Origin of the sequence: Blastochloris tepida (genome assembly GCF_003966715.1) — a bacterium.
Lineage (GTDB): Bacteria > Pseudomonadota > Alphaproteobacteria > Rhizobiales > Xanthobacteraceae > Blastochloris > Blastochloris tepida.
In genome coordinates, this window is record NZ_AP018907.1 from 1803146 (window position 1) to 2029022 (window position 225877).

Below are 225877 nucleotides of genomic sequence, written 5' to 3' on the forward strand. Positions count from 1 at the left end.
ATGACCGACATCGCCTTGGCCCTGGTCGATCTGCGCCACGTCGAGAGGCTCGCAGCTTTGCCGGCCCTGACCGTCGCCGGCTGCGGCGCGGCCCTGGGCTGGCGGCATGCGCCGTTCGACGGCGCCCTCGCCGACCGGACGATCGCCCGCCTTCATGTCGGCCCGGAGTGCTGCGAGCGCCTGCTGCCGTCACGCGCGCTGCTGGAGGCCGCCCTGGCGTTCGCCGCCAGCCGCGGGCTCGGCGTGTCGCTGGCGAGCCCGCTGATGGCCGACGCCGCGCTCGGCACGCTGCGCGCGCTGCTTCACCTGCTGCCGGCCGGCACCGAGGCGGTGGCCAATGATTGGGGCACGCTGCACCTCCTGGCCGCGGAGTTTCCGGCGCTGGTGCCGGTGGCCGGGCGGATGCTGTGCAAGATGGTCAAGGACCCCCGCCTGCCCTCGGCGGAATGGGCGCGGCTCTATCCGCACGGCATCCACGCCGCGCCCTTCGGCGCGGTTCTGGCCCGGCTCGGCGTGCAGCGCATCGAGATGGACGCAGCGCCCTTCGCCACCGCCGCCGACTTTGCCGGCGGAAGGCTGCCGGTCGGCGTGCATGCTCCGTTCGGCATCGCCACCAAGGGCCGCACCTGCCGCATCGGCGCGCTGCACCAGAACGATGCCGCGAAATTCGCACCAAGCTTCGGCTGCTCGCGCGAGTGCCTCACCTATACCGCGGCGCTCGCGCGGCCGCAGGCCACCACCGACCTCGAGACGCGGATGCGTGGCACCGCCATGCTCTATCACCACAGCCCGGCAATGGCCGCTGCGGTGCTGGACGCGGCGCGTGCCGGCACCATCGACCGCATCATTCTTTCGGGAGACTGGCATTGAGGATCGTCGCGCCGGTCAGTTCCGCCGCCGAAGTCGTGCCGCTGGCCGAGGCCGGCGCCGACGAGATCTATTGCGGCCTGGTGCCACGCTCGTGGGTGGAGCGGTTCGGCTCGGCCGGCGCCAACCGCCGCATCTTCGGCAATCTCTCGGGCGAGGACGAGCTGGCGGAGGTGGTGCGGCGGGCCAGGGATCACGGCTGCCGGGTGTCGCTGGTGATGAACGCGCCGCATTACAGCGGGCCCCAGGCCGGCGCGCTGCTCGACCTTGCCGAATGCTTCCAGGCGCTGGGCGGCGAGGCGCTGATCGTCGGCGATATCGGCATCTTGGCGCTGCTGGCCGGGCACGGGCTCACGCTGCGGCTCCACGTCAGCTCGCTATTGTCATGCCGCAACAAGGAGGCGGCGGCGCTCTATCGCGAGCTCGGCGCCCATCGCGTGGTGCTGCCGCGCGACCTCACGGTCGCCGAGATCACGGCTCTCGTCGCCGCCACCCCCGGCATCGAGTTCGAGGCGTTCATCCTCAATGACGGCTGCGTGTTCGAGGAAGGCCAGTGCCACACCATCCATCTGCCCGGGCGGCTGGGCGGGCCGATCTGCCTCGACAACCACCAGATCGAGCATGCCCGCGCCGACGGCGCGGCGCTGTCGGAGGCAGAGGCGGCGATGCTGGCGGCCAATGACGCGAAATACCGCGAATGGCTGTGGTATCGCTTCAGCTGCGGCTTCTCCGTCACCGAAGAGGGCTACCCGTTCGGCCCGTGCGGGCTGTGCGCGCTGCCGCAGCTTGCGGCCGGCGGCGTCGCGGCGGTGAAGATCGCGGGGCGCGAAGGCCCCCTCGCCCGCAAGCTGCGCAGCGTCGAGATGGTGCAGCGCACGCGTCTCAGCCTCGGCGAGGGCGAGGCGGCGGCGCAGGGGCTGGCACGCGATCTGCGCCACCGCCCCGACCTCTGCGACACCGGCTACATGTGCTATTACCGCTGAAGCCTTCACCGACCGGGCAGACCTCGGCCTCCGCGGCGTTGCATGTCGTTCTCGTTCCGCCAGATTCAGTATTTCATCGCCGTCGCCGAGGCCGGCACGGTTTCCGGCGCGGCCAGCCGGCTGTCGACATCGCAGTCGACCATCACCGAGGCGATCAAGGATCTGGAGGCCGACCTCGGCGTGAAGCTGATCGAGCGCCACGCCCGCGGCGTCCATATCACCTACAAGGGCCAGTTGTTCCTTCGCCACGCCGAGCGCATCTGGCTGGACGTCGCCGATGCCAGGCGGGCGCTGCTCGCCGATTTCCCCATCACGTCCGGGCGCATCGTCATCGGCGTCACCGCGCTGGTGGCGGGCTACGTGCTGCCGGAGGTGCTGGCGCGCTTTCGCCGTGCCTTCCCATCGATCGCGGTGCAGATCGTCGAGGACACCCACGACTATCTGGAGCACCTGCTGCTCAATGGCGAGATCGACGTCGCACTGGTGATCGTGTCCTCGCTGTCCGACCCGGAGGCGCTGTCGACCCAGGTGCTCGACGAATACGGCTACCGGGTGTGGCTGCCGCTCGCCCACCCGCTGGCGGGCCACGCTTCGATCGCGCTGGCCGATCTTGCCGAGCAGCCGCTGGTGGCTCTGGCCGTCGACGAGATCCAGGCCGCCACCGACCGCATGTGGCGGGGAGCGCGGCTGCGGCCCAATGTGGTGTTTCGCACCGGCTCGGTGGAGGCGGTGCGGTCGCTGGTCGCCGGCGGAATCGGGCTGACCGTGCTGCCCGATCTGGTGTTCCGGTCGTGGTCGCTGGACGGGCGGCGGCTGGAGGCCCGCGACATCGAGGCCGAATTGCCCAAGATCAAGGCAGCGGTGGTTTGGCGGCGCGGATCGGGCATCAGCCCGGCAACCCGCCGGTTTTTGGACGTCGCGGGCGGACAAAGAGGGGGCCGCGGACGGTAAGAGGCGACGTCCAAGAGCGGCGCAATGCGGATCGCCGCACTGCGGCATGATCCGAATTTCATCACTATGATATCGGAATTTCCGAAGAGGCTTTCCAGAAGATTGAATTTGTCCGACCGCGCCTCGGTACGGCAACCTTTCTCCATAGGGCCCGCCCGCGATGGACCATCCTCGGCGGGGCTTCGAGCGAGAGAGGGTTTCCGATGTCAGCCGATCCGTCCTGTCTGAGCGTTGTGCTCGCCAGCACCGCCGTCTGTCTCCTCACCCCCGCCGCCTCGGCCGCCAGCCTCGGCCCCGGCGAGGGTGCCGTCGATATCGTCGCCTGGGCCGGCTACATCGAGCGCGGCGACACCGACAAGGCCTATGACTGGGTCACCGAGTTCGAGAAGAAGACCCAGTGCAAGGTGCGGGTGAAGGTCGCCGGCACCTCGGACGAGATGGTGTCGCTGATGAACGAGGGCGGCTTCGACCTCGTCACCGCCTCCGGCGACGCCTCGCTGCGCCTCGTCGCCGGCAAGCGGGTGCGCCCGATCGACACCTCGCTCATTCCCTCCTGGAACACCGTCGACGCACGCCTGCAGTCGGCGCCCTGGCACACCGTGAACGGCGTCCACTACGGCACGCCCTATCAGTGGGGCGCCAATGTGCTGATGTACGACACCTCGGTGTTCAAGGAGGCGCCCAAGAGCTGGAACGTGGTGTTCGAGCCCCAGACCCTGCCCGACGGCAAGCCCAATGCCGGCCGCATCCAGGCCTATGACGGGCCGATCTACATCGCCGACGCCGCGCTCTACCTCAAGAAGACCCGACCCGAGCTCGGCATCGACGATCCCTACGAGCTCAATGAGACGCAGTACGCCGCCGCCCTGGAGCTGCTGCGCGGCCAGAAGAAGCTGGTGCAGCGCTATTGGCACGACGCCATGAAGCAGGTCGACGACTTCACCAATGAGGGCGTGGTGGCCTCCTCGGCGTGGCCGTTCCAGGTCAATCTGCTGATCTCCAACAAGCGGCCCATCGCCTCCACCATTCCGGAGGAAGGCGCCACCGGCTGGGCCGACACCACCATGATGCACGTCGACGCCCCGCACCCCAACTGCGCCTACATGTGGATGGAGCACTCGCTGTCGCCGAAGGTGCAGGGCGACGTCGCCGCGTGGTTCGGCTCGGTGCCGGCAGTGCCCGACGCCTGCAAGGGCAACGAACTGCTGGGCGAGGAAGGCTGCAAGACCAACGGTGCGGAGAGCTTCTCGCGCATCTCGTTCTGGCGCACCCCGGTCGCCAAGTGCAGCAAGGCCGAAGGCTGCGTGCCCTACAGCCGCTGGGTTTCCGACTACATCGCCATCCTCGGCGGACGCTGACGCGCGTTGCGGGGCGGCCTCGCCGTCCCGCACCTCTCCCACGACGTCGACGGAGTTGCTCGTGCCTCCCCCAAGCTCCCCCGCCGCAGCCGCGGCCGCGCGCCCCGCGGTCGCCTCGAGCCCCACGGTGGCCGTCCGCCTCCGCCGCGTCACCCGCTGCTTCGGGCCGATCACCGCTCTCGACGGCATCGACCTCGACATCGCGGAGGGCGAGTTCTTCGCCATGCTCGGCCCGTCGGGCTCGGGCAAGACCACCTGTCTCCGGCTGATCGCCGGCTTCGACCAGCCGACCTCCGGCCACATCGAGATTTTCGGCGAGACCGCGGAGGGGATTCCGCCCTACCGGCGTGCCGTCAACACCGTGTTCCAGGACTACGCACTGTTTCCGCACATGAGCGTGGGCGAGAATGTCGCCTATGGCCTGAAAGTGCGCGGCATCGCGCGGCCGGACCGCGAGCGCGCGGCGCGCGACGCGTTGGCCCTGGTGCGGCTCGAAGGCTACGAGCTGCGGCGGCCCTCCCAACTCTCCGGCGGCCAGCGCCAGCGTGTGGCGCTCGCCCGCGCCCTGGTGCTGCATCCCCGCGCGCTGCTGCTCGACGAGCCGCTCGGCGCGCTCGATCTCAAGCTGCGCGAGGAGATGCAGGTGGAGCTGAAGGCGCTGCAGCGGCGGCTCGGCCTCACCTTCGTGTTCGTCACCCACGACCAGAGCGAGGCGCTGTCGATGGCCGACCGCGTCGCGGTGTTCGCCGAAGGCCGCCTGCTGCAGGTCGGCGCGCCGGAAGACGTCTATGAACGGCCGCGCACCCGCTTTGTCGCCGATTTCGTCGGCTCCTCCAACATTCTGCCCGCCGAGGTGGCCGGGCCGCTGCTGGGCAGGACGGGCCAGGACTGGCGCGAGGCCAGCCTGCGCCCCGAGCGCATCAGGCTCATCGCCGACCCGGCGGAGGTGCCGGCGGGTTGGCACTCCTTCGAGGCCAAGGTGATCGATGTGCTCTATCAGGGCGCCTCGCGGCGGGTGATGACCTTGACCGGCACCGGCCTTGAGATCGCGGTGTCCGACGCCGGCCATGGTCCGCGCCCGGAGCCGGGCAGCCGTTGCATGCTGGCCTTTTCGCCAACGGCGCTGCACCCGTTGGAGGCGGCATGAGCGCGTGGTCCGCCCCGCTGGCGCCGCCGCCGGAGAGCTGGCATCGCCGGCTGACCGACCTGTTCGTCGCCCACCCGGCGCTGCTTCTTCTGCTGCTGCTCACGCCGCCGATGCTGTGGCTCGGCGTGGTCTATCTCGGCTCGCTGTTCGCGCTGCTGGCGCAGAGCTTCTTCTCTCTCGACGACTTCTCCGGCGTCATCGACCGCACCCCGACGCTGGCGACCTGGGCGAGCCTGCTCGCGCCGGCCAATCTCGACATCGTGCTGCGCACAATGCTGATGGCGACGGCGGTGACCATTGCCGCGGCCCTGGTCGCCTTTCCCATCGCCCACTACGCCGCCTTCCACGCCGGCCCGCGCGTCAAGGCGATGTTCTATGTCGGGGTGATGCTGCCGCTGTGGTCGTCCTATCTGGTGCGGGTCTATTCCTGGAAGCTGATCCTGGCGAAGGAGGGCATCCTCGGCTGGCTGTTCCATGCCGCGGGGCTCGGCTTCGTGCTGGACGGCGTGCTCGACCTGCCGGTGATCGGCGGTCCCTCGCTGTCGGCGAGCTATCTCGGCACGTTCCTGGTTTTTCTCTATGTCTGGCTGCCGTTCATGGTGCTGCCGATCCAGGCGGCGCTGGAGCGGGTGCCGCCGAGCCTGATCGAAGCGTCCGCCGATCTCGGCGCCCCCCCGCGCTATACCTTCCGGACGGTGATCCTGCCCCTGGCGCTGCCCGGCGTGGTGGCCGGCTCGATCTTCACCTTCTCGCTCACCCTCGGCGACTTCATCATTCCGCAGATCGTCGGCGGCTCGCAGCTCTATCTCGGCCAGGCCGTCTACATGCACCAGGGAACCGCCGGCAACATTCCGCTCGCCGCCGCCTTCTCGGTGGTGCCGGTGGCGATCATGGCGGTCTACCTCGCCCTCGCCAAACGTCTGGGGGCCTTCGATGCGCTCTGATCGTCGTCCCGCCGGCATCGGCCTCACGCTCGCCGCGTTCGGCGGCCTCGCCTTTCTGCATCTGCCGCTGGCGGTGGTGGTGCTCTATGCCTTCACCACCGACGAGAAGAGCTACACCTTCCCGCCGCCCGGCCTGACGCTGAAATGGTTCGCGGTGGCGCTCGAGCGCGAGGACGTGCGTGCCGCCATCGCGCTGTCGTTCGAGGTGGCGGCGATCTCGACCCTGGTCGCGCTGATCCTCGGCACGCTGGCCGCCGCCGCGGTGTCGCGGTCGCGCTTCTTCGGGCGGGAGAGCGTGTCGCTGCTGTTGATCCTGCCGATCGCGCTGCCCGGCATCATCACCGGCATCGCGCTGCGCTCGGCGTTCAACATCCTGGAGATTCCGTGGTCGTTCTGGACCATCGTACTCGGCCACGCCACCTTCTGCATCGTCGTCGTCTACAACAACGCCGTCGCCCGCTTCCGCCGCACCTCGGCCTCGCTGATCGAAGCCTCGATGGATCTCGGCGCCGACGGCTTCCAGACCTTTCGCTGGGTGGTGCTGCCCAACATCGCCACCGCGCTGCTGGCCGGCGGCATGCTGGCGTTCGCGCTGTCGTTCGACGAGGTGATCGTCACCACCTTCACCGCCGGCCAGCAGACCACGCTGCCGATCTGGATGCTGTCCGAGCTGGTGCGGCCGCGCCAACGCCCGGTGACCAACGTCGTCGCCGTGTTCGTCATCGTCGTCACCTTCCTGCCGATCCTGCTCGCCTATTACTGGACGCGGGACGGCGGGACGGTTGCCGGCCAGGGTAAATGACCAAGGAGGCCTCAACGCATGTCCGACGTGCCCGTCACTCTTCCCTCCCGCATGCGCATCGGCGCGGAATTCGTCGCTGGCACCGAGCCGGGCGAGAACGTGCTGAACCCACGCACCGGCGCCACGCTGATCGAGTTGCCCGAGGCTTCGCTCGACCAGATCGACGCCGCCGTGGCGGCGGCCTCCGACGCCTTCACCACATGGTCGCAGGAGAGCCCGGCGGCGCGTGCCGCCGCGCTGCTCGCCATCGCCGGCCGCATCGAGGCCGAGGCGGAGACCTTCGCCACGCTGGAGGCGCTGAACTGCGGCAAGCCGCGCCATCTGGTGCTGCGCGACGAGATCCCCGCCATCGTCGACTGCCTGCGCTTCTTCGCCGGCGCGGCGCGCACCCTGCCCGGCCTCGCCGCCGGTGAATACCTGCCCGGCCACACCTCGATGATCCGCCGCGATCCGATCGGCGTGATCGGCCAGATCGCGCCGTGGAATTATCCGCTGATGATGGCGGCGTGGAAGCTCGGCCCGGTGATCGCCACCGGCAACACCGTGGTGCTGAAGCCCTCCGAGCAGACGCCGCTCAGCACGCTGAAGCTCGCCGAGACCTGCGCCGACATCCTGCCGCCCGGCGTGGTCAACATCATCCTCGGCCGCGGCGAGAGCGTCGGCTCGGCGCTGATCAACCATCCCAAGGTGGCGATGGTGTCGCTCACCGGCGACATCACCACCGGCCGCAAGGTGCTGCAGGCGGCGGTCAAGACCATCAAGCGCACCCACCTCGAACTCGGCGGCAAGGCGCCGGTGATCGTGTGGGACGATGCCGACCTCGCAGCTGTCGTGGAGGGCGTGCGCACCTTCGGCTTCTACAATGCCGGCCAGGACTGCACCGCAGCCTGCCGGCTCTACGTTCACGAGAAGATCTACGACAATCTCGTCGCCGACCTCGCCGCCGCGGTGTCGACCATCGCCTTCGGCCGCACCAATGACGGCGAGAACGAGATGGGCCCGCTGATCTCCGCACGCCAGCGTGCCCGCGTAGCCAGCTTCGTCGAGCGCGCCCAGGAGCAGGCTCACGTCACCATCGCCACCGGCGGCACCGCCGGCAGCGGCTCCGGCTTCTATTTCCAGCCGACGGTGGTGGCTGGCGCGCTCCAGTCCGACGAGATCGTACGGCGCGAGGTGTTCGGCCCGGTGGTGTCGGTCACGCGTTTCGGCGACGCCGACGATGTGATCGCCATGGCCAATGACAGCGACTACGGCCTCGCCTCCTCGGTGTGGACGCGCGACGTCGGCCGCGCCATGGCCGCCGCCGCCCGCCTGCAGTATGGCTGCACCTGGATCAACACCCACTTCATGCTGACCAGCGAGATGCCGCACGGCGGCCTCAAGAGCTCAGGCTACGGCAAGGACCTGTCGCTCTACGCGCTGGAGGACTACACCGTCGTCCGCCACGTGATGATCAAGCACGGCTGACCGGCCGGACGCCGAACCCGCAAGCACCGAAGCAAATGCCCTGGACCTCCTTGGGAGGTCCAGGGCATTTGCGTTTCAGGATATGGCGTCGCGCAGTGGTCGCATCGTCGTCAACGCGGGAAGACGACGGTGGCGATGCCGGGCCAAGGCCCGGCGCGGGAACGCGAAGGCGGCAAAAGCCGGGACGCAACCCGGCGCGAGCTCTGGGAAGAAGATGCGGCAGGAGGCCGGGCATCACATCGTGATGCCCGGCCTCCCTTCGCCAAAGACCCCTGAGCGAGAGAGGGCTCTTCGGCAAATTTCGCGGGGCCCGGCCCGAAGGCCTGGCCTCGCGTCATACGGTTTCCGGCTGATCGAGCCTTCGAGCCGTATTCCGATCGCCGAAAAATCCCATCCAACTCAAGGATTTTCCGGCGAGGACGTTTCCGGTATCCCGAAGGGATCAACCGGAAACCGGATCAAACGTAGCGCGGCGAGATCAGCCACGCGTCCGAGGCGGGCGCGTCGCTGCGGTCGTACGGCTTGCCGACCAGCATGTAGACGAGGCCGGTGGTGAACACGATCAGCGTGGTCAACAACATGCCGTAGTTGACGAACCACACCGCGTCGGGCGTGCGCGGCCACACCATGTTGGCGATGGCGGCGACGCCGTAGGCGAGCGCGACGATGTTCACCACCCAGCCGATCGGGCCCATCTTGAAGGCGCCACCCGGCTTCCAGCCGCGGAAGCGCGCGATCAACGCCGCCAGCACGATCATCTGGAAGGCGAAGTAGATGCCGATGGCGCCGAACGAGATGATGGTGGTGACGACGTCCTGCACGAAGGCGCCGGCACAGACGACGGCCGCCGGCAGCACGCCCGCGACCACCAGTGCGACCACCGGAACGTGGTGGCCTTCCGAAATGCGGCTCAGCGGGCCGCTGAACACGATCATGTTGTCGCGGGCATAGGCGAACAGCAGCCGGCTCGCCGCAGCCTGCAGGCTGAGCAGGCAGGACAGGAACGACACCATCACCACAACCAGCACCATCCTGGCGCCGAGCGGCCCGAACGCATTGGTCAGGATGGTCATGATCGGATCGGTGTCTTCGCCGCGGATCACCTTGCCGATGTCCGGCACCGACAGCACCAGCGCAAACAGCACGAACAGCGCCGCGCCGCCGCCGATATAGATGGTCATGCGCATGGCGCGCGGGATCATCCGGCTCGGGTTGGGCGTCTCCTCGGCCATGTCGCCGCAGGCCTCGAAGCCGTAATACTGGAAGAACGCGCCGAGCGCGGCGGCGAGGAACGCCGGAAGATAGCCGCCCGCCCCTTCGCCGATGCCGAACGTGTCGAACAGCACGCTGAAGTCCTGAACGCGCTCGAAGATCAGCAGATAGCCGCCGACCACCAGCGCACCGCCGAGTTCGCAGATGAAGCCGATCATGGCGACGGTGGCGAGGAAGTGGGTACCCATTACGTTGATCATGGTGGTGACGGCGATCAGCCCCAACGCCACGCCGATATTGATGTGCGGCGACGGCTCAAGCCCGATCAACTGCGCGAGGTACGGCCCGCAGCCGGCGGCGATGCCGGCGATCGAGGCGAACAGCGCCCAGGCGTAGCCCCAGCCGACCATCCACGCCCATCGCTTGCCGACCAGGCGCCGCGCCCAGGGATAGACGCCGCCGGCAATCGGGAACTGCGACACCACCTCGCAGAATACCAGGCACACCATGAACTGGCCGATGCCGACCAGGACGTAGGACCACACCATGGGCGGACCGCCGGTGGCAAGGCAGAACGCGAACAACGTGTAGACACCAACGACTGGCGACAGATATGTAAATCCGAGAGCAAAATTCTCCCAAAGACTCATGTTTCGGTCGAACTGAGTCTTGTATCCGAGAATTTCTAGTTGTGAGGCGTCGTCTGCATTCGACTCCGCCGCGTGAATACCCGCGTTTGCCATCTGACTTCCCCTCTACTGCTCTCGATTGGAGCACGAGTGGGGCCGGCTAGCCCCATGGCCGGGGATATTCATGAATCGTGCCAGGGATTAACACTCTGGAATCAACGTCATTTTTCTCGGATATATTTCGGCATGATGATGCAAGTCTGCGGCGAGTGCTGCAGTTCGGCAGCGCCCGACCAAATCGACGCGACCGAAGACCAGCGCTGAATTGCTGCAGCGTCTCCCGGCGCCGAATGCTGCAAACCTGCAGCACATAAGCTTCAAGTCATTAAAATTAAACAACTTTCCGCCGTGGCGCGCCTCTTGCTGAACCGCTGCCGGGCATCGCCCGCTGCCATTCTCAGGGAGTTTCCACCGTCATGGCTCGCGATCCGAAGTACGATATTCTCTTCGACCCGATTAAGATCGGGCCCAAGGTCAGCCCCAACCGCTTCTTCCAGACATCGCACTGCGCGGGCATCGGCTCGGAGCGGCCCGGCACGCAGGCCATGTTCCGCGGCACCAAGGCCGAAGGCGGCTGGGGCGTCGTGTTCACCGAGTTCTGCTCCATCCATCCGGAATCGGACGAGTTTCCCTACACCTCGGCGCGGCTGTGGGATGAGGGCGACGTCCGCAATCTCGGCGTGATGTGCCGCGAGATTCACAGGCATGGCGGCCTGTCGGGCGTGCAGCTGTGGTATGGCGGCGTGCACTCGCCGGCGCTGGAATCGCGCGAGGTGCCGCGCTCGGCCTCGCCGCTGCCCTCGAACCTGCTGCCCGCCCGCACCGTCTATGCCGCCGAGAGCGACGAGGACGACATCAAGGCGGTGATCAACATGTACGTCCTGGCCGCCAAGCGCGCCATGGACGCCGGCTTCGATCTGCTCGAAGTCACCGCCGGCGACAGCACCTTCCCGGTGCAGTTTCTTGAACGCCGCTACAACAAGCGCACCGACAAGTATGGCGGCTCGCTGGAGAACCGCGCCCGCGTCTATATCGAGATCCTGGCGGCACTGAAGAAGGCGTGCGGCGACCAGTGCGCCATCACCACCCGCTATGAGATCGATACCCTGCAGGGCCCGCACGGCATCGAGGCCAAGGACGAGGGCATCCGCATCGTCGAGATGGTTCACCGCGAGGGCGTGTGCGACCTGTGGGCGGTGAAGATCGGCGACTATGAGGAATGGGGCGAGGACGCCGGCTCCTCGCGCTTCCGCAAGTCGGGCTGGATGCTGCCGTTCGTCAAGGGCGTCAAGGGCGTGGTCGGCGACGTGCCGGTGGTGGTCAACGGCCGCTTCACCAGCCCGGACGACATGGTCAACATCATCCGCAGCGGCGTCGCCGACATCATCGGTGCAGCGCGCCCCTCGATCGCCGATCCGTTCCTGCCGCGCAAGATCCAGGAAGGCCGGCTCGACGACGTGCGCGAGTGCATCGGCTGCAACATGTGCGTCTCCAAGTTCAACCAATGCGGTCTTCTGAACTGCACGCAGAATGCGACCGCGATGGAGGAATACCGCCGCGGCTGGCACCCGGAGCGCTTCACCAAGACCGCCTCGCCCTGCTCGGTGCTGGTGGTGGGCGGCGGTCCTGCCGGCATGGAATGCGCCCGCGTGCTGGGCGAGCGCGGCTACGACGTCCATCTGCGCGAGGCCGAACCGGAGCTGGGCGGCCACCTGCGCAACGTCATCCGCTACCCGCGCCTCAACGAGTGGGGTCGCGTCATCGTCTATCGCCAGATCCAGCTGTCGAAGATGAAGAACGTCGAGGTCCACCTCGGCGTCGGCAAGATGACCGCCGACGATATTCTGCGCTACGGCGCCGATCGCGTCGTCATCGCCACCGGCTCGCACTGGGCCACCAACGGCCTCGGCGCCGAAGGCCACAGCCCGATCCCCGGCTGCGACGCGGCGCTGCCGACCTGCCTGACGCCCGAGCAGATCATGGCCGGCAAGGAAGTGCCCGGCCAGCGCGTGGTGGTGCTCGACGGCGACGGCCACTTCACCGGCATCTCCATGGCCGAGCTGATGGCCGACCGCGGCAAGGACGTCTATCTCGTCACCAACATGTCGGACCCGGCCGAATACAGCCAGTTCACGCTGGAGGTGCAGAACAACAAGCGCATGATGCACGAGAAGGGCATCAAGGTGCTGCGCAATCACTGGGTCGACAATTACGCCGGCGGCAAGCTGACGCTGTTCCACCTCTACCGCCATGGCTGGGCGCTGACCGAGCCCGAGGCCGGCCGCCTGCCGCGCCGCGAAGGCACCGACACGCTGGTGCTGGATTGCGACGCGCTGGTTCTGGTCACCTCGCGCGTGCCCAATTCGGATCTGTTCGCCGAGCTGAAGCGGCGCAAGGCCGAGTGGGCCGAGAACGACATCCAGGACATCTTCCGCGTCGGCGACTGCTACACCCCGCGGCAGATCACCAACGCCATTTTCGACGGGCACCGCCTCGCCCGCGAATTCGACAGCCCACACCCGCAATATCCGCTGCCGTGGATTCGCGAGCGGCAGCTGTGGGGCGCCGAGACGATTCCGGCGCTGGGCGACCCGCGGCCCCGCGTCGAAGTCTGATCCTGCCGCCTTTGCCGTGTCCCGCCGGTGCGGGGCACGGCTCCCTTCCTTTCGGGGTCGTCACGATGCAGACACGCGATCTCTTCTGGCAAATGCCGCCCATTGCCGTGCAGGTGTTCTATGGCATCGGCATCGCGGCGATGGCGACGTTCCTGGCGGCCGCCGTTCACCATGCCAACCGCTACCGGCGCGGTGCCGCCGCCGACCGTCCGATCGACTGGGCCGCCGGGGTCCGGCGGATGGTGAGCGACCTTCTCGCCCATCGCACGCTCGACCGCCGCGATCGCTACGCCGGCATCGGCCACCGCCTGATCTTCTTCGGCTTCGTCACGCTGCTGGCCGGCACGCTGATCATCATGCTCGACTATGACGTGATGCGGCCGCTCACCGGCGCGTCGTTCTGGCAGGGCTGGTTCTATCTCGCCTTCAGCCTGGTGGTCGACGTCGCCGGCCTGGTGCTCATCGCCGGCATCGTGATGATGATGACGCGGCGTGCTCTGTTCGCGCTGCCCAAGCTCGACTACCAACGCGCCTATTGCGGCGAGACCGACATCCGCCCCCAGGCCCGGCGCTGGCAGGTGGAGGATTGGGCCTTCCTGTCGCTGCTGCTCGCGATCGCCGTATCCGGCTTCGTGCAGGAGGCGACGCGCCTTCTGATCGACCGTCCGCCGCTCGACGACATGTCACCGGTCGGCTCGCTGCTGGCGCGGCTGATGGAGGCTGCCGGCGTCGACAGCGACGCCGCCGTCGCCATCCGCAAGTCCAACTGGTGGCTTCATGCCGTGCTGGCGCTTGCCTTCGTCGGAACCGTCGCCATCACCAAGGGCAAGCACACCATCGCCGCCATCGCCAGCCTTGCGGTGCGCGACGCCCGCAATGTCGCGCGCCTGCCGGCGCCGCGCGAAGGCACGCCGGTCGGCGTCAGCCGGCTGGAGGAGATGTCGTGGCGCGACCTTCTGCATTTCGATGCGTGCACCAAATGCGGTCGCTGCCACGAAGCCTGCCCGGCGCGCGTCTCCGGCTATCCGCTGAGCCCGCGCGACCTCATCCTCGATCTCCGGCTGTACGCCGAGTCCGGCTTGCCCGGCACAGCTGGCCGCGAACTGCTGGACGTGGTGACGCCGCAGGCGCTGTGGGCCTGCCGTACCTGCGGCGCCTGCGCCGAGATCTGTCCGGTCGGGATCGAGCACCCGGTGAAGATCGTCAAGATGCGCCGCGCCCTGGTGGAATGGGGCGAGATGGACCCCATCCTGCGCGGCGTGTTGGAAACCATCGCCAATGTCGGCAACAGCTTCGGCGAGCCCGCCCGCAAGCGCGGAAGCTGGACGCGCGAGCTGCCGTTCCAGGTCAAGGACGCCCGTCACGAGCCGGTCGAGGCGCTATGGTTCGTCGGCGACTTCGCCTCGTTCGATCCGCGCTCGCAGGGCGTGTCGCGCACGGTGGCGCGCATCTTCGCCAAGGCCGGGCTCGACTTCGGCCTGCTCTATGACGGCGAGCGCAACGCCGGCAACGATATCCGCCGCGTCGGCGAGGAAGGTCTCTACGAGACGCTGTCCGGCCACAATGCCGGCCAATTGCAGCAGGCCAAATTCGACTGGGTGGTGACCACCGACCCCCACTCCTTCAACACCATCCGCAACGAATATCCCGAATTCGGTGCGCGCGTGGCCATCCGCCATTACAGCGCGGTGCTCGCCGACATGCTGGAGAGCGGGCGGCTCAAGGTGAAGCGCCCGCTCGGCAAGCGGGTAACGCTGCACGATCCCTGTCACCTCGGGCGCTTCAACGGCGAATACGAGGCGCCGCGCCGCGTGCTGCGGGCGATCGGCTGCGAGATCGTCGAGATGCCGCGCTGCCGCGACAACTCGTTCTGCTGCGGCGCCGGCGGCGGGCGCATCTGGGTGCCCGACCCGCCCGGCACCGAGAAGCCGGCGCATTCGCGCATGCACGAAGCGGCCGCGCTCGGCGGCATCGATGTCTTCGTCACCTGCTGCCCGAAGGACCTGACCATGTTTGAAGATGCACGCAAGACCAGCGGGCACGAGGCCGACTTCGTGGTCGCCGACCTCGCTGAACTGGTGGCCGAGGCGATCGAGCTGAAGGCCATCGCGCCGGGGCAGATCCCGGCACTGATCGACCGCATCACCGAGGCGGTGGCCGACCGCGTCATCGCCCGGCTGGTTCCGGAACTGTCGCGCGCGCTGGCGGCGAATGCGGCCAGCCTGCCGGCACCGGCCTCTCCGCCGGTGCCGGTGATTTCGGCGAACGAGACTGCGGCGTCACCGGCGGCGCCGGTGGAGGCGCCCCCGCTCGCCCCGGCCGACATCGCGCCGGCCATCCCCGCCCCGCCCGCAGCGACAGCCGCGGATGTCGAAGAAATGCCCGTCGTGCCGTTGGGCGACATCGCGTGGCGCGTTGCGCCGCGCCGTCCCGCCGTCATCGCAGGTTACGCGGCGCCAGCGAAGACGGGATGCCGCATCCTTGTCGGCGTCAAGCATGTCGCCAAGCTCGGCGACGAGTTCGGCTTCCGCGCCGACGGCCGCGACGTGCGCCCGGACGACCTCGAATATCAGATCAACGAGTGGGACGAGACCGCGGTTGAGGCGGCGATGCAGATCGTCGAGGCGCGCGGCGAAGGCGAGGTCGTTGCCGTGTGCATCGGACCCGCCGACGCGGAAGGCTCGATCCGCAAGGCGCTGGCCAAGGGCGCGGCGCGCGCCGTGCGCGTGTGGCAGGACGGGCTGTCAGTATCCGACCCGATGACCAACGCCGCGCTGCTGGCGGCGGTCGCCGAGGCGGAAGACGCCGATCTGGTGCTGACCGGCGTTCAGGCCAGCGACGTCGCCAACGGCGCGACCGCCGCCGCCACGGCCGCCATGCTCGGCTGGACCCACGCCGCGGTGGTGGTCGGCCTCGCCTGGAATGGCGGGCCGCGCCTTGACATCGAACGCGAACTCGAAGGCGGGCTCCGCCATGCCGCGACGCTGCCGGTGCCGGCGGTGCTGTCGATCCAGGCCGGCGCCAACACGCCGCGCTATGCCACCATGCGCATGATCAAGGACGCCAAGAAGAAGGCGCTCGCGGTGGTCGAGGCCATCGCGCTGGCCGAGGGAGCGGCCGGCGCCGTGGTGGCATCGATGGCGCTGCCGCCGGTCGGCCAGGCCACCATGATCGAGGGAACGCCCGCCGAAATGGCGGCCGCGGTTGCGCGTCTGATCCGCGAGAAGAGGGGCTGATCCGATGGCTGGAATTCTCATCATTGCCGAACATCTGCGCGGCCGCCTCGCTCCCGTCACCGGCGAGTTGATCGGGATTGCGGTTGCGCTGAAGGAGCAGCTCGGCGGCCCGGTTCGTGTCGCGGTGATCGACGCCGCGCCGGAGGCGCTGGCCGACGACCTCGTCTTCGCCGGCGTCGACGAAGTTCTTCTCGTAAACGCGCCGACCCCGGAGTTCGACACGGTCGCCTCTGCGCATGCAACCACCGAGATTGCGACAGCGGTGAAAGCGCGCTTGATCCTGATTGGTCACACCGTTTCCGGCATGGGCTTCGGGCCGGCGGTGGCTGCCCGTCTTGGCGGCGGTTTCGCCAGCGATGTGATCACGGTCGAGGCAATGTCGGGCGGCCTTCGGGCGCAGCGCGCCGGCTACGCCAACAAGGTGCTGAGCTGGATGCAGTTCGGCAATGCGCCGCTGGTCACATTGATGCTGCGCGCAGGCGGCGCCAAGCCCCCCGCCGCAGCCGATGGTGTCGTGCCGCGCCGTACGGTGACTGTCGACTTTGCGCCGGTCGCATCGTTGCTTTCCGAACATCAGGGCTACATCGATCCGCCGCCGGCCGACGTCGACATCACCAAGGCCGAGATCATCATGTCGATCGGACGCGGCATCCAGGACGAAAAGAACGTCGAGCGCTTTCGCGCGCTGGCGGACCGTCTCGGCGCGACGCTCGGCTGCTCGCGGCCGGTCGCCGACGCCGGCTGGCTGCCGAAGGCGCATCAGGTCGGCCTGTCCGGCAAGACCGCGTCGAACTGCAAGCTCTATCTCGCGCTCGGCATCTCGGGCGCGGTCCAACATTTGCATGGAATGAAACACGTGGAGACGATCATCGCGGTAAACACCGATCGAAATGCGCCCATCTTCAATGCTGCAACTCACGGTGTCTGTGCGGACGTGTTCGAGTTCGCCGACGCCCTGGAGACAAACTTCAACTGACGACGCCCGCGGCACCGGGACCGTGCGAGGCGGCACTTGGCGTTTCGCCCGTCCCGGTTTCCGCCTTCGCGCGGCGGATCGGAGGCCGGCGTGGTGATCGGTCCCTCCGCCCCGCTGGCCGCGCTGCCGTTCCCCGCCTTGGCGGTTGACGAGGATGGCGGCATCCGCGGCATCAATGCCGCCGGCCGCGATGCCCTCGGTCTGGCATCGTACGATCCGGCACCGCAACACCTTGCGGCGATCATCGGCACCGAGGCGTTGGCGGAGTTTGGCGACCTTCGGCATCTGCCGGGCGGTGCGACCGTGCGCGGACCGCTGGCGGTGCCGCTGCTCCGGGACAATGGCCGTGCCGGGCGGGCGGTGGTGACGCTGTTCTGGCACGGCGACGATCGATCCGGCACCTGGGCCTGCCTCTTGTCCGAGGTTCGCCACCCCGGACGAGCCAGCGCCGAGGATGTGCTGTCCTGCATGGTCGACGCCTGCGGCGAGGCGATGTGGTGCATCGAGTTCGACGACCCCGTCGACACCACCCAGCCGCGCGACGAGATCATCCGCCAGATCTTCGAGAACCGCTGCCACTGGACCCTGTGCAATCGCGCAATGGCGCGGATCTACGGCGTTCCCGACGGCAGCGATCTCAACCGCGAGCCGGTCTCGCGCTTCTTCGCCCGCAGCGCCGAGAACGAATGGTTCATCGGCCAGCTCATCGACAGCAATTACAGCATCGACGGCGTCGCCTCCTGCGACCATCTTCACGACGGCACGCCGGTCTTTCTCGAAAACACCGTGCGCTGCCACATCGAGGATGGGCTGCTGTGGCGGCTGATCGGCACGCTGCGCGATCTGACCACCTTCAAGGCGACCGAGGCCGCGCTCAGCCGGCGCGAGGAGAGCGTGAAGGACGTGCTCGGCGCCATCGCCGACGTGGTGGTGGTGATCGACCGCGACGCCCGCCTGTGCGCCGCCAATCCGGCGTTCGAGAAGCTGTTCGGCGTGCCGGTCGAGCCCTGGCTCGGGCGCACGCTGACGCCGCTGGTCGATCTTGAGCGCCACCTCCATCCGCGCTGGGCGTCGCTTGAACCGTTCACGGTGCTGGCCTCCCGACCGGGACAGGGCGCCATCGCGTGCGAGGCGACGCTCGCGCCGGTGCCGGACGGCTTCGACGGCCGATTTGTTGCCGTACTGCGGCCGGCTCGGGCGCGGTCCGAACCCCTGCCGACGGTGATGATCGGGAGGCGTGCATGAGCTTCAGGATGCAGGAGGACCGTGGCACATCGCTCTATTCCGCCGCCGATCTCGTTCGCGCGATCTCCCAGCCGAACGCCCCGGTGCTGCTCGATTCCCTGCCAGATGCGGTGCTGTGCGTCGACCCGGCCGGCGTTGCGCGTCTGGTCAACCGCGCGGCACAGACGCTGCTCGATCCGCCGATCGACACCGCGGTCTTCAGCCTGCGCACCTATCTCGAGCGGCTCGGCATCGATGCCGGCGCCGTCGTCAAGGCAGTCAGTCTGGGCACGCGTCTCAACCGGGTCGAGACCCTCGCCGACGGCCGCTCCATCCTGATCTCGTGCCGGCCGGCGCTCGGCACCGACGGCAAGCTCGCCTTCAGCGTGCTGGTGCTGCGCAACCTGGATCTGATCAATCGCCAGATCGAGAGCGCGGCGCGCTCCGGCTTCGTCTCGGTCGGCGAGAGCGCCGCCGCGGTCGATCGCGGCATCGTGCTCAATCCGAGCAGCGCCGCGTTGATCGAGCAGGCGATGCGGGCGGTCCATCTCGGCATCCGCGTGCTGATCGTCGGCGAGTCCGGCGCCGGCAAGACCGAGATCGCCCGCCAGGTCCATGCCATGACGCTCGGCAGCAACCGCCCGTTCATCCACGTCAATTGCGCCGGCATTCCGGAAAGCCTGTTCGAGTCGGAGATGTTCGGCTACGCGGCCGGCTCGTTCACCGGCGCGCTCAACCGCGGCAAGAAGGGGCTGATCGAGGCGGCCGACAAGGGCACGCTGTTTCTCGACGAGGTTGGCGAGATCCCGCTGCACTGCCAGGCAAAACTGCTGAAATTCCTGGAGGACGGCGTGGTGCAGCGGGTCGGCGCCACCGGCGGCCGGCGGGTGTCGATCCAGTTGTTCTCGGCGACCAATCGCGACCTCCTGGACATGAGCCGCTCCGGCGCGTTCCGGAAGGACCTCTACTACCGCCTGAGCTCGCTGACCCTCACCGTGCCGGCGCTGCGCGAGACGCGCGATCTCATTCCCGATCTGGTGCGCATCTTCGTCGCCCGCCTGAATGCCCGTCGTGACCGACCGTTCAGCCTGGACGCGGCCTGCATGCGGCGGCTGATCGAGTACGACTATCCCGGCAACATCCGGGAGATGCAGAACATCATCGAGCATCTGGCGGTGATGTGCGACGGACTTGCCGGCGAGGATCACCTGCCGGCCAGCGTGTTGTCGGCAACCTCGAAGGCGATTGCAGCGCCGCAACGCAGCGGCATAAACGGCGCGCCGCTGCCGTTCTCGTGCCTGCCGGAATCGATGCCGAGCCCCGTGCTCGGACTCCCGGCGATCGCCGATCCCACGAGCTTTCTTGCCGCCCCCTCAAACGGCGAATTTCCGGTCGCCTCGCTGAAGGACGAAGTGCGGCGCTACGAGAAGTATCTGGTGCGGGAGGCGGTGCGGCGTGCCGGCAGCAAGCGAAAGGCCGCGGAACTGCTGAGCGTCGACATCGCCACCGTCGTGCGCAAGACCCGCGAGGACGACGAGGTCGAGGGCGGCTGAGCGCCGCAACGGCCGCCCGTGACCAGCGTCAGAACGTCGGTGGCGTGCAGGCGCTCACCACGATGCAGGGCTCGGACGAGATGTTGCGGAAGCGGTGGGGGATGCGGCTGTCGAAATGATAGGCGTCGCCGGCGTGCAAGAGCTCGGTGCGATCGCCGACCGTCAGCAGCAGCTCGCCGCTGATCACCACGCCGCCCTCCTCGCCCTCGTGGCTGTAGGCGTCCTCGCCCGTGTCGGCGCCAGGATCGTAGGTTTCGTACAGCATCAGGAGGTTGGTGTTGTCGCTGCGGCCGACCCGCTTGAACGACAATGCCCGCAGCGATTCGGCGGTCGCGGCGCGGTAGACCCGGCCGGGGTTGATCTCGGTCAGTTCGTCATGGCGGAACACGAAGCGGTCGGGCTCGCTGCGCTCGCCTTGGGCGAAGAAGTCGGACAGCGTGGTGTCCAGGATCTCCAGGATCTTCTTCAACGTGTTGATCGACGGGCTCGTCATGTTGCGCTCGATCAACGAGATCAGGCCGTTGGTGACGCCCGCGCGCTGCGCAAGCTCGCGCTGGGACAGGCCGCGCTCCTCGCGGATGGTCTTCAGCCGCGCGCCGATATCGATCTCCGTCACCCCTGCCTCCCCGGCCCCGCACGTCCGCCCCGCCATCATGCCCGCGATGCCCGGATCGCAGGGCTGATCCCCAAACCAATCACCCGGCCGGGGCGGACGCCCTTGTCGTTCGCAGCATTCCCTAGAAAATCAAGCGTTTCCAACGTCTCGCGGTTCATGCCGTACCCGGAGGCCGGTTCAAGGGGTGCAACGCTATACCCAGTGTTTATAAAAATAAACATTGCGACCTTCCTCATTAAACGATAGCGTTCACTCGGCTCCTGTTCCCAAGGCCCGAGGTTGAAATGGCCAATTCCGAAATCGAAAAGCGGCGCGCCGCAGCTCTCGCCCGCGGCGTCGGCGTCCTCACGCAGAATTTTATCGTAAAGGCAGAGAATGCCGAGGTGTGGGACGCCGACGGACGGCGCCTGATCGATTTTGCGGCGGGCATCGCCGTGGTCAATACCGGCCACCGCCACCCGAAGGTCTTGGCAGCCGTGAAGGCGCAACTCGACGCCTTCACCCACACCTGCCACCAGGTGCTGCCCTATGAGCCGTATGTCCGGCTCGCCGAGCGCCTGAACGCCAAGGTGCCGGGGACCTTCGCCAAGAAGACGGTGTTCGTCACCACGGGCGCCGAGGCGGTCGAGAACGCCGTCAAGATCGCCCGCGCCTACACCAAGCGCGACGCGGTGATCGCCTTCGGCGGCGGCTTCCACGGCCGCACCTTCATGGGCATGAGCCTCACCGGCAAGGTGGTGCCCTACAAGACCGGCTTCGGCGCGATGATGCCGGACGTGTTCCACGTCCCCTACCCCACCCCGCTCCACGGCATCACCGTGGACGACACCTTCAAGGCCATCGACAGACTGTTCAAGGCCGACCTCGATCCGGCCCGGGTGGCGGCGATCCTGTTCGAGCCGGTGCAGGGCGAAGGCGGCTTCTATCCGGCGCCGCCCGAGTTCGTCCCCCGCCTGCGCGAGCTGTGCGACAGCCATGGCATTGTAATGATCGCCGACGAGGTGCAGACCGGCTTTGGCCGCACCGGAACGCTGTTCGCCATGGAGGCCTATGGCATCGCCGCGGACCTCACGACGATGGCCAAGGGTCTCGGCGGCGGCCTGCCGATATCGGCGGTGGTCGGCCGCGCCGAGATGATGGACGCTGCCGGTCCCGGCGGCCTCGGCGGCACCTATGGCGGCAATCCGCTCGGCATCGCCGCCGGCAACGCCGTGCTCGACGTGATCGAGGAGGAGAATCTGTGCGCCCGCGCCAATGACCTCGGTGTCCGCCTCAAGGCCCGGCTGGAGAAGATCCGCGCCTTCGCGCCGGAGCTCGCCGACATCCGCGGCCCGGGCTTCATGGTCGCCGCCGAGTTCATCGCCGACGGCAAGCCGGCGCCGGACCTGACCGCCCGCATCCGGGTCGAGGCGCTGGCTCGCGGCTTGGTGCTGCTCACCTGCGGCGTCCACGGCAATGTCATCCGCTTCCTGGCGCCGCTGACCATTCCGGACGATCACTTCGCCGAGGCCATGGACATCCTCGAGGAAGCGGTGAAAGCTGCGCGGGGGATATGAGATGCTGATGCTGAAGGATCCGTCGCTGCTGCGAACGCAGGCCTATATCAACGGAAGCTGGGTCGAGACCGGCCAAGCCTTCCCGGTCGAGAACCCGGCGACCGGCGAGGTGATCGCCACCGTGGCCGATGCCGGCATTGACGGCACGCGGGCGGCGATCGACGCCGCCCACGCCGCCCAACCCGGCTGGGCCGCCCTGACCGGCAAGGAGCGCGCCGCGGTGCTGCGGCGCTTCCATGACCTGATCGTCGCCAATGCCGACGACCTCGCCGCCATCCTCACCGCCGAGATGGGCAAGCCGCTGCCCGAGGCCAAGGGCGAGATCCTCTACGGCGCCTCGTTCATCGAGTGGTTCGCCGAAGAGGCCAAGCGCGTCTATGGCGACGTCATTCCCGGCCACCAGCGCGACAAGCGCATCGTGGTGATCAAGCAGCCGGTCGGCGTGGTCGGCTCGATCACGCCGTGGAATTTTCCCAATGCCATGATCGCGCGCAAGCTGGCGCCCGCCCTGGCGGTGGGCTGCACCTTCGTGGCGCGGCCTTCGGAACTGACGCCTCTTTCGGCGCTGGCGCTGGCGGTGCTGGCCGAGCGCGCCGGGGTGCCGGCCGGCGTGTTCAACGTGGTGCCGAGCCTGGATGCCGCCGGAGTCGGCGCGGAACTGTGCGCCAGCCCCAAGGTGGCGAAGATCACCTTCACCGGCTCCACCCGCGTCGGCAAGATCCTGATGCGCCAGTGCGCCGACACCGTGAAGAAGCTGTCGCTGGAGCTCGGCGGCAATGCGCCGTTCGTGGTGTTCGACGACGCCGACCTGGACGCTGCGGTGGACGGCGCGCTGATCGCCAAGTTCCGCAATGCCGGCCAGACCTGCATCTGCGCCAACCGCATCTATGTGCAGGCCGGCGTCTACGATGCCTTCGCCGAAAAGCTCCACGCCAAGCTGGCCTCGCTGAAGCTCGGCAACGGCTTCGAGCCGGGTGTCACCACCGGACCGCTGATCAACGAGGCGGCGGTGGCCAAGGTCGAGCGCCATCTGCGCGACGCGGTCGAAAAGGGCGCGGCGGTGGTCGCAGGCGGGCGGCGCTCCAATCTCGGCCGCACCTTCTTCGAGCCGACGCTCATCACCGGGGTGACACAGGAGATGGCGGTGGCGCGGGAGGAGACCTTCGGCCCGCTGGCGCCGCTTGTGAAGTTCGACACCGAGGACGAGGCGGTGGCGATGTGCAATGCCAGCGAATTCGGCCTCGCCGGCTATCTGTTCTCGCGCGATCTCGCTCGGGTCTGGCGGGTGGCTGAGCGCATGGAAACCGGCATGGTCGGCATCAATACCGGCTTGATCTCGACCGAGGTCGCACCGTTCGGCGGCGTCAAGCAATCCGGCCTCGGCCGGGAAGGTTCGAAATACGGCTGCGACGACTATCTCGAACTCAAATATCTCTGCCTCGGCGGCATCGGGTGATCCGGTTTCCTGCCCACAGGGCCGGAAACCGTATTCCGATCGCCGAAAATCCCGTTACCGAGACTTTCCTGTAACACTGGGATTTTCGGCGAAGCCGTTTCCGGTATCCTGAAGGGACCAACCGGAAACCGTATGAACCTGCTTCCGGCCGATCGAGCGGGCCACCGATCCGTGCCCGCTCATCGCGCTGATCACGCGCACCGGTGATCCAGGGTGGCGCCACGCTCCTCGTCGGCGGGCAGCAGGACCGAGCGGTTGCGGCCGGTTTCCTTGGCCTGATAGAGCGCGGAATCGGCCCGGCTGAGCAGGGCTTCGAGCGCCTCGCCGGGACGGTGGACCGTCAGCCCGAGGCTGATGGTTACCGAGAATGTCGCGCCGTCGCCGCCGGCGTGGCGGAGATTGGCCACATCCTCGCGCAGCCGTTCGGCGATCTGCATCATGGTGGCGGCGGGGCGGCCCCGCAGCAGAATCAGGAATTCCTCGCCGCCCCAGCGGCCGCACGAATCGCCGTGGCCCAGATGCGCCACGATGGCTTCAGCCAGACGGCCCAGCACGGTGTCCCCGGCAAGATGGCCCCATCTGTCATTGATCGCCTTGAAATGATCGACGTCGACGAACGCGACGCCGAACGCCGACGCGCCGGCGATCGCTTCCAGCAACTGCTCGCGCAGGCTGCGGCGATTGAGCAGGCCGGTCAGGTCATCATGGGTGGACAGCGTTCGCAGGCGGTCGGTCAGCTCCCGCAGCATCGCCTGATAGCTGTCGCTGATGCGGACCAGCTTCTCGATCCGCCGAACCTCGCGCCGGTAATCGGAGGCATAGGCCGCGCCGCGCTCGCGCTCGGCCAGCTGATAGCGATCCGAAATGCGGACCAGCCGGTCAAGCAGCCGCTTCTGGTCCCGATAGCGCTCGTAGAGTTCCGCCAACAGGCGCCGTGCGGTGACGGCGTCGCCATGATCCTCGGCGCTCAGCACCGCCTCGATCTGCTGCTCCAGGTCGAGCGCATTGCTCATGGCGTCCTCGCCTTGGCGGTGATGGCGAAGGGAAAGGTGCAGTCCTCCTTGAACTCCTCCGCCAGCTCGGCGACCCGCTCGTTGCCGGCATCAAAGAGCCAGACCACGCCGACATCCGTGCCCTGCTGGAACGCGCTCTCCAGCAGATCGAAGATGTCCATCATCACCCGCACGCTGCTGGTGTTCATGTAGAGCAGCTCGATCTCGAAACGCAGCGGGCGTCCGGCCTGCGCCAGATAGGTCTCCACCCACTCGATCAATGGCCGGAACAGCTCGAAGGAGTTTTCGGGGTAGGAATCGCCGCGGATGACGACGCGGCCGGCATCCCCGTCGGCGGAAATGAACGGGCTGGAGCTTGTCTCGGCAATCTCGAGGTTCATGGCCGCAAACCTATAGAATGACACGAAGCTGGAACAACGCTCGCCGATGATCGAGCGGCAGCAGTTCGCACCACAGCGGGTGCGTCGCCTTGCGGGCCATGTCGATCAGCCCCAGGCCGGCGCTGCCTTCCAGTTCGCTGCGCGGACGGCGGATCTGCTCCTTGAAGGCCGCCTTCAGCGCCACCTTGTCCATCGCCGCGAGCTCGGCGATGCGTTGGCGCAGCACCTCGCCATCGGCCGTCTCGACCACATTGCCGGCGCTGACGATGTAGCGCCCCTCCTCGTTGCGCGACACCAGAATGTGCGCTGATTCCAGGGCGAGCTCTGGCCGGCTGCTGGCATAGCGCCGGATGTTCTGCGTGATCTCGATATAGACCGAGAACACGTCCGAAACCGACGATGCGCTCTCCGCCAGCTTTTCCATGTAGTTGCGCAGAGCGGTGCCGATCTCCTCGATCAGCGTCGCCGTCACCGGCCCGTTGAAGCACAGCATGATGCGCTCGCGGTTGAACAGATCCCGCAAGGCAAAGATATCGAGCCCCTGGCGAGGCTGGGACTCCATGGTCATCACCGCTCCTTCTCTGGATCCGCCGGAGGCCGCGTGGCGTCCAGGCGAAAGGCGAGCACGGTCACGTCGTCGCGCTGGCCGACCGGGCCCCGATAGTCATCGAACTCCCTTTCCAGGGCAACGCCCACGGCCTCGATCGGCAGCGACGCCGCCGATGCGGCCCAGGCCACGAACCGCTCGGCGCCGAACCCGAATCCCTCCGTGCCCCCCGCCTGATCCAGCAGGCCATCGGTGGTCAGCAGGAACGTCCGGTTCGCACCGATATCGAGAACGGTGTTATCGAACCGCCCGGACCGGCGGTCGTTGAGGCTGCGGCGCCCGCCGGGAATGCGCTCGCATGTTCCGGGCTCGGCCACGAACAGATCGATATGGGCGCCGGCAAAGACCACCCGCTCCCGCGCCAGATCCGCGAAGACGAGCCCCAGATCCATGTTGGTCGCCGGGGCCCCCCTGGCGCCGCCATCGGGCAGCGCCTCGCGCATCAGCTGATCGACGCGGGTCAGCACGGCGGCCGGATCGTCCCATGGCGTGTCGCGCAGCGCCACCTGCAGCGCGCCATGGCCGAGCATGGTCATGCAGGCCCCGGGCACGCCATGCCCGGCGCAGTCGGCCACGCCGAACACGCGGGCATCGCCTCGCTGGTAGCAGAGGTAGAAGTCGCCCCCCAGCACGTCGCGGGGACGCCACAGCACGGCGCACCCGGCGGGCAGCCGTTCCGGCTCGCCCCGTCCGGGCAGCACCGCCTTCTGGATCAGCCCCGCATAACCGATGCTGTCGGTCAGGGCGCGATGGGTGTCGACGATCCGGCGGTTGGCCTCGGCCAGCGCCGAGGTTCGCTCGGCGACCAGCCCCTCCAGATGTTCCGAATGGGCGCGCACCCGCTTCGCCATGTCGTCGAAGGCGCGCTCCAGTTCGCCGATCTCGTCGTGCCGGGGCGAGGCCGGACGGCCGAGATACTCGCCGCGCGCCAGACGCCGGACCGATGCGGTCAACGCCTCCAGCGGACGCAGCACGAGGCGGTCGAAGCCGAGGACCGCGCCGAGCAGCGCCAGGATCAGCACCGCCGTGGCCGAGAGGGCGACCGTCAGCACCGGCCCCGAGCGCAGCGCGGCCACCGCCTTGGGGTCGACCAGCGTCACCACGCTCGCGCGCAGCGCCTTCACATATGTCATCGCCACCGCATGGGTGGCGCCGTCGATGGTCAGAACCCGTGTCGTCACCTGGCCGGGCGCGTCGCGGACACGGGCGAGGTCGGCGCGCAGCGCCTCGGCCGCCGCGCGGTCGCCGGCCATCCGGTAGATCGTCTTGTCGGTCGCCGCCCCGGACGCGCGATCAAAGGCCATGCGCGAGATGTCGGGATGGGCGATGATCACGCCGTCGTCGTTCACCAGCATGGTGACGACGCCGGCATCCGGGCTCGCCAGCACATCGGCCAGGAAGCGCTTCAGCTCTATTCCGGTTCCGACCACGCCATAGACACGCCCGGTCTCGTCGCGGGCGGTGACATTGATCCAGACGTTGGTGACCCCGAAATGGGTGTTGCGATCGACATTGATCGCGACGCCGTCCGGCCGTGCCAGGGCGGCGAAATACCAAGTGTTGTTCGGCTCGTTGGCGCTGATGGTGTAGCCGAGCTCGGGCTCCGGCGCGCGGCTTTCGTCGACGTAGTAGTAATGGAGTGTGGGCGCGGCGGCGACGAAATAGCCACGCCCGGCAAACGCGCGGCGGAATCCCTCCGCCTCGCGGATGAAGCGCGCCTTCTTGACCGGGTCGCTATCGTCTTCCAGCCATTCGCGCGTCACCGTGCTGTCCGCCAGCCGCTGAGCGAGCGCGATCTCCCGCCCCAGCTCGGCTTCGGTCCGCTGCTGCGTCCGCTGGGCGTTGTCGCGGGCGAGCGCCGTGCCGAGATCGGAGCGCAAATTGGCGACGATCACCCAGCCCAGCCCGCCCGCCAGCGCGATGCTCGCCAGCGCCACCACCAGCAGCACGGCAGTCGTGCGGCCGCGCAGCCCGCCGAGGAAGCCGAGAGACGGCGAATTGGTATGGGCGAGGACAGATGTCATCGGCGACAATGATCGCTTCAATTGGCCCCTCGACTACGCTTTCCGGAAGATCACGCCGCTGCCCGGAACATCGCCACGTCGAAAACCCTTGTCTGAACGGGAATTTTCGACGTCCGGACCGCGGCGTATCGGCTTCACCGAATGGAAATCGTAGGATCGGCCCACCAGCCAGGGCGGCCGACCAGCAAACACCTAGAACACTGCCGTTTAATTTTAGGTTTCGGTAGGGCTTCCCTGAAGAAAATTCAACTGAGGCGGCGAATTGGCGTCCGGCGAAGCCAGGCTGACGCGGCGGGCAGTTTCGTCAGGCTCGGTACAATCCTTTCCAACGACACGTTGTATCTTCGCCCGCCCACAGGAATGTTGGACCGTTCTCCGCAAGAGCGGGAGCCGGTTTTGCGACAGAGAATGTGACGACATTTGCCAACAGCCCGAACGCTGACGCATGGGGCCGCTGGTCCAGTCGGAACCCTGGAAACGGTCGCGCCGTAAGCTCCAAGCCCGCAAGAGTTCCTCGCGGGCGGGATCTCCGGCGATCGGACTGCGGCTCGAAGGCTCGATCAGCCGGAGACCGAATGAAACGCACAGCCCCGGCGACCGGTGTGCGCTGGGACCTGCCGGTGCGTGAACCGCCGCTGCCAGCGGCGCCGGGATGTCATGTCCCCGTCAGACAGCCGGGGCGGCGTCAGATGCATCGCCGCGCTCACGCGAGGGGTGTCTTCCATTCGATCCTCCACGCTGGAGACACCCTGCTGTCGCGTGCACAATGACTGACCTTGCCGGGCCTGCGGATGGCGCAACTCAGAGGGTCTGAGGCGCGCGGACCGCGATGACGGTCAGCCACCGAAGCTCCCCCGCCCGCGTTCTCCAGGTGATCGAGTCCCCGGCACGAACGCCAATCAAGGCGATGCCGATCGGCGTCAGAACGGAGATCTTTCCCAGCGCAATATCCGCCTCGCCCGGGTAGACGAGCGTCACCGTCTGAACCTTGCCTGTCGTGCCGTCGCGAAACTCGACGTCGCTGCCCATGCACACCGTCTGCTCCGGGCGTCCATCAGCGACAACATGAGCGCGCTCAAGCTCATCGAGCAAAACCGACGCAAGATCCGGCAACCGGTCCACGGCCGCCTGGGCGAGCTTCGAGAGCTGCTCGAAATCCTGGGCCGTGAGGACGATGTGCGGGCTGAGTTCGCGGGTCAACGTGCCCGCCTCGCGGCGTGCTGACATGGCCATCTCCTTAATTCCTTCCAATCTGCCGCTCAGGCGGCGGTGGGGCCGGGATCGTCGTCATCGTCCCAGCTGCGTTGAGCCGCCGTCGTCGCGGGCGTTCGACACGCGCGATTTTCCGGCGGATGCGGCTCGCGCTCCGGCTGCTCGCCGCGGATGAGCCGAAGATTGGGCCTGCCACGCGGCCCGCATTCGCGGACCGGAACGCCGTTTTTGTCGTCGGGGCTTCCGTTCATGCCGCTCCTCCTCCGCCGGAGACGTTGCCCGGAGAGCGTTGGCCAAGCGCGCACCCGAGACGGTTGCCTCCGCCTGGCGCGAGCCGATTTGCGATGTATCTGGAAACGCCACCATGCCGTGCGAACGCCGCGCGGTCATGCTCGGCCACCAAGATGACTCGGGTTTCGTCAGCTTGGCGAAAGTCCCCGAGTTCGTGATGCGACGGCGCGCGCTGAACTCGGGGCTAATTGCCCGCGATCAGATTGCCTGCGTGACACAGGCCCCGGCGAAAGGTCGCATATCTCAGCATGGTTCGCACAGCCTAGGCATTCGCCGTTTAAAGTCAATGCGGCTCCGGCGCCTGAACCGACCCGGGTCTGCCGGAGGCGCCAACTCCTGAAAGGTGGAGCCTGCATGAGCAAGGCGAGCGGGCGGTGCGAATGGTGGTGCATCACGAGCGGGAGCATCCCTCGCGCTGGGCAGCGATCACCTCGATCGCGACCAAGATCGGCTGCACGGGTCAGACGCTCAACGAGCGTGTGATGTGGCCCGAGGTCGACGCCGACCGGCTGACTGCGCGCCGAGCGACATGGCCGCCCGGCTGCAGGCGCTTGAGCGGGAGAACCGGGAGCTTCGGCAGGCCAACGAGATCCTGCGCAACGCGTCGACGCATTTTGCGATGGCGGAGCTCGACCGCCGGTCAAAGGCACGATCGCGTTCGTCGGCGATCACCGAGAGATCCACGGGGTCGAGCCGCGCAGACATTTTACAATGGCGCCGTTGCGCAGGCCAACGTTCCAAATCGAGATCGAAAATAAGAAGCCGCTTCGCCTTGTGGCCACGTAGCCTTGGCTGCAATTCTCATAGCCAGACCCCACCGTTTCCCAATGCCCGCTCCGCTGGGAAACGCAGTTCCAATTGCGGACAAGGATCACACGATGAAGGCATTTAAGACGTTCAAGGGCATGATTGCGCTGATATCAGCGCTCGGCATGCTTGCTTCTCCCGCGCTCGCGGAGTCGCGGTCCGGTCCGTTGCGCGTCGGCACCAACGCCGCGTTTGCCCCGCCGCTCGAAGCTGCGGTCGAAGTCGCGAAGACCAAGGGCCTCGAGGTGACGCTTATCGAATTCACCGACCCAGTGACGCCGAACACCTCGCTGGCCAATGGCGAAATCGACGTCAATTATTTTCAGCATGCGCCCTTCCTCGACGTCGTGAAGAAGGCGCGCGGCTTCGATCTCGAACCGGCCGCGGTCGGCATCGCCAACCGCACCGGACTGTTCTCCAAGAAGTACAAGAGCCTCGACGAGATTCCCGTCGGCGCCCGCGTGGCATTGGCGGGCGATCCCATCAATTTCGGCCGCGGGTTGGAGCTGCTGGAGACCGCCGGCCTGATCAAACTCAGGCCCGATCACGGCCCACAGGTCAACATCGACGCCGTGATCGACAACCCCAAGCAGCTCAAGTTCCTGGAAATCGATTTCCATCAGCTGCCGCTGTCGTTGAACGAGGTCGACCTCGCCCACGGCTACACCCACTTCCTGAAGGCGTCCGGCGTCATCGATCCGCACGCGGCGCTGTTCTGGGAGCCGATCAACCCGCGCTACGGCGTCCGCTTCGTCATCCAGCCGAAGAGCAAGGACGATCCGCGTATCGCCCAGTTCGTCAAGATCTACCAGTCCGCGCCCGAGGTCCGCGCCGTCCTCGATCGGCAGTATGACGATCTCTATGTTCGCCTTTGGGAAACGGAGTGATGGACGCTCTGACCTTCGGTGTCAGGCCCGGCGAGCCGGGCATTCTCGAAGACTCGCACATCGTCGTCGAAGGCCTGACCAAGCGCTATCCCGCAGCCCCGGAACCCGCACTGATCGATGTCAGCCTCGCAGTCCGGCGGGGCGAGATATTCGGGGTAATCGGACGCAGCGGCGCCGGAAAGTCGACGCTGATCCGAACTCTCAATCGGCTGGAGAACCCGACCACTGGTCGGGTTGTGATCGACGGCGAGGACATCGGCACGCTCGACGCTGCGCGACTGATCGGGCTGCGTCGCCGTGTCGGCATGATCTTCCAGCATTTCAATCTGCTGTCGGCGAAGACGGTGTGGCAGAATGTGGCGCTGCCGCTCAAGGTGGCCGGCATCGAGCGCCGCGAGATCGACCGGCGCGTTGGCGAACTGCTCGACATGGTCGGGCTCGCCGAGAAGCGCGACGTCTATCCCGCGCGCCTGTCCGGCGGCCAAAAGCAGCGCGTCGGCATAGCTCGCGCCTTGGTGCATCGGCCGGAGGTTCTGCTGTGCGACGAGGCAACCTCGGCGCTCGACCCGGAAAGCACGCAGGCCATCCTTGGATTGTTGCAGGACATCAACCGCCGGCTGGGCCTGACCATCGTGCTGATCACCCACGAGATGGAGGTGATCCGCGAAATCTGCCATCGCGTGGTGGTTCTCGAAAGCGGTCGCGTCGTCGAACAGGGCGATGTCTGGAAGGTGTTCGGCGACCCGCAACACGAGGTGACACAGACCCTGCTCGGCACCGTGCAGCGTTCCATTCCGCCGGAGCTGCTCGAGCGGCTTGCGCCGCAACCGACCAACCCGGCGGATTCGCTGCTGCTCGACCTCCACTTCACCGGCTCGGAGGGGCGCGCCCCCGACATTGGACTGATCGCACAGGCGCTCGGCACGCGGACACAGCTCCTCTATGGCGGCATTGACCGCATCCAGGGCCGTGCGCAAGGGCATCTGATCGTTTCGGTCGACGCCCCCGACGCGCGCGAGGATATCGTGCGGCGCGCCCACCTGCTCGCCGACAAGGTAAGGGAGCTTGGCTTTGTCGCCGCTGGTCATTGACCGCCTGATCGCCGGCATCTTCGACACGCTGATGATGATCGGCGCTTCGGGGCTGATCACGCTTGCGCTCGGCCTGCCGCTGGCGCTGTTGCTGGTTGCCACCGGCAAGGATGGCATCTTCGAGCAGCGCATCGTCAACTCTGCGGTCGGAAGCGTGGTCAATGTCATCCGCTCGGTGCCGTTCCTGATTCTGATGGTGGCGCTGATTCCGTTCACGCGCCTTCTCGTCGGCACCAGCTATGGCGTGCTTGGGGCCATCGTGCCGCTGACCGTCGCCTCCGTACCATTCTTCGCCCGCATTGCCGAGGTCAGCCTGCGCGAGGTCGATCGCGGGTTGATCGAGGCGGCGCAGTCGATGGGCTGCAATCGCTGGCACATTTTTTGGCATGTGCTGCTGCCGGAGGCGCGGCCGGGCATCATCGGCGGCTTCACCATCACCATTGTCAGCATGATCAACGCGTCCGCAGTAGCGGGCGCCATCGGCGCCGGCGGCCTCGGCGATCTCGCCTATCGCTACGGCTATCAGCGCTTCGATACGCAGGTGATGCTGACCGTAATCGTGTTGCTGGTGATCCTGGTCACGATGATTCAGCTCACCGGCGACCGTCTCGCCTTCATGCTGAACAAGAAGGCGTGACGACGACGATCCGCTTTCGTGAAGCAACGTTCGAAACGTCGGCGCGGGACGGCAGCGCCGCGGCCAACGCGATTGGCTGACCCAAATTTCTGGGAACTGGGGATCGAGGATGAGCAGTCCCATTCCGGACGCGGATTTCATCATCGTGGGTGGTGGCTCGGCCGGCTGCGTGCTGGCCGACCGCTTGAGCGCCGACGGCCGCCACCGCGTGGTGCTGGTGGAAGCCGGTGGCGCAGGCCGCCATCCCTCGTTCCACATTCCGGTCGGCTATGTCTGGAACCGCACCCATCCGCGCGGCAATTGGCTCTATCGCACCGAGCCGGAACCGGGCACCAACAACCGCGAGCTGACCTATCCGCGCGGCAAGGTGCTGGGCGGCTGCTCGGCCATCAACGGCCTTCTCTACATCCGCGGCCAAGCCGAGGACTATGATCATTGGCGCGATCTCGGCAATCCCGGCTGGGGCTGGGATGACCTCCTTCGCTGCTTCATTCGCGCCGAGGATCAGGCGCGCGGCGCGGACGCGTTCCACGGCGTCGGCGGGCCGCTCGCGGTCGGCGACCTCAGCGAGATCAATCCGATGTCGAAGGCGTTGGTCGAAGCCGCCGGGCAATGGGGGCTGGCGTTCAATGACGACTTCAACGGCGCACGCCAGGATGGCGTCGGCTATTTCCAGATGACGGTGCGCGGCGGGCGCCGCTACAGCACCGCTGTCGCCTATCTCAACCGCGCACGCCGGCGTCGCAACCTGCGCATCATCACCCGCGCGCACGTCACCGGCCTCGTGTGGCAGGGCCGGCGGGTGGTGGGCGTTCGCTATCTCAAGAATGGCCGCGACGCCGAGCTGCGTGCCGCCCGCGAGGTGATCATCAGCGCCGGTGCGGTCGCCTCGCCGCAGATCCTGCAACTCTCGGGCATCGGACCGGGCGCGGCGCTCGCGACACACGGCATTCCGGTGGCCGCGGACCTGCCCGGCGTCGGCGCCAATCTGCAGGATCATTTCATCGTCGACCTGAAATACCGCGTGCGGAATGCCGTCACCGTCAACGAGCAGACGCGCGGTCTGCGCCTCGTCAGTGAGGTGGCGAAATATCTGCTGCAGCGCAAGGGACTGCTGACCCTCAGCGCGGCGCAGGTGTCGCTGTTCGTGGCCAGCGGCGAGGATGGCCCCCGACCCGACATCCAATATCACTACATGCCGGCGACGCTCGACACCCACACCAACGCGCTGGAGCACAGCCCCGGCGTTACGCTGGGTCCTTGCCAATTGCGGCCGGAAAGTCGCGGCACCATCGCCCTCGCCTCGCCCGATCCGCTGCATCCGCCGGCGATCCGGCCGAATTACCTCGCCACCGAGCGCGACCGCCGCATTGTGGTGCGCGCACTCGAAATCGGACGCGCCATCGCCACCCAGCCAGCTTTGGCGAAATATGTCGTCGCGGAGCTTGCCCCGGGCCCCGACGCTGTGACCAGCGACGACCTCCTCGCCTACGCCCGCGCCGCCGGCCGCACGCTCTATCATCCCGTGGGCACCTGCCGGATGGGATCCGGCGCCGACGCGGTGGTGGATGCGCGGCTGCGCGTTCATGGCGTCGGCGGCCTCCGAGTGGTCGACGCATCGATCATGCCGACGCTGGTGTCCGGCAACACCAATGCGCCCGTGATCGCCATTGCCGAGCGTGCCGCCGATCTCATCCTTGCCGACGCGGCCGCGACCCGTACCGCCGCCGCGCCCTCTCCCGGTTCGAAACCTGCAACCTCCGGATATGCGTAGCCATGGCCAAGCCGAAACCCGACGTCGTCACCTGCTCCGAGTGCGGGCAATTCAACTGCTACCGTCACGACACGCGCTATCCGGGCATCTGCGCGACGCAGGATCTCGCACCCGACGAACGTGCCGAACTGGTCGAGATCTATGGCGGCGACAGTCTCGACGCCGTGATCGCGCGGGCCGCCGCCGAGGTCGAAGCACACTACTACTGCCAGCTCAACCGCATCGAGGAGACGGTGGCGTTCGCCCGCCGCATCGGCGCCAAGCGCATCGGCATCGCCACCTGTGTCGGCCTGATCGACGAGACCAAGATCCTTGTCGACATCCTGCGCCTCGCCGGTTTCGAGACCCGCACCGCGCTGTGCAAGGTCGGCTCGATCGACAAGACCGAGATCGGCATTCCGGAGAACCTCAAGATCAAGTGCGGCCACGAGGCGTGCTGCAACCCGATCCTGCAGGCGCGGCTGCTCAATCGTGAGAACACCCAGCTCAACGTCATCATGGGGCTGTGCGTCGGCCACGACTCGCTGTTCATCCGCCACGCCGAGGCGCCGGTGACCACGCTGGTTGTGAAGGACCGGGTGCTGAGCCACAACCCGGTGGCAGCGTTCCACACCGTCAAGACCTACACCGGCCGCATGCTCGACAAGAAGCGGCTGCGGGAGCTTTGACACGAAGGGCCGCGCGACCCTGCCGGATCGCGCGGCCCTTTTCGTCCGACAGATGTCATATGGTTCCCGGCCGATCAGGCCGAAGAAGCACATTCCAGGCGCCGAAAAATCCCTCCCTGCTTGAGGATTTTTCGGCGATGTCGTTTCCGCGATCCCGAAGGGATCATCCGGAAACCGTATCGATTGCGTCAATCCAACTTGGCGCCGGACGCCTGCACCACCTTGCCCCACCGCTCATAATCCTCGCCGATGACGCGAGCAAACTCCGCTTGCGTCGAGGCGATCGCGTCAAGCCCCTGCGCGGCGAGGCGCTCGCGCACCGCCGGCAGCGCCGCGATGTCGGCGATCTCACGGCTGAGGCGATCGACGATGTCCTTCGGTGTCGCCGCCGGAACCACCAATCCGAACCAGGATGCCACCACGAAATCGGGCACCCCGGCTTCGCGCGCGGTCGGCACGTCCGGCAGCAGCGGAGAGCGCGCCGCGCTGGTGATGGCGAGCCCCTTGACCTTGCCGGCCTTCACCTGCGGCGCCAGCACCGTGAGCGTATCAAAGGCAAGATCGACCTGTCCGCCGAGCAGCGCCTGCACCGCCGGCGCGCTGCCCTTGAACGGCACGTGCAACAGGTCGGTGCCGGTGAGGCTCTTGAACAGTTCGCCGCTCAAATGGCACAGCGTGCCGTTACCGCACGACGAATAGGTGAGCTTGCCGGGTTCCGCCTTCACTTTCGCGATCAATTCCTGCAGCGTCGCGACCGGTGTTTCGGCGCTGGCGCCCACCACATAGGGCACCGAGGCCAACAGCGACACCGGTGCGAAATCCTTGACCGGATCATAGGGAATCGCCGGGTTGAGGTGCGGCAGAATCGTGAGCTGGCCGGCCGGCGCCAGCGACAGCGTGTAGCCGTCCGGCGCCGCCTTCGCGGCGGCCTCGGCGGCGATCGCGGTGCCGGCACCGGGCTTGTTCTCCACCACCACCGGCTGCTTCAGCGCTTCGCTGAGCTTCTCGGCATAGATGCGGCCGACCGTGTCGGCGGCACCGCCGGGCGGAAAGGGCACAAGCAGCCGTAGCGGCTTCGACGGCCACGTATCGGCAACAGCGAACGACGCCTGCCCGAACATAAGACCAGCGGCAGCGAACAGAACGAGACGGCGCGGCACGCGCATGCGAAATCTCCGAACGGTTGAAAGACGTCAGCGCCCGGCGAACACCGGCGAACGCTTCTCCAGAAAGGCCTTGATGCCTTCGTGATAATCCTCGGCGGTGTTGACCGCTTCCACCGTGGCGCGGGCGATGGCGGCGGCTTCCGACGGCCCCTTCGGCAGCACATCGCCGACGAAGCGCTTCAGCATGGTCAGCACCAGCGGCGCATTGGCGGCGATCTGAACCGCGAAGTCGCGCGCGGCCGCGCGCTGCTCGCCGACCGGCACCACCTTGTTGACCAGCCCGATCTCATAGGCACGGCGAGCGTCGATCGAGCCGCCGAGCAGCAGAAGCTCCATCGCCAGCTTGTGGGGAATGCGCGCGGCGAGCGAGGAGATCAGGCCGCCGCTATAGCCGACCTTGGCTTCGGGATAGGAGAATACGGTGTTGTCGGCGGCAACGGCAAGGTCGGCGAACTGCACCAGTACCAGGCCGCCGCCGATGACGATGCCCGCTGTCGCCGCAATCACCGGCTTGTCGACCTTGACGCCGACGCCGGGCACGGCGCGCCAGAAGTCGTGCGGAATGTCCCTCAGGTTTGCGCCGGCGGTGAACGCCTTGTCGCCGGTGGCGGTGAGGATCGCCACCTTGTCGTCGGAGGCGTTGAAGCGGCGCCACGCCGCGTTCAGCCCCTCGACCACGGAATGGTCGATGACGTTGTGCTTGTCAGGACGGTTGATGGCAATCTCGGCAATTCCACCGCGGGAGTCGTAGGTGACACTCGACATAAACAGATCCAATGATTGTCAATGTGCCGCGGGCGTCTCGCCCGCGATCTCGATCAGCTTGGTCTTCTTGCCGCTGCGCGGCAGGCTGCCGAACGGCAGGATGGTGACTTCGGGCCGGAAGGTGAGCAGCTCGCGAATGCGCTGCTCGATGGCGCGGGCCAGCGCCGGCCAGTCGTCGCTGGCAAGATCGGCCGCCGCCTCCACCGCCAGCCTCAGCGGCGGCTCGACCTTCGGCGGCGGCGCGTCGAGGCGGATGCGCATCTCGCCGGAGATGCGCGGCTGGAATTGCAGCACCACGCTCTGGATCGCCGCCGGATAGACCTTGACGCCCTTGATCGCCAGCATGTCGTCGACGCGGCCGACCACCTCCATGCGGGTGCCGAACACGCCGCAACCGGGGCAGTGGCCGACATGGATTTTCAGGATGTCGCCGGTGGCATAGCGGAACGCCGGCGCCGCCTCGTACTCAAGGCCGGTGTGCAGCGCCTCGCCGACCGCGCCGTCGGTGAGCTCGATCGGCGCCTTGGTCACCGGGTCGACAAGATCATAACGAAAGCATGTGTCGTCGGTGAGATAATGCATGCCGTGATAGTCGGCGCCGGCGCACGACAGCGCGGCGTTGTGCCAAGCACCGCCCATGCAGTCGAACACCTCGGCGCCGAACGCCTCGCGCACCTTGGCGCGAAACGCCGGCAGGCCGGCGCCGGGCTCGCCCGCACACAGGATGCGCCGGATGCCGAGGTCGCCGACCGGCCGGCCGATCTCCCCCGGCGCGCGCTCGATGAGCTGGTTGACCATCGACGGCGTGGCGAAGAGCGCGGTCGGTCGGGTGAACTCAATGTAGCGCAGGATCTTCGGCACGCCCGCTTCCGCCCCCAGCGCCACCGGACGCGCGCCATAGTGCTCCAGCGCCTGCACCCAGGTGACGCCGGCCAGCCACAGCGACAGGCCGAAGGCGTGGAAGGTGGTGTCGCCGGGGCGGATGCCCGCCTGCGCAAACAGGCGGCCAAGCACCCGATGCGAGGTGTCGAGGTCGCGCCGGCTGAACACGTAGAAGGTCGGCCGGCCGGTGGTGCCGGAGGTGGCGGCAAGGTGGATCGCCTGCTCGACCGGCACCGTCAGGTGCAGGCCGAACGGGTGATTGTAGCGCTCAAGCGACTCCTCCTGCGACTGGCGGTGGCTTGCCTTGTCCATGAACGCCGGCAGGCGGCGGAAGTCGTCGAGAGTGCGGATGTCGTCCGGCGAGGACAGACCGGCGGCGAGGAAGCGCGGCCGGAAATAATCCTCGTTGCGCCAGAGGTAGCGGATCTGCCGCTTCAGCTTCTCCAGCCGATGCACGCCGAGCGCGGCCTGGTATTCCGCGGGATCGCGCGTCGTGATGCCGAGCGGATTGTGGGGGTTGGGATGCGCAAGACCCGCGCCGGGCGAGGACAGCTCGTCAATCTTCATGGAACGCAATCTCCCGCGTCTGTCGCACGGCGGGCAGCACCAGCATCACCACCAGGGCAAGCGCGGCGAGCAACAGAGCAAGGCTCAAGGGACGGGTGAGGAAGACGGTGGGATCGCCGCGCGACAGCAGCAGGGCGCGGCGCAAATTCTCTTCCATCAGGGGGCCGAGCACGAAGCCGAGCAAGAGCGGCGCCGGCTCGCACCTCAGCTTGATGAAGACGTAGCCAAGGACGCCGAAGCCGGCGGCGAACATCACTTCGGTCGCGCTCTGGTTCACGCTGTAGACGCCGATGCAGCAGAACACCAGGATCGCCGGGTAGAGCAAATGGTAGGGCACGCGGAGCAGCCGGATCCAGATGCCGATCAAGGGCAGATTGAGCAGCACCAGCATCAGATTGCCGATCCACATGCTGGCGATCAGCCCCCAGAACAGATCGGGCTTGTCGGTCATCACCTGCGGGCCCGGCACGATGCCGTGGATCATCATGGCGCCAACCATCAGCGCCATCACCGCGTTGGGCGGAATGCCGAGAGTCAGCAGTGGAATGAACGAAGTCTGGGCGCCTGCGTTGTTGGCAGCCTCCGGTGCCGCCACGCCCTCGATGGCACCACGGCCGAAACGCGACGGATCATCGGCCAGCCTCTTCTCCAGCGTATAGGCTGCGAACGCGCTCAGCACCGCGCCGCCGCCGGGCAGGACACCGAGCACCGAGCCGAGAAAGGTTCCGCGCAGCGTCGGCTTCCAGGAAGCACGGAAATCCTCGCGCTTCGGCCAGATTCCGCTCACGGCCGCGGCGTAGACATCACGCTGGGCACCCTTTTCGATGTTGTGGATGATCTCGCCGATGCCGAACAGGCCCATCGACACCACGACGAAGCCGAAGCCGTCCGCCAGTTCCGGAATCCCGAAGCTGAAGCGCACGGCACCGGAATTCACGTCGGTGCCGACGAGTCCGACCACGAGGCCAAGCACCGTCATCGCGATGGCCTTGGCGAGCGAGCCTGATGCCAACACCACCGCGGCGACGAGGCCGAGCACCATCAGCGAGAAATATTCGGCTGGGCCGAACTTCAGCGCCACCGCCGCCAGTGGTGCAGCAAGCGCCGCGATCAGCAGCGTCGACACCGTGCCGGCGAAGAACGAGCCCAGCGCGACGATGCCGAGCGCGGCACCGGCACGGCCCTGCCGCGCCATGGCGTGGCCGTCGAGGCAGGTCACCACGGACGAGGACTCGCCCGGCAGATTGACCAGGATGGCGGATGTCGAGCCGCCATACTGCGCACCGTAATAGATGCCTGCCAACATGATCAGCGCCGACAGCGGCTCCTGGCCGTAGGTTGCCGGCAGCAGCATGGCGATGGTCGCCACCGGCCCGATGCCGGGCAATACGCCCACCAGCGTGCCGAGCGTGACGCCGATCAGGCAATAGAGGAGATTGGTCAGGGTGAGCGCGGCCTCGAACCCCTGACCGAGTTGACCGAACAGTTCCATCAGAGCAGCGCGAGCTGAGGCGGCATCACGTCGAACGGCAGCTGCAGGCCATAGGCAAACACTGCGACCGAACCGGCCGCCAGCAGCACGCCCAGCAGCAGCGCCGTGCCCCACTGGACCGTGCGCCGCGCAAGACTGCTCACGAGCACAACGCCGATGACGCCCGCCGCAAGGCCGAGATGGCTTATGATCAGCGCAAACAGGATCACACTTGCGGACACCGCGATCGTCGGGCGCAGCCACGCGCCATCTCCTGGCTCGACGTCGGGTTCGGCCGCGTCGCGGTCGGCATTCACGGCGATGAGCACTCCGAGGCCGGTCAGAATCAAGCCGAGAAGCAGGGGGAAATAGCCCGGCCCCATGCGCATCGTCGTGCCGAGTGGAAGCATCGAGGCTGCAACGGCAACGACACCACCGGTCAGCACGAAGAAGGCGCCCGCGACATGGTCACGCCGGAGAGCGATCCGCGATGCCGCTGACGTCTGCTCGCGGAATGAAACAAGAGACATTTTCGCACACTCTTTCGGAAGGTGGCGCATGGCCACACGTTCTGAACCGATGAAAGAGGGTCGCCGAAAACAGTCGAGGTCGCAATGGATGCGCATTGCCTATTGGCGTGCGTTCGTAGCGCATCAACCTCCACAGCATGCCGGGGCGGAAAGAAAATTCCTGTCACTGTCGCGGCGTCATTGCAGCTGACCGCGCGACGTGATGTCCCTCGCCGCCCCTTCTCTGCCCACCCCGTTTCAGGTCACTTGCGCCAGCGCAAAATCGAGGTCGTCGAGAATGTCGTCGGTGGTCTCAAGACCGACCGACAGGCGGATCAATCCTTCCGAAATGCCGTGCGCGGCACGTTCCTCCGGCGAATAGGCAGCGTGAGTCATGCTGGCCGGATGTTGCACCAGTGTTTCGGTATCGCCGAGGCTCACGCCGCGTTGCGCCAGCCTCAGTGCGTTCATCAGCGCCCGCCCGGCGTCGAGGCCGCCCTTGAGTTCGAACGCGACGAGTCCGCTGCCGGCTGCCATCTGCCGGCTCACAACATCCGCCTGCGGGAACGATGGCAGGCGGGGATAGTGCACCACATCGACGGCCGAATGCGCTGCCAGCATCTCGGCCACCGCCAACGCCGAGCGTGAGTGCTGCGCCATGCGCAGCTCCAGCGTCTTGAGCCCGCGCAGCACCAGGAAAGCCGACAGCGGCGCCAGCGTGGCGCCGGTGAGATAGCGCAGACCGTGCTGGCGGACGCGCTTGATCGTCTCGTCCGGCCCGACGACGATGCCGGCGAGCAGATCGCCATGGCCACCGAGATACTTGGTCGCCGAGTGCACCACGAGGTCGGCGCCGTGCCTGAGCGGGCGCTGCAGCGCCGGTGTCGCAAACGTGTTGTCGACGAGGGTCAGCGCGCCGGCGCGTCGGGCGATCGCCGAAATGGCCGCGATGTCGATCACCCGAAGATTGGGATTGGCGGGGGTCTCGAAATAAACGAGCCGCGTTTTCCCGGCCCGCACCGCCGCCGCCACGCTGTCGGGGTTGGTGAAGTCGGCGACCGTGACCTCGACGCCGAAGCGGCTGAGGCCGGCGGTGAACAGCTTGTAGGAATTGCCGTAGAGCACCTTTTCGATGACGACGTGGTCGCCGGCATTCAGAAGCGTCCACAACGTCGCCGAAATCGCAGCCATGCCGGAGGCGACCGCCAACGCCGCCTCGCCGCCTTCGAGGTCGGCAAGCCGCGTTTCGAGAATGCTCTGGGTGGGATTCTTGGTGCGGCCATACGCATAGCCATCGCGCAGGCCGGCGAACACCTCCGCGCCGTGCTCGGCGGTCTCGAACACATAGGTCGACGACAGATGGATCGGCGGCGTCAGCGCGCCGTCCGCGTCAGCCGGATCGTAGCCCGAATGAATGGCACGTGTAGCGAACCCCTGTTCCGCGTTGCGCGGCGATCTTGCCATGATGAACGAACCCTTCGAAAGCGCGTCAACGGTTTGGCGCGAGGCAGCGCAGTCTAGGCATTCGGGTCAACAAGGCTATCCCGGCGATGCTGCGAGATTGCGCCCAAGTTGCGGCCGCACGGTAACCGCGGAAGCATTCGACGACCGGGGAGAACATTTTGCCGGTGATGATCCATCATGCGAACAATGCATTCCCCGCAGCCTGGAAAGAATGGCATGTGCATTCGTGGACCCTTCCGGGCGGGCAACGATCCTCTGCCGCATGCAGGAGCGCGCGCGCTGGCACGGCGCAGCGAATGGGAAGACGCGGAGTTTCGGAGATCAGCACGCGCGCGCCGTGCCATCTGATTTTGCGCGCGACAGGATTTGTCGGAATGAACGGGTGACGGCGTGTCGGAATGACACGCTCAACCCGCCCAAGTGCTTTGATTTATTTGGTGGGCGCACAAGGACTCGAACCTTGGACCCGCTGATTAAGAGTCAGCTGCTCTACCAACTGAGCTATGCGCCCGCTGGGAAACGGCTCTCGTTTCCTGCGAATGACGCGTTGGTAACAGAGCGAAGGTGGGGTGTCCAGCCCGACGATGCGTCTTCCCCCAGCCGGTCAGGCACATTCATGGATTTTCCGAACGATCCCGCACCGGACCACAGGGGACCATTCCTCGAAACCGTTGACCGGCAAGGGATTTCTCGGCGGCTGAATGCCCGGCTCCGACCTTCGGTCCGGAGCCCCCTCACATCCTGAACACGCCGAACCGGGTCTCCGGCACCGGGGCGTTCAGGGCGGCGGAGAAGGCCAGCGCCAGCACGCGGCGGGTTTCGGTGGGGGCGATGATGCCGTCGTCCCACAGCCGCGCGGTGGCGAAATACGGGCTGCCCTCGGCCTCGTACTTGGCGCGAATCGGCGCCTTGAACGCCGCCTCCTCCTCGGCCGACCATTTGCCGCCCGACGCCTCGATATTGTCGCGCTTGACGGTGGCGAGCACGGTGGCCGCCTGCTCGCCGCCCATCACCGAGATGCGCGAGTTCGGCCAGGAGAACAGGAAGCGCGGGCTGTAGGCGCGGCCGCACATGCCGTAATTGCCGGCGCCGTGCGAGCCGCCGACGATCACCGTAATCTTCGGCACGCTCGCGCAGGCCACCGCCGTCACCATTTTGGCGCCGTCCTTGGCGATGCCGCCGGCCTCGTACTCGCGCCCCACCATGAAGCCGGTGATGTTCTGCAGGAACAAGAGCGGCACCCGGCGCTGGCTGCACAGTTCGACGAAGTGCGCCGCCTTCAGCGCGCTTTCCGAATAGAGGATGCCGTTGTTGGCGACGATGCCGACCGGAATGCCGTGGATGTGGGCGAAGCCGGTGACCAGCGTGGTGCCGTAGAGCCGCTTGAACTCGTCGAACTCGGAGGCGTCGACGAGGCGCGCGATCACCTCGCGAATGTCGTATTGGCGGCGGGTGTCGGCCGGGACGATGCCGTCAAGCTCGGCCTCGTCATAGGCGGGCGGGCGAGGCTCGCGCAGCGCGATGTCGATCGCTTTCCGGGTGTTGAGATTGCCGACGATGCGCCGGCAGATGGCCAGCGCGTGGGTGTCGTCGGCGGCGTAATGGTCGGCGACGCCGGAGTGGCGGGCGTGGACGTCGGCGCCGCCGAGATCCTCGGCCGACACCACCTCGCCGGTCGCGGCCTTCACCAGCGGCGGGCCGCCGAGGAAGATGGTGCCCTGGCGGCGCACGATGACGGTCTCGTCCGACATCGCCGGCACATAGGCGCCGCCCGCCGTGCACGAGCCCATCACCACCGCGACCTGGGCGATGCCGGCGGCCGACAGATTGGCCTGGTTGAAGAAGATTCGGCCGAAATGCTCGCGGTCGGGGAACACCTCGGTCTGGTGCGGCAGGTTGGCGCCGCCGGAATCGACCAGGTACACGCAGGGCAGCCGGTTCTGCAGCGCGATCTCCTGGGCGCGCAGGTGCTTCTTGACGGTGAGCGGGTAGTAGCTGCCGCCCTTGATGGTGGCATCGTTGCAGACGATGACGCACTCGCGGCCCTCGATGCGGCCGATGCCGGTGATGACGCCCGCGCCGTGCACGTCGCCCTCATACATGCCGAAGGCGGCGAGCGGCGCGAGATCGAGAAACGGCGTGCCGGGGTCGATGAGGCGCATCACCCGCTCGCGGGGAAGCAGCTTGCCGCGGGCGACATGGCGCTCGCGCGTCTTGGCGTTGCCGCCCAGCGCCGCCTCGGCGCGACGGGCCTTCAGCTCCGCAACCAGCGCCGCCATGGCGGCACGATTTTCCGCAAACACCGGCGCACCGGTGTCGATGCTCGACGCAATGACCGCCACCAAGGCCTCCCCAGACGTCCGGCACTTTTGCGGCCGGTTCCCCTTATCTATGACGCAAGCGCGGGGACGGCGGAAGCTGACCGTTGGTTGAGGATGAAACTGGTTTGGCGCGGTGACCCGACCAGCGTTGTACCTTAGGACAACACCAGTGCTTGTATGGGAGGCTCTGTTGACGTCGAAAACCCTTCTCCATTTGAATGCCACCCTAAAATTTATAGAGTTTATTATCAAAAACTTCGATGAAGCCGACGACACAAAGCCTATAGGACAAATCAGACAAGAATTTAAAGAAAAGCTCGGCGCCAATGCCCCAAAATTGATTAATCAACATTTTGGCATCATTCGACTCATACCGCTAATGCACATTGCGCAAGAAAAATTTTTAGATAACACGGAAGATGGGAAAATACTTAGAATAATAAGGAATTCATTCGCTCATAATGATTTTCAGTGCAACGAGAATGTTTATAAATTTTTCAATAATCGCCCCAATGAAAAAGACGTTGATATGGAATACGAAGAATTTGTAAATTTTATATGGAGAATCGAGAATGCGTTTTTCAAAGAACGCTATCTAGATGAATAGTCTTTTCGGTACTTTGAATTACGGACTGCGCCCGCTCAGCTCATCCGCTTGACCTCGGGCCAGTCGATCTCGCTGCGCGAGACCACCCAGGTCTCCTTCAGCGCCTGGGCCTTCCAGGCCTTGAAGGCCGGCAAGCTTTCCACCGCCTCCATGTAGCGGGCGGCCGTCTCATCCACCGCAACGTCATAGGTGCGGAACCGCGTCACCACCGGGGCGAACATGGCATCGGCGATGCTGAACGCGCCAAACAGGAACGGCCCGTCGGCGCCGAACCGGTCGCGGCAGTCCCGCCAGATCGCCAGCAGGCGCTCGACATTGGCCGCGGCCTCCGGCGTCAGCGCCCGCGATTCGATCGGCCGCCACAGGTTCATCGGCAGCAGCTTGCGCAGGGCGGAAAAGCCGGCGTGCATCTCCGCCGACACCGAGCGCGCCGCGGCCCGCGCCGCCGAATCGGCCGGCCAGAGCGCGCGGTCGGGAAACCGCTCGGCGAGATATTCGAGGATCGCCAGCGATTCCCACACCTGGATGCCGCCATCGATCAGGCAGGGCACCTTGCCGGAGGGGGAATGGCGGGCGATCTCGGCCCGCGTGTCGGGCTGGTCGAGCGGGACCACCGTCTCCTCGAACGGGATGCCGGCCACCGTCATCGCCAGCCAGGGCCGCATCGACCAGGACGAATAGTTCTTGTTACCGATCACAAGGCGCAGCATTCCGCTCAGGCTCCGGTGGCGTCCTGCTGCGGAAGCTGCCATGGCGGCGGCATCGGCACAATCGCGCGCACGGCATCGCCAACCTGCAGATGATCCGCAGATCATCGCCGCCCCGCCGGCCGATCGTCGGGTTGCCGGCGGCACGGGGGCTGCCTACCATGCCGGCCCTTTCCGGTGCGGGCTTGGCGGCATGGGCGATTTCACCGTTCTCGACCTTGCGGCATTCGCCACGTTCGTTCTCACCTGGGCCGTCTATCACGCGGCGCTGGAGTGGAGCCCGTACGCGGCGCGCAACCTCAACCACATCATGGAGCGCTACCGGCACGCCTGGATGCACCAGATGCTGGCGCGCGACGTGCGCATCGTCGACACCCAGATCATGGCCACGTTGCAGAACGGCAGCGCGTTCTTCGCCTCCAGCTCGCTGTTCGCCATCGGCGGCGCGCTGGCGCTGCTGCGCGCCAGCGAGGACGCCATGCGGCTGATGGAGGGGCTGCCCTTCAACATCCACACCACGCGCGGCGTGTGGGAGCTCAAGGTGCTGGGGCTGACGGTGATGTTCGTCCACGCGTTCTTCAAGTTCGCGTGGTCGTACCGGCTGTTCAACTACGCCGCCATCGTGATGGGCTCGGTTCCGTCATCCCAATTCAAGGACGATCCGGCGGCGATCGCCATTGCCAACCGTGCAGCCAAGCTGCATGCCATCGCCGGCCGGCATTTCAACCGCGGCCAGCGGGCGCTGTTCTTTGCACTCGGCTATCTCGGCTGGTTCGTCAGTGCCTGGGCGCTCATCGCAACCACCTTCGCCGTGCTGGTGGTGATGCTGCGCCGGCAATATGGCAACGAGTTCCAGCACCTGTTCGAAGACGACCCGATCGCCTTCAAATGAGCGGCGGTCAGGCGAGGCCGACTCTCACGCGATTCTGGACCTCACGCGATTGGACCTCACGCGATGCTTGCCATCGCCGCCAGAACGGCGAAGGCCAGGGCCGCGCCGCTGGTCCAGGCCACCATCTGCCAGCCCTCGCTGGTGTCTTCGGTGTCGTCGCTCGGATTGGTCGTGGACCAGCGCATCGCCCGCTCCTCGATCATCTGAAACAGGGAATGTCCGCCCGGCAGACCGGGCCGTCGATGAAACCGTGTCCTTGCGTCGATCGTCCGATTGCATGGGGCAAACGCCCGTGATTTCACCCGGTTCCGTTCGTCAAGAAATTCGTCAAGAAAGTTGCAGTCCGGACATGACCGACACCGAAGAGGCCACCGTCGCCAACGTCATCCTCGACCTCGCCGCGGCGCGCGGCGGCGGCACGCTGTGCCCGACCGAAGCGGCACGCGCGGCCAGCGGCACGGCGGACTGGCATCATCTGATGCCGCTGGTGCGGCGGGTGGCGGTGCGGCTGGCGCTGGAGGGGCGGATCGTCATCACCCGCAAGGGCAAGCCGGTGGACCCGACCGACTTCAAGGGGGTCTACCGGCTCGGCCTGCCGCGCAACGATTGAGCTTACGGCAGGCCCCTCACGGCGCCGGGAACAACTCGCTGGAGCGCCCGGTGGCGTAATAGGCGGCAAGGCCCATCCATTCCCGGCTCGCCAGATCGAACCGGCGCAGGCCATCCGAGGCGAAGAAGAACGGCACGAGCATCCCCTCGCCCGCCGGGACACGGAAATCGACCGGATAGGCCTCGACCGGGAAGCCCGCCGCCCGGAAGCAGCCGATCGAGCGCGGCATGTGCCAGGCCGAGGTGACGAGGAGCCAGCGTTCGCCGGGCTTGGGCGCCGCCAGTGCCTTCGAGAACACGGCGTTCTCGGTGGTGTTGCGGGAGCGGTCCTCGATCTCGATCCGCTCGGGCGCAAGCCCCATGCGCGCGAAGAAGGCGCGCGCCGCGTCCGCCTCGGTATGGCCCTGCTTGAGCACCTTGCCCTCGCCGCCCGAGAACAGGATGCGGGCGTTCGGGTAGATGCGCGCCAGGGCCACCGCCTCGGTCATGCGCTCGGCCCCCTCATTGAGCGCGAGCTCGCCCCGGGTGCCGAACACCTCGCCATCCAGCGCCCCACCCAGCACGACGATGCCATCCGGTGCGCCGTTGCCGGCATCCCAGCGCGGAAAGCGCTGCTCCAGCGGCGACATCAGCAAATTGGCAGCCGGCGACAGCCCGCAGATCAGCAGCAGAAGCGCCGCCAGCCCGGCGAGCCAGCGGCCGAACCGCCAGCGCAGCATGAGAATGCCGGCCAGCAGCAGCACGAGCAGGCCGTTGGTCGGCGTCGCGAGGAAGCCCAGCGCCTTCGAGATATAGAAGAACACGTCCATGCGGGCGGGCGCTTCAGGCCGGCGCGAGGCCGAGCCGCGCGTCGCGCCGGCGCAGCCACGCCGCCACCGGCACCGCCAGCGCGATCATCCAGGCCTTGCCCACCACCTGCCCGCCGAGGAACTCCAGCGAGCCAAAGGCGAGGTACAGGAACACGATGGAATCGACCACCAGACCAACGACGCCGGAGGCGACCACCGCGGCGACGAAGCGGCGCCGCTGCAGCGGCGTATAGACGGCGAGGTCGGCGAATTCCGACACCAGGAACGCCGCCGCCGAGGCCAGCACCAGCGAGGGCGGCGCCACGGCCGCCGACAGCGCCGCGCCGATCAGGATCGCCACCGCCGCCGCCCCTGCCCCGAGCCGGCGCTGCACCAGATCGCGCAGCACCAGCGCCACGCCGATCATCAGCACGCCGGAGGGCGCGGTGAGGCTCGGCCCCACCGGCACGAGGCACGGCCCGTTCGGCACGCACACCGTGCCGACATTGCCCACCATCCAGTTGGCGACCGGAATGGTCAGCACGAACAGGGCGAAGAACGCGGCGCCTTCGGCGCGCCGGCGGGTGTCGTTCAGCATCCGTCTTCCTTTCGAAACCGCGCCCAGCCTTCGGCACGCAGCCGGCAGGCGGGGCACACGCCGCAGCCAAAGCCCCAGGGGTGCCGCTGCGTGCGGTCGCCGACATAGCAGGTGTGGGTCTCCTCGACCACGAGATCAAGGAATTGTGGACCGGCAATGGCCAGGGCCAGGGCAAAGGTGGCGGCCTTGTCGATCCACATCAGCGGCGTGTGGATGGTCACCCGCCGGTCGAGCCCCAGCGACAGCGCCACCTGCATCGCCTTGATGGTGTCGTCCCGGCAGTCGGGATAGCCGGAATAGTCGGTCTCGCACATGCCGGCGACGATGTGGCGGATACCCCTGCGGTAGGCCAATGCCGCGGCGAAGCCGAGAAAGATCAGATTGCGGCCGGGGACGAAGGTGGTCGGCAGCCCGCTGTCGGCCAGGGCGATGGCGGCGTCGCGCGTCAGCGCAGTGTCCGAGATCTGGCCGAGCACCGAAAGTTCGATGAGGTGATCCGAGCCGAGCCGGCCGCTCCAGGCCGGCTTGAGGCCCTCGATGCGCCCCCGGATGCGCTCGCGCACCTCCAGCTCGACGCGGTGGCGCTGGCCATAGTCGAAGCCCACCGTCTCGACGCGGTCGAACCGGTCGAGCGCCCAGCCGAGGCAGGTGGTGGAGTCCTGGCCGCCGGAGAGCAGCACCAGCGCGGAAAGGTCCGGGGAGGTCATGGCGGGTGATTAACACGGGAGGGCGGAGGCGCCCATCCCTGCCCTCCCCAGCCAATGCCATTCCAGCCAGGGCCAATAGTCCGCGCGGACGACGGCCTTCATGACACGTCGTCGTCCCAGGCGAGCGTCAGCGACCCGGGACCGTTTGCAGATAGAGGCCCTTGTCCTGAAGACGATCCCGGGTCTCGCTGACGCTCGCCCGGGACGACACATCACCAAGTCTTGTCTGCAACAAGTCTTGGCCATACCAAGTCTTGGCCATCCGCTGGTCTCGCAACCCCTCAGTCCGGCGCTCACCCCGTCTTGGCGAACAGTTCGCGGCCGATCAGCATGCGGCGGATTTCCGACGTGCCGGCGCCGATCTCGTAGAGCTTGGCGTCGCGCAGCAGCCGCCCGGCCGGATACTCGTTGATGTAACCGTTACCGCCGAGCAGCTGGATGGCATCCAGCGCGGTCTGCGTCGCCAGTTCGGCAGCATAGAGAATCGCGCCGGCCGCGTCCTCGCGGGTGGTGCGGCCACGGTCGCAGGCCTTGGCCACGGCATAGACATAGGCCTTGGCGGCGTTCATCCGCACATACATGTCGGCGACCTTGGCCTGCACCAGCTGGAAGGTGCCGATCGGCTGGCCGAACTGCTTGCGGTCGCGCACATAGGGCAGAACGAGGTCGAGCGCCGCCTGCATCAGCCCCAGCGGGCCGGCCGACAGCACCACCCGCTCATAATCGAGCCCGCTCATCAGCACCGCGACACCGCGGTTGACCGTGCCGAGCACGTTTTCCTCCGGCACCTCGCAGTCCTCGAACACCAGTTCGCAAGTATCCGAGCCGCGCATGCCAAGCTTGTCGAGCTTCTGCGCAGTCGAGAAGCCCTTCATCCCCTTCTCGATGATGAAGGCGGTGATGCCCTTCGGGCCGGCGGCCGGATCGGTCTTGGCATAGACCACCAAAGTATCGGCGCCCGGGCCGTTGGTGATCCACATCTTGTTGCCGTTGATCACATAGCGGTCGCCGCGCTTCTCCGCCCGCGTCTTCATCGACACCACGTCGGAGCCGGCGCCGGGCTCGGACATCGCCAGCGCTCCGAGGTGTTCGCCGGCGATAAGGCGCGGTAGATAGCGCTTCTTCTGCTCTTCGGTCGCGTTGCGGCGCAGTTGGTTGATGCAAAGGTTGGAGTGCGCGCCGTAGGACAGGCCGACCGCGCCGGAGGCCCGGCTGATCTCCTCCATCGCCACCACGTGCTCGAGATAGCCGAGGCCGGTGCCGCCATACGCCTCCTCGACCGTGATGCCGTGCAGGCCGAGCGCGCCCATCTCCGGCCACAGGTCGCGCGGGAAGCGGTTTTCTCGGTCGATCTCGTCGGCGCGCGGGGCGATCTTGTCCTGGGCGAAGTCGCGGACGGTGTCGCGGATGGCGTCGGCGGTCTCCCCGAGGCCGAAATCAAACGGCGGCGGGCTGTTGGCGAGCATGCAGGTCCTCCCGGTTCGGCTTATGGTTGCCGCCTTTATAAGGCCGGGCGGCGCCGAAGTCAGGAGGGACTGAGGGCTATGGCGACCCGGTCCAGGTCGCGGGCTGGGTCGTCCGGTTGGGGATCAGGCGCGCAGGAGCAGCGGCGCCGTCTGGCAGGCCGGCTCCGGCTTGCCAGACACCAGCCGGTCGATGGCACTGGCGCGCATCGGCCGGCCGAGCAGATAGCCCTGCAGCTCGTGGCAGCCGGTGGCCTGCAGGAAGCGCGCCTGCTCCGGCGTCTCGACCCCCTCCGCCACCACGGTCATCCGCAGCCCGCGGGCCAGCGACACGATGGCGTGGACGATCATCGCCGAATCGGCCGACTCGCCGAGGTCGCTGACGAAGCTCTGGTCGATCTTGAGCTTGTCGAAATTGAACCGGCGCAGATAGCTGAAGCTGGAGTAGCCGGTGCCGAAATCGTCGAGGGCGACGCGGCAGCCCAGCGCCCGCAGCCGGTTGATCACCGCCAGCGCGATCTCCGGATCCTCCACCAACACGCCTTCGGTGATCTCCAGAACCAGACGCTCGGGCGCCATTTTGGTGGCGTGCAGCACCCGCTTGACGGTCGATTCGATGTCGCCCTTGAGCATCTGGATCGGCGACAGATTGACGGCGATCGTCAGGTCCGGCCAGCGCGCGGCATCCTCGCAGGCGCGTTGCAGCACCGTGGCGCCGAGCTTGTGGATCAGCCCGGTCTCCTCGGCGATCGGGATGAATTCGTTGGGCGGGATCATGCCGCGCAGCGCGTGGCGCCAGCGCACCAGGGCTTCCAGGCCGTTCAGCGTCCGGCCGTCGGCGGAGAAGATCGGCTGGTACTCGACCAGCAGCTCGCCGGTGAGGATCGCCGCCCGCAGCTCGCGCTCGATGAACCGGCGGTGGCGCGAATCCCGTTCCAGATCGGTGTCGTAGATCGTCACCCGGCCGCGGCCATTGGACTTGGCGACATAGAGCGCGAGGTCGGCGCGGTGCATCAGCAGATGCTGCTCGGCGCCGTGATCGGGCGCCAGCACGATGCCGATGGAGGCGCCGATGTCGATCTGCTTGCCGTCGATCGGTCCGGGCCGGCTCACCTCCTCGATGATCCGCATGCCGAACTTGGTGGCGAGGTCGCGATTGATCGGCCCGTCGACCAGCACCGCGAACTCGTCGCCGCCGATCCGCGCCACCGTGACGAACGCGCCGCACACGTCGCGCAGGCGCCGCGCCACGTCGGCCAGCAGCCGGTCGCCGGTCTGGTGGCCGAACGTGTCGTTGACCTCCTTGAACCGGTCGAGATCGACCAGCATCAGCGCGAAGCTGCCGCCGCGCCGGGCCTTGCGGGTCTGCTCCAGCAGCGCCTCGAAGAAGGCCAGACGGTTTGCCACCCCGGTCAGCGGGTCGGCGCTCGCCAGCGCCTGGGTGCGGTCGACATCGGCGATCAGCTCGCGCGTCGCGGTGTCGACATTGCGCACCAGATAGATCAGCAGCCCGCCGATGGCGAGGAAGACGACAACGACCGTGGGGGCGATCACGTCGATCAGCACCCGGCCGGGATTGGCGCTGCGCCAGACCAAAGCGCCGATGGGGGTGCCGTTCAGCCCGTTGATCGGCAGAAGCGCCCGCCCCGAGGGCGCCGAGCTGCTGGTGGCGAAGGCGAGCGAGGCCAGCCCATAGGCATCGGCCAGCTCGCGCAGGGCGGCCTCGTCGAGCACGCGCACCGCGACCAGGATGTCAGGCGCTTCGCCGGCCGCACCCGGCTTTGCCAGGGGGGCGGCCGCGGCAATGGCGAGGCGCCCCGATGAAATGGAATAGCCGGCCCGGGCCGGCCCGAAGCGGACGATGCCGGCCTCCGCCCGCTGACCGCTCGCGCCCGCGATCAGCGCCTGAACGCCGGCCACCACCTCGCCCGGCAGCGGCGGCTTGACCTGCTCACCCGAGATCGTCGCCGCCAGCGGCTGGCCCTTGGCGGACAGCAGGAAGGCGTGGACGCCCTGGCTTGCCACGGCGGCATGGGCGCCATCCTCGGAGACCGCCGCCTCGCCGGGTTCGGACCTGAAGCCGAGCAGCGCCGGCTCGGCCGCCGCGTGCTCCACAAGCTGGCTGTGCGTCTTCAATAGCTCGTCCGTCACCGTCCTGGCGGTGCGGACGTCGTCGTCGATCGCCTCACGTTCGAGCCTGGCCCCGACATGGAGCGCGACGACCACGACGATCAGCGTGCCGGCCGTGATGACCGCCGCGACAATCTCCGTGATCCGCGGCTTCAGCACGGATCGAGCCGTTTCAATCGCCCTCGCCATTTGGGCCCCGCACTCCCCGATACGGACTCGATGTAGCGGACGCGGTTTAACGCAAGGTCAGTGAACGCGGTTAACGGCAATTCACGTCAAATCACGCCGATCCCGCCGGAAGGATTTTAAGTCGGCTATCGACAAGCCAGAAGGCTTCCACCGGTCCACGCACGACGCCAGTCCCAGTTTGCGCACCATGTCTCGCGCCTACTACCAGTCAGCCCCTTGGGCCGGCCGATGAATGCTGACGGTGGATGGTACGATACTGCGCTTAATCAGTGCGGACCCGGCGCGCCGATCTTCATCTATCGTTATTGCCGTATGAACACATCACGACAGGCGGAACCACAGCGTGGCGATGCCGAGAAAGGCGAAGAAGCCCACCACGTCGGTGACCGTGGTGACGAACGGCCCGGACGATACAGCGGGATCCGCACCAAGCTTGTGAAGCGCCAGCGGAATCAGGATGCCGCCCAGCGCCGCCGCGATCAGCACGACGACCATCGACAGCCCGATCACCAGACCGAGATCGGGCAGGCCGAACCACGCCACCGCCACCGCGCCCATGATGACCGCGAAGGCGATGCCGTTGAGGAAGCCGGCGGCGACCTCGCGCAGCACGATCCGGCGCGCATTGGCATTGCCGAGTTGGCGGGTGGCGAGCGCACGCACCGCCACCGTCATGGTCTGGGTGCCGGCATTGCCGCCTTGGCTCGCGACGATCGGCATCAGCACCGCCAGCGCCACCATCTTCTCGATCTGGCCTTCGAACATGCCAATCACCGCGGAGGCCAGGATGGCGGTGAAGAGATTTAGGAAGAGCCAGGAAAACCGGCTCTTGGCGATGTACCAGACCGTATCCGACAGTTCCTCGTCGGCCTTGACGCCGCCCAGCGCCTTCAGGTCCTCGTCGGCCTCCTCCTCGATCACGTCGACCACGTCGTCGACGGTGATCACGCCGACCAGCCGGCCGGCGTCGTCGACCACCGCGGCCGACACCCAATTGTAGCGCTCGAACAGCCGGGCGACGTCCTCCTGGTCGTCGGTGGCCTTCACCTGATGGCGCTCCTCCGACACGATGTCGACCATCGCCACCGGCCGCTTGGTGCGCAGCAGCACATCGAGCGAGACCTCGCCGAGCAGCTGGTAGCGCGGATCGACGACGAAGATCTCGTAGAAGCGCTCCGGCAGATCCTCGGTCTCGCGCAGATGGTCGATGGTCTGGCCCACCGTCCAGAACGCCGGCACGGCGACGAACTCGGTCTGCATCCGCCGGCCGGCGGATTCCTCGGGGTAGTCGAGGCTGCGGGCGAGCGCGACGCGCTCGAGCGCCGGAAGCTGGTCGAGGATCTCGTCCTGATCCTCCTTGTCCAGGTCCTCGAGAATGTAGACGGCATCGTCGGAGTCGAGTTCGCGCACGCCTTCGACCAGCGTGCGCGTCTCCAGCGCCTCGACGATGCGGGTGCGCGCCGTCTCGTCGAGCTCGGTCAGGGCGGCGAAGTCGAACGCATCGCCCAGAAGCTCGATCAGCCGGGGCCGGTCGGCCGGATCGAGCGACAGCAGGAGGTCGCTCTGGTCGGTGGCGTGCAGGTCCGTGAACAGGGCGCGCAGCCGCGCCGCGTCGCCCGCCTCCACCGCAGCGGCAACGGCTTCGTTGACCTCGGCCCGGATGTCGCCGTCCTCATTCCGAAGCGGCAGGCCGTCAGCCTTCTCCGCATGCTCGCGGACCATCTCGTCGAGCATGGCGTCCTCCTTCCGGATCGGGGTTCGACGCCGCTTGTAGGAAGCCGTCGCAACGATGGCAACGCGGACAGCGGCAACGCGGATGATGGCCGCACCGCGCATTCGCTGCTATGGAGGTTCGCCCCTCTCCGGAGGCACCCCCGTGCGCCCTCGCTTCCGCCTCGCCGCCATCCTCCTCCTCGCCCTCGCCGGCCCCTCTCTCGCCTGCGGGCCCGAATCGCTCGGCACGCGCCGGGTGCTCGCGGTGGAGACCGCAGGCGGCGTGCGGGTCGGCACCAAGAGCTATCCGGCCACCCTGCCCTTGGCCGACAAGGAAGTGGTGCTGACCTTCGATGACGGCCCCTGGCCGGGCACGACCCAGGCCGTTCTCGATTCGCTGGCCCGCGAATGCGTGAGGGCGACCTTCTTCCTGATCGGCGAGAACGCCGAGGCGCGGCCGGCCCTGGTGCGGCGGATGATCGCAGACGGCCACACCGTCGGCCACCACACCTGGTCGCACCCCATTCTGTCGAAGATCCCCGCCGCCGACGCGCTCGGCGAGATCGAGCGCGGCATCGCCGCCGACGACCGCGCCGCCTATGGCAGCGCCGCACCGGTGCCGCGCGTGGCCTTCTTCCGCTTTCCCGGCTTCGCCGACACGCCGGAGTTGCTCGACCGGCTGGCGGAACGGAAAATCGCCGTATTCGGCGCCGATCTGTGGGCCAGCGACTGGAAGCCGATGACCCCGCAGGCCCAGCTCGATCTCGTCATGAAGCGCCTGAACGAGACGGGTCGGGGAATCGTGCTGTTCCACGACACCAAGCGCCAGACCGCCGACATGCTGCCGGCGTTCCTGCGGGCCTTGAAGGACGGCGGCTATGCCGTTGTCCATATCATACCTGCCCATCCCCAGGCGGGACGGTCGCTTTACCGTTCCTTATCGGCAGGGGACTAGGCTCTATCGACAGACCGCCATTTTTAATTATTCTAATGTGCGGTCGCTGAGGCTCACCCCATGAAATTCGCTTTCGCCGTCGCTGCCACTGCCTCGCTCCTCCTCGTTCCCACGGGCGGGGCGTTCGCCACCGAGTCCTGTCCCGGCAATCCCGATGCGCTGGGCACGTCGCGGGAGGTGGCGATCGATCCGGCGACGCTGCCGCGCATCGGCTTCATGCAATACAAGGAGATGGTGGAGCTGCAGCCGAAGGAGGTGATCCTCACCTTCGACGACGGGCCGCTGCCCAAGACCACACCCGCGGTGCTGGAGGCGCTGCGCAAGGAGTGCGTCAAGGCGACCTTCTTCATCGTCGGGCGCATGGCCAAGGCCTATCCCAACGTGCTGCGCGAGGTGGCCGCAGAAGGCCACTCCATCGGCACGCACAGCGTCACCCATCCGCTGATCTTCCCCAAGCAGAGCCTGGAGAAGGGCAAGAAGGAGATCGACGACGGCTTCGCCATCGTCAACGCCATCCTGGCCCAGGACGGCCGGCAGGCGGCGCCGTGGTTCCGCTTCCCCGGGCTCGGCCGCACGGCCGCCTTCGAGAAGCATCTCGACCAGATCGGCGTGGTGTCGATGAGCGCCGACTTCCCGGTCGACGACTGGCTGCGCCACACGCCCGATCAGGTCTACAAGACCGCGCTGGCGCGGCTGGAGGCCAATGGCAAGGGCATGTTCCTGCTGCACGACATCCAGCCCGCCACCGTGGCCATGCTGCCGCGCCTGCTGCGCACGCTGAAGGAGCGCGGCTACAAGGTGGTGCACATGGTGCCACTCGGCACGCCCGGCGCCGAGGTCGCCCGCGCCGAGACCCGCACCCGCGTGCCGGCGATGCCCAAGCAGCCGGTGTCCGACACCGTCAGCCCCGGCATGATGCCGTCGCTGGCCGAACCGGTTCAGCCGGCGCCGCTGACGCCCCCGCCCGCGCCGAGCGCGGCCGATCAGACGCCGGGACCCGGCGGCCAGCTTCCCGCCCGTCTCAACCCTCTGCCGCCGCATAACGTGGTCGGCGGCGATCTGATGCCGCTGCGGCGCGACGAGATGCCGTTCTCGGTGTTCTGGCCGTCTCAGATCGTGAACGACCTGCGGGCGCCGACGATGCGCTGAGGCGGCACCGAACAGAATCACCGTCGCGATGGCCGGGCCTGCGCCCGGCCATTTTCGTTGTCATCCGGCTTTCGGAAGATCCCTTCGGGATACCGGACACGACATCGCCGAGAATCGTTGTTCGAACACGGATACTCGGCGACCGGACGACGAAAGTCCGGCCGGATCGGCTGGCCTGCGTATGATTCGTCAAAACGAAAAATGGCCCGGTCCATCAGGAGCCGGGCCATTTTTCACTGAGCGGACGGCATCTGCCGCCGTCAATCTGGTGCGGTCGAGAGGACTCGAACCTCCACGGGTCGCCCCACTAGCACCTCAAGCTAGCGCGTCTACCAGTTCCGCCACGACCGCAATTGCTTCAGCCGTTCAATGCCGAAGCGGCCGGTGTGTTAGCAAAGGACGGCAGCCTCCACAAGCCGCCTGCCAACTTTCCTTGCCGCAATCCGCACAGACGGTGGATATCCTGATGGGAGACACCCCGAGGGAGATCGTTTCCGGTCCCCCGCAGGGATCTGCCGCAGCCCCTGTCACGCCTCGCTCGGCAGGGCGGCGCGCGACAGCAGCCGGGTGATGTTGACGGCGATCCGATTGCCGTTGATCACCACCGCCCCCTTGGCCACCGGCAGGTTGTTGGCCAGAATCGTCACCTCGTCGTCCTCGGTGGCGTCGAGCTCGATGATGGCGCCGCGGCCCATGCGCAGCATCTGGTGGATGGGCATCACGGTCGTGCCGAGCACAACGGAAATGTCGAGTTGGACGGTGTCGATGTTCGCCACGATGACCTCGAAACACGGAACGCTGAACGGCGCGTGCCGCAAAATTCATCCGGTCATGGTTAAAAACGGATGAATCTGCGCCAGGATCTCGCCGCCGCCCTGCCCGCCGACGGCCTGTTGCGGGGCGTTGGCGGCCCGCCGGTGGCATGGCGGATCGCCGAGGGCCTGGTGTCCTACGAGGACGCCGTGGCGGCGATGGAGGCCCGCGTCGCGGCGATTCTCGCGGGGCGCGCGCCGGAGCTGGTGTGGCTGGTCGAGCACCCGCCGCTCTATACGGCCGGCACCAGCGCGGCCGAGGCCGACCTGCTCGCGCCCGGCCGCTTCCCGGTGTTCCGCACCGGCCGCGGCGGCCAGCTCACCTATCACGGCCCCGGCCAGCGGGTGGCCTATGTGATGCTCGACCTCTCCCGGCGCGGCCAGGACGTCCGGCGATTCGTGGCTGGGCTGGAGGCCTGGATCATCGCCACACTTGCCCGCTTCAACGTCACCGGCGAACGGCGCGAGGACCGCGTCGGGGTGTGGGTGCGCCGCCCCGAGCGCGGCGAGGGCCGCGAGGACAAGATCGCCGCCATCGGCATAAGGGTGCGCCGCTGGGTGACGTTCCACGGCATCTCGCTCAATGTCGAGCCGGAGCTTGCGCACTTCGCCGGCATCGTGCCGTGCGGCATCGCCGATCCGCGCTACGGCGTGACCTCGCTGGTCGATCTCGGCCTGCCGGTCACCATGGCGGAGGCCGACATGGCGCTGCGGGCGGCGTTCGAACAGGTGTTCGGGCCGACCGCCGTTGCGCCGGCAGCCACCGATTCGCCGGCCGATGCATTGCATTCGAACTAAATCGATAACAGCGCCTGAAGTCCTGTCTGGTAGGGATTTTACGTGACGCCGGGGCCGCGCGGCGCGTTCAGTGCGGCGGCCGTCCGGTTCCCTTTCCCCTCGGCGGCCCGAGCGCGGGCGCCGAATCTGCAGGTGATCATGGGTTCGGAGAGACCGCCTTGCCACGAAACGGCCACGCCTGTGGTGATTTCGCGGCAAGGGGAACGTGTCCGAACGTCAGGGGTTCTGACTGCAGAGGGGTAACATCATTCGAAGGAGTTGTTATGCGTAAGGCTGTCATCGTTCTGTCGGCCATGGTCGCCCTCGCGGGCGCTGCCACCAGCGCCTCGGCCGAGCAGCGCTATTATGACGAACGGACGGGCGCGCTGCTGGGCACCGGTGCCGTGGTCGGCACCGTCGTCGGCGTCGGCCTCTTCAATGGCTGGTGGGGCAGCTCGGCCACGGCGACCGCTCTCGGCTCGACGGCGGCGTCCTCGGCGATGGTCGGCGGCGTCGCCGGCGTCGGCACCGTCGCCCTGATCCATGCCGCCACCACGCCGTGCACCGGCTTCGACGCGCTGCTGGGCTCGTTCCGCCAGGGTCCGTCCGGCTGCGTCGACGGCCACTATGTCGGCTATCAGGCCGCGGCCCAGACCAAGCGCCGCCACTGACGCCACCGCGTCGCAACCCACAAGACTTCGCGGGCCGGGTTGGCAGGATGCTCTGCGGAGCATCCGGGCCGCCCGGCCCGTGGTGCTTTATTCGGCTTCCGGCTGATCGAGCCGGTGCATCGGCGGGGCAGCGTCAGCGGGTCGGCAGCACCGAGAAATTCTGGCCGGGTTGGCGCGCGGCAAGCTCGGCCTCGGCCGATTCGATCACCCGGAGAAAGTCCACCCGCGCCGTCGACGGTCCGCGCTGGCAATCGGCGATCATCGCCTCGACCGCCTGCGCCGGCCCGGCCGCCACCGCCTCGACCGAGCCGTCAATGCGGTTGCGCACCCAGCCGGCGAGACCGTAGCGGGCGGCGGTGCGCTCGACGAAATAGCGGAAGCCCACGCCCTGCACGCGACCGGTGATGATGAGCCGGGCCACCCTCATTGCAGCGCCCTCCCCGTCCCGCTCCGGTCGCGGCTCACCGGGCGCCCGCGCCCAGCGCGCGCTCGGCATCGACGATGTAGTCGCGGATCACCGGCACGGCGTCGCGCTTTGCGGCCAGCAGAAGCTGGAACACCATGTTGGAGCCGTGCAGGAAGCCCAGCTCCACCGCGGCCAGATAGAACTCCCACATCCGCGCGAAGCGCTCGCCCATCATCGCCACCACCGCCGTGCGCTCGGCGGCGAAGCGCTCGCGCCAGTGCTTGATGGTCCAGTAGTAGTGCAGCCGCAGCACCTCGCAGTCGGCCACCCACAGGCCGGTGCGCTCGGTGGAGGCGAACACCTCCGACAGCGCCGGCACGTAGCCGCCGGGGAAGATGTGCTTGCGGATGAATGGCGCGGTCGAGCCCGGCGGCGACATGCGGCCGATGGCGTGGATCATGGCGAAGCCCTCGGGCTTCAGCAGGCGCCTTACGGTGCGGAAATAGTCGTCGAAATAGGCGACGCCGACGTGCTCCATCATGCCCACCGACACCAGCCGGTCGAACGTGCCTTCAAGCTGGCGGTAGTCGGTCTCGACGAAGGTGACGCGGTCCTCGACGCCTTCCGCCTTGGCGCGCTCGCGGGCGGACGCGATCTGCTCGGGCGAGACATTGATGGCGGTGACGGTGGCACCGCAGGCCTTGGCGAGATAGCAGGCGAGCGACCCCCAGCCCGAGCCGATCTCCACCACCCGCATGCCGGGCGAAATCTTCAGCTTGGCCGCGATGTGGCGCATCTTGGCGCGCTGGGCCTCGGCGAGCGGCACATCCGGCGCCGTGAAGTAGGCGCAGGAATAGCTCATCGTCTCGTCGAGCCAGAGCCGGTAGAACGCCGCCGGATGGTCGTAATGGTGGCGGGCGTGCTGCGCGGCGCGGCCGAGCGGATTCGACTGGTGGACCCGCTTCAGCGCCCGCCAGACGCGGCGCAGCGCCTGCTGCAGCGGATGCGAGGCGAGGCCGGAACGGTTGACCGAGAACAGCAGCAGGAGGTCGAACACGCTGCCGCCGTCCTCGATGGTCAGCCGGCCGTCCATATAGGCTTCGCCGGCCGCAAGCTCGGGATTGAAGAACAGCTCGCGCGCCACCTTGTCGTCATGGAAGCGGACGGTGACGTCCGGCCCGCCCTCACCGGAGCCGAAGCTGCGGCGCGCGCCGTCATGATCGATGACGGTCAGCCGACCATTGCGGACGAACTTGTTGAGCAGAGTGGCCAGCAGTCGCATCGAGTCGCCTCCCGCGGTGGTGGCGACTGTAACACGGGACGTGACGGCGCAACTTGCCTGCGAGCGGTTTTCGGCCGCATCGTCATCCCGGCCAAGCGCCGAAGGCGCGCGAGCCGGGATCGTTTGCCGAGCAGGGCCCCCCTTCCTGATGGCGGTCCCGGGTCTCGCTTCGCTCGCCCGGGACGACGATCACACCAAGCGTCGGACGCTCAGGCGAACTCCATGATCACCGCATCGACCGCCATCGAGTCGCCGGGCGCCGCCTTGATCGACTTGACGACGACGTCGCGCTCGGCGCGCAGCACGTTCTGCATCTTCATCGCCTCGACGATGCACAGCGCCTCGCCGGCCTTGACCTCCTGGCCTTCCTTGACCGCGATCTCGACCACCAGCCCCGGCATCGGGCACACCAACTCCTTGCCGTGGTCCGGGCCCTTCTTCTGCGGCATCAACGCGGCGAGCTTGGCCTCGCGCTCATTGTAGACGTAGGTCACCGCCGACATGCCGCGGTGGGAGATGCGGAAGCCGTTGGGCACGGTGCGCACCTGGGCGGTGCGCGGCACGCCGTCGATGGTGCCGCGCCACACGAGGTCGCCCGGCTTCCAGTACGAGGCCAGCCGGTAGGTGTTCTCCTCGCGGCCGCGCAGCGTCAGCAGCGACACCTTCCACTCATCGACCTCGGTGCCGACTCCCGCGGCCTCCGACACCTTGACGTGGAATTCGAGGTCCTTCTCGAACACCACGCAGCGGAACGGATCGACCGGGATCGGCCGGCCCACGATCTGGCCGGAGATCAGCCGGCGCCGCCGGGTGGAGATGAAGTCGATCGAGGCTGCGACGGCGGCGATGATGCGCGCCACCTCGCCCTCGGGGTGCTGGATCTTGAAGCCGTCCTTGTATTCCTCGGCGATGAAGCCGGTGGACAGCTTGCCCTGGCGCCAGCGCGGATGCTGCATCAGCGCGGCGAGGAACGGGATGTTGTGCTGGATGCCCTCGATGGCAAATGCGTCGAGCGCGTGGGCCATGGCGTCGATCGCCTGATTGCGGGTCGGCGCGTGGGTGACCAGCTTGGCGATCATCGGATCGTACCAGATCGAGATCTCGCCGCCCTCGAACACGCCGGTGTCGTTGCGGATGATCGAGTCCTCGAACGGCCCCTCGTGCGGCGGGCGGTAGCGCGTCAGGCGGCCGGTGGAGGGCAGGAAGTTGCGGAACGGGTCCTCGGCATAGATGCGGCTTTCGATCGCCCAGCCGTTCAGCTTGATGTCGTCCTGCTCGTACTTCAGCGGCTCGCCGGCGGCGACGCGGATCATCTGCTCGACGAGGTCGATGCCGGTGACCATCTCGGTCACCGGATGCTCGACCTGCAGGCGGGTGTTCATTTCCAGGAAGTAGAAGGAGCGGTCCTGGCCGGCGACGAACTCCACCGTGCCGGCCGAATCGTAGCCCACCGCCTTGGCCAGCGCGACCGCCTGGGCGCCCATCTTGGCGCGGGTCTCGGGGTCGAGCAGCGGCGAGGGCGCCTCCTCGATGACCTTCTGGTTGCGGCGCTGGATCGAGCATTCGCGCTCGCCGAGGTGGATGACGTTGCCGTGCTTGTCGCCCAGCACCTGGATCTCGATGTGGCGCGGCTCGACGATGAACTTCTCGATGAACACGCGGTCGTCGCCGAACGAGGCCTTGGCCTCGGCGCGCGCCAGCTTGAAGCCGTCCATCACCTCGGCCTTGGAGTGGGCGACGCGCATGCCCTTGCCGCCGCCGCCGGCCGAGGCCTTGATCATGACCGGGTAGCCGATCTCCTCGGCGATGCGCACGGCGTGCTGGTCGTCCTCGATGACGCCGAGATAGCCCGGCACGGTCGAGACCTTGGCGGCGGCCGCCGCCTTCTTGGACTCGATCTTGTCGCCCATGGCGGCGATCGCCTTGGGGTTCGGGCCGATGAAGACGATGCCGTGCTTGGCCAGCTCGACCGGGAACGCCTCCCGTTCGGACAGGAAGCCGTAGCCGGGGTGCACCGCCTCGGCGCCGGTGTCCTTGCAGGCTTTGATGATCTTGTCGATCACCAGATAGGATTCGGCGGCCGCCGGCGGGCCGATGTGGACCGCCTCGTCGGCCATGTCGACGTGCAGCGCGTCCTTGTCGACGTCGGAATAGATGGCGACGGTCTTGATCCCCATCCGTTTCGCGGTGCGGATGATGCGGCAGGCGATCTCACCGCGATTGGCGATCAGGATTTTCTTGAACATTCCGCGCGTCCTTCCGCACCCGAACAAATTCCGGCGGTGTGTTGGGACGTCATCACCGCCTTGTCAATGTGGGCGTTCGTTGCAGTCACCCGCTCAGGGCCCAAACCAGCGTGCCGGTGGCCACCATCGCCGCCGATCCGAGCGCCAGCGGACCGGCGAACCCCCACCCGCCGGCCGCGGCGCCGATCGCCGCCTTCGCCGCGGTATTGGTCGCGGCCGCAATCAACACCCCGAGGCTGGGAAGGGCGGCGGCGCCGCTCTTGCGCGCCAAATCGGCCATGGCAAAGGTTGCGGCATCGAGATCGGCCAGCCCGGCGAGGCCGGCGACGGCCAGCGTCGCCTCGGAGCCGAGCGCGGTGGCGGCGGCGCGGGATGCGGCGGTGACGGCCACCAGCAGCACCGCATACTGCAGAACCGAGCTCAGCACGAACGGATTGGACAGCACCGGCTCGCTGCCCGGCGGCGTGGTTCTGCGCCACGCGAATACCAGTCCACACGCCAGCGCGGCCCCGGCCGCCGCCAGCAGCGGCAGTGTCGCAATACCGGCGCCGCCGACCAGCGCCGCCAGCAGAATCGCGGTGCGCACCAGCGACACCGCCCCTGCGACCAGCGCCGCGCCGGCCAGAAGCTGCGGGTCGCCCTCCCCGGCCGCGGCGCATCGCGCATTGGCCAGCGTCACCGCCGTCGAGGACACCAGCCCGCCGGCCGCGCCGGCCACCAGCTGGCCGCGCCTCGTGCCCAGCAGCTTGACCGCGGCATAGCCGCCGAACGCCACCGCCGCCAGCACGATGACCACCAGCAGAAGCTCGCGCGGATTGATGCCGCCATAGGGGCCGACGGTGCGGTCGGGGACCAGCGGCAGGGCGATGAACGTCATGCCCAGCAGCAGCAGCGCCGAGCGCAGCTCCGGCCAAGTGATGCGCGCCACGAAGGCATGCAGCGGCTCGCGCGCCGCCAGGATGGCGGCGGTCGCCACCCCCGCCGCCGCGACGATGTGGCGGTCCCCCAGCATGGCGTAGGCGCCCAGCGCGAAGGTGACGAGGCCCGCCACCGTGCCGGTGACGCTGAAGGTGCCGTCGTGGGCGTTCTCGCGGAACTGGAAGGCGCCGAACACCGCGCCGAGCGTGGCGAACGCCAGGCCCAGCAGCAGGCCGCCCCCCGCCGGCAGCGCCAGCGCGATGGCGCCCGCCACCCCGCCGAGCAGGCCGATCAGCGTGTAGGTGCGCAGGCCCGCGGTGCGCTGGCCGGGGGCATCCCCACGCTGGCGCCAGCCGCGCTCGACCCCGACCAGAAGGCCGACGCCGAGCGCCAGAGCCAATCGCTGGAAGAGGTCGGCCAGTTCCATGGCGGGTCAGCGGCAGCCGTACTGCCGCTCCAGCGCGCGGATCTGCTGAACGCGGGCGCGGTCGGCGCGCGACATCGGGATGCTCGCCTCATTGTCATAGAGGCAGCCGGCATTGCCGAAATAGGAGATGGCGCGGGACGTCTTGAAGCAATAGCCGTTGGCCTTGTAGATCGAGTTCCGCTCGACCCACAGATCCTGGCAGACATCCTGGGCAAAGCTTGGCGCAGTGGACGCGCCGAGCACGAAACCTGCGGCCAGGGCGGCGAAGATGGTGCGCATGATGATGGTGCGCATGGCGTTTTCTCCCATGAAATGCGCGCCGTGACGCGCGGGGGGAAACACGGCCGGCGCAACCGGAGCCTACACGAAAATCCGGCCCGGCCATTGCTGGCCGGGCCGGAATTGCGTCAGATCACGTTGCCGCGCTTGGGGCCGAAGCCCGGGAAGTAGCAGCGGCAGGGCTCGCCGATCGGCGCACGCCCGCCGAGACCGCAGGTGCCGCGCGACGTGTAGCAGGCGCGGCCCCACCGGCGCGGCGGCGGACCATAACCATAGCCGGGCGGCGGCCGGTGCCCCCAGCGCGGCGGCGGCGGGGGCGGCGGACCCCAGCGGTTCGGCGGCGGAGGCGGCGGCGGGCCCCAATACTGCGCCACCTGGAATTCGGCGTCCTGCGCCGATGCCGGCGACGACAAAGCGGCGGTGCCGAGCACCATCGCTGCGGCAGCACCTGCGATCACAAGTCGCGAGAACATGTCACTCGTCCGTTTCTGCCCGCTTCTCGGGCGAATTGAACCCCGGTTCCGGGGAATCGCCGAAGCCTGCTCCTATGCGAAGCCCGAAGATGGCTTCGCGACCCTCGGAATATCCTCCTACCAAACATCCTGGCCGAAAAAGAGGAATTTTGGTGAGCGGATTGAGAAATACCTGCGTGTTCTGCCGGCTTCGCCTTTCAGCGCCCCGGCGAACGTCACAGGGAGCGCCGCCTGCCGGAGACGCTCCCTACGCCGCGCTGAACCCGGTCGCGGCGAGCGCTACTGTCGGACACCGCGCATGAACAAGGTCTGAACGAAACGAAGGCGCCCGCCGGTCGATGTCAGCCGGCGGGCGCCTTCTCATATGTTTGGTTTACCGGGTTTTCGCCGGCCCGCCCGGGTGGCCCGCCAAGGCCGGCCTCCTCCGCTGTTGAGCCGAGCGGCTCAGAGCGGCAGGTTGTCGTGCTTCTTGGGCGGCTGTTCGAGCTTCTTGGTGCGCAGCATGGCCAGCGCCCGCGCCACGCGCAGGCGGGTGGCGTGCGGCATGATCACCTCGTCGATATAGCCGCGCTCGGCCGCCACGAACGGCGACAGGAAGCGCTGCTCGTACTCCTCGGTACGCTTGGCGATCTTCTCGGGATCGTCCATGTCCTGGCGGAAGATGATCTCGACCGCGCCCTTGGCGCCCATCACCGCGATCTGCGCCGACGGCCAGGCATAGTTGACGTCGGTGCCGATGTGCTTGGACGACATGACGTCGTAGGCACCGCCGAACGCCTTGCGGGTGATCACGGTGACCAGCGGCACGGTGGCCTGGGTGAAGGCGAACAGGAGCTTGGCGCCGTGCTTGATCAGGCCGCCATATTCCTGCGCGGTGCCCGGCAAGAAGCCCGGCACGTCGACGAAGGTGACGATCGGGATCTCGAAGGCGTCGCAGAAGCGCACGAAGCGCGCCGCCTTGCGCGAGGCGTCGGCGTCGAGCACGCCGGCCAGCACCATCGGCTGGTTGGCGACGATGCCGACGGTGCGGCCCTCGATGCGGCCGAAGCCGGTGACGATGTTGCGGGCGAAATTGGCCTGGATCTCGAAGAAATCGCCCTCGTCCACGACCTTCAGGATCAGCTCCTTCATGTCGTAGGGCTTGTTCGGGTTGTCCGGAACGATCGTATCGAGCGAATAGTCGATGCGCTCGGGATCGTCGAAGGACGGCCAGATCGGCACGCCGTCGCTGTTGTTGGACGGCAGGAAGTCGAGCAGGCGGCGGATCTGCAGCAGGCACTCGACGTCGTTCTCGAACGCACCGTCGGCCACCGACGACTTGGTGATGTGGACCTGGGCGCCGCCCAGCTCCTCGGAGGTGACGGTTTCATTCGTCACCGTCTTCACCACGTCCGGGCCGGTGACGAACATGTAGGACGAGCCGCGCACCATGAAGATGAAGTCGGTCATCGCCGGCGAGTAAACGTCGCCGCCGGCGCACGGGCCCATGATCACCGAGATCTGCGGCACCACGCCCGAGGCGATGACGTTGCGCTTGAACACCTCGCCATAGCCGCCGAGCGCGGCCACGCCCTCCTGGATGCGGGCGCCGCCGGCATCGAACAGGCCGACGATGGGCGCGCGCACGCGCAGCGCCAGCTCCTGAATCTTCACCATCTTCTGGGCGTGCGCTTCCGACAGCGAGCCGCCGAACACGGTGAAGTCCTTGGCGAACACGCAGACGGTGCGGCCATTGACCGTGCCCCAGCCGGTGATCACGCCGTCGCCGGGAACCTTGGTCTTCTCCATGCCGAAATCGTCGCAGCGATGCTGGACGAACATGTCGAACTCTTCGAACGAGCCGGGATCGAGCAGCAGCTCGATGCGTTCGCGGGCGGTCAGCTTGCCGCGGTTATGCTGCGCCTCGATGCGCCGGGTGCCACCGCCAAGACGCGCATGGGCACGCCGCTCCTCAAGCTTCTCCAGAATGTTCTTCACCGTCATCTCCTGCCCGCGTGGCGCCGCGGGTGCTTAACACCAACAGCCGGCGACGCAAATCCCTCCTTGGGACGATCAGGGGTGTTCAAGCGCATCTCCGGTCGCAGCATGCCGATCAACCGGTTGCGCGACGGATGATCGGCGCGGCACCGCCCTCGGCGGTACGTGCAGCCGCAATCCGGCTTCCGGCTGATCAAGCCGGGGTACGGCATCGCAATCGCCGAAAATCCCGTTATCGAACAAGAGGTTTTCGGCGAGACCGTTTCCGGAATCCCAAAGGGATCAACCGGAAACCGTGTAACATGATGCGCCGAGCGGTCAGCGGACGTCGCGGATCACCAGAACCGCGGCGTCCCACTCCTTCCGGCGGAAGGCCCGCCGCGCCATCGCCTGCTCGTCGCGGCCCCAGAACGCCATCTGCCAGTCCTCGTCGACATGGACGGCATCCCAGGCGGCCTCCGGATCGAGCGCATCCTGCGCCACCGCCAGCGCGATCAGCGCCGAGCCGGCGAGCGCCGTCAGCGTATAGAGCGCGCCCAGCGCGAAGGGCGGCACGGCTTCCACCGCCCGGCGCACCGATTCGATCGCCGGCCCGGTCTGGGTGACGAACATCACGCCCTCGGCCAGCATGAAGCGGGCGCCGAGCCGCTCGTGGGCGAACGCCAGCACAGGATCCCAGACCTCGGCCTGCCGCGCCACCAGCCCGGCCGGCTCGGCAGCGCGATAGCAGACGAGGTCGGAGCCGGCATATTTGACGATCTCGTCGATGACGGCCTGCGGCTTGCCCTCGCCGACCACCTCGTCGAGCGTGACATTGGCCAGCCGGGTCAGCGGCATGGTGGCGGGGTCGATCACCTGCTCCTGGGCCGACCATTCGGCGGCCAGCGCCTCGGCCAGCGTACGGGTCGGCACCGCCAGCGGCCGGCCGCGCGGCGTCTTGGGGGTGCGGCCGTCGAGCCGGACGGCCCAGCCGTCCGGCTCCTCCTCCACCGTGACGGCGGCATAGAAGCGCTTGGGCAGTTGCGGCCGCATGGCGCGCTGGGCGGCGCGCATCGGGTCGGATTCCGGCCCCTGGTCCGGTCCATCCAGATCGGCGAGAAGGTCGCGGATATTGCTCATGCTGTTCGGTTTCCGGTTGATCAACTCGGAATGGTGGCCGGCTGGGAACCGCCTTCTTTCCCTCTCCCCTTGCGGGAGAGGGTGGCGAGCGGTCGAAGATCGTGAGGCGGGTGAGGGGTAAACCTTCCAGCATCAGCCGTATGCACCCCTCACCCGGCCCGACCTCGCTTCGCTCGGACGGGCCACCCTCTCCCGCGAGGGGAGAGGGAAGAAAGAAGGCGAGTTCATCACCCGGAAACGGCTCGGTCAGCCGGGTTTCGTGTCGCACAGGCGCTCGAACGCCGGCAGGAAGGCCGCGAAATCGTCGAGCACCACATGGGCGCCGGCAGCGGCCAGCGCCGCCGGCGGATGATAGCCCCAGCCGGCGCCGATCGGCAGGGCGCCGGCCGCCCGCGTCATCTCCATGTCGAAGGTGGTGTCGCCGAGCAGCACGGTCTCGGCCGCGCCGGCCCCGGCCTCGGCCATGGCGGCGAGCACCATGTCGGGCGCGGGCTTCGAGGGATGGTCGTCCGCCGTCTGCACGGTGGCGAAGATGTCCGTGAACCCATGCAGCTCCAGCATGCGGTCGACGCCGCGGCGCGATTTGCCGGTGGCAAGGCCGAGCGTCACGCCCTCGCGCTGCGCCAGCGCGTCGATCACCGCCATTGCACCGGGAAACAGCGGCGCCTGCTGGGCCGGATCGGCGCTCAAGCGGAAGAACGCCTGCTTGTAGGCGTCGGCGAAGCTCGCGGCCGGAAACGCCGGATCGTCGCCCGCCAGGATGGCGAAGGCCTGCGGCAGCGACAGGCCGACCACCGACAGGATGGCGTTGCGCGGCGGCGGCGGGCGGTCGTGTGCCTGATAGGCGCCCTCCATCGCCGCGACGATGAGGTGCTGGCTGTCGATGAGGGTGCCGTCGACGTCGAACAGAACCAGCTTCACGGCTTGCCCGCCCGCTCGCCCGAGGTTTCGCCGTCCGCGTCCTCCAGGCGGCGCAGCAGGCGGTCCTGCGCCTCGGCCAGGGCGTTGATGCGCCCGCGCAGCACCTTGACCTCGGCCACCAGCTCGCCGATCCGCGGATCGCGGAAGGATGCGAACCACGGCGCGCGCCGGGCGAACACCACCACCATGCCGGTGAGCATCAGCACCAGGACGGCCACTGCGATCAGGCTGAAGGACGAATCGGACATCGGTGCAAACCCGTGTGTGCCGCGAACGATCACTCGTCCGGCGCATCCTCGATGGGATCATAGCGCTTGGCATCGAAGCCGAGCAGGTTCCACGACTGCGCCATGTGGTCCGGCAGCGGCGCGCTGACGTCGATCGTGCCGCCGCGCGGATGGGGAATGACGATGCGCCGTGCGTGCAGGTGCAAGCGGTTCTGCATGCCGCCCGGCAGATCCCAGTTCTCGACCTCGAAATATTTCGGGTCGCCGACGATGGGGTGGCCGATGGTCGCAGCATGGACGCGCAGCTGATGGGTGCGGCCGGTGACCGGCTTCATCGACAGCCAGGCGAGCTTGGTGCCGGCGGTCTCCACCACCGCATAATAGCTGACGGCGTGCGAGGCCCCCTCCTCGCCGTGGCGGGCGACGCGCATGCGCTCGCTCTCCTCGCCCTCGCCGCGGGCGATGAAGGTGGAGACGCGGCCCTGCTTGGGCTTGGGCACGCCCTTGACCAGCGCCCAATAGATCTTGCGCGCCCCGCGGGCGCGGAAGCTCTTCGTCAACTCGGTCGCCGCCTTGCGGGTCTTGGCGATGACGAGGCAGCCGGTGGTGTCGCGGTCGAGCCGGTGGACGAGGCGCGGCCGCTCGCCGCGGGAATCGGCCAGCGCCATCAAGAGGCCGTCGACGTGGCGGGTCATGCCGCTGCCGCCCTGCACCGCGAGGCCGAACGGCTTGTTGATCACCATCACGTCGGCGTCCTCGAACAGCACCAGCGGCGCCAGGGTCGCCCGCGCCTTGGCGGCGGCCTCGCTGTCGCGCTGGGGCTTCGGCGCCAGCGACAGCGGCGGCAGCCGCACCTGCTGGCCGGCATTGATGCGGTCCTTGCCGTCGGCGCGCTTGCCGTCGAGCCGCACCTCGCCCTTCCTCACGATGCGCTGGATGTGGGCGAACGACAGGCCGGGGAACTTGGACTCGATGAAGCGGTCGAGCCGCATGCCGGCCTCGTCCGGCTTGACGCCGACCACCTGCACCGAGGTGGTGATCGGCACGGGCTCCGGCTGCGGCTCGGCGCGCACGGGCCGGGTGGCGGGCGGCTTGGTACCGAACGGCTTGGCACCGAACGGCTTGGCGGCGGCGGGCTTGGCGGCGGCGGATCTGGCGCGCGTGGGGTCCGCCGTCCGGGTGCCCGGACCTTTCGGATTCGCGCCGTTGGGTTTCGCGCCTCTTGCGCCCGCACTCTTGGGGCCGGCGCTCTTGGGGGCGGCGCCTTTGGCGTCCGTGCCCTTGGGGCCGAACGGCGGCTTGACGCCCTTCCCGTCCGGCCGGGTGCTGCGATCGTGGCCGCGCGGCCCGGCGATCTGCCGGCCGCCGCCCGGTTGGCGCGGCCCCTGCCGCCCGCTTCTCATGATGCCCCTCCGCACCGGCGCGCGCCGGCCGGCGCGGCGATGACAGGCTTGTGTCCGTTGGAAACCATGGCGGGGCCATAGCACGCCGAGGGCCCCCGCGAAACGCGCGATTCTGCCCCGCCCCGGCTGCCGGCCGGCGCGCAGGAACCGGCAAAATGCCGCCCTTCGTGCGCACGCGATCCTTGACAATGCGGCGCGCGCCAATAGGGTGCCGCAACTTCGCAGAACTGCGCGGCGCCGGCTGGGCGCGCGAGAGGGTTTGACAATGGCCAAGGCCGCAACGATCAAGATCAAGCTCGTGTCGACCGCCGACACCGGCTATTTCTATGTGACGAAGAAGAACTCGCGCACCATGACCGAGAAACTTGCCAAGAAGAAGTACGATCCGGTCGCGAAGAAGCACGTCGAGTTCAAGGAAGCCAAGATCAAGTGATCGGCAACAGCTGATCGCCATCAAAAAAAGGCGCCGCTTGGCGCCTTTTTTATTTGGCCGGATGGCCTCGAACCAGCCGAAGAGCGTCGTTCCTCCGTATCGGAGGCGAAATCAGGCGATCAGCCGGCCCGGCACGCCGAGCCCCAGCAAATGGATGGTGTGGCGGGCGATCATCGCCTCCTCGTCGGTAGGGATGACGAACACCTTCACCTTCGAATCGGCCGACGAGATCACCGTCTGATTCCGGTCATTGGCGGCGGGGTCGAGCGTCACGCCGAGCCACTGCAGGCCGCCGAGGATGCGGGCGCGCACGCGCGCGGCGTTCTCGCCGATGCCGGCGGTGAACACGAGCGCATCGACGCCGCCGAGCGCTGCCGCCAGACTGCCGGTCTCGCGGCGGACGCGATAGACGAAGTGCTCGATCGCGTCCTTCGCCTGGGGATCGTCGGAGGTCTCCAGCACCCGCAAATCGTGCGACAGGCCGGACATTCCCTTGAGCCCGGAATTGCGGAACAGCAGGTCGGCGACCTCCTTCGTGCTCATGCCCTTCTGGTCGATCAGATAGAACAGGACGCCGGGGTCGATCTGGCCGCAGCGCGTGCCCATCGGCACGCCGTCGAGCGAGGAAAAGCCGAGCGTGGTGGCGACCGAGCGGCCGCCCTTCACCGCCGCCATCGAGCAGCCATTGCCGAGATGGGCGATGATGACGCGGCCCGCCGCCTCCAGCGGCGCGATCTCGGACAGCCGGCGGCCGACATATTCATAGGACAGGCCGTGGAAGCCGTAACGGCGCACGCCCTCCTCATAATAGCTGCGCGGCAGCGCGTAGCTCTCGGCGACGAACGCCTGGGTGCGGTGGAACGCGGTGTCGAAGCACGCCACCTGCGGCGCATCGGGAAAATGTTCGCGTGCCGCGGCCACGCCGGCCAGATTGTGCGGCTGGTGCAGCGGCGCCAGCGGCGTCAGCCTGGCGAGATCGGCGACCAGCGCGTCGTCGATGAGCACCGGCTTGGTGTGGTCGCGCCCGCCATGCACGATGCGGTGGCCGACCCCCTCGACGCGCACGCCCGGCAGCTCCTCCTCCAGCCAGCCGATGATCTCGGCGAGCGCCGCTGCGTGGCTGTCGGGCCCCTCCCCGGCCGGCCAGACGCGATCGATGAGCGGCTTGCGAGCGCCATCGACCGCCTTGCAGTGGACGCTCGCCCCGAGCCCCTCGATCTGGCCGATCAGCCGGCACTGCGGATGGGCGGCCGCCTCGAACACCGAGAACTTGATCGACGACGAGCCGGCATTGATGGTGAGGACGACGCCGGTCATTCGGCGGCCGCCTTGGTGGCCAAGAGCGCGTGCGGGCGGCCTTCGCGCCGCCAGTAGTCGTAGAGCAGCGCGAGCGCGCAACTGGCGAGCCGCGACTTGTCGTTGTCGGCCCGGCTGGTCATGATCACCGGCACCCGGGCGCCGACGACGAGGCCGGCGCCCTCGGCATGAGCCAGGAAGGTGAGTTCCTTGGCCAGCATGTTGGCCGATTCGATATTGGGGGCGATCAGCACCTGGGCGCGGCCGGCGACCAGCGAGGTGATGCCCTTGGTGCGGGCCGCCTCCATGTCGATGGCGTTGTCCATCGCCAGCGGCCCGTCGACCACGCCGCCCTTGATTTGGCCGCGCTCGGCCATCTTCGACAGCACCGCCGCATCGAGTGTCGACGGCATCGCCGGATTGACGGTCTCGACCGCCGACAGGATGCCGACGCGCGGCTTCTCCATGCCCAGCGACAGCGCCACGTCGATGGCGTTCTGGACGATCGACACCTTGGTCTCGAGGTCCGGGGCGATGTTGATGGCGGCGTCCGAAATGATCAGCGGATGCGGGACGCCCGGACAATCCATCACGAAAACGTGACTGATGCGGCGGCCGACCCGCAGGCCGCCATCCTTCTTGACGACGTGTTCCAAGAGCTCGTCCGAATGGATGGCGCCCTTCATCACCGCGCGGGCGCGGCCCTCGTGCACCATGGCGACGCCGCGGGCGGCCGCCTCGTGCTCATCCTCGATATCGACGATCTCCAGGCGCGAGATGTCGGCGCCGAGCTGGCGGGCGCAATCGAGAATGCGCGCCTTCGCGCCGATCAGGATCGGCACGCACAGCCCGGCCTCAAAGCCCAGGATGGCGCCGCCCAGCGAATTCTTGTCCTCCGGCGCCACCACCGCGGTCGGCACCGGTTCGAGATCGCGGCACATGGCGATCATGCGGTCGAACTGCTGGTGGCGCTCGACCAGAAGCTCGGGAATCTCGTGCGGCGGAAAGGTCAGCTTCACCACCGGCGCATCGACCTCGGCGACGCCGTCGGCCACCAGCGTGCCGTCGGCGAGCGAGACGCTGGTGTCGAGCACCACGCAGGGCTTGGCCCGCTTCTCCTTCACCCGCACCCGGATCGTCAGCTCGTCGCCGACATGGACGCGCGACAGGAAGCGGAAGGTCTGGCCGCGATAGAGCGTGCCCGGCCCCGGCAGCAGATTGCCGAGCACCGCCGACACCAGCGCCCCCACCCACATCGAGGGTGCGACGGCATCGTCGCGCCCGTCGTGGTCCTCGTCGCGGCCCGGCAGGTGCATCGGGTTCAGATTGCCGGACGCATGCGCAAACACGTAAAGGTCGTTGGCGGCACAAACGCGTCTGGTCGAGGCCTCGTCGCCGACTGCAAGCTCGTCCCAGGTCCGGTTTGCGTTCATAGCGATCTTCACGCGTCACCTCTTTGAATTCTGGCCGCAGCCGGTGTGGCCGCGGCAGGGTCGTTCGTCTTCGCCGTCAGCGCCCGCCGGGGCACGGTCCCCGGCCTTCGCATCTGCGGGTTCGCACGCGGACGTTCGCAGCCGTGCTTTCGCATCTGCACGATCGCGCCGCCGCGCTTCTCTTCACACGCAACTGTCCTAAGCAAAACGATTAAATTACCGATGACGAGCCCGCATGGCATATATGCGCAGTATGCCTATGTTGCACTGCGGCAAAAACTCGACTCCGCGGATTCGGGTGTGGCGGCCGAGCGGCAACGGCCCGGCATCCGGGGGATTCCTTCGGGATTCCAGAGGCATCGCGCCGGAACGCTCGGGCCGAGTCCCCTCGGGCCGGGTCCGCTCGGGGCGGGTCCGGCGCCTGCCCGGCGACACGGCGGCTGTCCGCAGAAGGCGATCCGAACCGCGGCGGGCGACTGTGGACAGATCGGCCGGAGGTCCCACAACCGGCCCGCCCAGCATTCCTCGCCGAAGGCGGGAATTTTAACAACCATTACGCGAGGAAGATCGTTCCCGGCCGCATGCCCGTTCAACTGCCAAGCCACCCAACTCCATTTGCGGCAGGCCAATTTTCGCCGCGGCGCGTAGCACGAGGACGTTGCTGCGCAGCAGTGTCCGCAGCGGGGACGCCCACAACCGAAAGTATAGAGACCTCGAATCAGTGAAATTGGAAATGGTGAATGTACTCTTAATAGTTGTCAACTGGCCTTGCTTTATCAAGACACAATTGTCTTGAACAATCTCAAAATTCATGCGTGGCCGCGCCTTCCCGCCTGTTCACGCTGGATAATGTTGGTACCATGAGAAGCAATTATTGATCCGGCTCTCGACACATGCAGCTTTCCGGTTGTGGGTGCGGCAGTGCTGCCAGGGATTGCTAGCTGCAGCTGGGCAGGCGGTTTATGATGATGCTGTGTTCATGCGTCCCGCCGCTGTGTCGAGGTGTCCCACCATTGCGTCGAGATGTTTCTTTAGCGTCGCAGTCGGACATGAGGGCGGCTATGTTCAAGGAAAAGCACGTGATCGAACCTGAAAAACCGCCGTCGAGCCTCGTCGTTCTTGAGGCGGTTCTGCTGATGATGATCTCCAAGTCGATGGCCGACCCCGAAGACATCGCCGACGCTCTGGAAGATGCCGCGGACGCGCTCGCGTTCGACCACCAGACCGCCGAAGCGAATCATGTCTATCGTACCGCCAAGTCGATCCGCGCCGCCGGCCGGAAGGAGACCAAGCTCACCCGCTTGGCCATCGTCTCCCCCTGAAGCATTTCCGGCTGCACCGGCCCTGCCTCGCGAATATCGCGTACGTTAATCGTCCGATCCGTCCAGTCCTGTCCTTCGCGACCACTGGAGTCAGGCGCGCTCCGCAAAGCCGCCGCAAGCCCGGCCCGACTGCCGGCCGTCCAGCAGGGCGGTGAGGAACGCGACGAGTTCAGCCGCGGCCGTCTCGCGCGCGCCGCCATTGACGATCTCCACATCCTGCGGCGTGAGGCCGACCTGAACCGCCACCCGCTCGATGCGGCTCGCGCCGGTCTCCATCGCCTCCGAGGCGCGGTGGCGGGCGGCACGGCGGGCCGCCAGCACGTCCGGCGGCGCGGTGACATGGACCAGCCGCGCGTCCTGGTAGCGGACGCGGGCCAGCATCGCCACGTCGCGCGAGATGTTGGCCACCACCACGCGCCCGGCGCGGATATCGCCGTCGATCTCCACCGGCAGGCCGTAATCGTGGCCATGGGCGTGCCAGGACAGCGCAAACGCCCCCAGCGCGGCCGACCGCACGAATGCCTCCGGCGTGGTCGACAGATGATCCTCGGACTCGTCGCTCGGCCGGGTGACGACGCGCCGGACGAACACCACATCCGCCCGGCCGGCCAGCGACGAGCGCGCCAGAGCGATCAGCGTGTCCTTGCCCGCCCCGCTCGGCCCCATCACGCCGACGAAGATCCCGGGTCCGAGGCCGCCCGGCCGCGATGTTTCCGGTCCCCGCATGGTTACAGAACCCGTTTGCCGTCGCGCCACACCGTGCGCACCACCGGCACGCCCAGCCTGACATCGACCTGAACAAGGTCGGCCCGCCTGCCGGCGGCGATCTCGCCGCGGTCGTCGAGCCCCACGGCTTCCGCCGGCGTGCGGGTGACGGTGCGCACCGCCGCCGCGAGGTCGATGCCCGGCACCGCCTCCGGCAATTGCAGCGCCGCCATCAGCAGGCTTGAGGGCACGTAGTCGGACGACAGGATGTCGAGCACGCCCTGCGCCGCCAGATCGACGGCGGCGACGTTGCCGGAGTGCGAGCCGCCGCGCACCACGTTCGGCGCGCCCATCATCACCTTGACACCGGCTTGGTGCAGCGCCGCCGCCGCCTCCACCGTCGTCGGAAACTCGGCAATGGCGACACCGTCGCGCGCGGCCTCGGCGACGTGCTCGGCCGTGGTGTCGTCGTGGCTCGCCAGCGTCACGCCATGCGATTGCGCCAGCGTCACCAGCCGCTCGCGATTGACGAGGGCGTAGCGCTCGGCCTGCGCCTTGCGGTGGGCGAACAGACGGTCGAGCTCGGCATCGGTCATGCCGCCGGCCTTGCCGCGATAATAGGTGCGCAGCTTGTCCTCGTCGCGGAACTGGCGCTGACCGGGCGAATGATCCATCAGCGACACCAGCCGCACGTCCGGGCGCGGCATCAGCACGGCCGCGTCCTCCACCACCGAGCCGGTCGGCACCTCGCAGCGCAGATGCAGGAAGTGGTGGGCGCGCAGCATGTCGGCGTCGCGGGCCTGAGCGATGGTGTCGGCGAGCAACTCGGCGTGGCCGTCGGCGTCTCCGCCAAGGCTTTCCTCGCGCCACACGCGCAGCGAGTCGAGCACGGTGGTGATGCCGCAGGCGGCAAGCTGCGCATCATAGGCCACCACCGCGGCGAGCGCGTTCCACTTCACCTTCGGCCGCGGCAGGAAGTGCGCTTCGAGATGATCGGTGTGCAGCTCGACGAGGCCCGGCAGCAGCAGGCTGCCTCCGAGGTCGAGCCCGCGCTCGGGCGGCTTGCCCTCCCCCACCTCAGCAATGCGGCCACCCGACACCGCGACCCAGCCGCGCTCAACGACGCGATCGGCCAGGACGATGTCGGCGTTGGAAAGAACGAAAGCGTTCATGATGTCCTCGGGATCAGGCAACGGCGAAGGCGCGCACATCGAGCGTACGGTCGGCGACGCTCGCGCGCACCTCGTCGTCGTGGAAGATGCCGACCAGCGCCGTGCCCATTGCCGTCTTGTCGCGGATCAGTCCGATGACGGCGTCGCGGTTGGCGCCGTCGAGCGAGGCGGTCGGCTCGTCGAGCAGCAGCAGCCTGGTGTCGGCGATGAAGCCGCGCGCGATGTTGACGCGCTGCTGCTCGCCGCCCGAGAAGGTTGCCGGCGGCAGGTGCCACAGCCGTTCCGGCAGATTGAGGCGCTGAAGCATCATGGCGGCGCGGTCGCAGGCCTCGGCGGCGTCGATGCCCCGAGCGCGCAGAGGCTCGGCAACGATGTCGAGCGCGGCGACACGCGGGATCACCCGCAGGAACTGCGACACGTAGCCGAGCGTGGCCGCGCGCAGCGCCAAAATCTCGCGCGGGCTGGCACTCGCGACATCGATCATTGCCGCGCCGTCATCGATCAGGATGCGGCCCGTATCGGTGCGGTAATTGCCATAGATCATCTTAAGGATGGAGCTCTTGCCGGCGCCGGACGGCCCGCCCAGCGCCACGCATTCGCCGGCCGCTACCCGAAACGACACGCCCGCCACCACCGGCAGCGTGAGGCCGCCGCGCAGATGCAGCGTGAAGCTCTTGGCGATATCCTGAACGTCGAGAACCGTCATCGTGTCCTCATGACTGCAGCACCGACGACACCAGAAGCTGCGTGTAGGCCGCTTGCGGATCGTCCAGCACCTGATCCGTCAGCCCCTCCTCGATCACGCAACCTTCCTTCATCACCATGATGCGATGGGAGAGCAGGCGCGCCACCGCGAGATCGTGGGTGACGATCACCGCGGCAAGGCCGAGATCGGCCACCAGCGAGCGGATGAGGTCGAGCAGGCGCGCCTGCACCGACACGTCGAGGCCGCCGGTCGGCTCGTCCATGAAGACCAGGCGCGGCCCGGTGACGAGGTTGCGGGCGATCTGCAATCGCTGGCGCATGCCGCCGGAAAAGCTCTTCGGCGAGTCGTCGATGCGGTCGGCGGCGATCTCGACCCGCCCCAGCCAGTCGGCGGCGGTACCGCGAATATGTCCGTAGTGACGCCAGCCCACCGCCATCAGCCGCTCGCCGACATTGGCGCCGGCGGAAACCGCCATGCGCAGCCCGGCCTCCGGCGACTGGCGCACGAAGCCCCAATCGGTGCGCAGCAGCAGGCGCCGCTCGGGCTCGCTGAGTTCGGCGAGATCGCGCAATCTGCCGTCGCGCATCGAATAGCGCACGCGGCCGGCGCTGGGTGCAAGCTCGGTCGAGAGCAGGCCGAGCAGCGTCGATTTGCCGGAGCCGGATTCGCCCACCACCGCCAGCACCTCGCCGGCATGCAGCGTGAACGACACGTCGCGGCAGCCGAGCCGCGCGCCGTAGAATTTGGTCAAGCCCTCGGCGACAAGCAGCGGTTCCTCACGCATCCGCGCCCTCCCCGCTCTCGATCGGATTGCCGGCGAGACGGCCGCGATGGCCCGCCGCCTGCCGGCCGTTGCAGAAATCGGTGTCGGAGCACACGAACATGCGCCCGCCGCGATCATCCAGAATCACCTCGTCGAGGAACACGCCGGCCGCCCCACACAGCGCGCACGGTTCGGTGAAGCGCTGCGGCGCGAACGGGTGGTCCTCGAAATCGAGGCTGACGACGCGCGTGTGCGGCGGCACCGCATAGATGCGCTTCTCGCGGCCGGCGCCGAACAATTGCAGCGCCGGGCAATCGTCGAGCTTGGGATTGTCGAATTTCGGGATCGGCGAGGGATCCATCACATAGCGGCCGTCCACCGTCACCGGATAGGCGTAGGTGGTGGCGATCTCGCCGAAGTGGGCGATGTCCTCGTAGAGCTTGACGTGCATGGTGCCGTAGTCGGCGAGCGCGTGCAGCTTCCTCGTCTCGGTCTCGCGCGGCTCCAGGAAGCGCAGGGGTTCGGGGATCGGCACCTGATAGACCAGGATCTGATCGGCGCTGAGCGGCGTTTCCGGCACGCGGTGGCGGGTCTGGATGATGGTGGCGTCCGTCGTGCGCGTGGTGGTGGCGACATTCGCAACGCGGGTGAAGAAGCCGCGGATCGCCACCGCATTGGTGGTGTCGTCGGCGCCCTGGTCGATCACCTTCAGCACGTCGTCCGGGCCGATGATGGCGGCGGTGACCTGCACGCCGCCGGTGCCCCAGCCGCGCGGCATCGGCATCTCGCGGCTGGCGAACGGCACCTGATAGCCGGGAATGGCGATGGCCTTGAGAATGGCGCGGCGGATCGAGCGCTTGGTGTGCTCGTCGAGATAGGCGAAATTGTAGGCGGCGCCTTCGGTGGTGTTCGGCTCGCTCATTGCGCGGCCTCCTTCAGCGCGGCGGCATCCCATTCCGCGCGCAGGCGGCGCAGCAGATCGAGTTCCGACTGGAAATCGACATAATGCGGCAGCTTGAGGTGCTCGACAAAGCCGGTGGCCTCGACATTGTCGGAATGCATGATGACGAATTCCTCGTCCTGGGCCGGCGCGCTCACCTCCTCGCTTAGTTCGGCGGCGCGCAGCGCGCGATCGACCAGCGCCATCGCCATCGCCTTCCTTTCGCAATGGCCGAAAGTGAGGCCGTAGCCGCGGGTGAATTGCGGCGGCGCGTCGCCCGCGCCCTTGAACTGGTTGACCATCTGGCATTCGGTGACGGTGATGGTGCCGAGCGTGACGGCGAAGCCCAATTCCTCGACGAAGATCTCGACCTCGACCTCGCCCATGCGGATCTCACCGGCGAACGGATGGCTGCGGGCGAAGCCGCGTTGGGTGGAATAGCCCAGCGCCAGCAGGAAGCCCTCGTCGCCGCGCGCCAGCGCCTGAAGCCGCAGATCGCGGCCGATCGGAAAGGCCAGCGGCTCGCGGGTGAGGTCGCCGGGCTCGACGCCATCGTCGCGCGGCGACGGCTCGATCAGGCCCTGCTCGCCCAGGAGATCGGTGACGCGCGGCACCGCCTCCTCGCGCGGCTCGCCCAACGCCGGTTCGGGCGGCGCGAAGCCGTCGAGCGCGCCGTCGATCAGCCGATGGGTGTAGTCGAAGGTCGGCCCGAGGATCTGCCCGCCCGGCAGATCCTTGAAGGTCGCCGAGATGCGGCGGCGGATGGCCATGGCGGACGTGTCGAGCGGCTCGGTGGCACCGAGGCGCGGCAGCGTGGCGCGGAAAGCACGCACCAGGAAGATCGCCTCGACCAGATCGCCGCGCGCCTGCTTGATCGCCAGCGCCGCAAGGCCGCGGTCATAGAGCGAGCCCTCGGTCATCACCCGATCGACGGCGAGCGCAAGCTGACCCTCGATCTGCGCCGCCGACACTTCCGGCACGTCCGGATCGCCGCGCCGCTCATGCGCCATCAGCCGGTGGGCATTCCGGATGGCGGCCTCGCCGCCCTTGACCGTGACATACATCAGGCCGCCTCCACCAGTCGCACCGAGCGCGGCAGCGCCATGATCCGGTCGGCCGTGCACAGCACGAGATCGACCCCGCGCGGGAACATCGCCTGGTTGGCCGTGAGCCGTTCGGCGAAATCGGCCGGCAGCGGCGAGGCCGCGAAGTCCGCGGTGCCTTCGAGGCCGGGACCGGCCAGGGTGAGCGGCGGGCCGGCGAAACGCTCGACCTGCACCAGCAGCGTCGCCGAGCGGTCGGGATAGGCGTCCGAGCCTTGCGCGAACGCGTCGAACGGCGGCATGGCGCGGGAATCGGACACAAGCGCGAACGCGGCCTCCGCCGGATCGGCGACGATCGGCGCGCCGGCATGAAAGCGCAGGAACGCAGCAATGTCGGGCGATGCCGCCAAGGGCTGATCGAGCCAAACCGGCGTGTCCTGATCGGCGAGCGTCAGCGCCAGCGCGGCCAAGGCCGGGGTCATCGGCGCGGGTGGCGCAAGCTCGCTCGCCAGCGCCTCGATGCGGCCGGGCCGGGCCATCGCCGCCATCACCGTGCGGAATGTGCGCTGGGCATCGAACACCGGATCGGCAAAGCCGGGCGCCAGCGCCACCGACGCGAGAGTCACCGTGCCATCGCTCATGACGCGGCCTCCTGATTGTCGCCGCGGGTGACGGTGAAGAACTCGACGCGGGTGGCCGCCGCCTCGGCGGCCGCCTTTGTCGCCTGCGCCGCCAGCCGTGCGCGTACCGGCACGAGCAATTCGGCCTCGACGCGCGGGCGTGTTGCCGCGTCCTGCCACAGCGCATCGAAGATGGCGGCGAGCCGCGCCCGCTCCGGCGCGCGGCCGAGCAGATAGGCGTGGCCGACATGGCCGGACGCGAGCCGCACCGCCGCCCGCGTCACCGTCGCCTCGCCGAGATTGAACGGCGCGCCGTCGCCGCCGATGCGGCCACGCACCATCACCAGCCCGCAGGCGGCCTTGCGCAGGTCCGCCACCGCGGGCTTGCCCGGCCATGCCGCCCAGGCGGCCTCAAGCTCGCCGGCCTCGGCGGCAGCGAGGAGCGCCATGGCGGCGCGGCGATCGGCAGTCTCGTCCCTTGTCATCACACCGGCATCGATCTGGCGCTACTGGACAAGCGCGCGTTCTTGTCTACTAATGCGAACCACCTGTCTACTGATGTAGACAAGTTTGCCCGCCGTCCAATGAACCTTCGGTGACATGGCCGTGCCGATCGATCTTGACCGCCCCCCTGTCGACCGCGGCTCCGGCGTCTCGCTGTGGCGGCAGATCGCCGAGCGCATCGAGTGCGAGATCACCACCGGCGCCTATCCGCCGGGCAGCCTGCTTCCCTCCGAGAGCGAGCTGACCGAACGCTTCGGCGTCAACCGCCACACCGTGCGCCGGTCGCTCGCGGTGCTGGCCGAGAAGGGTCTGGTGCGCTCGGTGAAGGGTCGCGGCAGCTTCGTCGAGGAGGCGCCGCTGCCCTACCCGATCGGCCGGCGCGTGCGGTTCTCCGAGAATGTGATGGCCGCCGGACGGGCGCCGCGCGGCCGGCTGCTCGGCGTCGCCACCGTGGTCGATGCCGAGCCGACCCGCCGCCTCGGCCTGCCAGCGCGCACGCCGCTGCTGCGCATCGAGATGGTGTCGAGCGCCAATGGCGTGCCGCTGTCGCGGTCGACCTCGTGGTTCGAGGCCGCACGCTTCGCCGGGCTCGAGGCCGAGCTGCAGCGCACCGGCTCGGTCAGCCGCGCCTTTGCCGCCCACGGCATCGCCGATTATGCGCGGCTGGAAACGGCGATCTCCGCCCGCCTCGCCGATCCGGCCGAGCAGGAGCTGCTGGAGCTGCCGACCGGCCGCGTGGTGCTGGTGGTCGAGGCGCTGAACGCCGACGCCGACGGCCGGCCGATCCAGGTGCAGCGCACGCGCTTCGCCGCCGACCGCGTGCACCTCGTCGTGAACAGCTGAGGCCCAGCCGCCCGGAACCTCTCCGCCCGGCGGCGCGTTGCTGCCGTCAACCCCGCGCCGGCTTGCCGCCGGAGCGTCCTGAGCGAACGAAGGGGCTGCGGAGCGGGAGGACCACATGACGACCCTTCGCAGTCTGACGTTCGGCGCAGCCTTTGTCGTGGCGGCGTTGGCGGCGCAGCCGGCCGTCGCCCAGGCGCCGCCCTTCGGGCCCGACTGCCGTCAGGTGATGGCGCGAACGCACGGTACCGTGTGGGTCGGCACCATTCGCGGCCAGCACGAGGACATGTGGGGCTCGGTCGAGACGCGGTTCCAACGCTCGTGCTTCTCCAGCCGCGCCGCCTGCGAGAAATGGCTCTACGACGCCCGCACCTACTATTCGCTGAATTTCGACAACGATCTGTGCCGGCCGATGCAGCCGCGGCGGTGAGCGGCTGGATGCGTCACGCGAGAGCCAGGCTGTCATCCCGGGCGGAGATAAGACCCGGGATCGTCCGCAAGAAAAGACACCATTTCCTGCAAACGGTCCCGGGGCGCGGGCCTGCGGCCCTTGCCCGGGACGACACCGTTTACCCCACCGTCTCGCGGCGGCCGATGATCGAGAAGCGCAGCATGGTCGACAGCCAGTCGATCACCGCGACGGTGGCGAGGATCATCAGCACCAGCGCCGACACGTGCTGGAATTCCAGCGTGCGGATCTGCTCGGCGAGATGCAGGCCGATGCCGCCGGCGCCGACAATGCCGATGATGGTGGCCGAGCGCGTATTGGACTCGAAATAGTACAGCACCTGGCTCGCGATCACCGGAGCCACCTGCGGCCACAGGCCGAAGCGCACCGCCGCCAACCGGCCGCCGCCGGCCGACACCACGCCTTCGACGGGCTTCGGATCGGCGGCCTCGATCGCCTCCGAGAACAGCTTGCCGAACGCGCCGAAATTGGCCGAGGCCACCGCCAGGATGCCGGCGAACGGGCCGAGTCCCACCACATTGACCCAGATCAGCGCCCAGATCAGCTCGTCGACGCCGCGAACGGTGTCGAGCACGCGGCGCGACAGGAAATGGATCAAGAATTGCGGCACCACGTTCTTCGCCGCCAGGAAGCCGAACACGATCGCCGGCACCGCGGCAAGCAGCGTGCCGAGCAGCGCGATCGCCACCGTCTCGGCCAGCGCGTGCAGATAGATCAGGAAAGTCGCCCAATTCCCGGTGGAGGGCGGCACCATGAACACCACGAACTCGCCGAGCCTGAACAGGCCCTGGAAGAACCGGCGGGCATCGAACTCCAGCATCACGATGCCGAGCGCGAACAGCGCCAGCATGGCGATGATCACCAGCACCGTGGCGATACGCGCCCGCGTCACCCTTTGGAACAGCGCCGGGTGGCGTGCCGCTGCCGCGCGGGGGTCGGCGCTGAGCCGCGGACGCTCGGCCATCATGCGCGCTCCAGACCGAGCAGCGCATGGCGCAGCCGCTCGGTCAACAAATCGATGACCATCACCGTGCCGACGATCAGCACCAGCAGCGCGCTGACGTCGGAATAATAGAACTTGCGGATCGCCTCCATCAGATCCTGACCGATGCCGCCGGCACCGACAAAGCCCATCACCGCCGCGCCGCGCACATTGATCTCGAAGCGCAGCAGCGTATAGCTGGCGAAGTTCGACAGCACCTGCGGCAGCGCCGCGAACCGCACCACCTCCACCCACGAGCCGCCATTGGCCTTCACGCCGTCGACCGGCTTCATGTCGATATTCTCGACCACCTCGCAGAACAGCTTGCCGAGCGCGCCGGTGGAGTGCACCGCCAGCGCCAGCACGCCCGGCACTGGCCCGAGCCCGAAGGCGATGACGAAGATCAGCGCGAACACCATTTCCGGCACGGTGCGGCAGACTTCAAGAAAGCGCTTGGTAGCGAAGCGCACGGTGCCGTTGCCCATCAAATTGCGGGCGGAAAAGAAGCACAGGACGAGGCCGCCGAGCGCGCCCATCAGCGTGCCCATATAGGCGATCAGAATCGTCTCGCCGAGCAGCCAGAGCCAACGCCGCACGCCCCAGAACCACTCGCGGACATCGGAGAGCACAGGCGCGCCGTTCTCCAGATGCGCCAAGCGCACCACATAGTCGCCGAAGCGATGGAGATTGGCGCCGAATTTGGCGAGGTCAACCTCGCCAACCTGCGCCGCGATGGCGACTGCAATTGCGAGAATCGCAAAGCCCAGCAACGTCTGGCGCCGCTTGGCGGCGATAGCGCCGTCATAGACGCGCATCATCGCATCAAGCTGCGTGTCGCTGAGGCGGGTGATCGAAGGCGCCATCGAATCCTGTCGGGTTTCCGGAAGCCGCTCGGCCTCTATCTTCCCTCTCCCCTTGCGGGAGAGGGTGGCGAGACCGAGCGAATGCGAGGTCGAGCCGGGTGAGGGGTAAATGCAGGCGCGCGCCTGAAGATTCACCCCTCACCCGCCTCGCGATCCAAAGATCGCTCGGCACCCTCTCCCGCAAGGGGAGAGGGAAGGACGTGGTCTCTGCGCGGCGAGCGAAGCTCTGCCACTCCTGTCCGCACGCGTCAGCGGCGGCCCGGGCATCCGGACCGCCGCCAGGCAGGGTGCGGCGAGGATCAGGACCGCTTCTGCTTGCGCAGCTCGTCGACGAACTTGTTCAGCTCGATGATTGGCAAATACGCCGAGTGCTCGACCGGCTGCCAGGGCTGGCGCTTGCCCTCATAGATCTTGTCGAACGCCTCCTTGTCGGCGGCGTACTTGAAGAACGCATCGCGGATCTTCGCCTTCAGATCGTCCGGCAGGTCGGTCAGATAGGCGAAGGGCGAGTTCACGATCAGGTCGGAGACGAAGATGATGCGATAGTCGTCATACTTCGCCATGCCCTTGCGCTCCATGCGGCGCAGGCTGGATTCGTTCTCGTCGTTCCACCAGTTGGCGGCGACGTCCACCGTGCCCTGCTGCAGCGCGATCACCGCGTTCTCGTGGCTGCCGGTGTAGACCACCTTGTCGAAGAACTTCTCGGGGTCGATGCCCATCTTGTTGAGGGCGAAACGCGGCACGTTGTTGCCGGACGTGGAATTGGCATCGACGAGGCCGAGGTTCTTGCCCTTCAGATCCTCGACCTTCTGATAGGGCGAGTCCTTCTTCACATAGAGCACCGAGTGATAGCCCTTGGTGCCGTCCTGGTTGACCTCGATGGCGAAAGGCTCGGTCTTCACGCCGGTCATCGCGGCGCGGGCATAGGAGGCCGGGCCGTAATAGGCGATGTGGATGTTGCCGGCGCGCTGGCCCTCGATGATCGCAGCATAGTCGTTGGCGAGGCGCAGCGTGACCTTGGTGCCGAGCTCCTTCGAGAGATACTCGGCGAACGGCGTCCAACGATTGGTGACGCCGGAGGCATTCTCCTCAGGTATCAGCGCGAAGACCAGCTCGGGGTACTTCGCCTTCCAGTCCTGGGCGAGCGCGGTGTTGGCCGTGACGGCCAGCGCCGCGCCGGCGAGAATGAGCGTACGTCGGTTGAGCATTGAGGCCTCCTGTCGAAGCGAATTCGGGAACGCAGGGGAGAACGAAGAACTCAGGCCAGCGCCGGCTGCGGCAGCGCCGCCGGCAGCGTGTCGGGGGCGGGCCCCGCATCCATCACCTCGCCGGCCTCCAGGCCGTAGAGGTCGCGGGCGACGTGATCGGTCAGCGCCTCGGGCGCGCCGTCGAACACCACGCGGCCCGCCGCCATGCCGACCAGCCGGTCGCAATAGAGGCGGGCGATGTCGAGCGAGTGCAGATTGCACAGCACGGTGATGCCGTAGTGCTTGTTGATGCGCAGGAGCGCATCCATCACCGTCTTGGTGTTGCGCGGATCGAGCGAGGCGATCGGCTCGTCGGCCAGGATGATGCGCGGCTCCTGCACCAGCGCGCGGGCGATGGCGACGCGCTGCTGCTGGCCGCCGGAGAGCGAGTCGGCGCGCTGCGCCGCGACCTGGGCAATGTCGAACTGGTCGAGCGCGGAGAGCGCGATCGCCTTCTCCTCATGCGTCCATAGCTTGAGAAGCGAGCGCCAGCCGGGCGTGCGCTGCAGCCGGCCGAGCAGAACATTGGTGAGCACGTCGAGCCGGCCGACCAGATTGAACTGCTGGAAGATCATCGCGCAGTCGGCGCGCCAGCTGTGAAGGCGCCGGCCGGAGAGCCGCGTCACGTCCTGGCCATCGACCAGAATGCGGCCGGCGCTTGGCTCGGCGAGGCGGTTGACCATGCGCAGCAGCGTCGACTTGCCGGCGCCCGAACGGCCGATGATGCCGACGAAGCCGCCAGCCGGAATCTCCAGCGAAACATCGGCGACGGCAAAGGTGTCGCCATAGCGTTTCGACAGGCCGTCCAGCACCAGCACGTCATCCTCCGCAGCGCCGCTTCTTGTCGTCCAAGCAGTAGTCGCGGCGTGCGACAGGCGCGTGACGGCCTGTGGTCAGCGAAATTCGGGCGTGCCGCAAAGATTTGCCGGCGTCGGGGCGCGGATTGTCGTCGAACCGTCATGCGGGCGTGGCAGGCATCGGGCCCGTTTGTGACGCGAGTTCACCATGACACGCCTGTCCGAGACGCCCCTGGTCGATCCCACCGCCACGCTCAACGCGAGCCGGCTCGGCCGCTACACCTCCGTCGGCGCCCGCACCCGGCTGCTGGAGACCACGCTCGACGATTATTCCTACATCGTCGACGATGGCGAGGTGGCCTACACCACCGCCGGCAAGTTCTGCTCCATCGCCGCCATGGTGCGGATCAATCCGGGCAACCACCCGATGACGCGCGCGGCGCAGGCGCACTTCACCTATCGCGCCTCCTATTATTTCGAGGGCGAGGCGGACGAGGACGCGTTCTTCGCGTGGCGGCGCAGCTTCCCGGTGACGCTCGGCCACGATGTGTGGATCGGCCACGGCGCCGTCATCCTGCCCGGCCGCTCGGTCGGCACCGGCGCGGTGGTGGCGGCGGGCGCCATCGTCACCAAGGATGTCGCGCCCTACACCATCGTCGCCGGCAATCCGGCTCGCCCGCTGCGGCAGCGCTTTCCCGAGGCGATCGCCGAGCGGCTGATGCGGCTCGCATGGTGGGACTGGGACCACGCGCGGCTGCACGCCGCTTTGCCGGATTTCCGCGCGCTCGGCGTCGAGGCGTTTCTCGACAAGTACGAGACGGCGGCGTAGAGCGCCGCCATGGCTGCCCGCTACGCGCTCTATTTCGCCCCGCTCGCCGACCGCCCGCTGTGGGAGTTCGGCTCCGCCGCCATCGGCTGGGATGCCGAGACGGCGACCGAGTGCCCTGCCCGCCCGCCCGCCCCGGCGCTGGCGCCCGGCTGGGCGGAGGCCACCGCCGAGCCGCGGCGCTACGGCTTCCACGCCACGCTGAAGGCGCCGTTCGCGCTGGCCGAGGGCACGCGCGCCGAGGACCTGCTGGCCGCGGCCGAGGCGTTCGCGGCTGGCCCCCGCCCGGTGCCGCAGCTTCGCCTCACGGTGCGTATTCTCGCCGGCTTCGTGGCGCTGGTGCCGGAAGGTCCGAGCGCCGCGCTCGATTCGCTCGCCGCCGCCTGCGTGCGCGACTTCGACCGTTTCCGCCGGCCGCTCACGCCGGCCGAGCGCGCGCGCCGAGCGCCGGAGCGGCTGTCGCCGCGGCAGGTCGAATATCTCGACCGCTGGGGCTATCCGTTCGTGTTCGAGGAATTCCGCTTCCACATGACGCTGACCGGCCGGCTGCCGCCGGACGCGGCCGAGGCGGCGAGTGCGGCGCTTCAGGCCGCCCACCGGCAAGCCTGCGGCGACCGGCTCACCGCCGTCTCGACGCTGGCGGTGTTCGTCCAGCCGAGCCCGGCCGAGCGTTTCCGCATCCTCGCCGCGTGGCCGCTGCGGGCGGGGTGAGAGGAAGCGTCGGCTTGACCAACCGGCAACCGCATCAATCCGCCGTTTCGGAGGCGATCCAGGCGAGATAGCCCGGCTCGCCGCCCGCCACCGGCACCACCATGATGGCCGGCGTGTCATAGGGGTGGCGGGCCTTGATGACGGTGGCCACCGCCTCGGTGCGGGCGGCGCGGGTCTTGACGATCATCACCGTCTCGGTCGCCCGCTCGACCGCGCCCTGCCAGCGATAGACCGAGCGCACGCCCGGCAGAATGTTGACGCAGGCCGCAAGCCCGGCCTCGACCAGCGCCGCGCCGGCCGCTTCCGCCTCGACAACCGAAGGCCACGTCGTATAGACGAGTGCCGCCTGATCCATGGACCCCTCTCCCCGGCGCCGCTGCGGCGAACCTGCCGGACGCGGCCGTTGCGATGCCTCAGACACCTCGACGCTACGACAGGATTGCCTTTGTCGCGAGCCAGGCGTCCGACGCCCAGGCCGCCCTGTCGCGCTTTCAGAAGCGCTACGGCACCTGCAACCCGGACGAGGCCGACGTGGTGGTGGCGCTCGGCGGCGACGGGCTGATGCTGCAGACGCTGCACCGCTTCATGGGCAAGGCGACGCCGATCTATGGCATGCATTGCGGCTCGGTCGGCTTCCTGATGAACGATTTCGTCGAGGACGACATCCACGCCCGCCTCGCCGCCGCCGAGCCCACCTTCATCCACCCGCTGGTGATGACGGCGCACGACATCGCCGGCCGGGTGCTGACCGCCAACGCCATCAATGAGGTGTCGCTGCTGCGCCAGTCGTATCAGGCGGCCAAGCTGCGCATCTCGGTGGACGGCAAGGTTCGGCTCGCCGAGCTGATCTGCGACGGCATCATGGTCGCCACCCCGGCGGGATCGACCGCCTATAATCTGTCGGCGCACGGACCGATCCTGCCGCTCGACTCGCCGCTCCTGGCGCTGACGCCGCTGTCGGCGTTCCGGCCGCGCCGCTGGCGCGGCGCCATCCTGCCCTATCGCGCCGAGGTCGGCATCGAGGTGCTGGAGGCCGACAAGCGCCCGGTCAGCGCCGCGGCCGACCATGTGGAGGTGCGCAGCGTGCTGCAGGTGTGGGTGCGCATGGACCTCGCCACCTCGCTGACCATGCTGTTCGATCCCGGTCACAGCCTCGACGAGCGGATCCTGCGCGAGCAGTTCGGCACCTGACCGCCGACCCGCACGATGATCCCCGGCGGGATGATCGGGCCATGGTGCACGGATCCTTAACGGTTGGTTGTTAATGTGCCCATCGGTCCGGTCGGCAGCCCCTCCATGTATCGTATCGAATTCAACCGTCTTCGGTTTCTGGTGATCGACGACAATGCGCACATGCGGCGGATTGTCCGAACCCTGCTGCATGGCTACGGCGCCCGCGAGGTCTACGAGGCCGAGGACGGGGCCGCCGGCCTCGAAGCCTTCACCTCCTACACGCCGGATATCGTGATCACCGACTGGGCGATGCCGATCTTCGACGGGCTCGAACTCACGTCGATGATCCGCCAGCCCGGCGCCAATGCCAATCCCTACGTGCCGATCATCATGCTCACCGGCCACAGCGAGAAGCGCCGGGTGATCGAGGCGCGCGATTCCGGCGTCACCGAGTTTCTGTGCAAGCCGATCTCGGCGCGCGCTCTCTATCAGCGCATCCTCAACGTGGTGGTCAATCCGCGCCCCTTCATCAAGACCAAGACGTTCTTCGGGCCGGACCGCCGCCGCAACGTCAACCCGAACTATGTCGGCCCGGAGCGGCGCAAGGGCGGCAAGGCGGAAGTGATCAAGGCCCAGCCGCTGCTCGAAAAGCTGCGTGCGCCCACATGACCCTCGATGTGACCATCGGGACGCAAACGTCATGAGCAAATCAAAGTCCGATGCGACGGTGACGGCCTTCCACGATCACGACGTGATCGTGCCGAAGAAGAACCTCAAATCGTTCGCCCAGAAGGTCACGGCCGACGAAACCGAGTTCGACTGGGAGGCGATCGAGCGGGCCGAGGCGGCGCTGAACGAATTGTCGCCCGAGTTCGACGGCTGGATGATCTCCGAGTGTGACCGGCTGGAGGCCGCGCGCAAGCTGCTCACCACCGGCGGCCTGTCGAAGGGAACGACGCAGGTGCTGTTCCGCGCCGCGCACGACATCAAGGGCGAAGGCACCACCTTCGGTTTTCCGCTCGCCGCGCGCATCGCCGACAGCCTGTGCCGGCTGGTGTTCCACACGGCCAAGCCGGCGGCGCTGCCGCTCGACCTGATCGACAGCCACGTCGCCGCCATCCGGGCGGTGGTGCGCGAGAATGTCCGCGGCGAAGACGATCCCGTCGCCTGCGAGTTGGCCGATCACCTGCGCGTGCTGACCGACAACTTCCTCAAGGACCAGCACAAGGACGATCCCGACTGGCTGGCCGAATACGGCACGCCTTCGATCGTGCCGGAGTGACGCCGGGCTGAGCTTGATCTCCGGTCATCATCCCGAACGAGGCTGAAGCCGAGACCAGGGATGGTTTCTGCTTGCCTCGTCATCCCGGCCGAGCGTCAGCGAGAGCCGGGATCGTCATCCGGAAGAGGCGTCCCGTCCCGAAACGGTCCCGGATTCCCGCTTCGCTTCATCCGGGACGACGCCCTTGCACGGGTTGTCGCGCCTGATGCCCCTCAGGCCGCCTCTTCAAGATCGGCGTCTTGCAGATCGGCCTCTTCCAGATCAGCGTCTTGCAGATCAGCGGTGAAGGCCCGCGCCTCCTCGCGCGCGGCTTCCGCGGCGTACCGGCGCAGCAATGCGAAATAGCTGTCGAGCTGGCGCGGATCGTTGCCGCGATAGTGCGTCAGCACCCGCTCCACCATGCGCCGGTGCAACTGTGCCGCCGCCAGCGGATCGTGGGCGGTGCCCACCTCATGCAGCGCCGCCAGCACCGCGCGGAACAGCGGCTCGGCCGAGGCCGGCAGGCCGGCCTTGAGATAGAGCGGCGTGAAGGTGGCGAAGCTGCGGTCGTCGAGAATCGCGGCCACCCGCGACAGGCGGAAGCCGGACAGCTCGGCCAGCGCCGCCTCGAACAGCGCCCGGTTGCCGCCGAGCAGCGCGCGCAGCAGCAGGCCGGCGGTGAGCTGCTCGGTGGCGCGCAGATGGCGGACCAGCTCCAGCGCCTCGTCGCCCTCGGCGCTGCGGGCGATCGTCACCGTGGTGCGCTCGCAGGCCTCGCGCGCGACGCGGGCCGCCGCCGCCGGCTCGAGCCAGGCGCGCTCCGACACGAACACCGCCAGTGCGCCCGCCGTCTTGGCCACCAGCGACTGGCGCAGCCTCGGCGTCAGATCGGGCCGCGCCAGCAGGATTTCGCGGATCGTGCCGACATGGCCGTGCCGGGCGATGAGCCGTTCGAGCGCGGCTTCGCCGATGTCGGCGCCCTCGTTCTCGATCAGCACGCGGCAGACCTCGGCGTCGGCGACCTCGATGATGACGGCGGAGACCGATTCGGGCACCCAGGGGCGGGCCGCCACCGCGGCCCTGAGCCCAGGCCGGCCGGCGCGGACGATCTCGATCAGCTCGATCTCCAGCAGCACCGGCGAGCGCTCGGCGACGATGGCGGCGATGTCGGCGGCATCGTGCGCCAGCGCCAGGATGATATCGTGCGGCGCATCGGCGCTGCGGCCCAGCGCCTCGGCGAGCGCGCGCCGCACCACCGGAGCGCGGTCGTCGAGCATCAGGGTCAGCGCCGCCTGGGCGGCCTTGCGGTCGTGCTCGGAGAAATCGGAATAGAGATAGGCGCGGGCCAGCGCCCCGGTGGCCTCGGCCCGGTCTCCCGGCGCTGCGGTGCGGACCCATTGCAGGAATCGGCGAACGATCATCCCGAAACACCAATCGAGGTGGCGACCGCATCCACGCTAGGGGTGCGGGCTTAACAAAGCGTTCACCGTGAATTTTAAGAGTTTGGAGGGACTATTCCCGCGTGTCGACGCCCGAGGCGCGGGCGAAGGTGCCGAGATCGAGCGGCCGGCCGGCATCGCCCGAGGTCTTGCCCGCACCCGCCGCATAGGCCGCGCGCGCCGTCTGCGGCACCCACAGCTCGCGCACATCGGTGGTGGCCGCGCCGGTGCGTTCGGTCTGGAACAGGCCATGGAAGGCGAAGGGCAGCGGCGGCTCCGCCGGCTCGGGCGCAAGGCCGAGCGCGGTCGGTCCCGGCGATGGGGCCACGGGCGCCGTGGCGGCAGTCGTCGCCGTCACGCTGGCTGTCGCGCTGGTCGTGGTCTCGGTGCCGTGCTGTTTGATCAGCACGGCATAGACCTCCGCCGCCGAGCGGGCGCGGCCGGACTTGTCGTAGAAGATCGGCCGGTTGGCGGCGGCGGCTTCCGGAAACACCGTGTCGGCCCGGGCCTCCGGCTGCGCCGCGGCGAGGTCGAGAAACTTGCGCGCCCCGGCCGAGCCGAAGAAATGGGCGATATAGAGCTCGCCATCGGTCGGCTGGCGGCCGAGCATGGCGCGTAGATCGGCGGCGTTGCGGTTGGTGAAGGCGCCGGCCATCACCGCATTGGCGGTCGGGTCCTCCCGCAGCGCCATCACCTGCCGCTTCAGCGCCGGATCGGCGATGTCGAGATTGCCGGAGGGCGTGCGCACGATTGCGGCAGCGTATTCGCCATAGCCATAGCGGGCGCCGTCGGCCTTCAGCGTCTCCAGCCAGGTGCCGTCGAGAAACTGGAACAGGCCGGTGGCGGTGGAGGTCTTCGATTTCAGCGCCGGGTCGAGATCGGATTCGCGCCGCGCCGTCTTGAGCAGATAGTCGAAGCTGGTGCCGGTGGTCTCGCTGGCGGTGCGTAGCGCCCCCATCACCCCGGGCGCGCCGCCGGGCGGGGCCGGCTGGGGCACGGGCGGCGTTGGGCTGGGAGCCGGCGCCTTCGGCGTGGTGAAGAGAAACATGGCGTCCACCGATGCGTCTCCCCAAATTCGTCGCCGGAGGGTCGAGGCCGGTGCGCCCGGCCCGACACGATGCGCCAGACGGTGCGGCGATTATGGTAAACGCATGGTTAATGCCAATGGCGGCGACAGCCGGCCGTCGGCTCCGCTCGCGGACTTTCGTGAAATCTTTGATTTCGGATAAGAAAATCTGCGATGGTCAACGGCCCCGCGCGTCAGCGTTCGGGGCCGATGGACCAACAGCGCCCTGCCCGTACCCCGGACAGAGGCGCGGGAAGAGAGACGCCGGAGCGAGCAATCCGGGCGCGAATTCAGGGAGGAGACGATGGACGGACGGCACTGGCGCGGCGGCATGTGGCTGGAGGATTTCGAGGTCGGCACCACCATCCGCCACCGCCTCACCCGCACGCTGACCGAGATGGACAACGTGCTGTTCTCCAACATGACGCTGAACCCGCAGCCGCTGCACATCGACCGGCACTTCTGCGAGCGCGAGACCGAATGGGGCCAGCCGCTGGTCAATTCGCTGTTCACGCTGGGGCTGATGATCGGCATCTCGGTGAACGACCTCACCAACGGTACGACCATCGCCAATCTCGGCATGACCGACGTGCGCTTCCCCGCGCCGCTGTTCCACGGCGACACGCTGCGGGCCGAGACCACGGTGCTGGCGGTGCGCGAATCGAAGTCGCGGCCGGATGCCGGCATCGTCGAGTTCCACCACCGCGCCTATAATCAGGACGACATTCTGGTGGCCGAGTGCCGGCGGCAGGCCTTCATGAAGAAGCGGCCGGCGTGAAGATGCGGGGAGCTTGACATGCGCTCGCTGCTGTTCGTTCCGGGCGACAGCCCGCGCAAGCTGGCCAAGGCGCTGGAGACCGGCGCCGACGCGCTGATCATCGACCTCGAGGACTCGGTGGCGCCCGACGCCAAGGCTGCGGCGCGGGCGGCGACCGCCGGCTTCCTGCGCGAGGCGGTGCCGCTCGCCACCCGCCCCCGTCTCTATGTGCGGGCGAACGCGCTGGGCTCCGGCCTGATCGACGACGACCTCGACGCGGTGATGGCGGCGCGCCCGGACGGCGTCATGCTGCCCAAGGCCGAGCACGGCCGCGACGTCGTCCATCTCGGCGCCAAGCTCGCCGCGCGCGAGGCGCTGGCCGACATCCCGGCCGGCGCCACCCGGATTCTCGCCATCGCCACCGAGACGGCGGCCGCCCTGTTCGGGCTCGGCACCTATGCCGGCGCCTCCGACCGGCTGGCCGGCCTCGCCTGGGGCGGCGAGGATCTCTCCGCCGACCTCGGCGCCGAGACCAATCATGACGAGGCCGGGCGCTGGACCTCGCCCTATCTTCTCGCCCGCAACCTCTGCCTCGCCGGGGCGGCGGCGGCGCGGGTGCTGGCGATCGACACGGTGTTCGTGGACGTGCGCGACGAGGCCGGATTGCGGGCGGAGGCGGAGGCCGCGCGGCGCGACGGCTTCGCCGGCAAGATGGCCATTCACCCCAGTCAGGTCAGCGTTATCAATGACGTATTCACGCCCTCTGAGACGGCGGTTGAAGAGGCGCGCCGGGTGATCGCCGCCTTCGCCGCGGCTGGCGACGCCGGGGTGACCACGCTCGACGGCAAGATGCTCGACCGGCCGCACCTGCTGCGGGCGAAACGGGTGTTGGAAAGGGCGGGGCTTGGGGGCTGATCCGGTCCTCGGCTGAAAAAGCCGGACCTCGTATCAAACCAATCCCACATGCAGCCCGCGGCCGAGCACGTGGGCGGCGCGGACCAGGGTGTCCAACGTGGCGCTGCCATTCTCCGGGTCGAGCAGCCGGTCGACCTGCGCCCGGCTGGTCTGCATCAGTTCGGCCATCCGGGTCTTGGTGATGTGCTGCTTCTTCATTTCCTCAGAGATCTGAAGCGCAAGGATCGCCTTGATCGCGGCGGTGGTCACCTCCTCGCGCAGGTCGGTCTCGTCGAGCCAGCTTTCGAAGCTCGATCCGATATGCGGATTGCCGGTCATTGGGTGACCTCCTTCAGACGTTGGCGGGCCAGGGCAAGATCGGCGGCCGGTGCCTGCCGCGTCGATTTAAAGAACGCATGCAACGCGATCAGCCGGCCGTCGTGAAACCCGAACAACACCCGTGCCTCCCGCCGGCTCGGCAAGGATGACCGGACCTCCCACAGACCGTCGGCGAGCGGCCGACATACCGGTAATCCGATCGGCCAGCCAAACTGCACCTTGGCAAGATCACGGCCGATAATCCGCTGATCCTCGCGCGGCAGCTCCGTAAGCCAGTCTCTCACCGGCTCACGACCTGCAGCCGTTCGCCAGAACATCAGTGGCAAAGGTTTCGGAAGTTCGGGCATTACGTCAACAACGATGTACCAAAATTGATACTAGTCCGCAAGCTGGCGCACGGCACGCCCAAGCCGTCCATCCCCCCACCCGTCTATTCCCCGCCGCGCTCGCGGCGCAGCTTGGCCCAGTAGTCGAGCCGCTTCTTCAACTCGCGCTCGAAGCCGCGCTCGACCGGCCGGTAGAAGTTCTGCCGGCCAAGCTCCTCTGGGAAATAGTCCTGGCCGGAGAAGCCTTCGGGCGTGTCGTGGTCGTAGAGGTAGCCGGCGCTGTAGCCCTCCTCCTGCATCAGTTTGGTCGGTGCATTGAGGATGTGCTTGGGCGGCATGAGAGATCCCGCCTGCTTGGCGACGCGGCGGGCGGCACCGAACGCCTTGTAGGCGGCGTTCGATTTCGGCGCGGTGGCCATGTAGATCACCGCCTCGGCGATCGCCAGCTCGCCCTCCGGCGAGCCGAGAAAGTCGTAGGCGTCCTTGGCGGCGTTGGCGACCACCAGCGCCTGCGGGTCGGCCAGCCCGATGTCCTCGACCGCCATGCGCACGATGCGCCGCGCCAGGAACAGCGGCTCCTCGCCGGCATCGAGCATCCGCGCGAGGTAATACAGGGCCGCGTCCGGGTCCGAGCCCCGGACCGATTTATGCAGCGCCGATATGAGGTTGTAGTGACCTTCTCGATCCTTGTCGTAGATCGGGGCGCGCCGCTGCACCACGCCGGTGAGGCCGGCGGTATCGAACGTCTCGCCCGGCTTGGCGGCGCGCCAGACCTCCTCCGCCAGCGTCAGCGCTGCGCGGCCGTCGCCATCGGCCATGCCGATCAGCGCAACCCGCGCCGCACCGTCGAGCGGAAGCGGCTTTCCCTCTATATTCTCGGCTCTTGCGAGGAGATGTTCAATTGCCGTCTTATCCAGCGGCTGGAACGTCAGCACCCGTGCCCGCGACAGCAGCGCGGCATTGAGCTCGAAGGACGGGTTCTCGGTGGTGGCGCCGACCAGCGTCACCGTACCGTCCTCGACCACCGGCAGGAAGGCATCCTGCTGGGCGCGGTTGAAGCGGTGGATCTCGTCGACGAACAAGAGCGTGCCCTGCCCGACCTGCCGCCGGCCGCGCGCCGCCTCGAACACCTTCTTGAGGTCGGCGATGCCGGTGAAGATCGCCGAGATCTGCTCGAAGTGCAGGTCGGTCTCCTGGGCCAAGAGGCGCGCCACCGTGGTCTTGCCGGTGCCGGGCGGTCCCCAGAAGATCAGCGAGCCGAGCGAGCGCGAGGCAAGGAGGCGGGTCAGCGCCCCATCCGGCCCGACCAGATGATCCTGGCCGACCACCTCGGCGAGCTTGGTCGGGCGCAGCTTGTCGGCCAGCGGCCGCGGCGCCTCGGCTTCAAGGCCCGCGGCCGTGAACAGCGAGGGCGTCGGCTCGGGGCGGCGGGGCATGGCGCGCTCCCCGCTCAGCCGGGAAGCACCATCTGGATGGCGCGGCCTTCGCGCTGCACCACCAGCCGCCACAGCCGGGCGCCGGCGCGGAAGATGCGCTCCAGCTCCTGCGGCGTGGCGATATCGCGCCCATTGACCTGCAGCACGGCGTCACCGGGCTGGAAGCCGAGATTGTCGGCCGGCGAGCCGGGCTCCACCTTCACCACCACCACCACGCCTTCGCCGGTGAAGGGCAGACGCAGCTCGTCGGCCAGGGCGGCGTCGAGCGTGGCCACCGTGGCGCCGGCAAAGGGCGAGCGCGACTTGATGACCACGGCGTCGCGCGAGCTGCCCTCCGGCGGCGCCTCCAGGCCGATGGGCAGCGGCATCTCGTTCGCGCCGCGGCGCACGGTCAGCACCGCCTTGCCGCCGACCGGACGGGTGGCCAGCCGGAAGCCGAGCCCGTCGGGATCGTCCACCGCCTGACCGTCGATGGCGACGACCACGTCGCCGCGCTTCAGCCCGGCCTTGGCGGCCGGGGTGCCGTTCGGCACGTCCGCCACCAGCGCGCCGGTCGGCCGCGGCAGGCCGAGGCTCTCGGCAATATCCGCCGTCACCGTCTGCAGCCGGGCGCCGAGCCACGGCCGCTTCACCTGCTTGCCGCCGCTCCTGGCCGACTCCACCACCACCCGGACCATGTTGGACGGAATGGCGAAGCCGATGCCGTGGCTGCCGCCCGAGCGGGTGAAGATCGCCGTGTTGATGCCGACCAGCCGGCCCGACATGTCGACCAGCGCGCCGCCCGAATTGCCGGGATTGATGGCGGCGTCGGTCTGGATAAAGGACTGGAAGTCGCTGATGCCGACCTGGCTGCGGGCCAGCGCCGAGACGATGCCTTGCGTTACCGTCTGGCCGACGCCGAACGGATTGCCGATCGCCAGCACGAGGTCGCCGACCTGCAGCGCATCCGAATCCGCCAGATCGATCGCCGCGAACGGCGCCCCCTCATTGATCCGCAGCACCGCAAGGTCGGTGCGCGGATCGCGCAGCACGATCTCGGCCGCCAGCTCGCGCTTGTCTGCCAGCACCACCCGCACCTCGTCCGCCCCCTCGACGACGTGGTGGTTGGTGACCACCAGCCCACGCGGATCGACGATCACGCCCGAGCCGAGCGAGCGCTGCACCCGCTCGCGCGGCACGCCGAAGCCACGGTCGCCGAAAAACCGGCGGAAGAAGGGATCGTCGATGAAGGGATGGCCGCCCTGAGGCTTGGTCTTGAGCGCGAACACATTGACCACCGCCGGCGCGGTCTTCGCCGTCACCGGCGCGAACGACAGCATCACCTGCTGGCGCGAGTCCGGCGCGACACGCTGCGGCATCTGCGCCTGGGCGGTGCCGGCCAGAACGAAGAGGGTGACAACGGCCGCGAGGCAGGCGGCGAGAGGACGGACTGAACGTTGGCACGGCATGGTGTCAGCCTGGATTCGGAATGCCGCGCCGCCGGCATGGGGCCGCGGCGCCAGAAAGCCCGAGAGCAGCAATGCCCGAGAGCACGTTTCGCAGATGCGGATGCCGGCGTGGCGGACAGCGCGACAGACCCTACGAAAACCGGTCGATCCCTTCGGATACCGGAAACGGTCTCGCCGAAAAATCCTTGATCGGATGAGGATTTTTCGTCGAACGGCATACGGCTCGAAGGCCCTTCGGGCCGGAAACCGTATCAGGATCGTGCGGTGCCCGGCCGGCTCCGTCGGATCGGCGGACACCCAATCAGGCTGCCGTGTCGCATTCCCTGCCAGGACGCCGACTCCCGCCCTCTGCGCAGACAAGTCCGGCAACGATATATGGCATCCGATGTCCGAAAAAAGGCCGCGCCCGCAAGGCGCCGCCGGTCGCGGCGCCGGCCGCCGAGCGGATGGCCGTGCCGGACATGCTGTGCTGCGGCGCGCGCACCTCCGGCCCGACGCTCCGGACCAGTCCGGCGTGCTGCGTCGGGACGATCCCCGGCCACCCGCCGCCGCGAGGGATGCAGCGGATGCCGCCGGGTGGTGTCTTATTCCGCCAGCAGGATATTCGCGGCGACGAAGGTGAAGAACAGCATGCCGATCACGGAAATCGTCGCCAGGATGAGGTACAGCTTCGCGGCGGCCCACTGGCCGTCTTCGTCATAGATTTTGCGGAGCGTGCCTGGGATCACCGCAAGCGGTGTGATCAGACCAAGAACGACGCCCAAGACCAGCCAATTCACCATGATACGACTCCCCTCGTGAGGTCAGCACGGCCCCCGTGATCCGGCCCCGGCATCCGCACACGCGGATGCTCGGCCGCCGGCGGCGCGGGCGAGGCCAGGAACCACGGTCCCGGCCGGCGGGCAAGGATTATTGCTGCCGATGCGGGATCCGCACGAACGTCGCCGGCCGGATGCAAAAGAGGCGGCCGAAGCCGCCTCAATCCGATCGTAATTTCGTCAGCGCGCTCACGCCGCCGCCGCGGTCTCGGCCGGACCGGAGTCCTTGCCCTTGGCGGTCACGTCGCGGTCGACCAGCTCGATCACCGCCACCGGGGCGCAGTCGCCGAAGCGGTAGCCTGCCTTGACGATGCGGCAGTAGCCGCCATTGCGGCCGGCATAGCGCGGGCCGATGACGTCGAACAGCTTCTTGACCATCGCGACGTCGCGCACCTGGGCGATCGCCTGACGGCGGGCGTGAAGGTCGCCGCGCTTGCCAAGCGTGATCAGCTTCTCGACCACCGGCCGAAGGTCCTTGGCCTTGGGCAGGGTGGTGAGGATCTGCTCGTGCTTGATCAGCGCCGCGGCCATGTTGGCAAACATCGCCTTGCGGTGCTCACTGCTCCGGTTGAAGCGCCGTCCGGCCTTGCCGTGGTTCATGTTGCTCTCGACCGGAGGTCCGGCCGCCCCTTCTTCCCGGTAAACCGGGGCTGATGTTCAATAGTGGTCTTCGAAACGCTTGGCGAGGTCTTCGATGTTCTCGGGCGGCCAGCCGGGCACTTCCATGCCCAGGTGCAGGCCCATCGCCGCCAGCACTTCCTTGATCTCGTTCAGCGACTTGCGCCCGAAGTTCGGCGTGCGGAGCATCTCCGCCTCGGTCTTCTGGATCAGGTCGCCGATATAGACGATGTTGTCGTTCTTCAGGCAGTTGGCCGAGCGCACCGACAATTCGAGCTCGTCGACCTTCTTGAGCAGCGCCGGGTTGAACGGCAGCTCCTGGATGGCCGGCGTCTCGACCGCGCGCTTGGGCTCCTCGAAGTTGACGAAGATGTCGAGCTGGTCCTGCAGGATGCGCGCGGCATAGGCCAGCGCGTCATCCGGCGACAGGGCGCCGTTGGTCTCGACCGTCATGGTCAGCTTGTCATAGTCGAGGATCTGGCCCTCGCGGGTGTTCTCGACCCGATAGGACACCTTCTTGACCGGCGAATAGAGGCTGTCGACCGGGATCAGGCCGATCGGCGCGTCCTCGGGCCGGTTGCGGTCGGCCGCGACGTAGCCCTTGCCGGTGGCCACCGTGAACTCCATCCGGATCTCGGCGCCCTCGTCGAGGGTGCACAGCACGAGGTCCGGATTGAGGATGGTGATGTCGCCCACCGTCTGGATGTCGCCCGCCGTCACCACGCCGGGGCCGGACTTGCGCACGACCATGCGCTTGGGTCCGTCGCCCTGCATCTTGATGGCGACATCCTTGATGTTGAGCACGATGTCGGTGACATCCTCGCGCACGCCCGGAATCGAGGAGAACTCGTGCAGGACGCCGTCGATGTGGACGCTGGTCACCGCCGCGCCCTGCAGCGAGGACAGCAGGATCCGGCGCAGCGCGTTGCCGAGGGTGGTGCCGAAGCCACGTTCCAGCGGCTCGGCGATCACCGTCGCAATGCGCCGAGCATCCGGTCCGGGCTGCACCTGCAGCTTTTCGGGCTTGATGAGCTCTTGCCAGTTCTTGTGGATCACGGGGTCTCACCCTTCAGTGGGCGGCGGACCGATCTTTGGCCCGCGGGCATACGGGGGGCACGCCACGGCGTGCACGGGATCAGACGCGGCGGCGCTTGCGCGGCCGGCAACCATTGTGCGGGATCGGCGTCACGTCGCGGATCGACGTCACGGTGAAGCCCGCCGCCTGCAGGGCGCGCAGCGCCGATTCGCGGCCCGAACCCGGCCCCGCCACCTCGACTTCCAGCGTGCGCATGCCGTGCTCGGCCGCCTTGCGGGCACAATCCTCGGCCGCGACCTGGGCGGCGTACGGGGTCGACTTGCGCGAGCCCTTGAATCCCATCTGGCCGGCCGACGACCAGGCAATCGTGTTGCCCTGCGCATCGGTGATGGTGATCATCGTGTTGTTGAACGAGGCGTTCACGTGCGCGACGCCGGAGGCGATGTTCTTGCGTTCGCGACGGCGGACGCGGCCGGTGGCTTCCTTGGCCATGGTCTTGATCCTTCAGGCGCGCCCGTCGTGCCAGGCGCTCGGGATTGAGGTCATCCTCGACCGGCACGGACCGGTCGATACATTGCGATACGTTCCGACGAGGCGCCGACTGCGGCCCCCTCGCCTCCCGGGCGCAGCGACGCCCGCCCGGGGAACACCGCTGCCGCGGACACCGCCGCGGCAGAGATCAGATGGTTTCCGGCGAATCGCGAAGGGACACCGGAAACGGTCCCGCCGAAACCCCGCGCTGCCGCGATTTCCGGCGGCTGTGATGTGGCGCTCCGGCCCTGCGGGCCGGACCCCGCATCACTTCTTCTTGCCGGCGATCGGCTTGGCCGGACCCTTGCGGGTGCGGGCATTGGTGTGGGTGCGCTGGCCGCGCACCGGCAGGCCGCGGCGATGGCGCAGGCCGCGATAGCAGCCGAGATCCATCAGCCGCTTGATGTTGAGCTGCACGTCACGGCGCAGATCACCCTCGACCATATAGTCACGATCGATGGTTTCGCGAATCTGCAGCACTTCCTGGTCGGTGAGCTGGTTCACCCGACGCTCGGCCGGAATGCCGACCTTCTCGGTGATCTCCTGCGCCTTCCTGGGCCCGATGCCGTGAATGTACTGCAGCGCGATGACGACGCGCTTGTTGGTCGGAATATTGACGCCTGCGATGCGGGCCACGGTTCTTCTCCTGCGGCAACCGAGCCGCTGATCTCATGGCGGCCGGTCTTCTGGGTGTCGTGCGCCCGAAGAGGACCGGCGAAACGGGTACGCGGCACCCGGCCCTCCTCGGAAGACCCGGCGCCGTCCAAATGCTGTGCCGGGTCATACTGTCAGTTGCGAGGTCCGTCAACCTCTTGCGGCGACCGCGCCGAGAACCTGGCCGATCGCTTCGGTCACCTCGTCGATGGTCTTCATGCCGTCGACCTCCTTGAGGAGACCCTTCGTGCGGTAGTAGTCCGACAGCGGCGCGGTCTGGGCCGTGTAGGCGCTCAGCCGCTGCTTCAGCGCCTCCGGATTGTCGTCGGCGCGAACCGCTTCGCCGCGCGCCGTCATCTCGGCGACGCGAGTCTCGATTCGCTTCACCAGGGCCGAGTGGTCGACGACCAGCTCGACCACGCCGTCGAGCTTCAGCCCCTTCTCCGCCAGCATCCGGCCCAGCGCCTCGGCCTGGCCGGGGGTGCGCGGAAAGCCGTCGAGCACGAAGCCGTTCCTGCAGTCGTCCTGGTCGATCCGGTCGGCGACGATGGCCACCACCACCTCGTCCGGGACCAGCTCGCCGCGGGCCATGATGTCCTTGGCCTTCAGGCCGACCGGCGTGCCCGCCGCCACCGCGGCCCGCAGCATGTCCCCCGTCGACAACTGAACGATGCCGTGGCGTGCCGTCAGGCGCTGCGCTTGCGTGCCCTTGCCCGCCCCCGGCGGTCCCAACAGCACCAGCCTCATCGACGTCTCCCCTTCAGGTTCGCTTTCTTGATGAGGTCTCCGTATTGGTGGGCATAGAGGTGGCCCTGAACCTGGGAGACCGTGTCCATGGTCACGCTGACCACGATCAGGAGCGACGTTCCCCCGAGATAGAAGGGAACCGCGGCGTAGGAGACCAGGATTTCCGGGATCACGCACACCAGGGCGATATAGATCGCGCCCACCACGGTGATCCGCGTCAGCACATAGTCGATGTATTCCGCCGTCCGCTCGCCCGGGCGGATGCCGGGGATGAAGCCGCCATACTTCTTGAGATTGTCGGCTGTCTCCTGCGGATTGAACACGATGGCCGTGTAGAAGAACGTGAAGAACACGATCATCGCCACATAGAGCACCATGAACAGCGGCTGTCCGTGGCCGAGCAGCGACGTGACGGTGGTCAGCCAGCCGCCGCTCTGCCCGGCGCTGAAATTGGCCGCCGTCACCGGCAGCAGCAGCAGCGAGGAGGCGAAGATCGGCGGAATGACGCCGGCCGTGTTCAGCTTCAGCGGCAGGTGCGAGGACTGGCCCTCGAACATGCGGTTGCCGACCTGACGCTTCGGGTACTGGATCAGCAGCCGGCGCTGCGCGCGCTCCATGAACACCACGAAGGCGACCACGACCGCAGCCATCGCCAGGATGATCAGGATCAGCGCGGTGGAGATCGCGCCCTGGCGGCCGAGTTCGAGGGTGCTGGCGATGCCCGCCGGCAGCTCCGCGACGATGCCGGCGAAGATGATCAGCGACACCCCATTGCCGACGCCGCGCGCGGTGATCTGCTCGCCGAGCCACAGCAGGAACATGGTGGCGCCGACCAGCGTGATCGTGGTCGAGATCAAAAAGAACATGCCGGGCTGCGACACCACATTGCCCGAACTCTGCAAGCCGAGCGCGATGCCCCAGGCCTGGAAACCGGCCAGCACGACGGTGAGATAGCGCGTGTACTGGTTGAGCTGCTTCCGGCCCTGCTCGCCTTCCTTCTTGATCGCCTCCAGCGTCGGCGACACCGAGGTCAGAAGCTGGATGATGATCGAGGCCGAGATGTACGGCATGATGTTGAGGGCGAAGATGGCCATTCGGCCCACCGCGCCGCCCGCAAACATGTTGAACATGCCGAGAATGCCGCCCTGCTGCTGCTTGAACAGGTCAGCCAGGGCCTGCGGGTCGATGCCCGGCAGCGGAATGTGGGTTCCGAGCCGGTACACCACCAGTGCGGCGAGCGTGAACCAGATGCGCCGCTTGAGCTCCTCGGCCTTGCCGAGAGCCGAGAAATTCAAGTTCGCTGCGAGCTGTTCAGCCGCCGACACCATGACCCGCGCTCCTGCTCTCTCTGCTCGCTTCAGATGAGGTCCGCAAGCCGGGAGCTCAAGCCGTCTCCGCCACGGCGGCCGGCTTCTCGATCAGCGTGACCGAGCCGCCCTGCGCCTCGACGGCCGCGCGCGCCGCCGTGGTGGCGTGATTGACCACGAGGTCGACCTTGGCGGTCAGCTCGCCGGTGGCGAGCAGCCGAACGCCATCCTTGGCACGGCGCAGCACGCCGGCCTCGACCAGCTCGGCGACCGTCACAGGCTTCGACGTGTCGAGCTTGCCGGCCGTCAGCGCCCGCTGCAGCCGCTCCAGCGTCAGCTCGTTGTAGTCGAGACGGAAAATGTTGTTGAAGCCGCGCTTCGGCAGGCGCCGGTGCAGCGGCATCTGGCCGCCCTCGAAGCCCTTGATGCGCACGCCCGAACGCGCGGTCTGGCCCTTGCCGCCGCGACCGCCGGTCTTGCCCATGCCGGAGCCGATGCCGCGGCCCACCCGCAGACGCGACTTGCGCGCGCCGGCATTGTCCTTGATCTCGTTGAGTTTCATCGCTTGATCTCCGCGCGCGCGCCTCTCAAGCGCCCTTAACCACGCGCACGAGGTGCGCGACCTTGTCGATCATGCCACGCACGGACGGAGTATCCGGCAACGTGCGGCGGCGCCCGATCTTGTTGAGGCCGAGGCCGATCAGCGTGGCGCGCTGATCCTGCCGGCGCCGGATCGGGCTGCCGGTCTGCTCGACCGTGACGGTGTTCTCCGCGGGGTTGGCCATTTGCGGCTCCGTTCGTCCCGAGCGGTCCCCAACCCGGCTCAGCCGGACCGGTCGCTCCCAATTGTCATTTCAGCGCAACATCCGCTGAAGAACCGGTAACCGATTCTGCGGCGGATGGCGCCGGTGTCTGCTCAGTCGGTCGCCTCGGCGTCGACGTCGCGGCGGCGGCTCTGCAGGGCCGACACCTTGAGGCCGCGGCGCGCCGCGACCGAGCGCGGATTGTCCTGGCGCTTCAGCGCGTCGAAGGTCGCCCGCACCATGTTGTAGGGGTTCGAGGACCCCATCGACTTGGCCACCACGTCGGCCATGCCGAGCGTCTCGAACACCGCGCGCATCGGGCCGCCGGCGATGATGCCGGTACCGGCCGGGGCGGCACGCAGGAACACGCGGCCGGCACCGTGATGGCCGGCGATGTCGTGGTGCAGCGTGCGGCCTTCGCGCAGCGGCACCCGGATCATCGCCCGCTTGGCCGACTCGGTGGCCTTGCGGATCGCTTCCGGAACCTCGCGCGCCTTGCCGTGACCGAAGCCGACGCGGCCCTTCTGGTCGCCGACGACGACGAGCGCGGCGAAGCCGAAGCGACGACCACCCTTCACCACCTTGGCGACGCGATTGATGTGGACGAGCTTGTCGACGAAGCCGCTGTCGCGGTCTTCGCGATCACGATCCCGATCGCGCTGACGCTCTCTCGCCATTTCAGTCTATCTCCTCGGGACGTCCCGTCCCCTCGAATCCGTCAGAATTCCAGGCCGCCCTCGCGGGCCGCTTCGGCGAGCGCCTTCACGCGCCCATGATAAAGAAAGGCGCCGCGGTCGAACACAACCTGCTTGACACCCTTGGCGACGGCGCGCTCGGCGACCAGCTTGCCCACCGTCTTGGCGGCGGCGATGTTGGCGCCGGTCTTCAGCGTCGCGCGCAGGTCCTTCTCCAGCGAGGAGGCCGCGCACAGCGTGACGCCCTGCGCGTCGTCGATGACCTGGGCGTAGATGTGCAAGCCCGAGCGGTGCACCGACAGCCGCGGCCGGCCGTTCGCCGCCGCCTTGAGGGCACGGCGCACGCGGTGAACGCGGCGGGCCGTGACGAGAGAGTTCTTGGCCATGTCAGCGCCCCGTTACTTCTTCTTGCCTTCCTTGCGGAAGATGAATTCGCCGGCGTACCTCACGCCCTTGCCCTTGTAGGGCTCCGGCGGACGGAACTCGCGGATCTCGGCCGAGACCTGCCCGACCTTCTGCTTGTCGATGCCCGACACCACGATCTCGGTCGGCTTCGGCGTCGCGATCTGGATCCCTTCGGGGATCGGATAGATCACGTCGTGCGAATAGCCGAGCGCGAGCTGCAGGTTCTTGCCCTGCACCGCAGCGCGATAGCCGACGCCGGTGATTTCGAGCTTGTCCTCGTAGCCCTTGGTGACGCCAACCACGAGGTTGTTCACCAGAGTGCGGGACAGGCCCCACATCGCGCGGTGGCGCTGAGTGTCCTGGCGCGGCTTCACGTGGATCTGGGCGCCGTCGAGGGTGACCTCGACCTCGTCGACCAGAACCACCGACAGTTCGCCCTTCGGACCCTTGACCTTGACGGTCTGGCCGTTGACCTGGGCAGTCACGCCACCCGGCACCGGCACCGCCTTCTTACCAATTCGAGACATGCTGATCCCTCCCCCGCTTAGAACACGGTGCAGAGGATTTCGCCGCCGACATTCAGCGAGCGCGCCTCGTGATCGGCCATCACGCCCTTGGGCGTCGAGATGATGGCGATGCCGAGACCGTTCATGACGTGCGGCAGCGTGTCGACGGAAGCGTAGACGCGGCGGCCCGGCTTCGACACGCGGTCGATGCTCTTGATCACCGGCTGGCCGTCGAAATACTTCAGCTCGACCTCGAACTCCGTGCGGCCCGAGGCGTGCTCGGTGGTGGTGTAGCCGCGGATGAAGCCCTCGGACTTCAGCACGTCCAGCACGCGCATGCGCAGCTTCGAGCCCGGCGTCGACACCGAGTTGCGGCGGCGCATCTGGGCGTTACGGATACGGGTGATCATGTCCCCGATCGGATCATTCGACATGACGCGACCCTCCTCACCAGGACGACTTGACGAGCCCGGGGATCAGCCCCTGCGAGCCGAGCTCACGCAGCGCGACGCGGCTCACCTTGAGCTTGCGGTAGTTCGCCCGCGGACGCCCGGTGACCTCGCAGCGGTTGCGGATGCGCACCTTCGAAGAGTTGCGCGGCAGTTCCGCCAGCTTGAGCCGGGCGGCGAAGCGCTCCTCGATCGGCAGCGACTTGTCGTCGGCGATCGCCTTCAGCCTCGCGCGCTTGGGCGCATACTGCTCAGCCAGCTTGCGCCGGCGCTTGTTCTTCTCGATGGCACTGGTCTTGGCCATGTGTCACTCCGTGTTCCGCGTCTGAGACGCTTGTCTCACTGCCGGAAGGGGAAATTGAAGTGGCGAAGCAGCGCGCGCGCTTCCTCGTCGGTGCGCGCGGTCGTGCAGACGACAATGTCGAGACCCCAAATCTGCTCGACCTTGTCGTAGTTGATCTCCGGGAACACGATGTGCTCCTTGAGACCGAGCGCGTAGTTGCCGCGCCCGTCGAAGCTCTTCGGCGACAGGCCCCGGAAGTCCCGCACGCGCGGCAGAGCCATGGTCACGAGACGGTCGAGGAACTCGTACATCCGCGTGCTGCGCAGCGTGACCTTGGCGCCGATCGCCTGGCCCTCGCGCAGCTTGAACGTGGCGATCGACTTCCGCGCATTGGTGATCACCGGCTTCTGGCCGGCGATCAGCCCGAGGTCGCTGGCCGCGTTCTCGACCTTCTTGCGGTCGGCCGTGCCTTCGCCCACGCCCATGTTGAGGACGACCTTCTCGATGGCCGGCACCTCGAACTTGTTCTTGTAGCCGAACTCCTCGATCAGCTTCGGCCGAATGACCTCCTCATAGTAGGTCTTCAGCCGCGGCGTCGGGATCACGACCGCCTCGCCGCCCTCGGCGCGCGGCGCCTTGGCGGCCGCCTTCGCGCCCTTCTCGGGAGCCTTGTCCTTCTTCGGCGCCTTGGCGCCGTCCTTCGGATTCTTGTCAGCCATCGATCCGTTCTCCCGACCGCTTGGCAATGCGCACCTTGCGGCCGTCATCAAGCACCTGGAAACCGACGCGGGTCGGCTTGCCGTCCTTGGGGTCGGCGACCGCGAGGTTCGAAAGCTGGATCGGCGCCTCCTTCGAGACGATGCCGCCCTGCTGGGATTGGGTCTGGCGCTGATGGCGCTTCACGACGTTGACGCCACGCACCAGGGCGCGGCCCTCGCTCGGGCGCACCTCGATCACCTCGCCGGACCGGCCCTTGTCGCGCCCGGTCAGCACGACGACCTTGTCCCCTTTGCGGATTTTCGCCGCCATCACAGCACCTCCGGGGCGAGCGAGATGATCTTCATGTGGTTCTTGGCGCGGAGCTCGCGCGGCACCGGTCCGAAGATACGGGTGCCGATCGGCTCCTTCTGATTGTTGATCAGGACCGCGGCGTTGCGGTCGAAGCGGATCACCGATCCGTCGGGGCGGCGGATGTCCTTGGCGGTGCGCACGACGACCGCCTTCATCACGTCGCCCTTCTTGACGCGACCGCGCGGGATCGCCTCCTTGACCGACACCACGATGATGTCGCCGACATGGGCGTACTTGCGCTTCGAGCCGCCCAGCACCTTGATGCACATGACACGGCGCGCGCCGGAATTGTCCGCCACGTCGAGATTGGTCTGCATCTGAATCATGACGCACCGTCCTCTCGCGGTCGCGCGACACTCAAAATGGGTGCCTCGCGGGGATTCTTATTGTTCGACGGAAAATGCCGTCACTTGCTCTCGTCTTCGACCACGATCCAGCGCTTCAGCTTCGAGATCGGGGCGTGCTCCATGATGGCCACGGTGTCGCCGACCTTGAACTTGTTCGCCTCGTCATGGGCGTGGAACTTCTTCGACCGCCGGACGGTCTTCTTCAGCACCGGATGGGTGAAGCGACGTTCGACACGGACCACGATGGTCTTGTCTTCCTTGTCGCTCACCACTGTGCCTTCCAGCACGCGCTTCGGCATGGCCCTCTCCTCAAGCCTTGGCCGACGCGCGGGCGCGCTTCTCGGCGGCAATGGTCTTCAGCCGCGCGATGTCGCGGCGCACCGCGCGCACCCGCGCGGTATTCTCAAGCTGTCCGGTCGCTCGCTGGAAGCGCAGATTGAACTGCTCCTTCTTGAGCTTCAGGACCTCGTCCTCGATCTGGTCGGGCGTCATCGCCCGCACGTCGGTCGCCTTCACGGCAGCCTCCTCATTCGGCGATGCGCGCAACAAAGCGCGTCTTGATCGGCAGCTTGGCGGCGGCCAGCGACAGTGCCTCGCGCGCCAGTTCGGTCGGCACGCCGTCGATCTCGAACAGGATGCGGCCGGGATGCACCCGCACCACCCACAGTTCGGGCGCGCCCTTGCCGGAGCCCATGCGGACCTCGGCCGGCTTCTTCGACACCGGCACGTCCGGGAACACGCGGATCCAGACGCGGCCGGCGCGCTTCATGTGGCGCGTCATCGCCCGGCGGGCGGCCTCGATCTGGCGCGCGGTGACGCGCTCCGGCTCCAGCGCCTTCAGCCCGAACTGGCCGAAATTGAGGGCCGTTCCGGAAGAGGCGACGCCGCGGATGCGGCCCTTGTGGGCCTTGCGGAATTTCGTTCGGTTGGGCTGCAGCATGGCTCGCCGTCCGTTTCTCTTCGCGTTAAGCCGCGTCGCGGCGCGACCGGCCGGAAGACGGCTCGGCCTCGGCCAGACGCTTGTCCTGCGCCATCGGGTCGTGCTCGAGGATCTCGCCCTTGAAGATCCACACCTTCACGCCGCAGGTGCCGTAGGTGGTGAAGGCCGTCGCCTGGCCGTAGTCGATGTCGGCGCGCAGCGTATGCAGCGGCACGCGTCCCTCGCGGTACCACTCCATGCGGGCGATCTCGGCGCCGCCGAGCCGGCCGGAGCAGTTGATGCGGATGCCTTCCGCGCCAAGCCGCATCGCCGACTGAACGGCGCGCTTCATGGCGCGGCGGAAAGCGACGCGGCGCTCAAGCTGCTGGGCGATCGACTCCGCAACCAGCTTGGCGTCGACTTCCGGCTTGCGGTTCTCGACGATGTTGAGCACCACTTCCGACTTCGTGAGCGCACCGATCCGCTTGCGCAGCTTGTCGATGTCGGCGCCCTTCTTGCCGATCACCACGCCCGGACGGGCCGAGTGGATGGTGACGCGGCACTTCTTGTGCGGACGCTCGATGATGATGCGCGACACCGCAGCCTGCTTCAGCTCCTTCTGAAGCTGACGCCGGATTTCCATGTCCTCGTGCAGCAGCTTGCCGTACTCCGCCTTCGGCGCGTACCAGCGGCTGTCCCAGGTCCGGTTGATGCCGAGCCGCAGCCCGATCGGATTGACCTTCTGACCCATGATGTCCTCCGCCTCTCACTCGGAGGCCGGCGCCGCCTCGACCTGGCGGACGACGATGGTGATGTTCGAGAACGCCTTGAAGATGCGGCCCACGCGGCCGCGGCCACGGGGCACGAAGCGCTTGATGACCATAGACTTGCCGACATGCGCGTCGGCAACGACCAGATCATCGACGTCGAGCCCGTGATTGTTCTCGGCGTTGGCGATGGCCGACTCCAGGCACTTGCGGACGTCGCGGGCGATCCGCTTCTTGGAGAATTCGAGATCCGCCAGCGCGCTCGTGACCCGCTTGCCGCGGATCAGGCCCGCCACCAGATTGAGCTTCTGCGGGCTGACGCGCAGATTGCGCGCCGAAGCCATCGCTTCGCTATCATTGAGAGTGCGCTCGCGCGCCGGCTTACCCATGACGCCCTCGCCTCACTTCCGTTTGGCTTTCTTGTCGGCCGCGTGGCCGTGGAAGGTCCGGGTCGGCGAGAACTCGCCGAACTTGTGCCCGACCATGTCCTCGCTCACATACACCGGAACATGCTTGTTGCCGTTGTACACGCCGAAGGTGAGCCCGACGAACTGGGGCAGGATCGTGGAGCGACGGCTCCAGATCTTGATCACCTCGGCACGGCCCGAGCCGCGCGCAGCATCCGCCTTCTTCAGCAGATAGCCGTCGACGAACGGGCCCTTCCAAACCGAACGCGCCATCGCCCTGTCCTCACTTCTTCTTGCGAGCGTGGCGGCTCGACACGATGAACTTGTCGGTCCGCTTGTTGCTGCGCGTCTTCTTGCCCTTGGTCGGGAAGCCCCACGGCGTCACCGGGTGACGGCCGCCGGAGGTGCGGCCTTCGCCGCCGCCGTGCGGATGGTCGATCGGGTTCATCGCCACGCCGCGATTGTGCGGGCGGAAACCGAGCCACCGGGTGCGGCCGGCCTTGCCGCTCGAAACGTTCATGTGATCCGGGTTCGACACCGCGCCGACCGTGGCGTAGCACGCACCCGACACCAGACGCTGCTCGCCCGAGTTCAGGCGGACGATCACATAGCCCTGGTCGCGACCGACGATCTGGGCATAGGTGCCGGCCGAACGCGCGATCTGCCCGCCCTTGCCCGGCTTCAGCTCGATATTGTGGACGATGGTGCCCACCGGCGCCGAGCTGAGCGGCATGGCGTTGCCCGGCTTCACGTCGACATGCGCACCGGCCACCACCGTATCGCCGGCGGACAGCCGCTGCGGCGCCAGGATGTAGGCGAGCTCGCCGTCCTCGTAGCGGATCAGCGCGATGAACGCGGACCGGTTCGGATCGTACTCCAGCCGCTCCACCGTCGCCGGCATGTCGCGCTTGGTGCGCTTGAAGTCGACGAGCCGGTAGGACTGCTTGTGGCCGCCGCCACGGAACCGCACGGTAACGCGGCCCATATTGTTGCGGCCACCCGACGACGGCTTGCCGACCGTCAGCGCCTTTACCGGCTTGCCCTTCCACAGGCCCGAGCGGTCGACCAGCACGAGCTGGCGCTGCGAGGGCGTGACGGGCTTGAATGTTTTAAGAGCCATCTCTAAGCCTCCAGCCGCCTCACAGACCCGTCGTCACGTCGATCTTGTGGCCCTCGGCCAGCGTCACGATCGCCTTCTTGACGTCGGACTGCTCGCCACGGCGGTTGCGGAACCGCTTGACCTTGCCCTTGCGGACCAGCGTGTTGACGGCTTCGACCTTGACCTCGAACAGCTTCTCCACCGCTTCCTTGATCAGCGGCTTCGTCGCGGTCTTGGCGACCTTGAACACAACCTGGTTGTTCTCGGAGGCCATCGTCGCCTTCTCGGTGATCACCGGCGCAACGATGACGTCATAGAGGCGCGGATCGATGCTCATTTGAATCGCGCCTCCAGCGCTTCCACCGCGGCGCGGGTCAGCACCAGCGTCTCACGCCGCAGAATGTCGTACACGTTGATGCCCTGCACCGGCAGAACGTCGAGGTTCGGCAGGTTGCGCGCGGCGAGATCGAAATTGGTGTTGATCTCCGCCCCGTCGACCACCAGCGCGTTGGCAAGCCCGAGCTTGCCCAGCCGCTCCACCAGCCCCTTGGTCTTGGGCTCGGCGAGCGCCGCCGAGTCGAGCACCACGATGGCATCACCGCGAGCCTTCGCCGACAGAGCGTGCTTGAGGCCAAGCGCGCGCACCTTCTTCGGCAGGTCGATGGCGTGCGAACGCACGACCGGACCGAAGGCGCGGCCACCGCCACGGAACTGCGGCACGCGGGCCGAGCCGTGACGGGCACCGCCGGTGCCCTTCTGCTTGTAGATCTTCTTGGTGGTGCGGTTGATCTCCGCGCGGTTCTTCACCTTGTGCGTGCCGGCCTGGCGCTTGGCGAGCTGCCAGGTGACGATGCGGTGCAGAATATCCGCGCGCGGCTCAAGCCCGAAGATGCCATCATCGAGCGTGACGGAGCCGGCCTCGCCGCCGTCGAGCGTCTTGACCTTCAATTCCATCACGCGCCCTCCCCGCTCTCAGCCGCAGCGCCGTTGCCCTCGGGCAGACGGAACTTGCCGGGCTTCGGCGCATCCTGCGGCAGCGCGCGCTTGACCGCGTCGCGTACCATGATCCAGCCGCCGTCCACGCCGGGCACCGCGCCCTGCACCAGGATCAGACCGCGTTCGACGTCGGTCTGCACCACGCGCAGGTTCTGGGTGGTCACCGTGGTGGCGCCCATGTGGCCGGCCATGCGCTTGTTCTTGAACGTCTTGCCGGGATCCTGACGGCCGCCGGTCGAACCGTGCGAACGGTGCGAGATCGACACGCCGTGGGTGGCGCGCAAGCCGCCGAAATTGTGGCGCTTCATGCCGCCGGCAAAGCCCTTGCCGGTCGAGGTGCCGGTGACGTCGACGAACTGGCCGACCACGAAATGATCGACCGTCAGCTCGGCGCCGACCGGGATCAGCTCGTCGGCATTGACCCGGAACTCCGCAAGCTTGCGCTTGGGCTCGACCTTCGCCAGCGCGAAATGACCGCGCTGGGCCCGGCTGACGTTCTTCACTTTGGCTTTGCCCACGCCGAGCTGCAGCGCGACATAGCCGTTCTGCTCGGCGGTGCGGTGCGCGACCACCTGGCAGTTCTCGACTCGCAGCACCGTGACCGGCACGTGCTCCCCGCCGTCGGTGAAGACGCGGGTCATGCCGACCTTCTGGGCGATGACTCCGGAGCGCATAGCTCTCTTCCTTCCTGTCGCCTCAGAGCTTGATCTCGACGTCGACGCCGGCCGCGAGGTCGAGCTTCATCAGCGCATCGACCGTCTGCGGTGTCGGATCGACGATGTCGAGGACACGCTTGTGGGTACGGATCTCGAATTGCTCGCGGCTCTTCTTGTCGATGTGCGGCGAGCGGTTCACGGTGAACTTCTCGATCCGCGTCGGCAGCGGGATCGGACCCCGAACCTGCGCGCCCGTCCGCTTCGCCGTATTGACGATCTCGCGCGTCGAGGCGTCGAGGATTCGGTGATCAAACGCCTTGAGGCGGATCCGAATGTTCTGGCCGTTCATCGTTCTTGCTTTCGTTCGCGAGACCGGTGCAGTCGGCGCGCCGGGACCGGCGCGCCGTCCTGCGTGACACTCACTCGATGATGCTGGCGACGACGCCGGCGCCCACGGTGCGGCCGCCCTCACGGATGGCGAAGCGCAGCTTCTCTTCCATCGCGATCGGAACGATCAGGTGGACTTCCATCGAGACGTTATCGCCCGGCATCACCATTTCCGTGCCTTCCGGCAGATGAACGACGCCGGTCACGTCGGTCGTGCGGAAATAGAACTGCGGGCGGTAGTTGGTGAAGAACGGCGTGTGACGGCCGCCCTCTTCCTTGGTGAGGATGTAAGCCTCAGCCTTGAACTTGGTGTGCGGCTTCACCGAGCCGGGCTTGCACAGCACCTGACCGCGCTCGACTTCCTCGCGCTTGGTGCCACGCAGCAGGCAGCCGACGTTGTCGCCCGCCTCGCCCTGGTCGAGCAGCTTGCGGAACATCTCGACGCCAGTGACGGTGGTCTTGGTGGTCGGACGGATGCCGACGATCTCGACTTCCTCACCCACCTTGATCACGCCGCGCTCGATACGGCCGGTCACCACGGTGCCGCGGCCGGAGATCGAGAACACGTCTTCCACCGGCATCAGGAACGGCTGATCCTTCGGACGCTCCGGCTGCGGAATGTAGGCGTCGACCGCCTCCATCAGCTTCAGGATCGCGTCACGGCCGATCTCGGGGCTCTTGTCCTCGAGAGCGCACAGCGCCGAACCCTTGATGATCGGGATGTCGTCGCCGGGGAAGTCGTACTTCGACAGCAGCTCGCGGACCTCGAGCTCGACGAGGTCGAGCAGCTCGGGGTCGTCAACCATGTCGACCTTGTTCATGAACACCACCAGCGCCGGCACGCCGACCTGACGGGCGAGCAGGATGTGCTCGCGGGTCTGCGGCATCGGGCCGTCGGCGGCGGAGACCACCAGGATGGCGCCGTCCATCTGCGCGGCGCCGGTGATCATGTTCTTCACATAGTCGGCGTGGCCGGGGCAGTCGACGTGCGCGTAGTGGCGCTTGTCGGTCTGATACTCGACGTGAGCGGTCGAAATCGTGATGCCGCGCGCCTTCTCTTCCGGCGCCTTGTCGATCTGGTCATAGGCGGTGAAGCTCGCCCCGCCCGTCTCGGCAAGCACCTTCGTGATCGCAGCGGTCAGAGAGGTCTTGCCATGGTCGACGTGACCGATGGTGCCGATGTTGCAGTGCGGCTTATTCCGCTGAAATTTTTCCTTCGCCATCGCTCGTAATCTCCGTCGATGTCAGCCTGTCGATCCGTCCGGCCGGATGGGTCTCAAGCGAACTTGGCCTGGACTTCCTGGGCCACGTTCGAGGGTACTTGTTCGTAGTGATCGAATTGCATGGTGAACGTCGCACGCCCCTGGCTCATCGAGCGCAGAGTGTTGACGTACCCGAACATGTTGGCGAGCGGCACCATCGCATTGATGACGACCGCGTTGCCGCGCATGTCCTGGCCCTGGATCTGCCCGCGCCGCGAATTCAGGTCGCCGATGACCGAGCCGGTGTAGTCCTCCGGGGTCACGCACTCGACCTTCATGATCGGCTCGAGCAGAACCGAAGCGCCCTTCTGAAGCGCCTCGCGCAACGCTGCGCGCGAAGCAATCTCGAACGCCAACGCCGAGGAGTCGACCTCGTGATAGGCGCCGTCAACGAGCTGAACCTTGAGATCCACCACCGGGAAGCCGGCGACCACGCCGGACCCCAGCACGGACTGCAGGCCCTTTTCGACGCCGGGCAGGTACTCCTTCGGCACCGCGCCGCCGACGATCTTGCTCTCGAACTCGAAGCCCTTGCCGGGCTCGTTCGGCTCGCACACCAGCTTGACGCGGGCGAACTGCCCGGTGCCGCCGGTCTGCTTCTTGTGGGTGTAGTCGACCGTGGTCGCCCGCGTGATCTTCTCGCGGTAGGCGACCTGCGGCGCGCCGACATTGGCGTCGACCTTGTAGGTGCGGCGCAGGATGTCGACCTTGATGTCGAGATGCAGTTCGCCCATCCCCTTGAGGATGGTCTGGCCGCTCTCCTGGTCGGTCGACACGCGGAAGGACGGATCCTCGGCCGCGAGCTTCTGCAGCGCCACGCCAAGCTTTTCCTGGTCGGCCTTCGACTTCGGCTCGATGGCGATCTCGATCACCGGATCGGGGAACTCCATCTTCTCAAGGATCACCGGCTTCAGCGGATCGCACAGCGTGTCGCCGGTGCGCGCTTCCTTGAGGCCGGCCAGCGCGACGATGTCGCCGGCATAGGCTTCCTTGATGTCCTCGCGCGAGTTGGCGTGCATCAGCAGCATGCGGCCGACGCGCTCGCGCTTGTCCTTGGTCGAGTTCATCAGGCCCATGCCGCTTTCGAGCTTGCCCGAATAGATGCGGCAGAAGGTGATGGTGCCGACGAACGGGTCGTCCATGATCTTGAAGGCGAGCACGGAGGTCGGCTCGTCGTCAGACGGGTTGCGGACAATTTCCTCGTCCGTGCGCGGGTCGGTACCGCCGATGCCGCCACGATCGAGCGGCGACGGCAGATAGTCGACCACGGCGTCGAGCAGCGGCTGCACGCCCTTGTTCTTGAAGGCCGAGCCGCAGAACACCGGGTTGAACACGCGACCGACCACCGCCTTGCGGACCAGCCGCTTCAGCGTCGCCTCGTCGGGCTCCTGGCCCTCGAGGTAGGCGTTCATGGCGTCGTCGTCGAGCTCGACCGCCGCCTCGATCAGCTTGGTGCGATACTCGGCCGCCTTGTCGGCGAGATCGGCCGGGATCTCATCGTCGCGGTACTTCGCGCCGAGCGCCTCGTCGTCCCACACGATGGCGCGCATGCGGATGAGGTCGATCACGCCGCGGAAATTGTTTTCCGAGCCGATCGGCAGCTGCAGGCACACCGGCTTTCCGGCGACGCGCGTGACGATGTCGTCGACGCACTTGTAGAAGTCGGCGCCGATCTTATCCATCTTGTTGACGAACACGACGCGCGGCACGTTGTACTTGTCGGCCTGGCGCCACACCGTCTCGGTCTGCGGCTCGACGCCCTGGTTGCCGTCGAGCACGCACACCGCGCCGTCGAGCACGCGCAAGCTGCGCTCGACCTCGATGGTGAAGTCGACGTGCCCTGGCGTGTCGATGATGTTCAGACGCTTGCCGTTCCAGAAGCAGGTCGTCGCGGCCGACGTGATGGTGATGCCGCGCTCCTGCTCCTGTTCCATCCAGTCCATCGTCGCGGCGCCATCGTGCACCTCGCCGATCTTGTGGCTCTTGCCGGAATAATAGAGGATCCGCTCCGTGGTCGTGGTCTTTCCGGCATCAATGTGGGCCATGATGCCGAAATTGCGGTAGTCCTCAATCGGGTGGCTACGGGGCATGGGACAGTCCTCGACGGGCGCGCGCGCTTGACAGCGTCACCAACGGTAGTGGGAGAAGGCGCGGTTCGCTTCCGCCATCTTGTGGGTGTCTTCGCGCTTCTTCACCGCGTTGCCGCGGTTGTTGGAAGCGTCCAGCAGCTCGGCCGAGAGACGCTCGACCATGGTCTTTTCGTTACGGTTACGCGAGGCGCCGATCAGCCAGCGGAACGCCAGCGTCTGGCGGCGCTCCGGCCGCACCTCGACCGGCACCTGATAGGTAGCGCCGCCGACACGCCGCGAGCGCACCTCGATCGAGGGCATGACATTGTCGAGCGCCTGCTGGAACACGCCGAGCGCGTTCGCCTTGGTACGGGCCTCGATCACGTCGAACGCGCCGTAGACGATCTTCTCGGCAACCGACTTCTTGCCCTGCTTCATGACGGAGTTCATGAAACGCGACAGCACGACGTTGCCGAACTTGGGATCGGGCAACACTTCGCGGCGTTCGGCACGATGACGACGGGACATGGGCCTTCTCTCTTCTCGTCATGCCCGGCTCGTCCCGGGCACCCCGATCCTGAACTTTTTCGTCCGGCCTTTCGGGCGGCGCGACGCTCGCCCGAAACGACCTTCGTTACGCTGCAGCCACCCGTCGGCACCCGCTGGGCGCCGACCAGATGACGCGCCGATTACTTCGGCCGCTTCGCGCCATACTTCGAGCGGCGCTGCTTGCGGTTCTTGACGCCCTGCGTATCGAGCACGCCACGCAGGATGTGATAACGCACGCCCGGCAAGTCCTTCACACGACCGCCGCGGATCATCACCACCGAGTGTTCCTGAAGGTTGTGGCCTTCACCCGGGATGTACCCGATCACCTCGAAGTGGTTGGTCAGGCGGACCTTGGCGACCTTACGGAGCGCCGAGTTCGGCTTCTTCGGCGTGGTCGTATAGACACGCGTGCAGACCCCGCGCTTCTGCGGGCTGCCCTCCAGATGGCGGGCCTTTTCGCGATAGACGCTCGCCTCGCGGGGCTTGCGGATCAACTGATTGATCGTCGGCATGGTTCGCCTTCGGACCTTCTTGTTTCGCCTCTCGACCGAACTCGCCCGCCACGAGCGCATGCGCGCACGTCGCGAACCGGCCGTTCGTTGCCGAACGACCAAACGCCGGACCCGCCGCCCGCCTATTGGCGGAGAGCGTTCCGCTGGCAAACAGAGACGCGACGGTTCCCCGTTGCGCCAATGCACCCGAGGCTCACGCCTGGTTTCAGCTTTCGCCGGCTTATGCGGCAGCGTCTCGGTTCCTTGAGTTCACGCTGGGCGCGCGAACATGGCGGAGCCGACCGCCTGCCGAAGTCCGCGGGTTCTAGAAGCTGCAGTGCGGCGCGTCAAGTCTGAAATCGTTGGAACGCCGTCACAACGCCCGTCTCTCCGTGCAATTCCGCTCCAGCTCGGCTGTTCAGCCGGGCAGAAACCAGCTTTGGAGACGCAAATTCCGCCACGTCGGCCCGGTTTCGGAGTCGAATCTCGGTAGAATCAGCAACGCGGGCTGGCGCCAGCCCCTCGGCTCGCGCGATTCCATTCGGATTCGGCGTGCATTTGCGGCAACCGGCCACGCGACTCAGGGCTGACGTTGCTGGCGTGCCACCAACTTCTTGCCGCTGTAGACAGCAGCCCTGGTGTCGGAGATGCGGCGATAATCGAGGCAAGTCTCGGTCTCTTTCGGCCGGGTGAAGCGGCGGCAGAACTGGTTGCCGCGCATCGTCCAGATGCCGTTGATTCGCGTTCGCTTTTCGCCGCGGATCAGCTCGTAGACGGAGGTACCGTCGGCCCGATGCTGGATGATCGCGCGCGAGCCGTCCGGCCCCAGCGATTCCAGCGGCACGCCCACCGCGAACGCCTGGATCTCGGCGCCGGTCATCGGCGTGCCCGGCAGGGACGCCCTCTTGGCCGCCTGGGCGGCGGAGACCTCCGCCGCAGCGAGAACCGACAGCACACACCCGAACGCCAGCCCTGCGACCCGCCGTATCATGTCCCGCCCTCCCCCGGTGTCCACCCTGCGGCGCCGGACGCCCTCGGCGAACACGAGTCCGGCATCCCGAAAGCGCCGCCGGCCGACATCATGAAGCGTAAGCAATCCGGCGCGGGCCGCCAAGCCGGCGGGGCCGCGGGCCACCAATACGCAAACGGCCGCCCGAAGGCGGCCGCTCGCATCTCATATTCTTATATTCCCGCAGCGCCCGACCTGATTCAGTCAGATCGGGTTGCGCTCTATTGCGCGGCCGGCAGGCTCGCCGGCGGCTCGATCTGGGGCGCCGTCTCCTTCTCGCGCTCGGTCTGGATCAGGTCGTCGCGGCGGCGCGCCACCTCGCGCAGGCGGGTCATCACCGCGCCGGTGCCGGCCGGGATCAGCCGGCCGACGATGACGTTCTCCTTGAGGCCGCCGAGATTGTCGACCTTGCCGGCCACCGCCGCCTCGGTCAGCACGCGCGTCGTCTCCTGGAACGAGGCCGCGGAGATGAAGGAGCGGGTCTGCAGCGACGCCTTGGTGATGCCAAGCAGCACCGGGCGCCCGGTCGCCGGCTTCTTGCCGGCCGAGATCGCCTTCTCGTTCTCCTCTTCCAGCTCGAGCAGATCGACCTGCTCGCCCTGGATCAGATCGGTCTCGCCGGCGTCGTCGATCTCGACCTTCTGCAGCATCTGGCGGACGATCACCTCGATGTGCTTGTCGTTGATGTTCACGCCCTGGAGCCGGTAGACCTCCTGGATCTCGTTGACCAGATAGGCGGCGAGTTCCTCGACGCCCTTGATCGCCAGGATGTCGTGCGGCGCCGGGTTGCCGTCGACGATGAAGTCGCCCTGCTCGACGATGTCGCCGTCCTGAAGGTGGATGTGCTTGCCCTTCGGGATCAGATACTCGATCGGCTCCAGCTCGGGATCGTTCGGCTCGATGGTGAGCCGGCGCTTGTTCTTGTAGTCGCGCCCGAAGCGGATGGTGCCGGAGACCTCGGCGATGATCGCCGCATCCTTCGGCCGACGCGCCTCGAACAGTTCCGCGACGCGCGGCAGACCGCCGGTGATGTCGCGGGTCTTGGCGCTTTCCAGCGGCACGCGGGCCAGCACGTCGCCGGCCTGCACCTTGGCGCCCGGATCGACCGCGATGATCGAGTCCGGGATCAGGGTGTAGCGGGCGTCGCCGCCGCGCGGCAGCTTGGCGATCTTGCCGTCCTTGCCCTTGATCACGATGGCCGGGCGCAGGTCCGCGCCGCGATTGGCGCTGCGCCAGTCGGTCACGATGCGCTTGGCGATGCCGGTCGATTCGTCGAGCGTCTCGGCCATCGACTGGCCTTCGACAAGATCCTCGAACGCCACCGTGCCCTCGGCCTCGGTGAGCACCGGGCGGGTGTAGGGATCCCACTCGGCGATGCGGGCGCCGCGCTTGATCTTCTCGTCCTCGTCGACCTTCAGGCGCGAGCCGTACTGGATGCGGTGAATCGCCCGCTCGCTGCCGTCGGTGTCGACGATGATCACCGACATGTTGCGGCCGGTGGCGATCAGCTCGCCATCCGAGTTGCGGGCCACCGCCTTGTTGCGGAACTTCACCGTGCCTTCGAAATTCGACTCGATGAAGGACTGCTCGTTGATCTGCGCCGCGCCGCCGATGTGGAAGGTGCGCATGGTGAGCTGGGTGCCCGGCTCGCCGATCGACTGGGCGGCGATGACGCCCACCGCCTCGCCCATGTTGACGGGCGTGCCGCGGGCGAGATCGCGCCCGTAGCAGGTGCCGCACACGCCGGTCTTGGCCTCGCAGGTCAGAACCGAGCGGATCTTGACCTCCTGGACGTTGGCCGCGACCAGCTTCTCGACCTGCGACTCCTCGATCAGCGTCGAGCGCGGGATCAGCACCTCGCCGGTGGCCGGATCCATCACGTCGTCGGCCGTGGTGCGGCCGAGCACGCGGCTGGCCAGCGACGCCACCACCTGGCCGGCGTCGATGATCGCCCGCACCTTGATGCCGTTCTCGGTGCCGCAGTCCACCTCATTGATGATGCAGTCCTGCGCCACGTCGACCAGACGGCGGGTGAGGTAACCCGAGTTCGCCGTCTTGAGCGCGGTGTCGGCGAGGCCCTTGCGCGCGCCGTGCGTCGAGTTGAAGTACTCGAGCACGGAGAGGCCCTCCTTGAAGTTGGAGATGATCGGGCTCTCGATGATCTCGCCCGACGGCTTGGCCATCAGGCCGCGCATGCCGGCGAGCTGCTTCATCTGCGCCGGCGAGCCGCGGGCGCCCGAGTGGGCCATCATGTAGATCGAGTTGATCTGGGCTTCGCGGCCGGTCAGCTCGTCGCGCTTGGCCGACTGGATCTCGCGCATCATCTCTTCGGCGATGCGGTCGGTGCACTTGGCCCAGGCGTCGACCACCTTGTTGTACTTCTCGCCCTGGGTGATCAGGCCGTCATTGTACTGCTGCTCGTATTCCTTCACGGCAGCGCGCGCTTCCTCGACGATCGGCCACTTCTTGGCCGGCACCACCATGTCGTCCTTGCCGAACGAGATGCCGGCGCGGAAGGCGTGGTAGAAGCCCAGCGCCATGATGCGGTCGCAGAAGATCACCGTCTCCTTCTGGCCGCAGTGGCGGTAGACGGTATCGATGGCGCCCGAGATCTCCTTCTTGGTCATCAGCTTGTTGACGACCTCGAACGGAGTCTTGGGGTGGCGCGGCAGCAGCGCGCCGAGCAGCATGCGGCCCGGCGTGGTGTCGACGATGCGGGTGCCCTCGACGCCGTTCTCGTCGATGTACGGCACGCGGCCCTTGATCTTGGCGTGCAGCGTCACCGCCTTGGCGGCGAGCGCGTGCTCGATCTCGCCGATGGTGGCGAACGCCATGCCCTGGCCGGGCTCGTTCTCGCGCATCAGGCTGAGATAATAGAGGCCGAGCACGATGTCCTGCGAGGGCACGATGATCGGCGAGCCGTTGGCCGGGTGCAGGATGTTGTTGGTCGACATCATCAGCACGCGCGCCTCGAGCTGCGACTCGAGCGACAGCGGCACGTGCACCGCCATCTGGTCGCCGTCGAAGTCGGCGTTGAAGGCCGAGCACACCAGCGGGTGAAGCTGGATGGCCTTGCCCTCGATCAGCGTCGGCTCGAACGCCTGGATGCCCAGGCGGTGCAGCGTCGGCGCGCGGTTGAGCAGCACCGGATGCTCGCGGATCACCTCATCGAGGATGTCCCAAACCTCCGGCCGCTCCTTCTCGACCATCTTCTTGGCCTGCTTGACGGTGGCCGACAGGCCCTTGGCGTCGAGGCGCGAATAGATGAACGGCTTGAACAGCTCCAGCGCCATCTTCTTCGGCAGGCCGCACTGGTGCAGCTTCAGCTCCGGGCCGACCACGATCACCGAACGGCCGGAATAGTCGACGCGCTTGCCGAGCAGGTTCTGCCGGAAGCGGCCCTGCTTGCCCTTGAGCATGTCGGACAGCGACTTCAGCGGCCGCTTGTTGGCGCCGGTGATGACGCGGCCGCGGCGGCCGTTGTCGAACAGCGCGTCGACGGCCTCCTGCAGCATCCGCTTCTCGTTGCGGATGATGATGTCCGGCGCCTTGAGCTCGATCAGCCGCTTCAGGCGGTTGTTGCGGTTGATGACGCGGCGGTAGAGGTCGTTGAGGTCGGAGGTCGCGAAGCGGCCGCCGTCGAGCGGCACCAGCGGCCGCAGATCCGGCGGGATCACCGGCACGGCGGTGAGGATCATCCATTCCGGCTTGTTGCCGGATTCGATGAACGACTCGATCAGCTTGAGACGCTTGGCGAGCTTCTTGGGCTTCAGCTCGGAGGTGGTCTCCTGGATCTCCTGGCGGATCTCGACCGTGAGCTTCTCAAGGTCGAGCGCCTTCAGCATCTCGCGGATGGCTTCGGCGCCGATCATCGCGGTGAAGCTGTCCTCGCCGAACTCCTCCTGGGCGCGCAGATAGTCCTCCTCCGAGAGGAGCTGGCGCTCCTTCAGGGTGGTGATGCCCGGCTCGATGACGACGTAGTACTCGAAGTACAGGATGCGCTCGAGATCCTTGAGCGTCATGTCCATCAGCATGCCGATGCGGCTCGGCAGCGACTTCAGGAACCAGATGTGGGCCACCGGCGCGGCCAGCTCGATATGGCCCATGCGCTCGCGCCGCACCCGCGACAGCGTGACCTCGACGCCGCACTTCTCGCAGATGATGCCCTTGTACTTCATGCGCTTGTACTTGCCGCACAAGCACTCGTAGTCCTTGATCGGCCCGAAGATGCGCGCGCAGAACAGGCCGTCGCGCTCGGGCTTGAAGGTCCGGTAGTTGATGGTCTCGGGCTTCTTGATCTCGCCATACGACCAGGACAGGATCTTTTCAGGACTGGCGATCGAGATCCGAATTTGGTCGAAGGTCGGCGCCGGGGTCTGCGGGCCGAACAGGTTCAAGACCTCTTGGTTCATCACCGTCTCCTTGTGCCGTTCATCCGGGACACCGCCTTGACCCGGACCACCGGCGGACATTCAAAATTACGGTCGGCGCGGGGCGGCCGGGCCGCCCCGCCTCTGCACGCGCCTTATTCAGCCGCCGGCGGCAGCTGCTCCGCCGCCACGGGCTTGCTGGACTGCAGCTCGACGTTCAGGCCGAGCGAACGCATTTCCTTGACCAGCACGTTGAAGCTTTCGGGAATGCCGGCCTCGAACGTGTCGTCGCCGCGGACGATCGCCTCGTAGACCTTGGTGCGGCCGGCCACGTCGTCCGACTTCACCGTCAGCATTTCCTGCAGGGTGTAGGCGGCGCCATAGGCTTCGAGCGCCCACACCTCCATTTCGCCGAAGCGCTGGCCGCCGAACTGCGCCTTGCCGCCCAGCGGCTGCTGGGTGACCAGCGAGTACGGGCCGATCGAACGGGCGTGGATCTTGTCGTCGACCAGATGGTGCAGCTTCAGCATGTAGATGTAGCCGACCGTGACCTTGCGGTCGAACTGCTCGCCGGTGCGGCCGTCGAACAGGTCGCTCTGGCCGGACCGGTCGAGGCCGGCAAGCTCCAGCATGTGCTCGATGTCCGCCTCGTGCGCGCCGTCGAACACCGGGGTGGCGATCGGCACGCCGCGGCGCAGGCCGTGGCCGAGCTCGACGAAGCCCTGATCGTCCAGCGACGCGATCGAGGGATCGTGCGGCGCGTAGACCTCCTTCACCGTCGCCTTCAGCGCCTCGACGTTGTTCTGCGCCATGTAGGCGTCGACCGCCTGGCCGATCTTGCGGCCGAGGCCGGCGCAGGCCCAGCCGAGATGCGTCTCCAGGATCTGGCCGACATTCATGCGGCTCGGCACGCCGAGCGGATTGAGCACCATGTCGACCGGCGTGCCGTCGGCGAGGAACGGCATGTCCTCCGCCGGCACGATGCGCGACACCACGCCCTTGTTGCCGTGGCGGCCGGCCATCTTGTCGCCCGGCTGGATCTTGCGCTTCACGGCGACGAAGACCTTGACCATCTTCATCACGCCGGGCGGCAGCTCGTCGCCGCGCTGCAGCTTCTCGACCTTGTCGAGGAAGCGCTGCTCGAGGCGCTTCTTGGAGTCGTCGTACTGCTTGCGCATCGCCTCCAACTCGCTCATGAGCTGGTCGTCGGCGAAGGCGAACTGCCACCACTGCGCCCGCGGGAACTCGGTGAAGACCTCGCGCGACAGCACGGTGTCCTTCTTGAAGCCCTTGGGGCCGGCCACCGCGGTCTTGCCGTCGAGAATGTCGGCAAGGCGGGTGTAGACGTTGCGGTCGAGAATCGCCAATTCGTCGTCGCGGTCCTTGGCGAGGCGCTCGATCTCCTCGCGCTCGATCGCCAGCGCACGCTCGTCCTTGTCGACGCCGTGGCGGTTGAACACGCGCACCTCGACCACCGTGCCCTGGACGCCCGGCGGCACCCGCAGGCTCGTGTCGCGCACGTCGGCCGCCTTCTCGCCGAAGATGGCGCGCAGCAGCTTCTCTTCCGGCGTCATCGGGCTTTCGCCCTTCGGCGTGATCTTGCCGACCAGGATGTCGCCGGCATGCACGTCGGCGCCGATATAGACGATGCCGGCTTCGTCGAGGTTCTTCAGCGCCTCTTCCGACACGTTCGGAATGTCGCGCGTGATCTCCTCCGGCCCGAGCTTGGTGTCGCGGGCCATCACCTCGAACTCTTCGAGGTGGATCGAGGTGAACACGTCATCCTTCACGATCCGCTCGGAGAGCAGGATCGAGTCCTCGAAGTTGTAGCCGTTCCACGGCATGAAGGCGACGAGGCAGTTGCGGCCGAGCGCCAGCTCGCCGTACTCGGTCGAGGGACCGTCGGCGATGACGTCGCCCTTCTTCACCTGATCGCCCACCCGCACCAGCGGACGCTGGTTGATGCAGGTGTTCTGGTTGGAGCGCTGGAACTTCTGCAGGCGGTAGATGTCGACGCCGGGCTTGGTCGGGTCGGTCTCTTCCGTCGCCCGGATGACGATACGGGTGGCGTCCACCTGATCGACGATGCCGGTGCGGCGCGCCGGAATGGCGGCGCCCGAGTCGCGGGCGACCACCGCCTCCATGCCGGTGCCGACCAGCGGCGCCTCGGCGCGCACCAGCGGCACGGCCTGACGCTGCATGTTCGAGCCCATCAGCGCGCGGTTGGCGTCGTCGTTCTCAAGGAACGGGATGAGCGCGGCGGCGACCGACACCAGCTGCTTCGGCGACACGTCCATGAAGTCGACCTTGTCGGGCGACACCATCAGCACGTCGCCGCCGTGGCGGCAGACCACGAGGTCTTCGAGGAAGCGGCCGTTCGCGTCGAGCGGGATGTTGGCCTGCGCGACGTAATACTTCCCCTCCTCCATGGCGGAGAGGTAGATCACCTCCTCCGTCACGTGGCCGTCCTTCACGCGGCGGTAGGGCGTCTCGATGAAGCCGTACTTGTTGACGCGCGCGAAGGTGGCGAGCGAGTTGATCAGGCCGATGTTCGGGCCTTCCGGCGTCTCGATCGGGCAGATGCGGCCATAGTGCGTGGTGTGGACGTCGCGCACCTCGAAGCCGGCGCGCTCGCGCGTCAGACCGCCCGGACCCAGCGCCGACAGACGGCGCTTGTGGGTGATCTCCGACAGCGGATTGGTCTGGTCCATGAACTGCGACAGCTGCGACGAGCCGAAGAACTCGCGCACCGCCGCCGCCACCGGCTTGGCGTTGATCAGGTCCTGCGGCATCACGGTGTCGATGTCGACGCTCGACATGCGCTCCTTGATGGCGCGCTCCATGCGCAGCAGGCCCAGCCGGTACTGGTTCTCCATCAGCTCGCCGACCGAGCGGACGCGGCGGTTGCCGAGATGGTCGATGTCGTCGATCTCGCCCTTGCCGTCGCGCAGCTCGACCAGCGTCTTGACCACCGCCAGGATGTCCTCGCGGCGCAGCACGCGCATCGAGTCGTCGGCGTCGAGGTCGAGGCGCATGTTCATCTTGACGCGGCCGACCGCGGAGAGGTCGTAGCGCTCGGGATCGAAGAACAGCGAGTGGAACATCGCCTCGGCGGTTTCCAGCGTCGGCGGCTCGCCCGGGCGCATCACCCGGTAGATGTCGAACAGCGCCTCCTCGCGGGCCGAGTTCTTGTCGATCGCCAGCGTGTTGCGGATGTAGGCGCCGGTGTTGACGTGGTCGATGTCGAGCATCGGCAGCTCGTCATAGCCCGCATCGACCAGCGTCTTGAGGGTCTTCTCGGACACCTCCTCGCCGGCCTCGGCGAAGATCTCGCCGGTCTGCGGATTGACCATGTCCTCGGCGAGGTACTGGCCGATCAGGTCGGCGTCGGTGGCGCGCAGCGCCTTCAGGCCCTTCTCGACCAGCAGGCGGGCCTGCCGGGCGTTGAGCTTCTTGCCGGCCTCGACCACCACCTCGCCGGTGTCGGCGTCGATGAGATCGGCCGTCGCCTTGAAGCCCTTGAAGCGGGCCGGATCGAACGGCATGCGCCAGCCGTCCCGGTCCTTCTTGTAATGGACCTGGCGGTAGAAGGTGTTGAGGATGGTCTCCGGATCGAGGCCGAGCGCGAACAGCAGGCTCGTCACCGGAATCTTGCGGCGCCGGTCGATGCGCGCATAGACGATGTCCTTGGCGTCGAACTCGATGTCGAGCCAGGAGCCGCGATAGGGAATGATGCGGGCGGCAAACAGCAGCTTGCCCGAGGAGTGGCTCTTGCCCTTGTCGTGGTCGAAGAACACGCCCGGCGAGCGGTGCATCTGCGAGACGATGACGCGCTCGGTGCCGTTGACGATGAAGGTGCCGTTCGACGTCATCAGCGGAATGTCGCCGGTGTAGACGTCCTGCTCCTTGATGTCCTTGACCGACTTGGCGCCGGTTTCGGCGTCCACATCGAACACGATCAGGCGCAGCGTCACCTTGAGGGGTGCGGCGAACGTCATGCCGCGCTGGCGGCACTCGTCGACGTCGTACTTCGGCGGCTCGAAATCGTAGCGCACGAACTCCAGCATCGCGGTCTGCGAGAAGTCGGAGATCGGGAACACCGACTTGAAGACCGCCTGAAGCCCCTCGTTGGGTCGGCCGCCCTTCGGTTCCTCAACCAGCAGGAACTGGTCGTACGAGGCCTTCTGCACCTCGATGAGGTTGGGCATCTCCGCGACTTCACGGATACCGCCGAAGAACCTGCGAATACGCTTGCGACCGCTGAACGTCTGAGCCATCGTGTCCTCGTTGCTCGCCGGCAGAGCCGGCCGGAGGGTCGACGTCCCCCTTGCGGGGAACTCCGTCGGCGGCGACCCTCGGTCCGCCGTCCCCGGTTGGCCGGGGTGCCTTATGCACGCATCCCGCCGAAGCGCTCCGGCGGGAGACCGGCTCGAAGCCGGCAAAATCCATCACTCAAAATTCATCACTCAAGAGCAGGATCCGACACTCACGCGGATCCGACACTCAAGAGACTGCATCACCTGCACCGCATCGTCCGAAACGCCGGGATGCGACGGAACCGGTGACGCGACGCCACACCGCCCGGCCGCCGGGCGGAATGCGTGCAGCGGCCCCGGAACGATGTCCCGAAGCCGCCGCACGCGACGTCTCACTTGAGTTCGACCTTGGCGCCGACCTTCTCGAGCTGCGCCTTGATCTTGTCGGCCTCTTCCTTGCCGACGCCTTCCTTGATCGGCTTGGGCGCGCCCTCGACCAGATCCTTGGCCTCCTTCAGGCCGAGACCGGTGATGGCGCGGACTTCCTTGATGACCTCGATCTTCTTGTCGCCGGCCGAGGCCAGGATCACGTTGAACTCGGTCTTCTCCTCGACCGGAGCCGCAGCGGCGGCAGCGCCCGGCGCCGCGGCAACCGCGACGGCGGCAGCGGCGGACACGCCCCAGCCCTCTTCGAGCAGCTTGGTCAGCTCGGCCATTTCGAGCACGGTCAGAGCGGACAGCTCGTCGTAAATCTTCTTCAGGTCAGCCATTGATAATGGTCCTTATCGGTTCGAACCGGAGTTTCGAGAAGCCTCACGCGGCTTCGCGCTTTTCGGCATAGGCCTTGAGCAGGCGGGCCATCTTGGCCGACGGCTCCTTCGACAGCTGGGCGAACTTGGTGGCGGGCGCCTGGAGGACGCCGACCAGCTTCGCACGCAGTTCGTCGAGCGACGGCAGCGAGGCGAGCGCCTTCACACCGTCGGCATTGAGAGCCGTCTTGCCCATCGCGCCGCCCAGGATCACGAACTTGTCGTGAGCCTTGGCGAAATCGAGGGCGGCCTTGGGAGCGGCCACCGGATCGTCCGAATAGGCGATCAGCGTCGGCCCCTTGAGCAGGGGCGCGATGGTGGCGACATCCGTGCCTTCGAGCGCGATCTTCGCGAGGCGGTTCTTCGCGACCTTCACGCTGGCGCCGGCCTTCTTCATCTGCTTGCGCAGGTTCTGAAGCTGGGCGACCGTGAGGCCGGAATAATGGGCGACGACGACGACGCCCGAGGCCTTGAACACCTCGTTGAGCGACTCGACGACGACCTTCTTTTCCGCGCGATCCACGCTTCGTCTCCGTTGGCGGCGCGATCAGGGATCGGCCGCCGGTTGCACCTGCCGGCCTGTGCGGCGGAACGCTGTCCGCCTCGCAGGTCGGCGCTCGGGTTGCCCTGTCCCCCCGGGCGCCGCGAGCGGGCCGAGGTGCTGGTTCGAACCGATCGCCGGGAAAAGCCAGATGCTGGCCACGCCCGGGCTCGGCTGATCCCCCGTCTGTGCAGGCCCAGAAGGAACTTTTCGTCCCTCAAGGATTAGGCCGTTGCCGGCACCTGCAGTCTCGGACAGGACGAGGCCGGACGGGCAAGCCCGCCGGCCCCACCGTGCCGGGGATCACCCGGCGACGGATCTCTTGGCGCATCCGGCCGAAGCCGGAGCCAAACTCTCAAATAAGCGTTCTTGGTGCAGTTTGTCAGCCCCTAAACTGCCTTTTCGCCGCCAATCACTGTGGACGGCTCGACCTTGACCCCCGGCCCCATGGTCGAGGAGATCGCCACACGCTGCAGATATGTGCCCTTGGCGCCCGGCGGCTTGGCCTTGACCACCGCGTCGGTGAAGGCGCGGATGTTCTCGACCAGCTTGTCGGTCGTGAACGACACCTTGCCGATGCCGCCATGGATGATGCCGGCCTTCTCGACGCGGAACTCGACCGCGCCGCCCTTGGCCGCCTTCACCGCGCCGGCCACGTCCATGGTCACGGTGCCGACCTTCGGGTTCGGCATCAGGCCGCGCGGGCCCAACACCTTGCCGAGGCGGCCGACCAGCGGCATCAGGTCCGGCGTGGCGATGCAGCGGTCGAACTCGATGGTGCCGCCCTGCACGATCTCCAGCAGATCCTCGGCGCCGACGATGTCGGCTCCGGCCGCCTTGGCCTCGTCGGCCTTGCCGCCGCGCGCGAACACCGCGACGCGCACCGTACGGCCCGAGCCGTTCGGCAGGTTGCAGACGCCGCGCACCATCTGGTCGGCGTGGCGCGGGTCGACGCCGAGATTGAGCGCCACCTCGACAGTCTCGTCGAACTTGGCCTTGGACCGCGACTTGATCAGCTCCACCGCCTCCGGGAGGGTGTAGAGCTTGGCGCGATCGATGCCCTCGCGGGCGGCGCGGATACGCTTTCCGGCTTTGCTCATGACCTTACCCCACCACCTCAAGGCCCATCGAGCGGGCGGAACCTTCGATCATGCGCGCGGCCGACTCGATCGAGTCGCAATTGAGGTCGGCCATCTTCTTCTCGGCGATCTCACGGATCTGCGCGGCGGTGACGCGCCCCGCCTTGGGGCCGCGACCGGGCGTCTTGGAGCCCGACTGAAGACCGGCGGCCTGCTTGAGGAAGTAGGACACCGGCGGCTGCTTCATCTCGAAGGTGAAGGAGCGGTCCTGATAGGCGGTGATGATGACCGGGATGGGCGTGCCCTTGGTCATCTGCGCCGTCTTGGCGTTGAACGCCTTGCAGAACTCCATGATGTTCAGGCCGCGCTGGCCGAGCGCGGGGCCGATCGGCGGCTGCGGCGTCGCGGCGCCCGCCGCCACCTGCAGCTTGATGTAGCCGGTGATTTTCTTTGCCATCTCTCACTCCCGTGGCCGGATGCCCGGCCGATTCAGGGTTTCGTGGTGCGGGTCGGACGCTTGGCCGGCGCCCTCGCCTTCCACATCGAGCCGGTCGAAGCTCAGAGCTTCTCGACCTGCCCGAACTCAAGCTCGACCGGGGTGGGCCGTCCGAAGATCGACACCGCCACCTTCAGCCGAGACCTCGCCTCGTCGACTTCCTCGACGAAGCCGCTGAACGAGGCGAACGGGCCGTCCGCCACGCGGACCTGCTCGCCAACCTCGAAACTGATCGTCGCCTTGGGCCGTTCCACGCCCTCCTGCATCTGGTGCAGGATGCGGTTGGCCTCGGCCTCGGAAATCGGGATCGGCTTCTTGTCCGCTCCCAGGAAGCCGGTCACCTTCGGCGTGTTCTTGATGAGGTGATAGGCCTCGTCGGTGAGGCTGCACTTCACCAGCACGTAGCCCGGGAAGAACTTCCGCTCCGAATCGACCTTCCGGCCGCGCCTGATCTCGACCACCTTTTCGGTGGGAACCAGGATCTGCTCGAACAGATCGTTCAGCCCGCGGCTCGCCGCCTGCTCGCGAATCGATTCGGCGACCTTCTTCTCGAAATTCGAATAAGCGTGGACGATGTACCAATGAGCCGCCATTGCTGCGTGACCTTCAGCCGCCGATCGACAGCAGCGCCGACAGGCCGATCCGAATCATCCAGTCGACGAGCATGAAAAAGACGGCGGAGGCGACGGCCATGATCAGCACCATCACCGTAGTGATGGCGGTCTCCCGGCGCGTCGGCCAAGTGACCTTCTCGGTCTCCGAGCGGACCTGCTGCAAGAATTCGAGGGGATTGGTCTTCGCCATGATGTCCGCTTGAACGATTCCGCTTGAACGAGTCTGCGTGAACAATTCCGTCTGATCGACACGTCCGCCGCGCCCGCTCCGCCGGGCTCTGGCTGCCTCGTATCGGCCCCGAGGCCGGGTCGAAGCCGGAAGCCGGCAATTCGGATGCCGGAAACCGACCGTGGGTCCGCCGCCTTGGCTGCTGCGGGCCGGAGCCGGCAGAAGCCGAGGCTGGCAGGAGTGGAGGGACTCGAACCCCCAACCCCCGGTTTTGGAGACCGGTGCTCTAGCCAGTTGAGCTACACTCCTCCGGGCGACAGGACGCGCGGCTGTACGTGAGCCATGGCGCATCCTCCGTCATTCCTCGGAATGGTGAACACGTATACGACGCCTTCGCCCTTGTCCAGCCCCTCTCCCCATTCGGAACCGGCGGATTTTCGAGCCGTTTTCATCGTGCGTGCGGCATTTTACCCGGATCGGCCGATCCGGACCCGGACATTGCCCGTAACTCCGCGTATAAGGTTGAACACGCTGGGACGCGCCGGACGTCGATCATACGCTGGGGCTTCGCCGGACAACCCGAAAAAGAAGCGGATTAAGAAGACCATGACCGACATGACCTCGCTGCTCGCCCTCGTCGGCTTCTTCGCGCTGTGTTTCGCGGCCGCCTCCACCGGCGCCAAATACGGCCCGGACGAATGGTACCGCACCATCGCCAAGCCGGCCTGGATCCCGCCCAACTGGGCGTTCGCGCCGGCCTGGATGGTGTTCTATTCGCTGCTCGCCGTCGCCGGCTGGCTGGTGTGGCGCGAGGCGGGCTTCGCCGGCGCCGCGGTGCCGCTGGCGCTCTATGTGCTGCATATCTTCTTCAACGGCATCTGGTCGCCGCTGTTCTTCGGCTGGCACCGAGTCGACCTGGCGCTGATCGATGCCGGCGCGATGTGGCTGTCGCTGGTGGCCACCATCATCGCCTTCGCCCAGGTCAGCGCCACCGCGGCGTGGCTGCTGGTGATCTATCTCGGCTGGGTGACCTTCGCCTTCGCGCTCAATCTGGCGGTGCTGCGGCTCAACCGCGACCGGCTCGACCCGCTCGCCTCGAAGGGCTGACATACGACACGAGACCGCGGCCGGGCCAACGCGCCGGCCGCGTGTCGGAATTGGCGGCGGGGCTTTGTCGGATATGCGACAGGTTCGTTATGTAATCCGACAATATAACGGTGTCGGGTCGACAAGGCTGGGGAGGCGACTCACCTCCCTTTCCCAAGCAATTGATATTGTTGGTATTTATATCGCGCCGGCTTTGGCGCGCGGCTTGCATTTGCTGTTGCGACAGACGGGAGTCCGCCATGCCGCAACGCCATCGCCGCCCGCTTGCCGTCGTGCTCGGCACCAACGAAATCGCCTCCGCGGTCGCCGTGCTGCTGCGCCGCCAGGGCTATTCTGTGGTGCTGTCGCACGATCCGGACCCGCCGGTGATGCGGCGGGCCATGGCTTTCCACGACGCGCTCCATGACGACCGCTGCGTGCTGGAGGCCGTCATCGGGCGGAGGGCGGAGACGTGGCCGGAGCTGGTGCAGGTGCTGGCGGCGCCCAACACCGTGGCGGTGACCCGCCTCACCCTGACCGACCTCATCGTGCAGGGGCCGATCGACGTGCTGGTCGACGGCCGCATGCAGAAATACGCCGTCACCCCCGATCTGCGCCACCTCGCCGGCATCACCGTCGGGCTCGGGCCGGGCTTCCGGATCGGCTTCAACTGCGACATCGCGGTGGAGACCCGACCGGCCTGCACCGGCGTCCTGGTCACAAGCGGCAAGACGCTGGACGCCGACGGCATCCCGGCCCGGCTGGGCCATGCCGGCCGCGAGCGCTTCGCCTATGCGCCGGCGGCGGGGCGCTGGCGCACCGCCATCGAGATCGGCACCCGTGTGTTCAAGGGGGTCCCGGTCGGCCACCTCGACGGCGCGCCGGTGGCGGCGCCGTTCGACGGCGTGCTGCGCGGCGTGGTGCGGGACGGCCTCCACGTGCCGGCGCGCACCAAGCTGCTGGAGATCGACCCGCGCGGCCGGCAGGCGCGCTGGAGCGGCATAGACGAGCGGCCGCGCGCCATCGCGCTCGCAACGCTCAAGGCGGTGATGAGTCACGCCGCCCAGCGCGCGCCCTGGCCGGCGTTCGCGGCACCCACGGCGATGGCGTCGTGATACGGATTCCGGTTGATCCCTTCGGGATACCGGAAACGGTCTCGCCGAAAATCCCCTGTCCCGTGACGGGATTTTCGGCGATCGGAATACGGTTCTCCGGCCTGATCGGCCGGAAACCGTATGAAAAGTTCAAGTTTCGATTCGGAGTCCGGAAATGCCGGCAAGTCATTGATATGACGGCGTTTAACCCCTCCTCAGATCCTGCTTTTAACGTGCCGATTCTGAGATTTCGATTCAAGCCGGGGCGATGCGCACCGCCACGTCGAGCGGCTTGGCGGCATAGGGCGCCGAGGTGACGATGACCCGCGCCCCGGCCGCCACATAGGCGCCGGCTCGCTCGGCTGTGATGCCGCCGGCCGCGGCGATGAGGGCGTGTGGCGCCGCCGTACGCAGCCGAGCCGCCAGCTCGGCCACCGCCTCGACCGCGAACTTCTCGGCCTGGATGACACCGGCGCCGGCCGCGGCCCACACCACCCCCTCCTCGACCGTGGCGACCTCGACCACGATCGCGCGCTCCGGCGCGCCGCGGCGCAGCCGGGCGATGGTCGCAGCCGGCGGCTCGCCGCCGAGGAAGGCGCGATGCTCGGCGAACACCAGGATGGTCTCCGACAGGCCCAGCCGGTGCGGCACCCCGCCCCCGGCCATCAGCCCCTTCAGCGACAGCGCCTTGGTGCCCGGAACCATCTTGCGGGTGCCGGCGACGGCGGCATCGGGGTCGACGGCACGCGCCGCCGCGACGATCGCCCGCGTGGTGGTGGCGATGCCCGATGCCGTCTCGATCAGAAGCTGGCCCATCTTCCAGCCGCGGTGCAGTGCACCGGCCGGGCCGCGCGCGGTCAGGATCGGCGCCCCCGCATCCAGGGCCGCGCCGGAGGCCGCGAACGTCTCGACCGTGCAGCCGGCCCGCGTCAGCAGCCTTGCGGCATCCTCCACCGCCGCCGCCACCATCGGTCCGCGGGCTGCAAAGGTCATCACGCCGGGCGCGTCGCCGATGCCGAGCAGGTGGGTGGTGAGGTCGCCCAGCGGAACGTCGTCCGCAAGGAGGGCGTCGAGCGCGGCATCGCCAAGCGGAAACGGCATGATCTTCGGACCTTGTTGGAAATCCGTCTGCGGGCCGGCGCCTGAGCGGCGCGGCCATTCCCGGCTCGACCGAACCGGGGCGTTTCGCTATGTATCCGCCGATACGGCGGGGCGGCAAGCCGCCGCCGGAACTGAGAGGACGACATGAAGATTTCCGCGCGCAACGTGCTCAAGGGCAAGGTCATCGAGGTGACCAAGGGCGCCACCACCTCCCATGTGAGGCTCGATGTCGGCGGCAACATCATCACCGCCGCGATCACCAACGAGGCGGTCGACGAGCTCGGCATCGCCGTCGGCAAGGACGCCTTCGCGGTGATCAAGTCCTCGGACGTGATGATCGGGGTCTGAGACAGGCACGCCGAGAGCCGGTCGTCGCCTCCGATCGCGCGTTTTCCGGAAGCCCATGATTCCACGCATGAAGATTCGCGTGTTTCGACGGTCTTGCGCATCGACGTGCTGGGCTGCGCATACTGATTTGTTGGAATGATTCGGCGTCGGGAGAGGCCGCACATGACCGTTCCCGCCGCTCATTTCGGCCTGTGAACGCGGCCGCCCGCCTCGCCTGGGGCGCCGCCGGTCTGGCCGGGCTGGTTCTGGCGTGGGAGGCCGGCCACCGCGCGCTCGGGCCGCTGGTGCTGCCGGCGCCGGCCGAGACCTTCGCCACACTCGCTGCCCTCATCCTCTCCGGCAAGGCCGGGCCGGCGCTCGCCGTCACCGCCGCCGATGCGCTGGGCGGCTGGCTCGGCGGGGCGGTGCTGGGCGCGGCGCTGGGGGTGGCAGGCGGCCTCGTGCCGCCGCTCGGCGCGGCGCTGCGGCCGGTGACCACCGTCATTCTCGGCGTGCCGCCGATCGCCTGGGTGGTGCTGTCGCTCCTGTGGTTCGGGCCGGCGGGCCTGAGCGCCGGCTTCACCGTGCTGGTGACGGTGCTGCCGATCGTGTTCGCCGGGGCGTTCCAGGGCATCCTCGCCCGCGATCCGGCGCTGGGCGAGATGGCCCGCGCCTTCGGCGCTCCGCCGCTGCTGAAGCTCAGGGCGCTGATCCTGCCGCAGCTGCTCGATCATCTGCTGCCGGCGCTCGCCACCGCGCTTGCCTTCGCCTGGAAGGTGGCGGTGATGGCCGAGGTACTGGGCGGCGGCACCGGCATCGGCGGCGAGATCGCCACCGCGCGTGCCCATCTCGACCTCGCCATGACGCTGGCCTGGGTGATGCTGGCGGTGGCGCTGCTGCTCGCCTGCGACGCGGTGCTGCTCAACCCGATCCGCCGCCGGGCGCGGGGGGCGGCGTGATGCTGGCGTTCGACGGCGTGACGGTCGATTTCGGCGACGGGCCGGTGTTCGACCGGCTCGATCTCGCAGTCGCGCCCGGCCGGCTGGTGGCGCTGCTCGGCCGCTCCGGCTGCGGCAAGACCACCTCTCTGCGGCTTGCCGCCGGCCTTGTCGCGCCGGCCTCGGGCCGGGTCGAGAACCGGTTCCGCCGCACCGCGACCGTGTTCCAGGAGCCGCGCCTCTTGCCCTGGGCGGACGCCACCGACAATGCCGCCTTCGGGCTCGCCGCCTTGGGCGTCGGGCGGGACGAGCGCCGCGCCCGCGCCGCCGGCCTGCTCACCGGCTTCGGCTTCGCGCCGGGCGATCTCGGCAAGCGCCCGGCGGAACTGTCGGGCGGCATGCAGAGCCGGGTCGCCATCGCCCGCGCGTTCGCGGTCGAGCCGGATCTGGTGCTGATGGACGAGCCGTTCGCGGCGCTCGATGTCGGGTTGCGGCGCGAGTTGCAGGATCTGGTGCGCGAGGCGGTCGAGCGCCGCGGCACCGCGGCGCTGTTCGTCACCCACGACGTGACGGAGGCGATTCGCCTCGCCGACCGCATTCTCGTGCTGTCGCCGCGGCCGGCGCGCGTGGTGCTCGATGCCGCGGCGGCGCCGACCGCCGACCCGGCCGCCATCCATGCCGCCGCGGCCAGTTTCCTGGCACTGCCGGCGGTGCGCGGCGCCCTCTTGGAGCGCTGAACGGACCCATTCTCTGCAGTTTCCGGCTGCCGCTCGGGATACCGGAAACGGGCGTCATACGGTTTCCGGTTGATCCCTTCGGGATACCGGAAACGGTCCCGCCGAAAACCCTTGTTCGAGGGCAGGGTTTTCGGCGATCGGAATACGGTTCTCCGGCTTGATCAGCCGGAAACCGTATCATGCCAACGGCCGCGAACGCGGGCCGTTGGTTCCGGTCGCGGGTTTTCGCGAAATCTCTGATTTCCCAAAAGAAAATCCGCGAGGGTCAACGGCCCCACGCGTCAGCGTCTGGGGCCGTTGGTGTCACGACAAATCGCGGAACGCGAGGTTGCGCACGTCCTCGATCAGGTCGAGATCGTCCTCGGCGCCGTCGTCGCGGCCGGTCGTCATCGTCAGGGTGCGGACCAGCTTGGCGTGGCGCAGGAGGGTGAGGAACCGCTCGGCCTCATCGATCGTCATGGCCGGCTTCGGCGCGCCGGGCGGCACTTCGGCGGCCTCGACCGCCGCGCAAAGCTCGGCGGCGATCTGCGGCGTGATCGGCTCGGCCATGATCCGCAGCAGGCATTCGTGCACCGCCTCCCGGCCCTGCGCGCTCTGGACGAGTTCGCCGACCGTCAGGGCCTGCCCCTTCTGCGTGCCGGCCTCGATATAGACGGCGATGGCGCGCAGCGGAAAACCGGGATCGAACCGCTGAACGACGAAGCGCGCCAAGGCCCGGTAGAACTGGCCGATCCAGGCCCGGTCGGGCCGCTCGAATCGGTTCTCGAACACCGCCCAGGCGATGCCGGAGGTGTGGGCGCACAGGAACTTGGCGACCAGATCGGTTTCGTCGAACGCCATCGGCACCGGTTCGGTGGCGGTGGCGCACATGCAGATGTTGAAGATGCACTGGATCGCATTGAAGCGCTGCGGCGCGGCCTGGTCATAGGCCGTCTTCACCGCCTCGATCTGCTGCAGGGTCAGTGCCCCACCCTGGCGGGCGGCCGCCTCGCGGATTTCGGCGAACACCTCGTCGCTGACGCGGCGCGCCGTGCCCAGGCAATGATGGGGACCGGCAAACGTAGGGGGCATGTTCGGTCCTCCCTCCGGCGGAGCCGCCCGCGACACCATCGGATGACGCCGCCGCATGGAAGTTGGCTCCAGGGACAACTCACGAGACCGCCGGACGATCCGAGCCGTCTCCCGTCGGTTGCGACGGTCTCCGGTTGATCCCTTCTGGATACCGGAAACGGTCCATCCGAGAATGGTCTTGCCGAAAACCCTTGTTCGATCACAGGATTTTCGACGATCGAACGACGAAACTCCGGCCTGACCGGCCGGACTTCGTATGATCAGGCGGACACGTCCGCGCCGCCGTGGCGGCGGGTCCATCTCCAGCCTCGCGCCTCCTGCGCCGTGGCAGGAAACCGTGCCGCGCGGGAGACGAGGCGCTCGGCGGCGCCTCGCGCGCTCCGAACTCCCGCGGCAAGCGAAATCCGGCGCCGGTGCGGGCCGGCCGCTGCCTGCCCGTTCGTCCCGGTTCGGCCGGCGCGGAGGCCAGCCTGTTGAAGCGTGGGGCCGTGGAGCGCGCGGCCTGACGGATCAGACTGTTTGCCCGCCGACGCGCGCCTTCCGTCCTCCATACAATCATAAATTATGGCCGATGACATCATCAGCGCGAAGTATTACGGAGAACTTTGCCGTTACCGTTAGGAAACTCCGTACACGGCCAAGGCGCGGACCGCGAGGCAGCGATGCGACCGCACCGGAGGCGACCGGCCGGCGCGGCGCGGGTCGGTCATCCTCCCCCACAGCCGCACCGCCCGCGGGCGGGTCGCACCGGGCTTGAAACAGCCGTGTTTTCCGACCTAATTACGCGCATGGAACGGTCCTTTCCGGCTCCCCCGCACCGGCGGCGCAAGTGTTTGAGTCTGTCGCGTGCCGGTCTCGCCGCGGCAATGCTTGCGCTGGCGCAGCCCGCTGCCGCCCAGCTTCAATATGCGCCCGGCGCGACGCCCGGCTTCTCGGCCGTTCCCAAGGCCGTGCCGGCCGCGCCCCCGGCGCCGGCGCCACGCGAGGGGCGCATCGTCGAGCCGAAAAGCCCGCACACGGCGATTCCGGCGATTCCGCGCGGCAAGGTGGCGCTGGCGCTGGCCGCCCGCTACAGCGCCGAGGGTGCGGTGATCCAGGCGGCGCTGCACTGGCGGGTGTTCGCCGCCGCGCCGGACGCCAACGGCAATCACGTGCTGGTCGGCGAATCCCACGACGCCATGCCGATCTTCGCGCTCGATCCCGGCAGCTATGTCGTCCACGCGGGTTACGGTCTCGCCGGCTACGCGAAGCCGGTGACGCTGGCCAGCGAGCCGGTGCGCGAGACCTTCGCGCTGCAGGCCGGCGGCCTCAAGCTGCAGGCGGCGCTCGCCGACCACCTGCTGCCCGCCGCCAAGGTGTCGTTCGACATCTACGCCAACAGTCTGGTCGGCGGCGGGCCGGAGCGGCTGCTGATGCGGCAGATCGAGCCCGGCGCGCTGGTGCTGCTGCCCGAGGGCATCTATCAGGTGGTCTCGGCCTATGGCGACGCCAATGCGGTGGTGCGCGCCGACGTGAAGGTGCAGGCCGGCCGCATCTCCGACGCGACGCTGCGCCACCGCGCCGCCGCCATCACCCTCAAGCTGGTCGCGGCACCGGGCGGCGATGCCATCGCCAACACCGCTTGGTCGGTGCTGACGCCCGGCGGCGACGTGATCAAGGAATCGATCGGCGCCTTCCCCTCGATGGTGCTGCAGGAGGGCGACTACCTCGTCATCGCCCGCAATGAGGGCCGCTCGTTCTCGCGCGAGATCAATATCGAGCCGGGCAAGGACGGCGAGATCGAGGTGCTGGCCTCCGACGCCGCGCCCGGCACCGGCCGCCGGGCGCAGTGAGCGGGGATCACCCCGCCGCCCGCTCGCGCTTCACGTCCGGGGGCGTCGCCTCCTCGACCAGCGCCGCCAGGGCGTCGGCGAACGACGCCGAGGTCTGGTTCTGGCTGCCGAGGCGGCGGATCGACACGCCGCCGGTCTCGGCCTCCTTCTTGCCGACCACCAGCAGCACCGGCACCTTGGCCAGCGAGTGCTCGCGGACCTTGTAGTTGATCTTCTCGTTGCGCAGATCGATCTCGGCCCGCAGGCCCGCCCGGCGCAGCTTGCGCAGAATCTCCTCGGCGTACGCATCGGCGTCCGAGGTGATGGTGGCGACCACGATCTGCAGCGGCGCGATCCACAGCGGGAAGTGGCCGGCGAAGTTCTCGATCAGGATGCCGGTGAAGCGCTCCATCGAGCCGCAGATGGCACGGTGGACCATCACCGGCGCCTTCTTCTGGCCGTCAGCGTCGATGTAGAAGGCGCCGAACCGCTCCGGCAAATTGAAGTCGACCTGGGTGGTGCCGCACTGCCAGTCGCGGCCGATGGCATCGCGCAGCACGTACTCGAACTTCGGCCCGTAGAACGCGCCCTCGCCCGGATTGATCGCGGTCTTGATCCTGCCGCCCGACTGGGTGGCGATCTGGTCGAGCACGCGGGTCATCACCTCCTCGGCGTGGTCCCACGAGGCGTCCGAGCCGACGCGCTTGTCCGGCCGGGTCGACAGCTTGACCACGAGATCGCTCTCGAAGCCGAAATCGGCGTAGGTGGTGAGGATCAGCTCGTTGATCTTCAGGCACTCCGCGGCGAGCTGGTCCTCGGTGCAGAAGACGTGGGCATCGTCCTGGGTGAAGCCGCGCACCCGCATCAGCCCGTGCAGCGCGCCCGAGGGCTCGTAGCGGTGGACGACGCCGAACTCGGCGAGCCGCAGCGGCAGGTCGCGGTAGCTCTTCAGGCCGTGCTTGAAGATCTGGACGTGGCCGGGGCAGTTCATGGGCTTGAGCGCGAACACCCGCTCGTCGCCGGTGGCCTCGCCGGCCGACTGCACCTTGAACATGTTCTCCTTGTACCAGCCCCAGTGGCCGGAGATCTCCCACAGCTCCTTGTCGAGCACCTGGGGCGCGTTGACCTCGCGATAGTCGGCGGCGAGGCGGCGGCGCATGTAGGAGGTGATGCCCTGGAACAGCGTCCAGCCCTTGGGGTGCCAGAACACCACGCCCGGCCCCTCCTCCTGGAAATGGAACAGGTCCATCTCGCGGCCGAGCCGGCGGTGGTCGCGCTTCTCGGCTTCCTCCAGCATGTGGACGTAGGCGTCGAGCTGCTCCTGGGTCTGCCAGGCGGTGCCGTAGATGCGGGTGAGCATCGGCTTGGTCGAATCGCCGCGCCAATAGGCGCCGGCGACCTTCATCAGCTTGAAGGCGGTGCCGACCTGGCCGGTGGAGCGCAGATGCGGGCCGCGGCACAGATCGAACCACTCGCCCTGCTTGTAGATCTTGAGGTCCTGGCCGTCCGGAATGGCGTCGACCAGCTCGACCTTGAAATATTCACCCTTGTCGCGGAACACCTTCTTGGCTTCGTCGCGGCTCCAGTATTCCTTGGTGAACGGCCGATCGCGGGCGATGATCTCCCGCATCTTGGCTTCGATCTTGGGCAGATCGTCGAGGGTGAACGGCTCGTTGCGGTGGAAATCGTAATAGAAGCCGTTTTCGATCACCGGGCCGATGGTGACCTGGGTTCCCGGCCACAGCGTCTGGACGGCCTCGGCCATCACGTGCGCCGCATCATGGCGGATCAGGGCGAGCGCGTCAGGCGCGTCGCGGGTGACGATCTCGATCTTCGCATCGCGGTCGATGGGGTCGACGAGATCGGTCAGCTCGCCGTCGAGCTTCACCGCCACCGCCTTCTTGGCGAGCGACTTCGAGATGCCGGCCGCGACGTCGAAGCCGGTGATGCCGGGCTCGAAGGCGCGCTGATTGCCGTCGGGAAATGTCAGGGTGACCATCGAAATCTCCTGCTCACTCCTGCGAACGAACGCAGGTAAGCCAACCGGACGATTGGGGATGAGGCCCGCACGCCGGGTCCGGGCCGGCGGCGGGGCGGAAACCCGGCCCCGAATAATACAGGGCTCAGCGCGGTTCAATTCGCCCGACGATAAGCCGCATATAGGCAGCCACCTCGTCGCGGTCCTCGGCGAGGGTCGCGGTCAGGAGCCGGTACCAGATGAAGGCGATCCACAGCGTCACCCGGCGGTCGATGTCGTCAGGTGAGATCTCCCCACGCTCGGCGGCGGCGGTGAGCAGCGCGCGCATCGGCACGCGACGTTCGGGCAGGAAGCGGTCGCGTAGCAGAACCAGCGCCTGCGCGTCGGCCTGGGCCTCGGCGACCAGGGCCCGGAACGCGACGCCGGCGGGGTTGGTGCGCCAGAAGCGCCAGAGCGCCAACGTGTAGTCGGTGAGGTCAAGGACGAGGTCGCCGCGCCCTGGGATGACGATCGTCGAGGCCTTTTCGGCGCGGTAGATGGTGAGGAACAGGTCGGCCTTGGTCGGCCACCACCGGTAGATGGTCGGCTTGCCCGCCCCGGCCCGGCGCGCCACCTCCTCGATCGAGAACCCGGCATAGCCGCGCTCGGCGATCAGGTCGCGCGCCGCCGCCAGGATCGCCGCCTCGGTGGCCGGGTTGCGCCGGGCGCCGATGGACCGGCGCAGTTTCGGGGGTTCGGCTGAATCTGCCATCGCGTCACTCCTGGCGAACGAACTTTCGGGCGAACGAACTCTCGAGCGAACGAACTCTCGGGCACTCGAACTCCTGGCCGGTTGGACTCTCGTGCGCTCAGACTGTTGGGCACTCGAACTCTTGGGCACTCGCCCCCCTGGGCAACCGAACCCCTGGGGCACTCGAACTTTCGGCGATTGACATAACGAAACGGCTCGTTTAATTCAAGACTAACGGAACGGCCCGTTCCGTTTTACGCTTGGAGCATTCTCATGACGACGACCCTCGCCAAGCCCGGCCTGCTCGGGCGCGCCCGCTTCCTCGCCATCGCGATGAGCGGCGCCTACCTGTTCCTCAACGCCCTGATGCTGCTGACCTCGCCACTGACCGCCGGCTGGCCGATGTGGGGGGTGACCGCCCTCAACGTGCCGCCGATGGTGCTGGCGATGGTCCATTTGGTGATCCCGCTCGCCCGGCGCGTGCAGAGCGCCTGAACGGCGATGATGCGCCCCGCCGCCGAGTGCGGCCGGTCCGATGCCCCTGTCCCGAACCGCCGGGAAAAATCGTCGGATGAGATGCGCGGCCGGCGGAACACGGCGACGATGGTCCGCACCGAATGCCGGACCGCCCCGTTACACGGTTTCCGGTTGGTCCCCCTCGGGATACCGGAAACCGTCTCGGAGTCTCGCGCCGGCTGACATCATGGCCGCTGCCACGGCCAGCGCAGGCGAGGTGCCCGGTCTTCCATGGCGGCGCCGGCTTCGGGCGGCGCGTCCGAGCCGGCATCGGGCAACTCGGCCGCAGGGGACAATTCGTTGTCCGTATCGCCCACCGGTTCGCGTGTCGGTTCCGGGACATGCTTCGCCTGCGCAGGCTTGCCTTGCGCAGGTTTCGATTGGCCGCGATCGGTTGATGCCGCCGGCTGGCGCGACCGCACTGGCGGGGGTGCACCCGTATCGGCGCTGCCGGGAGCGCCGATACGGGCCAGATAGCGTTGGTAACGACCCTCCAGGCGGCGGGCGAACTCGTCGTAATGGTCGGTATCGCCGGGGCGAGAGTCGTAACATGTCGCGGCAACGACGGGCGAGCCGGCGGCCAACAACTCGGAAACGGTTACGAATTCGTAACCCTTGGCCCTGAGCTGGGCAATGATCGCCGGCAGCGCCTCCTCGGTGTGCCAGCCGCGGCCATTGGCGTGGAACAGCACGATCGACCCCGGCCGCACGCCGCCGACCACCGCGCCCACCATCTGCGCCGCGGTCTGGCCGGGGGTGGGATCGCCGGCCGAGACGTCCCACTGGATGGCGCGCAGCCCCAATTCCCCCACCGCCGCCAGCGATTTGGCATCGCAGGCGCCGAACGGAAAGCGGAACAGCGACAAGCGCGGTGGCACCGCCCGCCCCTCCAGCGTGCCACCGCCCGGCACCACGCAGCGCGGCGCCAGCGTCTGGTCCATCCCGGCGCGTACCGCCTCGTAGGCCGCCTGCGCCCGCGCGACCTCGTCCCGCAGCGGCGCCCCGGCGAGAATCCGCAGGTCGCGATGCTCGAAGGTGTGGTTGCCGAGCTCGAACCGCCGGTCCGCCATCAGTTGCAGCGCGCGCTCGCGATGGGTCAGCAGCCATTTGCCGCCGGCGAAGAAGGTGGCCTTGACGCCGTTGTCGCGCAGCACATCGACGATGCCGCCCTGATAGCCGGCGATCTCGTCGGGCTGCTCGCAGAGGTCGAAGGTCAGCGCCACCAGCTTACGGCCGGGCGGCAGGTCCACCCGGCGGACCACGCCGCGCTTGGCAAGCGGCGTGAACGGCGCCAGCGGCGCGCCGGTAACCGTAACGTTGGCCTCCTTGAACCCGCGGCGCACGCGGGCCTCGCCGTCCGTCATGCGCAGCGCGGCCGGCGCCCAGCACGCCTCCTCCGCGCCGGCCGGACGCGGCTCGGCGACGGCCGCGGCGAGCAGGACCGCAAGCGCGGTGGTGCCGGCCGCGACCCGCCACCGGGGCGCGCTACGCCAGCCCCCGGCCCGGCGGCCTGCCTGCTGCTCGTCCATGCATTCCCCCACACGTCCCCGCCGGCCATCCTGAAGCTCGGCACCAGACCTTCCGGCACTTGGACTTCCGGCGCTTGGACGTCCCTTGCCGGGCACGGATGTTCGGCGCCGCGGTTTCCGGGTATCAGGATGCGACCGTTGGAACCCGTTCGATGCCGAATCTTTCTCAATACTATCGCCTGGAGCCGGCCGAGAGCCCCGAAGATTGGGCGGCCTACCATGCAATCCGCCGCGATACGCTGTTCGCCCGGCTGCTGCCGCGCCACCCCTATGACAAGAACGACCCCGACGAGTTCCTGTCCGGCCGCACCTCCTGCGTGCTCAGATACCGCGACGCGGTGATCGGCGTGGTGCGCATCGACGAGATCGACCCGGAGCGCGTCGGCCTGCGGATGATCGCCGTGCGCGACGACCTGCAGCGCGGCGGCCATGGTCGGGCGATGCTGGCGCTGGCCGAGCAGCAGGCGCGGGCGGAGGGGCGGTCGGAGGTGATCATCAACGCCCACCTCACCGCGGTCGGCTTCTACCTCAAGCTGGGCTATGCGCCGGGCGAATGGGCCGACCCGGCGCCGGTGCCGCCCGGCACCATCCGCGTCGGCAAGGTGCTGTGAGGGGCGCGAGTGGTGACCGAGCGCTAATGCAAGGGGCCGTCGCCTCCAGGATTTTCGTTATTGAGATCAATGCTGTAGGGCGGAATAACGTCAGCGTATTCCGCCAGCATCGGCCGCCTCGGCGCAATAGGCTACGCTATTGCGCCCTACAGAATTACCGCCCCGCGGCGCGGTCGAGGTCGATTCCCTCCAGCAGCGAGCCCTCGGGCTCCGGCCCAGGATTGGTGGCGCGCCACAGCCCGTAGCGCCAGGGCAGGTACCAGCGCGCCTTCTCCGGCACCCGCTCGCAGACGAAGTCGAGCCCCGAGGTGCCGAGCGGCGTGCAGCGGCACAGCCGGGCGAAGCCCATCCAGCCGCCGGCCCACAGGCCGTGGCGGGCGATCGCCTCGTCCATGTAGGACGAGCAGGTGGGCAGATGCCGGCAGCCGCGGCCGGCCAGCATCGAGAAGCTGAGCTGGTAGGCGCGGATCAGCCCGCGCGCGGCGAGCGCCGGCAGGCGGACGGCCCCGGCGAGGACGGCGCGGGGAGACGACGCCGTCACATCACCTCCTGATTGGCGGCGGCGGCCTCGCGCGCCTCGATCTGGGCGATCGCGTCGACCACCGCGTCGAAGGTGAGCAGCGTCGAGGCGTGGCGCGCCTTGTAGTCGCGCACCGGCTCCAGCACCTCGATGTCGGCCCATTTGCCGCCGGGCGGCGCGCCCTTCTCCTTGAGCATGCTGCGCACGGTCTCGCGCAGATGGCGCAACTCCTCGGCGTTCGAGCCGACGATGTTGCGCGCCATGATCGAGGACGAGGCCTGGCCGAGCGCGCAGGCCTTCACCTCATGGGCGAAATCGGTCACCACGCCGCCCTCCATCTTCAGGTCGACGGTGACCGTCGAGCCGCAGAGCTTGGAATGGGCGGTGGCGGTGGCGTGCGGCTCGGTCAGCCGGCCGATGCGCGGGATGGTTCCCGCCAGTTCGAGGATGCGGCGGTTGTAGACGTCGTTGAGCATCGCGCAAACGTGATCTTGGCCGGGATGTTGGCCCTACCGGCCTGTTCGGGGTGCGACGATAGCATATATGGATGTGCGGACGCGACGGCGGCAAGCTCGCCGGAGCGAGGTTCGAGGCGCGGTGGTCCGGTTCAGGCTCCGCGCCGTACACGACCCAGCCGATCCCGGTGACACCCGGCGCGTTTCCCCCGCGCCGTCGAACGGAGACCTCGATGGACGCCAGCGTCGCCCCCCTGTTCCCCCAGGCCAAGGACACTCCAACCCAGCCGACGCCCCCCGTGGCGCGGCCGAGCCGCGCCGAAGCCGAAGCCGCCGTGCGCACGCTGATCGCCTGGACCGGCGACGATCCGACCCGCGAGGGGCTGATCGACACCCCGGCCCGCGTGGTCAAGGCGTATGAGGAACTCTATCGCGGCTACGGCGAGGATGCGGAGGCGTTCCTGGAGCGCACCTTCTCAGAGACCGGCGGCTATGACGACATGGTGCTGGTGCGCGACATCCCGTTCCATTCGCACTGCGAGCACCACATGGTGCCGTTCTTCGGCAAGGCGCATATCGCCTATGTGCCGGTCGACCGGGTGGTCGGCCTGTCGAAGATCGCCCGCATCGTCGATGCCTTCGCCCGCCGGCTGCAGACCCAGGAGCACCTGACGGCGCAGATCATCGGCACCATCGACGAGGTGCTGAAGCCGCGCGGCGTGGCGGTGCTGATCGAGGCCGAGCACATGTGCATGACCATGCGCGGCGTGCAGAAGGCCGGCGCCTCGACGCTCACCACCCAGTTCACCGGCGTGTTCCGCGACGACCCGGCCGAGCAGGCGCGCTTCATGACCCTGCTGCGCCAGGGGCGCGGGTGACGTTTCGCGGTCATACGGTTTCCGGCTGATCAAGCCGGACAACCGTATTCCGATCGCCGAAAATCCCATTATAGAACAAGGGGTTTTCGGCGAGATCGTTTCCGGTATCCCGAAGGGATCAACCGGAAACCGCATCAAGCCCGTATCGCGCGCGGACCGGCCGCAGCGCCATGCCCGCTGCCGCGGCCGGTTCGTTCGCCGCCGGTTCTTGCGCCCAAGGATCATCATGTCCGCTGAATACCAACGCTTCTCGCCGCGCGGCACCGCCGCCGAGATCGAGGAGGGCCTCGCCCTCGCCCCCAAGTTCGATGCCGACGGGCTCGTCACCGCCGTAGTCACCGATGCCGGCGACGGCACGGTGCTGATGCTGGCGCACATGAACGCCGACGCGCTGGCGCTGACCATCGAGACCGGGTTCGCCCACTACTGGTCGCGCTCGCGCAAGGCGTTGTGGAAGAAGGGCGAGACCTCCGGCCATCTGCAGCGGGTGACCGATCTGCGCATCGACTGCGACCAGGACGCGGTGTGGCTGGCGGTGGAGCAGACGGGCGACGCCGCCTGCCACACCGGCCGCAAGAGCTGCTTCTACCGCCGCATCCCGCTCGGCCGGGCGCCCTCGCCCGCGCTGGAGATGGAGTTGGTCGACGGCGAGCGGCGGTTCGACCCGGCCGCCGTCTACCGCCGGACGTGACCGGCTTCGCGCCGTCGTCACATTCGTGGTCTACGTGAATCGCATGCGCCTGCCCCCCGCAGGCCGAGGCATAGATGGACGCCGAACGCGATCTCAATCGCCTGCGCCCGCGGCGGCGCGCTTTCTTCTCCATCATGCGGCGCGGCCGCGCCCGACCGGCTCCGCCGGAAGAGCCTCCGCGCGCCGAGCCCCGGCGGCCGCGACCGACGCTCGGGCTGGTGCTGGGCGGCGGCGCCGCGCGCGGCCTCGCCCATATCGGCGTGCTGAACACGCTGGCGGAAGCCGGCATCATGCCCGACGTGATCGCCGGCACCTCGATCGGCGCGGTGGTCGGCGGCTGCCATGCTTGCGGCAAGCTCGAAGCGATCGAGACCTGGGCGCGCCGGCTCAACCGGCGCCGACTGCTCGGGCTGATGGACGTCTCGCTCGCCGGCGGGCTGGTCAGCGGCGAGCGGCTGGCGCGGCTGCTGGTGCGCGAGATCGGCGACCTCGACATCGAGTCCCTGCCCTGCACCTTCGCCGCCATCGCCACCGAGCTCGGCACCGGCAACGAGGTGTGGCTGACGCGCGGCGGGCTGGTGCCGGCGATGCGCGCCTCCTACGCGCTGCCCGGCGTGTTCCCGCCGGTGCGGATCGCCGGGCGCTGGCTGGTCGATGGCGCGCTGGTCGATCCGGTTCCGGTCAGCGCCGCCCGCGCGCTCGGCGCCCGGCTGGTGATCGCGGTCAATCTCAACACCGAGACGCTGGGCGGCCGCGGCGGCGTGGTGCCCGCCTTCGGCACCGACGGCACCGAGGGCGGGGAGAAGGTGCGGCGGCGGCAGCAGCGCGCCAGCACCTTCCGCCAGGACCGTCTCACCCGCCGCCGCCTGCTCGAAACCCAGAGCGGCGTGCCCGGCCTGCCGACGGTGATGGTGGAAGCCTACAGCGTGATGCAGGACCGCATCTCCCGCTCGCGGCTGGCCGGCGATCCGCCCGACGTTCTGATCGGCCCCAAGGTGGGGCGGATCGGCCTGTTCGATTTCCACCGCGCGGCCGAGACCATCGAGGCCGGGCGCATCGCCACCGAGGCGGCGCTGCCGGACATCAAGGCCGCGCTGGCGGCCCTGGCGTGATGCGGTCGTGCGGATGACCGGCTCGGCCCATTCTTCCCTCTCCCCTTGCGGGCTACGGCGTTCACGGATTTGAATCGCCTGGGCCGAGAGAGATCGAGCCGAAACGCGATCTCTTTCGGCGTGACTTGCGCCTGCGGCGTCTGGCACAAGCCCGCCGTCGTCATGGCCGGGCTTGTCCCGGCCATCCACGTCTTTGTTTTCAAATAGGTTTTCAAGACGTGGATGCCCGCGACAAGCGCGGGCATGACGAGTTCAATCCTGCGGCCTCCGGTAACTGCCGATCCACCGCGTTCTCGATGAGACATCCGCAGCCTGTCCATTAAGCCATTGATGGCTCAGCACAGAATCAGATCCATGAATCCCGTAGCTCTTGCGGGAGAGGGTGGCGGGACCGAGCATCAGCGAGGTCACGCCGGGTGAGGGGTGCAGATGGGCGAACGCTGAAGGATTCACCCCTCACCCGCCTCGCGATCTGACGATCGCTCGGCACCCTCTCCCGCAAGGGGAGAGGGGAAGAAGGCGGCTTTCCTTCGACGACTGTTCCAGGCCGGACACCCTATGACCACCGCCGGCCGCCGATCGGGTCGAACAGCGCGAAGCCGACGAGGCCGGCGACGAAGCCGCCGAGGTGCGCCTCCCAGGCGATGGTGCTGCCGGCGAAGTCGCTGCCGAGGCTGCCCAGGCCGAACAGGAAATTGAGCAGCACCCACACCGCCAGGAAGGCGACGATGCGCGGATCGCGCAGCGCCTGGGCGAGCGGCAGCGCCGGCACGCGAAAGGCCGCGGCGCCATGGGCGCGGAAGGCGCTGAGCGGACCGCCGGCCTCGAACACGAACCGTGCCGCCGCCGCCATGCAGCCCGACAGCGCCGCCGAGGCGCCGACCAGCGGCAGCGGGTCGCCAATGTGCAGCACAAGATGGGCGGCGGCGCCGGCCGCCGCGGTCATGACGAAGAAGCCGAGAAAGCGCGCCGTGCCGAACCGCCACGCCACCGGCGACCCAAAGGCGAGAAGCCACACGCTGTTGATGGTCACGTGCCCCCAATCGGCGTGCAGGAACGCGTAGGTGACGAAGGTCCACACGTCGGCGGCCACCCCGCCCGGCCATTCGACGAGGCCCATGGCATCGCCGCCGTAGCGGGCCGGGATGAAGGCGAAATAGAGCAGGATGTCGACGCTGGCCTCCCGCCCCACCAGCTCCCGGATGAGATGCACGGCGACCAGGGCGCCGGTGAGCGCCAGCACCACCTGGGGCACGTTGAACATCGGCTCTGCGCGCGGGCGGTTGAAGGCGTCCATGGTCACTCCCGTATGGATGTCGCAGCGGCAGTGTCCGCCCCGGGGATGGAACGGACCGGCGGGACCGGCGGCCGGAGGCAAGCGGTGGGCGCCCGCCATCCGGACGTCAAGGCATGACCCGGACCGCGTCCGCGCGCAAGGCAGACCCGCGCACCTGCAGCCTGTGGATAGCCGCCAATCCATCAAATTGCACACATGCCCGTAGCCCCCGCTTAACGGTGGGGGAGCCATAGGCGTCGCCCGCCGAATTTTCTCCGCCTTCGCGCTCCAGGTGCTCGTTCGCGTCACAGGAGCTCGAAGGCGACTGAGGCCCGGCACGCCGTTCCGCACGGAACCGGCCGGCCGCAACGGAGCCGCATCATGAAACACCCGATCCTGCGGGATCTGTTTGCGGAGTGGACCCGGTTGAAGGGCAATGGCCGCGCCCCCGAGCGCGCCATGCTGTCGCCGGCCGCCATTCCGGGCGTGCTGCCGGATGCCGTGGTGCTGGCATTCGATCCCGCCGCCGGGCACCCGGTGCGGGTGGCCGGCTCGCGGGTCTGCGCGCTGTTCGGCCGCGAGCTGCGCGGCCACGGCCTCGTCGCGCTGTTCGAGCCGGCCGAGCGGGCGGCGGCGGCGGCGCTGGTCGAGGGCATCGCCGACGCCCAGCTTCCGGCGCTGGCGGCGCTGGTCGGCCGGAGCGCCAGCCATGGCGAGCTCGACCTGCAGCTCCTGCTGCTGCCGCTGCGGGTGGATGGCGAGACCCACGAGCGGCTGCTCGGCGGGCTGGTGGGCACGGCGCTGCCGTGGTGGCTGGCGCGCGATCCGGTGCGCAGCCTGCGGATCCGCTCGCTGCGCAACCTGCAGGACCCGCGCAGCCTGCAAAGCCCGCGCGAGATGCAGGACCCGCACGACCTGCGTCACCCGCGCGAGGCCGGCGCGGCGCCCGCCCGATCCCTTGCCAACTTTATGAACGCGCCCCAGCGGAAGCTTACGCGGTGTTAACCAAGCGCGAACATCATGGTGCGTCAGGGAACCCTGTCTCCAGCCTCAATGCCGGGCCATGGCCGACGCAGCGCAAACACTCCGGCTGAACACGGCCGAACGACGACGCCACCAGCGCGTCGCCGTCACGCTGCTCGGCCGCTTCATGCTGGAGGACCAGCAGGAATATCCCTGCCAGACACTCAACATGTCGCCGGGCGGCGTGGCGCTGATTGCGCCGGTGCTGCCGCGCAAGGGCGAGCGCGTGGTCGCCTATATCGACCAGATCGGCCGGATCGAGGGTGCGGTGGCGCGAGTGTTCGAGCACGGCTTCGCCATGACCATCTCGGCCACCCTGCGCCGGCGCGAGAAGCTGGCCGAAGCGCTGACGTGGCTCGCCAACCGCGGCAAGCTCGGCCTGCCGGAAGACCGCCGCCACGCCCGTCTGGCGCCGCGCGATCCGCGCTCGATCATCACGCTGCCCACCGGCTCGACCTTCCCGTGCCTGGTTGTCGACGTGTCGCTGTCGGGTGCCGCGGTGCGCAGCGAGATTCGCCCGCCGGTCGGCACCCGCATCACGCTCGGGCGCACCCCGGCACGGGTTGTGCGCCAGCTCGAGAACGGCTTCGCCGTCGAGTTCGCCCGCTACCAGCAGCTCTCGACGCTGGAGGAGGAGCTGCGCATCCCCGACCCGGGGTTCTGACAGCCATGCTGCGCCGCGCGCCGCGTTGACGTGGCCGGCGAAACCGGGCACGCAGCGGCTTTCCCCCCGGCCCCGTTCCATCGATGCCCGCCTCGTCCAGATACGCCGCGCTCGCCGGCATCGGCCTGATGCTGCTCGGCGTCATGATGTTCTCGCTCAACGACGCCATGGGCAAATGGCTGGTGGCGACCTACACGGTCGGCCAAGTGGTGCTGATCCGCTCCGCCGCCTCGCTGGTAATGCTGACGCCGCTCCTGATGCGCGAGGGTCTGGCGCGCGTGCTGCGGCCGGAGCAGCCCTGGCTGCAGGCCGGCCGGGTGGCCGCCGCCACCACCGAGGTCGGCATCTTCTATTGGGTGCTGAGCTACCTGCCGCTCGCCGACACCATGACCTTCCTGATGGCCTCGCCGATCTTCGTGGTGGTGATCTCGGCCGTGGTGCTGCGCGAGCGGGTGGGCCCGCGGCGCTGGCTGCTGGTGGCGATCGGCTTTGCCGGCGTGGTGATCGCGCTCCGCCCCGGCGCCGGCTCGGTGTCACTGCCGGCGCTCGGCGCGCTGGTGGGGGCGCTGATGTTCGCGCTGATGAATGTGGCGAGCCGCATGCTGCGCGGCAGCTCCGATGTCACGCTGGTGTTCTGGCAGGCGGCCGGCGCGCTGCTGCTCGGCGCGGCGCTGGTGCCGTTCGGCTGGGTGGAGCCGAGCGCGCGCGATTTCGTGCTGCTGGCGCTGCTCGGCCTCGTGTCGTCGGTCGCGCACATGTGCGTGACGCGCTCGCTGAAGCTGGCGCCGGCCTCGCTGGTTGCGCCCTATCAATACACCTTCATCGCCTGGGCGGTGCTGTGGGGCTGGCTGATGTTCGGCGAGGTGCCCGACGTGCAGACGCTGATCGGCGCGACGGTGATCGTCGCCACCGGCCTCGTGCTGCTGTGGTCGGAGGCCCGTCCCGGCCGGCGGACGTGAGCCGGGTGCGGCCTGGATTGCGGTCGCTGGCAGACCTCGGTTGTGGAGAATTTGAATCGAATTCGCGTCGGGTTTGCCGAAAACTCTCCTCGCATTCGCATCAAGTTCGCGATTCATTTTCGGCAAAATAAAACATCATTTTCCGCGTATTCGATTCAACATTTCAGAAACATTGATTTGAGCGTTTAGCCCGCATTCAAAGTATCTGTGCCAGTCTTGCTCCTGCCCTGGGGAGGGTCAGATGGACAAGACAGACAAATCGACCTTGAGATATCGGCACAAAGCCGGGACTGTCTGGGCCGCCGGCGCAGGCGGCTTCGCTCTGTTCGCCATGAGCGTGTTCTTCGATCACGCCTCGGTGAGCGCTGCGCCCATCCGCCCGGCCCCGGTGATCCGGGCACTGACCGAGAAGCCGATCTATATCGCCGTCGGCGACTATGCCCGCCCGCCCATGGGCTGGGTGCAGTTCTGCAGCGAGCATGCGGAGGACTGCCGCGGCGGGCCGACCGCGCCGCGCGACGTGCGGCTGACCGCCCCGAGCTGGACCCATCTCGTCGAGATCAACGACTACGTCAACGAGACGATCAAGCCCGCCACCGACCTCGATGTCTACGGCAAGGTGGAATACTGGACCTATCCGGGCGAACGCGGCGACTGCGAGGACTATGTGCTGCTGAAGCGCAAGCTGCTGCTCGATGCCGGCTGGCCGCGCGAGGCGCTGCTGATCACCGTGGTGCGCGACCAGCGCGACGAGGGCCACGCCGTCCTCACCGTGCGAACCGACCATGGCGAGTTCATTCTCGACAATCAGGTCGCCGATATCCTGCCCTGGCACGAGACCGGCTATCGCTTCGTGAAGCGGCAGAGCCAGTCCGATCCGAACCGCTGGGTGGCGCTCGGCGACAACCGGCCGCAGACGCCGGTGACCTCCTCGGATCACCGGCCCTAGGGCATTTTCCGCAAAAGTGGATACCGGTTTTGCGAAAGAAAATGCGGGGAGACGCGGTCGCTGGCGCAATCGCTCAGACATCCTCGCCACCAGCGCCCAGGCCGCCGCCAGTCACGGCCTAAACGCGGTCAGGTGGCAGGGCTTGCGGCCGGTTCCTGCGGCTTCGGTTTCTGAAAGACAATGCCGCACCGCCTCTGAATGGAGGCCTGTTCGATCGCTTCCATCTCACCGCGCAGGCGCGCCAGCTCCGCCGTCTGCTGGTCGTTGCCGCCGATGAAAAACAGCGCCGGCCAGAAGACGACGAGGCCGACCCCCATCGCCACGGCATCGCGGCTGGCCTTCTCGTCCTGCGCGCCAGCGACGGTGGCGGCGCGGGCGGAGACGCGCTGGGCTTCCTCGCCGAGCTGGCGGCAATCCAGGCGCTCGTACTGCAGGGGCGAGACGTAGGCCGCTGAAATGCTTTCCGCGCGTTTGGCGCATGCCGTCAAAAACACTGCCATCGCCACAATCAAAGGTAGATGCATTGCCAACTCCGTAACCATAGAATTATGGTTATCGAAGTTGTTCCGTCACGGCAATACAACTAAAGAGTGCAGAAGCGCCGCTTCGCCGGGCGCCCGCCAATAGCTCCGCAAATCCGGTACCCAGGTCTGCGGCGAATGCTCCTTGCCGAGCCGACCCGTCCGGTCAGCGTCCCGGCGGGGGATCGATGCAGGTCAGGCCGGCGGCGTAGCGCTTCCAGTTGGCGACATAGCCGGTGGCGGATTTGGCGAGCCGCGCCACCGCCTCCGGATCGAGCGCGCGCACGGCCCGGGCCGGCGCGCCGACGATCAGCGAGAAATCGGGAAACGTCTTGCCCTCGGTGATGAGCGCATTGGCGCCGACGAGGCAGCCGCGGCCGATCACCACGCCGTTGAGCAGCGTCGCGCCCATGCCGATCAGCGACCCATCGCCGATGGTGCAGCCGTGCAGGATGGCGTGGTGGCCGATGGTGCAGTCGGCGCCGATGGTGAGCGGAAAGCCCATGTCGGTGTGCAGCATGGCGCCGTCCTGCACGTTGGAGCGGGCGCCGACATGGATCAGCTCGTTGTCGCCGCGCAGCACCGAGCGCCACCACACGCTGGCCTCGTCATCGAGCCGGACGCGGCCGATCAGCACCGCGTCGGGCGCGACCCAATAGCGGCCGGGCGGCGGAAATTCCGGGCTGATGCCATCGAGCGCATAGATCGGCATGACTTCCTCCGCGCGGGCTCACACGAGGCCGAGCGCGCGCAACATCACGATGACGGTGGTGCCCGACATCAGGCTCCAGAAGCCGGCGATCATCGTCGCCAGCGCCACGCCGATCGGGTTGTTGTTCTCGAAGCGCTCGCGCCGCACCGTGTTGCGGACGATGATGAAGGGCGCCGCGAACACCAGGAATGGCACGTGCGCATAGGCCGCCGCATTGCCGGTCAGCAGCGCGTGGAAGCTCGCCGGCCGGGCGACCAGCATCTGGTAGCCGGTGGACAGCATGCCGGCGACGGCGAAGCCGAGACCCAGGGCGATGAAGTTCTGAACGGTTTCCGGCGACACGACACGACCCCCGCATTCTGGCGACGGCCCGCACGCGGGCTCATCGGGGCGGAGGTTAACACGCCCTTAACCGGGCGCGCCGCAACTTCGTAAACGAAGGGTTAACGGCGGCGCGCGGCCGGCGCGTCTTCCTTCTGTCACCGCGATGTGCCAATCGCCGCGGCGGGTGATAATTGCCCCTGCCCCGCGCCCCCGCCGGGGCGCCGCTCTGGACCGGACGGATGAAGGTTCTCCTCGCGCACAATCGCTACCAGCATTATGGCGGGGAGGATGCCGTCTTCGACGCCGAGCGGGCGCTGCTCGCCGAGGCCGGGCTGACGGTGACCGCCCATGTCGTCACCAACGACGACATTACCGGCTTCGCCGCCCGGCTGCGCAGCGGGCTTGAGGCCCCCTACAGCCGGCGGGCGCGCGCGGCCTTCGCCGCCCAACTCAGGCGCGACCGGCCGGACGTGGTGCACGTCCACAATCTGTTCCCGCTGCTGACGCCGTCGATCCTCGACGCCTGCCGCGACGAAGGCGTGCCGGTGGTCGCCACCCTGCACAATTACCGCACGCTGTGCGCGAGCGGCCTCAGGGTGCGCAACGGCGTGCCGTGCAGCCTGTGCGTCGAGGGCTCGCCCTATTGGGCGGTGGTCCACCGCTGCTACCGCAATTCGCTGCCGGGCTCGCTCGCCGCCGCCAACACGGTGATGCTGCACCGGGCGCTCAAGACCTGGCAGCGCAAGGTGCGGCTGTTCATCACCATGTCCGACTTCGCGCGCGCCGAGTTCGTCGCCGCCGGCTTTCCGGCCGAGCAGTTGGTGGTGAAGCCCAACTTCGTGCCCGATCCCGGTCCCGCCGCCGAGGATGGCGCCAAGGACGGCGTGCTCTATGTCGGCCGGCTCAGCTTCGAGAAGGGCATCTTCGTCCTGCTCGAGGCGTGGAAGAGCGCGAAGACGCCGCTCACCATCATCGGCGACGGGCCGGAAATCGAGGCGGTGCGCGCGGCGCAGTCGCCGACCGTCACCTTTCTCGGGCCGAAGAACACCGCCGAGGTGCTGGCCGCCATGCGCCGCCACCGCTTCCTGGTGGTGCCCTCGATCGTGTTCGAGGGCTGCCCGCGGGTGGTGGCGGAGGCGTTCGGCGCCGGCCTGCCGGTGATCGCCTCGCGCATCGGCTCGCTGCAGGAATTGATCCAGGACGGCGTCAACGGCCTGCACGCCATTGCCGGCGATCCGGCCTCGCTCGCACGGACGGTCGATGCGGCAGCGGCCGACCCTGAACGCGCCGCCGCGCTCGGGCGCAATGCCCGGGCCAGCTACGAGCAGGCGTTCACGCCGGAACAGTCGCTGCGCGCCCTCCTCGCCGCCTATGGGGCGGCAATCGGCCGGCCGTAGGCGCGGCGGCGCGTCCGGCCAGCCGGCGGCACGCCCCGCGTGTTACGATGAAATCCGCAAACCCTCAGGTTGCACCAAGATCACCGCGCCCAAAAAGCAAAGCCGGCGAAATCCTGCCTTGATAGAAGCCCAGAATGCGGCCAGTTTCATTTCGTCATGTCTGGGCGGTTTGACCTGCGAATAGGTCACACGCGCTTCGCAAACACACGCTAGGGATGCCGCGGCTGCGACGGTTGACGTAAAGAACCGAAGGCGACCATGGTCTTCAGCTGTCATTGTCGTCAGCCGTTTCCGGCCGCGTGGCCGGCTCCGACATTTGTATCCTGCCCGCGACAAACCTCTGGGCAAAACCGCTGAGCAAGTGCCGGAACCGACGGATCACTGGCAACCTCTGAGACTCATGAGGCTTTTAAAACCGCGAGTTGAGATAGAAGGCCGCGGCCGGACCCCGAACGCCGCATTCGTTGCGCGTGAACGTGGGAGGCTGCCAGAGGGCGCGGAAACGGACCGCCGTTCCCGCCGTCCACGCGTTGCTGACAGGCCCCTGCGTTCCTGAGGGGCCTTGAGATCAATCCCCTGCCCGGCCGGCGGAGACTGCGACAGTCCTCCGGCCCGGCCGAGCCCGAAGCCGTCGTGCCGCGTCCAAAGTCCCGTCCCGCCGATCCGAGGTTTCAATGTCCGCCAAGGTTGCTTCGAACGGCCAAGTTGCTTCGAACGACAAGGTTCCTTCGAATGGCCCAGTTCCTTCAAACGGCAAAGTTGCCCTGGTCACCGGCGTCACCGGCCAGGACGGCGCCTATCTCGCCGACCTGCTGCTGGAGAAGGGCTACACCGTCCACGGCATCAAGCGGCGTTCGTCCTCGTTCAACACCGGCCGCATCGAGCACATCTACCAGGACCCGCACGACCCCGACCTGCGCTTCATCCTGCACTATGGCGACATGACCGATGCGACCAATCTGATCCGCATCGTCCAGCAGTGCCAGCCCGACGAGATCTACAATCTCGCCGCCCAGAGCCACGTGCAGGTGTCGTTCGAGACGCCGGAATACACCGCCAATGCCGATGCGCTCGGCACGCTGCGGCTGCTCGAAGCGGTCCGCATCCTCGGCCTGGAGCGCAAGACGCGGTTCTATCAGGCCTCGACCTCCGAACTTTACGGCCTGGTGCAGGAGACGCCGCAGCGCGAGACGACGCCGTTCTATCCGCGCAGTCCCTACGCCGCCGCCAAGCTCTACGCCTACTGGATCGTGGTGAACTACCGCGAGGCGTACGGCATGCACGCCTCCAACGGCATCCTGTTCAACCATGAGAGCCCGCTGCGCGGCGAAACCTTCGTCACCCGCAAGATCACCCGCGCCGCCGCCGCCATCAAGCTCGGAAGGCAGCAGAAGCTCTATCTCGGCAATCTCGACGCCAAGCGCGACTGGGGCCACGCCCGCGAATATGTGCGCGGCATGTGGCTGATGCTGCAGCAGGACGAGCCCGACGACTATGTGCTCGCCACCGGCGTCACCACCTCGGTGCGCAGCTTCGCCGAATGGGCGTTCGAGGATGTCGGCATCCGCATCGAATGGCGGGGCCACGGCGTCGAGGAGAAGGGCATCGATGCCGAGACCGGCCGTGTGCTGGTCGAGGTCGATCCGCGCTACTTCCGGCCGACCGAGGTCGATCTCCTGATCGGCGATCCCAGCAAGGCGCACGCCAAGCTCGGCTGGAAACACGAGACCCCGGTGCGCGAGCTGGTTCGCGAGATGGTGCGCGAGGATCTCAAGGTGATGCAGTCCGCCGTCATCACCAAGGATGCGTGAGATGGTGCCCTTTTCGCTCGCCGGCAAGCGCGTCTGGGTGGCCGGCCACCGCGGCATGGTGGGCGCGGCGATCGTGCGCCGGCTCGCCCGCGAGGACTGCGAGGTGCTCGTCGCCGAGCGCGCCGCGCTCGACCTGAAGAACCAGTCCGCGGTGTCGGCGTGGATGGCGGCGCACAGGCCGGACGCGGTGTTCCTGGCGGCGGCGAAGGTCGGCGGCATTCTCGCCAACGCCACGCAGCCGGCCGATTTCCTGTTCGACAATCTGATGATCGAGGCGAACGTCATCGAGGCGGCGTACCGCGCCGGGGTCGGGAAGCTGTTGTTCCTCGGCTCGTCCTGCATCTATCCGAAGCTCGCCGAGCAGCCGATCGTTGAAGAGGCGCTGCTCACTGGGCCGCTTGAGCCGACCAACGAATGGTACGCGATCGCCAAGATCGCCGGCATCAAGCTGGTGCAGGCGTTTCGCCGGCAGCACGGCTGCGACTTCATCTCGGCGATGCCGACCAATCTCTACGGGCCGGGCGACAATTTCGACCTCGCCTCCAGCCATGTCGCGCCGGCGCTGATCCGCAAGGTGTGGGAGGCGAAGATGCGCGGCGACCGCGAGATCGTCGTCTGGGGCACCGGCTCGCCGCGGCGCGAATTCCTGCATGTCGACGACTGCGCCGATGCCTGCGTCCATCTGATGAAGGTCTATTCCGACGCCCTTCCGATCAATATCGGCTGCGGCGAGGACATCACCATTCTCGAACTGACGCGGCTGGTGTGCGAGATCGCCGGCTTCGAGGGCGAGATCGTCCACGATCTGACCAAGCCCGACGGCACGCCGCGCAAGCTGCTCGACATCGGCCGCATCCGCAGCCTCGGCTGGTCGCCGACCATTCCGCTGAAGGACGGGCTGCGCGCGAGCCTCGACTGGTTCCTGGCCGAGCACGCGCAGGAGAGCGCGCGATGAGCGTGAACGACATCGCCGCGAGCGGAACGCTCGACCGCAAAACGCTGCGCGTTCTCGGCGTGCCGGTGAGCGTGGTGGATATGGCCCGCGCGGTCGACACCGTCACCGGCTGGGGCCGGGCCGGGCCGACGAAAACCGTGTTCGTGCGCGACGTCCACGGCCTGATGCTGGCGCTGCAGAACCCCGCGCTGCTCGCGCTGCACGAGCGGGCGGACCTCGTGGTGCCGGATGGCACGCCGCTGACCTGGGTCGGCCGGCTGCGCGGGTTCGGCGAGCGGATCGACCGCGTGCCCGGCCCGGACCTGCTGGCCGAGGTCTGCCGCGCCTCGGCGGGAACCGGGCTTCGCCACTTCTTCTTCGGCGGCAAGCCGGGCGTCGCCGAGACGCTGGTGGAGCGGCTGACGCAGACCTGTCCCGGGCTGCAGATCGCCGGCACCTTCAGCCCGCCGATGCGCAGCATCGACGCCACCTCGCCGCTGTCGGCGGAGGAAGAGCGCGAGATCGAGATCATCCGGCAGGCGGCGCCCGACATCGTCTGGGTCGGCCTGTCCACGCCGAAGCAGGAATACTGGATGATGAAGGCCGCCCCCCGCCTGCCGCACGGCGTGCTGCTCGGCGTCGGCGCGGCGTTCGATTTCCATTCCGGCCACGTCCGGCGCGCACCGGCCTGGATGCGCAACAATGGGCTGGAATGGCTGCACCGCCTCGCCAGCGAGCCGCGCCGGCTGTGGCGGCGGTATCTGGTTCTCGCGCCGCTGTTCGTGGTCAAGGTGGCCGGCGAGCAGATCTCGGGGCGCTGGAAGGCCCCGTGAAGGTGGAGACGGTATTCAGGACCGCCCGCCGCCGCTCGCCCGCCCTCATGCCCGCTGCGCACATCCGGCGACCGATCACAACACTGGAAACAAGTCCGGCCTTGCGGCACAAGGCTGGATGTGAACAGTGAAGCCTGTATCTTCCGGTTGCAGAGACCATGACCCTGACGCCCCTCATTCTCGCCGGCGGCTCCGGCACGCGGCTGTGGCCCGTGTCGCGGGACGGCATGCCCAAGCAGTTCCTGCCGCTGGCCGGCGAGCGCTCGACCTACCAGCAGGCGCTGGCGCGGGTTGCCGATCCGGCGCTGTTCGCACCGCCGATCGTCATCACCAACGAGGCGTTCCGCTTCTTCGCCCTGCAGCAGGCCGAGGCGCTGGGGCTGACGCCGACCGTGGTGCTGGAGCCGGCACGGCGCGACTCGGCGGCGGCGATCGCCGCCGGTGCCGCCGTCGCGGCGCTGCGCGCCCCTGACGCGATCGTGCTGGCGATGGCTGCCGACCATGTGATCCTCGACGAGGCGCTGTATCTCGACGCGGTGCGGGCGGCCGAGCAGGCCGCCGCCGCCGGCCGCGTCGTCACCTTCGGCATCCGGCCGACCGAGCCCAAGACCGGCTATGGCTATATCCGCCGCGGCGCCGCGCTCCCGGTCGCGGGCGTGTTCGCGGTCGACGCCTTTGTCGAGAAGCCGGACGCGGCGACGGCGGCCGACTATGTCGCCGCCGGCTATCTGTGGAACTCCGGCAATTTCGTGTTCCGCGCGGATGTGATGGCCGCCGAGCTCGCCCGCTTCCAGCCCGACCTTGCCGAGGCGACCCAGGCCGCGGCCGCAGGCGCGATCGCCGACGGCCATTTCCAGCGGCTCGACGCCGAGGCGTTCGGCCGCGCGCCGCGCATCTCCATCGACTACGCGCTGATGGAGAAGACCGAGGCGGCGGCGGTGGTGGAGAGCGCCTTCCGCTGGTCGGACATCGGATCGTGGGACGCGGTGTTCGCGATCGCCGACCACGACCGGCTGGGCAACGCCGCGACCGGCGATGCCGCGATCTTCGACTCCAAGGGTTGCCTCGTTTATTCCGACGACGGGCTGACGGTGATCGACCGGATCGAGAACCTCGTCGTGGTGTCGACGCCCGACGCCGTGCTGGTGGCCGACCGCAGTCGCAGCGAGGACGTGAAGACGCTGGTCAACCGGCTGTCGAACCGCCGCGAGGCCAGCGAACACCGCCGCGGCGTGCGCCCGTGGGGGCACTATGACAGCATCGACCGCGGCCCGCGCTTCCAGGTCAAGCGCATCGTGGTGCAGCCCGGCGGCGTGCTGTCGCTGCAGCGCCATCTGCACCGCGCCGAGCATTGGGTGGTGGTGCGCGGCACCGCCGAGGTGACGGTCGGCGACCGCGTCGAGCTGGTGCAGGAGAACCAGTCGGTGTTCATCCCCGCCACCGCCCGCCACCGGCTGGCCAATCCCGGCCGCATTCCGCTCGAGATCATCGAGGTGCAGACCGGCAGCTATCTCGGCGAGGACGACATCGCCCGCTTCGACGACGTCTATCGCCGCGCGTGAGAACGATGCCGGGATGATCGGTTCAAGACTGTCGCCGGCCGGGAACCGCTCTCTTTCCCTCTCCCCTTGTGGGCTACGGTATTCATGGATCTGAATCGCCTGGGCCGAGAGAGATCGAGCCGAAACGCGATCTCTTTCGGCGTGACTTGCGCCTGCGGCGTCTGGCACAAGCCCGCCGTCGTCATGGCCGGGCTTGTCCCGGCCATCCACGTCTTTGTTTTCAAATAGGTTTTCAAGACGTGGATGCCCGCGACAAGCGCGGGCATGACGAGTTCAATCCTGCGGCCCCCGGTAACTGCCGATCCACCGCGTTCTCGATGAGACATCCGCAGCCTGTCCATTAAGCCATTGATGGATCAGCACAGAATCAGATCCGTGAATGCCGTAGCCCCTTGTGGGAGAGGGTGGCGAGACCGAGCGAAGCAAGGTCGAGCCGGGTGAGGGGTTTTTCAAGTTCGATCGGTTATACCCCTCACCCGACGCGCGATCGTCAGATCGCGCGTCACCCTCTCCCACAAGGGGAGAGGGAAGGAAGGGACCGGCCCGATCAAGCGGAAGCCGTATGCAACGGCACCGCGCGCGGCGGAGGAATCGGTCGAATGCCGGCGGCTCCGTTAAGCCGCGCTTCAGGCTGCAACGCATCATTTGAGGCGCCGAGATATCCGTAACTTGCCCTGAAACCCTTGGGAAAGGCCCGACTCGGATGATGATGCCGAACCCGCGTTCAGGGAGTTGCCCGATGATCGCCTCGTTTGTGCTCGGCCATTTGCTGTTCGGCGCCCTTCTCGGAACGCGCTTCCGGGTGCGCGTGCTGGTGCCGGTGATGCTTGTGGTGCTGCCGGCGGTCGCGGCCGCCATGCTGGCCGCGCAGGCCGGTGCCTGGACGATCCTCGGTGCCGTGCTCGGCGCGGCGGTGGCGCTGCAGTTCGGCTATCTGGCCGGCGCCGCGCTGAACGCGGACGCCGCCGCCACCCTGCCCCATGCTTTGGCCCGCGCCACCACGCCGCTCACCCGGGCCGGGTGAGCCGGGGTCGCGCGGATCCTCCTCTCACCGCGACGGCGCGGCGGGCGGCGTTTCCAGCAGCCGCGACAGCGCCAGCTCGTTGACCACCGGCGGGTTCTGCTTCAGCAGCTCCGCGATGTAGGCGCGGCGGTTGGCCTCGGTGCGCTCGGCCCGCAGGCGCTCGACCAGCGGCTCGCGCACCTCCTCCAGCGGCCGGGTGTGAGAAGCCTTGGTGTCCATCAGCTTGATCACATGCCAGCCGTCATCGAGCCGGATCGGCTCGGTGACCGCGGACTTGGCGAGACCGGCGACCTGGCTGGCGATCTCCGGCCGCAACTGCGCCTCGGCCAGCCAGCCGAGCTCGCCGCCCTTCTCGGCGCTGGCGGTGTCGTCGGACTCGCTCCGGGCCAGCGCCGCGAAATCGGCGCCCGGCTGCCTGAGCTTCTTCAGCACATCGTCCAGCTTGCGGCGCGCCTTGTCCTCGGCCGCCTTGTCGGCACCCTTGGGCAGCGCAACGAAGATCTGGGCGATCTGGAACTGCCGCGGCACCAGAAAGGCGGTGGCGTTGGCGTCATAGATCGTCTTGAGATCGGCCTCGCCCGGATAGTCGGCGGGCGGCGTGGTCTGCGCGCGCAGGAAGCTCTCGACGATGGCAGCCTCGCGCGCCCGCTCGACCTGGGCGGCGACGGCGGGCTGCTGCTCCCACTTCCTGGCCAACGCCTCCTTGAGCACCACCCGGTTGGCGAGCAGCGCGCGCACCGTCTGGCTGAGCAGCGCCGGATCGCGCGCCAGCGCCGCCTGCTGGCGGGCATCGAGCGAACCGATCACCGCGCGGATCTCGTCGGCGGTGACGTCGCTGGTGCCGACGCGGGCGATCACGTCGCTGGCGGGTGTCATCGGCCGCGCCGGCGCCGTCTGCGGCGCCGCGGGCGGGCGGCCCGGCGCCTGCGCCAGCGCCGCGGAGGCGCCAAGAAGCGCGCCGGTCAACAGAGCGGCGCCCGCCGCATTGGTCTTGAACATCATGGCGTGACCTTCTGATCGAGAAGCCTGTCGCGATAGTCCTGCACGGTGTTCTGATGCTCGACCCGCTTGAGCCCGAACACCGGATCGTGCACCGCGATCGCCTCCAGCGGGTTCATCGCCTCATAGCGTTCCAGGATCTCGCGCCCCGTCTTGGCAAGCTCGGCATTCTTGGCCTCGCAGCTTTTGGTGCTGGCCTTGAACGCCGCCGCCTCGCGCTCGAACTTCGCGCGCTCGGCATCCTTGGCGCGGGCGACGCCCGCGGCTTCCGAATAGGCGCCTTTCCAGCGCTCCAGCATCTCGTCGCGCTCGCCGAGCCGCTGGTTGAACTCCTCGACCGCCTGCCGGTACGCCTGATCGAGTTCCTTCACCTGCGCCTTCAGCGCGGTCGTCTCCTTCTTCAGCCGGTCGCGCTCGCGCTCGGTCTCGGCCTGCTTCGCCTGCAGCGTTGCGCGCTGGTCCTCGAGCTGGCGCACCTGCAGCGTGGCGCTGCGCAGCGCCTCGCGCAGGCGGTCGGCCTCCGATTGCGCCTGCGCCGACGCCGGCGCCAGGATGGCCAGCGTGACGATGGCCAGCGTGACGGCGGCGATGTTTGCGAAGGTCCGCATGGTCAGAACTTCGCGTTGAGGTCGACCTGAAGAACGTCGACCGCGTAGGGGGCGCCGGCCACCTCGTTGGCGCTCATCCAGCGCGCCGAGGCCCACACTTTCGGGCCGAGGGCGAGGCTGGCGCCGATGATGTAGCCCTTGAGATTGGTGCCGCCGAGGCCGAAATCGGAGTCCGTGAAGGCGTCGATGACGGCGTCGGACTCCAGCCATTTGTAGGCGACGCTGACATTCCAGTCCCACAGCTCCTTCAGCTCCTTGTGGCCGACCGTCAGGCGCCCCATCCAGCCCTCATTGCCGCCGAAGTATTCGTTGTCGGGAAAGGGATAGGTGGCTGAGGACGCAAGCTGGTTGGCGCGCGCCCGCGCCGCCACCTGCTGGCGGTCCCAGGCGACATTCTGGACGTACTCGCCATCCAAGATGATGTGGATCGGGTCGAAGTGGGCGAGATCGAGCCGCCCGTTCAGCATCACATTGCGGAATGCCGAGGCGAGGCCGAAATACTGGTACTGCGGTTCGTTGGGGTCGGTGGGATCGAACGGCACGATGTCGCGCAGCATCATGTAGGTGTTGCCCTTCTGGGCAAACGACGGCCGCAGCGTGTCGGTGTCGCAGGTGTCTTTGGCATCGTCGGCCCGGCACGGGCTCGACACTTCCCCTTGGACGTTGGTGAAGTCGAAATAGGCGACGCCGAGCGTGAGGTCGATGTCGGAATCGACCTTGAAGATGCCGCCGAACTGCGCCCCGAGCATCCATTTGTCGCGGCTCGGGAACTTGCCGATGACATCAACGGTGTCATAGGCGGTCAGGGTGGCGTTGAAATCGGTGTTGAACACCGGGAAGGCGCCGGCATTCAGGAACGGCGTGATGCCGGGCGCCACCTCGCTCTTGATCTGGATGGCGAAGCCGTCGAAGCCGAGATCCTTGTTGAAGACCAGATCCGTGGGCATGAAGAACGGATTGTCGAAGCGGCCGGCACTCAGCGTCACGTCCTCCCAGGGACGGTACTTGATGAAGGCGCGGTCGAGCCAGACCGCGTACTTGCTGAAATTGCCGCCCGAGCCGCCCAGCGTCTGGTTGAACGACACCGGCGAATTGGTCTCGCCGGTGGCGATGCGCATGCCCGCCGTGAAGCCGTCGAACAGGTCGGTGTCGAGCCCCAGCCGCGCCCGCAGGCGCACGCGGGTGCGGTCCTGATAGGTGTCGTAGCTCGGCCAATAGAACGGGTTGAGGTCGTTGACGTTCCACGGGCTGCCGGTATTGATCGCATTGTAGTTGACGGCGCTGAACGGGTCGTTGCCATTCGGGAAGAAGTCGCCCTCGAAGCGGGCGCGGATGTCGCCGGAGAGGCGAATGCGCGACACCCATTCCGGCAGCGCGCCCGGCGCGGCCCAGCCCTCGGTCTTGGCCTTCGCCATCACCTCCTGCTTGATCTCCTCGCGGATCTGCTTCTTGACCACTTCCGGCACGTAGGTGACGCGCTTGGTGCCGGGCGGCGACACCGCTTCGGCCGCCGCTGCTGCGGTCTTCTCGGCGCCATCGGCCTTCTTCGAGGCGTCGCGCAGCGCCTGCCGCGCCACATAGGCCTCGTCCTCGGCCTGCTTGATCAGCGCCTCCGCCTGCTCCTCGGAGAGCACGTTCTGCTTCACCAGCAGATTGATCAGATTGATGGTGGCGTTCGGCGAGGGCGCCGCGGCGCGCGACACGGTCGGCCGCTTCTCCTTTGCCGCCTCGCCCTTCGCGTCGCCATCCTGCGCCGCCGCCGGCATGGCGACGGCAACGCCGCACAGCGCGGCAGCAACCGGCGCAAAGGTGCGGCCGAGCCTGAAACTGCGCTCCACGAATTTCGTTTCCACGTCGATGCCCCATGCCATGCTGAAACTCCGCCTACTGAACACTCAAAGACCGTCGCCGATCGCTGTCGCCATTCTCACGTCGGCTTGTGTGCCGTGACGCGGGTGATGATCGGCATCGGCATGTCCTTGGGCGGCGGCTCGCGCAGCGTGAGACCGCCCAGCACCTCGGTGCGGATGACCGCGTCGAGCTCGGGATTGCCGGTGGACGACACGAGCTGCACGCGGTTCACCCGGCCCGATTGGTCCGACCACAGCCGCACCTGGATGCGCATCACCGCGTGGCGAGTCTTCTGATTGGCCCGCAGCGCCGACTCGATCTGCGACTGCACCAGGCTGGCGTACCAGCCCCAGCGGCTGCCGCCCCCGCCGCCACCGGCGCCGAGAAAACCCTTGCCGCCCTTCTTGCCGCCGAGATTGAAGCCGTCGCCCGGCCCCTGCCCTTCGGCGTCGAGCGCGAGCGGCCCGGGCGGCGGCTCGTCATTGTTCGACTCCTTCGGCGGCTCGTCCTTCGGCGTCTCGACCGGCTGCTCCTCGATGATCTCCTGCTTCACCGGCGTCTGGTCGATGATCTTCTCCTCCGGCGGCGGCTGTTGCGGCGGCGGTGGAGGAGGCGGTGGCGGCGGCGGCGGCAGGACGTTGACGACGGTGAGATCCTGCACCTTGCGCGGCGGCTCGTCGTCGCCGCGGAGCAGCATCGCTACGCCCGCGCCGAAGACGAGGAGCACGAGCACGCCGGCGCCGATGGTGATGGCGCGACGGCGGGGCGACGGGCGGCCGTCGTCCTCGAACTCGTCCAGATCGCTCTCGCGCGGATCCATCATGCGTCCTCGGCAGGCTTTCCCGGCTGCGCTCACTTCACCAGCGGCTTGGTGGCGAGGCCGACCTGGGTGATGCTGAGGCGGCCCAGCAGATCGAGAACGTCCATGACGTTCTGGTACTGGGTCTGGCTGTCGCCGCGCACCACCACCGGGAATTCCGGCGTCAGCGCCCGCTGCTGGACCAGCCGCTGCTCGAGCTCGGACAGCGTCACCGGCACGGTGTCGAGAAAGATCTTGCCGTCATTGGTGACGGTGATCGCCTTGGTGGTCTGCTGGGCGAGGCTCGGCGCGGCGCTGGCCTTCGGCAGGTTCACCTTCATGCCCTGCACCGTCGCCGTGGTCATGATGATGAAGATCACCAGAAGCACATAGGCGAGATCGAGCATCGGCGTGATGTTGATGTCGTCGTACGGCTTGCTGTCGGATTGGACCTGCATGGCTCACTCCGCGGCGAGGTTGTGCGGCCGGTCCGGCCGGCTGTGATAGGACTCGGCGATCCTCGTGACGAGCTCGTCGACGAAGACCTGCATGTCGCTGGTCGTGTCCTTGATGCGGGTGATGAGGTAGTTGTAGGCGAACAGCGCTGGGATCGCGACGCCGAGGCCGGCAACGGTGGCCACCAGCGCCGCGGCGATGCCGGGGGCGATGGCGTTGACGTTGACGTCGCCCGAGGCGGCGATCGAGGCGAAGGTGATCATCACGCCGATCACCGTGCCGAGCAGGCCGAGAAACGGCCCGCCGGAAATGGCGATGGTCAGCACCACCATCTGCTTGTTCAGCCGCTGAGCCTCGCGCACGAAGCCGCTGTCCAGCACCGCGCGGATGGCGGCGATCGCTTGCGGCGACAGCGAGCCGATGCGCCCATTGGCCATGAAGCGGCGGCGGATCTCCTGCATGCCGAGATGCAGCAGGTGATGGAGCGGCGCGCCGTGGATGGCCTTGCGGTCCTTCTCCGACGCCGCCCCGCCGAAGCGCACCGCGCCGTTGCCGGCCTCGTCGAGCTGCAGCAGCGCGTCGAGATCGCCGGACACCTCGCGGAACTCACGCAGGAACAGCGCATTGCCGCGGGCGACGCGGTTGAGATAGGAGATCTTGTCGACGGTGACGATCCAGCTGATCACCGCCATGACGGCGAGGAGGCCGATGACCACCCAGCCGTCGAGCGTCACCGATTTCAGGATCACCGCGAAATAGCCGCTGAACCAGCTCGCGGTCTCCTCGTCGACGCTGAACGCGATCAGCTTGGCGTGCTCGGGTCCCTGCCCGATCGCCGCCACCTTGAGGAAGCCGGCCGGGCGCGCCACCTTGGCGATCTGCAATTCGTCGATGTCGCCGACGAAGCCGGTCGCGGCAGGCGCCGCCTCGGCAGATGCGGCGGCCGGCGCTTCAGCCGACGGCGCAGCGGCCACAGGGGCGGTCGCGGCGGCATCGCCAGCCGGCGCGGTCGCCGATGCGTCGGCAGCCGGGGCGGTCACGGGTGCTGCGGCGGCATCCGCCGCTGGTGCCGCAGTTGAGGCGCCATCGCCGCCGATCCGCGCCGGGCCGGACATCGCCGGCAACGACGCGGCGAGCGTCGCGAACGGCGCGCCATCGACATAAAGGGTGATCTGGCCATTGGCCGCCGTCACCGCGAGGTGGCGCCACGCCGCAGGCGCGATCGCCGGCCCCTCGCCGCTCTTCACCGTCGTTCCGTTCGCCGTCACCTCGACGAACGGCACACCATTGTCGAGCCCGATGACGAAGGCGTTCGCGCCGTCATGGCGCGCGTAGAGCGTAGCGCGCGGCTGCGGCGCCGCCATTTTCACCCACGCCGACCAGGAGAGCGCGCCGCCCTCGGCCACCGCCAGCGAGGGCGAGGCCGGCAGCAGCAGCGGCGTCTGGCCGTCGAGGCGCGCGCCCTGGCCGATGATCGCGCCATCGGCGCCCGGCACCACGGTCTGCGCGCTGTTGGCCCAGGCCGAGGAATCCTGCGCCGGCGTGCCGCGCTCGGCGAAATGATAGACCAGCAGCGTATCGGGGTCGTAGGTGCCCTTGGCATCGACCGCGGCCGGCGCCTTCGGATTGCCGAAATAGAGCCAGATGTCGCTCTTGGTGCCGGGCTTGAGATCCGGCACCGCCACCCACACCAGCGCCTCGCCGAGCAGCGAGTCGAACTTCTCGACGTGATGCTTCAGCGGCGTCTTGTCGTCACCGGCGACGAAGCGCAGATCGCCGCCATCCTCCTTGGCCGAGCCGAAGCGGAAATTGCCGACATGCAGGCGCACCAGCACCGGGGTCGTGCCGATGGCATCGCTGATCGCGGCGCCCGAGGGGCCGGTGTCGATCGTGATCTTCTTGCGCAGCGTCCATTCGTCGTTCCACCACGCCGCAGCCGTCTCCGGCCACACCGACACGAGCGCCAGAAGAAGCAGCCGCGGCGCCAGCGCCTTCAGGCGCCCGAGGCGGCAGCGCGCCGGGTTGTCAGTTCGAGCCGTCATCAGAATTCACCCCAGAACCGGAAGGACAGGCGCGGATCGTGCGCCACCGTGACCTGCTGCGAGGTCAGCGGAACGCCGACCAGAACCAGACCGTTCAGGTATTCGAGCAGCCGGAAGCGGGTGCCGACGCCGTAGCTGGCCAAATTGAACTGATCGTCCTCCTCGGCCGCCGGATCCTTCACCATCACCCGCCCGACATCGCTGAAGACGAAGAAGCGCCAGTCATTGATGACGTTGAACTTGACCGGCTGGCCCTCGGCGTTCTCCAGCGTCTGCTCGAAGTGGCGGGCGAGATCGGGGCTGCGGAGCTCCAGCGTCGCCGAGCCGCCATAGTCGCCGAGCGCCTCCGACTCCAGATAGCCGCGTACCGTATCGAGGCCGCCGATGCTGATCTGCTCGCTGGAGACCAGCGGCTGGTCGGCGATCTGCCCCTGCGCCTTGGCGAATGCCTGGAAGCCGCCCGGCAGATCGTGGGTGTGCGAGACGTCGCCGTGCAGGATGAAGAAGTTGCCGCGCGAATTGTAGCGCTTGACGTCGAACTGCTCGGTATCGCTGCCGATGCCGCGCAGGTTCATGGTGGCGGTGAGGTTGGCCTGGGTCACCCGACCTTCGCCCTGCCACGTCGCGCCATAGCTCGCGACCAGCGGCACATAGGACACGGGCGACGTGAATTCGCCCTCGGCGAGCGAGATGACCTGCTCGAAATCCTTGTAGTCCACGCCGACCGACAGCGTGTGGAACAGCTCGCCGCGGCTCGGCAGCGTCATCACCGCGCGGCCACCGAACACCTGACCGGGACCCACCACATTGACGCCGCCGACGGTGGCCACCGAGCTGTCCGACTTCAGGCCATAGAACAGCAGATTGAGCCAATCGGTCTCGGTGCGCGCCAGATAGGAGCCGGAAAAGACCTGCGCGTCGGCCGGGCGCTGGGGGGCCACCTGATAGGTGAAGGACAGCGAATGGCCGAGCTGCCACAGATTGTCGTAGCGCACCATCGCGTTGAGGCGCAGCGGCGTGGTGTCCGGGCTCTGGCGGTTGTTGAGCTCGATCGAGCCGTGCAGCGGGTGCTTGTCCTCGACATTGAGGTCGACATCGACAGTGCCGGGCGTGACGCCCGCCCGCAGCGCCGGGGTGACGCGCCGGTCGGGCCACTGGTTGAGCGACACGATGTCCTTGGTCACATCGTTGAAGTTGGGCAGCTTGCCCTCCTCCACCGAGCGCGCCTTGCGCTTGATCTCCGCGAGATCGTAGTAGCGCGAGCCCTTCACCCGCAGGCGCCCGACCCGGTTCTCGGTCACCTTCAGCACGACGAAGCCGCGGCTGGCATTCTGCTGCGGCACCGAGACGCCGACCGTCTGATAGCCCTTGTCGTGATAGGCCTTCTCCAGCGCCGCGCGCGCCTTCTCGACATCGTCGGAGGATCGGTTGGGGCCGAGATACGGATAGACCGCCTCCTCGACCTCGATCTGCGGCAGCGCGTCGGCGCCTTCGACGCGATATTCGTCGATGTCGAAGCGCGCCGGCATCTCGGCAGCGGCCGGCGCAGCCTGCGGTGCCGCCGCAGCCGGCACGGTCTCCGGTTTGGCGCCGTTGGATTTCGCGCCGTTGGATTTGGCATCGCCGGATTTGGCATCGCCGGGCTGCTTGGCCGGCGCGGGCGATGATGCACCAGTCTCCTGGCCTGTCTCCTGGCCGGCCGCCTGCGCGACATCATCCACTGGTGCAGCAAGACTCGGCTGCGCAGCAAGACTCGGCGGCGCAACGAGCAGCGCGACAGCCGCGCCGGCTGCGGCCGGCCACGGCGCGGCCTTGAGCGGCCGCGTCCACTGGCGGCGGGGCTGTGCGCTCGCGCCGGTCCTCGGCCCACGAAGGCGCGACGGCAATATGATGCGGCCTGCCACGGACAAACTCCTCCGGTTCTGGCAGCGTGTCCAACTGACACGACCGGCATGCCAGATCGCGGCGCCGCCGAATTCTTCGGAAGCGCCATCGATCTCACGCGCAGCAAGCCCGCGGCCTCGCCGGAGGCATGCCTCCGGCCGGTCACGGCTGCAAATGCGCTTGCGGCATCGCATCGCGGTGAACTCGCGTTCACCGTTTCAGCGACGTCCGTAAGCGGGAAACTAACCACGCCATATGAAAGTGCGATGTCGCGCCGGCGTCAGCCGCACGACACTGCGACCGCGCTGTTGCGCTCAGCGGCGCGGCATCACCGGTGCCGGCGGCGCCGGGCGCCACGGCACCACCGAGATGCCGTAGTTCGCTCCGTACTGCTGCTTGACGGCGCCGGTGTTGGCGATGCCGGCGCGGATGTCGGGCGAGCGGGCATCCAGCGGCGGCGCGTTGAGGCCGGGATGGGCGCGCTCCACCGCCTGCTTGAGCCGTTGGTTCAGGCAGCCGAAGCTGCGGCTGCCGCCGATCTCGACATCGACGCAGCTCTGAAGATCCGACAGTCCCGGCGTGCCGCCGCCGATGATGGTCTCGCGCCGCGGCGGTTCCGCCATCTCGCCATCATCGACCGACTGGGCGCGCGCCGGTGTCGACGCCGCAATCAGCGCCAGCACGAGCGCCGCGCGGATCACTGGGCATGGGTTCGCCTGCAGCATCGCCATCGGCTCACCGCTCCCGGTCGTCGCCGTCGCCGGGCGGCGCCTGCGCGCCCTCGCCGCCGCCATAGCCCACCACCTCGACAATGAACACGGAGGCCTGCTCGCCGCCGCCGGTGCTGCCGGTCGGCGTTTCGCCGGCCTGGGCTGCGGCAGCCGCCGCGGCCGAGCCCGCGGTGAGCGCGCCGACATTGGGCGCCGCCGCCACCGGCACGCCGGTTGAGCTGCCGCCGACATCGATATTGTCGGCATTCAACACCACCTTGGCGGCGACGATCAGATTGCCGGAGACGCGGATGCCGGCGTCGCCCGCGTCCACCGTGCCGGCCGGCGCGAGCAGATAGAGGTTCGAGTCGGAGGCGTAGCTGTCCGCATCGCCGACGAGCCCGGTCTTGAGCACGCCGATGCCGGCGCCGGTGACGAGCCCGCGCAGATCGATGGTCTGGTAGCCGTCCTCGTCGAACACCACCTTCAAGGGCGGCTGCGACAGCGTGGTCTTGGCGCCGCGGCCGGCATTGAGGTCGCCGTTCGAGCTCCACATCAGGATGTTGCCGCCGAGCTCGGTGAAGACGCGGCTCGAATTCACCAGCACGCTGCCATCGGTGAAGGTGTTGATGTCGCCGCCGCCGAGCGTGATGATGCCGAGATCGTTCAGCTTGAGATTGCTGTTGGACTCCTTGGCGAGCGAGCCCACCAGGATGGAACCGCCGGGGCCGAGGATCGAGATGTCGCCGCCGCGCTGGGTCTGGATCGTGCCGTGCAGCATGTCGAGGCGGCCGGTCGCGACCTGCACCTTGGCGCCATTGGCGCCGCCGCCCAGCTCGTTCTCGGTGTAGCCCCACGAGGCCGGGAAGAACGTCTCGATCGCCTGATAGCCGCGCAGATACTGGCCGGCAGCCTCGCCGCCCTGCGCCTCGCCCACCGCCTTCAGCTCGGCGAAGAACACCTGGGCGGCGAACACCTGCTGCAGATCGTCGGAGACGAGGTCGAACGCCGCCCAGGCCTCCGCGCCGCTCGAAGTGCCGATGCCGATTTCGGCGAGGAATTCGCCAAGCTCGCCGAGGTAGTTGTGCGCGACATTGGCGGCGTTGGCGGGATCGACATAGGTGCCGAGCACCCCATCGTAGTTCACGCCATTGGCGACGCCGAACAGCACGATCAGGTCGGCGCCGGTCGTGGACAGGAGCGCGTTGCGCTTCTTCTCGGTGTTGACGACGGGACCGAGCAGCGCCGAGTCGTACATGCCGATGGAGCCGTCCGCGCCGGCGCTCGCCGCATCGATGGTGATGCCGGCTTCGAGATAGGAATTGCCCACCGGCACCACGCTGGCATTGCCGACCGAGGCGATGCCCTGCTGCAGCTTGGCCAGCGTCGTGGTGTTGCCGGATGCCGGCAGGAACGGACCGAGGTCGCGTCCCGCCTCCACCACCAGATAGCCCGGCCCCGCCACCTGCAGCCCGCCGGCATTGTTGTAGCCGGTATAATAGATGTCGCGGCCGGCGACGACGGAACTCACGTCGTCCGCGGCGATGTTCTGGACGATGAGGTTGAGATCGACGATGTCGCGGCCGGCATAGATTTTGGTCGGCCGGTTGATCTCGATCCGCTTGATCCGTGTGTAGTCGCGATTGTCGGTGCCGCTATAGATCGTCACCTCGCCGACGCCGATGATGTCGCCGGTGACCGCGTAGATCCGGGCGATGGTGTCCGCCGCGCCATCATCGGCATGGGCCAGCACCGCCCGGCTGAAGGCGCCGCCATAGTCTTCGTCCGACGACTCGACGCCGTACCACGCATTCGGCCGGTAGGGATTGAAGGCCGCGTTGAGCAGCGACGGGCCGGCGGAGAAGCTCGGCCGGTTCGTGCTCGAATTCGCTTCGTAGCCGCCGGTGAGATCGACGCTGCCCTCGGCCAGAAGCTGGAACGTGCCGTGCAGCGACGGGCTCAGCGTGATGCCGGGCATCACGCCCGTGGTCATGTCGGTGGTGATGATGTCGCCGCTCAGCGCGATCACCGACAGGCTCGCCGGATAGAGCGCGGCACCTGCGAACAGCGTCTCCAGGTACCTGGACAGGGTCGGCGGGCTCGAGATGGTGATGTCGCCGGACACGCTGGTCAGGCTCACCGCACTGTCCGGGCCGTAGGTGTCCATGTAGATCCGGCGATCCTGCGCTGCCACCGTCGAATTCGTCGGATAGGCGGCGCTGCCGGCCTGGGCGTGCAACTCGGCGGGATTGATCACCCCGGCGGTGGCGATGGCGCCGCCTGCCACCAGATTGATCTGCCCGGTATCGACGGCGAGCAGCGGCAGGTTGGTCTTGCCGGACGCGCTTCCCAGCTTGCCGGCCGAGCCGACCGAGCCGCGCACCACGATGCTGGCCTGGCCCGAGCCTTCGTAGAACGCGCCGCCGAGCAGGTCGCCGCCCACCCGCACCGCCATGTTGCCGCTGTCATAGAGATGCGTCACCGGCGTGCTGACCACGCCGGTCGACAGCGACGCGAGGCCGCCGCTGACCCGGCCGGTGGTCGGCAGCGACACCGACACATCGACGAGGTTCCGCCCGGCCTCGACGCGCACATTGCCGCCGACGCTCATGATGCCCTGCTGGAAGCTGCCGAACTGGATCCACCACGCGGTGCCGGAGGCAACGGAGGTGCCGATCGGCGCGTAGACGCCCGCGCCCATCAGCGCCGCTTCGCTCGCTGTGGTGGAGCTGACCGGCGTGATGCCGGCCATCGCCAGCAGCCAGGGCGCGAAATACTGGTACGAGGTGCGAACCGCATCATCGGGATCGGAAACCGAGATCGAGTCGCCATAGCCGATGATGTCGCGCTGGGCCACGACCTCGACATCGCCGCCCTGGTGCGGGAAGGCGGCTTCCGTCGGCGGGCCGTAGATGCTGCCGGCGACGCTCGCCTGCCCCGATCCGTAGGCCAGAACCTGCGGCTCCAGGAAGCCGTCGGGATTGGCCGCCACGACAGCGCCGTTCGTGAGATAATAGCTGGGGCTGGCCAGCCGCGCGGTGTTGACGCCGGCCGCATAGATCACGCCGGGGGCGATCTTGTCCTTCAGCAGCACATCGCGCGCCGCGGCGATGGTGATGCTGCCGGTGCCGGTGCGCACCATGGTGGAGAGGTTGACCGTCTTCGAGCTTGAGCCGGTGGAGCTGTAGAGCGGCTGGCCGTAGGAGGCGTGGCCGTCGATGATGACGTCGCCGCGCTGCACGCTGGCGAGCGGCTGCATGGCGTTCGGATTGGCGCTCGAAACGTCGGCGCCGGCCGTGAAACGGTAGGACCACGAGCCCGGATTGGTGACCGCCTCGATGGTCGCGCCCGCCGTGCCGCAATTGGCGGTGCAGACGTTCAGCGTGTTGGGGAACAGGTCGGCGGTGGCGAGCGCCACCTCGGTCGGGCTCTTGCCGTTGCCGGCGGCCGAATAGGGCGCCACCGGAATGGCATTGGCCGCGGTGGAATACGAGCTCAGCTGATAGAGATAACCGCGCGTGGAGTTGTATTCGAGCCCAAGTCCCCGGCCGCTGCCGAGGTAGGTCGCGACCTGGCTGACATAGCCGGCATCGAGATAGTTGCGGAACTGGAAGAATCCGTCCGAGATCGAGGCGTTGATGTTGATGTTGCCGGCGGCGCGCAGCGTCAGCGCGCCGGGGTCGATGCCGAGCGACGAGACGTAGCGATAATCGAACGTCACGTAGCTCTGCCTGGTGGCGTCGGTCGCCTCATAGGTGTGGACGTAACGGCCGTCCTGCAGATTGTAGGCGCTGCCTGCGGCGAGGTTCCAGGTGCTGGCGACGGTGATGTCGCCATTGTTGATCGCGCTGTTGGTGTTGACCAGCTCGATGCCGGGCGCGAGGTGCACGACGCCCTCGCCCAGCTTCTGCGCCAGCGGCTCCAGCCGGGCGACGGCATCCTCGAAGCCGTAGCTCAGGCCGTTGTGGGTCCACCCACCTTGCGCGAACGCGGTGAGCGTGACGGTGAAGAACGGATTGTTGGCCGGATCGATGACGCCGTTCCAGCCGAGCGACGAGGCGTCGAGGCCGACGCTGCCGTCGGTACTGAAGGTGACGTAGCTTTCCACCGTCACCGAGCGCGCGCCCTTGATGTCGGCGTCGAGACCGGCGATCCGCACGTCGCCGCGGCCGGCCGCGCCGGCCACCGGCTTCAGCGGCGCGCGCAGCGTCAGCGTGCCGCCGGTGAGCCCGCCCTTGGTGCCGCCGCGGACGTCGATCGTGCCGCCCTGCAGGTCGATGTCGCCCTTGGCGGCGGCGCCGATGCCCAGCGTGACGTCGCCGCCGCGCTCGTCGGTGTGGGTGGTCGAGGCGTCGATCCGCCCGCTCGCCGTCAGCACCACCGCATTGGCGCCCCACAGCGCCACCTGCCCGCCGGCCTCGCCAGTGCCGTCCGCCGTGGTGCCGCCATAGCCGCGGGCGTCGATCAGGCCGGCAATGGTGATGCGGCCGGCCTGCTCGGCGGCGCTTGTCCCCCAGCTCGCATCGTCGGCGGTGAGCACGACGATGTTGGCCTTCAGCGTGTGGCCCTGCGACAGCGTGAGGTCGCCCTCGCGGGTGTGGATGTCGATCATGCCGGTGATGCCGCCGGCCAGCAGCCTGTCGGCCAGCGGATCGAGCTCGACCGCGCCGCCGGTGTCGAGCTTGAAGCTGCCGCCGAGCCCGTTACCGCCGCCGCCCAGCAGCGCGCCCTGCAGGTCGGCGCGGCCCACCGCCGCCGTCACCTCGATCTCGCCGCCATAGCCCAGGCCGTTCGCCGGCTGGGCGACGTCGATGGTACTGGTGCGGCCGGTCACGACGTCGCCGGCGTCGGCCTGCAGCACCACCTTGCCGCCGGCCACATAGGTGTCGACATCGACCAGCGTCTTCCTGTAGCCGCCGGCCGCGATGTAGCCGCCCTCGCCGAGCACCACGTCGCCGGTGGTGGCGCGCAGCGTCACCGTGCCGGCCTGCGCCTGGATGGTGCCGGACTGGACGATGCTCGCCGCGGTGATGGCGAATTTGCCGCCGATCTCGGTGCTCGCCTCCGGCGCGGCCTCGGCCCCGGCCGGCCGGGCGATCGCGACATTGCCGGCGGTGACCAGCGCGAACTGCCCTCCGGTGCCGGTGGCGGTGGCGCCGGCGACCAGGATGTTCGGCGTGATGACGGAGAGGCCGACCGCATCGCTGCCGCTGCCGAGCTTCATCGTGCCGGATTCGGCGACCAGCACCCGCTCGTCCGCCGCCCAATCGACCTGCGAGAAGCCGGCGATGGTCTGGGTGCCGCCGCCCAGCACGATCTCGGCGGCCTCGATGCTCAGCGAACCGCCCGTCGCGGTGGCCGCGGTCTCGGCCGCCGTGCCGGTGTTGACCAGCGTCACCGTGCCGCCGACGCGCACCGTGGCATTGCCGCCGCTGCCGGCGATGGTGCGGGCATCGAGCGTGAGCTGCTCCATCGCCGCGCCGGGGTCGAACACCACGTCGCTGCCGGCGTTGTGGAAGGTGATGGCGCCATCCATCGCCTTGAGCGACAGGCTCTGCGCCGCGGCGAGCTGATTGAGGTTGGCCTGCGACAGCGACAGCGCATCGCCGCTGCCGGCGCCGATGCCGATGCTGCGGGCGGTGAGATTGGCGTGCTTGACGTTCAGCTTGGCGCCGGAGTCGATGACGATGGCGTCGGTGCGCGCCGTCGCCTGCGCGGTCAGCGCCGCGGTGGTGATCGTCGTGCCGCCCTCGATCGCAACCCGGCCGACATTGGCATCCGCGTTGCCCGAGAGCTTCAGCACGCCGGACACCGGGCCCAGATTGCGGCCGTCGGGCAGCACCGCATTGGCGAAGCTGATGGTCAGCTCGGGCACGGCCACCGGCACGCCGGTCGGCCCGGAGACCGACAGCGTCGCGTCGTTGCTCGCCACGAACAGCGCGCCGAGCCCCTGGACGCTGGCCGGCGAATAGGAATAGGCCCGCAGATTGCCGGTGTAGCCCGAATAGAGCTTCACGAAGTCGGCGCCGGTGATGGTGTTGCCGTTCACCGTGCCGCCGAGGCCGTAGGGGTAGCCGCTGCTGCCATTGACGATGTCGGCGGCCGTGGTCTGGCCGGCGGCGGTGGCCTGCGCGTAATAGTAGTTGCGGCCATAGCCGGCATGCACCGTGCCCGTGGCATTGATCACGCTGCCCGACGCGATCGTCACCGTGCCACTGCCGGCGACCGGCGCATAGACCTGATAGGTGATCGGCAGCGTCATGCCGACCTGCGGCAGCGTGAAGCTCTGGGTCACCGTCTGCAGCTCGCCGGTCGCCTGCGCCACCAGCAGCAGCTCCGGCACGGTGAGCGCCTCGCCGCCGGTGTCGATCAGCACGTTCGCGGCCTTGGCGGTGATCTTCGTGCCGTCGGCGGTGTCCTGGCGAAGACCGCCGATCAGCACGCTCTCGAAGCCCCAGGCATTGAGCTCGGCAACGTCGAGGCCGAGATAGCCGGCGGGAACGTTGCCCTGCTGGTAATGCTCGTGGCTCACCACCGCCACCTTGCCGGCCGCCAGATCGAGCTCGCCGCCGCGCCCGCCAGCCGCCGGCTGGGTGAGCGCAATGCCGTCGAGGATCACCTTGTTCTGGGCGACGATGGCGAGGCGGCCGGCATCGATCGGCAGGCGCGGCACGACGGAGCCGCTTTGCGCCGCCGCCGCGACGTAATAGTCGTTGGCGCCGCTCAGCGTGTATTCGCTGTATTTGCTCCACACCGCCTGGGTCTGGATGGCGAACAGCGCCTCGCCGGCCGAGCGCGTCTGCGACAGCGTCGATTGCGTGTAATGGCCGCTCACCAGCACGGTGCCGTCGGCGAGCTTCGTGCCCGAGGCGATGTTGCGGCCGGTATTGTCGCCATAATAGACCACGCGCAGCGCGCCCGGCAGCGTGGCGTAATGGGCCGGATAGAGCGTGTAGGTGCCGGCCGGGACGCCGCTGCTGCCGTCGAGATAGACTTGCGTGCCGGCCAGCGGATAGGCGTCGCCGCTCGCGTCCGCGCTGCGCGCAGTCGTGAAGTGGACATCGAACGCGGCGACCGAGTCGCTGCTCGACGGCAGCAAAGCGTAGACGGTTTCGCCGGTGGTCGAGCCGGCCAGCACGTCGCGCGTGCCGCCCTTGCCGGCGACGAACTCCATCGCCTGCAGGTCGCCGCCGCCGCTGAGGTCGATGACCGCCCCGGCATTCTCGACGACATTGGCGCTGTTCAGCACCACCGCCTTGGTGGGCAAGGTCTCCAGCGGATAGAGATCGGTGTTGTAGAACCAGTTGGTGCCGTCCAGCGTCTCGCCATAGGGCACCACCGTGCCGCCGAGCGACACCGACGTCCGGCTGCCGGCGCCGAGCGTCACCTGGGTGCTGGCGTTGAGCGTGATGGTGCCGAGCGGCGCGAACACGTAGCCGTTCTGCTCGATGGTGGCGGCGTCCACCGTGATGCTGCCGCCGGCCGACAGCGGCACGTCGCTTCGCCCGCCCGCACTGGCCTCGAACCTCACCTTGCCGGGAGTCCTGATGGTGAAGTCGACGGCGCTCGCCACATAGGTCCGCCGCGCGTCGAGCAGGATGTCGCCGGCCGACACCAGGCTGCCGGCGAAGCGCGACGTATCCTGCGAGACATTGCCGGCATCGGTGAGGCCATTGACCACCTTCGGCGTGCTCAGGCGCAGATCGCCGCTGCTGACCAGCGCCACCGACTTGAACCCGGCGAACGCCGCGCTTTCGACATCGATCGCCGCGGCCGACACGGTGAGCGTGCTGTTCCTGGTGTTGGTCGCGGTGCCGCCGCCGCCGGTGAGCAGCACGTAGGGCGCAGCGAGCTTGACCGTGCTGTCCGCGGTGGCCGAGGTGATCGACTTGGCCGCAAGGTGCAGCCGGTTGGTCACGCTCCAATCGAGCGAGCCCTTGATGGTGAGGTCGCTCAGCGTCGGCGCAACGACGCCATAGCTGTCGCCGGCAAGGGCGGTGAAGATGCGCGACGCGCCGCCGTTCGCATAGCCGCTGTAGAGGAACACATTGTCGAAGGTTTCGAGACTGTCGGCGGCGGCGACGATCTGGCCGGCATAGGGCGCGAGCGTCGCGAAGGTCGTCCCGGTCATGAACGCCGCAAGGTCCGTTGCCGTCGTCGGCGAGGCGATCCGACCGAGCGCCGCCGCCACGTCGGACGCGTTCTGCTGCAGCGTCACCGCCGAGCCGCCGAGGATGAGCGTGCCGCCATTGGCGCGCGCATCGGTGGCGTTCGCCTTGAACGTGCCGCCCCACAGGAAGGTGGCGGTGTTGATGCTGACGGTGCCGGCATCGCTCCACCAGTCCGCGTTGGTCGTCGCGATCCGGTTGCGGGTGCTGCGCGCGGTGTCGATCACCTTGACCGTGCCGGAATAGCCGGACACGTCGACCACCGCCCCGCTCTCGGCCACCACATAATTGGTGCTGCCGGTGGGCGTGTTGACCCGGCCGGTCGGCTCGCCGCTCGCGTCGAGATCCTGCGCGCCCTCGACGATGAAGCTGCCGCCGCCGACCATCGTGCCGCTCACCAGCGGTCCATTGGCGAGGCCGAAGCGCGAATTGGCGATATAGGTTCCCGACAGGTCGATCAGCGCCTGGGCGCCGAGCCAGGTCTGATAGGCGTGCACCTGCACCGTGCCGCCGTGATCGATGATGCGTCCGCGCAGCAGCACGTTGGTGGCGCGGGTCTCGACCGTGTTGAGGCCGGTGGCGGAATCGATCGTGGGCGTGCCGGTCAGCGTGATGGTCGCGAGCGGATCGGTGGTGATGGTGGCGCCCGCGTCGATGAGGATGTTTCCCGACGCCAAAGTGAGGTCGACCGGCGCGCGCAGATCCTGCCCCAGGGTCGCAAGCCCGGCCACCGCGGCGATCGAGCTGCCGGTGGCCACCGACCGGTAATTGGCGGTGCTCGACAGATTCTTCTGCGTCAGGGCGATATCGGCGCCGGCAACGACCGTGATGCCCGCCGTGGCGCCGCTCCAGCCATCGGGAGACGACTGGAGAACATAGCTGCCGAAGCCGCCATTGTTGAGGAACGCCTCCGACAGATGAAGTCCGACGCCGCTCCCCGCCGTCTCGCCGCCGACCTGGATGAGCTTCGGCGCCGCCAGGGTCAGGGTGGCGTTGCGCTCGAACCCGTAGCCGATGAGGGTGCCGTCGAGCTGCAGGCTGGCGACGGTGCTGATGAAGGACGAGGGCAGCGTCGGGCCGACGCCGCCATCCGTCCAGTCCTTGCCCTGATAGAGCAGCAGCGAGATCGACCCGCCGCTGCCGGCCATCACGCCGTCCTCGGCGGTCTTCGCCTTGCCGGACGCCGCGATGTAGCCGCCGCTCGAAGCGTCGAGCACGCTGTCTTCCGCCAGCAGGATGCTGCCGGTGACGTCGCGTCCGACGCTGGCCTTGCTCGTGACGATGCTGATGTCGCCGCCATCGATATAGGCGGAGCCGGTCGCCGCCAGCCCGGTCTTGCCGGTGTCGTTGACCCACAGGCCGCTGACGTCGAGCGTGCCCCCGATGAAGATGTCGTCGTGCTTCGACGCGGTGGACGGCGGCGTGAACAGGTTCGTCCCGAACAGGGCGGAAATGTCGTAGCGGTTCGTCGTCAGGCTGATCCGGCCGGCATGGGCCGAGATGGTGCCGGCGATGTCGATCGCCCCGCCCACCGTCGCCTTGAAGGTGCCGCCGGCCGCGAGGTTGACGGTGCTGCCCTTCTCCACCACCAGATTGTTGGCGGTGAGGATGAGCCCGCTCAGTCCCCACGACGACACGGTGTCGGCCGACAGCGTGGTCTGGTAGGCCTTGACCGTCGATGAGACATTCGGCACCGAGAAGTTCGTTCCCGCCGGCAGGCTCACCGTCTGACGGCCCAGCACGGTGGTTGCGTCGAAGCCATCCGGCAGCGCCGCCGGGCCGTTGCGGCCGATCACCACGGTCGCGGGGACGGTAAGCTTGAGATAGCCGCGCGACGGCATCTCGTCGCGGCTGGATTGGGTCGGCACGACGCCGCTGGTGTCGGAGGGCGAAAGGCCCGCGGCGATCTGCCGTTCGCCGGCCACCGAGCCGAACAGCAGCGTACCGGTCAGCACCGGATTGACGGTGGTGATCTCGATGCCGCCGGCATCGTAGCCCTCGGTGTAGCCGGCCTCCTGGACCCACTGGACGCCGGAGCCCGCTTCCGAGATGCCCCAGGTCGCGTGATCGGTGCCGGAGGTGCCGGCGACGCCGGTATAGACGCGGGTGGGATCGGCCTCGGTCATGCTGTAGATGCGGCCATCGGCGCCGACGAGCCGCGTGGTCGGCACCAGCCCGCCGACATAGCGCACGCTGCCGCCGGCGACGTTGATCACCGATCCTTCCTCCAGCACGACATCGCGGCCATAGGTGCCGGCATTGTTGGTATCCGTGGTCATGGACACCGTGCCGCCCTTGGTCATGAGCTGCTTGATCGAGCGGCCGACCTGATTGACGTAGCCCGAGGCGTCCGCCAGCGGCGTGCCGACCCATTCCGTGCCGTCGGCGCGGGTGCCGGTCTCGCGAATGTCGATCCACAGCGTCTCGCCGACCAGCGCGCCGTCGCGCTGCAGCGGCATGTCCGCGAATTCGGTGCCGCGCGGCTCGAACGAGATGTAGTTGTAGCTGACCGGAATCTCGACATTCTGCAGGCCGGCGACGTCGATCGTCGCGCCCGACGCCAGCAGGATGCGCTGCGGCCCGGTGAGGCTCGCCGCCGTCGCGGTGGTGCCGCCGATGTTGTCGCGGGCATTGAGCGATACCACCGCCGACGGCGCCGAGATCAGGCCGGTCGATCCGAGCAGCACCTGGAAGCGGGCGCTCATCTCGACGAAGGCCGGCGTGAATGTCTGTACCGTGCTCTCGCCATCGGTCGAGCTGTCGCTCAGCAGCGGCAGGGTCTCGCCATTCTCGTAGGGCTGGATGCTGATCGTGCCGTCGAGCTTGACGCGGGTCGCGGCGTCGAGCAGCACCATGCTGTTGCGGCTGATGCTGGTATCGGCCGAGATCACACCCTCCGCGCCGATCGAGATCAGGTCGCCGTTCATCACGGTGATGCCGCGCGGCGTCTCGATCAACCCGTCATTGATGATGGAGCCGGTGCCGGCGCGGTAGGAGCCGGTGCTGGGCCGCACCGCCCCATCGGGGCTGACGAAATATCTGTCGGCGTAATGCTGGATCTCGAACCCCGTGCCGCGGAAGCTCTCCGACCCGTCGGCCAGCACGCTGTCTGGAATGGTGGCCGCCGCATAGGCGCCGGGGGTGATGGTGAGGGCCTGCGCCGCCACCAGCGCCACCTCGCCGCCCGACGCGCTGAGCGTGCCGTAGTTCGCGACATTGGCGCCGAACAGATAGATGAAGCCCGGCGAATCCGGGCTCACAATGTCGGTGGTGATGGTCGCGCCCTTCTCCACCACCACGCCGCCGCCGACCTCGCCGCCGTGAAAGAGGTTGGACGAGCCGGCAACGGGGTTGTTGCGATCGTACTCGTCATAGGTGGTGGAGAAGCTTGTCGTCAGATTGCTAGCATTGGCGATGCCGGTGTTGAGGAAGAAATCGTCGCGCACCAGCCGCGAGGTGCCGAGCAGGCCGACATCCATGTCGGAGGCAACCAGCGCGTGAACGTTGACCTGCGCGCCGCCGCCGAAAATGATGCCGTTGCGGTTGATGACGTAGACGCCGCCGATGGCGTTGATCTGACCCAGGATCCTGCTCGGCGCGGCGGTGGGATCGTTGACGCGGTTCAGCACTGTCCAGTCGGCCGAGGCCTGGTTGAAATTGAGCGTGGTCTTGAGGCCGACATTGAAGGTCTCCCAGTTGAGGATCGCCTTCTCCCGGGTCTGGTTGATGTCGACCACCGTGCGGCCGTCCTTGACGGTCTCGGTCGGCAGCTCGGCGCCCTGCCACAGCGTCGGGTCGGTGGCGATGCCGGAGTCCGGCACCAGGCCGCCCGTCTTGAGGCCATCGGGAATTCCGGCGCCATTCTGCAGCGCCAACGCCCGCGCGGCCGCCTGCGCGGCCTTCGCCGCACGCACCCCGGCCGCTGCCCGCGTCAGCGATGTCTGCGCCTGCTGCGCGGCCTGTGCCGCCTGGGCTGCGGCGGCTGCCGCCTGCTGGGCGGCGATGGCGGCCGCGGATGCGGCTGCGCTTGTGCCGGCCGGCCGGCGCGCCGCCGCCGGAGTCCACGCCGCCGCGAGCGCCAGCATGCTGACGCCGCACAGGAGCACCGCGACATGGGAGCGACAGGCGCTGAAGCCCACGGGCGCCCGCCGTGTCGCCGCCGGCAGCCTGCGCTCGGCCGGCACCTCGACGGCCTGCGACTGGGTGTGCGCGTTGCGCTTGCTCGGGCTCTCGTTCGACGACATGGGCACCGCTCCGATCGGAGAACACTCCGGTCCGATCGCTGCCCGCCATCCACGCTGCGCACCGCAATCGACCGTCGCGGATGCTTCAAGGCGCTGCCGAACATAGCCGGCAAACTCCGAAATACCCGCTCAGCCGAGTTTACGGAGCGTTTACTGACAGCCGTGTGTCGCTTTTATTTCAGATGTGACCGCGCGTTCCCGGCACGCCGATGCGGCGTCCCTCACCGTCGCGGCGGCGCCGGCGGCGGCGCGCCGAAGGGATTGCCGGGCGGCGGCGAAACGAAGGGATTGACGGCCGGGGCCGCGCCTTCCGCCTTCGCCGTCGGCGCCGGCAGCGACAGCACCGCCGCCTCGCGTCCCTTCTCGAACCGCGCCTCGCGCCGCAGCACAGCGCGCAGCGTCCAGCCCTTGTGGGTCTCGCCGGTCTTCAGCCGCAGCACGGCCTTGGTGGCCGCGTCCACGACCACGGCGATGCCCTCGTCTTCGCCCGACACCGTGCCGACCAGCGACAATTGCGGCCGGTCGGGCTCGGCCGGCTTGGGCGGCGCGGGCGGTGGCGGCGGCGGCGCGGCCGGCGGGGGTGCCGCGGCCACGGCCGGCGGCGGTGCGCGGCGGGTCGGCGCGAACAGCGGGCGCTCGCGCGTCGCCGACAGCCGGCTGAGCGGCACCGCCCACAACGGATTGCCCTCCGGCGGGCGCTCGGCCGGCGCGGGCGCGGCCGGCATCACCGGCGCGGCGGGACGCGGCGCCTCAAGCTGCGTCTCGCGCGGCGGCGCGTTCGGCGGATCGCGCGGCGCGGCGGCGAACGGGGCGGTCGCCGCCAACGCCTCGGCGCCAAGCGCCGCAACGAGCCCGGCGATGAGGATTATGCGGCGGGGTGTCCGGCGATGCCGTGTCATTTCGCCCCCTGCCATTGGCCGGAGACCGCCAGCAGTACCCGCATGCGGCCCTCCGGCGCAGCGGCGGCACCGGCCGGCGCCTGCACCACGAGCTGATCGACGAACAGGAACGGCATGCCGGCCTCGATATCGTAGAGCAGCGACTGCAGCGCCGCCGGCTTGATCTCGCAGCTTGCGGTGACGGTGATGAACCCCGCCTTCGATTGCGGACCCTGCAGATCGACCTGCGACGACATCACCTGGCCGCCCACCCGTGTGATCGCGCCGGCCACCCGCTGCAGCAGCGCCGCGCCGGCGACCGACAGGCTCGATCCCTCCACGAACGGCGAACCGGCGGCGACCGCGGGGTCGACTGCGGTGCTTGTCCGCCTGGGGCTCCGGCCCTCAAGCTGGCCGAGGATATCGGCCGCATCCAGTGCCGCGCTGCGCCGCGCCGACGCATCGAGCACGGCATCGAGGGCCATCGCCACGAAGGCCACCAGCACGCCCGCATAGAGCGCACTGGCGGCGATGGGAAAGCGTGCAGGAAGGCCTTCAAGACGCGGCGCGCTCATGACCGCTCGTCCATCATTTCCATTGCCATGGTTCACGGCTCCAGCCCGAAGTGCGGGCGCAGGCGGGCCTCGACATGGAAGCGCTCGCCCGGATCGTTCTCGGCCCGCGTGGTCGGCGCGAAGAAGGTCGCCCGGCCGAAGTGCGGCGACTGCTCCAGGATCTGGATCAGCGAGGGCGCATCGCGGGTGATGCCGACGATCTGCAGCCGGTCGCCCTCGATGCGCAGCTCGGTGGCATAGGTGTGATCGGGCAGCAGCGCCGACAGCGCCTCCAACGCCATCACGCTGGCGGGCGTCGCGTGCTTGCGCCGCTCCAGCAGCGCGGTTGCCGAATTGCCGCCGCCGCCCTGGCCGGCGCGGATCGCCGCCCGCCGCTCGGCGATGCGCTGCTGAAGCTGCTGCGTCTCCGCCTCATAATGATCGGCGATGAAGCCCGTCGCGGTCATCGTCGCCAGCGCGGCGAGGCCGGTTGCGACGAAGGCGCCATGCAGCACGCTTCGGACACGGCCGCGCCGGTCGGCGCCGTGCGCGCGCGTCTCGAACACCGTCACCGCCTCGCCCTCCGGCCCGGTGGTCGAGACGGCGACGGCGGCGGCGCCGAGATCGGCGACCGCCTGCGCCAGCGGCGCCACGATCGAGCGGGCGGTCGCCACCACCATCAGCGCGATGCGCTCGCCCGCCTGCTCGCGCGGCCGCGTCCAATGATAGGCCGCATCCGCCGGGCTCCATGGCGTCAGCCGGTCGATCTGGGCGCGCACGATGCCATCGAGAAACTCGCCGGCGCGCTTGGGCAGTTCGAGCGGGCAGAACAGGAAACGCGATGGTTTCAGCACCAGCTCCACCCGGCTGCCGCGCAGCGCCGCCGACCATGCCGGCGGCAGCGTCTCGATGCCTTCATCGGTGAGGCGCAGGCGATGATCGGGCAGCGGCGCTGCGCTGTCAGCGTCCTTGCGTCGATCCTTGCGCGCGCGTTTACGCGCACCAACGTCCGGCTCGGCGAGGCCCAGCGTGAAGCCGCCGTCCTCGTCCTCGACCAGACCGACACGGCGATGAGTCTCGAAGCGCGCCAGCGCCGCATCGGCGGTGCGCGCCACCGCATCGAGCCACGCGGCATAGACCGCCTTCAGGGTGACAAAGCTCGTCATCTCGCCTCCACCGGGCTCGGCGGCGCGCCGGTCATCGGATCGACATCGTCCTGCCAGGACAGGATCTCGTATGGATTCGTCGCGCCGCCAAGCTGGATGACGACGTCGGACACCGTGCGCCGACCGCTCGCCAGCGTGATGCCGGTGCGCACGCGCACCGCCGAACTGCCGCGGGTGGTGGCGCCGATCTGGTTGCCGCCGAGCGCCCCGGCGACGAATTGCGGCGCCGACGCCAGCCGGTCGCGCTGGCGCAGAAAGGCGTCGAGCCGGGCCGGCGTCATGCCCGGCAGCGCGGCGATCACCTCGGGCGGCGCGTCCAGCACATTGACGTCGCTCTGGCCGCTATGGACCGTGACGAACGGCAGCGCCCTCTCCACCAATGCCGGCGGCAGGCCGTGCACCAGCCACAGCTCGGCAACATGGTCGAACGGCGCGCCGCGCGGCCCGTATGGCAGGCCGGCGGCGCGATAGAGCGACGCCTCGCTGTCGGGCGCATCGGGCTTGGGCGGCGTCCGCCAGCCCACGACCCGCTCGGCATAAGCGGCGGCGGCATCCGGCTTGGCGCCGAGCGCCGCGAACAGGCCGGCGATCATCGTCTTGCGCGCCGCATTGAGATCGATGCGTGCCGCCTCCGACATGAACTCGACCGCGACCTCGGCACCAGCCAGCCGGAAGCGGAACGCGCCCTTGGTCGGACGCGCGGCCGGCGCGGCTGACGACATCTGATAGGCGGCAAGCTCCAGCGCGGCGGTGACGAGCTGATCGGTCTCGACCCGCTCGTCATTGACGCCGAGCGCCATCGCCGAGCGCGCCACATAGACCGAATAGATCGAGGCCAGCGTGGCGAGCGCGGCGATGATCCACAGCGCGGCAATGATGATGAAGCCGTTACGGGCGGAGACTGGACGGGGGTGGCGCATGGTCAGCGTCCCCGCCGGCCGACCGGCGCACTACCCTGCGCCTGGGCGCCGGGCGGAACCGCCGGCTCCTCCGGCGGCTCCGGCTCCGGCGCGCCCGCCTGCACATGCACCAGCGTCGCCGTCGAGACGTCCAGCACGCGCTCGCTCCCAGCATCGCGCACGGTGAAGCGCACCGCCAGCGGCAGGCTGCCCATCTTCTCGTCCCAGGCGCTGCGCCAGCCGCCCTCCGGCCCGGCATAGGAAAACACCACGCGGAACGGCGCGCGCAGCAGCACCACCGGATCGGCGAACGGGATGCGGTCCAGCGAATTGGTACCGAGCGGCAGCGGCACGAACGGCGCGCGCGTGCGCACCAGCGCGCGGCCGAGCTTGTCCGCCGTCTCGGCGATGCGCACCACCTCCAGGCCCGGCCTGGTGTTCGGGCCGATCGCCGTGCGCACGAAGATCACCGACAGTTCGTTGCCCACGAACAGCGGCTGCACGTGCTGGCGGTTGGGCGCGACATGCTGGGCGGCGGAAAGATCGGCCGACAGCCGGTCGAGCGCCACCGCCACCTGCTCGTTGCGCTGAATGCGCCCCAGCCCACGATTCCAGTTCGGCAGCCACTCGGCGGTGACGGCGGCGAGCGCGCTCATGATCAGCCCCATCAGCGCCATCGCCACCAGCGCCTCGAACAGCGTGAAGCCGGCTTCGCTCCCATTTCGCGAACGGATCATTGGCCGGGCCTCGGCATCAGCCGCACCGTCTCGACCGCCAGCACCGCGCCCGAGGGCGCGCGCACCCGCGCCACCACGCGCTGCGGCATCCAGGGCGAGGCGGCGACCGGCTGGCCGCCGCCGCCGAAATAGGGCGCCGTGTCGACACGCCAGCGATAGGGGCCGACCTCGCCGCTGAGATTCCCGCGCGACAGCTCCGCGCGGTTCAGCGCGGTGGCGGCGATGAAGCGCGCGGTCTCGACCAGCGCCACGTGCTGTTCCAGCGTGCGCGTGCCGGTCGCGGCCGTGGCAACCAGCGATCCGATCGCTGCCAGCGACACCGTCACCAAAGCGAGCGCCGCCACGGCCTCGATCATGGTGAAGCCGGCCTCGCCCTTCCGCTTCGAGCGTCCGACGATCCGGCTGGAACGGCCGGACGCTCTCGCTTCCTCGTTTGTCGCATTCTCTTTCGCAAAACCGGTTCCCACTTTTGCGGAGAATGCTCTAACTCCGACCGCGCGCGACAATGTCGATGCCTCCCGTCAGCCAGTTGACCCGCACGTCGAAACCGGTGCCGAACCGCATCAGCCGGATGACGCCGCCGCACGACATGCCGCTTCCGAAGAAGCTGATGGTCGACAGCGCCGGCCGGCCCTCGCAGGTCTGCGGCAGCAGCGCCTCGAACGCCACGTCCTCCGGCAGACGAAGCACGCGGCCGCTCGATCCCGAGATCATCGTCCGGCCGGTGGCATCGACCTGCGCCGCCACCTGCCGGCGATGGCGGATGGCGGCGGTGCGGTCGGCCTTGAGCAGCGCCGCCGCCTCCAGCGCGTAGGCCTCCAGCCGCGGCTGCGTGGTGCCGCGCGGCACCCGCGGCACCAGGATCGCGGCCAGCAGCGCCACCATGGCGACGACGCACACCATCTCGATCAGCGTGAAGCCGGCGTCGCCCCGCGCGAACCTAGTTTGAAGCCGACGAGATGTCGGCGGCAGGCCCGCTGCCGCCCTCCTGCCCGTCGGCGCCCAGGGAGCGCACCTCATAGGCGCTGCGTTCGCCCGGCGATCTGTAGACATAGGAATTCCCCCACGGATCGTTGGGGACGGTGCCGCCCTTGAGATAGGGACCGTTCCACCCGCCCGCGCCGCCATCCGGGCGCACCAGCGCGGTGAGGCCCTCCGCGCTCGACGGGTAGCGGCCGACATCGAGATAGAACAGATCGAGCGCGCTGGAAAAACTCTGGATCTGGATCTTCGCGGCCTTCATCTTGGAGTCGCTCAGATAGTTGAGCACGCGCGGGCCGACCAGCGCCATGATCATGCCGATGATGGTGATCACCACCAGCATCTCGACCAGCGTGAAGCCGCGCTGGCAATTGCTTCGCCGCCGGCCGGCGCGGCGCGCGGCGCCGTTCGCTGCGTTTCCCACCCGAAGCCTCATCGTCTCCCCTCTCCCACTCATCCCACGATTTGACTGACCGACAGCAGCGCCGTCATCACCGACACGATCAGGCCGCCGACCACGACGCTGATGACGACGATGGCCAGCGGCCCAATGATGCCGACGATGCGGTCGAGATGGCGCTGCAGCTTGGCCTCGTAGAAATCGGCGACACGGCCGGCCAGCACCGGAAGCTGCCCGGTCTCCTCGCCAAGCCGCAGCATGCGCACCGCCATCGGCGGCAGGATGGCGGTCATGGCCAGCGCATCCGACAGCTTGCCGCCATGGCGCACCCGGTCGGCCATCGCCGTCCACACGTCGAGGCTGCCGGTCACCGCCATGATGTCGACAAGGATGCGCAGCGTCGCCGTCAGCGTCACGCCGCTGCCGAGCAGGATGCCGAGGTTGCGACAGAACAGCGCCGTGCGATGGAAGCCGAACACCGTCGCCACCCCCGGCAGCCGCGCCACCCCCGATACCACAGCCGCGCGCACGCCCGGCCGGCGCCAGGCGAGCCAGCCGCCGATCACCAGCGCCGCCGCCGCGATGGCGATCTCGATCCCGTTTGCACGCAGGAGATCGGACAGCGCGAGGAACGTCTCGATCACCGGATCGGTCTTGGCGTTGAAGTCGTGCAGCACCGAGGAGAACTGCGGCAGCACGGCGACGACGAAGAACACCAGCACGCCGCCGGCCGCCAGCAGCACGAAGGCCGGATAATGCAGCGCATCGGTAAGCTTGCGGCGCAGCGCCTCGGCACGCACCCGCTCATTGCCCAGCATTTCCAGCACGTGATCGAGCGTTCCCGACATCTCGCCCACCCGCACCAGCGCCACATACATCGCCGGAAACAATGCGGGATGACGGCCGAGCGCCTCGGCGAAGCTATCGCCGCCGAGGATGGCGGCGCGGATCTTGACCACAGTCGGCCGCAGCCGGCCGACATCCATGTCGTTGGCGAGAAGATCGAGCCCGTCGTCGAGCCGCGCGCCGGCCTTGAGCAGCAGCGCGAGGTCGCGGGTGAACACCGTCACGTCCTCGGCCCTGGGCCGCGAGAGCATCGCCAGCGAGAACGACGACAAGGCCGCCGAGCCGTCCTCCGGCGCGGTCTCGATTGGCACGAGTCCGAGATATTCGATGCGATGGGAGACTTCCGCCACGCTGGGGGCGGCGATCGAGCCGGTGACGATCTCGCCGGTCTGGGTCAGCGCGCGGTAGCGGAAGTTCGGCATGGTCAGCGCACCGTCGTCACGCGCAGCACCTCGGCCGGCGAGGTCAGGCCGGCGCGGCACTTGGCGAGGCCGTCGTCGATCATCGTCGTCATGCCGTTCTCGATCGCCACTCTGTCGATCGACGCCCAGTCGGAGGCGGAATCGACGAGGCTCCGCACCTCCCCGGTCATTTCGAGAATCTCGAACACGCCGAGCCGGCCGCGATAGCCGGTGCCGCCGCAGCGCTCGCACCCCGCCGGCTCGAAGATCGTCTCGCCGGACGCGAGCCCCAACGCGGCGTAGCGCGGGTCGGCGGCGATGTCGGCCTCGGTCAGCGCGCGCGGCGCCTTGCAGCGCTCGCAGAGCTGGCGCACCAGCCGCTGCGCGATCACCGCGCGCAATGTCGAGCGCAGCAGAAAGGCCTCGACGCCGAGATCGAGCAGGCGCGGCACGGCGGCGGCGGCCGTCTCGGTGTGCAGCGTGGTGAGCACGAGATGGCCGGTGAGCGCGGCGTGGATGGCGATGTGCGCGGTCTCGGAATCGCGCACCTCGCCGACCATGATGACGTCCGGATCCTGGCGCACGAAGGAGCGCAGCGCCGCCGCGAAGGTCAGCCCGATCGAAGGCTTCGCCTGCGTCTGGCTGATGCCGGCGATCTCGTATTCGACCGGATCCTCGATGGTGAGGATCTTGCGCGTCGGCTCGTTGAGGATCGACAGCACGGTGGCGAGCGTGGTGGTCTTGCCGCTGCCGGTCGGGCCGGTCACCACGATCATGCCGTGCGGCAGCGTCAGCAGGCGACGCAAGGTTCGCTCGTCACGCTCCGAGAAGCCGAGCTTCTCGATCGCCAGCAGGCCGCGTTCCTTCGACAGCAGGCGGATGACCGCGGACTCGCCGTGCTGGGTCGGCATGATGGCGACGCGCACATCGAGCTCGCCGCGCGACAGCCGCACGCGGGCGCCGCCATCCTGCGGAACCCGCCGCTCGGCGATGTTGAGGCCGGACAGGATCTTGATGCGCGAGATGACGGCCTGCGGCAGCGCGCCGGCCGGCGTCGGCACTGTGCGCAGCAGGCCATCGACGCGCATGCGGATCACCAGCGCGTTGCGGCCGGGCTCGATATGGATGTCGCTGGCGCGCAGCTCCGCCGCGGTCTCGAACAGGTCGTTGACCGCGCGCACCACCGGCGCGCCGCTGGCGAGATCGCGCAAGGAATCGATGTCGTCCTCGTGCGCCGGGCCGCTGACGGTGCCTTCGGCAGGCCCCGCCTGCTCCTCGCCCAGACGCTGCTCCAGCGCAGTGGCGATGTCCTCGAAGCTGGCGATGCGGATCGCCAGCCCCTCGCCCAGCACGATGGTGGCGGCGCGGATGGCCGCCGTGTCGGTGGGATCGGCGAGCGCGATCGACGGCGCGTTGTCCGTGCCCGCGAACGGATAGATCATCACCTCGCGCAGGAAGCGGCGCGAGAACTGCTGCACCAGCGGCCGCGCGGCGAGAAGGTCGGGCAGCGCCAATCGCGGCAGGTCGAAGAAGCGCGCCACCTCGTCGGCGAAGTCGGAGGCCGACAGTTCGCTCGCCTCCCACAACTTGCGCAGGCCGCGCCCGCCGGCCGCGCCCGACGCCTCCTGCTGCATGCCGGCCGGCGCCGGCTGGCCGGTGCGGCTCCGCAGGTGGGTCGCGAAATCGCCCGCGCGCGCATCGACCATGAGCGTGTACCGAATTGGGCGTGTACCGAAGTGGGCGTGTTCCGAGAACGCACGCAATGCCGCCGGACCGCGACCGGCAGCGCGGCAATCGCGCCCTTCTATCACCGGCTCCGTATTGGATTTGTGACGCTGCCGCGACCGCGCTGCTTCCGTGCGCGTCGCGCAGTCGTTGCCCACACGCCGCGCCAATATGCCTGTCACATTCGACGGCTAAAATCCGTCGAGCCTGGGGTTCGCGCGGCGACGTGCGGGCCCGTGTCAGCGTTGAAGTCGAACAGGTGAGACAGGTGCAACAGCCAATCCGCCGAGACCCGGCGCGTCGTTGCGGATTGCTGGTCGTGTGTTCGGCAATCTGCATGACGCTGCTTGCGGCCTGCAATGCGGTGCCGATGGGCCCCGACGACGGGCGCGAGCCGGACGTGTTCGACAAGGTCCGGGCGATCGATCTGTGGCCGCGCTTTCCCTCGGAGGTGCGCCAGGGCGAGCCCAACAGCGGCAAGCGCGTCGCCACCGCAATCTATGCCGGCGACGAGACGGCGGCAGCCACCAACCCGCCGCAATCGCAACCCTCCGCCGACGGCCAGAGCTACGACCTCAATTTCGAGAACACGCCGGTGGCCTCGGTGGCCAAGGTCGTGCTCGGCGACATTCTCGGCACGGGCTACACCATCGATCCGCGCGTGCAGGGCACGGTGAGCATGGCGTCCGGCCGGCCGATCGCGAAATCCGACATCGCCTTCGTGCTGGAGAATGCGCTGCGGCTGAGCGGCGTCGCGCTGGTGCGCGATCCCGCCGGCTATCGGCTGATGCCGCAGGCCGAGGCGGTCGGCACCGGCAGCATCGATGCCGCCGGGCGGGCAGAGCCGGGCTACGGCATTTCGGTGGTGCCGCTGCAACACGTGTCGGCGCCGACGCTGCTGAAGCTGGTCGACAGCTTCGCCACCAAGCCCGGCATGGTGCGCGCCGAGCCCGGCCGCAATCTCATTATCATTCAGGGCACCGGCAGCGAGCGGCGCAACGCCATCGATCTGGCGCTGAGCTTCGATGCCGATTGGATGCGCGGCCAATCGGTCGGCATCTTTCCGGTGCAGAACAGCAATCCCGAGCCGATCATCTCCGAGCTGGAGAAGATCCTGGATTCGGGCGAAGGCGGCCTGAGCCAGAACGTGGTCAAGTTCCAATCCATCACCCGCATGAACGCGGTGCTGGCGGTGACGCGCAAGCCCGAGGCGCTGCGCACGGTGGAGACCTGGATCCGAAGGCTCGACGAGGCCGATACGGCGCGCGCCGGCGTGCGTGTCTACACGCTGAAATATGGCGAGGCGCGCCACATCGCGCGCATCCTCAACGAGATGTTCGTGGGTGGCGGCGGATCGTCGGCGTCGTCCTCGCTCGACAGTGCCAGCAACCAGCTTGCGCCGGGCGCGGGCGCCTCCGCCAGCTCCAGCCTGGGGTCGGGTTCAGGCTCGGGCAGCGGCTCGAATTCCAGCCTCACGCGCCTGTCGGGCAGCAACAGCCAGTCGTCCTCCAGCGCGTTCGGGCAGCGTTCGCAGAGCGGCAGCGACAGCGCCAGCGCCTCCCTCTCCGGCGGCGGCGGCCAGGGTGGGCTCGGCCTCACCTCGGCTGTGTCGTCGGGGGCCGTGTCGTCGGGCGGCGGCGGCACGCCGATCATGCAGAACGTGCGCATCACCGCCAATCCGGTCAACAATGCGCTGCTGATCTATGCCAACCAGGAGAACTTCACCATCATCGAGCGCACGCTGCGCCAGATCGACCGGCCGCAGCTGCAGGTGGGGATCGATGCCACCATCGCCGAGGTGACGCTCAACGACAACCTCACCTATGGCGTGCAGTTCTTCCTCACCAGCAAGAATCTCGGCCTGCCGGCGGACCGCGGCTCGGTGCTCAACACCGCCGCCGCCACCGTCACCAAGACCTTCATCAACCGCGCCCTGCCCGGCTTCAACTTCCTGATCGGCCCGGAAGCGCAGCCGAACATGATCCTCGATGCGCTGCATTCGGTGACCGACGTCAAGGTGCTGTCGAACCCCTCGGTGGTGGTGATCGACAATGAGGTGGCGACGCTGCAGGTGGGCGACGAGGTGCCGGTTTCGACCGGCAGCGCCACGGTGCTCACCACCTCCAACACGGTGGTCAACACCATCGACTATCGCAACACCGGCGTCATCCTGCGCGTGGTGCCGCGCATCAATGCCAATGGCACCGTGCGGCTCGACATCGAGCAGGAGATCAGCAACGTCGCCAACACCTCGACCGGCTCGTCGTCGTCCTCGTCGTCGAGTTCATCGAGCAACCTGACGCCGACCGTGTCGCAGCGCAAGGTGCGCAGCTCGATCTCGGTGGCGAGCGGCCAGACCGTGCTGCTCGCCGGGCTGATCAGCGAGCGCCAGTCGGGCGTGCGCGACGGCGTGCCGATCCTCGACCAGATCCCGCTGATCGGCGAGGCGTTCTCGCAGACCGGCAGGACGATCAACCGCACCGAGCTGATCATCTTCATCCGGCCGCAGATCATCCGCGACAGCGTCGATGCCCATTATGTCGCCGAGGAGCTGCGCACCAAGCTGCGCGGCACCATCGGCGCGGTCGGCGCCGGCGGGCCGCTGCTGCCGAACTATCGCTGAGCATTCTCCGCAAAAGTGGGAACCGGTTTTGCGAACGAGAATGCGATGAACGCAGAACTTTGAGCGGGGGTGTGCGATCGATGCGGACGAAAGCCGGCATGGATGAAGGCACGCAACGCCCAGCGCGCATGCGTCGAGGGCGGCCGCTGCTGGCGCTGCTGGCGCTCGGCGCGGTGATGCTCGCCAGCGTGCCGCCGGCTCATGCCGACAGCTTCGCATCCGGCCGCGCCGCCTATGCGCGCGGCGACTATGTGAAGGCGGCGAAGCTGTTCACGATGGCGGCCGAGCGCGGCAATGCGCGGGCGCAGGCGATGCTCGGCTTCATGTACGCCAACGGCCAGGGCGTGCCGCAGGCCTATGACGCCGCGGTCTACTGGTATCGGCTCGCCGCCGAGCAGGGCGAGAGCCGGGCGCAGTATCTGCTCGGCCTGATGTACGACAAGGGGCTCGGCGTGCCGATCGACGAGATCGCCGCGCACAAATGGCTGAACCTCGCCGCGGCCGGCGCCTCGCCGGCCAATCGCGAATTCTTCCTGCGGCTGCGCGACGCGGTGGCCTCGAAGATGACGCTGGGCCAGATCGCCGAGGCGCAATGGCTGGCGCTGGAATGGACCGAGCGCCGCAACGCCCCGAGCCTGCCACCGCCGCCTCCGGGCGCCGTCCCGATCGACCCGCTTCAGTAGACCACCGGCAGCGTCGCCTCGATCAGCCAGCCGAGCCACACCGCCGGTGCGAGGAACAGGCCGAACGGCAGCCGGCCGGTCGGGCGCAGCCGGCGGCGCTGGCCGCGGCGGCGGAGCAACGCGTGGCGCACCGAATAGGCGGCCAGCGCCGACAGCGCGGCGATCTCGACGGCAAGCGGCATGACGAGCCAGCCGAGCCACACGCCGGCCACCGCCGCCAGCTTGACGTCGCCGAGGCCGAGCCCTTCGCGGCCGCGCAGCCGCAGATGGATCTCGCGCAGCGCCAGGAACATCAGACCCAGCACGCCGCCGCGCAACGCCGCCGCGGCCAGCGCCTGCACCACATCGTCCCCCATCGCACCGGCGGCTGCGACCGCATGGACGAGGCCGAGCAGCAGCGCCGCGGCGTTGAGCGGATCGGGAATGATGAAGCGGCGGGCGTCGATGGCGGCGATCGCCACCATGATCGCCGCCAGACCGGCGCCGAGCCAGCCGGCGAGCCCCGGCACCGCGAAGATGCTGACGACGGCGGCAGCACCGGCAGCGATGGCGGGCAGCGTGGCGCCGCGTGCGCGATGCAGAAGTCGCGGTGCCGGCGTGTCAGACGTTTCCGTGGTCATCGGTCTTCCCAGCCCGCGTACAGCACGGCCTGCCTTCAAACGCATGCGCACCCGGCAAAACCGGGTGCGCACGTTTCGTGTTGGCCGGATGTCCGGGCCATACGGTTTCCGGCTGATCAAGCCGGAAACCGCATCAAGCAGGCCGCCGGATCAGGCGCCCGGCTTGCCGGCGCAGGCGCCGCTGCCGCCGACACCGATGCCGTCCGCGCCGAACGCCAGCGCCTGGATCTCCAGGAGCCAGTTCTGCGGCGGAAGGGCGAAGCCGTTGGCCTGGATGACGGCATTGGCAGTGCCGCTGGAATAGTGCCACTGCAGGTACTGCCTGATCACCGAGGCGTTGGTCGCGCTCGCGTAGCACTGATAGAGGTCGAAGAACGAGAAGCCGACGAGCGGATAGGCGCCCGGCAGCTTCGGGTTCGGGGCCACCGCCTGGAGGCTCCAGTTCAGCGGGTTGGTGCGGGTCGCGGCGGTGAACACCGGCGACGCCGACTGCATGCCGATCGCGGCGGCGGCCGCGGTCGGCGGGGTCCAGGTGGCGCTGCCGAGGTCGGCCTCGCTCTGCAGGTTGGCGGTCATCAGACCGGTGGGAACGACCGGCTTCACATAGTCGGAGGTCGAGTAGCCGATCGCGCCGTTGGTGGCGGTGATCGCCGCGACGACGCCGCTGTTGCCCTGGCCGCCGACGAAGGTGCCGCCGCCCGGGTTGGAGATCGCCGCGCCGCACTGGTCGACGGCGCCGGCATCCGGCCAGTTGTTCTTGTTGCTGCCGCGATAGGGCAGCGCCGGGCACTGGGCGACCGCCACCGTGTTGTCGGACCACGGGAACTCGTAGAGGGTGAGGGTCGCGTCGGTCTCGTTGGTCGGGCCGAACTCGCTGCCGCACTGGGCGGCGAGCGCGCTGGTCATGATGTAGTTGGTGCCGCTGCCTTCGGAGCGGTGAACCACGGTGATCGGGCCGTTGCCGAGCACGGTCCCGTTGTTGGCGGCGGTCAGGATCGGGTTGTTCCACTGGGTGATGTGGCCCGAGAAGATGCCGCACAGCGCCTTGCGCGACAGATTGAGGCCGCTGGTGCCGCCGGTCGGGGTGGCGTTGGCGATGTTCAGCGGGTTGCCGGTGCCGTCCTTGCCGTTGAACGCGATCGTCACCGGGCCGATGACCGCCGGGATCTGGATGATGCGGCCATAGTTCGCCGGGCCGTTATTGGTCTCGTAGAGGGCCTGGTCCGTGGCCAGCCACGGATCGTCGCTGCCGGCGAAGTGGAAGCTCGGATAGGGGTACTGGCCCGCCGTCGGCTGCTTGGTCGAACGGTAGGGAACGGTGTTCGAGCTGGAGGGGTTGCCGAGCTGGCTGGCGTCGTGCATCGCCAGCGCCTTCTTGCCCTTGCTCGAGCCCACCGGGGCGTAGAGCATCAGATACGGATAGGGCGGGTTCTGGATGGGGCAGCCCGCCGCATAGGCCGTCGGGCTCGGCAGGTCGGCGCGAACCGTCACGCAGTCGAACAGCTGACGATAGAGCGGCGCGGGGAAGGTGGCGCCGCCGCCATAGATCGCTTGCGCATTGGCCGACTCGACCGCGCCGAAGCAGGTCAAGGCGACAGTCGCCATCAGGCAGGTTTTCCAGTTATTCATTTCGAATGCTCCAGTAAATCGTATGCCGGCAAATTACCGATTTCGGCAAGACGCCGGCCGCAATAGCGATAGGAGCGCTGTGTGATCCTTTTATTTGGCTTTTACGAAATGTGTTTGAAATATGTATTACAGTATTAACTCTTGAGAACGCGCAGAGCCTATTCTGGAGGGAAATATGCAACCGGGTATCGGCGGTCGATTTCTTCCAGCCGCTCGGCCGGCACCCGCACCGTCACCAGGATGCGGCCGGTCTCAGCCTCGCTGGTGCGGCCTATCACGTCCGTATGACGGTAGAGCCACGCCAGACCTTCGCCGTCCTCGGGCGCCAGCGACAGCGTGCGGGTGATGCGGCCGGCGGTGATGCGGGCCTCGACCAGATTGAGCAGCGCCTCGACCCCCTCCCCGCCCAGCGCCGACACCAGCGCCGGCCGCTGGTCGGCAGGCCGGCGCTCCGCCTCGGCCTCGATGCGGGCGCGCGTATCGCCATCCAGCAGGTCGACCTTGTTCCACACCTCCAGTATGCGGGCGTGGTCGGCGGCATCGATGCCGAGCTCGCCCAGCACCTTCTCGACGTCCGCCGCCTGGGCCGCGGTGTCGAGGTGGGCGACGTCGCGCACGTGCAGGATCAGGTCGGCCTCGATCACCTCCTCCAGCGTGGCGCGGAACGCCGCCACCAGCGTGGTCGGCAGTTCGGAGATGAAGCCCACGGTGTCGGACAGGATGATGCGGGTGCCGTGCGGCAGGTCGAGCGCGCGCAGCGTCGGGTCGAGGGTGGCGAACAGCAGGTTCTCGGCGAACACCTCGGCCCGCGTCAGCCGGTTGAACAGGGTCGATTTGCCGGCATTGGTGTAGCCGACCAGCGCCACCACCGGGAACGGAACGCGCTCGCGGCTCTTGCGGTGCAGCGAGCGGGTGCGGGTCACCTGTTCGAGCTCGCGCTCGATGGCGGTGATTCGTTCGCCGATCAGCCGGCGGTCGGTCTCGATCTGGGTCTCGCCGGGGCCGCCGAGGAAGCCGAAGCCGCCGCGCTGGCGCTCCAGATGGGTCCAGGAGCGCACCAGCCGGCTCTTCTGATAGTTGAGGTGGGCAAGCTCGACCTGCAGCGTGCCCTCGCGGGTGCGGGCCCTGCGGCCGAAGATTTCGAGAATCAGCGCGGTGCGGTCGATGACCTTGGTCTTCCAGGCCCGCTCCAGATTGCGCTGCTGCACCGGCGACAGCGCGGCATCGACATAGGCCAGCTCGATCCCCTCGGCCTCGACGGCAGCGGCGATCTCCTCGACCTTGCCCTTGCCGAGGAAGGTCGCCGGGCGCACCTCGGCGAGCGGCACCAGCGTGGCGATGGCGACGGCGAGGTCGATGGCGGCTGCGAGGCCCACCGCCTCGTCGAGCCGGGCCTCGGGCGTGCGTGCGCCCACCCCGCCCGGGCTCCTGTCGCGGGTGCGATAGGGCACGAGCACCGCGGCCCGCGTCGGCGCCTGCCGCGTATCGCGGGCGGCACCGGGGGAATCGCGGCGCGTTTCGTCGCGGGGGGTCAATTATTCCTTCTCTGTCCCGCCTGCGTCGTCGGCTGCCTCGAACAACTGGACGGGTTGCGCCGGCATGATGGTCGAGATCGCATGCTTGTAGACAAGCTGCGAATGCCCATCCCGCCGCAACAACACGCAGAAATTATCGAACCACGTCACCACGCCCTGCAACTTGACGCCATTCACCAAAAAAATGGTGAGTGGAACCTTGTTCTTGCGGACGTGATTCAGAAACGTATCTTGCAAATTCTGTGCGCGTTCGGCCGGCATTACTTGGTCCATTATCTGTCGATTCGACTGCGACGAACCGGTTATTATTTTGCCCCGCAGAGCACGGTGCAGTTACGGCTGCGCCGAAGAGGTGGACGCCGACATTAGAGGCCAAACCGGCCCTTGCACGCAAGACGGAGGGCACCTTCCGGTCGCCTTCTGCCGCAATTTGTCCTTCCGGTCACGGCGCGATTTCGGCGACCTTGTGGAATTCCGTCCGCAACGCGCGCGCCGCCCGGCCCGGCTTGCCGTCGCCGACCACGCGTCCGTCGATACGCACCACCGGCATCACGCCGAGCGACGCCGAGGTGCCGAACGCCTCCACCGCGGCATAGGCCTCCTCGCGGCTGAAGGGCCGCTCCTCGACCGTCAGGTTCAGCCGGCGGGCCACCTCCAGCGTCACGGTGCGGGTGATGCCGCGCAGGATGCCGAACTCGGCCGGGCGGGTGATCAGCAGGCCCGTGGCCGACACGATCCAGGCGTTCGAGGAGCCGCCCTCGGTGATGAAGCCGTCGCGGTCGACGAACCACGCCTCGCGGGCGCCGGCCGCCTTGGCCGCCTCCTTGGCCAGACAGTTGGGCAAGAGCCCCACCGTCTTGATGTCCACCCGCTCCCAGCGGTTCTCGGGCAAAGTGATCACCGAGATCCCGGTCTCGGCGGTCTTCTCGGTCTTGGCGCGGTCGGCCGAGCGGGCGGTGACGACCAGCGTCGGCGCCACGCCGGCGGGGAACAGGAAGTCGCGCCGCGCTACGCCGCGCGTCACCTGCACATAGACCACGCCGTCGCGCACCCGGTTGCGGCGTACCACCTCGCGCATCACCACGCCGAGCGCGGCCCGGCTCATCGGCATCGCCATGCGCAATTCGCCGAGCGAGCGCAGAAGACGGTCGATGTGGCGGGTCTCGTCCACCAGATGGCCGTTGAGGATCTCGCAGACCTCATAGACGCCGTCGGCGAACTGGAACCCGCGATCCTCGATATGAACGCCGGCCTCCGCGTGCGGCACATAGAGGCCGTTGACATAGGCAATCCGCGACATGACTTGGGGCTGTCCTTTCGACTCGCTGATCGACCGCGCTCCAAGCACTGTGGCATGGCGCACGGGCGCGCTCCAGACCGGCCGGAGCACGGCAGCCGTGTCCGGACGGACGTATCGTCAGCCGATGCCGAGCGTCTTCAGTTTGCGGTGGAGCGCCGAGCGCTCCATGCCGACGAACTCGGCGGTGCGCGAGATGTTTCCGGAGAAGCGGCTGATCTGGGCGGCGAGATATTCGCGCTCGAACAGTTCGCGCGCCTCGCGCAACGACAGGCGCATGATCTGGTCGCCGCCGGAGCCGTTGGGCATGTTCGGCATCAGCGCGCCGACGTCCTGCGGCAGCATGCCGGCATTGACCGTCGCTTCCGGATCGCCGCCGGCCAGGATCAGCAGCCGCTCGACATTGTTGCGCAACTGGCGGACGTTGCCCGGCCAGTCGTGGGCCTGCAGCACCGCCATCGCATCCTCGCCGACGGTGCGCTTCGGCAGGCCGGTGGTCGCCGAGATCTGTTCCTGGAAATAGTCGATCAGCTCGGGGATGTCCTCGCGGCGCTCGGCCAGCGAGGGCACGCGGATCGGCACCACCGACAGGCGGTGGAACAGATCCTCGCGGAAGCGGCCGGCGGCGATCTCGGCCTCCAGATTGCGGCTGGTGGAGGAGATGATCCGCACATCGACATGCACGCGCGTGGTGCCGCCCACCCGCACGAAGTTCTGATCGACCAGCACGCGCAGGATGCGGTTCTGGGTCTCGCGCGGCATGTCGGCGATCTCGTCGATGAACAGCGTGCCGCCGTGCGCCTCCTCCAGCGCGCCGACGCTGCGGCCGCGCTGGTCGCCGCCCTCGACGCCGAACAGCTCGGTCTCCATCCGCTCGGGCGTGATGGTGACGGCGTTGGTGACGACGAACGGTCCGCCCGCCCGGCTCGACTGGTTGTGGATCATGCGCGCCGCCAGCTCCTTGCCGCAGCCGGAGGGGCCGACCAGGAGCACGCGGCTGTTGGTGGGCGCCACGCGCTCGATGGCGGTGCGCAGCTGGTTCATCACCGGGGAGGCGCCGACCAGCCGCTGGGCGATCGGCGCCATGCTCTTGAGCTCCTTGACCTCGCGCTTCAGGCGCATGGTCTCGATGGCGCGCTCGACGATCAGCACCAGCCGGTCGGCCTTGAACGGCTTCTCGATGAAGTCGTAGGCGCCCTTGCGGATCGCCGTCACCGCGGTCTCGATGTTGCCGTGGCCGGAGATCATCACCACCTGCACGTCGGGGTGGTTGGTCTTGATGAGATCGAGAAGCTGCAGGCCGTCGAGCCGGCTGCCCTCCAGCCAGATGTCGAGCAGCACGAGGTGGGGCCGGCGCTGCTCGATCGAGGCGAGCGCGGTGTCGGCGTCGCCGGCGACGCGGGCATTGTAGCCCTCGTCCTCCAGGATGCCTGCGACCAGCTCGCGAATGTCGGCTTCATCGTCGACGATCAGGATATCGGAAGCCATGGGGTCACCTCTGCCGGGCGTCGTGCGTGGGCGACGGCTGGGCCGGCGCCGGCGGATCGATGCGGAATCTCAGGCGCACCCAGGCACCGCGGCCGCCGCTGGCGACCGCCGGGGCGTCGGCCAGCTCGATGCCGCCGCCATGGTCCTCCAGGATCTTGCCGACGATGGCGAGGCCGAGGCCGGTGCCCTTCTCGCGGGTGGTGACATAGGGTTCGAGCAGGCGCTGCCGGTTCTCGGACGGCAGGCCGATGCCGTTGTCGACGATGTCGACCAGCACGTCGCCGCCGTCCCGGGTCAGCGTCACCGCGATCCTGGGCGGATCGGCGGGATCGGGCGGCGCGGCGGCGATCGCCTCGGTGGCGTTCTTGACGATGTTGGTCACCGCCTGGGACAGCTGGCGGCGGTCGAAGCGCGCCATCACCGGCCCGTCGGGCAGGTGCGTCTCGAAGGCGATGTCGGGATTGCCCATCTGCATCAGGAACACCGCCTGACGCACCATGTCGACGGCGTCGTGCTCGCCCAGCGTCGGCTTCGGCATGCGGGCGAACGAGGCGAACTCGTCGACCATGCGGCCAATGTCGCCGACCTGACGGATGATGGTGTCGGTGCACTGCTCGAACACGTCGCGGTCGGTGGTGATCACCTTGCCGTACTTGCGCTTGAGGCGTTCGGCCGAAAGCTGGATCGGGGTCAGCGGGTTCTTGATCTCGTGGGCGATGCGGCGCGCCACGTCCGCCCAGGCCGAGGTGCGCTGTGCGGTGACGAGATCGGTGATGTCGTCGAGGGTGACGATGAAGCCGCGGTTGGGGTCGGCCGACTGCTCGCCGGTGATGCGCACCAGGAGCGTGCGCTCGCGGCCCTTGCGGGCGAGCGTCACCTGCCCCTGCACCAGCCGGCTGAAGCCGGCGCGCACGTCGCGCAAGAGCGGCCCGAGCTCGGGCACGACCTCGGCGAGCGGCTTGCCGACCGCCTCGTCGGCATCGAGATTGAGCAGGCTCTCGGCCGAGCGGTTGATGATGGTGATGCAGCCCTCGGCATCGAGGCCGAACACGCCGGCCGAGACGCCGGCCAGCACCGCCTCGGTGAAGCGGCGGCGCTGGTCGATCAGGTCGCGGGCGCTGATCAGGTCGTCACGCTGGTTGCGCAGCTCCTGCGTCATCTTGTTGAAGGTCTCGCCGAGGCTGGCGAGGTCGCCCTCGGAGCGGCGCACCGGCACCTGGACGTAGAGATTGCCGGCGCCGACCAGATTGGCGGCGCTGATCAGCCGGCGGATCGGCGCCACCAGCGTGTTGGCGAACGACAGGCCGAGCCACACCGCCGACAGCAGCACGATCAGCGCGATCACCACATACATCAGCGCGAACGCCACCTGCACGCCGAACCGCCGCTCCTCCAGCAGGCGGAACTCGTCGATACTGGCCTGGGTCTTCTGCAGGAAGTCGATGACCCGCGAATCGATCGGCCGGGCCACGAACAGATAGGTGTCGTCATAGCCGCGCAGCGGCTCCACCGCGGCGACGATGTCGTTGTTGCCGATGATCTGGATCAGCGGCTGCTCCTCGGTCGCCTCCTTGAGCGGCAGGTTCGGCGGAATGAGGATCTCGCGGCCGATCTGGATGTTGGCCCGCTCGACCACCGACAGGTCGCCCTTGATCAGCATGGCCACCGGCAGGCCGCGCACCGTCGCCTGCCCGGTGAGGATCTGGCGGAAGCGCTCGCGGTCGGCGGCGAACACCGGCTGCAGGCGGGTCATGTCCTGGGCCATCGCCAGCACCTCGCTGCGGATGCCGCCGGCATGCTCGCGCACATAGGCCTGGCCGACCCAGATCGAGGTCTCGACGATCACCCGCGTGCGCTCGGAGAACCAGCGGTCGAGGCCGCGGTCGAGGGTGATGGAGGCCACCACCGCCACCAGGACGGCCGGCAGCGCCGCGACGATGCTGAACAGCGAGACGATGCGGATCTGCAGGCGCGCCGCCGCCCGGCCGCGCCGGCGGGCCATCCACAGCGAGATGGCCTCGCGGGCGATCACCGCCAGCAGCGCCGCCACGGTGGCGGCGTTGGTGGCGAGCAGCGTCACCACGATCTCGTGGGTGGGGGCGATCGGCGTCAGCCCGGCCAGCACCAGGAAGGTCGCCAGCGCCGACAACAGCGCCGCCGCCACCGTCAGCGGCCCGAGAATGCGCCCCAGCCGGTGGCGCCTCAGGCCGGAATAGCCGAGCGGCTCGGTCCCGCCGGCTGCCGGCACGATCTGCGTCTGTTGCACCGCCACCTCACGCTCCGCTGCCGGCCTGCCCCGCTGCCACGGCGCCGGCCGCGTGCGGCCCCACGGCGGGCGAAGGAAGCTGCTTTCCGACAACACTGGTGCAAAAATGTGACAGAGCGCGGCCGGTTGCCGCGAATTGCGGTGTCGTTTCGCGGGAAGGCCCCGTCGTCCCGGGCAAGGACCGAAGGCCCGCGACCCGGGGGGACGACAGGGTCCAGGCTGTCGTCCCGGGCAAGGGCCGCAGGCCCGCGACCCGGGACCGTTTGCAGGACGGGGCTCTTTTCCGGAATACGATCCCGGGTCTTGGAACGGCGAACTGTGCTTTGATGGGTGCACCGGCTCGGGGTGGCCACCCCGAGCCGGTGCGGGCGGCACGCCGTATCCCGGGTGAGCCTTCGAGGCCGTCGCGAGCAGAAGCGGCCGTCCGTCCCAAGCCAACCCGAACAGTTGCACGGGGCTTTTGACCCCGCTTCCAAGCCTGGGATGCTTGTCATGCTGCCACACCCGACGCCGTTTGCCACCCACCTTGTGGGCATCGATGTCTCCAAGGACTGGCTCGACATCGCCTTCGACGACACCAAGGTCGAGCGCGTCGATAACACCCCCGCGGCTCTCCAGCGCTTGGCCAGGCGCCTGGTGAAGGCCGGGCTCACCACCGCCGGCCTGGAGCCGACCGGCGGCTATGAACGCCTGGCGGTCGCGGTGCTGCGCGAGGCCGGCCTCACCGTGCTGCAGGTCGACAGCTGGCGCTGCCGCCAGTTCGCCAAGGCCTGCGGCCAGCGCGCCAAGAGCGATCCGCTCGACGCCCGCATCATCCGCGCCTTCATGCTGCATCACCCCTGCCGGCCGTTCCCGGAGCCCTCGCAAGCGCAGAGCGACCTGACCGCCTGGGTGCGCGAAATCACCCGCGCCGAGGCCGACATCCGCCGCCTCGAGAACCGCAAGGCCCACCCCACCCTGGCGGCCATCACCGCCCGGCTCGATGCCGAAATCGCCGCCCTGCGCGAGACCGTCGCCGCGGCCGAACAGGCCATCGAGGCGTTGATCGCCGCCGATCCGGCGATGGACGCCAAGGCCAAGATCATCACCTCGGTGCCGGGGATCGCCAACAAGACGGCCCGCGTCCTGCTCGCAGAAGCTCCCGAACTCGGCCGGTTCACCCCCCGCCAAGCCGGTGCCATCGGCGGCTGCGCACCCTATCGCAACGACAGCGGCAAAGCGCGGCGGCCGGCCCATATCGAGGCCGGACGCCGCGCGCTCAAGCGCGCCTGCTATCTCGCCGCCTTCGCCGCCATCCACTGGAACCCGTGGGCCAAACAGCTCTACGCCGACCTCAAAGCCCGCGGAAAACCCGCCAAGGTCGCCCTCATCGCCATCGCTCGAAAGCTCCTGACCATCCTCAACGCCATGATTCGAGACAACAAACCCTGGCGAGACCCCAAAACCGCATGACAGTTGCTCGCGTTGCTCGCCCGGGATGACGCGGCACACCGGCAATGCCGCGACGCCCCTCGCCCACCCTAGCGGCTGGTGCGCACCACCTGCACGTCGAGATCGCGGATCTTCTTGCGCAGCGTATTGCGGTTCACGCCCAGAAGCTCGGCGGCCTTGATCTGGTTGCCGCGGGTCGCCGCCAGCGCCACCGACAGCAGCGGATACTCCACCTCGCGCAGGATGCGGTGATAGAGGCCGGGCGGCGGCAGGCGGTCGCCGAAGCCGGAGAAATAGGCGCTGAGGTGCCGCTCGACCGAGTTCGACAGCGAATCGTCGCTCTTGGGCTGGTCGACGCCGGGCTCGGCCTCCGGCTGCGACAGTTCGGCGTCGATGAGATTGGCGGTGATGGTGTCCTGCGGATAGAGCGCGGCGAGGCGGCGGATCAGATTCTCCAGCTCGCGGACATTGCCGGGCCAGCGGTAGCGCTTGAGCCGGTCGATCGCGCCCGAATCCATGGTCTTGGCCGGCAGGCCCTCGCGCTCGATGCGGGCGAAGAAGTGGCGCACGAGGTCGGGGATGTCCTCGCCGCGCTCGCGCAAGGGGGGCAGGCGCAGCGGCACCACATTGAGGCGGAAGAACAGGTCCTCGCGGAACAGGCCCTGCTGGATCAGGAGCCGCAGGTCCTTGTTGGTGGCGGCGATGATGCGCACGTCGGTCTTGATCGGGGTGCGGCCGCCGACCGTGGTGTATTCGCCCTGCTGCAGCACGCGCAGCAGGCGGGTCTGCGCCTCCATCGGCATGTCGCCGATCTCGTCGAGGAACAGGGTTCCGCCCTCGGCCTGCTCGAAGCGGCCGGACGAGCGGGCATTGGCGCCGGTGAACGCCCCCTTCTCGTGGCCGAACAGTTCGGACTCGATCAGGTCGCGCGGGATCGCCGCCATGTTGATGGCGACGAACGGGCCGGACGAGCGCTTGCCGTAATCGTGCAGCGCGCGCGCCACCAGTTCCTTGCCGGTGCCGGACTCGCCGGTGATCATCACCGTGAGGTCGGTCTGCATCAGCCGGGCGAGCACCCGGTAGATGTCCTGCATGGCGGCGGAGCGGCCGACCAGCGGAATATTGTCGGTCGGCTCGCCCAGATCCTCGGCGTTGCGGCCGCCCTTCGGCTCGGCCAAGGCGCGGCCGACGATGGCGATCAGCTCCTTCAGGTCGAAGGGCTTGGGGAGATATTCGTAGGCGCCGCGCTCGGAGGCGCGGATGGCGGTGAGGAAGGTGTTCTGCGCGCTCATCACCACCACCGGCAGTTCGGGGCGGACCTTCTTGATGCGCGGCAGCAGGTCGAAGGCGTTCTCGTCCGGCATCACCACGTCGGTGATGACGAGGTCGCCTTCGCCCTGGGCCACCCAGCGCCACAGCGTCGCGGCGTTGCCGCAGGAGCGCACCTCGTATCCGGCGCGCGACAGCGCCTGATTCAGCACTGTCCGAATCGCGGCGTCGTCGTCAGCGACAAGAATGCTGCCGGCGGGCATCGAAAACTCCCTCGAGCGTATCGCGCAGCGGTCGAAACCGGTTTGCGCACGAAACGCGACAAGACAAGGATCCAGGGCCTGATCCGATATGCTCGGACGCGGCTCTAGCGGCGGGCGGCGGCCGGACGGCCGCCAGTGTAGATCGGCATCAGGACGCGGAAGGTGGTGCGACGCGGCTGCGAGTCGCACTCGACGATCCCGCCATGGTCGCCGACGATCTTCGCCACCAATGCAAGTCCCAGGCCGGTTCCGGTCGGCTTGGTGGTGACGAACGGGTCGAACAGATGCGGCAGCAGGTCGGACGGCACGCCCGGACCGTTGTCGCGCACGCAGAACTCCAGCGGCAGGCCGATGCGCGTCTGGGTGCCGGGCACGGTGAGGCGCACGCCGGGCCGGAACGCGGTGGTGAGCTGGATCTCGCCGTCGGTGGCCTCGGGGCCGATCGCCTCGGCCGCGTTCTTCACCAGATTGAGGAACACCTGGATCAGCTGGTCGCGATTGCCCAGCACCGGCGGCAGCGAGGGGTCGTACTCCTCGACGAAGCGGATGTTGCGTCCGAATCCCGACACGGCGAGGCGTTTGACGTGCTCCAGCACGGCATGGATGTTGACCGGCTCGCGATCGACCGGCCGCTCGTCGGCGAACACCTCCATGCGGTCGACCAGCTTCACGATGCGGTCGGCCTCATCGCAGATCAGGCGGGTCAGCGCCCGGTCCTGATCCTCCACCGACTGTTCGAGCAACTGCGCCGCGCCGCGGATGCCCGACAGCGGATTCTTGATCTCGTGCGCCAGCATGGCGGCGAGCGCGGTGACCGAGCGGGCGGCGCCGCGATGGGTGAGCTGGCGGTCCATCTTGTCGGCGATGGTGCGCTCCTGCAGCATCACCACCACGCTGCCCGGATCCTCGGGCATCGGCGACACGTAGATGTCGACGACGCGCTCGCCGGTGCGCGGCGTGCCGAGATCGACGCGATATTCGGCGACCGGGGAGCGGCGCACGCGCACGTCCTCGACCAGCGACAGAAGCGGGCTGCCGAACGGCACGAGGTCGCTCAGGCGATGGCGGCGCAGCATCGGCTTGGAGACGTGGAAGAACGCCTCGGCCGCGACATTGGCATCGAGAATGTCGCCGTCGCCGCCGACCGTGATCACCGCGTGCGGCAGGGCGTTGAGCACGACCTCGGGGCCGGTGAAGCCCCCCGTGCGATCGGCCATCTTGCGTTTTTCGGCGGCACTCATGCGGCCTCCTTCCAGGCGAACGCGGCAAAGGCATCCGCCAGCAATGCGCGAACGCGGGCCGGCTCGGCGGCGGTCAGCACGCGCTGGCGCCAGTCGGCCGCCGCGTCCGGCGCGGCCCCGGCCGTCGCCGCGGCCACCGCGAGGCCCCAGCCCAGATGCTTGCGCGCCACCTTGAGCCCGACCTCGCGACCATGATGCGACAGCAGCGCCTCGTGCAGATCGAACAGCACGTCGCGCTGCTCGGCCAGCGGCGGATCGGCGGCCGGCGCGCCGCCGGCAAGCTCGCGGGCGATGCGGCCGGGCAGCCATGGCCGGCCCTGGGCCGCGCGGCCGACCATCACCCCATCGGCGCCGGAGGCAGCGAGGGCGGCGCGAGCATCCGCCGTCGAGGCGATGTCGCCATTGGCGATGACGGGAATCGTCACCGCCGCCTTCACGTGGCTGATCGCCGCCCAGTCGGCGCGGCCGGAATAGAACTGGCGGCGGGTGCGGCCATGCACGGTGACGGCGGCGGCGCCTGCGGCCTCCGCCCGCCGCGCCAGATCGGGCGCATTGATGCTCGTCTCGTCCCAGCCGAGCCGCATCTTGACGGTGACCGGCACCGCGACGCGGGCCGTCACCGCCGCGATCAGCCGCTCGGCATGGTCGAGATTGCGCATCAGCGCCGCCCCCGCCTCGCCGCCCGTCACCTTCTTGGCCGGACAGCCCATATTGAGGTCGATCAGGTCGGCGCCCGCGCCCTCGGCCAGCTCGGCCGCGGCGGCAAGCTGGCCCGCCTCGCGGCCGGCAAGCTGCACCGCGTGCAGGCCGCCCTCGACCCGCTCGGCCCGCAGCCGCGCCTCGACCTCGCCGCGCATCAGCCAGCCCGAGGCGATCATCTCCGACACCACGAGGCCGGCGCCATAGCGCAGCGCAAGCTGGCGCACCGGCGCGTCGGTGATGCCGGCCATCGGCGCCAGCAGCACGCCGTTGGCGAGTGACAAGGCCCGGATTTGGATGGGTGAAGTGCTCACGTATGAGGCCAATTCGACCATGAATTGCCCATGAACTGGGCGCCCTGCGGCGATGCCCAGAGTTTAGTCATAACCGACCGGCAATCAAGCCCCGTTTGATGCCTGTTTCATCGGCGCTGACGACCCGCCCAAAATGCGATACACGGCGCCGTGATGTCGCACGCTCGCTCCGATCGGCCCAAGACGGCCGCCCTGATCGTCGCTGCCGGCCGCGGAGTGCGGGCGGGCGGCGATGTCCCCAAGCAATACCGGCCGGTGCTGGGCCGCTGCGCCCTGGCGCGCAGCCTCGCGCTGTTCGCCGGGCATCCCGAGGTCGATGTCGTCCAGCCGGTGATCGGCGAGGCCGACGGCCCGCTCTATGCGCAGCTGGCGGACCCCGCACCCGCGGTGCTGGCGCCGGTGACCGGCGGCGCCACCCGCCAGGCCTCGGTGCGCGCCGGCCTCGCCGCCCTCGCCGCCCACGCGCCGGACGTCGTGCTCATTCACGATGCAGCCCGCCCGTTCGCCTCGGACGCGCTGGTGTCGCGGGCGATCGCCGCCGGCCGGCTGGGGCCGGCCGTGCCCGGCGTGCCGGTGACCGACACCATCAAGGCGGTGGATGGCGCCGAGAAGATCGAATCCACCGTCGACCGCACCCGACTGCGGGCGGTGCAGACGCCGCAGGCCTTCCCGTTCGCGCTGATCCAGGATCTCCACGCCCGCGCCGCCGCGGCCGGCCGCGACGACTTCACCGACGATGCGGCACTCGCCGAGTGGGCCGGCCTGCCGGCCACGGTGTTCGCAGGCGAGCCAGGGAATATCAAATTGACGACGCCCGAAGACTTCACCTCGTCCGAAGCGCGCCTGCTGGCCGCCCTCGCCGACGTGCGCACCGGCTCCGGCTTCGACGTCCACGCCTTCGGCGACGGCGACCACGTGATTCTCGGCGGCCACGTCATCCCGCACAACCGCGGCCTCGCCGGCCATTCCGACGCCGACGTGGTGCTGCACGCGCTGACCGACGCCGTGCTCGGCGCCATCGGCTCGGGCGACATCGGCTTCCACTTCCCGCCCTCCGACCCGAAATGGAAGGGCGCGTCCTCCGACCAGTTCCTCGCCCACGCCATCTCGCTGGTGAAGGAACGGGGCGGCCTTGTCGCCCATCTCGACGCCACAGTGATCTGCGAGGCGCCCAAGATCGGCCCGCACCGCGAGGCGATGCGCGCGGCGATCGCCCGCATCACCGGCCTGCCGGTCGAGCGGGTGTCGGTGAAGGCCACCACCACCGAGCAGCTCGGCTTCGCCGGCCGGCGCGAGGGCATCGCCGCGCTGGCCAGCGCCACGGTCCGCCTGCCCTGGGGGAGTCCATGATCGACGACGACCTGCTGCGCGCCGCCTCGGACCTGCTCGACACCTGCCGCGCCCGCGGCCTGACGGTGGCAACAGCCGAATCGTGTACCGGCGGGCTGGTGGCGGCGGTGCTGACCAGCATCGCCGGCTCGTCGGACGTGGTCGACCGCGGCTTCGTCACCTACTCCAACGACGCGAAGTCGGAGATGCTCGGCGTCCCGCCGACGATGATCGAGAAATGCGGCGCAGTGAGCCCGGACGTCGCCGCAGCGATGGCCAACGGCGCGCTAGAGCACTCCAACGCCGATCTAGCGGTGGCGATCACCGGCATCGCCGGGCCGGGCGGCGGCTCGGCGGAGAAGCCGGTCGGCCTCGTCCAGTTCGCGGCGGCCGCGCGCGACGGCACCGTCCTCCACCACGAGGCGCGGTTCGGCGAGATCGGGCGGGCCGGCGTGCGTCGCGCCGCGACCCTCAAGGCCTTGGAATTGCTTCAGGATCTGGCGGAGATGCCGCGGTAGTTCCGGCCATAGAGCTGGTCCGCCCGGTGCTCGAAGGCTTCGGAGAACTTGCGGAAGGCCGCGTCGAACATCGCGCCCATCAGCAGGCTGAGCGCACGCGACCGGAACTCGTAGGTAATGAAGAAGTGGACGTCGGTCTGCTTCTCGTCGATCGTCTTGAAGGTCCAGGAATTCTCCAGGTGGCTGAACGGTCCGTCGAGGTATTCGACCGAGATCAACATCTTCGGAACATCGAAGGTGGCGCGGCTGGTGAAGGTTTCGCGGATGGCGCGGAAGCCCACCGTCATGTCGGCGATGACGGTCTCCACCCCTTCGACGCCGCTCGGCAGGCGGCGGCGGATGCGGCAGGACTGGCACCACGGCAGGAACTGCGGATAGCGCTCGCAATCGGCCACAAGTTTGAACATATCCAAGGCACTATGCCGGACACGGCGAACGGTACGAAAGGTCGTCATGCGATCAGCATCACCGTTTGGCCGCCCGCGCCGCGCGCAGCCGGGCGAAGTCTTCGCCGGCATGATGCGAGGAACGGGTCAGCGGACTGGCCGAAACCATCAGGAAGCCCTTTGCATAGGCGACGGTCTCGAAACTCTTGAACTCGTCGGGCGGCACGAAGCGCACCACCGGATGATGCTTGCGGGTCGGCTGCAGATACTGGCCGATGGTGATGAAATCGACATCGGCGGCGCGCAGGTCGTCCATCACCTGCAGCACCTCGTTGCGCTCCTCGCCGAAGCCGAGCATGATTCCCGATTTGGTGAAGATACCTGGATCGATCTCCTTCACCTGCTGCAGCAGACGCAGCGACGCGAAATAGCGCGCACCCGGCCGCACGGTGAGATACTTCGAGGGCACCGTCTCTAGATTGTGGTTGAACACGTCGGGGCGCGCCGCCACCACCGCTTCGACTGCGTTCTCCTTGCGCAGGAAGTCCGGGGTGAGCACCTCGACGGTGGTGGCCGGCGCGCGGGCGCGGATCGCCCCGATCACCGCGGCGAAATGGGCCGCGCCGCCGTCCGGCAGGTCGTCGCGGTCGACCGAGGTGATCACCACATGGGCGAGGCCGAGCTCGGCCACCGCGCTCGCGACATTCTCGGGCTCCGCCGCATCGAGCGGCTCCGGTATCCCGGTGCGAACGTTGCAGAAGGCGCAGGCCCGCGTGCAGGTGTCGCCCATGATGATGAAGCTGGCGTGCTTCGCCTCCCAGCATTCGCCGATATTGGGGCAGCCGGCCTCCTCGCACACCGTATGTAGCCGGTTGCCGCGGACGATGGCGCCGGTCTTCGCCCAATCGCGCGAGCCCGGCGCCTTGACCCGGATCCAATCGGGCTTCCTCTGAACCGGCTGGTCCGGGCGGTGCGCCTTCTCGGGATGGCGGGGTCCCCGATCCTTCCGCGTATCGACCACCACGACCATGTGTCAGCCCTCCCGCCGGGGACGCACCCGGCGCTCGCTCCGCTTCTCTTATGTGCGTGCCCCGCGCCCCGCAAGGACGCGCGACCGAGCGCCGCTGGCGGGCGGCGCCGCGCGCTCAGCCGAAGCCAGGGATTTCAACAAGAAGAAAATAGCCGTTGAGCATGAGCACGCCGCCAATCAATCCGAGAAGACCGCCAAGCCAGGCGAGTTGCCCGACCTCGGCAACAATCGCCACCGAAATCAGCACGATGGCGATCTGCAGCAAGGCTTCGGCATAGTCGAAATAGGGATCCTGCTGCATGGCGCGGTCGCGCACCGCTTCGTGCTCGCGCGCCTTGGCCATCAGCTCCTTCTTGCCCTCGCCGGTTTCCGGCTCGCTTTCATAGCGGGCGGCGGTGCGGCGATAGTCGGCGGCCTTGGCGGCCAGCGCCGCCTTGGCATCGTCCGACAGCGCCGGATTGCTGGCCCAGGCCAGCTCGAATTCGTTGGCGGCGATGTTCAGATCCGTCTGGCGAATGTTCTTCGCCTGGTAGAAGCTGAAATAATTGGCGGCCATGATGTTGTTCATCGTCGCCTCCTTCGCCGCATTCTGTCCGCCAAGGCTGGTGATGGCCAGCAGCATGGCGAAGATCGAGATGAGGACGGCGCAGCGTCTCTTGAAACGATCCTCGGCTTTCTCGGCTTCCATGAATTCCGTCGCTTCGTCGGCGTGCATGCTTTTCCTCGAACTGAATATTTGCTGACGTGCGGTTGCGGTCGCTTCAAGTCAGAGAATCGACCGCGATGAAACATGCCGAAGGATACTTTGCAGGATCTTGGGCGACCGCGTGACGGGACGGCGCTGACAGAACGTCAAATATTCAGCGCCCGGCCATATGCATCCAGCACCGATTCCTTCATGGTTTCGGAGAGCGTCGGATGCGGAAAAATGGTGTGCATCAGCTCCTCTTCGGTCGTTTCCAGGTTCATCGCCACCACGAAACCCTGGATCAGCTCGGTAACCTCGGCGCCGACCATGTGGGCGCCGAGAAGCTGCCCGGTCCTGGCGTCGAAGACGGTCTTGACCAGCCCCTGGTCCTCGCCGAGCGCCACCGCCTTACCGTTACCGACAAACGGGAAACGCCCCACCCGCACCTCGAACCCCTTCTCTTTCGCCCGCGCCTCGCTGAGACCGACCGAGGCGATCTGCGGATGGCAATAGGTGCAGCCGGGAATCATCCGCCGGTCGAGTGGGTGCGGATGCCGCCCGGCGATGGCCTCGACGCAGATCACCCCTTCGTGCTCGGCCTTGTGGGCCAGCATCGGCGGGCCGGCGACGTCGCCGATGGCGTAGAGGCCCGGCACGTCGGTGCGGCACATCTCGTCGATGACGATGGTGCCGCGCTCGGTCTTCACGCCAACGTCTTCAAGACCGAGATTTTCGATATTGCCGACCACGCCGATGGCTGAGAGAACACGCTCAGTGGTGATTTGGCGGCTGCCCGATTCAGTCTCGATGGTTGCCGTTACGCTGTCTGCGCCGCGGTCGAGCGCCGTCACTTTGGCGCCGCTGAGGATGGTCATGCCCGCCTTCTCAAACGCCTTGCGGGCGAAGGCGGCAATCTCGGCATCCTCGAAGGGGAGGATCTGCGGCAGAACCTCGACCACCGTGACCTCGGCGCCGAGCGTGTGGAAAAACGAAGCGAACTCGATGCCGATGGCGCCGGAGCCGACGACCAGCAGCGATTTCGGCATGCGCTCCGGCTTCAGCGCCTCGAAATAGCTCCACACCAGCCGGCCGTCGGGCTCAAGCCCCGGCAGCACGCGCGGCCGCGCGCCGGTGGCGATGATGATGTGCTTCGCATGATAGGTGCCGGGGCCGAGCGTGCCCTTGGGTGGCGGCACCTGCGGCGCCACGGCGGGCTTGGAGGCCGGGCCGACCGCGACCTCGCCCGGGCGGGTGAGCCGCGCCGCGCCCCAGATGACGTCGACCTTGTTCTTCTTCATCAGGAAGCCGACGCCGGCATTCATGCGGCCCGCCACCGCGCGCGAGCGCTGCACCACCGCTGGGAAGTCCACGCGCGCGCCATCCACGGCGAGGCCGAAGTCCTTGGCGTGCTTCAGGTTTCGGTACACCTCGGCCGAGCGCAGCAGCGCCTTGGTGGGGATGCAGCCCCAGTTCGAGCAGATACCGCCCAGATGCTCGCGCTCGATGATCGCGGTCTTCAGGCCAAGCTGCGCGGCGCGGATGGCGGTGACGTAGCCACCGGGGCCGGCGCCGATGATCAGGACGTCATAGGGGGTGGGCATGGGGGCTCCCGATTGACGGTTGAGATCCGAAACTCTTGGGTGTCAGATGGTGCGGTGACATGGGGGGCAAGGCAAACCAGCATCCAAGGATGTCTGAACCATGAGCACGGAAAGGACTGGCGAACTCCAATCTTTAATCGTCGCACATGACCGTAAGGTCGGAGAGGCACTTGCGCATTTCGAGGCAAGCCGCCAGCAACTCCAGACGCGGGATTTTATCGTTCCTCACAGCTATGACGGAATTCAGACTGGAACGATCGAAAATATCGACAGAATTCGACTGCAGTGGCTGCGGCCGGATCTGTTTCTCTACATTCCCAAGGCAGCCGAACCGTTCGCCTTCGTTCGGCACGGCGGCAAACGCATCGTGCCGCGGACGATGATCACGGATGGAGGAACAATTCCGAAGGTGCTCGGAATGTTCGGCAGCGGCTTGTCGCCGATGGGGTATCTGCCCGCTTTCCTGGTTCATGACTGGGAATTTGAATCCCACCATTGCGGCGATATCACAAATTCCTTCGAGGACGTTCGCGACACAATGATGGAAATCCTCAAGACGATGATGGAGACTGGGATCGTCAACAAGAACATCGTTACGTTCACCACGATCTACGCAGGAATCAACTCCCCGATTGCGCGCGGCTATTGGAACCGCGATCCACCGTCATGCACCCTTCCGCCAGACCAGCCGGAATGACGCGACGATCCGGGTGATCATCCTTGATCGGCTGGGTTCGGCGCTCCCGGTCTTCAGTGGGCGGCCCTCACACCAGCATGGTCACCGGCGCCTCGAGATAGGTCTTGACCGCGGCGAGAAGCTGGGCGCCGAGGGCGCCGTCGACGGCGCGGTGGTCGACAGACAGCGTCGCGCTCATCACCGTGGCCACGGCAAGCTGGCCGTCCTTCACCACTGGCCGCGGCTCGCCCGCGCCCACCGCCAGCAGCGTGGCGTGCGGCGGGTTGATCACGGCGGCGAACTCCTTGACGCCGAACATGCCGAGATTGGACACCGCGGTCGCGCCGCCGGTGTATTCCTCCGGCGTCAGGCGCCGCGCTTTCGCGCGGGCGGCAAAGTCCTTCATCTCGTTGGAGATCGCCGACAGCGGCTTGTTGCCGGCATCGCGCACCACCGGGGTGATCAGCCCGCCGGGGATGGCCACCGCCACCCCGACATCGGCCTGCCGGTGACGCAGCATCGCGCCCTCGGTCCAGGTCACGTTGGCATCCGGCACGCGCAGCAGCGCCAGCGCCAACGCCTTGATGATGAAGTCGTTGACCGAGAGCTTGAAAGCCGGCTCGCCGTCCGGCCGCTTCGGCGCATTGGCATTGATGGTGGCACGCAGCGCGAGCAGCGCGTCGAGCTCGATATCCACCGTCAGGTAGAAATGCGGGATGGTGGTCTTGGCCTCGGTCAGGCGGCGCGCGATCACCTTGCGCATGGTGTCGTGCGGGATCTCCTCGAACGAGCCCGGCGCATACATGGCGCGGATCGCCGCGTCGGAGGCCGGGACCGACAGCGGCCGGGGCGCCTCGCCGGCGAGAGGCGCTGGCGCGGCCGCAGGTGCCGTGGCGGGCATGGTCGGCGGGACGGAACCGCGGACGGCCTCGATGTCGCGCATCACGATGCGGCCACGCGGACCCGAGCCGGAGACGGTGGAAAGATCGAGGCCCGCCTCGCGCGCCAGCCGGCGCGCCAGCGGCGAGGCGAACACCCGGCCGTTCGATTTCGCCGATCCGGCGGCGGCCGCGGCGGCCACCGCACTTTTCGCAGAGCCCTGCCCTTGTGCAGGTGCCGAGCCTTGCGAAGAAACCGAGTCCGGTTTTGCGGCTTGCGCCTTGATGTCCTTGGCGGTTTTGCTGTCGCTCGCTCCAGCGGGTGCGGCGTCAGCCTTGGCCGATGTAGCGGTCGCGGTAGCCGCTACGTCCTCGCCCTCCCCGGCCAGGACGGCGATCACTTGGTTGACCGGCACGTCGGCGGTGCCGGCCGGCACCATGATTTTCGCCAGCACGCCGTCATCGGCGGCCTCGACCTCCATGGTCGCCTTGTCGGTCTCGATCTCGGCGATGACGTCGCCGGCCTTGATGGAATCGCCTTCCTTCTTCAGCCACTTGGCGAGGTTGCCCTTCTCCATCGTGGGCGACAGCGCGGGCATCAGGATGTCGATGGGCATGGCGCATCCTCACCGGTAGGTCACGGCGCGAACGGCGTCGATCACGTCCTGCACCGTCGGCAGCGCCAGCTTCTCCAGATTGGCGGCGTAGGGCATCGGCACGTCCTTGCCGGTGATGCGCTTCACCGGCGCGTCGAGATCGTCGAACGCGGTCTCCATGATCCGCATGCCGACCTCGGCGGCGACGCCGTTCTGCGGCCAGCCCTCCTCCACCACCACGCAGCGGTTGGTCTTCTTCACCGAGGCAACCACCGTCTCGATGTCCATCGGCCGCAGCGTGCGCAGGTCAACCACCTCGACATAGATGTGCTTCTTGGCCAGCTCCTCGGCGGCCTTGAGCGCGTAGGTCATGCCGATGCCCCAGGAGACGACCGTGCAGTCCTTGCCGGGGCGCGCCACCTTGGCCTTGCCGATCGGCAGCACGAAGTCGGCGAGCTTGGGCACCGGGAACGAGTGGCCGTAGAGGATCTCATTCTCCAGGAACACCACCGGGTTGGGATCGCGGATCGCGGCCTTCAGGAGGCCCTTGGCGTCGGCGGCGGAGAACGGCTGGATCACCTTGAGGCCGGGAATGTGCGAGTACCAGGCGCCGAAATCCTGGCTGTGCTGGGCGGCGACACGGGCCGCCGCGCCATTGGGGCCGCGAAAGACGATCGATGAGGCGATCTGCCCGCCCGACATGTAGTGCGTCTTGGCGGCAGAGTTGATCAGATGGTCGATCGCCTGCATTGAAAAGTTGAAAGTCATGAACTCGACGATCGGCTTCAGTCCCGCCATCGCCGCGCCGACGCCGAGACCGGCGAAACCGTGCTCGGTGATCGGGGTATCGACCACCCTGCGCGCGCCGAATTCCTGCAGCAGCCCCTGGGTGACCTTGTAGGCGCCCTGATACTCGGCGACCTCCTCGCCGATGATGAACACGTCGGGGTCGCGCCGCATCTCCTCGGCCATGGCGTCGCGCAGCGCCTCGCGCACGGTCATCGTCACCATCTCGGTGCCGGCGGGAATCTCGCTCATTGTGGCCTCCCCCTCTGGCCGCACCACCTCGACCACCGGGGCGGGCTTGGCGTCCGAACTGGCGCGTCCTGCCGGCGGCGGCGCGGAGGCCGGGCGCGGTCGGTTTTCAGGCGCTGCGTCGAGCGCCGAGGCATCCTCGCCCTCGCCCAGCAGCCGGGCGATCGGGGTGTTCACCGCGATGTCCTGCGTGCCCTCGGGCACAAGGAGCCGGCCCATCACGCCCTCGTCCGCCGCCTCGACCTCCAAGGTCGCCTTGTCGGTCTCGATCTCGGCGATCACGTCGCCGGATTTGACGCGGTCGCCCTCCTTCTTCAGCCATTTGGCGAGATTGCCCTTCTCCATGGTCGGGGAGAGCGCGGGCATCAGGATGTCGATGGGCATGGCGGAACCCTGTCCTATCGGAACGGCAACGGAAATCGGGATCGAGCGCTTTTGCGCTCAGCGCAGGATGTCGGTGTGAAGCTCCGACGGATCGGGTTCCGGCTCGACGGTGGCGAACTCGGCGGCCTCATTGACGATGGCCCGCACCTCGGCGTCGATCTTCTTCAGCTCGTCTTCGCTGGCCCATGCGTTCTTGATCAGGCGGGCGCGTACCTGCTCGATCGGATCGTGCTCCTCCCGCATCTTCTGCACCTCGTCCTTGGCCCGGTACTTGGCAGGGTCGGACATCGAGTGGCCGCGATAGCGGTAGGTGAGCATTTCGAGGATAAACGGCCCCTGGCCCGAGCGGGCATGGGCGACCGCGCGGGCGCCGGCGGCGCGCACGGCGCGCACATCCATGCCGTCGACCTGCTCGCCGGGGATGTCGAACGAGATGCCGCGCTTGGAGAAATCCGGCTGGGCCGACGAGCGGCTGACCGACGTGCCCATGGCATAGCGGTTGTTCTCAACAACATAGACCACCGGCAACTTCCACAGCGCGGCCATGTTGAAGCTCTCATAGACTTGGCCCTGATTGGCCGCGCCGTCGCCGAAATAGGTCAGGCTGATCTTGCCGTTGTCGCGGTAGCGGTCGGCGAAGGCGAGCCCGGTGCCGAGCGAGACCTGGGCGCCGACGATGCCATGGCCGCCATAGAAGCCCTTCTCGATGGAGAACATGTGCATCGAGCCGCCCTTGCCCTTGGAATAGCCGCCGCGCCGGCCGGTCAGCTCGGCCATCACGCCTCTCGCATCCATGCCGGCCACCAGCATGTGGCCGTGGTCGCGGTAGCCGGTGATCACCTGATCGCCGGGCTCCAGGCACATCTGCATGCCGACGACCACCGCCTCCTGGCCGATATAGAGGTGGCAGAAGCCGCCGATCAGGCCCATGCCGTACATCTGGCCGGCCTTCTCCTCGAAGCGGCGAATCAGCAGCATGTCGCGGTAGGCGGCGAGCTCCTCCTCGCGGGTGAACCCGGCCGGTTCGGCGGCGGCCGGCTCCACCGTTTCGGCCGGCTCCGCAGCGCCCGGCCTGGTGGCGCTCCGCCGGGCCGCCGAAGCGCCCGCGCCGCTCTCCTTGGCGACAGCCATGCACGTCTCCCAATCGTGGCGTTTCCCGAATGTGAATTGGCTGAAGTTATAGTCCATTTTGCGCCGGAACCAAGCTTCGCACACTGCCGCACCCGGCCGGGATTTTCGAATTTCTCCAGATAGATGGGGGCAAGGTTCGGCGACCTATACTTTTGGCGCGGGCGTCTCGCGCCGCGATCGCCCCGCCTGTTGCGCAATCGATTGGGCGTGCACCGGCAAAGCCTTGCCGCGGCCGGGTAAAGCCGCGCGGCGGACCCGGTTCTTGATGGGCCTTGGTTCAGGGCGCGGCGGTGCGCGGCGTGGCCGTCTGGGCCGCCCAGCGCTTCATCAGCACCAGATCGTTCGGGTGCGCCCAATTGAGCAGGGCGCGGGCGCGCTCATCCAGCATGTCGGGATCGAGCGACTGCGGGCGCAGCAGCGCCACCTTGCGCTCCATCGCCGCGCGCTCGGCGCGCACCTCGGCGAGGTCGTCGCGCAGCCGCGCCATCTCGATCTCGAAGCCGCGCTTGGCCTGCAGGCCATGGTCGCCGGTCCAGCCATGGAAGGCGAAATAGGCGATGCCCGCCGCTGTCACGCTGTACAGCAGCAGGGTCGAGAGGATGCGGCGAACGAGGGGGCGAACGACCATGCCGGGACGATCGCACGGCTCCGGTTGACTCCTCGTTAACGAAGTTAAAAACGAGTCGGGAGCTGGCCGGGCTCGCCACCCGGGGCAGCGATAGCGCAGCGCGTTTCGGCGGCCTGTTCATGATGCAGGCCTTTCCTTCGGCGGGCGGCGCGCCATACCGGCCCTGTCGGCGGGCAGAATGCGGGGACAGGATTGCGGATCGTCAAAATTCTCGTGCTCGGGCTCTTCGCGCTCACCGGCGTGGTGATCGCGGTCGCCATGTGGCGCGGCGAGTGCCTGGGCGGCGTGGTCGCCGACAGCGAGGCGGCGTGCATCGACGCCGGACTCGCGCCCGGCGTCTGCCGCATGGCGTTTCTGCGCACCGACGACGTGGCGCGCGGCTCCGGTCCCCTCTACAACGAACGCACCCCGTGCGAAGACCGCTACCCGGTCTGTATCGAGGCGCGCCCGGCAACCGGCTGGGTGCCTCGGCCGGCCGGGTTCTGCGTCGTCCCCGACCGCGCGGGCGGGGTCGGGCGGCTGACTGCGGTCTACCGCGTACGGGAGGGCGGACGATGACGTCACCGAAATCTGTGGTCGAGGCCGGCAGCGTCCGGTTCGGCAATCATCTGCCGCTGGCCGCCATCGCCGGCCCCTGCGCCATGGAAAGCCGCGCGCACGCGCTGGAGGTGGCCTTCGCGCTGAAGGACATCGCCGGCCGACTGAACCTGCCTCTGGTGTTCAAGACCTCGTTCGACAAGGCCAACCGCACCAGCGCCAGCGGCGCCCGCGGCATCGGCATGGCGGCGGCGCTCCCGGTGTTCGCCGAAATCAAGGAGGCGACCGGCCTGCCGGTGGTAACCGACGTGCACGACGCCTCCCAATGCGCGCCAGTGGCCGAGGTCGTTGATATTCTTCAGATCCCCGCCTTCCTGTGCCGGCAGACCGATCTCCTGCTGGCCGCGGCGGCCACCGGCAAGGTGGTCAATGTCAAGAAGGGCCAGTTCCTGGCGCCGTGGGACATGGCCAATGTCGTGGCCAAGGTTACGAACGCGGGTAACGGTAATGTCCTGGTCACCGAGCGGGGCTCCTCGTTCGGCTACAATACGCTGGTCAGCGACATGCGGGCGCTGCCGATCCTGGCCGAGACCGGGGCGCCGGTGATCTTCGACGCCACCCACTCGGTACAGCAGCCGGGCGGACGCGGCACCGCCTCGGGCGGCCAGCGCGAGTTCGTGCCGGTGCTGGCGCGCGCCGCCGTCGCCGTCGGTGTTGCCGGCGTGTTCATCGAGACCCACCCCGACCCCGACCGCGCCTTCTCGGATGGGCCCAACATGGTGCCGCTGGCCGAGTTCGAGGCGCTTCTCGCCGAGCTGATGGCCTTCGACGCCCTGGCCAAAAGGCGCGCCGCGTAATCCTTATCCGGTTCCGATGCCCCCTTCCCCCGCGCCGAGCGCGTTCCCCACGCGCCTGATCGTCATTCTCGGCCTCGCCGGCTTCGCCAGCGCCTTCACCATGCGGGCGACCGACCCGGTGGTGCCGATCCTCGCCGACGTGTTCGGCCAGACGGTCGCCACCGTGGCGCTGCTGTCGACCGCCTATGGCATCACCTACGCCCTCGGCCAGCCGATCCTCGGGCCGATCGGCGACGCGCTCGGCAAGGCGCGCATGATCAGCATCGCCACGGCGGCGCTGGCGGTGGCGCTGGGGCTATCGGTGTTCGCACCGGATTTCGAAAGCCTGCTCGGCCTGCGGTTGCTGACCGGCCTGGTGGCCGGCGGCATCATTCCGCTGTCGATGGCGGCGATCGGCGACCGGGTGGAGATGGCAAGCCGCCCGATTGCGCTCGGCCGCTTCATCTCGGCGGTGATCCTGGGCCAGATGGTCGGCGGCGCCAGTGCCGGCATGGTGGCCGAGCAGTTCGGCTGGCGGGCGGTGTTCGGCTCGGCCTGCGTGGTTGCCGCCGTCGCGGCGGTGCTGGTCAGCCTGATGCTGCGCCCGCGCCAGGGGGTGACGCGGGAGCGGCCGAACCTCGCCACCATCCTCGCCAACTACCGCCTCGTGCTGAGCAATCCGCGGGCGCTGACGCTGTTCGCCTGCGTGGCGCTGGAAGGCGCCTCGATGTTCGGCGGCTTCCCGTTCATCGCAGACTTCCTGATCAGCCACGGCGGCGGCGGGCCGACCGAGGCCGGGCTCCTGATCGGCGGCTTCGGGGTCGGCGGCATCGTGTTCAGCGTCATTGTTGGCCTGCTGATCCGCCGTCTGCGCCCGACGACGATGATCCGCATCGGCGGCATCGGCATGGCCTTGATGCTGCTGGTGCTGGTGCTGCCCAAGCCGTGGTTCGTCGACATCGCCACCATGGTGGTGTGCGGCTGCCTGTTCTACTTCATGCACAACATGTTCCAGACCCAGGCGACCGAGCTTGCGCCGACCGCGCGCGGGCTGGCCGTGTCGCTGTTCGCGGCCGCCTTCTTCGTTGGCAATGCGCTGGGCCCGGTGCTGTTCGGCCTCACCCGCACCGCGTTCGGCTATCCGGCGGCCTTCCTTACCTCCGGCATCGGGCTGCTGGTGCTGGCGGCGGTGGCCCCGAAGGTCGTGCCGAAGAAATGATGGCGGTGCTGGCGGCGGGTGCTTGCGGACGGCAGCCGGATCGCCGATGTTGAGTGCGCCTGGGGTGCCGCGCCGATGCGCGGCTGAGATCACACCCATCGAACCTGTCTGGGTCATGCCAGCGAAGGGAGGCGCCGATGCTATCACCGCACGCCCCGTTTGCACGTCATCCCCGGTCAGGTCCGCCGGAGACCTGTCATGCCTGAGCCGACCATCCGTCTGAACGGTGCCGAGACGCCGCTGCGCGCCGCGACGCTTGCCGCACTGATCGCCGAGCACGCGCCCTCCGCCGATGGGCGGGGCGTGGCGGCGGCCGTCAATGGCGCGGTGGTGCGGCGGGCCGAGTGGGCAAATGTAACGCTGGCGCCGGGCGACGCCGTCGAGATCGTGCTGGCCCGCCAGGGCGGCTGACCAGCGCTCAGAGCCTCCCCAAACGACTGCACCGCAAGAACAATATCCAAGGAAGAACAACGACATGTCCGACACGTTGACGATCGCCGGCCGCGCCTTCACCTCGCGGCTGTTCCTCGGCACCGGCAAGTATCCCAACAACGAGACGCTGCTTGAAGCGCTCAAGGCCAGCGGCACCGAGATGGTGACGCTGGCGATCCGCCGCATGAACCTTGCCGGCGAGGACGCGCCGCTGATCGAGAAGCTCTCCGGCTATCATTTCCTGCCCAACACCGCCGGCTGCTACACGGTCGAGGAAGCGGTGCTGACCGCCGAGCTGGCGCGCGAGGCGCTCGACACCAACTGGATCAAGCTGGAGGTGATCGGCGACAAGGACCTGCTCTATCCGGACGTCGAGGGCACGGTCGCCGCCACCCGCATCCTGGTCGACAAGGGCTTCGTGGTGCTGCCCTACTGCAACGAAGACCCGGTGACCTGCCGCAAGCTGGCGGATGCCGGCGCGGTGGCGGTGATGCCGCTCGGCTCGCCGATCGGCTCCGGCCACGGCATCAAGAACCCGGCGCTGATCGAGGTGATCTGCGCCCGCTCGCCGGTGCCGGTGATCCTGGATGCCGGGCTCGGCACCGCCTCGGACGCCGCCCAGGCGCTGGAGCTCGGCTGCGCCGCGGTGCTGCTCAACACCGCCGTCGCCAAAGCCGCCGATCCGGTGAAAATGGCTATGGCCATGAAGGCGGCGGTCGAAGGCGGGCGGCTTGCCCGGCTCGCCGGCCGGATTCCGCGGCAGTTCCAGGCCAATCCGTCGAGCCCGACCGTGGGCCTGGTCGGGACGTGATGGGGCGGATTTCGACCTCTCCACCGGTCATGGTCGGGGTGGCCCCGGCCATCCCGATCGATCGCGGTGTTCGGGTCGGGATCGCCGGGACAAGCCCGGCGATGACGGGGTGGCGGTGACATGCCGCTGCCCGCCCCGCCGCTGCTGCTGATCACCGACCGCCGGCAAGCCGCCCGGCCGCTCGACGCGGTGCTGGCGGCGGCGCTCAAAGCCGGCTGCCGCTGGGCCAGCTTGCGCGAAAAGGACTTGCCGGACGCCGAGCAGGTGGCGCTGGCGCTGCGTCTGAAGCCCGTAGCCCGCCGCTTCGGCGCCGTGCTCACCCTGCACGGTACGCCGGAACTGGCGAAGGCGGCCGGGCTCGATGGCGTCCACCTGCCCGATGGCGCCGATGCCGCCCACGCCCGCGCCGTGCTGGGGCCAAGCGCGCTGATCGGCGTCTCGCAGCACCGGCCGGGACCGGCCGACCGGGCGGCCGATTATGTCATCGCCGCGCCGGTGTTCCTCACCGCCAGCAAGCCGGGCTATGGCCCGGCGCTGGGCCTCGATGGCCTCGCCGCCATGGTCGCCGAAGCCGGCCGGCCGGTGGTGGCACTGGGCGGCATCGCGTCGCAGCAGGTGCCTGA

The 225877-nt window shown here is 68.1% G+C and carries 215 protein-coding genes, 3 tRNA genes, 2 pseudogenes, 1 riboswitch and 1 other annotated feature (2 of these 222 cut by a window edge); of the genes and pseudogenes, 72 read left to right on the forward strand and 148 right to left on the reverse strand.

Translation table 11 applies throughout. From position 1 onward, the window contains the following. Positions 1-4: the 3' portion of a subtilisin-like serine protease QhpE gene (qhpE, locus tag BLTE_RS08245; protein WP_126399243.1), read on the forward strand. 2327 nt of this gene lie to the left of the window's left edge; 4 of the gene's 2331 nt are visible here — the last part of the coding sequence; its start codon lies beyond the left edge, outside the window; its stop codon occupies positions 2-4. Continuing rightward, positions 1-870, forward strand: coding sequence for a hypothetical protein (locus BLTE_RS08250; protein ID WP_126399245.1), 870 nt, complete (start codon positions 1-3; stop codon positions 868-870). The genes qhpE and BLTE_RS08250 overlap by 4 nt, the downstream gene beginning before the upstream one ends. Further along, positions 867-1850, forward strand: a complete 984-nt coding sequence (locus BLTE_RS08255; RefSeq protein ID WP_126399247.1) for a U32 family peptidase — start codon at positions 867-869, stop codon at positions 1848-1850. Before BLTE_RS08250 ends, BLTE_RS08255 begins: the two co-directional genes overlap by 4 nt. A 42-nt stretch (positions 1851-1892) precedes the next feature. Further along, positions 1893-2801: a LysR family transcriptional regulator gene (locus BLTE_RS08260; protein ID WP_126399249.1), complete on the forward strand. Its 909-nt coding sequence runs from the start codon at positions 1893-1895 to the stop codon at positions 2799-2801. A 203-nt stretch (positions 2802-3004) separates the two neighbouring features. Further along, positions 3005-4159 carry an ABC transporter substrate-binding protein gene (locus BLTE_RS08265; RefSeq protein ID WP_126399251.1) on the forward strand — a complete coding sequence of 385 codons (1155 nt, stop codon included), beginning with the start codon at positions 3005-3007 and terminating at the stop codon, positions 4157-4159. A gap of 127 nt (positions 4160-4286) precedes the next feature. Continuing rightward, positions 4287-5306: an ABC transporter ATP-binding protein gene (locus tag BLTE_RS08270; protein ID WP_162499892.1), complete on the forward strand. Its 1020-nt coding sequence runs from the start codon at positions 4287-4289 to the stop codon at positions 5304-5306. Beyond that, positions 5303-6250 carry an ABC transporter permease gene (locus BLTE_RS08275; protein ID WP_126399255.1) on the forward strand — a complete coding sequence of 316 codons (948 nt, stop codon included), beginning with the start codon at positions 5303-5305 and terminating at the stop codon, positions 6248-6250. The genes BLTE_RS08270 and BLTE_RS08275 overlap by 4 nt, the downstream gene beginning before the upstream one ends. Further along, positions 6240-7052 (forward strand): ABC transporter permease, encoded by an 813-nt coding sequence (locus BLTE_RS08280; RefSeq protein WP_126399257.1) that lies wholly within the window; start codon positions 6240-6242, stop codon positions 7050-7052. Before BLTE_RS08275 ends, BLTE_RS08280 begins: the two co-directional genes overlap by 11 nt. Positions 7053-7070: 18 nt before the next feature. Beyond that, positions 7071-8519 carry a gamma-aminobutyraldehyde dehydrogenase gene (locus tag BLTE_RS08285; protein WP_126399259.1) on the forward strand — a complete coding sequence of 483 codons (1449 nt, stop codon included), beginning with the start codon at positions 7071-7073 and terminating at the stop codon, positions 8517-8519. A gap of 458 nt (positions 8520-8977) precedes the next feature. On the opposite strand, the gene BLTE_RS08290 is transcribed toward BLTE_RS08285, so the two are convergent. Further along, a complete protein-coding gene (locus BLTE_RS08290; RefSeq protein ID WP_126399261.1) occupies positions 8978-10474 on the reverse strand; it encodes an APC family permease in 1497 nt (498 codons plus the stop codon). 362 nt (positions 10475-10836) lie between these two features. On the opposite strand from BLTE_RS08290, the gene BLTE_RS08295 reads away from it, so the two are divergent. The 5 genes from BLTE_RS08295 (at position 10837) to BLTE_RS08315 (ending at position 20024) form a co-directional block, all read left to right on the forward strand. Further along, on the forward strand, positions 10837-13035 hold the full coding sequence (locus BLTE_RS08295) for an oxidoreductase (RefSeq protein WP_126399262.1): 2199 nt from the start codon (positions 10837-10839) through the stop codon (positions 13033-13035). 92 nt (positions 13036-13127) lie between these two features. Continuing rightward, positions 13128-16271: a heterodisulfide reductase-related iron-sulfur binding cluster gene (locus BLTE_RS08300; RefSeq protein WP_244600161.1), complete on the forward strand. Its 3144-nt coding sequence runs from the start codon at positions 13128-13130 to the stop codon at positions 16269-16271. A gap of 4 nt (positions 16272-16275) precedes the next feature. Next, the gene (locus BLTE_RS08305) at positions 16276-17247 is read left to right on the forward strand and encodes an electron transfer flavoprotein subunit alpha/FixB family protein (RefSeq protein WP_126399266.1); all 972 of its coding nucleotides are present in this window, start codon (positions 16276-16278) and stop codon (positions 17245-17247) included. 90 nt (positions 17248-17337) lie between these two features. Then, the gene (locus tag BLTE_RS08310) at positions 17338-18492 is read left to right on the forward strand and encodes a PAS domain-containing protein (protein ID WP_126399268.1); all 1155 of its coding nucleotides are present in this window, start codon (positions 17338-17340) and stop codon (positions 18490-18492) included. Further along, positions 18489-20024, forward strand: a complete 1536-nt coding sequence (locus tag BLTE_RS08315) for a sigma 54-interacting transcriptional regulator (protein WP_126399270.1) — start codon at positions 18489-18491, stop codon at positions 20022-20024. Before BLTE_RS08310 ends, BLTE_RS08315 begins: the two co-directional genes overlap by 4 nt. 28 nt (positions 20025-20052) lie before the next feature. Here BLTE_RS08315 and BLTE_RS08320 read toward each other — a convergent pair whose 3' ends face one another. Next, positions 20053-20676, reverse strand: coding sequence for a cupin domain-containing protein (locus tag BLTE_RS08320; RefSeq protein WP_174769564.1), 624 nt, complete (start codon positions 20674-20676; stop codon positions 20053-20055). 248 nt (positions 20677-20924) lie between these two features. Here BLTE_RS08320 and BLTE_RS08325 point away from each other — a divergent pair, with 248 nt between their 5' ends. Continuing rightward, positions 20925-22196, forward strand: coding sequence for a 4-aminobutyrate--2-oxoglutarate transaminase (locus BLTE_RS08325; protein ID WP_126399272.1), 1272 nt, complete (start codon positions 20925-20927; stop codon positions 22194-22196). Position 22197: 1 nt separating this feature from the next. Next, entirely contained in the window at positions 22198-23652 is a 1455-nt protein-coding gene (locus BLTE_RS08330) for an NAD-dependent succinate-semialdehyde dehydrogenase (protein WP_126399274.1), read from the forward strand. A 191-nt stretch (positions 23653-23843) separates the two neighbouring features. Here BLTE_RS08330 and BLTE_RS08335 read toward each other — a convergent pair whose 3' ends face one another. The 6 genes from BLTE_RS08335 to BLTE_RS08360 all read right to left on the reverse strand — a co-directional run bounded on the left by BLTE_RS08335 (position 23844) and on the right by BLTE_RS08360 (position 29139). After that, a complete protein-coding gene (locus BLTE_RS08335; protein ID WP_197723281.1) occupies positions 23844-24626 on the reverse strand; it encodes a diguanylate cyclase domain-containing protein in 783 nt (260 codons plus the stop codon). Between the two features lie 35 nt (positions 24627-24661). Beyond that, positions 24662-25045: a biofilm regulation phosphoprotein SiaC gene (siaC, locus tag BLTE_RS08340; RefSeq protein WP_126399278.1), complete on the reverse strand. Its 384-nt coding sequence runs from the start codon at positions 25043-25045 to the stop codon at positions 24662-24664. A gap of 10 nt (positions 25046-25055) precedes the next feature. Continuing rightward, positions 25056-25613, reverse strand: coding sequence for a biofilm regulation protein kinase SiaB (siaB, locus tag BLTE_RS08345; RefSeq protein WP_197723282.1), 558 nt, complete (start codon positions 25611-25613; stop codon positions 25056-25058). Continuing rightward, complete coding sequence (locus tag BLTE_RS08350; RefSeq protein WP_126399280.1) at positions 25613-27676, reverse strand: SpoIIE family protein phosphatase; 2064 nt, start codon at positions 27674-27676, stop codon at positions 25613-25615. The genes siaB and BLTE_RS08350 overlap by 1 nt, the downstream gene beginning before the upstream one ends. An 801-nt stretch (positions 27677-28477) precedes the next feature. Next, positions 28478-28903, reverse strand: a complete 426-nt coding sequence (rnk, locus tag BLTE_RS08355; protein ID WP_425290289.1) for a nucleoside diphosphate kinase regulator — start codon at positions 28901-28903, stop codon at positions 28478-28480. A 32-nt stretch (positions 28904-28935) separates the two neighbouring features. Beyond that, positions 28936-29139 (reverse strand): hypothetical protein, encoded by a 204-nt coding sequence (locus BLTE_RS08360; RefSeq protein ID WP_126399284.1) that lies wholly within the window; start codon positions 29137-29139, stop codon positions 28936-28938. Positions 29140-29785: 646 nt separating this feature from the next. Further along, positions 29786-29899: a sequence feature (AL1L pseudoknot), on the forward strand. Between the two features lie 107 nt (positions 29900-30006). Between BLTE_RS08360 and BLTE_RS08365 the strand changes: the two genes are divergently transcribed. The 5 genes from BLTE_RS08365 (at position 30007) to BLTE_RS08385 (ending at position 35043) form a co-directional block, all read left to right on the forward strand. Next, positions 30007-30873 carry a MetQ/NlpA family ABC transporter substrate-binding protein gene (locus tag BLTE_RS08365; RefSeq protein WP_244600163.1) on the forward strand — a complete coding sequence of 289 codons (867 nt, stop codon included), beginning with the start codon at positions 30007-30009 and terminating at the stop codon, positions 30871-30873. Further along, complete coding sequence (locus BLTE_RS08370; RefSeq protein ID WP_126399286.1) at positions 30873-31964, forward strand: methionine ABC transporter ATP-binding protein; 1092 nt, start codon at positions 30873-30875, stop codon at positions 31962-31964. The genes BLTE_RS08365 and BLTE_RS08370 overlap by 1 nt, the downstream gene beginning before the upstream one ends. Then, positions 31945-32601, forward strand: coding sequence for a methionine ABC transporter permease (locus tag BLTE_RS08375; protein WP_126399288.1), 657 nt, complete (start codon positions 31945-31947; stop codon positions 32599-32601). Before BLTE_RS08370 ends, BLTE_RS08375 begins: the two co-directional genes overlap by 20 nt. A 109-nt stretch (positions 32602-32710) precedes the next feature. Further along, positions 32711-34375, forward strand: a complete 1665-nt coding sequence (locus BLTE_RS08380) for a GMC family oxidoreductase (protein WP_126399290.1) — start codon at positions 32711-32713, stop codon at positions 34373-34375. 2 nt (positions 34376-34377) lie between these two features. After that, a complete protein-coding gene (locus BLTE_RS08385) occupies positions 34378-35043 on the forward strand; it encodes a DUF1847 domain-containing protein (RefSeq protein ID WP_126399292.1) in 666 nt (221 codons plus the stop codon). 188 nt (positions 35044-35231) lie between these two features. Here BLTE_RS08385 and BLTE_RS08390 read toward each other — a convergent pair whose 3' ends face one another. The 8 genes from BLTE_RS08390 to BLTE_RS08425 all read right to left on the reverse strand — a co-directional run bounded on the left by BLTE_RS08390 (position 35232) and on the right by BLTE_RS08425 (position 44146). Continuing rightward, the gene (locus BLTE_RS08390; RefSeq protein ID WP_126399294.1) at positions 35232-36209 is read right to left on the reverse strand and encodes a Bug family tripartite tricarboxylate transporter substrate binding protein; all 978 of its coding nucleotides are present in this window, start codon (positions 36207-36209) and stop codon (positions 35232-35234) included. A 27-nt stretch (positions 36210-36236) separates the two neighbouring features. After that, positions 36237-36974 (reverse strand): enoyl-CoA hydratase/isomerase family protein, encoded by a 738-nt coding sequence (locus BLTE_RS08395; protein WP_126399296.1) that lies wholly within the window; start codon positions 36972-36974, stop codon positions 36237-36239. 18 nt (positions 36975-36992) lie between these two features. Then, on the reverse strand, positions 36993-38423 hold the full coding sequence (locus tag BLTE_RS08400; RefSeq protein WP_126399298.1) for a phenylacetate--CoA ligase family protein: 1431 nt from the start codon (positions 38421-38423) through the stop codon (positions 36993-36995). Then, on the reverse strand, positions 38413-39915 hold the full coding sequence (locus BLTE_RS08405; RefSeq protein WP_126399300.1) for a tripartite tricarboxylate transporter permease: 1503 nt from the start codon (positions 39913-39915) through the stop codon (positions 38413-38415). Before BLTE_RS08405 ends, BLTE_RS08400 begins: the two co-directional genes overlap by 11 nt. Then, positions 39915-40424, reverse strand: a complete 510-nt coding sequence (locus BLTE_RS08410) for a tripartite tricarboxylate transporter TctB family protein (protein WP_160140560.1) — start codon at positions 40422-40424, stop codon at positions 39915-39917. Before BLTE_RS08410 ends, BLTE_RS08405 begins: the two co-directional genes overlap by 1 nt. A gap of 237 nt (positions 40425-40661) precedes the next feature. Then, positions 40662-41867, reverse strand: coding sequence for a trans-sulfuration enzyme family protein (locus BLTE_RS08415; protein WP_126399304.1), 1206 nt, complete (start codon positions 41865-41867; stop codon positions 40662-40664). A 435-nt stretch (positions 41868-42302) separates the two neighbouring features. Beyond that, a tRNA-Lys gene (locus tag BLTE_RS08420) sits at positions 42303-42378 on the reverse strand. A 223-nt stretch (positions 42379-42601) separates the two neighbouring features. After that, positions 42602-44146, reverse strand: coding sequence for a carboxyl transferase domain-containing protein (locus tag BLTE_RS08425; protein WP_174769565.1), 1545 nt, complete (start codon positions 44144-44146; stop codon positions 42602-42604). 232 nt (positions 44147-44378) lie between these two features. Here BLTE_RS08425 and BLTE_RS08430 point away from each other — a divergent pair, with 232 nt between their 5' ends. After that, a complete protein-coding gene (locus tag BLTE_RS08430) occupies positions 44379-44795 on the forward strand; it encodes a hypothetical protein (RefSeq protein ID WP_126399308.1) in 417 nt (138 codons plus the stop codon). Between the two features lie 35 nt (positions 44796-44830). Here the strand turns inward: BLTE_RS08430 and BLTE_RS08435 are convergent, their stop codons facing one another. Then, positions 44831-45505 carry a glutathione S-transferase family protein gene (locus tag BLTE_RS08435; protein WP_126399310.1) on the reverse strand — a complete coding sequence of 225 codons (675 nt, stop codon included), beginning with the start codon at positions 45503-45505 and terminating at the stop codon, positions 44831-44833. A 190-nt stretch (positions 45506-45695) separates the two neighbouring features. Here BLTE_RS08435 and BLTE_RS08440 point away from each other — a divergent pair, with 190 nt between their 5' ends. Continuing rightward, positions 45696-46394, forward strand: coding sequence for a DUF599 domain-containing protein (locus tag BLTE_RS08440; RefSeq protein WP_126399312.1), 699 nt, complete (start codon positions 45696-45698; stop codon positions 46392-46394). 56 nt (positions 46395-46450) lie between these two features. Here BLTE_RS08440 and BLTE_RS18675 read toward each other — a convergent pair whose 3' ends face one another. Beyond that, positions 46451-46579: a hypothetical protein gene (locus BLTE_RS18675; protein WP_280177367.1), complete on the reverse strand. Its 129-nt coding sequence runs from the start codon at positions 46577-46579 to the stop codon at positions 46451-46453. 164 nt (positions 46580-46743) lie between these two features. Here BLTE_RS18675 and BLTE_RS08445 point away from each other — a divergent pair, with 164 nt between their 5' ends. Further along, positions 46744-47004, forward strand: a complete 261-nt coding sequence (locus BLTE_RS08445) for a DUF3253 domain-containing protein (RefSeq protein WP_126399314.1) — start codon at positions 46744-46746, stop codon at positions 47002-47004. A gap of 16 nt (positions 47005-47020) precedes the next feature. Here the strand turns inward: BLTE_RS08445 and BLTE_RS08450 are convergent, their stop codons facing one another. The 6 genes from BLTE_RS08450 to mgtE all read right to left on the reverse strand — a co-directional run bounded on the left by BLTE_RS08450 (position 47021) and on the right by mgtE (position 54612). Beyond that, positions 47021-47806 (reverse strand): YdcF family protein, encoded by a 786-nt coding sequence (locus tag BLTE_RS08450; protein WP_126402119.1) that lies wholly within the window; start codon positions 47804-47806, stop codon positions 47021-47023. A 19-nt stretch (positions 47807-47825) separates the two neighbouring features. Then, complete coding sequence (locus tag BLTE_RS08455; protein ID WP_126399316.1) at positions 47826-48389, reverse strand: VUT family protein; 564 nt, start codon at positions 48387-48389, stop codon at positions 47826-47828. Beyond that, complete coding sequence (gene queC, locus BLTE_RS08460) at positions 48383-49096, reverse strand: 7-cyano-7-deazaguanine synthase QueC (protein ID WP_126399318.1); 714 nt, start codon at positions 49094-49096, stop codon at positions 48383-48385. The genes BLTE_RS08455 and queC overlap by 7 nt, the downstream gene beginning before the upstream one ends. Before the next feature lie 293 nt (positions 49097-49389). After that, a complete protein-coding gene (locus BLTE_RS08465) occupies positions 49390-50562 on the reverse strand; it encodes an isovaleryl-CoA dehydrogenase (protein ID WP_126399320.1) in 1173 nt (390 codons plus the stop codon). A gap of 123 nt (positions 50563-50685) precedes the next feature. Continuing rightward, positions 50686-52848, reverse strand: coding sequence for a putative bifunctional diguanylate cyclase/phosphodiesterase (locus tag BLTE_RS08470; protein WP_126399322.1), 2163 nt, complete (start codon positions 52846-52848; stop codon positions 50686-50688). 351 nt (positions 52849-53199) lie between these two features. Further along, a complete protein-coding gene (mgtE, locus tag BLTE_RS08475; protein WP_126399324.1) occupies positions 53200-54612 on the reverse strand; it encodes a magnesium transporter in 1413 nt (470 codons plus the stop codon). Positions 54613-54754: 142 nt separating this feature from the next. Here mgtE and BLTE_RS08480 point away from each other — a divergent pair, with 142 nt between their 5' ends. Together BLTE_RS08480 and BLTE_RS08485 are read left to right on the forward strand one after the other, a co-directional pair. Continuing rightward, positions 54755-55546 (forward strand): polysaccharide deacetylase family protein, encoded by a 792-nt coding sequence (locus BLTE_RS08480; protein WP_244600164.1) that lies wholly within the window; start codon positions 54755-54757, stop codon positions 55544-55546. Positions 55547-55606: 60 nt separating this feature from the next. Next, positions 55607-56695 (forward strand): polysaccharide deacetylase family protein, encoded by a 1089-nt coding sequence (locus BLTE_RS08485; RefSeq protein WP_126399325.1) that lies wholly within the window; start codon positions 55607-55609, stop codon positions 56693-56695. A gap of 266 nt (positions 56696-56961) precedes the next feature. On the opposite strand, the gene BLTE_RS08490 is transcribed toward BLTE_RS08485, so the two are convergent. Together BLTE_RS08490 and BLTE_RS08495 are read right to left on the reverse strand one after the other, a co-directional pair. Beyond that, positions 56962-57046, reverse strand: a tRNA-Leu gene (locus BLTE_RS08490). A 176-nt stretch (positions 57047-57222) separates the two neighbouring features. Continuing rightward, a complete protein-coding gene (locus BLTE_RS08495) occupies positions 57223-57471 on the reverse strand; it encodes a FliM/FliN family flagellar motor switch protein (protein ID WP_126399327.1) in 249 nt (82 codons plus the stop codon). 69 nt (positions 57472-57540) lie between these two features. On the opposite strand from BLTE_RS08495, the gene lipB reads away from it, so the two are divergent. Both lipB and BLTE_RS08505 read left to right on the forward strand, forming a co-directional pair. Continuing rightward, entirely contained in the window at positions 57541-58305 is a 765-nt protein-coding gene (gene lipB, locus BLTE_RS08500) for a lipoyl(octanoyl) transferase LipB (protein WP_126399329.1), read from the forward strand. Positions 58306-58568: 263 nt separating this feature from the next. Then, positions 58569-58955 carry a hypothetical protein gene (locus BLTE_RS08505; protein WP_126399331.1) on the forward strand — a complete coding sequence of 129 codons (387 nt, stop codon included), beginning with the start codon at positions 58569-58571 and terminating at the stop codon, positions 58953-58955. Between the two features lie 133 nt (positions 58956-59088). On the opposite strand, the gene BLTE_RS08510 is transcribed toward BLTE_RS08505, so the two are convergent. From BLTE_RS08510 to BLTE_RS08560, 11 genes are all read right to left on the reverse strand, one after another. Continuing rightward, positions 59089-59382: an acylphosphatase gene (locus BLTE_RS08510; protein WP_126399333.1), complete on the reverse strand. Its 294-nt coding sequence runs from the start codon at positions 59380-59382 to the stop codon at positions 59089-59091. 34 nt (positions 59383-59416) lie between these two features. Beyond that, positions 59417-60643 (reverse strand): SAM-dependent methyltransferase, encoded by a 1227-nt coding sequence (locus tag BLTE_RS08515; RefSeq protein ID WP_126399335.1) that lies wholly within the window; start codon positions 60641-60643, stop codon positions 59417-59419. Positions 60644-60852: 209 nt separating this feature from the next. Then, entirely contained in the window at positions 60853-62889 is a 2037-nt protein-coding gene (locus tag BLTE_RS08520) for an acetyl-CoA carboxylase biotin carboxylase subunit (RefSeq protein ID WP_126399337.1), read from the reverse strand. An 85-nt stretch (positions 62890-62974) separates the two neighbouring features. After that, entirely contained in the window at positions 62975-64234 is a 1260-nt protein-coding gene (locus tag BLTE_RS08525) for an MgtC/SapB family protein (protein WP_126399339.1), read from the reverse strand. A 6-nt stretch (positions 64235-64240) separates the two neighbouring features. Then, entirely contained in the window at positions 64241-64528 is a 288-nt protein-coding gene (locus BLTE_RS08530) for a YARHG domain-containing protein (RefSeq protein ID WP_244600165.1), read from the reverse strand. Between the two features lie 113 nt (positions 64529-64641). Beyond that, the gene (locus BLTE_RS08535) at positions 64642-64986 is read right to left on the reverse strand and encodes a hypothetical protein (protein ID WP_197723283.1); all 345 of its coding nucleotides are present in this window, start codon (positions 64984-64986) and stop codon (positions 64642-64644) included. 444 nt (positions 64987-65430) lie between these two features. After that, positions 65431-66963, reverse strand: coding sequence for an acyl-CoA carboxylase subunit beta (locus tag BLTE_RS08540; protein WP_126399341.1), 1533 nt, complete (start codon positions 66961-66963; stop codon positions 65431-65433). A gap of 318 nt (positions 66964-67281) precedes the next feature. Then, positions 67282-68082: an ATP12 family chaperone protein gene (locus BLTE_RS08545; protein WP_126399343.1), complete on the reverse strand. Its 801-nt coding sequence runs from the start codon at positions 68080-68082 to the stop codon at positions 67282-67284. 246 nt (positions 68083-68328) lie between these two features. Then, positions 68329-69003, reverse strand: coding sequence for an HAD-IA family hydrolase (locus BLTE_RS08550; RefSeq protein ID WP_126399345.1), 675 nt, complete (start codon positions 69001-69003; stop codon positions 68329-68331). Beyond that, complete coding sequence (locus BLTE_RS08555) at positions 69000-69251, reverse strand: hypothetical protein (RefSeq protein ID WP_126399347.1); 252 nt, start codon at positions 69249-69251, stop codon at positions 69000-69002. The genes BLTE_RS08550 and BLTE_RS08555 overlap by 4 nt, the downstream gene beginning before the upstream one ends. A 29-nt stretch (positions 69252-69280) precedes the next feature. Continuing rightward, positions 69281-70633, reverse strand: coding sequence for an RluA family pseudouridine synthase (locus tag BLTE_RS08560; protein ID WP_126399349.1), 1353 nt, complete (start codon positions 70631-70633; stop codon positions 69281-69283). 265 nt (positions 70634-70898) lie between these two features. On the opposite strand from BLTE_RS08560, the gene rpmG reads away from it, so the two are divergent. Continuing rightward, positions 70899-71066 carry a 50S ribosomal protein L33 gene (gene rpmG / locus BLTE_RS08565; RefSeq protein WP_126399351.1) on the forward strand — a complete coding sequence of 56 codons (168 nt, stop codon included), beginning with the start codon at positions 70899-70901 and terminating at the stop codon, positions 71064-71066. A 111-nt stretch (positions 71067-71177) separates the two neighbouring features. On the opposite strand, the gene BLTE_RS08570 is transcribed toward rpmG, so the two are convergent. After that, positions 71178-72383 carry an acetate/propionate family kinase gene (locus BLTE_RS08570; RefSeq protein WP_126399353.1) on the reverse strand — a complete coding sequence of 402 codons (1206 nt, stop codon included), beginning with the start codon at positions 72381-72383 and terminating at the stop codon, positions 71178-71180. Beyond that, entirely contained in the window at positions 72380-73795 is a 1416-nt protein-coding gene (locus BLTE_RS08575; RefSeq protein ID WP_126399355.1) for a bifunctional enoyl-CoA hydratase/phosphate acetyltransferase, read from the reverse strand. Before BLTE_RS08575 ends, BLTE_RS08570 begins: the two co-directional genes overlap by 4 nt. A gap of 1079 nt (positions 73796-74874) precedes the next feature. Between BLTE_RS08575 and BLTE_RS08580 the strand changes: the two genes are divergently transcribed. Continuing rightward, positions 74875-75117 (forward strand): hypothetical protein, encoded by a 243-nt coding sequence (locus tag BLTE_RS08580; RefSeq protein WP_145988185.1) that lies wholly within the window; start codon positions 74875-74877, stop codon positions 75115-75117. A 90-nt stretch (positions 75118-75207) separates the two neighbouring features. Here BLTE_RS08580 and phnN read toward each other — a convergent pair whose 3' ends face one another. The 8 genes from phnN to phnG form a co-directional block, all read right to left on the reverse strand. Continuing rightward, the gene (phnN, locus tag BLTE_RS08585; protein WP_244600206.1) at positions 75208-75783 is read right to left on the reverse strand and encodes a phosphonate metabolism protein/1,5-bisphosphokinase (PRPP-forming) PhnN; all 576 of its coding nucleotides are present in this window, start codon (positions 75781-75783) and stop codon (positions 75208-75210) included. A 62-nt stretch (positions 75784-75845) separates the two neighbouring features. Beyond that, positions 75846-76994 (reverse strand): alpha-D-ribose 1-methylphosphonate 5-triphosphate diphosphatase, encoded by a 1149-nt coding sequence (locus tag BLTE_RS08590; RefSeq protein WP_126399361.1) that lies wholly within the window; start codon positions 76992-76994, stop codon positions 75846-75848. 13 nt (positions 76995-77007) lie between these two features. Next, positions 77008-77700, reverse strand: a complete 693-nt coding sequence (gene phnL / locus BLTE_RS08595) for a phosphonate C-P lyase system protein PhnL (protein ID WP_126399363.1) — start codon at positions 77698-77700, stop codon at positions 77008-77010. A gap of 7 nt (positions 77701-77707) precedes the next feature. Beyond that, on the reverse strand, positions 77708-78484 hold the full coding sequence (gene phnK, locus BLTE_RS08600) for a phosphonate C-P lyase system protein PhnK (protein WP_126399365.1): 777 nt from the start codon (positions 78482-78484) through the stop codon (positions 77708-77710). Next, on the reverse strand, positions 78477-79385 hold the full coding sequence (locus BLTE_RS08605) for an alpha-D-ribose 1-methylphosphonate 5-phosphate C-P-lyase PhnJ (protein ID WP_126399367.1): 909 nt from the start codon (positions 79383-79385) through the stop codon (positions 78477-78479). Before BLTE_RS08605 ends, phnK begins: the two co-directional genes overlap by 8 nt. Further along, positions 79382-80467, reverse strand: coding sequence for a carbon-phosphorus lyase complex subunit (locus tag BLTE_RS08610; RefSeq protein WP_126399369.1), 1086 nt, complete (start codon positions 80465-80467; stop codon positions 79382-79384). The genes BLTE_RS08605 and BLTE_RS08610 overlap by 4 nt, the downstream gene beginning before the upstream one ends. After that, on the reverse strand, positions 80467-81087 hold the full coding sequence (gene phnH, locus BLTE_RS08615; RefSeq protein ID WP_126399371.1) for a phosphonate C-P lyase system protein PhnH: 621 nt from the start codon (positions 81085-81087) through the stop codon (positions 80467-80469). Before phnH ends, BLTE_RS08610 begins: the two co-directional genes overlap by 1 nt. Continuing rightward, on the reverse strand, positions 81084-81551 hold the full coding sequence (gene phnG / locus BLTE_RS08620) for a phosphonate C-P lyase system protein PhnG (protein WP_126399373.1): 468 nt from the start codon (positions 81549-81551) through the stop codon (positions 81084-81086). The genes phnH and phnG overlap by 4 nt, the downstream gene beginning before the upstream one ends. 121 nt (positions 81552-81672) lie before the next feature. Here phnG and phnF point away from each other — a divergent pair, with 121 nt between their 5' ends. Together phnF and BLTE_RS08630 are read left to right on the forward strand one after the other, a co-directional pair. Then, a complete protein-coding gene (phnF, locus tag BLTE_RS08625) occupies positions 81673-82413 on the forward strand; it encodes a phosphonate metabolism transcriptional regulator PhnF (protein ID WP_244600166.1) in 741 nt (246 codons plus the stop codon). 115 nt (positions 82414-82528) lie between these two features. After that, positions 82529-82840, forward strand: coding sequence for a hypothetical protein (locus BLTE_RS08630; protein WP_126399377.1), 312 nt, complete (start codon positions 82529-82531; stop codon positions 82838-82840). A 139-nt stretch (positions 82841-82979) separates the two neighbouring features. Here the strand turns inward: BLTE_RS08630 and phnE (BLTE_RS08635) are convergent, their stop codons facing one another. The 4 genes from phnE (BLTE_RS08635) to phnC form a co-directional block, all read right to left on the reverse strand. After that, entirely contained in the window at positions 82980-83846 is an 867-nt protein-coding gene (gene phnE / locus BLTE_RS08635) for a phosphonate ABC transporter, permease protein PhnE (RefSeq protein ID WP_425290290.1), read from the reverse strand. Beyond that, positions 83843-84724 (reverse strand): phosphonate ABC transporter, permease protein PhnE, encoded by an 882-nt coding sequence (gene phnE, locus BLTE_RS08640; protein WP_126399379.1) that lies wholly within the window; start codon positions 84722-84724, stop codon positions 83843-83845. Before phnE (BLTE_RS08640) ends, phnE (BLTE_RS08635) begins: the two co-directional genes overlap by 4 nt. 299 nt (positions 84725-85023) lie before the next feature. Beyond that, entirely contained in the window at positions 85024-85932 is a 909-nt protein-coding gene (gene phnD, locus BLTE_RS08645) for a phosphonate ABC transporter substrate-binding protein (protein WP_126399381.1), read from the reverse strand. A gap of 50 nt (positions 85933-85982) precedes the next feature. Then, a complete protein-coding gene (gene phnC, locus BLTE_RS08650) occupies positions 85983-86789 on the reverse strand; it encodes a phosphonate ABC transporter ATP-binding protein (RefSeq protein WP_126399383.1) in 807 nt (268 codons plus the stop codon). A gap of 187 nt (positions 86790-86976) precedes the next feature. On the opposite strand from phnC, the gene BLTE_RS08655 reads away from it, so the two are divergent. Together BLTE_RS08655 and BLTE_RS08660 are read left to right on the forward strand one after the other, a co-directional pair. After that, entirely contained in the window at positions 86977-87597 is a 621-nt protein-coding gene (locus BLTE_RS08655) for an LbetaH domain-containing protein (protein WP_126399385.1), read from the forward strand. A 9-nt stretch (positions 87598-87606) separates the two neighbouring features. Then, on the forward strand, positions 87607-88305 hold the full coding sequence (locus BLTE_RS08660; protein WP_126399387.1) for a DUF1045 domain-containing protein: 699 nt from the start codon (positions 87607-87609) through the stop codon (positions 88303-88305). Between the two features lie 34 nt (positions 88306-88339). On the opposite strand, the gene cutA is transcribed toward BLTE_RS08660, so the two are convergent. Then, positions 88340-88660 carry a divalent-cation tolerance protein CutA gene (cutA, locus tag BLTE_RS08665; RefSeq protein WP_126399389.1) on the reverse strand — a complete coding sequence of 107 codons (321 nt, stop codon included), beginning with the start codon at positions 88658-88660 and terminating at the stop codon, positions 88340-88342. 53 nt (positions 88661-88713) lie between these two features. On the opposite strand from cutA, the gene BLTE_RS08670 reads away from it, so the two are divergent. The 3 genes from BLTE_RS08670 (at position 88714) to BLTE_RS08680 (ending at position 90760) form a co-directional block, all read left to right on the forward strand. Further along, the gene (locus BLTE_RS08670) at positions 88714-89496 is read left to right on the forward strand and encodes an NAD kinase (protein ID WP_126399391.1); all 783 of its coding nucleotides are present in this window, start codon (positions 88714-88716) and stop codon (positions 89494-89496) included. 105 nt (positions 89497-89601) lie between these two features. Further along, positions 89602-90147, forward strand: coding sequence for a response regulator (locus tag BLTE_RS08675; protein ID WP_126399393.1), 546 nt, complete (start codon positions 89602-89604; stop codon positions 90145-90147). A gap of 31 nt (positions 90148-90178) precedes the next feature. Then, on the forward strand, positions 90179-90760 hold the full coding sequence (locus BLTE_RS08680) for an Hpt domain-containing protein (RefSeq protein WP_126399395.1): 582 nt from the start codon (positions 90179-90181) through the stop codon (positions 90758-90760). Positions 90761-90972: 212 nt separating this feature from the next. Here the strand turns inward: BLTE_RS08680 and BLTE_RS08685 are convergent, their stop codons facing one another. Both BLTE_RS08685 and BLTE_RS08690 read right to left on the reverse strand, forming a co-directional pair. Continuing rightward, positions 90973-92160 (reverse strand): DUF2336 domain-containing protein, encoded by a 1188-nt coding sequence (locus BLTE_RS08685; RefSeq protein ID WP_126399397.1) that lies wholly within the window; start codon positions 92158-92160, stop codon positions 90973-90975. A 91-nt stretch (positions 92161-92251) separates the two neighbouring features. After that, positions 92252-93235 carry a lytic transglycosylase domain-containing protein gene (locus BLTE_RS08690; protein WP_126399399.1) on the reverse strand — a complete coding sequence of 328 codons (984 nt, stop codon included), beginning with the start codon at positions 93233-93235 and terminating at the stop codon, positions 92252-92254. 313 nt (positions 93236-93548) lie between these two features. Between BLTE_RS08690 and BLTE_RS08695 the strand changes: the two genes are divergently transcribed. Further along, positions 93549-94022 (forward strand): MaoC family dehydratase, encoded by a 474-nt coding sequence (locus BLTE_RS08695; RefSeq protein WP_244600167.1) that lies wholly within the window; start codon positions 93549-93551, stop codon positions 94020-94022. A gap of 18 nt (positions 94023-94040) precedes the next feature. Further along, a complete protein-coding gene (locus BLTE_RS08700) occupies positions 94041-94916 on the forward strand; it encodes an HpcH/HpaI aldolase/citrate lyase family protein (RefSeq protein WP_126399401.1) in 876 nt (291 codons plus the stop codon). 33 nt (positions 94917-94949) lie between these two features. On the opposite strand, the gene BLTE_RS08705 is transcribed toward BLTE_RS08700, so the two are convergent. From BLTE_RS08705 to BLTE_RS08930, 46 genes and pseudogenes are all read right to left on the reverse strand, one after another. Continuing rightward, on the reverse strand, positions 94950-95234 hold the full coding sequence (locus BLTE_RS08705; RefSeq protein ID WP_126399403.1) for a helix-turn-helix domain-containing protein: 285 nt from the start codon (positions 95232-95234) through the stop codon (positions 94950-94952). Beyond that, positions 95231-95551, reverse strand: coding sequence for a type II toxin-antitoxin system RelE/ParE family toxin (locus BLTE_RS08710; RefSeq protein ID WP_244600168.1), 321 nt, complete (start codon positions 95549-95551; stop codon positions 95231-95233). Before BLTE_RS08710 ends, BLTE_RS08705 begins: the two co-directional genes overlap by 4 nt. A 113-nt stretch (positions 95552-95664) precedes the next feature. Further along, positions 95665-96996 carry a replication-associated recombination protein A gene (locus BLTE_RS08715; RefSeq protein WP_126399407.1) on the reverse strand — a complete coding sequence of 444 codons (1332 nt, stop codon included), beginning with the start codon at positions 96994-96996 and terminating at the stop codon, positions 95665-95667. Between the two features lie 14 nt (positions 96997-97010). Then, a complete protein-coding gene (locus tag BLTE_RS08720) occupies positions 97011-98354 on the reverse strand; it encodes a DegQ family serine endoprotease (protein ID WP_244600169.1) in 1344 nt (447 codons plus the stop codon). Positions 98355-99028: 674 nt separating this feature from the next. After that, positions 99029-99226 carry a hypothetical protein gene (locus tag BLTE_RS08725; protein ID WP_126399411.1) on the reverse strand — a complete coding sequence of 66 codons (198 nt, stop codon included), beginning with the start codon at positions 99224-99226 and terminating at the stop codon, positions 99029-99031. Between the two features lie 225 nt (positions 99227-99451). Next, entirely contained in the window at positions 99452-99862 is a 411-nt protein-coding gene (rplQ, locus tag BLTE_RS08730; protein WP_126399413.1) for a 50S ribosomal protein L17, read from the reverse strand. Between the two features lie 57 nt (positions 99863-99919). Continuing rightward, positions 99920-100936 carry a DNA-directed RNA polymerase subunit alpha gene (locus BLTE_RS08735; RefSeq protein WP_126399415.1) on the reverse strand — a complete coding sequence of 339 codons (1017 nt, stop codon included), beginning with the start codon at positions 100934-100936 and terminating at the stop codon, positions 99920-99922. Between the two features lie 79 nt (positions 100937-101015). Beyond that, positions 101016-101408 carry a 30S ribosomal protein S11 gene (gene rpsK / locus BLTE_RS08740; protein WP_126399417.1) on the reverse strand — a complete coding sequence of 131 codons (393 nt, stop codon included), beginning with the start codon at positions 101406-101408 and terminating at the stop codon, positions 101016-101018. A gap of 306 nt (positions 101409-101714) precedes the next feature. Continuing rightward, complete coding sequence (rpsM, locus tag BLTE_RS08745; protein ID WP_126399419.1) at positions 101715-102083, reverse strand: 30S ribosomal protein S13; 369 nt, start codon at positions 102081-102083, stop codon at positions 101715-101717. A 177-nt stretch (positions 102084-102260) separates the two neighbouring features. After that, positions 102261-102848: pseudogene (locus BLTE_RS08750) on the reverse strand (adenylate kinase); the annotation flags it as partial. Next, positions 102845-104176: a preprotein translocase subunit SecY gene (gene secY, locus BLTE_RS08755; RefSeq protein WP_126399423.1), complete on the reverse strand. Its 1332-nt coding sequence runs from the start codon at positions 104174-104176 to the stop codon at positions 102845-102847. The gene secY and the pseudogene BLTE_RS08750, both read right to left, overlap by 4 nt. 55 nt (positions 104177-104231) lie before the next feature. Then, positions 104232-104717 (reverse strand): 50S ribosomal protein L15, encoded by a 486-nt coding sequence (rplO, locus tag BLTE_RS08760; protein ID WP_126399425.1) that lies wholly within the window; start codon positions 104715-104717, stop codon positions 104232-104234. 25 nt (positions 104718-104742) lie between these two features. After that, positions 104743-104940: a 50S ribosomal protein L30 gene (rpmD, locus tag BLTE_RS08765; RefSeq protein ID WP_126399426.1), complete on the reverse strand. Its 198-nt coding sequence runs from the start codon at positions 104938-104940 to the stop codon at positions 104743-104745. 131 nt (positions 104941-105071) lie between these two features. Beyond that, positions 105072-105635 carry a 30S ribosomal protein S5 gene (rpsE, locus tag BLTE_RS08770; RefSeq protein ID WP_126399428.1) on the reverse strand — a complete coding sequence of 188 codons (564 nt, stop codon included), beginning with the start codon at positions 105633-105635 and terminating at the stop codon, positions 105072-105074. Between the two features lie 41 nt (positions 105636-105676). Beyond that, positions 105677-106039: a 50S ribosomal protein L18 gene (gene rplR / locus BLTE_RS08775; protein ID WP_126399430.1), complete on the reverse strand. Its 363-nt coding sequence runs from the start codon at positions 106037-106039 to the stop codon at positions 105677-105679. Positions 106040-106051: 12 nt separating this feature from the next. After that, positions 106052-106585 carry a 50S ribosomal protein L6 gene (gene rplF, locus BLTE_RS08780; protein WP_126399432.1) on the reverse strand — a complete coding sequence of 178 codons (534 nt, stop codon included), beginning with the start codon at positions 106583-106585 and terminating at the stop codon, positions 106052-106054. Positions 106586-106602: 17 nt separating this feature from the next. Next, positions 106603-106998: a 30S ribosomal protein S8 gene (rpsH, locus tag BLTE_RS08785; RefSeq protein ID WP_126399434.1), complete on the reverse strand. Its 396-nt coding sequence runs from the start codon at positions 106996-106998 to the stop codon at positions 106603-106605. A 13-nt stretch (positions 106999-107011) separates the two neighbouring features. Beyond that, positions 107012-107317 (reverse strand): 30S ribosomal protein S14, encoded by a 306-nt coding sequence (rpsN, locus tag BLTE_RS08790; protein WP_126399437.1) that lies wholly within the window; start codon positions 107315-107317, stop codon positions 107012-107014. Positions 107318-107352: 35 nt separating this feature from the next. After that, a complete protein-coding gene (rplE, locus tag BLTE_RS08795) occupies positions 107353-108015 on the reverse strand; it encodes a 50S ribosomal protein L5 (protein WP_126399439.1) in 663 nt (220 codons plus the stop codon). Further along, positions 108008-108325 carry a 50S ribosomal protein L24 gene (gene rplX / locus BLTE_RS08800; RefSeq protein WP_126399440.1) on the reverse strand — a complete coding sequence of 106 codons (318 nt, stop codon included), beginning with the start codon at positions 108323-108325 and terminating at the stop codon, positions 108008-108010. The genes rplE and rplX overlap by 8 nt, the downstream gene beginning before the upstream one ends. Further along, positions 108325-108693, reverse strand: a complete 369-nt coding sequence (rplN, locus tag BLTE_RS08805; protein ID WP_055037004.1) for a 50S ribosomal protein L14 — start codon at positions 108691-108693, stop codon at positions 108325-108327. The genes rplX and rplN overlap by 1 nt, the downstream gene beginning before the upstream one ends. 80 nt (positions 108694-108773) lie before the next feature. Further along, complete coding sequence (gene rpsQ, locus BLTE_RS08810; RefSeq protein WP_126399442.1) at positions 108774-109013, reverse strand: 30S ribosomal protein S17; 240 nt, start codon at positions 109011-109013, stop codon at positions 108774-108776. Between the two features lie 10 nt (positions 109014-109023). Then, positions 109024-109206, reverse strand: coding sequence for a 50S ribosomal protein L29 (rpmC, locus tag BLTE_RS08815; RefSeq protein ID WP_244600207.1), 183 nt, complete (start codon positions 109204-109206; stop codon positions 109024-109026). Between the two features lie 34 nt (positions 109207-109240). Further along, the gene (rplP, locus tag BLTE_RS08820) at positions 109241-109654 is read right to left on the reverse strand and encodes a 50S ribosomal protein L16 (protein ID WP_126399446.1); all 414 of its coding nucleotides are present in this window, start codon (positions 109652-109654) and stop codon (positions 109241-109243) included. A gap of 25 nt (positions 109655-109679) precedes the next feature. Continuing rightward, a complete protein-coding gene (gene rpsC, locus BLTE_RS08825) occupies positions 109680-110384 on the reverse strand; it encodes a 30S ribosomal protein S3 (RefSeq protein WP_126399448.1) in 705 nt (234 codons plus the stop codon). Between the two features lie 15 nt (positions 110385-110399). Further along, positions 110400-110789 (reverse strand): 50S ribosomal protein L22, encoded by a 390-nt coding sequence (rplV, locus tag BLTE_RS08830; protein WP_126399450.1) that lies wholly within the window; start codon positions 110787-110789, stop codon positions 110400-110402. Positions 110790-110801: 12 nt separating this feature from the next. Next, positions 110802-111080 carry a 30S ribosomal protein S19 gene (rpsS, locus tag BLTE_RS08835; RefSeq protein ID WP_126399452.1) on the reverse strand — a complete coding sequence of 93 codons (279 nt, stop codon included), beginning with the start codon at positions 111078-111080 and terminating at the stop codon, positions 110802-110804. 10 nt (positions 111081-111090) lie between these two features. Next, the gene (gene rplB / locus BLTE_RS08840) at positions 111091-111927 is read right to left on the reverse strand and encodes a 50S ribosomal protein L2 (protein ID WP_126399454.1); all 837 of its coding nucleotides are present in this window, start codon (positions 111925-111927) and stop codon (positions 111091-111093) included. Between the two features lie 19 nt (positions 111928-111946). Then, entirely contained in the window at positions 111947-112243 is a 297-nt protein-coding gene (locus tag BLTE_RS08845; RefSeq protein ID WP_126399456.1) for a 50S ribosomal protein L23, read from the reverse strand. Beyond that, positions 112240-112860, reverse strand: a complete 621-nt coding sequence (gene rplD / locus BLTE_RS08850; RefSeq protein WP_126399457.1) for a 50S ribosomal protein L4 — start codon at positions 112858-112860, stop codon at positions 112240-112242. The genes BLTE_RS08845 and rplD overlap by 4 nt, the downstream gene beginning before the upstream one ends. Beyond that, entirely contained in the window at positions 112860-113576 is a 717-nt protein-coding gene (gene rplC, locus BLTE_RS08855) for a 50S ribosomal protein L3 (RefSeq protein ID WP_126399459.1), read from the reverse strand. Before rplC ends, rplD begins: the two co-directional genes overlap by 1 nt. Positions 113577-113598: 22 nt before the next feature. After that, positions 113599-113907, reverse strand: a complete 309-nt coding sequence (gene rpsJ / locus BLTE_RS08860) for a 30S ribosomal protein S10 (protein ID WP_055036993.1) — start codon at positions 113905-113907, stop codon at positions 113599-113601. Between the two features lie 70 nt (positions 113908-113977). Next, a complete protein-coding gene (gene tuf / locus BLTE_RS08865; RefSeq protein ID WP_126399461.1) occupies positions 113978-115168 on the reverse strand; it encodes an elongation factor Tu in 1191 nt (396 codons plus the stop codon). Positions 115169-115221: 53 nt separating this feature from the next. After that, the gene (gene fusA, locus BLTE_RS08870) at positions 115222-117297 is read right to left on the reverse strand and encodes an elongation factor G (RefSeq protein WP_126399463.1); all 2076 of its coding nucleotides are present in this window, start codon (positions 117295-117297) and stop codon (positions 115222-115224) included. Positions 117298-117333: 36 nt separating this feature from the next. Next, positions 117334-117804, reverse strand: a complete 471-nt coding sequence (rpsG, locus tag BLTE_RS08875; RefSeq protein WP_126399465.1) for a 30S ribosomal protein S7 — start codon at positions 117802-117804, stop codon at positions 117334-117336. Positions 117805-117965: 161 nt separating this feature from the next. After that, the gene (gene rpsL, locus BLTE_RS08880) at positions 117966-118337 is read right to left on the reverse strand and encodes a 30S ribosomal protein S12 (protein ID WP_126399467.1); all 372 of its coding nucleotides are present in this window, start codon (positions 118335-118337) and stop codon (positions 117966-117968) included. A gap of 559 nt (positions 118338-118896) precedes the next feature. Beyond that, the gene (locus BLTE_RS08885; protein WP_126399469.1) at positions 118897-119361 is read right to left on the reverse strand and encodes a hypothetical protein; all 465 of its coding nucleotides are present in this window, start codon (positions 119359-119361) and stop codon (positions 118897-118899) included. A 185-nt stretch (positions 119362-119546) separates the two neighbouring features. Next, entirely contained in the window at positions 119547-123737 is a 4191-nt protein-coding gene (rpoC, locus tag BLTE_RS08890; RefSeq protein ID WP_126399471.1) for a DNA-directed RNA polymerase subunit beta', read from the reverse strand. A gap of 113 nt (positions 123738-123850) precedes the next feature. Beyond that, positions 123851-127972, reverse strand: coding sequence for a DNA-directed RNA polymerase subunit beta (rpoB, locus tag BLTE_RS08895; RefSeq protein WP_126399473.1), 4122 nt, complete (start codon positions 127970-127972; stop codon positions 123851-123853). Between the two features lie 371 nt (positions 127973-128343). Continuing rightward, positions 128344-128721: a 50S ribosomal protein L7/L12 gene (gene rplL, locus BLTE_RS08900; RefSeq protein ID WP_126399475.1), complete on the reverse strand. Its 378-nt coding sequence runs from the start codon at positions 128719-128721 to the stop codon at positions 128344-128346. 43 nt (positions 128722-128764) lie between these two features. Next, positions 128765-129283, reverse strand: coding sequence for a 50S ribosomal protein L10 (gene rplJ / locus BLTE_RS08905; protein ID WP_126399477.1), 519 nt, complete (start codon positions 129281-129283; stop codon positions 128765-128767). 407 nt (positions 129284-129690) lie between these two features. Continuing rightward, positions 129691-130401 carry a 50S ribosomal protein L1 gene (gene rplA, locus BLTE_RS08910; protein WP_126399479.1) on the reverse strand — a complete coding sequence of 237 codons (711 nt, stop codon included), beginning with the start codon at positions 130399-130401 and terminating at the stop codon, positions 129691-129693. A gap of 4 nt (positions 130402-130405) precedes the next feature. Then, positions 130406-130837: a 50S ribosomal protein L11 gene (rplK, locus tag BLTE_RS08915; RefSeq protein WP_126399481.1), complete on the reverse strand. Its 432-nt coding sequence runs from the start codon at positions 130835-130837 to the stop codon at positions 130406-130408. 101 nt (positions 130838-130938) lie between these two features. Next, a complete protein-coding gene (nusG, locus tag BLTE_RS08920; protein ID WP_126399483.1) occupies positions 130939-131469 on the reverse strand; it encodes a transcription termination/antitermination protein NusG in 531 nt (176 codons plus the stop codon). 13 nt (positions 131470-131482) lie between these two features. Further along, positions 131483-131680 carry a preprotein translocase subunit SecE gene (gene secE, locus BLTE_RS08925; protein WP_126399485.1) on the reverse strand — a complete coding sequence of 66 codons (198 nt, stop codon included), beginning with the start codon at positions 131678-131680 and terminating at the stop codon, positions 131483-131485. Between the two features lie 211 nt (positions 131681-131891). Then, a tRNA-Trp gene (locus BLTE_RS08930) sits at positions 131892-131968 on the reverse strand. Between the two features lie 297 nt (positions 131969-132265). On the opposite strand from BLTE_RS08930, the gene BLTE_RS08935 reads away from it, so the two are divergent. Together BLTE_RS08935 and BLTE_RS08940 are read left to right on the forward strand one after the other, a co-directional pair. Then, complete coding sequence (locus BLTE_RS08935; RefSeq protein WP_197723284.1) at positions 132266-132766, forward strand: TspO/MBR family protein; 501 nt, start codon at positions 132266-132268, stop codon at positions 132764-132766. Between the two features lie 239 nt (positions 132767-133005). Further along, positions 133006-133860 (forward strand): xanthine dehydrogenase, encoded by an 855-nt coding sequence (locus BLTE_RS08940; protein ID WP_126399487.1) that lies wholly within the window; start codon positions 133006-133008, stop codon positions 133858-133860. Positions 133861-134094: 234 nt separating this feature from the next. Here the strand turns inward: BLTE_RS08940 and modD are convergent, their stop codons facing one another. Continuing rightward, positions 134095-134940, reverse strand: coding sequence for a ModD protein (gene modD, locus BLTE_RS08945; protein ID WP_126399490.1), 846 nt, complete (start codon positions 134938-134940; stop codon positions 134095-134097). Positions 134941-135084: 144 nt separating this feature from the next. Here modD and BLTE_RS08950 point away from each other — a divergent pair, with 144 nt between their 5' ends. The 3 genes from BLTE_RS08950 (at position 135085) to BLTE_RS08960 (ending at position 136942) form a co-directional block, all read left to right on the forward strand. Next, positions 135085-135288: a TOBE domain-containing protein gene (locus BLTE_RS08950; RefSeq protein ID WP_126399492.1), complete on the forward strand. Its 204-nt coding sequence runs from the start codon at positions 135085-135087 to the stop codon at positions 135286-135288. A gap of 191 nt (positions 135289-135479) precedes the next feature. Further along, the gene (locus BLTE_RS08955; protein ID WP_126399494.1) at positions 135480-136226 is read left to right on the forward strand and encodes an ABC transporter permease; all 747 of its coding nucleotides are present in this window, start codon (positions 135480-135482) and stop codon (positions 136224-136226) included. Continuing rightward, positions 136226-136942, forward strand: coding sequence for an ABC transporter ATP-binding protein (locus BLTE_RS08960; protein ID WP_126399496.1), 717 nt, complete (start codon positions 136226-136228; stop codon positions 136940-136942). The genes BLTE_RS08955 and BLTE_RS08960 overlap by 1 nt, the downstream gene beginning before the upstream one ends. A 303-nt stretch (positions 136943-137245) precedes the next feature. Here the strand turns inward: BLTE_RS08960 and BLTE_RS08965 are convergent, their stop codons facing one another. Next, positions 137246-138013, reverse strand: coding sequence for a hypothetical protein (locus tag BLTE_RS08965; protein WP_126399498.1), 768 nt, complete (start codon positions 138011-138013; stop codon positions 137246-137248). Positions 138014-138846: 833 nt separating this feature from the next. Between BLTE_RS08965 and BLTE_RS08970 the strand changes: the two genes are divergently transcribed. Then, complete coding sequence (locus BLTE_RS08970) at positions 138847-139845, forward strand: hypothetical protein (protein ID WP_126399500.1); 999 nt, start codon at positions 138847-138849, stop codon at positions 139843-139845. A 7-nt stretch (positions 139846-139852) separates the two neighbouring features. Here BLTE_RS08970 and thrS read toward each other — a convergent pair whose 3' ends face one another. Both thrS and BLTE_RS08980 read right to left on the reverse strand, forming a co-directional pair. After that, complete coding sequence (thrS, locus tag BLTE_RS08975; protein WP_126399502.1) at positions 139853-141823, reverse strand: threonine--tRNA ligase; 1971 nt, start codon at positions 141821-141823, stop codon at positions 139853-139855. Positions 141824-141947: 124 nt separating this feature from the next. Further along, positions 141948-142553: a TetR/AcrR family transcriptional regulator gene (locus BLTE_RS08980; RefSeq protein WP_126399504.1), complete on the reverse strand. Its 606-nt coding sequence runs from the start codon at positions 142551-142553 to the stop codon at positions 141948-141950. 252 nt (positions 142554-142805) lie between these two features. On the opposite strand from BLTE_RS08980, the gene BLTE_RS08985 reads away from it, so the two are divergent. Next, the gene (locus tag BLTE_RS08985; RefSeq protein WP_126399506.1) at positions 142806-143027 is read left to right on the forward strand and encodes a putative antibiotic biosynthesis monooxygenase; all 222 of its coding nucleotides are present in this window, start codon (positions 142806-142808) and stop codon (positions 143025-143027) included. A gap of 206 nt (positions 143028-143233) precedes the next feature. Here BLTE_RS08985 and BLTE_RS08990 read toward each other — a convergent pair whose 3' ends face one another. Then, the gene (locus tag BLTE_RS08990; RefSeq protein WP_126399507.1) at positions 143234-144577 is read right to left on the reverse strand and encodes a polysaccharide deacetylase family protein; all 1344 of its coding nucleotides are present in this window, start codon (positions 144575-144577) and stop codon (positions 143234-143236) included. A gap of 152 nt (positions 144578-144729) precedes the next feature. Here BLTE_RS08990 and BLTE_RS08995 point away from each other — a divergent pair, with 152 nt between their 5' ends. Continuing rightward, entirely contained in the window at positions 144730-145188 is a 459-nt protein-coding gene (locus BLTE_RS08995) for a GNAT family N-acetyltransferase (RefSeq protein WP_160140561.1), read from the forward strand. Between the two features lie 154 nt (positions 145189-145342). On the opposite strand, the gene yidD is transcribed toward BLTE_RS08995, so the two are convergent. Then, complete coding sequence (yidD, locus tag BLTE_RS09000; RefSeq protein WP_244600208.1) at positions 145343-145630, reverse strand: membrane protein insertion efficiency factor YidD; 288 nt, start codon at positions 145628-145630, stop codon at positions 145343-145345. Between the two features lie 95 nt (positions 145631-145725). Next, positions 145726-146184, reverse strand: a complete 459-nt coding sequence (locus tag BLTE_RS09005) for an iron-sulfur cluster assembly scaffold protein (RefSeq protein ID WP_126399511.1) — start codon at positions 146182-146184, stop codon at positions 145726-145728. 212 nt (positions 146185-146396) lie between these two features. Here BLTE_RS09005 and folE point away from each other — a divergent pair, with 212 nt between their 5' ends. From folE to BLTE_RS09020, 3 genes are all read left to right on the forward strand, one after another. Beyond that, the gene (gene folE / locus BLTE_RS09010; protein ID WP_126399513.1) at positions 146397-147041 is read left to right on the forward strand and encodes a GTP cyclohydrolase I FolE; all 645 of its coding nucleotides are present in this window, start codon (positions 146397-146399) and stop codon (positions 147039-147041) included. A gap of 226 nt (positions 147042-147267) precedes the next feature. After that, a complete protein-coding gene (gene hisI / locus BLTE_RS09015; RefSeq protein WP_126399515.1) occupies positions 147268-147732 on the forward strand; it encodes a phosphoribosyl-AMP cyclohydrolase in 465 nt (154 codons plus the stop codon). Between the two features lie 74 nt (positions 147733-147806). Then, positions 147807-148844 carry a patatin-like phospholipase family protein gene (locus BLTE_RS09020; RefSeq protein ID WP_126399516.1) on the forward strand — a complete coding sequence of 346 codons (1038 nt, stop codon included), beginning with the start codon at positions 147807-147809 and terminating at the stop codon, positions 148842-148844. Positions 148845-149400: 556 nt separating this feature from the next. Here BLTE_RS09020 and BLTE_RS09025 read toward each other — a convergent pair. Then, a complete protein-coding gene (locus BLTE_RS09025) occupies positions 149401-150141 on the reverse strand; it encodes a rhomboid family intramembrane serine protease (RefSeq protein WP_126399518.1) in 741 nt (246 codons plus the stop codon). A gap of 360 nt (positions 150142-150501) precedes the next feature. Here BLTE_RS09025 and BLTE_RS09030 point away from each other — a divergent pair, with 360 nt between their 5' ends. The 4 genes from BLTE_RS09030 (at position 150502) to BLTE_RS09045 (ending at position 153715) form a co-directional block, all read left to right on the forward strand. Then, positions 150502-151125 carry a PAS domain-containing protein gene (locus BLTE_RS09030; RefSeq protein ID WP_126399520.1) on the forward strand — a complete coding sequence of 208 codons (624 nt, stop codon included), beginning with the start codon at positions 150502-150504 and terminating at the stop codon, positions 151123-151125. A gap of 58 nt (positions 151126-151183) precedes the next feature. Continuing rightward, on the forward strand, positions 151184-151807 hold the full coding sequence (locus tag BLTE_RS09035; RefSeq protein ID WP_126399522.1) for a PilZ domain-containing protein: 624 nt from the start codon (positions 151184-151186) through the stop codon (positions 151805-151807). A gap of 83 nt (positions 151808-151890) precedes the next feature. Continuing rightward, a complete protein-coding gene (locus BLTE_RS09040) occupies positions 151891-152766 on the forward strand; it encodes a DMT family transporter (RefSeq protein WP_126399524.1) in 876 nt (291 codons plus the stop codon). 331 nt (positions 152767-153097) lie between these two features. Beyond that, the gene (locus BLTE_RS09045) at positions 153098-153715 is read left to right on the forward strand and encodes a transglutaminase-like cysteine peptidase (RefSeq protein ID WP_126402126.1); all 618 of its coding nucleotides are present in this window, start codon (positions 153098-153100) and stop codon (positions 153713-153715) included. Between the two features lie 128 nt (positions 153716-153843). Here the strand turns inward: BLTE_RS09045 and BLTE_RS09050 are convergent, their stop codons facing one another. The 3 genes from BLTE_RS09050 to BLTE_RS09060 all read right to left on the reverse strand — a co-directional run bounded on the left by BLTE_RS09050 (position 153844) and on the right by BLTE_RS09060 (position 155290). After that, the gene (locus tag BLTE_RS09050) at positions 153844-154239 is read right to left on the reverse strand and encodes a hypothetical protein (RefSeq protein ID WP_126399529.1); all 396 of its coding nucleotides are present in this window, start codon (positions 154237-154239) and stop codon (positions 153844-153846) included. Positions 154240-154402: 163 nt separating this feature from the next. After that, positions 154403-154948, reverse strand: coding sequence for a gamma carbonic anhydrase family protein (locus BLTE_RS09055; protein ID WP_126399531.1), 546 nt, complete (start codon positions 154946-154948; stop codon positions 154403-154405). Positions 154949-154966: 18 nt separating this feature from the next. Further along, the gene (locus BLTE_RS09060) at positions 154967-155290 is read right to left on the reverse strand and encodes a DUF6949 family protein (protein ID WP_126399533.1); all 324 of its coding nucleotides are present in this window, start codon (positions 155288-155290) and stop codon (positions 154967-154969) included. Between the two features lie 221 nt (positions 155291-155511). Between BLTE_RS09060 and BLTE_RS09065 the strand changes: the two genes are divergently transcribed. From BLTE_RS09065 to BLTE_RS09090, 6 genes are all read left to right on the forward strand, one after another. Beyond that, a complete protein-coding gene (locus BLTE_RS09065; RefSeq protein ID WP_126399535.1) occupies positions 155512-156669 on the forward strand; it encodes a glycosyltransferase in 1158 nt (385 codons plus the stop codon). Between the two features lie 674 nt (positions 156670-157343). After that, positions 157344-158480, forward strand: a complete 1137-nt coding sequence (gene gmd, locus BLTE_RS09070) for a GDP-mannose 4,6-dehydratase (RefSeq protein WP_126399538.1) — start codon at positions 157344-157346, stop codon at positions 158478-158480. Continuing rightward, complete coding sequence (gene fcl / locus BLTE_RS09075) at positions 158473-159435, forward strand: GDP-L-fucose synthase (protein WP_126399540.1); 963 nt, start codon at positions 158473-158475, stop codon at positions 159433-159435. The genes gmd and fcl overlap by 8 nt, the downstream gene beginning before the upstream one ends. Continuing rightward, the gene (locus BLTE_RS09080; RefSeq protein WP_126399543.1) at positions 159432-160247 is read left to right on the forward strand and encodes a WecB/TagA/CpsF family glycosyltransferase; all 816 of its coding nucleotides are present in this window, start codon (positions 159432-159434) and stop codon (positions 160245-160247) included. The genes fcl and BLTE_RS09080 overlap by 4 nt, the downstream gene beginning before the upstream one ends. A gap of 158 nt (positions 160248-160405) precedes the next feature. Beyond that, positions 160406-161809, forward strand: a complete 1404-nt coding sequence (locus BLTE_RS09085) for a mannose-1-phosphate guanylyltransferase/mannose-6-phosphate isomerase (RefSeq protein WP_126399547.1) — start codon at positions 160406-160408, stop codon at positions 161807-161809. A gap of 739 nt (positions 161810-162548) precedes the next feature. Continuing rightward, positions 162549-162833, forward strand: coding sequence for a hypothetical protein (locus tag BLTE_RS09090; protein ID WP_126399550.1), 285 nt, complete (start codon positions 162549-162551; stop codon positions 162831-162833). Between the two features lie 24 nt (positions 162834-162857). Here the strand turns inward: BLTE_RS09090 and BLTE_RS09095 are convergent, their stop codons facing one another. The 19 genes from BLTE_RS09095 to BLTE_RS09190 all read right to left on the reverse strand — a co-directional run bounded on the left by BLTE_RS09095 (position 162858) and on the right by BLTE_RS09190 (position 193162). Next, complete coding sequence (locus BLTE_RS09095) at positions 162858-163835, reverse strand: peptidylprolyl isomerase (RefSeq protein WP_126399553.1); 978 nt, start codon at positions 163833-163835, stop codon at positions 162858-162860. Next, a complete protein-coding gene (locus BLTE_RS09100; RefSeq protein ID WP_126399556.1) occupies positions 163832-164440 on the reverse strand; it encodes a hypothetical protein in 609 nt (202 codons plus the stop codon). The genes BLTE_RS09095 and BLTE_RS09100 overlap by 4 nt, the downstream gene beginning before the upstream one ends. A 2-nt stretch (positions 164441-164442) precedes the next feature. Beyond that, the gene (locus BLTE_RS09105; protein ID WP_126399559.1) at positions 164443-166311 is read right to left on the reverse strand and encodes a putative porin; all 1869 of its coding nucleotides are present in this window, start codon (positions 166309-166311) and stop codon (positions 164443-164445) included. 56 nt (positions 166312-166367) lie between these two features. Beyond that, positions 166368-167114, reverse strand: a complete 747-nt coding sequence (locus tag BLTE_RS09110; protein WP_126399561.1) for a TonB C-terminal domain-containing protein — start codon at positions 167112-167114, stop codon at positions 166368-166370. 29 nt (positions 167115-167143) lie between these two features. Then, positions 167144-167548: an ExbD/TolR family protein gene (locus tag BLTE_RS09115; protein ID WP_126399564.1), complete on the reverse strand. Its 405-nt coding sequence runs from the start codon at positions 167546-167548 to the stop codon at positions 167144-167146. Between the two features lie 3 nt (positions 167549-167551). After that, complete coding sequence (locus BLTE_RS09120; protein WP_126399567.1) at positions 167552-169588, reverse strand: DUF2341 domain-containing protein; 2037 nt, start codon at positions 169586-169588, stop codon at positions 167552-167554. Beyond that, positions 169588-171309, reverse strand: a complete 1722-nt coding sequence (locus tag BLTE_RS09125) for a ShlB/FhaC/HecB family hemolysin secretion/activation protein (protein ID WP_244600171.1) — start codon at positions 171307-171309, stop codon at positions 169588-169590. The genes BLTE_RS09120 and BLTE_RS09125 overlap by 1 nt, the downstream gene beginning before the upstream one ends. A gap of 477 nt (positions 171310-171786) precedes the next feature. Then, complete coding sequence (locus BLTE_RS18510) at positions 171787-172203, reverse strand: hypothetical protein (protein ID WP_244599937.1); 417 nt, start codon at positions 172201-172203, stop codon at positions 171787-171789. A 4-nt stretch (positions 172204-172207) separates the two neighbouring features. After that, positions 172208-184594, reverse strand: coding sequence for a filamentous haemagglutinin family protein (locus BLTE_RS09135; RefSeq protein WP_126399570.1), 12387 nt, complete (start codon positions 184592-184594; stop codon positions 172208-172210). Positions 184595-184815: 221 nt separating this feature from the next. Further along, positions 184816-185493, reverse strand: coding sequence for a hypothetical protein (locus BLTE_RS09140; RefSeq protein ID WP_126399573.1), 678 nt, complete (start codon positions 185491-185493; stop codon positions 184816-184818). After that, positions 185490-186047 carry a type II secretion system protein GspM gene (gspM, locus tag BLTE_RS09145; protein WP_126399575.1) on the reverse strand — a complete coding sequence of 186 codons (558 nt, stop codon included), beginning with the start codon at positions 186045-186047 and terminating at the stop codon, positions 185490-185492. The genes BLTE_RS09140 and gspM overlap by 4 nt, the downstream gene beginning before the upstream one ends. Positions 186048-186079: 32 nt before the next feature. Continuing rightward, a complete protein-coding gene (locus tag BLTE_RS09150) occupies positions 186080-187192 on the reverse strand; it encodes a PilN domain-containing protein (RefSeq protein WP_126399577.1) in 1113 nt (370 codons plus the stop codon). After that, positions 187189-188112, reverse strand: a complete 924-nt coding sequence (locus tag BLTE_RS09155) for a type II secretion system minor pseudopilin (protein WP_126399580.1) — start codon at positions 188110-188112, stop codon at positions 187189-187191. The genes BLTE_RS09150 and BLTE_RS09155 overlap by 4 nt, the downstream gene beginning before the upstream one ends. Positions 188113-188114: 2 nt before the next feature. Then, complete coding sequence (locus BLTE_RS09160; protein ID WP_126399583.1) at positions 188115-188828, reverse strand: PulJ/GspJ family protein; 714 nt, start codon at positions 188826-188828, stop codon at positions 188115-188117. Continuing rightward, positions 188825-189184: a hypothetical protein gene (locus BLTE_RS09165; protein ID WP_126399586.1), complete on the reverse strand. Its 360-nt coding sequence runs from the start codon at positions 189182-189184 to the stop codon at positions 188825-188827. Before BLTE_RS09165 ends, BLTE_RS09160 begins: the two co-directional genes overlap by 4 nt. 127 nt (positions 189185-189311) lie before the next feature. Continuing rightward, positions 189312-189731, reverse strand: a complete 420-nt coding sequence (locus tag BLTE_RS09175) for a type II secretion system protein GspH (protein WP_244599938.1) — start codon at positions 189729-189731, stop codon at positions 189312-189314. 37 nt (positions 189732-189768) lie between these two features. After that, the gene (gene gspG / locus BLTE_RS09180) at positions 189769-190245 is read right to left on the reverse strand and encodes a type II secretion system major pseudopilin GspG (protein ID WP_126399595.1); all 477 of its coding nucleotides are present in this window, start codon (positions 190243-190245) and stop codon (positions 189769-189771) included. A gap of 17 nt (positions 190246-190262) precedes the next feature. After that, positions 190263-191477 carry a type II secretion system F family protein gene (locus BLTE_RS09185; RefSeq protein ID WP_126399598.1) on the reverse strand — a complete coding sequence of 405 codons (1215 nt, stop codon included), beginning with the start codon at positions 191475-191477 and terminating at the stop codon, positions 190263-190265. Between the two features lie 2 nt (positions 191478-191479). Beyond that, the gene (locus BLTE_RS09190; protein ID WP_126399600.1) at positions 191480-193162 is read right to left on the reverse strand and encodes a GspE/PulE family protein; all 1683 of its coding nucleotides are present in this window, start codon (positions 193160-193162) and stop codon (positions 191480-191482) included. Between the two features lie 356 nt (positions 193163-193518). On the opposite strand from BLTE_RS09190, the gene gspD reads away from it, so the two are divergent. Together gspD and BLTE_RS09200 are read left to right on the forward strand one after the other, a co-directional pair. Next, positions 193519-195804 (forward strand): type II secretion system secretin GspD, encoded by a 2286-nt coding sequence (gene gspD, locus BLTE_RS09195; RefSeq protein WP_244599940.1) that lies wholly within the window; start codon positions 193519-193521, stop codon positions 195802-195804. A 128-nt stretch (positions 195805-195932) separates the two neighbouring features. Further along, complete coding sequence (locus BLTE_RS09200) at positions 195933-196487, forward strand: tetratricopeptide repeat protein (protein WP_244599941.1); 555 nt, start codon at positions 195933-195935, stop codon at positions 196485-196487. Here the strand turns inward: BLTE_RS09200 and BLTE_RS09205 are convergent. The 7 genes from BLTE_RS09205 to BLTE_RS09235 all read right to left on the reverse strand — a co-directional run bounded on the left by BLTE_RS09205 (position 196481) and on the right by BLTE_RS09235 (position 205328). Further along, positions 196481-197107, reverse strand: a complete 627-nt coding sequence (locus tag BLTE_RS09205; RefSeq protein ID WP_126399606.1) for a prepilin peptidase — start codon at positions 197105-197107, stop codon at positions 196481-196483. The two genes, BLTE_RS09200 and BLTE_RS09205, sit on opposite strands and share 7 nt — an antisense overlap. Before the next feature lie 150 nt (positions 197108-197257). Continuing rightward, positions 197258-198736 carry a substrate-binding domain-containing protein gene (locus tag BLTE_RS09210; protein ID WP_126399608.1) on the reverse strand — a complete coding sequence of 493 codons (1479 nt, stop codon included), beginning with the start codon at positions 198734-198736 and terminating at the stop codon, positions 197258-197260. Between the two features lie 158 nt (positions 198737-198894). Then, entirely contained in the window at positions 198895-200271 is a 1377-nt protein-coding gene (hflX, locus tag BLTE_RS09215) for a GTPase HflX (RefSeq protein WP_126399611.1), read from the reverse strand. Next, complete coding sequence (hfq, locus tag BLTE_RS09220) at positions 200272-200532, reverse strand: RNA chaperone Hfq (protein ID WP_126399614.1); 261 nt, start codon at positions 200530-200532, stop codon at positions 200272-200274. It abuts the gene before it with no gap. Between the two features lie 181 nt (positions 200533-200713). Continuing rightward, positions 200714-201571, reverse strand: a complete 858-nt coding sequence (locus tag BLTE_RS09225) for a D-amino-acid transaminase (RefSeq protein WP_126399617.1) — start codon at positions 201569-201571, stop codon at positions 200714-200716. Positions 201572-201688: 117 nt separating this feature from the next. Next, positions 201689-203056 carry a nitrogen assimilation response regulator NtrX gene (ntrX, locus tag BLTE_RS09230; RefSeq protein ID WP_126399620.1) on the reverse strand — a complete coding sequence of 456 codons (1368 nt, stop codon included), beginning with the start codon at positions 203054-203056 and terminating at the stop codon, positions 201689-201691. A gap of 4 nt (positions 203057-203060) precedes the next feature. Then, positions 203061-205328 carry a sensor histidine kinase NtrY-like gene (locus tag BLTE_RS09235; RefSeq protein ID WP_342211487.1) on the reverse strand — a complete coding sequence of 756 codons (2268 nt, stop codon included), beginning with the start codon at positions 205326-205328 and terminating at the stop codon, positions 203061-203063. A 477-nt stretch (positions 205329-205805) separates the two neighbouring features. Between BLTE_RS09235 and BLTE_RS09240 the strand changes: the two genes are divergently transcribed. Beyond that, complete coding sequence (locus BLTE_RS09240; RefSeq protein WP_126396738.1) at positions 205806-206774, forward strand: IS110 family RNA-guided transposase; 969 nt, start codon at positions 205806-205808, stop codon at positions 206772-206774. A gap of 68 nt (positions 206775-206842) precedes the next feature. Here BLTE_RS09240 and ntrC read toward each other — a convergent pair whose 3' ends face one another. The 3 genes from ntrC to dusB all read right to left on the reverse strand — a co-directional run bounded on the left by ntrC (position 206843) and on the right by dusB (position 210509). Further along, positions 206843-208285 carry a nitrogen regulation protein NR(I) gene (gene ntrC / locus BLTE_RS09245; RefSeq protein WP_126399623.1) on the reverse strand — a complete coding sequence of 481 codons (1443 nt, stop codon included), beginning with the start codon at positions 208283-208285 and terminating at the stop codon, positions 206843-206845. 104 nt (positions 208286-208389) lie between these two features. Further along, the gene (locus BLTE_RS09250; RefSeq protein WP_126402131.1) at positions 208390-209502 is read right to left on the reverse strand and encodes a two-component system sensor histidine kinase NtrB; all 1113 of its coding nucleotides are present in this window, start codon (positions 209500-209502) and stop codon (positions 208390-208392) included. Positions 209503-209522: 20 nt separating this feature from the next. Next, complete coding sequence (gene dusB, locus BLTE_RS09255) at positions 209523-210509, reverse strand: tRNA dihydrouridine synthase DusB (RefSeq protein WP_342211488.1); 987 nt, start codon at positions 210507-210509, stop codon at positions 209523-209525. A gap of 183 nt (positions 210510-210692) precedes the next feature. Here dusB and BLTE_RS09260 point away from each other — a divergent pair, with 183 nt between their 5' ends. Both BLTE_RS09260 and BLTE_RS09265 read left to right on the forward strand, forming a co-directional pair. After that, positions 210693-211889 (forward strand): bifunctional 2-C-methyl-D-erythritol 4-phosphate cytidylyltransferase/2-C-methyl-D-erythritol 2,4-cyclodiphosphate synthase, encoded by a 1197-nt coding sequence (locus BLTE_RS09260; RefSeq protein WP_126402132.1) that lies wholly within the window; start codon positions 210693-210695, stop codon positions 211887-211889. After that, positions 211886-212383, forward strand: a pseudogene (locus BLTE_RS09265) (CinA family protein); the annotation flags it as partial. The gene BLTE_RS09260 and the pseudogene BLTE_RS09265, both read left to right, overlap by 4 nt. Here BLTE_RS09265 and BLTE_RS09270 read toward each other — a convergent pair. The 4 genes from BLTE_RS09270 to lpdA all read right to left on the reverse strand — a co-directional run bounded on the left by BLTE_RS09270 (position 212359) and on the right by lpdA (position 216091). Next, positions 212359-212841, reverse strand: coding sequence for a type II toxin-antitoxin system RatA family toxin (locus BLTE_RS09270; RefSeq protein ID WP_126399630.1), 483 nt, complete (start codon positions 212839-212841; stop codon positions 212359-212361). The pseudogene BLTE_RS09265 and the gene BLTE_RS09270 overlap by 25 nt on opposite strands. Before the next feature lie 10 nt (positions 212842-212851). Continuing rightward, positions 212852-213802 (reverse strand): lipoyl synthase, encoded by a 951-nt coding sequence (gene lipA, locus BLTE_RS09275; RefSeq protein ID WP_126399633.1) that lies wholly within the window; start codon positions 213800-213802, stop codon positions 212852-212854. Between the two features lie 115 nt (positions 213803-213917). Next, complete coding sequence (locus BLTE_RS09280) at positions 213918-214517, reverse strand: DUF4337 domain-containing protein (RefSeq protein ID WP_126399636.1); 600 nt, start codon at positions 214515-214517, stop codon at positions 213918-213920. 137 nt (positions 214518-214654) lie between these two features. Beyond that, the gene (gene lpdA, locus BLTE_RS09285; RefSeq protein ID WP_126399639.1) at positions 214655-216091 is read right to left on the reverse strand and encodes a dihydrolipoyl dehydrogenase; all 1437 of its coding nucleotides are present in this window, start codon (positions 216089-216091) and stop codon (positions 214655-214657) included. Positions 216092-216191: 100 nt separating this feature from the next. Between lpdA and BLTE_RS09290 the strand changes: the two genes are divergently transcribed. Beyond that, a complete protein-coding gene (locus BLTE_RS09290; RefSeq protein WP_126399641.1) occupies positions 216192-216788 on the forward strand; it encodes a hypothetical protein in 597 nt (198 codons plus the stop codon). A gap of 67 nt (positions 216789-216855) precedes the next feature. On the opposite strand, the gene BLTE_RS09295 is transcribed toward BLTE_RS09290, so the two are convergent. From BLTE_RS09295 to BLTE_RS09310, 4 genes are all read right to left on the reverse strand, one after another. Beyond that, positions 216856-218262: a pyruvate dehydrogenase complex dihydrolipoamide acetyltransferase gene (locus tag BLTE_RS09295; protein WP_126399644.1), complete on the reverse strand. Its 1407-nt coding sequence runs from the start codon at positions 218260-218262 to the stop codon at positions 216856-216858. Positions 218263-218271: 9 nt separating this feature from the next. Next, positions 218272-219660, reverse strand: a complete 1389-nt coding sequence (locus BLTE_RS09300) for a pyruvate dehydrogenase complex E1 component subunit beta (protein WP_126399647.1) — start codon at positions 219658-219660, stop codon at positions 218272-218274. Positions 219661-219717: 57 nt separating this feature from the next. Beyond that, positions 219718-220791 carry a pyruvate dehydrogenase (acetyl-transferring) E1 component subunit alpha gene (pdhA, locus tag BLTE_RS09305; RefSeq protein WP_126399650.1) on the reverse strand — a complete coding sequence of 358 codons (1074 nt, stop codon included), beginning with the start codon at positions 220789-220791 and terminating at the stop codon, positions 219718-219720. A gap of 277 nt (positions 220792-221068) precedes the next feature. After that, complete coding sequence (locus BLTE_RS09310; RefSeq protein ID WP_126399653.1) at positions 221069-221419, reverse strand: FtsB family cell division protein; 351 nt, start codon at positions 221417-221419, stop codon at positions 221069-221071. A 192-nt stretch (positions 221420-221611) separates the two neighbouring features. On the opposite strand from BLTE_RS09310, the gene BLTE_RS09315 reads away from it, so the two are divergent. The 6 genes from BLTE_RS09315 to BLTE_RS09340 all read left to right on the forward strand — a co-directional run. Further along, a complete protein-coding gene (locus BLTE_RS09315; RefSeq protein ID WP_126399656.1) occupies positions 221612-221977 on the forward strand; it encodes a hypothetical protein in 366 nt (121 codons plus the stop codon). Then, complete coding sequence (gene kdsA / locus BLTE_RS09320; RefSeq protein WP_126399659.1) at positions 221974-222813, forward strand: 3-deoxy-8-phosphooctulonate synthase; 840 nt, start codon at positions 221974-221976, stop codon at positions 222811-222813. The genes BLTE_RS09315 and kdsA overlap by 4 nt, the downstream gene beginning before the upstream one ends. A gap of 16 nt (positions 222814-222829) precedes the next feature. Further along, positions 222830-224011, forward strand: coding sequence for an MFS transporter (locus BLTE_RS09325; RefSeq protein WP_126399662.1), 1182 nt, complete (start codon positions 222830-222832; stop codon positions 224009-224011). Between the two features lie 50 nt (positions 224012-224061). Further along, positions 224062-224158, forward strand: a riboswitch (TPP riboswitch). A 51-nt stretch (positions 224159-224209) separates the two neighbouring features. Then, the gene (thiS, locus tag BLTE_RS09330; RefSeq protein WP_126399665.1) at positions 224210-224422 is read left to right on the forward strand and encodes a sulfur carrier protein ThiS; all 213 of its coding nucleotides are present in this window, start codon (positions 224210-224212) and stop codon (positions 224420-224422) included. Positions 224423-224486: 64 nt separating this feature from the next. Further along, on the forward strand, positions 224487-225254 hold the full coding sequence (thiG, locus tag BLTE_RS09335; protein ID WP_126399667.1) for a thiazole synthase: 768 nt from the start codon (positions 224487-224489) through the stop codon (positions 225252-225254). A gap of 120 nt (positions 225255-225374) precedes the next feature. Beyond that, on the forward strand, positions 225375-225877 hold the 5' portion of the coding sequence (locus BLTE_RS09340) for a thiamine phosphate synthase (RefSeq protein WP_126399669.1). 136 nt of this gene lie beyond the right edge of the window; 503 of the gene's 639 nt are visible here — the first part of the coding sequence; it begins with the start codon at positions 225375-225377; the stop codon falls past the right edge of the window.

Excerpts from the sequence above, each read along its gene's own strand:
- BLTE_RS08250 (WP_126399245.1), top strand. The coding sequence starts at position 1 with ATGACCGACATCGCCTTGGCCCTGGTCGATCTGCGCCACGTCGAGAGG.
- BLTE_RS08260 (WP_126399249.1), top strand. The coding sequence starts at position 1,893 with ATGTCGTTCTCGTTCCGCCAGATTCAGTATTTCATCGCCGTCGCCGAG.
- BLTE_RS08265 (WP_126399251.1), top strand. The coding sequence starts at position 3,005 with ATGTCAGCCGATCCGTCCTGTCTGAGCGTTGTGCTCGCCAGCACCGCC.
- BLTE_RS08275 (WP_126399255.1), top strand. The coding sequence starts at position 5,303 with ATGAGCGCGTGGTCCGCCCCGCTGGCGCCGCCGCCGGAGAGCTGGCAT.
- BLTE_RS08280 (WP_126399257.1), top strand. The coding sequence starts at position 6,240 with ATGCGCTCTGATCGTCGTCCCGCCGGCATCGGCCTCACGCTCGCCGCG.
- BLTE_RS08285 (WP_126399259.1), top strand. The coding sequence starts at position 7,071 with ATGTCCGACGTGCCCGTCACTCTTCCCTCCCGCATGCGCATCGGCGCG.
- BLTE_RS08290 (WP_126399261.1), bottom strand. The coding sequence starts at position 10,474 with ATGGCAAACGCGGGTATTCACGCGGCGGAGTCGAATGCAGACGACGCC.
- BLTE_RS08295 (WP_126399262.1), top strand. The coding sequence starts at position 10,837 with ATGGCTCGCGATCCGAAGTACGATATTCTCTTCGACCCGATTAAGATC.
- BLTE_RS08300 (WP_244600161.1), top strand. The coding sequence starts at position 13,128 with ATGCCGCCCATTGCCGTGCAGGTGTTCTATGGCATCGGCATCGCGGCG.
- BLTE_RS08305 (WP_126399266.1), top strand. The coding sequence starts at position 16,276 with ATGGCTGGAATTCTCATCATTGCCGAACATCTGCGCGGCCGCCTCGCT.
- BLTE_RS08315 (WP_126399270.1), top strand. The coding sequence starts at position 18,489 with ATGAGCTTCAGGATGCAGGAGGACCGTGGCACATCGCTCTATTCCGCC.
- BLTE_RS08320 (WP_174769564.1), bottom strand. The coding sequence starts at position 20,676 with ATGGCGGGGCGGACGTGCGGGGCCGGGGAGGCAGGGGTGACGGAGATC.
- BLTE_RS08325 (WP_126399272.1), top strand. The coding sequence starts at position 20,925 with ATGGCCAATTCCGAAATCGAAAAGCGGCGCGCCGCAGCTCTCGCCCGC.
- BLTE_RS08330 (WP_126399274.1), top strand. The coding sequence starts at position 22,198 with ATGCTGATGCTGAAGGATCCGTCGCTGCTGCGAACGCAGGCCTATATC.
- siaC (WP_126399278.1), bottom strand. The coding sequence starts at position 25,045 with ATGAACCTCGAGATTGCCGAGACAAGCTCCAGCCCGTTCATTTCCGCC.
- siaB (WP_197723282.1), bottom strand. The coding sequence starts at position 25,613 with ATGACCATGGAGTCCCAGCCTCGCCAGGGGCTCGATATCTTTGCCTTG.
- BLTE_RS08350 (WP_126399280.1), bottom strand. The coding sequence starts at position 27,676 with ATGACATCTGTCCTCGCCCATACCAATTCGCCGTCTCTCGGCTTCCTC.
- rnk (WP_425290289.1), bottom strand. The coding sequence starts at position 28,903 with ATGTCAGCACGCCGCGAGGCGGGCACGTTGACCCGCGAACTCAGCCCG.
- BLTE_RS08360 (WP_126399284.1), bottom strand. The coding sequence starts at position 29,139 with ATGAACGGAAGCCCCGACGACAAAAACGGCGTTCCGGTCCGCGAATGC.
- BLTE_RS08365 (WP_244600163.1), top strand. The coding sequence starts at position 30,007 with ATGCCCGCTCCGCTGGGAAACGCAGTTCCAATTGCGGACAAGGATCAC.
- BLTE_RS08370 (WP_126399286.1), top strand. The coding sequence starts at position 30,873 with ATGGACGCTCTGACCTTCGGTGTCAGGCCCGGCGAGCCGGGCATTCTC.
- BLTE_RS08380 (WP_126399290.1), top strand. The coding sequence starts at position 32,711 with ATGAGCAGTCCCATTCCGGACGCGGATTTCATCATCGTGGGTGGTGGC.
- BLTE_RS08385 (WP_126399292.1), top strand. The coding sequence starts at position 34,378 with ATGGCCAAGCCGAAACCCGACGTCGTCACCTGCTCCGAGTGCGGGCAA.
- BLTE_RS08390 (WP_126399294.1), bottom strand. The coding sequence starts at position 36,209 with ATGCGCGTGCCGCGCCGTCTCGTTCTGTTCGCTGCCGCTGGTCTTATG.
- BLTE_RS08395 (WP_126399296.1), bottom strand. The coding sequence starts at position 36,974 with ATGTCGAGTGTCACCTACGACTCCCGCGGTGGAATTGCCGAGATTGCC.
- BLTE_RS08400 (WP_126399298.1), bottom strand. The coding sequence starts at position 38,423 with ATGAAGATTGACGAGCTGTCCTCGCCCGGCGCGGGTCTTGCGCATCCC.
- BLTE_RS08405 (WP_126399300.1), bottom strand. The coding sequence starts at position 39,915 with ATGGAACTGTTCGGTCAACTCGGTCAGGGGTTCGAGGCCGCGCTCACC.
- BLTE_RS08410 (WP_160140560.1), bottom strand. The coding sequence starts at position 40,424 with ATGTCTCTTGTTTCATTCCGCGAGCAGACGTCAGCGGCATCGCGGATC.
- BLTE_RS08415 (WP_126399304.1), bottom strand. The coding sequence starts at position 41,867 with ATGGCAAGATCGCCGCGCAACGCGGAACAGGGGTTCGCTACACGTGCC.
- BLTE_RS08425 (WP_174769565.1), bottom strand. The coding sequence starts at position 44,146 with ATGGCGGCGCTGGTTGCGGAGCTGAAGGCCCGTCGCGCCGAGGCGGCG.
- BLTE_RS08435 (WP_126399310.1), bottom strand. The coding sequence starts at position 45,505 with ATGCTGCGCCTTGTGATCGGTAACAAGAACTATTCGTCCTGGTCGATG.
- BLTE_RS08440 (WP_126399312.1), top strand. The coding sequence starts at position 45,696 with ATGGGCGATTTCACCGTTCTCGACCTTGCGGCATTCGCCACGTTCGTT.
- BLTE_RS18675 (WP_280177367.1), bottom strand. The coding sequence starts at position 46,579 with ATGCGCTGGTCCACGACCAATCCGAGCGACGACACCGAAGACACCAGC.
- BLTE_RS08445 (WP_126399314.1), top strand. The coding sequence starts at position 46,744 with ATGACCGACACCGAAGAGGCCACCGTCGCCAACGTCATCCTCGACCTC.
- BLTE_RS08455 (WP_126399316.1), bottom strand. The coding sequence starts at position 48,389 with ATGCTGAACGACACCCGCCGGCGCGCCGAAGGCGCCGCGTTCTTCGCC.
- queC (WP_126399318.1), bottom strand. The coding sequence starts at position 49,096 with ATGACCTCCCCGGACCTTTCCGCGCTGGTGCTGCTCTCCGGCGGCCAG.
- BLTE_RS08465 (WP_126399320.1), bottom strand. The coding sequence starts at position 50,562 with ATGCTCGCCAACAGCCCGCCGCCGTTTGATTTCGGCCTCGGGGAGACC.
- mgtE (WP_126399324.1), bottom strand. The coding sequence starts at position 54,612 with ATGCTCGACGAGATGGTCCGCGAGCATGCGGAGAAGGCTGACGGCCTG.
- BLTE_RS08485 (WP_126399325.1), top strand. The coding sequence starts at position 55,607 with ATGAAATTCGCTTTCGCCGTCGCTGCCACTGCCTCGCTCCTCCTCGTT.
- lipB (WP_126399329.1), top strand. The coding sequence starts at position 57,541 with ATGAATCTGCGCCAGGATCTCGCCGCCGCCCTGCCCGCCGACGGCCTG.
- BLTE_RS08505 (WP_126399331.1), top strand. The coding sequence starts at position 58,569 with ATGCGTAAGGCTGTCATCGTTCTGTCGGCCATGGTCGCCCTCGCGGGC.
- BLTE_RS08510 (WP_126399333.1), bottom strand. The coding sequence starts at position 59,382 with ATGAGGGTGGCCCGGCTCATCATCACCGGTCGCGTGCAGGGCGTGGGC.
- BLTE_RS08515 (WP_126399335.1), bottom strand. The coding sequence starts at position 60,643 with ATGCGACTGCTGGCCACTCTGCTCAACAAGTTCGTCCGCAATGGTCGG.
- BLTE_RS08520 (WP_126399337.1), bottom strand. The coding sequence starts at position 62,889 with ATGTTCAAGAAAATCCTGATCGCCAATCGCGGTGAGATCGCCTGCCGC.
- BLTE_RS08525 (WP_126399339.1), bottom strand. The coding sequence starts at position 64,234 with ATGGAACTGGCCGACCTCTTCCAGCGATTGGCTCTGGCGCTCGGCGTC.
- BLTE_RS08530 (WP_244600165.1), bottom strand. The coding sequence starts at position 64,528 with ATGCGCACCATCATCATGCGCACCATCTTCGCCGCCCTGGCCGCAGGT.
- BLTE_RS08535 (WP_197723283.1), bottom strand. The coding sequence starts at position 64,986 with ATGTTCTCGCGACTTGTGATCGCAGGTGCTGCCGCAGCGATGGTGCTC.
- BLTE_RS08545 (WP_126399343.1), bottom strand. The coding sequence starts at position 68,082 with ATGAGCAATATCCGCGACCTTCTCGCCGATCTGGATGGACCGGACCAG.
- BLTE_RS08555 (WP_126399347.1), bottom strand. The coding sequence starts at position 69,251 with ATGTCCGATTCGTCCTTCAGCCTGATCGCAGTGGCCGTCCTGGTGCTG.
- BLTE_RS08560 (WP_126399349.1), bottom strand. The coding sequence starts at position 70,633 with ATGAGAAGCGGGCGGCAGGGGCCGCGCCAACCGGGCGGCGGCCGGCAG.
- rpmG (WP_126399351.1), top strand. The coding sequence starts at position 70,899 with ATGGCCAAGGCCGCAACGATCAAGATCAAGCTCGTGTCGACCGCCGAC.
- BLTE_RS08570 (WP_126399353.1), bottom strand. The coding sequence starts at position 72,383 with ATGACCGGCGTCGTCCTCACCATCAATGCCGGCTCGTCGTCGATCAAG.
- BLTE_RS08575 (WP_126399355.1), bottom strand. The coding sequence starts at position 73,795 with ATGAACGCAAACCGGACCTGGGACGAGCTTGCAGTCGGCGACGAGGCC.
- phnN (WP_244600206.1), bottom strand. The coding sequence starts at position 75,783 with ATGGGGCCGAGCGGGGCGGGCAAGGACACGCTGATCGCTCTGGCGCGC.
- BLTE_RS08590 (WP_126399361.1), bottom strand. The coding sequence starts at position 76,994 with ATGAACGCTTTCGTTCTTTCCAACGCCGACATCGTCCTGGCCGATCGC.
- phnL (WP_126399363.1), bottom strand. The coding sequence starts at position 77,700 with ATGACGGTTCTCGACGTTCAGGATATCGCCAAGAGCTTCACGCTGCAT.
- phnK (WP_126399365.1), bottom strand. The coding sequence starts at position 78,484 with ATGCGTGAGGAACCGCTGCTTGTCGCCGAGGGCTTGACCAAATTCTAC.
- BLTE_RS08605 (WP_126399367.1), bottom strand. The coding sequence starts at position 79,385 with ATGAGCGAGCCGAACACCACCGAAGGCGCCGCCTACAATTTCGCCTAT.
- BLTE_RS08610 (WP_126399369.1), bottom strand. The coding sequence starts at position 80,467 with ATGTATGTCACGGTCAAGGGCGGCGAGGCCGCCATCCGGAATGCCCAC.
- phnH (WP_126399371.1), bottom strand. The coding sequence starts at position 81,087 with ATGAGCGATGGCACGGTGACTCTCGCGTCGGTGGCGCTGGCGCCCGGC.
- phnG (WP_126399373.1), bottom strand. The coding sequence starts at position 81,551 with ATGACAAGGGACGAGACTGCCGATCGCCGCGCCGCCATGGCGCTCCTC.
- BLTE_RS08630 (WP_126399377.1), top strand. The coding sequence starts at position 82,529 with ATGACGACCCTTCGCAGTCTGACGTTCGGCGCAGCCTTTGTCGTGGCG.
- phnE (WP_425290290.1), bottom strand. The coding sequence starts at position 83,846 with ATGATGGCCGAGCGTCCGCGGCTCAGCGCCGACCCCCGCGCGGCAGCG.
- phnE (WP_126399379.1), bottom strand. The coding sequence starts at position 84,724 with ATGGCGCCTTCGATCACCCGCCTCAGCGACACGCAGCTTGATGCGATG.
- phnD (WP_126399381.1), bottom strand. The coding sequence starts at position 85,932 with ATGCTCAACCGACGTACGCTCATTCTCGCCGGCGCGGCGCTGGCCGTC.
- BLTE_RS08655 (WP_126399385.1), top strand. The coding sequence starts at position 86,977 with ATGACACGCCTGTCCGAGACGCCCCTGGTCGATCCCACCGCCACGCTC.
- BLTE_RS08660 (WP_126399387.1), top strand. The coding sequence starts at position 87,607 with ATGGCTGCCCGCTACGCGCTCTATTTCGCCCCGCTCGCCGACCGCCCG.
- cutA (WP_126399389.1), bottom strand. The coding sequence starts at position 88,660 with ATGGATCAGGCGGCACTCGTCTATACGACGTGGCCTTCGGTTGTCGAG.
- BLTE_RS08670 (WP_126399391.1), top strand. The coding sequence starts at position 88,714 with ATGCCTCAGACACCTCGACGCTACGACAGGATTGCCTTTGTCGCGAGC.
- BLTE_RS08675 (WP_126399393.1), top strand. The coding sequence starts at position 89,602 with ATGTATCGTATCGAATTCAACCGTCTTCGGTTTCTGGTGATCGACGAC.
- BLTE_RS08680 (WP_126399395.1), top strand. The coding sequence starts at position 90,179 with ATGAGCAAATCAAAGTCCGATGCGACGGTGACGGCCTTCCACGATCAC.
- BLTE_RS08685 (WP_126399397.1), bottom strand. The coding sequence starts at position 92,160 with ATGATCGTTCGCCGATTCCTGCAATGGGTCCGCACCGCAGCGCCGGGA.
- BLTE_RS08695 (WP_244600167.1), top strand. The coding sequence starts at position 93,549 with ATGGACGGACGGCACTGGCGCGGCGGCATGTGGCTGGAGGATTTCGAG.
- BLTE_RS08700 (WP_126399401.1), top strand. The coding sequence starts at position 94,041 with ATGCGCTCGCTGCTGTTCGTTCCGGGCGACAGCCCGCGCAAGCTGGCC.
- BLTE_RS08705 (WP_126399403.1), bottom strand. The coding sequence starts at position 95,234 with ATGACCGGCAATCCGCATATCGGATCGAGCTTCGAAAGCTGGCTCGAC.
- BLTE_RS08710 (WP_244600168.1), bottom strand. The coding sequence starts at position 95,551 with ATGTTCTGGCGAACGGCTGCAGGTCGTGAGCCGGTGAGAGACTGGCTT.
- BLTE_RS08715 (WP_126399407.1), bottom strand. The coding sequence starts at position 96,996 with ATGCCCCGCCGCCCCGAGCCGACGCCCTCGCTGTTCACGGCCGCGGGC.
- BLTE_RS08720 (WP_244600169.1), bottom strand. The coding sequence starts at position 98,354 with ATGCCGCAGCGTGTCGCGCCGGACTCGCGCCAGCAGGTGATGCTGTCG.
- BLTE_RS08725 (WP_126399411.1), bottom strand. The coding sequence starts at position 99,226 with ATGGTGAATTGGCTGGTCTTGGGCGTCGTTCTTGGTCTGATCACACCG.
- rplQ (WP_126399413.1), bottom strand. The coding sequence starts at position 99,862 with ATGAACCACGGCAAGGCCGGACGGCGCTTCAACCGGAGCAGTGAGCAC.
- rpsK (WP_126399417.1), bottom strand. The coding sequence starts at position 101,408 with ATGGCCAAGGAAGCCACCGGCCGCGTCCGCCGTCGCGAACGCAAGAAC.
- secY (WP_126399423.1), bottom strand. The coding sequence starts at position 104,176 with ATGGTGTCGGCGGCTGAACAGCTCGCAGCGAACTTGAATTTCTCGGCT.
- rplO (WP_126399425.1), bottom strand. The coding sequence starts at position 104,717 with ATGAAACTCAACGAGATCAAGGACAATGCCGGCGCGCGCAAGTCGCGT.
- rpmD (WP_126399426.1), bottom strand. The coding sequence starts at position 104,940 with ATGGCCAACCCCGCGGAGAACACCGTCACGGTCGAGCAGACCGGCAGC.
- rpsE (WP_126399428.1), bottom strand. The coding sequence starts at position 105,635 with ATGGCGAGAGAGCGTCAGCGCGATCGGGATCGTGATCGCGAAGACCGC.
- rplR (WP_126399430.1), bottom strand. The coding sequence starts at position 106,039 with ATGGCCAAGAACTCTCTCGTCACGGCCCGCCGCGTTCACCGCGTGCGC.
- rplF (WP_126399432.1), bottom strand. The coding sequence starts at position 106,585 with ATGTCTCGAATTGGTAAGAAGGCGGTGCCGGTGCCGGGTGGCGTGACT.
- rpsH (WP_126399434.1), bottom strand. The coding sequence starts at position 106,998 with ATGTCGAATGATCCGATCGGGGACATGATCACCCGTATCCGTAACGCC.
- rpsN (WP_126399437.1), bottom strand. The coding sequence starts at position 107,317 with ATGGCCAAGACCAGTGCCATCGAGAAGAACAAGCGCCGGCGCAAGCTG.
- rplE (WP_126399439.1), bottom strand. The coding sequence starts at position 108,015 with ATGGCTGACAAGAATCCGAAGGACGGCGCCAAGGCGCCGAAGAAGGAC.
- rplX (WP_126399440.1), bottom strand. The coding sequence starts at position 108,325 with ATGGCGGCGAAAATCCGCAAAGGGGACAAGGTCGTCGTGCTGACCGGG.
- rplN (WP_055037004.1), bottom strand. The coding sequence starts at position 108,693 with ATGATTCAGATGCAGACCAATCTCGACGTGGCGGACAATTCCGGCGCG.
- rpsQ (WP_126399442.1), bottom strand. The coding sequence starts at position 109,013 with ATGCCGAAGCGCGTGCTGGAAGGCACAGTGGTGAGCGACAAGGAAGAC.
- rpmC (WP_244600207.1), bottom strand. The coding sequence starts at position 109,206 with ATGACGCCCGACCAGATCGAGGACGAGGTCCTGAAGCTCAAGAAGGAG.
- rplP (WP_126399446.1), bottom strand. The coding sequence starts at position 109,654 with ATGCTGCAGCCCAACCGAACGAAATTCCGCAAGGCCCACAAGGGCCGC.
- rpsC (WP_126399448.1), bottom strand. The coding sequence starts at position 110,384 with ATGGGTCAGAAGGTCAATCCGATCGGGCTGCGGCTCGGCATCAACCGG.
- rplV (WP_126399450.1), bottom strand. The coding sequence starts at position 110,789 with ATGGGTAAGCCGGCGCGCGAGCGCACTCTCAATGATAGCGAAGCGATG.
- rpsS (WP_126399452.1), bottom strand. The coding sequence starts at position 111,080 with ATGGCGCGTTCGGTTTGGAAGGGCCCGTTCGTCGACGGCTATCTGCTG.
- rplB (WP_126399454.1), bottom strand. The coding sequence starts at position 111,927 with ATGGCTCTTAAAACATTCAAGCCCGTCACGCCCTCGCAGCGCCAGCTC.
- BLTE_RS08845 (WP_126399456.1), bottom strand. The coding sequence starts at position 112,243 with ATGAGCATCGATCCGCGCCTCTATGACGTCATCGTTGCGCCGGTGATC.
- rplD (WP_126399457.1), bottom strand. The coding sequence starts at position 112,860 with ATGGAATTGAAGGTCAAGACGCTCGACGGCGGCGAGGCCGGCTCCGTC.
- rplC (WP_126399459.1), bottom strand. The coding sequence starts at position 113,576 with ATGCGCTCCGGAGTCATCGCCCAGAAGGTCGGCATGACCCGCGTCTTC.
- rpsJ (WP_055036993.1), bottom strand. The coding sequence starts at position 113,907 with ATGAACGGCCAGAACATTCGGATCCGCCTCAAGGCGTTTGATCACCGA.
- tuf (WP_126399461.1), bottom strand. The coding sequence starts at position 115,168 with ATGGCGAAGGAAAAATTTCAGCGGAATAAGCCGCACTGCAACATCGGC.
- fusA (WP_126399463.1), bottom strand. The coding sequence starts at position 117,297 with ATGCCCCGTAGCCACCCGATTGAGGACTACCGCAATTTCGGCATCATG.
- rpsG (WP_126399465.1), bottom strand. The coding sequence starts at position 117,804 with ATGTCCCGTCGTCATCGTGCCGAACGCCGCGAAGTGTTGCCCGATCCC.
- rpsL (WP_126399467.1), bottom strand. The coding sequence starts at position 118,337 with ATGCCGACGATCAATCAGTTGATCCGCAAGCCCCGCGAGGCGAGCGTC.
- rpoC (WP_126399471.1), bottom strand. The coding sequence starts at position 123,737 with ATGAACCAAGAGGTCTTGAACCTGTTCGGCCCGCAGACCCCGGCGCCG.
- rpoB (WP_126399473.1), bottom strand. The coding sequence starts at position 127,972 with ATGGCTCAGACGTTCAGCGGTCGCAAGCGTATTCGCAGGTTCTTCGGC.
- rplL (WP_126399475.1), bottom strand. The coding sequence starts at position 128,721 with ATGGCTGACCTGAAGAAGATTTACGACGAGCTGTCCGCTCTGACCGTG.
- rplA (WP_126399479.1), bottom strand. The coding sequence starts at position 130,401 with ATGAGCAAAGCCGGAAAGCGTATCCGCGCCGCCCGCGAGGGCATCGAT.
- rplK (WP_126399481.1), bottom strand. The coding sequence starts at position 130,837 with ATGGCAAAGAAAATCACCGGCTACATCAAGCTGCAGGTGGCGGCGGGC.
- nusG (WP_126399483.1), bottom strand. The coding sequence starts at position 131,469 with ATGGCGGCTCATTGGTACATCGTCCACGCTTATTCGAATTTCGAGAAG.
- secE (WP_126399485.1), bottom strand. The coding sequence starts at position 131,680 with ATGGCGAAGACCAATCCCCTCGAATTCTTGCAGCAGGTCCGCTCGGAG.
- BLTE_RS08935 (WP_197723284.1), top strand. The coding sequence starts at position 132,266 with ATGACCGACATGACCTCGCTGCTCGCCCTCGTCGGCTTCTTCGCGCTG.
- BLTE_RS08940 (WP_126399487.1), top strand. The coding sequence starts at position 133,006 with ATGCCGCAACGCCATCGCCGCCCGCTTGCCGTCGTGCTCGGCACCAAC.
- modD (WP_126399490.1), bottom strand. The coding sequence starts at position 134,940 with ATGCCGTTTCCGCTTGGCGATGCCGCGCTCGACGCCCTCCTTGCGGAC.
- BLTE_RS08950 (WP_126399492.1), top strand. The coding sequence starts at position 135,085 with ATGAAGATTTCCGCGCGCAACGTGCTCAAGGGCAAGGTCATCGAGGTG.
- BLTE_RS08960 (WP_126399496.1), top strand. The coding sequence starts at position 136,226 with ATGCTGGCGTTCGACGGCGTGACGGTCGATTTCGGCGACGGGCCGGTG.
- BLTE_RS08965 (WP_126399498.1), bottom strand. The coding sequence starts at position 138,013 with ATGCCCCCTACGTTTGCCGGTCCCCATCATTGCCTGGGCACGGCGCGC.
- thrS (WP_126399502.1), bottom strand. The coding sequence starts at position 141,823 with ATGGTCACCCTGACATTTCCCGACGGCAATCAGCGCGCCTTCGAGCCC.
- BLTE_RS08980 (WP_126399504.1), bottom strand. The coding sequence starts at position 142,553 with ATGGCAGATTCAGCCGAACCCCCGAAACTGCGCCGGTCCATCGGCGCC.
- BLTE_RS08985 (WP_126399506.1), top strand. The coding sequence starts at position 142,806 with ATGACGACGACCCTCGCCAAGCCCGGCCTGCTCGGGCGCGCCCGCTTC.
- BLTE_RS08990 (WP_126399507.1), bottom strand. The coding sequence starts at position 144,577 with ATGGACGAGCAGCAGGCAGGCCGCCGGGCCGGGGGCTGGCGTAGCGCG.
- BLTE_RS08995 (WP_160140561.1), top strand. The coding sequence starts at position 144,730 with ATGCCGAATCTTTCTCAATACTATCGCCTGGAGCCGGCCGAGAGCCCC.
- yidD (WP_244600208.1), bottom strand. The coding sequence starts at position 145,630 with ATGCTGGCCGGCCGCGGCTGCCGGCATCTGCCCACCTGCTCGTCCTAC.
- BLTE_RS09005 (WP_126399511.1), bottom strand. The coding sequence starts at position 146,184 with ATGCTCAACGACGTCTACAACCGCCGCATCCTCGAACTGGCGGGAACC.
- folE (WP_126399513.1), top strand. The coding sequence starts at position 146,397 with ATGGACGCCAGCGTCGCCCCCCTGTTCCCCCAGGCCAAGGACACTCCA.
- hisI (WP_126399515.1), top strand. The coding sequence starts at position 147,268 with ATGTCCGCTGAATACCAACGCTTCTCGCCGCGCGGCACCGCCGCCGAG.
- BLTE_RS09020 (WP_126399516.1), top strand. The coding sequence starts at position 147,807 with ATGGACGCCGAACGCGATCTCAATCGCCTGCGCCCGCGGCGGCGCGCT.
- BLTE_RS09025 (WP_126399518.1), bottom strand. The coding sequence starts at position 150,141 with ATGGACGCCTTCAACCGCCCGCGCGCAGAGCCGATGTTCAACGTGCCC.
- BLTE_RS09030 (WP_126399520.1), top strand. The coding sequence starts at position 150,502 with ATGAAACACCCGATCCTGCGGGATCTGTTTGCGGAGTGGACCCGGTTG.
- BLTE_RS09035 (WP_126399522.1), top strand. The coding sequence starts at position 151,184 with ATGGCCGACGCAGCGCAAACACTCCGGCTGAACACGGCCGAACGACGA.
- BLTE_RS09040 (WP_126399524.1), top strand. The coding sequence starts at position 151,891 with ATGCCCGCCTCGTCCAGATACGCCGCGCTCGCCGGCATCGGCCTGATG.
- BLTE_RS09045 (WP_126402126.1), top strand. The coding sequence starts at position 153,098 with ATGAGCGTGTTCTTCGATCACGCCTCGGTGAGCGCTGCGCCCATCCGC.
- BLTE_RS09050 (WP_126399529.1), bottom strand. The coding sequence starts at position 154,239 with ATGCATCTACCTTTGATTGTGGCGATGGCAGTGTTTTTGACGGCATGC.
- BLTE_RS09055 (WP_126399531.1), bottom strand. The coding sequence starts at position 154,948 with ATGCCGATCTATGCGCTCGATGGCATCAGCCCGGAATTTCCGCCGCCC.
- BLTE_RS09065 (WP_126399535.1), top strand. The coding sequence starts at position 155,512 with ATGAAGGTTCTCCTCGCGCACAATCGCTACCAGCATTATGGCGGGGAG.
- gmd (WP_126399538.1), top strand. The coding sequence starts at position 157,344 with ATGTCCGCCAAGGTTGCTTCGAACGGCCAAGTTGCTTCGAACGACAAG.
- fcl (WP_126399540.1), top strand. The coding sequence starts at position 158,473 with ATGCGTGAGATGGTGCCCTTTTCGCTCGCCGGCAAGCGCGTCTGGGTG.
- BLTE_RS09080 (WP_126399543.1), top strand. The coding sequence starts at position 159,432 with ATGAGCGTGAACGACATCGCCGCGAGCGGAACGCTCGACCGCAAAACG.
- BLTE_RS09085 (WP_126399547.1), top strand. The coding sequence starts at position 160,406 with ATGACCCTGACGCCCCTCATTCTCGCCGGCGGCTCCGGCACGCGGCTG.
- BLTE_RS09090 (WP_126399550.1), top strand. The coding sequence starts at position 162,549 with ATGATCGCCTCGTTTGTGCTCGGCCATTTGCTGTTCGGCGCCCTTCTC.
- BLTE_RS09095 (WP_126399553.1), bottom strand. The coding sequence starts at position 163,835 with ATGATGTTCAAGACCAATGCGGCGGGCGCCGCTCTGTTGACCGGCGCG.
- BLTE_RS09100 (WP_126399556.1), bottom strand. The coding sequence starts at position 164,440 with ATGCGGACCTTCGCAAACATCGCCGCCGTCACGCTGGCCATCGTCACG.
- BLTE_RS09105 (WP_126399559.1), bottom strand. The coding sequence starts at position 166,311 with ATGGCATGGGGCATCGACGTGGAAACGAAATTCGTGGAGCGCAGTTTC.
- BLTE_RS09110 (WP_126399561.1), bottom strand. The coding sequence starts at position 167,114 with ATGATGGATCCGCGCGAGAGCGATCTGGACGAGTTCGAGGACGACGGC.
- BLTE_RS09115 (WP_126399564.1), bottom strand. The coding sequence starts at position 167,548 with ATGCAGGTCCAATCCGACAGCAAGCCGTACGACGACATCAACATCACG.
- BLTE_RS09120 (WP_126399567.1), bottom strand. The coding sequence starts at position 169,588 with ATGACGGCTCGAACTGACAACCCGGCGCGCTGCCGCCTCGGGCGCCTG.
- BLTE_RS18510 (WP_244599937.1), bottom strand. The coding sequence starts at position 172,203 with ATGGCGATGCTGCAGGCGAACCCATGCCCAGTGATCCGCGCGGCGCTC.
- BLTE_RS09135 (WP_126399570.1), bottom strand. The coding sequence starts at position 184,594 with ATGTCGTCGAACGAGAGCCCGAGCAAGCGCAACGCGCACACCCAGTCG.
- BLTE_RS09140 (WP_126399573.1), bottom strand. The coding sequence starts at position 185,493 with ATGACACGGCATCGCCGGACACCCCGCCGCATAATCCTCATCGCCGGG.
- gspM (WP_126399575.1), bottom strand. The coding sequence starts at position 186,047 with ATGAGCGCGCCGCGTCTTGAAGGCCTTCCTGCACGCTTTCCCATCGCC.
- BLTE_RS09150 (WP_126399577.1), bottom strand. The coding sequence starts at position 187,192 with ATGACGAGCTTTGTCACCCTGAAGGCGGTCTATGCCGCGTGGCTCGAT.
- BLTE_RS09155 (WP_126399580.1), bottom strand. The coding sequence starts at position 188,112 with ATGCGCCACCCCCGTCCAGTCTCCGCCCGTAACGGCTTCATCATCATT.
- BLTE_RS09160 (WP_126399583.1), bottom strand. The coding sequence starts at position 188,828 with ATGATCCGTTCGCGAAATGGGAGCGAAGCCGGCTTCACGCTGTTCGAG.
- BLTE_RS09165 (WP_126399586.1), bottom strand. The coding sequence starts at position 189,184 with ATGATCGAGGCCGTGGCGGCGCTCGCTTTGGTGACGGTGTCGCTGGCA.
- BLTE_RS09175 (WP_244599938.1), bottom strand. The coding sequence starts at position 189,731 with ATGGTGTGCGTCGTCGCCATGGTGGCGCTGCTGGCCGCGATCCTGGTG.
- gspG (WP_126399595.1), bottom strand. The coding sequence starts at position 190,245 with ATGAGGCTTCGGGTGGGAAACGCAGCGAACGGCGCCGCGCGCCGCGCC.
- BLTE_RS09185 (WP_126399598.1), bottom strand. The coding sequence starts at position 191,477 with ATGCCGAACTTCCGCTACCGCGCGCTGACCCAGACCGGCGAGATCGTC.
- BLTE_RS09190 (WP_126399600.1), bottom strand. The coding sequence starts at position 193,162 with ATGGTCGATGCGCGCGCGGGCGATTTCGCGACCCACCTGCGGAGCCGC.
- gspD (WP_244599940.1), top strand. The coding sequence starts at position 193,519 with ATGACGCTGCTTGCGGCCTGCAATGCGGTGCCGATGGGCCCCGACGAC.
- BLTE_RS09200 (WP_244599941.1), top strand. The coding sequence starts at position 195,933 with ATGCGTCGAGGGCGGCCGCTGCTGGCGCTGCTGGCGCTCGGCGCGGTG.
- BLTE_RS09205 (WP_126399606.1), bottom strand. The coding sequence starts at position 197,107 with ATGACCACGGAAACGTCTGACACGCCGGCACCGCGACTTCTGCATCGC.
- BLTE_RS09210 (WP_126399608.1), bottom strand. The coding sequence starts at position 198,736 with ATGAATAACTGGAAAACCTGCCTGATGGCGACTGTCGCCTTGACCTGC.
- hfq (WP_126399614.1), bottom strand. The coding sequence starts at position 200,532 with ATGCCGGCCGAACGCGCACAGAATTTGCAAGATACGTTTCTGAATCAC.
- BLTE_RS09225 (WP_126399617.1), bottom strand. The coding sequence starts at position 201,571 with ATGTCGCGGATTGCCTATGTCAACGGCCTCTATGTGCCGCACGCGGAG.
- ntrX (WP_126399620.1), bottom strand. The coding sequence starts at position 203,056 with ATGGCTTCCGATATCCTGATCGTCGACGATGAAGCCGACATTCGCGAG.
- BLTE_RS09240 (WP_126396738.1), top strand. The coding sequence starts at position 205,806 with ATGCTTGTCATGCTGCCACACCCGACGCCGTTTGCCACCCACCTTGTG.
- ntrC (WP_126399623.1), bottom strand. The coding sequence starts at position 208,285 with ATGCCCGCCGGCAGCATTCTTGTCGCTGACGACGACGCCGCGATTCGG.
- BLTE_RS09250 (WP_126402131.1), bottom strand. The coding sequence starts at position 209,502 with ATGGCCGATCGCACGGGGGGCTTCACCGGCCCCGAGGTCGTGCTCAAC.
- BLTE_RS09260 (WP_126402132.1), top strand. The coding sequence starts at position 210,693 with ATGTCGCACGCTCGCTCCGATCGGCCCAAGACGGCCGCCCTGATCGTC.
- BLTE_RS09270 (WP_126399630.1), bottom strand. The coding sequence starts at position 212,841 with ATGACGACCTTTCGTACCGTTCGCCGTGTCCGGCATAGTGCCTTGGAT.
- lipA (WP_126399633.1), bottom strand. The coding sequence starts at position 213,802 with ATGGTCGTGGTGGTCGATACGCGGAAGGATCGGGGACCCCGCCATCCC.
- BLTE_RS09280 (WP_126399636.1), bottom strand. The coding sequence starts at position 214,517 with ATGCACGCCGACGAAGCGACGGAATTCATGGAAGCCGAGAAAGCCGAG.
- lpdA (WP_126399639.1), bottom strand. The coding sequence starts at position 216,091 with ATGCCCACCCCCTATGACGTCCTGATCATCGGCGCCGGCCCCGGTGGC.
- BLTE_RS09290 (WP_126399641.1), top strand. The coding sequence starts at position 216,192 with ATGAGCACGGAAAGGACTGGCGAACTCCAATCTTTAATCGTCGCACAT.
- BLTE_RS09295 (WP_126399644.1), bottom strand. The coding sequence starts at position 218,262 with ATGCCCATCGACATCCTGATGCCCGCGCTGTCGCCCACGATGGAGAAG.
- BLTE_RS09300 (WP_126399647.1), bottom strand. The coding sequence starts at position 219,660 with ATGCCCATCGACATCCTGATGCCCGCGCTCTCCCCGACCATGGAGAAG.
- pdhA (WP_126399650.1), bottom strand. The coding sequence starts at position 220,791 with ATGGCTGTCGCCAAGGAGAGCGGCGCGGGCGCTTCGGCGGCCCGGCGG.
- BLTE_RS09310 (WP_126399653.1), bottom strand. The coding sequence starts at position 221,419 with ATGGTCGTTCGCCCCCTCGTTCGCCGCATCCTCTCGACCCTGCTGCTG.
- kdsA (WP_126399659.1), top strand. The coding sequence starts at position 221,974 with ATGACGTCACCGAAATCTGTGGTCGAGGCCGGCAGCGTCCGGTTCGGC.
- BLTE_RS09325 (WP_126399662.1), top strand. The coding sequence starts at position 222,830 with ATGCCCCCTTCCCCCGCGCCGAGCGCGTTCCCCACGCGCCTGATCGTC.
- thiS (WP_126399665.1), top strand. The coding sequence starts at position 224,210 with ATGCCTGAGCCGACCATCCGTCTGAACGGTGCCGAGACGCCGCTGCGC.
- thiG (WP_126399667.1), top strand. The coding sequence starts at position 224,487 with ATGTCCGACACGTTGACGATCGCCGGCCGCGCCTTCACCTCGCGGCTG.